The 170,365-nt window shown below is 73.9% G+C and carries 136 protein-coding genes and 1 riboswitch (1 of these 137 cut by a window edge); of the genes, 70 read left to right on the top strand and 66 right to left on the bottom strand.

The window, feature by feature from the left end; genetic code table 11:
* Positions 1-243 precede the first annotated feature (243 nt).
* The 5 genes from AB0O82_RS01900 (at position 244) to AB0O82_RS01880 (ending at position 5,505) form a co-directional block, all read left to right on the top strand.
* Complete coding sequence (locus AB0O82_RS01900) at positions 244-714, top strand: hypothetical protein (RefSeq protein ID WP_363579649.1); 471 nt, start codon at positions 244-246, stop codon at positions 712-714.
* Positions 711-2,303, top strand: coding sequence for a multicopper oxidase domain-containing protein (locus tag AB0O82_RS01895; RefSeq protein ID WP_363579648.1), 1,593 nt, complete (start codon positions 711-713; stop codon positions 2,301-2,303). Before AB0O82_RS01900 ends, AB0O82_RS01895 begins: the two co-directional genes overlap by 4 nt.
* A gap of 185 nt (positions 2,304-2,488) precedes the next feature.
* Entirely contained in the window at positions 2,489-3,847 is a 1,359-nt protein-coding gene (locus AB0O82_RS01890) for a DUF2252 domain-containing protein (RefSeq protein WP_363579647.1), read from the top strand.
* 113 nt (positions 3,848-3,960) lie between these two features.
* Positions 3,961-4,503, top strand: a complete 543-nt coding sequence (locus AB0O82_RS01885) for a GNAT family N-acetyltransferase (protein WP_363579646.1) — start codon at positions 3,961-3,963, stop codon at positions 4,501-4,503.
* 81 nt (positions 4,504-4,584) lie between these two features.
* Positions 4,585-5,505: a hypothetical protein gene (locus tag AB0O82_RS01880; protein ID WP_363579677.1), complete on the top strand. Its 921-nt coding sequence runs from the start codon at positions 4,585-4,587 to the stop codon at positions 5,503-5,505.
* 31 nt (positions 5,506-5,536) lie between these two features.
* Here the strand turns inward: AB0O82_RS01880 and AB0O82_RS01875 are convergent, their stop codons facing one another.
* Both AB0O82_RS01875 and AB0O82_RS01870 read right to left on the bottom strand, forming a co-directional pair.
* Complete coding sequence (locus AB0O82_RS01875) at positions 5,537-6,448, bottom strand: diacylglycerol kinase (protein ID WP_363579645.1); 912 nt, start codon at positions 6,446-6,448, stop codon at positions 5,537-5,539.
* Complete coding sequence (locus tag AB0O82_RS01870) at positions 6,445-8,013, bottom strand: FAD-binding oxidoreductase (protein WP_363579676.1); 1,569 nt, start codon at positions 8,011-8,013, stop codon at positions 6,445-6,447. The genes AB0O82_RS01875 and AB0O82_RS01870 overlap by 4 nt, the downstream gene beginning before the upstream one ends.
* Before the next feature lie 74 nt (positions 8,014-8,087).
* On the opposite strand from AB0O82_RS01870, the gene AB0O82_RS01865 reads away from it, so the two are divergent.
* Both AB0O82_RS01865 and AB0O82_RS01860 read left to right on the top strand, forming a co-directional pair.
* A complete protein-coding gene (locus tag AB0O82_RS01865; RefSeq protein WP_363579644.1) occupies positions 8,088-8,702 on the top strand; it encodes a TetR/AcrR family transcriptional regulator in 615 nt (204 codons plus the stop codon).
* Positions 8,699-10,276 carry a glycerol-3-phosphate dehydrogenase/oxidase gene (locus tag AB0O82_RS01860; protein WP_363579643.1) on the top strand — a complete coding sequence of 526 codons (1,578 nt, stop codon included), beginning with the start codon at positions 8,699-8,701 and terminating at the stop codon, positions 10,274-10,276. The genes AB0O82_RS01865 and AB0O82_RS01860 overlap by 4 nt, the downstream gene beginning before the upstream one ends.
* A gap of 16 nt (positions 10,277-10,292) precedes the next feature.
* Here AB0O82_RS01860 and AB0O82_RS01855 read toward each other — a convergent pair whose 3' ends face one another.
* Complete coding sequence (locus AB0O82_RS01855; protein WP_063349769.1) at positions 10,293-10,586, bottom strand: hypothetical protein; 294 nt, start codon at positions 10,584-10,586, stop codon at positions 10,293-10,295.
* 239 nt (positions 10,587-10,825) lie between these two features.
* Here AB0O82_RS01855 and AB0O82_RS01850 point away from each other — a divergent pair, with 239 nt between their 5' ends.
* Complete coding sequence (locus AB0O82_RS01850) at positions 10,826-11,401, top strand: TerD family protein (protein WP_350883073.1); 576 nt, start codon at positions 10,826-10,828, stop codon at positions 11,399-11,401.
* A 69-nt stretch (positions 11,402-11,470) separates the two neighbouring features.
* Here AB0O82_RS01850 and AB0O82_RS01845 read toward each other — a convergent pair whose 3' ends face one another.
* On the bottom strand, positions 11,471-12,730 hold the full coding sequence (locus tag AB0O82_RS01845) for an FAD-dependent monooxygenase (RefSeq protein ID WP_363579642.1): 1,260 nt from the start codon (positions 12,728-12,730) through the stop codon (positions 11,471-11,473).
* A gap of 184 nt (positions 12,731-12,914) precedes the next feature.
* Between AB0O82_RS01845 and AB0O82_RS01840 the strand changes: the two genes are divergently transcribed.
* From AB0O82_RS01840 to AB0O82_RS01830, 3 genes are all read left to right on the top strand, one after another.
* The gene (locus AB0O82_RS01840) at positions 12,915-14,969 is read left to right on the top strand and encodes an NADPH-dependent 2,4-dienoyl-CoA reductase (protein ID WP_363579641.1); all 2,055 of its coding nucleotides are present in this window, start codon (positions 12,915-12,917) and stop codon (positions 14,967-14,969) included.
* Positions 14,970-15,045: 76 nt separating this feature from the next.
* Positions 15,046-15,642, top strand: a complete 597-nt coding sequence (locus AB0O82_RS01835; RefSeq protein WP_363579640.1) for a helix-turn-helix transcriptional regulator — start codon at positions 15,046-15,048, stop codon at positions 15,640-15,642.
* 90 nt (positions 15,643-15,732) lie between these two features.
* Positions 15,733-16,491, top strand: a complete 759-nt coding sequence (locus tag AB0O82_RS01830) for a hypothetical protein (RefSeq protein WP_363579639.1) — start codon at positions 15,733-15,735, stop codon at positions 16,489-16,491.
* 239 nt (positions 16,492-16,730) lie between these two features.
* Here AB0O82_RS01830 and AB0O82_RS01825 read toward each other — a convergent pair whose 3' ends face one another.
* Positions 16,731-17,996, bottom strand: a complete 1,266-nt coding sequence (locus AB0O82_RS01825) for an acetylhydrolase (protein WP_363579638.1) — start codon at positions 17,994-17,996, stop codon at positions 16,731-16,733.
* A gap of 446 nt (positions 17,997-18,442) precedes the next feature.
* On the opposite strand from AB0O82_RS01825, the gene AB0O82_RS01820 reads away from it, so the two are divergent.
* From AB0O82_RS01820 to AB0O82_RS01800, 5 genes are all read left to right on the top strand, one after another.
* The gene (locus AB0O82_RS01820) at positions 18,443-19,114 is read left to right on the top strand and encodes a DUF4097 family beta strand repeat-containing protein (protein WP_363579637.1); all 672 of its coding nucleotides are present in this window, start codon (positions 18,443-18,445) and stop codon (positions 19,112-19,114) included.
* Between the two features lie 65 nt (positions 19,115-19,179).
* Entirely contained in the window at positions 19,180-20,304 is a 1,125-nt protein-coding gene (locus AB0O82_RS01815) for a serine hydrolase domain-containing protein (protein WP_363579636.1), read from the top strand.
* Between the two features lie 431 nt (positions 20,305-20,735).
* Entirely contained in the window at positions 20,736-21,314 is a 579-nt protein-coding gene (locus AB0O82_RS01810) for a Scr1 family TA system antitoxin-like transcriptional regulator (protein WP_363579635.1), read from the top strand.
* Positions 21,315-21,469: 155 nt separating this feature from the next.
* Positions 21,470-22,438, top strand: coding sequence for a DUF4331 family protein (locus tag AB0O82_RS01805; protein ID WP_363579634.1), 969 nt, complete (start codon positions 21,470-21,472; stop codon positions 22,436-22,438).
* A gap of 116 nt (positions 22,439-22,554) precedes the next feature.
* Complete coding sequence (locus AB0O82_RS01800; RefSeq protein WP_363579633.1) at positions 22,555-22,797, top strand: helix-turn-helix domain-containing protein; 243 nt, start codon at positions 22,555-22,557, stop codon at positions 22,795-22,797.
* Positions 22,798-22,870: 73 nt separating this feature from the next.
* Here AB0O82_RS01800 and AB0O82_RS01795 read toward each other — a convergent pair whose 3' ends face one another.
* The 5 genes from AB0O82_RS01795 to AB0O82_RS01775 all read right to left on the bottom strand — a co-directional run bounded on the left by AB0O82_RS01795 (position 22,871) and on the right by AB0O82_RS01775 (position 35,350).
* On the bottom strand, positions 22,871-24,070 hold the full coding sequence (locus tag AB0O82_RS01795; protein WP_363579632.1) for an IS110 family transposase: 1,200 nt from the start codon (positions 24,068-24,070) through the stop codon (positions 22,871-22,873).
* Between the two features lie 552 nt (positions 24,071-24,622).
* Positions 24,623-24,949 (bottom strand): hypothetical protein, encoded by a 327-nt coding sequence (locus AB0O82_RS01790; protein WP_363579631.1) that lies wholly within the window; start codon positions 24,947-24,949, stop codon positions 24,623-24,625.
* 20 nt (positions 24,950-24,969) lie between these two features.
* Positions 24,970-33,450, bottom strand: a complete 8,481-nt coding sequence (locus AB0O82_RS01785; protein ID WP_363579630.1) for a ricin-type beta-trefoil lectin domain protein — start codon at positions 33,448-33,450, stop codon at positions 24,970-24,972.
* 426 nt (positions 33,451-33,876) lie between these two features.
* Positions 33,877-34,728 (bottom strand): hypothetical protein, encoded by an 852-nt coding sequence (locus AB0O82_RS01780; protein WP_363579629.1) that lies wholly within the window; start codon positions 34,726-34,728, stop codon positions 33,877-33,879.
* A 4-nt stretch (positions 34,729-34,732) separates the two neighbouring features.
* Positions 34,733-35,350 (bottom strand): papain-like cysteine protease family protein, encoded by a 618-nt coding sequence (locus AB0O82_RS01775; RefSeq protein ID WP_363579628.1) that lies wholly within the window; start codon positions 35,348-35,350, stop codon positions 34,733-34,735.
* A 445-nt stretch (positions 35,351-35,795) separates the two neighbouring features.
* On the opposite strand from AB0O82_RS01775, the gene AB0O82_RS01770 reads away from it, so the two are divergent.
* Complete coding sequence (locus tag AB0O82_RS01770; protein ID WP_363579627.1) at positions 35,796-36,755, top strand: helix-turn-helix transcriptional regulator; 960 nt, start codon at positions 35,796-35,798, stop codon at positions 36,753-36,755.
* 72 nt (positions 36,756-36,827) lie between these two features.
* Here AB0O82_RS01770 and AB0O82_RS01765 read toward each other — a convergent pair whose 3' ends face one another.
* Positions 36,828-40,073, bottom strand: coding sequence for an EAL domain-containing protein (locus AB0O82_RS01765; RefSeq protein WP_363579626.1), 3,246 nt, complete (start codon positions 40,071-40,073; stop codon positions 36,828-36,830).
* Positions 40,074-40,233: 160 nt separating this feature from the next.
* Between AB0O82_RS01765 and AB0O82_RS01760 the strand changes: the two genes are divergently transcribed.
* The 5 genes from AB0O82_RS01760 (at position 40,234) to AB0O82_RS01740 (ending at position 48,694) form a co-directional block, all read left to right on the top strand.
* Positions 40,234-43,713: an amino acid adenylation domain-containing protein gene (locus AB0O82_RS01760; protein WP_363579625.1), complete on the top strand. Its 3,480-nt coding sequence runs from the start codon at positions 40,234-40,236 to the stop codon at positions 43,711-43,713.
* Positions 43,710-44,465: a leucyl/phenylalanyl-tRNA--protein transferase gene (locus AB0O82_RS01755; RefSeq protein WP_363579624.1), complete on the top strand. Its 756-nt coding sequence runs from the start codon at positions 43,710-43,712 to the stop codon at positions 44,463-44,465. Before AB0O82_RS01760 ends, AB0O82_RS01755 begins: the two co-directional genes overlap by 4 nt.
* A 67-nt stretch (positions 44,466-44,532) precedes the next feature.
* On the top strand, positions 44,533-46,065 hold the full coding sequence (locus AB0O82_RS01750; protein WP_363579623.1) for a hypothetical protein: 1,533 nt from the start codon (positions 44,533-44,535) through the stop codon (positions 46,063-46,065).
* Between the two features lie 219 nt (positions 46,066-46,284).
* A complete protein-coding gene (locus AB0O82_RS01745) occupies positions 46,285-47,859 on the top strand; it encodes an alpha/beta hydrolase (RefSeq protein ID WP_363579622.1) in 1,575 nt (524 codons plus the stop codon).
* Positions 47,860-47,932: 73 nt separating this feature from the next.
* Positions 47,933-48,694, top strand: a complete 762-nt coding sequence (locus tag AB0O82_RS01740) for a serine hydrolase (RefSeq protein ID WP_363579621.1) — start codon at positions 47,933-47,935, stop codon at positions 48,692-48,694.
* An 81-nt stretch (positions 48,695-48,775) separates the two neighbouring features.
* Here the strand turns inward: AB0O82_RS01740 and AB0O82_RS01735 are convergent, their stop codons facing one another.
* The 6 genes from AB0O82_RS01735 to AB0O82_RS01710 form a co-directional block, all read right to left on the bottom strand.
* Positions 48,776-49,909 carry an FAD-dependent monooxygenase gene (locus AB0O82_RS01735; RefSeq protein ID WP_363579620.1) on the bottom strand — a complete coding sequence of 378 codons (1,134 nt, stop codon included), beginning with the start codon at positions 49,907-49,909 and terminating at the stop codon, positions 48,776-48,778.
* A gap of 28 nt (positions 49,910-49,937) precedes the next feature.
* Positions 49,938-50,540 carry an ATP/GTP-binding protein gene (locus AB0O82_RS01730; protein ID WP_363579619.1) on the bottom strand — a complete coding sequence of 201 codons (603 nt, stop codon included), beginning with the start codon at positions 50,538-50,540 and terminating at the stop codon, positions 49,938-49,940.
* Between the two features lie 3 nt (positions 50,541-50,543).
* Positions 50,544-50,909 carry a DUF742 domain-containing protein gene (locus AB0O82_RS01725; RefSeq protein ID WP_363579675.1) on the bottom strand — a complete coding sequence of 122 codons (366 nt, stop codon included), beginning with the start codon at positions 50,907-50,909 and terminating at the stop codon, positions 50,544-50,546.
* Positions 50,910-51,019: 110 nt separating this feature from the next.
* A complete protein-coding gene (locus AB0O82_RS01720; protein WP_363579618.1) occupies positions 51,020-51,475 on the bottom strand; it encodes a roadblock/LC7 domain-containing protein in 456 nt (151 codons plus the stop codon).
* Complete coding sequence (locus tag AB0O82_RS01715) at positions 51,472-54,507, bottom strand: nitrate- and nitrite sensing domain-containing protein (protein ID WP_363579617.1); 3,036 nt, start codon at positions 54,505-54,507, stop codon at positions 51,472-51,474. Before AB0O82_RS01715 ends, AB0O82_RS01720 begins: the two co-directional genes overlap by 4 nt.
* 269 nt (positions 54,508-54,776) lie before the next feature.
* Positions 54,777-55,469, bottom strand: a complete 693-nt coding sequence (locus AB0O82_RS01710; RefSeq protein ID WP_363579616.1) for an FCD domain-containing protein — start codon at positions 55,467-55,469, stop codon at positions 54,777-54,779.
* Positions 55,470-55,650: 181 nt separating this feature from the next.
* Between AB0O82_RS01710 and AB0O82_RS01705 the strand changes: the two genes are divergently transcribed.
* Entirely contained in the window at positions 55,651-57,399 is a 1,749-nt protein-coding gene (locus tag AB0O82_RS01705; RefSeq protein WP_363579615.1) for a 2-isopropylmalate synthase, read from the top strand.
* Between the two features lie 100 nt (positions 57,400-57,499).
* On the opposite strand, the gene AB0O82_RS01700 is transcribed toward AB0O82_RS01705, so the two are convergent.
* The 11 genes from AB0O82_RS01700 to AB0O82_RS01650 form a co-directional block, all read right to left on the bottom strand.
* The gene (locus tag AB0O82_RS01700) at positions 57,500-58,279 is read right to left on the bottom strand and encodes a VOC family protein (RefSeq protein ID WP_363579614.1); all 780 of its coding nucleotides are present in this window, start codon (positions 58,277-58,279) and stop codon (positions 57,500-57,502) included.
* 137 nt (positions 58,280-58,416) lie between these two features.
* Positions 58,417-58,857 (bottom strand): hypothetical protein, encoded by a 441-nt coding sequence (locus AB0O82_RS01695; RefSeq protein WP_363579613.1) that lies wholly within the window; start codon positions 58,855-58,857, stop codon positions 58,417-58,419.
* Positions 58,858-58,936: 79 nt separating this feature from the next.
* Complete coding sequence (locus AB0O82_RS01690; protein ID WP_363579612.1) at positions 58,937-59,176, bottom strand: DUF397 domain-containing protein; 240 nt, start codon at positions 59,174-59,176, stop codon at positions 58,937-58,939.
* A gap of 109 nt (positions 59,177-59,285) precedes the next feature.
* A complete protein-coding gene (locus AB0O82_RS01685) occupies positions 59,286-59,495 on the bottom strand; it encodes a hypothetical protein (RefSeq protein WP_363579611.1) in 210 nt (69 codons plus the stop codon).
* Positions 59,496-59,592: 97 nt separating this feature from the next.
* Positions 59,593-60,441, bottom strand: a complete 849-nt coding sequence (locus AB0O82_RS01680) for a helix-turn-helix transcriptional regulator (protein WP_363579610.1) — start codon at positions 60,439-60,441, stop codon at positions 59,593-59,595.
* Positions 60,442-60,467: 26 nt separating this feature from the next.
* On the bottom strand, positions 60,468-60,992 hold the full coding sequence (locus AB0O82_RS01675; RefSeq protein ID WP_363579609.1) for a DUF6879 family protein: 525 nt from the start codon (positions 60,990-60,992) through the stop codon (positions 60,468-60,470).
* Entirely contained in the window at positions 60,964-61,206 is a 243-nt protein-coding gene (locus tag AB0O82_RS01670) for a hypothetical protein (RefSeq protein ID WP_363579608.1), read from the bottom strand. Before AB0O82_RS01670 ends, AB0O82_RS01675 begins: the two co-directional genes overlap by 29 nt.
* Positions 61,207-61,517: 311 nt before the next feature.
* Positions 61,518-62,666 (bottom strand): epoxide hydrolase family protein, encoded by a 1,149-nt coding sequence (locus AB0O82_RS01665; RefSeq protein ID WP_363579607.1) that lies wholly within the window; start codon positions 62,664-62,666, stop codon positions 61,518-61,520.
* Positions 62,667-62,695: 29 nt separating this feature from the next.
* A complete protein-coding gene (locus tag AB0O82_RS01660; RefSeq protein WP_363579606.1) occupies positions 62,696-63,283 on the bottom strand; it encodes a helix-turn-helix domain-containing protein in 588 nt (195 codons plus the stop codon).
* 107 nt (positions 63,284-63,390) lie between these two features.
* Positions 63,391-63,828, bottom strand: coding sequence for a GNAT family N-acetyltransferase (locus tag AB0O82_RS01655; RefSeq protein WP_363579605.1), 438 nt, complete (start codon positions 63,826-63,828; stop codon positions 63,391-63,393).
* Positions 63,829-63,909: 81 nt separating this feature from the next.
* Positions 63,910-64,296, bottom strand: coding sequence for a nuclear transport factor 2 family protein (locus AB0O82_RS01650; protein WP_363579604.1), 387 nt, complete (start codon positions 64,294-64,296; stop codon positions 63,910-63,912).
* A gap of 322 nt (positions 64,297-64,618) precedes the next feature.
* Here AB0O82_RS01650 and AB0O82_RS01645 point away from each other — a divergent pair, with 322 nt between their 5' ends.
* The 3 genes from AB0O82_RS01645 (at position 64,619) to AB0O82_RS01635 (ending at position 66,480) form a co-directional block, all read left to right on the top strand.
* Positions 64,619-65,122: a hypothetical protein gene (locus AB0O82_RS01645; protein WP_363579603.1), complete on the top strand. Its 504-nt coding sequence runs from the start codon at positions 64,619-64,621 to the stop codon at positions 65,120-65,122.
* A gap of 104 nt (positions 65,123-65,226) precedes the next feature.
* A complete protein-coding gene (locus AB0O82_RS01640) occupies positions 65,227-65,658 on the top strand; it encodes an Rrf2 family transcriptional regulator (protein ID WP_363579602.1) in 432 nt (143 codons plus the stop codon).
* 84 nt (positions 65,659-65,742) lie between these two features.
* Positions 65,743-66,480 carry an SDR family oxidoreductase gene (locus tag AB0O82_RS01635; protein ID WP_363579601.1) on the top strand — a complete coding sequence of 246 codons (738 nt, stop codon included), beginning with the start codon at positions 65,743-65,745 and terminating at the stop codon, positions 66,478-66,480.
* Between the two features lie 93 nt (positions 66,481-66,573).
* On the opposite strand, the gene AB0O82_RS01630 is transcribed toward AB0O82_RS01635, so the two are convergent.
* From AB0O82_RS01630 to AB0O82_RS01620, 3 genes are all read right to left on the bottom strand, one after another.
* On the bottom strand, positions 66,574-67,647 hold the full coding sequence (locus tag AB0O82_RS01630) for a serine hydrolase domain-containing protein (protein ID WP_363579674.1): 1,074 nt from the start codon (positions 67,645-67,647) through the stop codon (positions 66,574-66,576).
* A 435-nt stretch (positions 67,648-68,082) separates the two neighbouring features.
* Complete coding sequence (locus tag AB0O82_RS01625) at positions 68,083-69,027, bottom strand: hypothetical protein (RefSeq protein ID WP_363579600.1); 945 nt, start codon at positions 69,025-69,027, stop codon at positions 68,083-68,085.
* Positions 69,024-69,557, bottom strand: a complete 534-nt coding sequence (locus tag AB0O82_RS01620; RefSeq protein ID WP_363579599.1) for a SigE family RNA polymerase sigma factor — start codon at positions 69,555-69,557, stop codon at positions 69,024-69,026. The genes AB0O82_RS01625 and AB0O82_RS01620 overlap by 4 nt, the downstream gene beginning before the upstream one ends.
* A gap of 105 nt (positions 69,558-69,662) precedes the next feature.
* Between AB0O82_RS01620 and AB0O82_RS01615 the strand changes: the two genes are divergently transcribed.
* Positions 69,663-70,424, top strand: coding sequence for an alpha/beta fold hydrolase (locus tag AB0O82_RS01615; RefSeq protein ID WP_363579598.1), 762 nt, complete (start codon positions 69,663-69,665; stop codon positions 70,422-70,424).
* A gap of 20 nt (positions 70,425-70,444) precedes the next feature.
* Here the strand turns inward: AB0O82_RS01615 and AB0O82_RS01610 are convergent, their stop codons facing one another.
* Both AB0O82_RS01610 and AB0O82_RS01605 read right to left on the bottom strand, forming a co-directional pair.
* The gene (locus tag AB0O82_RS01610) at positions 70,445-71,089 is read right to left on the bottom strand and encodes a MarR family transcriptional regulator (RefSeq protein WP_363579597.1); all 645 of its coding nucleotides are present in this window, start codon (positions 71,087-71,089) and stop codon (positions 70,445-70,447) included.
* Positions 71,086-72,834, bottom strand: a complete 1,749-nt coding sequence (locus AB0O82_RS01605; protein WP_363579596.1) for an MFS transporter — start codon at positions 72,832-72,834, stop codon at positions 71,086-71,088. Before AB0O82_RS01605 ends, AB0O82_RS01610 begins: the two co-directional genes overlap by 4 nt.
* A 699-nt stretch (positions 72,835-73,533) precedes the next feature.
* Here AB0O82_RS01605 and AB0O82_RS01600 point away from each other — a divergent pair.
* From AB0O82_RS01600 to AB0O82_RS01555, 10 genes are all read left to right on the top strand, one after another.
* The gene (locus AB0O82_RS01600; RefSeq protein WP_363579595.1) at positions 73,534-74,505 is read left to right on the top strand and encodes an urea transporter; all 972 of its coding nucleotides are present in this window, start codon (positions 73,534-73,536) and stop codon (positions 74,503-74,505) included.
* A 90-nt stretch (positions 74,506-74,595) separates the two neighbouring features.
* Entirely contained in the window at positions 74,596-74,901 is a 306-nt protein-coding gene (locus AB0O82_RS01595) for an urease subunit gamma (RefSeq protein WP_063349823.1), read from the top strand.
* A 3-nt stretch (positions 74,902-74,904) separates the two neighbouring features.
* Positions 74,905-75,771 carry a cobalamin biosynthesis protein CbiX gene (locus tag AB0O82_RS01590; RefSeq protein ID WP_363579594.1) on the top strand — a complete coding sequence of 289 codons (867 nt, stop codon included), beginning with the start codon at positions 74,905-74,907 and terminating at the stop codon, positions 75,769-75,771.
* A gap of 24 nt (positions 75,772-75,795) precedes the next feature.
* On the top strand, positions 75,796-76,194 hold the full coding sequence (locus AB0O82_RS01585; RefSeq protein WP_350887002.1) for an urease subunit beta: 399 nt from the start codon (positions 75,796-75,798) through the stop codon (positions 76,192-76,194).
* Positions 76,194-77,918, top strand: a complete 1,725-nt coding sequence (gene ureC, locus AB0O82_RS01580; RefSeq protein WP_350886999.1) for an urease subunit alpha — start codon at positions 76,194-76,196, stop codon at positions 77,916-77,918. Before AB0O82_RS01585 ends, ureC begins: the two co-directional genes overlap by 1 nt.
* An 86-nt stretch (positions 77,919-78,004) precedes the next feature.
* Positions 78,005-78,685, top strand: a complete 681-nt coding sequence (locus AB0O82_RS01575) for an urease accessory UreF family protein (protein WP_363579673.1) — start codon at positions 78,005-78,007, stop codon at positions 78,683-78,685.
* A gap of 97 nt (positions 78,686-78,782) precedes the next feature.
* Positions 78,783-79,403, top strand: coding sequence for an urease accessory protein UreG (gene ureG, locus AB0O82_RS01570; protein ID WP_063349828.1), 621 nt, complete (start codon positions 78,783-78,785; stop codon positions 79,401-79,403).
* Positions 79,400-80,374, top strand: coding sequence for an urease accessory protein UreD (locus AB0O82_RS01565; protein WP_363579593.1), 975 nt, complete (start codon positions 79,400-79,402; stop codon positions 80,372-80,374). The genes ureG and AB0O82_RS01565 overlap by 4 nt, the downstream gene beginning before the upstream one ends.
* A 312-nt stretch (positions 80,375-80,686) precedes the next feature.
* A complete protein-coding gene (locus AB0O82_RS01560) occupies positions 80,687-81,223 on the top strand; it encodes a hypothetical protein (protein ID WP_363579592.1) in 537 nt (178 codons plus the stop codon).
* 162 nt (positions 81,224-81,385) lie between these two features.
* Positions 81,386-82,291, top strand: a complete 906-nt coding sequence (locus AB0O82_RS01555) for a class I SAM-dependent methyltransferase (RefSeq protein WP_363579591.1) — start codon at positions 81,386-81,388, stop codon at positions 82,289-82,291.
* Positions 82,292-82,315: 24 nt separating this feature from the next.
* Here AB0O82_RS01555 and AB0O82_RS01550 read toward each other — a convergent pair whose 3' ends face one another.
* The 5 genes from AB0O82_RS01550 to AB0O82_RS01530 all read right to left on the bottom strand — a co-directional run bounded on the left by AB0O82_RS01550 (position 82,316) and on the right by AB0O82_RS01530 (position 87,819).
* On the bottom strand, positions 82,316-83,473 hold the full coding sequence (locus AB0O82_RS01550; protein ID WP_363579590.1) for an NAD(P)-dependent alcohol dehydrogenase: 1,158 nt from the start codon (positions 83,471-83,473) through the stop codon (positions 82,316-82,318).
* A gap of 21 nt (positions 83,474-83,494) precedes the next feature.
* Entirely contained in the window at positions 83,495-84,910 is a 1,416-nt protein-coding gene (locus AB0O82_RS01545; protein ID WP_363579589.1) for an aldehyde dehydrogenase family protein, read from the bottom strand.
* Entirely contained in the window at positions 84,907-85,662 is a 756-nt protein-coding gene (locus tag AB0O82_RS01540; RefSeq protein ID WP_363579672.1) for a (5-formylfuran-3-yl)methyl phosphate synthase, read from the bottom strand. The genes AB0O82_RS01545 and AB0O82_RS01540 overlap by 4 nt, the downstream gene beginning before the upstream one ends.
* A 248-nt stretch (positions 85,663-85,910) precedes the next feature.
* Entirely contained in the window at positions 85,911-86,375 is a 465-nt protein-coding gene (locus tag AB0O82_RS01535; RefSeq protein ID WP_363579588.1) for a protein-tyrosine phosphatase family protein, read from the bottom strand.
* Between the two features lie 13 nt (positions 86,376-86,388).
* Positions 86,389-87,819 carry a LuxR C-terminal-related transcriptional regulator gene (locus AB0O82_RS01530; RefSeq protein WP_363579587.1) on the bottom strand — a complete coding sequence of 477 codons (1,431 nt, stop codon included), beginning with the start codon at positions 87,817-87,819 and terminating at the stop codon, positions 86,389-86,391.
* Between the two features lie 147 nt (positions 87,820-87,966).
* Here AB0O82_RS01530 and AB0O82_RS01525 point away from each other — a divergent pair, with 147 nt between their 5' ends.
* Entirely contained in the window at positions 87,967-88,896 is a 930-nt protein-coding gene (locus AB0O82_RS01525) for an NADP-dependent oxidoreductase (protein WP_363579586.1), read from the top strand.
* Positions 88,897-89,000: 104 nt separating this feature from the next.
* On the top strand, positions 89,001-89,789 hold the full coding sequence (locus AB0O82_RS01520; RefSeq protein ID WP_363579585.1) for an SDR family NAD(P)-dependent oxidoreductase: 789 nt from the start codon (positions 89,001-89,003) through the stop codon (positions 89,787-89,789).
* Positions 89,790-89,860: 71 nt separating this feature from the next.
* Here the strand turns inward: AB0O82_RS01520 and AB0O82_RS01515 are convergent, their stop codons facing one another.
* The 3 genes from AB0O82_RS01515 to AB0O82_RS01505 all read right to left on the bottom strand — a co-directional run bounded on the left by AB0O82_RS01515 (position 89,861) and on the right by AB0O82_RS01505 (position 92,823).
* Positions 89,861-91,042 (bottom strand): PP2C family protein-serine/threonine phosphatase, encoded by a 1,182-nt coding sequence (locus tag AB0O82_RS01515; protein WP_363579584.1) that lies wholly within the window; start codon positions 91,040-91,042, stop codon positions 89,861-89,863.
* A 94-nt stretch (positions 91,043-91,136) separates the two neighbouring features.
* On the bottom strand, positions 91,137-91,559 hold the full coding sequence (locus AB0O82_RS01510) for a MarR family transcriptional regulator (protein ID WP_063349838.1): 423 nt from the start codon (positions 91,557-91,559) through the stop codon (positions 91,137-91,139).
* A 31-nt stretch (positions 91,560-91,590) separates the two neighbouring features.
* On the bottom strand, positions 91,591-92,823 hold the full coding sequence (locus AB0O82_RS01505; RefSeq protein ID WP_363579583.1) for a M48 family metalloprotease: 1,233 nt from the start codon (positions 92,821-92,823) through the stop codon (positions 91,591-91,593).
* 289 nt (positions 92,824-93,112) lie between these two features.
* On the opposite strand from AB0O82_RS01505, the gene AB0O82_RS01500 reads away from it, so the two are divergent.
* From AB0O82_RS01500 to AB0O82_RS01470, 7 genes are all read left to right on the top strand, one after another.
* Entirely contained in the window at positions 93,113-94,339 is a 1,227-nt protein-coding gene (locus AB0O82_RS01500) for a CapA family protein (RefSeq protein WP_363579582.1), read from the top strand.
* Positions 94,340-94,625: 286 nt separating this feature from the next.
* Positions 94,626-95,411, top strand: coding sequence for a 2,3-dihydro-2,3-dihydroxybenzoate dehydrogenase (locus AB0O82_RS01495; protein ID WP_363579581.1), 786 nt, complete (start codon positions 94,626-94,628; stop codon positions 95,409-95,411).
* Between the two features lie 276 nt (positions 95,412-95,687).
* Positions 95,688-96,839 (top strand): isochorismate synthase DhbC, encoded by a 1,152-nt coding sequence (gene dhbC, locus AB0O82_RS01490; RefSeq protein WP_363579671.1) that lies wholly within the window; start codon positions 95,688-95,690, stop codon positions 96,837-96,839.
* A 47-nt stretch (positions 96,840-96,886) separates the two neighbouring features.
* Positions 96,887-98,551 (top strand): (2,3-dihydroxybenzoyl)adenylate synthase, encoded by a 1,665-nt coding sequence (locus tag AB0O82_RS01485; RefSeq protein WP_363579670.1) that lies wholly within the window; start codon positions 96,887-96,889, stop codon positions 98,549-98,551.
* A 13-nt stretch (positions 98,552-98,564) separates the two neighbouring features.
* Complete coding sequence (locus AB0O82_RS01480) at positions 98,565-99,206, top strand: isochorismatase family protein (protein ID WP_363579580.1); 642 nt, start codon at positions 98,565-98,567, stop codon at positions 99,204-99,206.
* Positions 99,207-99,211: 5 nt separating this feature from the next.
* On the top strand, positions 99,212-99,436 hold the full coding sequence (locus AB0O82_RS01475) for a phosphopantetheine-binding protein (RefSeq protein ID WP_063349844.1): 225 nt from the start codon (positions 99,212-99,214) through the stop codon (positions 99,434-99,436).
* Positions 99,436-100,197 carry an AMP-binding protein gene (locus AB0O82_RS01470; protein WP_363579579.1) on the top strand — a complete coding sequence of 254 codons (762 nt, stop codon included), beginning with the start codon at positions 99,436-99,438 and terminating at the stop codon, positions 100,195-100,197. The genes AB0O82_RS01475 and AB0O82_RS01470 overlap by 1 nt, the downstream gene beginning before the upstream one ends.
* A 138-nt stretch (positions 100,198-100,335) precedes the next feature.
* Here AB0O82_RS01470 and AB0O82_RS01465 read toward each other — a convergent pair whose 3' ends face one another.
* Positions 100,336-101,460 (bottom strand): amidohydrolase, encoded by a 1,125-nt coding sequence (locus AB0O82_RS01465; protein WP_363579578.1) that lies wholly within the window; start codon positions 101,458-101,460, stop codon positions 100,336-100,338.
* 124 nt (positions 101,461-101,584) lie between these two features.
* Between AB0O82_RS01465 and AB0O82_RS01460 the strand changes: the two genes are divergently transcribed.
* The 3 genes from AB0O82_RS01460 to AB0O82_RS01450 are packed head-to-tail and all read left to right on the top strand — an operon-like array spanning position 101,585 to position 110,482.
* Entirely contained in the window at positions 101,585-108,907 is a 7,323-nt protein-coding gene (locus AB0O82_RS01460) for an amino acid adenylation domain-containing protein (protein WP_363579577.1), read from the top strand.
* A complete protein-coding gene (locus tag AB0O82_RS01455; RefSeq protein WP_063349847.1) occupies positions 108,900-109,085 on the top strand; it encodes an MbtH family protein in 186 nt (61 codons plus the stop codon). The genes AB0O82_RS01460 and AB0O82_RS01455 overlap by 8 nt, the downstream gene beginning before the upstream one ends.
* Positions 109,082-110,482: a DHA2 family efflux MFS transporter permease subunit gene (locus AB0O82_RS01450; protein WP_363579576.1), complete on the top strand. Its 1,401-nt coding sequence runs from the start codon at positions 109,082-109,084 to the stop codon at positions 110,480-110,482. Before AB0O82_RS01455 ends, AB0O82_RS01450 begins: the two co-directional genes overlap by 4 nt.
* Positions 110,483-110,547: 65 nt before the next feature.
* On the opposite strand, the gene AB0O82_RS01445 is transcribed toward AB0O82_RS01450, so the two are convergent.
* The 3 genes from AB0O82_RS01445 to fhuB all read right to left on the bottom strand — a co-directional run bounded on the left by AB0O82_RS01445 (position 110,548) and on the right by fhuB (position 114,855).
* A complete protein-coding gene (locus AB0O82_RS01445; protein ID WP_363579575.1) occupies positions 110,548-111,402 on the bottom strand; it encodes an MBL fold metallo-hydrolase in 855 nt (284 codons plus the stop codon).
* A gap of 12 nt (positions 111,403-111,414) precedes the next feature.
* Positions 111,415-111,475, bottom strand: a riboswitch (guanidine-III (ykkC-III) riboswitch).
* Positions 111,476-111,552: 77 nt separating this feature from the next.
* Positions 111,553-112,668: an enterochelin esterase gene (fes, locus tag AB0O82_RS01440; protein ID WP_363579574.1), complete on the bottom strand. Its 1,116-nt coding sequence runs from the start codon at positions 112,666-112,668 to the stop codon at positions 111,553-111,555.
* Positions 112,669-112,689: 21 nt separating this feature from the next.
* Positions 112,690-114,855 (bottom strand): Fe(3+)-hydroxamate ABC transporter permease FhuB, encoded by a 2,166-nt coding sequence (gene fhuB, locus AB0O82_RS01435; RefSeq protein ID WP_363579572.1) that lies wholly within the window; start codon positions 114,853-114,855, stop codon positions 112,690-112,692.
* Between the two features lie 105 nt (positions 114,856-114,960).
* Here fhuB and AB0O82_RS01430 point away from each other — a divergent pair, with 105 nt between their 5' ends.
* The 8 genes from AB0O82_RS01430 to AB0O82_RS01395 all read left to right on the top strand — a co-directional run bounded on the left by AB0O82_RS01430 (position 114,961) and on the right by AB0O82_RS01395 (position 130,663).
* Complete coding sequence (locus AB0O82_RS01430) at positions 114,961-115,986, top strand: iron-siderophore ABC transporter substrate-binding protein (protein ID WP_363579571.1); 1,026 nt, start codon at positions 114,961-114,963, stop codon at positions 115,984-115,986.
* Positions 115,987-116,145: 159 nt separating this feature from the next.
* Positions 116,146-116,931, top strand: coding sequence for an ABC transporter ATP-binding protein (locus tag AB0O82_RS01425; protein WP_363579569.1), 786 nt, complete (start codon positions 116,146-116,148; stop codon positions 116,929-116,931).
* A 200-nt stretch (positions 116,932-117,131) separates the two neighbouring features.
* Positions 117,132-117,980 carry a DUF4132 domain-containing protein gene (locus tag AB0O82_RS01420; RefSeq protein WP_363579669.1) on the top strand — a complete coding sequence of 283 codons (849 nt, stop codon included), beginning with the start codon at positions 117,132-117,134 and terminating at the stop codon, positions 117,978-117,980.
* Complete coding sequence (locus AB0O82_RS01415) at positions 117,977-123,169, top strand: hypothetical protein (protein WP_363579568.1); 5,193 nt, start codon at positions 117,977-117,979, stop codon at positions 123,167-123,169. The genes AB0O82_RS01420 and AB0O82_RS01415 overlap by 4 nt, the downstream gene beginning before the upstream one ends.
* On the top strand, positions 123,166-124,365 hold the full coding sequence (locus tag AB0O82_RS01410) for an AAA family ATPase (protein ID WP_363579566.1): 1,200 nt from the start codon (positions 123,166-123,168) through the stop codon (positions 124,363-124,365). Before AB0O82_RS01415 ends, AB0O82_RS01410 begins: the two co-directional genes overlap by 4 nt.
* A 4-nt stretch (positions 124,366-124,369) precedes the next feature.
* Positions 124,370-128,122 carry a DUF5682 family protein gene (locus tag AB0O82_RS01405; protein ID WP_363579564.1) on the top strand — a complete coding sequence of 1,251 codons (3,753 nt, stop codon included), beginning with the start codon at positions 124,370-124,372 and terminating at the stop codon, positions 128,120-128,122.
* Positions 128,119-130,083, top strand: a complete 1,965-nt coding sequence (locus tag AB0O82_RS01400; RefSeq protein WP_363579562.1) for a hypothetical protein — start codon at positions 128,119-128,121, stop codon at positions 130,081-130,083. The genes AB0O82_RS01405 and AB0O82_RS01400 overlap by 4 nt, the downstream gene beginning before the upstream one ends.
* Positions 130,084-130,183: 100 nt before the next feature.
* The gene (locus AB0O82_RS01395) at positions 130,184-130,663 is read left to right on the top strand and encodes a MarR family transcriptional regulator (RefSeq protein WP_363579560.1); all 480 of its coding nucleotides are present in this window, start codon (positions 130,184-130,186) and stop codon (positions 130,661-130,663) included.
* 133 nt (positions 130,664-130,796) lie between these two features.
* Here the strand turns inward: AB0O82_RS01395 and AB0O82_RS01390 are convergent, their stop codons facing one another.
* The 5 genes from AB0O82_RS01390 to AB0O82_RS01370 form a co-directional block, all read right to left on the bottom strand.
* Positions 130,797-131,372: an ATP/GTP-binding protein gene (locus AB0O82_RS01390; protein WP_363579559.1), complete on the bottom strand. Its 576-nt coding sequence runs from the start codon at positions 131,370-131,372 to the stop codon at positions 130,797-130,799.
* Positions 131,373-131,425: 53 nt separating this feature from the next.
* Positions 131,426-131,806, bottom strand: a complete 381-nt coding sequence (locus AB0O82_RS01385) for a DUF742 domain-containing protein (protein ID WP_363579557.1) — start codon at positions 131,804-131,806, stop codon at positions 131,426-131,428.
* Positions 131,803-132,234 (bottom strand): roadblock/LC7 domain-containing protein, encoded by a 432-nt coding sequence (locus AB0O82_RS01380; protein WP_360205186.1) that lies wholly within the window; start codon positions 132,232-132,234, stop codon positions 131,803-131,805. The genes AB0O82_RS01385 and AB0O82_RS01380 overlap by 4 nt, the downstream gene beginning before the upstream one ends.
* Positions 132,234-134,375, bottom strand: a complete 2,142-nt coding sequence (locus tag AB0O82_RS01375; RefSeq protein WP_363579555.1) for an ATP-binding protein — start codon at positions 134,373-134,375, stop codon at positions 132,234-132,236. The genes AB0O82_RS01380 and AB0O82_RS01375 overlap by 1 nt, the downstream gene beginning before the upstream one ends.
* 496 nt (positions 134,376-134,871) lie before the next feature.
* A complete protein-coding gene (locus AB0O82_RS01370; RefSeq protein ID WP_363579668.1) occupies positions 134,872-136,140 on the bottom strand; it encodes an acyl-CoA dehydrogenase family protein in 1,269 nt (422 codons plus the stop codon).
* 426 nt (positions 136,141-136,566) lie between these two features.
* On the opposite strand from AB0O82_RS01370, the gene AB0O82_RS01365 reads away from it, so the two are divergent.
* The 3 genes from AB0O82_RS01365 (at position 136,567) to AB0O82_RS01355 (ending at position 141,860) form a co-directional block, all read left to right on the top strand.
* Positions 136,567-137,640 carry a GAF domain-containing protein gene (locus AB0O82_RS01365; RefSeq protein WP_363579553.1) on the top strand — a complete coding sequence of 358 codons (1,074 nt, stop codon included), beginning with the start codon at positions 136,567-136,569 and terminating at the stop codon, positions 137,638-137,640.
* A gap of 235 nt (positions 137,641-137,875) precedes the next feature.
* Positions 137,876-139,465, top strand: coding sequence for a lipase maturation factor family protein (locus AB0O82_RS01360; RefSeq protein WP_363579667.1), 1,590 nt, complete (start codon positions 137,876-137,878; stop codon positions 139,463-139,465).
* Positions 139,466-139,670: 205 nt separating this feature from the next.
* Positions 139,671-141,860, top strand: coding sequence for a hypothetical protein (locus AB0O82_RS01355; protein ID WP_363579551.1), 2,190 nt, complete (start codon positions 139,671-139,673; stop codon positions 141,858-141,860).
* 88 nt (positions 141,861-141,948) lie between these two features.
* Here the strand turns inward: AB0O82_RS01355 and AB0O82_RS01350 are convergent, their stop codons facing one another.
* Together AB0O82_RS01350 and AB0O82_RS01345 are read right to left on the bottom strand one after the other, a co-directional pair.
* On the bottom strand, positions 141,949-142,977 hold the full coding sequence (locus AB0O82_RS01350; protein WP_363579549.1) for a transglycosylase SLT domain-containing protein: 1,029 nt from the start codon (positions 142,975-142,977) through the stop codon (positions 141,949-141,951).
* A 49-nt stretch (positions 142,978-143,026) separates the two neighbouring features.
* Positions 143,027-143,833, bottom strand: a complete 807-nt coding sequence (locus tag AB0O82_RS01345; RefSeq protein WP_363579547.1) for a helical backbone metal receptor — start codon at positions 143,831-143,833, stop codon at positions 143,027-143,029.
* 186 nt (positions 143,834-144,019) lie between these two features.
* On the opposite strand from AB0O82_RS01345, the gene AB0O82_RS01340 reads away from it, so the two are divergent.
* Genes AB0O82_RS01340 through AB0O82_RS01330 form a run of 3 tightly spaced genes read left to right on the top strand, consistent with a single transcriptional unit; the run spans position 144,020 to position 147,114 of the window.
* Positions 144,020-145,132, top strand: coding sequence for an ABC transporter substrate-binding protein (locus AB0O82_RS01340; RefSeq protein WP_363579545.1), 1,113 nt, complete (start codon positions 144,020-144,022; stop codon positions 145,130-145,132).
* Positions 145,133-145,135: 3 nt separating this feature from the next.
* Positions 145,136-146,224, top strand: coding sequence for an iron ABC transporter permease (locus tag AB0O82_RS01335; RefSeq protein WP_363579543.1), 1,089 nt, complete (start codon positions 145,136-145,138; stop codon positions 146,222-146,224).
* On the top strand, positions 146,221-147,114 hold the full coding sequence (locus tag AB0O82_RS01330; protein WP_363579542.1) for an ABC transporter ATP-binding protein: 894 nt from the start codon (positions 146,221-146,223) through the stop codon (positions 147,112-147,114). The genes AB0O82_RS01335 and AB0O82_RS01330 overlap by 4 nt, the downstream gene beginning before the upstream one ends.
* On the opposite strand, the gene AB0O82_RS01325 is transcribed toward AB0O82_RS01330, so the two are convergent.
* From AB0O82_RS01325 to AB0O82_RS01310, 4 genes are all read right to left on the bottom strand, one after another.
* Complete coding sequence (locus AB0O82_RS01325; RefSeq protein ID WP_363579541.1) at positions 147,099-148,121, bottom strand: isocyanide synthase family protein; 1,023 nt, start codon at positions 148,119-148,121, stop codon at positions 147,099-147,101. The two genes, AB0O82_RS01330 and AB0O82_RS01325, sit on opposite strands and share 16 nt — an antisense overlap.
* Before the next feature lie 99 nt (positions 148,122-148,220).
* Entirely contained in the window at positions 148,221-149,591 is a 1,371-nt protein-coding gene (locus tag AB0O82_RS01320) for a cytochrome P450 (RefSeq protein WP_363579540.1), read from the bottom strand.
* 104 nt (positions 149,592-149,695) lie between these two features.
* Positions 149,696-151,069: an MFS transporter gene (locus AB0O82_RS01315; RefSeq protein WP_363579538.1), complete on the bottom strand. Its 1,374-nt coding sequence runs from the start codon at positions 151,067-151,069 to the stop codon at positions 149,696-149,698.
* Between the two features lie 257 nt (positions 151,070-151,326).
* The gene (locus AB0O82_RS01310; protein ID WP_363579536.1) at positions 151,327-151,890 is read right to left on the bottom strand and encodes a sigma-70 family RNA polymerase sigma factor; all 564 of its coding nucleotides are present in this window, start codon (positions 151,888-151,890) and stop codon (positions 151,327-151,329) included.
* A 55-nt stretch (positions 151,891-151,945) separates the two neighbouring features.
* Here AB0O82_RS01310 and AB0O82_RS01305 point away from each other — a divergent pair, with 55 nt between their 5' ends.
* Complete coding sequence (locus AB0O82_RS01305) at positions 151,946-152,215, top strand: zf-HC2 domain-containing protein (protein ID WP_363579534.1); 270 nt, start codon at positions 151,946-151,948, stop codon at positions 152,213-152,215.
* A gap of 310 nt (positions 152,216-152,525) precedes the next feature.
* Here AB0O82_RS01305 and AB0O82_RS01300 read toward each other — a convergent pair whose 3' ends face one another.
* Positions 152,526-153,455, bottom strand: coding sequence for a hypothetical protein (locus AB0O82_RS01300; protein WP_363579532.1), 930 nt, complete (start codon positions 153,453-153,455; stop codon positions 152,526-152,528).
* A gap of 243 nt (positions 153,456-153,698) precedes the next feature.
* Here AB0O82_RS01300 and AB0O82_RS01295 point away from each other — a divergent pair, with 243 nt between their 5' ends.
* On the top strand, positions 153,699-154,949 hold the full coding sequence (locus AB0O82_RS01295) for a cytochrome P450 (RefSeq protein ID WP_363579530.1): 1,251 nt from the start codon (positions 153,699-153,701) through the stop codon (positions 154,947-154,949).
* 68 nt (positions 154,950-155,017) lie between these two features.
* Here AB0O82_RS01295 and AB0O82_RS01290 read toward each other — a convergent pair whose 3' ends face one another.
* Entirely contained in the window at positions 155,018-155,476 is a 459-nt protein-coding gene (locus AB0O82_RS01290) for an Lrp/AsnC family transcriptional regulator (protein WP_063349872.1), read from the bottom strand.
* A gap of 167 nt (positions 155,477-155,643) precedes the next feature.
* Between AB0O82_RS01290 and AB0O82_RS01285 the strand changes: the two genes are divergently transcribed.
* The 3 genes from AB0O82_RS01285 to AB0O82_RS01275 are packed head-to-tail and all read left to right on the top strand — an operon-like array spanning position 155,644 to position 158,503.
* Positions 155,644-156,273 (top strand): LysE family translocator, encoded by a 630-nt coding sequence (locus AB0O82_RS01285; RefSeq protein WP_363579528.1) that lies wholly within the window; start codon positions 155,644-155,646, stop codon positions 156,271-156,273.
* Between the two features lie 22 nt (positions 156,274-156,295).
* Positions 156,296-157,807, top strand: coding sequence for a CoA transferase (locus AB0O82_RS01280; protein ID WP_363579526.1), 1,512 nt, complete (start codon positions 156,296-156,298; stop codon positions 157,805-157,807).
* A 60-nt stretch (positions 157,808-157,867) separates the two neighbouring features.
* Positions 157,868-158,503 carry a DUF6461 domain-containing protein gene (locus AB0O82_RS01275; RefSeq protein ID WP_363579524.1) on the top strand — a complete coding sequence of 212 codons (636 nt, stop codon included), beginning with the start codon at positions 157,868-157,870 and terminating at the stop codon, positions 158,501-158,503.
* A gap of 77 nt (positions 158,504-158,580) precedes the next feature.
* On the opposite strand, the gene AB0O82_RS01270 is transcribed toward AB0O82_RS01275, so the two are convergent.
* A complete protein-coding gene (locus AB0O82_RS01270; RefSeq protein ID WP_363579522.1) occupies positions 158,581-159,180 on the bottom strand; it encodes an HdeD family acid-resistance protein in 600 nt (199 codons plus the stop codon).
* Between the two features lie 263 nt (positions 159,181-159,443).
* Here AB0O82_RS01270 and AB0O82_RS01265 point away from each other — a divergent pair, with 263 nt between their 5' ends.
* Positions 159,444-161,276 carry an NAD-binding protein gene (locus AB0O82_RS01265; RefSeq protein ID WP_363579520.1) on the top strand — a complete coding sequence of 611 codons (1,833 nt, stop codon included), beginning with the start codon at positions 159,444-159,446 and terminating at the stop codon, positions 161,274-161,276.
* Positions 161,277-161,412: 136 nt separating this feature from the next.
* Here the strand turns inward: AB0O82_RS01265 and AB0O82_RS01260 are convergent, their stop codons facing one another.
* The 5 genes from AB0O82_RS01260 to AB0O82_RS01240 form a co-directional block, all read right to left on the bottom strand.
* On the bottom strand, positions 161,413-162,198 hold the full coding sequence (locus AB0O82_RS01260; RefSeq protein ID WP_063349877.1) for an enoyl-CoA hydratase: 786 nt from the start codon (positions 162,196-162,198) through the stop codon (positions 161,413-161,415).
* A 171-nt stretch (positions 162,199-162,369) separates the two neighbouring features.
* Positions 162,370-165,096: a pyruvate dehydrogenase (acetyl-transferring), homodimeric type gene (gene aceE / locus AB0O82_RS01255; RefSeq protein WP_363579518.1), complete on the bottom strand. Its 2,727-nt coding sequence runs from the start codon at positions 165,094-165,096 to the stop codon at positions 162,370-162,372.
* A gap of 195 nt (positions 165,097-165,291) precedes the next feature.
* Positions 165,292-165,954, bottom strand: a complete 663-nt coding sequence (locus AB0O82_RS01250; protein WP_363579516.1) for a GntR family transcriptional regulator — start codon at positions 165,952-165,954, stop codon at positions 165,292-165,294.
* Between the two features lie 74 nt (positions 165,955-166,028).
* Positions 166,029-167,075 carry an enoyl-CoA hydratase/isomerase family protein gene (locus tag AB0O82_RS01245; protein WP_363579514.1) on the bottom strand — a complete coding sequence of 349 codons (1,047 nt, stop codon included), beginning with the start codon at positions 167,073-167,075 and terminating at the stop codon, positions 166,029-166,031.
* 148 nt (positions 167,076-167,223) lie between these two features.
* Entirely contained in the window at positions 167,224-167,835 is a 612-nt protein-coding gene (locus AB0O82_RS01240) for a TetR/AcrR family transcriptional regulator (protein WP_363579512.1), read from the bottom strand.
* A 97-nt stretch (positions 167,836-167,932) separates the two neighbouring features.
* Here AB0O82_RS01240 and AB0O82_RS01235 point away from each other — a divergent pair, with 97 nt between their 5' ends.
* On the top strand, positions 167,933-168,706 hold the full coding sequence (locus AB0O82_RS01235; protein WP_363579510.1) for an SDR family oxidoreductase: 774 nt from the start codon (positions 167,933-167,935) through the stop codon (positions 168,704-168,706).
* Positions 168,707-168,843: 137 nt separating this feature from the next.
* Here the strand turns inward: AB0O82_RS01235 and fahA are convergent, their stop codons facing one another.
* Together fahA and AB0O82_RS01225 are read right to left on the bottom strand one after the other, a co-directional pair.
* On the bottom strand, positions 168,844-170,067 hold the full coding sequence (gene fahA / locus AB0O82_RS01230) for a fumarylacetoacetase (RefSeq protein WP_363579508.1): 1,224 nt from the start codon (positions 170,065-170,067) through the stop codon (positions 168,844-168,846).
* A protein-coding gene (locus tag AB0O82_RS01225) for a hypothetical protein (RefSeq protein ID WP_363579506.1) crosses the window boundary here: on the bottom strand, positions 170,064-170,365 show its 3' end. It continues 577 nt past the right edge of the window; 302 of the gene's 879 nt are visible here — the last part of the coding sequence; its start codon lies beyond the right edge, outside the window; it ends in the stop codon at positions 170,064-170,066. Before AB0O82_RS01225 ends, fahA begins: the two co-directional genes overlap by 4 nt.

Raw genomic sequence — 170,365 nt, 5'->3', positions numbered from 1 at the left:
GGGCCCCGTCCGGTACCGCCGGACGGGGCCCTTCGAGCATGCGCGGCACCTGCTCGAGGATCGCTGGACGGGCACACCAGAGCCTCGCTCGTACGGGTGACAAAAGCCGGGCCGAGTAGGCGCAATGGGGTAGCCGGGAAACTCCAAACCCCTTTATTGGAGCTGATCGTGATGTCGGATCAGCTACGCTCTCGCCCGCCCCGACCGTCCCGCCCGACCCGCCGAAGCAGAGAGTAGCCCGACATGAGCAGTCCTCCCGCGGCCGCCGCGCCCCGCTGGCCGCTGATCCTGCTGCGCACCACCGCGACCACCCTGGCGGTCCTGGCCCTGCTCCAGGTCATGCTGGCCGGCAGCTTCCTCAACGGCACCTACGAGTCCCTCAAGGACCACGAGGGCAACGCGATGACGCTGGCCACCGTGGTCCTCGGCCAACTGGTGGTGGCCGCGCTGGTGCGCCGGCCCGGCCGCGGCCCGCTCTGGCCGCTGTGGACCACCGCCGTGCTGACCGTCGCCGTCGTCGGCCAGATGGCGGCCGGCTACGCGCGGTCGATCAGCGTGCACGTCACCCTCGGGGTGCTGCTGGTCAGCGGGGTCCTGTTCGGGCTGGTCGGCGCCTGGCGGCTGCCGCTGCCCGCCCGCGCGGACCACCTGCCCGAGCCGGACGGCAGCGGACGCCTGCCGCGCCCCGGCGGGCCGCTGGAGGTGTCCAAGTGAACCGTCGCCGGTTCCTGGGCGTCGGCGCCTCCGTCCTCGGCGCGGGCGCGCTGGCCGCCGTCGCCGGCCCCGCCGCCGCCCGGCTGTTCGCCGAGGGCCACCCCGGCCGGCTGCTCAGCAGCGGCCTCGACCTGCCCGAGCCGTTCCAGGTCCCGCTGCCGGTGCCCACGGTGCTCCAGCCGGTGCGCACCGACGCGACGGCCGACTACTACGAGATCACCCAACGGGTCGCCGAGCTGGAGATCCTGCCCGGCGTCAGGACCGAGGCCTGGACGTACGGCGGCACCTTCCCCGGGCCGACGGTGGTCACCCGGTCCGGCCGGGCGGCGGTGGTCAAGCACCGCAACGAGCTGCCGGTGCCGTCCGTGGTCCACCTGCACGGCGGCCACACCCCGGCCGACAGCGACGGCTACCCCGTCGACCTGCTGCTGCCGGTCGGCTCCTCCGGCGCGGGCCGGGGGGCGCCGGGCATGCCGGGGATGTCCGACATGCCCGGCATGCAGGGGATGGGCCACGAGGCGGGGCGCACCGCGGAGGGCGAGCGCACCCACACCTACCCGGGCAAGCAGCGCGCCGCCACCCTCTGGTACCACGACCACCGGATGGGCTTCACCGGCCCCGGCGTCTGGCGCGGCCTGGCCGGCTTCCACCTCGTCCACGACGACGAGGAGAGCGCCCTGCCGCTGCCGCGCGGCGACCGCGACCTCCCGCTGATGCTCGCCGACCGTTCCTTCGCCGGGGACGGCTCCTTCCGCTACCCCGCCCTGGACGAGGACCTCGCCTCGCCCGGCGTCACCGACGACTACATGAACGGCGTCCTCGGCGACGTCATCCTCGTCAACGGCGCCCCCTGGCCCCGTCTCGACGTCGATCGCGCCCGCTACCGGCTGCGCCTGCTCAACGCCTCCAACGCCCGCCCTTACCGGCTCCAGCTCGACCCGCAGCCCTCCGGCGGCGACGCCCTCGTCCAGATCGGCTCCGACGGCGGCCTGCTCGCCGCCCCGGTCGCCCACGACGTGCTGGAGATCGCCCCGGCCGAGCGCTTCGACATCGTCGTCGACTTCTCCCGCTACGCCCCGGGCACCTCGGTGCGGCTGCTCAACCTCTTCGGCAGCGGGCGCACGGCGGAGGTGATGCGCTTCGACGTCTCCGGCAAGAAGGTCAGCGACGACTCGACCGTGCCCGACAAGCTGTCCACGATCGAGGAACTGGACGCCTCCGCCGTCGACGTCACCCGCAAGTTCATCTTCCGGCGCAGCGGCAGCTACGGCTGGACCATCAACGGCGACCTGTACCGGCCCGGCCACGACCTCGCCCGGCCCGCCCTCGGCAGCACCGAGCGGTGGCGCTTCACCTCCGACCTGCACCACCCCGTCCACGTCCACCTCAACCAGTTCCAGGTGCTCAGCCGCAACGGTCGCGACCCGGGCCCGTACGACGGCGGCTGGAAGGACACCGTCGACCTGCGTCCGGCCGAGGCGGTCGAGGTCCTGGTGCGCTTCACCGACTACCGGGGGACGTACATGATGCACTGCCACAACCTGGAGCACGAGGACATGGCGATGATGGCGGACTTCACCGTGCAGTGAGCGGGGGCCTGGGGGTTTCATCCGGTCGGCTTCATCCGGTCGGCCGAGTGTCGGAGGGCGCGCGGTGCGCGCTCCGGCACTCGTGGCCTAGCGTCGCGGGGAGACGTACCCCGCCCGCCGCCCGCCGTTTCGTCCTCCCGCCGACCCGCTGTCCCGCTGTCCCGCCGACCGAGGAGCCGCCGCGCATGACCACCCCCGCCGAACGCCGCCGGCACGGCCGGGCCGCCCGCGACCGCGTCTCCCGCTCCGCCCACGGGCGGTGGATCCCCGCCGCCGACCGGCCCGACCCGGTCAAGGTACTGGTGCGCCAGGGCGAGGACCGGGTCGCCCGGCTGCTGCCGATCCGCTACGGGCGGATGGCCGACACCCCCTTCGCCTACCTGCGCGGCGCCGCCGCCGTCATGGCCGCCGACCTCGGCGCCGTCCCCGACACCGGCCTCACCGTCCAACTGTGCGGCGACGCCCACCTGGTGAACTTCGGTCTGTTCGCCTCGCCGGAACGCGCCCTGCTCTTCGACGTCAACGACTTCGACGAGACCCACCCCGGCCCCTTCGAGTGGGACGTCAAACGGCTGGCCGCCAGCATCGCCGTCGCCGCCCGCGACCACGGACAGGACGAGGACCGCGCCCACCGCGCCGCCCGCACCGCCGTCCAGGGCTACGCCACCGCCATGCGCCGCCTCGCCGGGCTCGGCGAACTCGAGGTCTGGTACTCCCGGATCGACGCGGGCGACCTGCTGGCGCCGCTCCGCAAACCCCGGCAGCGCAAGCAGACCGAGGCCGACCTCGCCCAGGCCCGCCGCCGCACCAGCCTGCACGCCTTCGGCAAGCTCACCGAGGAACGCGACGGGCAGCGGCGCATCATCAGCGCGCCACCGCTCATCGAACCGCTGAAGAAGAACGAACTGCTCGACATCGGCAAGGTGTTCAGTGACTACCGGGCCACCCTCGCCGAGGACCGTCGCGTCCTCCTCGACCGCTACCGCTTCGTCGACGCGGCGATGAAGGTCGTCGGTGTCGGCAGCGTCGGCACCCGCTGCTACATCGTCCTGCTGGAGGGCCGGGACACCCGGGACCCGCTGTTCCTCCAGCTCAAGGAGGCCGGACGGTCCGTCCTGGAGGACCACCTGCCGCCCACCCGGGTCGACGCCGAGGTCTCCGTCCACCACGGCGGGCGCCGCGTCGTCACCGGCCAGCACCTCATGCAGGCCGCCAGCGACATCTTCCTCGGCTGGACCACCGGCCCCGCCGGGCGCCACTTCTACGGCCGCCAACTGCGCGACATGAAGGGCTCGGTCGAGGTCGCCGACCTCACCCCGTCCGGCCTGCGCGCCTACGCCGACCTGTGCGGCCGCACCCTCGCCCGCGCCCACGCGCGCACCGGCGACCGCCTCGCCATCGCCGGCTACCTGGGCGGCGCGGACGCCTTCGCCGAGGCGATCGCCGACTTCTCCGTCCGGTACGCCGACCAGACGGCGCTCGACCACGCCGAACTGCTCGCCGCGATCGACGCCGGCCGGATCGTCGCGACCCCGGGCGTCTGAGCACGGCGCGCCTCCCGGCGGGTGCGCTCCGGGGCCGGGGGTACGGGGGTGCGGGGTGGGGGGTGCGGAAAACGGGTTGCCCCGGCGGGCGCGGTCGGCGTTGGCTGGCCCGCATGACCGAACTGCGCACCGACCGCCTTCTCCTGCGCCCCTGGCGGGACACCGACCTCGCACCCTGGGCCGCGATGAACGCCGACCCCGAAGTCCGCGAGCACCTCGGGGACGTCCTCACCCGCGAGCAGTGCGACGCCTCGGTGGCGCGCTTCGAGGCCGAGAGCGCGGCGCGCGGATACGGCTGGCTGGCCGTCGAGGTGCGCGCCACCGGCGAGTTCGTCGGCCTGGCGGGCCTCGACGAGGTCGACGAGGGCCTGTCCTTCACCGGCGTCGAGATCGGCTGGCGCCTCGCCCGCGCCGCCTGGGGCCACGGCTACGCCACCGAGGCGGCCCGCACCGTCCTCGCCCACGGCTTCGACACTCTCGGCCTCCCCGAGATCCTCGCCGTCACCACCGCGACCAACCACCGCTCGCAGGCCGTCATGCGCCGCCTCGGCATGACGTCCGACCCCGCCGACGACTTCGATGACCCGACCGCCCCCGAGGGCCCGCTGCGTCCCAACGTGCTGTTCCGCCTCCGCCGCGAGCAGCGGGCGGGCTGACGGCGGGCCGAGAACGGGCCGACGGCGGGCGCGTCCCGGGGCTCGGCGCCGTTGTCAGTGGCGTGTGGTTGGGTGATCCACATGCTGGCGATCGGGGTGCAGGAGAACGACGGGACGCGCCACCTCCGGGTGGAGGCGGCCGAGTTGGCGCGGCTGGTGCGGCGGATCGGCGCGAAGGGCGACCGCTTCCTGGTCGCCCAGCGGATACCGGACCTGCCGGACGTCTTCATCCAGGTGTGGCACGCCGAAGGCGGCGAGTACACGCTCGAACACCGCGACGGCTCCGCCGCCCGGCACTTCGAGGTGCGCACCGACGGTCCCGAGGCGGTCATCGCCGCGATGACGGGCTGGGCGCAGCACGAGCCGGGCTGGGGCGACGGCCTGGACTGGCAGCCGCTCGACCTGGGCCCGCAGCCGGAGCCCGCCCCGCCGCTCGACGTGCCCGCCGACGACCTGCGGCAGTTGCACGACCGGCTGCGCCTCACCCTGGCCGGCGGCTACACCACCCGCGCCGAGCTCGCCGAACTCGCCGAGGACCACCTGGTCTCCGGCGACCACCGCCCGCTCTCCCGCGACCAGGCCGAGCAACTGGCCGACCGGCTCTGGCTGGAGCGCGTCGGCGAGCAGACCGGCTGGATCGGCGAGACCGACCCGGAACGCCTCACCCGGGCCTTCGCCGCCCTGGAGGAGGCCGGCATCACCGCCCGGGAGCACTTCAGCTGCTGCGGTTCCTGCGGCGACGCCGAGATCGCCGCCGCCGGGGCACCGGACGCCCGCGGCTACGTCTACTTCCACACCCAGGCCACCGACTCCGCCGCCGCCGGCCACGGCCTCACCCTCCGCTACGGCGGCTTCGACGCCTCCCCGCTGACCACCACCGCCATCGGCCACGAGGTGGCCGCCGCGCTCACCGACGCCGGCCTGCCCGCCCGTTGGAACGCCGACCCCTCCCGCGCGATGGAGATCCGCCCCCTCCTCTGGCGCCGCCGCCTGGCCGGGTGAGGCCCGTGGCTCCGGCGGGGAGGCGGGTGGGTCACGGCACCAGGAGGTGGAGGGCGCCGGGCGCGGCGCTCACGTCGACGGGGAGGGCCGCGATGAACTCGCCGTCGGCGTAGGCGGTGATGGCGGGGGAGTCGATCCGCAGGGATGCGGTGCGGTGGGTGGTGACTTCGGGGTGGGCGGTGTGGGTGCCCTTGAAGAGGGTGGGGAAGAAGCGGGCGATGCGCAGACGGGGCATGGCGGCGACGAGGGTGAGGTCGAGGAGCCCGTCGTCGGGGAGGGCGTCGGGGCAGATGAGCATGCCGCCGCCGTAGCTGCGGGTGTTGCCGACGGCGGCCAGGGTGAGGTCGCGTTCGATGACGGTGCCGTCGGCGAGGGTGATGCGGAAGGGCAGCGGGCGCAGGTTGGCGAACTCGGCGAGGATGGCCAGGTTGTAGCGCATCCGGCCGCGGGGCCAGCGCAGGCGGTTGGCGCGGTCGCTGACCAGCGAGTCGAAGCCGGTGGCGAGGACGGAGCCGTACCAGCGGGTGGTGCCGTCGGCGGCGGTGACCAGGCCGAGGTCGACGGTCCTGGTGCGTCCGGCGGCGACGACGTCGGCGGCGGCTTCGGGGGCGGCGAGGGGGAGGCCGTACGCGCGGGCGTGGTCGTTGCCGGTGCCGGCGGGTATCACGCCGAGCGGGACGGCGGTGCCGGCGACGGCCTGGAGCGCGAGGTTGACCATGCCGTCGCCGCCGACGGCCACGACGGCGTCGACGCCGTCCGCCACGGCCCGGCGGGCGAGGCGGACGGCGTCCTCGGGGTCGCGGCCGGCGTGCCGGTCGACGTGGAGGCCGAGGGCGTGCAGACGGGCGACGGCCCGGTGGGCGGCGGGCGCGGCGTGGCCGGCGCCCGCCGCCGGGTTGCTGAGGACGGCCACTCGCCTGATGGCTCGCGGACCGCCGGTCACGGGATCAGCTTGCCGGGGTTGAGGATGCCCGCCGGGTCCAGTTCGGCCTTGACGGCGCGCAGGATGCGCACGCCGAGCTCGCCGATCTCGTCGCTCATCCAGGGCCGGTGGTCGGCGCCGACGGCGTGGTGGTGGGTGATGGTGCCGCCGGCGGTGACGATGGTGTCGCCGGCGGCGCGCTTGGCGGCGGCCCACCGGGCGAGCGGGTCCTCGCCGAGGGCGGCGACGACGGTGAAGTAGAGCGAGGCGCCGGTCGGGTAGACGTGCGAGACGTGGCAGAGGACGAGGGCGCCGGGCAGGGCGGCGGTGAGGGCCTCGGTGACGGCGGTCCGCAGCCGCGGGAGCCGGCTCCAACTGGCCGCGGTCTCCAGGGTTTCGCAGAGGGCGCCGGCGCTGAGCAGGGAGTCCCGCAGGTAGGGGGCGTTGAAGCGGCCGTGTTCCCAGGCCCGGGCGGGGGCTTCGCCGAGGGAGGTGGCGCCGGCGGCGAGCAGGGTGTCGCGGGTGAGCCGGTGGCGGGTGGCGACCTGTTCGGCGGTGCCTTCGAAGACGGTGACGGCGAGGCAGCCGGTGACGGCGGGGGCGCCGCCGATCTGCTCGGTCATGGCGAGGTTGACCATCGTCTCGGCCTCGTCGGAGAGCCGGATGACGGTGGGGCCGGTGCCGGCCTGCTCGACGGCGCGCAGGGCGGCACTGCCGGTGGCGAAGTCGGGCAGGCTCCAGGCCTCGTAGGCCTTGACGGCGGGCAGCGGGTGGACGCGGAGCCGGACGGCGGTGATGACGCCGAGGGTGCCTTCGGAGCCGAGGAAGAGTTCGCGCAGGTCGGGGCCGGCGGCGGAGGCGGGGGCGCGGCCGAGGTCGAGCACCCCGGCGGGGGTGACGACGCGAAGGCCGCGGACCATCTCGTCGAAGCGCCCGTGGCCGGCCGAGTCCTGGCCGGAGGAACGGGTGGCGGCGAAGCCGCCGAGGGTGGCGTAGCGGAAGCTCTGCGGGTAGTGGCCGAGTTCGTAGCCGCGCTCGGCGAGCAGGGCCTCGGCGGCGGGGCCGGTGAGGCCGGCGCCGAGGACGGCCTCGCCGGAGGTCTCGTCGAGGTCGTGGAGCCGGTCGAGGCGGCGCAGGTCGAGCGAGATGACGGCGGTGAGGCCGCCGCGTTCGGGGTCGAGGCCGCCGACGACGCTGGTGCCGCCGCCGAACGGGACGACGGCGATGCGACGTTCGGCGCAGAGCGCGAGGACGGCGGCGATCTCCTGCTCGTCGCCGGGCAGCACGACGGCGTCGGGCGCGTCCTGGGGGGCGCGGCTGCGGCGGCGCAGCAGGTCGGGGGTGGACTTGCCGCCGGCGCGGGGGAGCCGGTCGGCGTCGGCGGCGCTGACGTTGGTCTCTCCGACGGCGGCGGCGAGGGCCTTGAGGTCGTCGGCGGTGATCCGCGAGGGGTGCAGGAGGACCTCGTCGGCGGCCGGTCCGGGGGTGGCGTCGCCGGTGACGCCGAGGGCGGCGGCGAGCAGCCCCTTGATGTCCGCGGACAGCTCCTTGGCGAGGGCCGGGTCGCCCCAGGCGTCCCACTTCATCGGGGGGAGCGGCAGCGCGGCGCCGGCCGGTCCCGCTTGCGTCTCAGGTGCCATGCGTTACAGTTTCACACATCATGTCAAGTAGTAACGCCGAGTCCCCTGGCAGTCCCGCGCGCAGCACCGACGACGCGATCCTGGACGCCGCCGCCGACCTGATCGTCCATCTCGGCGTGCGCCGAACGCAGTTGGCGGAGATCGCCCGCCGCGCCGGGGTCAGCCGGCCGACCGTCTACCGGCGCTGGCCGGACGTCCGGGCGGTGATCGGCGCCCTGCTCACCCGGGAGATCCGGGCCACCCGGGAGGGCGTCGCCCTGACGCTCGGGGGCGACGGCGCCCCGATCGGCCGGGAGGCCTTCGTCGACGGGGTCGTCGAGGTGGCCGTCCGGCTGCGGGACCACCCGGTGCTCGGCGCGCTGCTGCGCTCCTCCGACTCCGACCTGCTGCTGGAGTACGTCGTCGAGCGGCTCGGCACCAGCCAGCGCGGCCTGCTGGAGGCGCTGCGGGCCGGCATCGAGCAGGGGCAGGCGCACGGTTCGATCCGGGCCGGGGAGCCGGTCGAACTGGCCGCCATGGTCCTGCTGATCGCCCAGTCCACCGTCCAGTCGCACCGCATGGTCGCCTCCCTGCTGTCGGAGGCCGCCTGGCGGCGCGAACTGACCAGAGCACTGAACGGATACCTCGCGCCATGACCTCGACGCCCGCCGGATCCTCCGCCGCTCACTCCGCCGCTCCCTTCGCCGGCTCCAGCCGACTCGACGCCGGCCGGCGCCAGGCGGAACTCGAAGCGCTGGGGGACCGCCCGCGGGTCGACCTGCTGGTGATCGGCGGCGGCGTCACCGGTGCCGGGGTGGCCCTGGACGCCGCCTCGCGCGGGCTGCGCACGGTGCTGGTCGAGTCCCGCGACCTGGCGTTCGGCACCAGCCGCTGGAGCTCCAAGCTGGTGCACGGCGGCCTGCGCTACCTCGCCTCCGGACGGATCGGGGTGGCCCGGGAGAGCGCGATCGAGCGCGGCGTGCTGATGACCCGCACCGCCCCGCACCTGATCCGCGCGCTGCCCCAACTGGTGCCGCTGCTCCCGGGGTTGCTGCGCCCCGGGCAGGCCTCGCTGATCCGGGTGGGCTTCCACGCCGGGGACGCGCTGCGGATCGGCGCCGGGACGCCGGGCGCGCTGCTGCCCCGGGTGCGCCGGATCGGCGCCGCGCGGACGCGACAGCTGGTGCCGGGCGTGCGGACCGCCGGGCTGTCCGGCGCGCTGGTCGCGCACGACGGCCAACTCGTCGACGACGCCCGGCTGGTGGTGGCGCTGGCGCGAACCGCGGCGCAGTACGGCGCCACCGTGCTGACCAGGGTGCGGGCGGAGTCCGTGACCGGCAGCTGCGCCCGGCTCACCGACACCGTCACCGGGCAGTCGCTGACCGTCGAAGCCGGCGCGGTGGTCAACGCCACCGGCGTCTGGGCGGGCGAGGTGGACCCGTCGATCAGGCTGCGCCCCAGCCGGGGCACCCACCTCCTGGTGGACGCCGCCGCGCTCGGCCACCCGACCGCGGCGCTCACCGTGCCGGTGCCCGGTTCGACCAGCCGCTTCGTCTTCGCGCTGCCCCAGCAACTCGGCCGGGTGGCGATCGGGCTGACCGACGAGGACGCGCCCGGTCCGATCCCGGACGAGCCGCAGCCCGCCGAGGGGGAGCTCGCCTTCCTGCTCGACACCGTCAACGCCGCCCTGAGCACCGCGCTGACCAGGGCGGACGTGCGCGGCGCGTACGCGGGGCTGCGGCCGCTGATCGACACCGGGGGCGGCAGCACCGCCGACATCTCCCGGGAGCACGCGGTGCTGGAGTCGCCGTCCGGGCTGGTCACGGTGGTCGGCGGCAAGCTCACCACCTACCGGCGGATGGCCGAGGACGCGGTGGACGCCGCCGTGCGGCTGCGCGGCCTGCCGGCCCGGGCCTGCTGGACGGCCCGCCTGCCGCTGGTCGGCGCCCCGGCCCACCGGGACAGCCGCCCGCTCCTGGCGGGCGCCGTGCCCGGCTCGCTGCTCGCCCGCCACGGCGGATCGTCCCAGGAGGTGGTGGCCGCCGGGGAGTTGACGCCGATCGCGGAAGGCCTGGACGTGACGCGCGCCGAGGTCGCCTACGCCGTCACGCACGAGGGCGCGTTGGACGTCGCCGACGTGCTCGACCGCCGGACCAGGATCGGCCTGGTCGCCGAGGACGCCGAGCGGGCCCGGAAGGCGATCGAGGAGATCGTGGCGCAGCGCCTGTAGCGGGCGGGCGGAGGGCTCAGCGCGCCGCGCGCTCCGGCATCGGGTGCTCGGCTCCCGCGACCTCCAGGACGCAGGAGTACGGGTGCTCGGCCGCGCCCGTGCGGTCCAGCCGCACCGAGAGCGGCAGCGGCGGCTCCTCGGCGAGCTGGGCGGCGAGCGTCAGCGGGTAGACGCCGTGCCCGTGGACGCGGTGGAAGGCGCACTCCTTGCCGTCCACCAGCAACTCGGTCTCGGTGATCCAGCCGGAGCGGACGTTGACGGTGACCGAGTGCCCGGCCTGGTCGAAGTGGAAGCTGTACCGCTGGCGCATGGGGAACCTCCCGCGCGGGGGCCGCCGGTCGGGGCGGACCAGGGGATCCACCGCCAGTCTAGGGCGTGTCTTCCAACCCCCGCCTGCGCGGCGGCGTGGGGGTGGTGCGGGCCGGGATGATGGGTGGTTCCCGGTGGAGCCCCTGAGAAATCCCCGGGGTGGGGCCCGACCGCAGGTGGATTCCCGTGATCTCTACAGTGTTGTAGATTCGTCCGCAGGGAGAGATCGAGGAGGGCATTGTGGGAGTTTCACTGGCCAAGGGCGGCAACGTCTCGCTGAGCAAGGAGGCGCCCGGTCTGAGCGCCGTGATCGTGGGTCTCGGCTGGGACGTGCGCACCACCACGGGCGCCGACTACGACCTGGACGCCAGTGCGCTGCTCTGCAACGCGCTCGGCAAGGTGGTCTCGGACCAGCACTTCGTCTTCTTCAACAACCTGCGCAGCCCCGACGGTTCGGTCGAGCACAGCGGCGACAACCTGACCGGTGGCGGCGACGGCGACGACGAGCAGATCAAGGTCGACCTGGCGCGGGTGCCGGCCGACGTGGCGAAGGTGGTCTTCCCGGTGTCGATCTACGACGCCGACGCCCGGCTGCAGAACTTCGGGCAGGTCCGCAACGCGTTCATCCGGGTGCTGAACCAGGCCAACGGCCAGGAGATCGCCCGCTACGACCTCAGCGAGGACGCGTCCACGGAGACCGCGATGGTCTTCGGTGAGCTGTACCGCAACGGCGCGGAGTGGAAGTTCCGCGCGATAGGGCAGGGTTACGCCTCCGGTCTGCGCGGCATCGCGACCGACTACGGCGTCAACGTCTGATCGCGGCAGGTGGATCGCGGCAGGTGATCTGACGGGGTTTCGGCGGCCACCGGCCTTTGCGGCCCACGCTCACTCGGGACGCCCGAGGGCGTGGCCGCCGAAACCCCCGCTGCCGGTCAGCTGACGGCGCCACCAGGCGTCCATCCCCGGTCCGTCCATGGCCGACCAGTCCGGTGCGGCGGCGACCTGCTCCCGGCCGAGCCGTCGGCCCAGTTCCACCAGCTCCCGCCCGACCACGCCCCGCTCCTGGTCGTACGCGGCCAGCAGGGCCGGCCAGGACCCGCCGTCCGTGGCGGCGGCCCGCCCGGCCTGCTCGAAGGCGTGCGCGTCCTGCAAGGCCTTCACGGCGCCGCTGGTGTTGTGCGGGCGGACGACGGTGGCCGCGTCCCCGCCGAGGAGCAGCCGGCCGGCCGTGCGGCGCGGGGTCTCCAGGTCGTAGACGGGCTGGAGGAAGGTCCGCTCGCGCGGGGTGAGGGTGACCAGGGCGGCCCAGTACGGTGGCAGGTGCCGTTCGGCGAGCTGGCGCAGGTCGTCCAGCCGCCCGTCGGTGAGGGTGCCCGCCGGGATGCTGGTCGGGCCGTCGAGGCGCAGCCAGGCGGGGGTGGGCGCGTAGAAGACCCAGTTCACCTGGGTGGTGCCGGGGGTGAGCCCGGGGATGCGGTAGATCACGACCTGGCCGCCGGGGTAGCAGACGGTGGCGCACTCGTCCTCCGGCCAGGCCGCGGCCCCGCCGGGCAGCTCCGCCAGCAGTGCGGCGTCGTAGCTGCCGCGCCAGCACACGTACCCGGCGTATGCGGGTCGGGCCTGCGGGCAGACCGCCGCGCGGACCACCGAGCGGTAGCCGTCGGCGCCGATCACCAGGTCGTACGGTTCGCGGGTGCCGTCGGGGCCGGCCGTCCAGGCGCCGTCCCGGTCGGTGCCGGCCGCGGTGACGGTGTGGCCTTGCCGGAACTCGACCCGGTCGGGGGTGCGTTCGCGCAGGGCCTGCCAGAGGACGGCCCAGTGGTGGGAGTGGAACGGCATCGGCTGGTTCCAGAGCACCCGCCCGCGCCCGTCCGGTCCGTCGCCGCCGCGGTCCTCGGCCGTCTCCCGGGTGACCCAGCGGCGGACGGTGAGGCGGTGGCGGCGGACGCCGTCGTGGAGGTGGCCGGCGTGGACCAGTTCGTCGAAGCGGTCGTCGTTGATGCAGATCCCGACGCCGCGGTCCTCCAACTGGCCCTCGCTGCGTTCCAGGACCACGATCCGGTCCGCTCCCAGCCGGGCGGCGGCCCCGGCGAAGGCGCTTCCGGCGATGCTGCCGCCGATCACGGCTATCGAGCTATCCCGCATGGCGGTCCTCTCCCAGCTGCCCACACTACCGATCTGACAATACGCGGATCATGTCCGCGAGTTGGTGGGAACCGGCAGAGCGCGGGGCCTCGGCCCGCGGCCCCCTTATGCAACTAGTTGCACATCGAGCCGCCGTCCCCTACTCTGCGGTAACACCGACCCCCGCCGCCCCCAGGAGACGTCGATGAGCGCGTCGATGAGCACCACCCCCGGCAGCAGCCGCTACCCGCACCTGCTCAGCCCGCTCGACCTCGGCTTCACCACCCTGCCCAACCGCGTCGTCATGGGCTCCATGCACGTCGGCCTGGAGGAGGCCCCCGACGGCTACCGGCGGATGGCCGAGTTCTACGCCGAGCGGGCCCGCGGCGGCGTCGGCCTCATCGTCACCGGCGGCATCGCCCCCAACGAGGCCGGGCGCCCCTGGGAGGGCGGCGCGATGCTCACCACCGGGGCCGAAGCCGACCGCCACCGCGTCGTCACCGACGCCGTGCACGCCGCCGGCGGGAAGATCGCCCTGCAGATCCTGCACTTCGGCCGCTACGCCTACCACCGCGACCTGGTCGCCCCCAGCGCCCTCCAGGCCCCGATCAGTCCCTTCGTCCCGCACGAGCTCACCGCCGCACAGGTCGAGCAGACCATCGAGGACTTCGTCCGCTGCGCCGAACTCGCCCGCCGCGCCGGGTACGACGGCGTCGAGATCATGGGCTCCGAGGGCTACCTGATCAACGAGTTCGTCGTCGCGGCCACCAACCGGCGCGAGGACGAATGGGGCGGCCCGTACGAGCGCCGGATGCGCTTCCCGGTGGAGATCGTCCGCCGGGTCCGCGAGCGGGTCGGCGAGGACTTCATCATCGTCTACCGCCTCTCCATGCTCGACCTGGTGCCCGGCGGCTCCACCCTCGACGAGGTCGTCCGCCTCGCCCAGGCCGTCGAGGCCGCCGGGGCGACCATCATCAACACCGGCATCGGCTGGCACGAGGCCCGCATCCCCACCATCGCCACCTCCGTGCCGCGCGGCGCCTTCGCCTGGGCGACCAGGAAGGTGATGGGCACCGTCGGCATCCCGCTGGTCACCACCAACCGCATCAACACACCGGAAATCGCCGAGCAGTTGCTCGCCGACGGCTGCGCCGACCTGGTCTCGCTGGCCCGCCCGCTGCTCGCCGACGCCGACTTCGTCGCCAAGGCGGAGGACGGCCGCGCCGACGCCATCAACACCTGCATCGGCTGCAACCAGGCCTGCCTCGACCACACCTTCAGCGGCCTGATCACCTCCTGCCTGGTCAACCCGCGCGCCTGCCACGAGACCGAACTCGTGCTCACGCCCACCAGGTCGCGCAAGCGCATCGGCGTCGTCGGAGCCGGCCCGGCCGGGCTCGCCTTCGCCGTCTCCGCCGCCGAACGCGGCCACGACGTCACCCTGTTCGACGCCGCCGCGGCGATCGGCGGGCAGCTGAACACCGCCCGGCTCGTGCCCGGCAAGGAGGAGTTCGACGAGACGCTGCGCTACTACCGCACCCGGCTCGCCGAGTTGGCCGTCACCCAGCGCCTCGGCACCACCGCCACCGCCGACCAGCTCGCCGCCGAGAACTTCGACGAACTCGTCCTCGCCACCGGCGTCACCCCGCGAACCCCCGGCGACCTGCCGGGAGTTGACCACCCCAGCGTCGTCGGCTACCTCGACGTCCTGCGCGACGGCGCCCCCGTCGGCGAGCGGGTCGCCATCCTCGGCGCGGGCGGCATCGGCTTCGACGTGGCAGGCTTCCTCACCGACCAGGGGGACGCGGCCAGCCTCGACCCGGCCGTGTTCCAGGCCAAGTGGGGCATCGACCCGGAGTACCGCGAGCGCGGCGGACTGCGCCGCCCCGAGCGGCCCGCACCGCCGCGCGCCGTCCACCTGCTCCAGCGCAAGACCAGCAAGGTCGGTGCCGGGCTCGGCAAGACCACCGGCTGGATCCACCGCACCGAACTCCGGCACCGCGGCGTCACCATGGTCGCCGGGGCGACGTACGACCTGATCGACGACGCCGGCCTGCACTTCACCGTCGACGGCGAGCGCCAACTGCTGCCCGTGGACACCGTGGTGCTCTGCACCGGCCAGGAGCCGCGCCGCGACCTCTACGAGGCGCTGTGCGAGCGCGGCCTGGAGGCCCACCTGATCGGCGGCGCCGACGTCGCCGCCGAACTCGACGCCAAGCGGGCCATCAAGCAGGGCACCGAACTGGCCGCCGCGATCTGACCCTTCCTTGCGCGCTGGGTCCTGTTCGGCCGGACAGGACCTGGGCACGCCTTGGGCACGCCCTAGGATCGACGGCATGTCGCTGCCGCACGCCATCCTCACCGCCCTGCTGGAGAAACCGTCCTCGGGGCTGGAGCTGACCCGGCGCTTCGACAAGTCGATCGGCTTCTTCTGGCCCGCCACCCACCAGCAGATCTACCGCGAACTGGGCCGGCTGGAGGCCTCCGGGCAGATCCGGGCCCTCCCGCCGTCCGGCCCCGTCCGCGGGCAGAAGAAGGAGTACGAGGTCCTGCCCGAGGGCCGTGCCGAACTCGCCCGCTGGACGGCCGAGGGCGCCGAGCCGCGCGCCGTCCGCGAACCGCTGCTGCTACGGCTGCGCGCCGCCGCGGTGGTCGGCACGGACGGCCTGGCGGCCGAGGTGCGGCGGCACCTGGCGCTGCACCGCGCGCAGTTGGACGACTACCGGGAGATCGAGCGGCACGACTTCCCGGCCGAGGCGACGGCCGGGGAGAACCGCCTCCAGCACGCCGTGCTGCGGGCGGGCATCGGGCTGGAGGCCTTCTGGGTGCAGTGGCTCGCCGAAACCCTCGAAACCCTCGAAACCCTCGAAGCGCTCGAAACCCCCGGCCCGCCCCCGGCGGACCAGGGGGACCAGCCGGACCAGGGGGTCTGACCTGCGGCGATCCGCGCCCGCGAGCCCCTTGCCAGGCCCGGTGGGACACTGGTGCCTGTCCCTGCCCGCACCCTCGACCGGGGGGCCCGCATGTCCCACCCGAAGCCGCTCCACGCCCTCGCCGCCGCCGCCCTCGCCGCGGCGGTCGCCTTGGGCCCGGCCCACCTCGCCGCGGCCGCGACGCCCGGCCAGTCCGCCCAGGGCCTGCCCACCTCCGACCAACTCACCGCGGCCCTGCTCACCGTCGACGACGTCGGCCCAGGCTTCACCCAGGTCCCCAGCACGGCCAGCCCCAGCCCCAGCGCCGGCCCCAGTACGATGCCCTCCCCGGCCAACGGCTGCGACGCCCTCAGCGACCTGATCAACATGCACACCGGCATTCCCGGCCCCGAGACCCCGCACGCCGAGGCCGAACTGGACGGCCCGGGCGGCAACCCGATGGTGACCGAGTCCCTCACCGCCGAGGACGCGGGAAAGCTCACCACCGACCTCGACGCCGCCACCGCGGCCCTCAAGAGCTGCCACACCATCACCTTCAACGCCGGCACCAACGACTCGGTGACGTTCACCGTCACCCCGGTCACCCTCGGCGACCGCCAGGACGCGCCCGCCGTCCGCCTCGACGGCACCCTGGCCGGCGTCCAACTGAACGCCTTCGTCGGCGTCGAGCGCTTCGGCACCGTCGGCATGGCCTTCGGCTTCTTCCAGCGCGGCGGCGACTCCCCCCAACTGGCCTCCTTCCAGTACCGCGCCGCCGTCGCCAAGGTCCAGCGCGCCCTCGGCACCACCGCCGGCAGCACCACCCCGCCCACCGCCACGGCCCCCGTCACCCAGGGCGCCTCGGTCTGAGCCGGGCAACGCGACGGCCCCCGTCGGGCAGGCAGCCCGACGGGGGCCGCGGCGTGCGGGGGCGCCGGTGCTGAGCGGATCGGCGCGCTGTTCGCCGACTACACGCCGGACGAGATCGCGGTGATCGCCGACTGGTTCACCCGGGCCAAGGGGGTGCTGGGGGAGTCGCTGGACGAGATCCGGGCCGAAACGCCGTAGCGGCCGGCCCCGGGGAGGGGCCGGCCGCCACGGTCGCGGGTTCACGGCAAGTAGGTCACCTCGGGGAAGGCCGCGGACGGGCCGTCGAGGAGGCGGCTGGCACGGTGCCGCAGGTGCAGGTCGAAGAAGGCCACCGGGTACGCCTGCTGGATCTTCACCGCGCGGGCCGGGTCGAGGGTGCCGATCATGCCCCGGACCTGCTCGTCGGTCAGGCCGAGGAGCTTCGCGGCCTGCGGGATCAGCACCTGGTTGTCGCCGTACGAGACGTGTACGGCGCCCTGGGCCTGGACGTCGAGGCGCCAGCCGCGCAGGTGCGGCCAGAACTCGGCGACGTCCGGCTGGCCGGCCCGGGTGAACGCGGCGGTCATCATCATGAACGGCCGGTCCAGGTCGGTGGTGATGGTCGGCTGCATCGGGCCGTCCAGGCTCAGCCCGGCGCGGACGCGCCGGTCGGTGAGCATGGTGTAGGCGGTGGCCGTACCGCCCTTCGACCAGCCGAACATGCCGATCCGGTCCGGGTCGAGGGCGTGCAGCAGCCCGGCGGGCAGCGGCCTGCCGTCGACGTCGGGGTTGCGCCCGGCGGCGAGGGCCTCGACCTGGTCGAGGAGGAAGCGGATGTCCGCGGCGAAGTCCTTCGGCCCCATCGGGACGCTCCGGTCCGGGGTGAGGACCAGGCCGTCGGGGAACTCGGTGATCGCGTCGCGGGTGTGGTCGACGGTGACCACCACGTAGCCGTGGCTGGCGAGTTCCTGGACCATCACGGTGTGGTCGGCGCGGTGGCTGTGCGCGCCGTGCGAGTAGACGACGACGGGCAGGCGGCGGCCCGCGCGGTGGACCGGGGCGCCCACGCGGCCGGAGGTGAGCGGGGCGAGGGCGGGGTCGATGGCGAAGCCCGTGTCCGCGAGGAACGCCCGCAGTGCGCCGTCGGCCATCCAGGGCGCGAGCGGGTGCTCACCGGCCTCGCGAGCGGGGTACCAGACGCTCGCCATCAGCTCGCGGAACCGGCCCGGGCCGGCCAGCGGGTCCGGGCGGGAGGCGTCGAGCAGGTGCAGCGGGACGGTGCCCACGGGGTGCGGCCCGGTGGGCTCGGGCAGGGTGAGGCGCGCCGGGCCGCCGGTGGCGGTGGTGGCGGCGGGCGTGGTGGTCCCGGGGGTGGTGGTCCCGGGGGTGGTGGCCCCGTCCGCCGCCCACGCGGGGCGGGCGAGGGCGAGCGGTGCGGCGGCCCCGGTGGCCCCGGCGGCCAGTGCGGCCCCCAGCAGGCGGCGGCGCGTCATGGCGTGTCGGCTCGTGAACGGCGTGGTGGTCATGGGCCCTCCCTGGGTGTGCTGGACAGAACCGGGCCGAGGCGCGCGGTCTTCGCAGGTGCGGCCGTCGTTCGACACCGGACCTCCGGGGAAGCGCCCCTGACGGACCGTCCGATGGATCTCCGTGCACCTGAGCGGAAGGCTGTCATCGCGGCGCACCCGGCCACATCCGACCACCGGATGACAGTGCGGCCGGGCGCATTGGCCTGGGGGTTTACATCCGTGGGCTGATGCGGCGGCGCGCCGGGGCGGGGCGGCGCATAGCGTTCACGTGCAATCCAATGCAACGGTCGGCGCGACTGACGTTGCGTTAAATCTGCAACTGTTGCAACGATAATGAGGCATTGACCTGCGATGATGCTGATTGTACGCAACATGACTGTTGCCAGGAATCTTGAAGGCAACGTAGCGTTTCCGTTGTCAGAAACAACGAGCCGCAGGAGAGCATCATGCAGAAGTTCGCCACCCCCGCCCCGGTCTCCACCGTCCTCGACATCCCCGCCGGGCGTATCCGGTTCATCGCCGCCGACCGGGCCGACACCACGGTCGAGGTCCTGCCCGCCGACGCCTCGAAGAGCCGCGACGTGAAGGCGGCGGAGCGGACCACCGTCGAATACGCCGACGGCGTCCTGCGGATCGAGGCGGCGGCGGCCGAGAACCGGATCCTCGGCCAGTCCGGCACCGTCGAGGTGACCGTCCAACTGCCCGCCGGCTCCCGCATCCAGGCGAAGACGGCCAGCGCCGAACTCCGGGGCGTCGGGCGCCTCGGCGACGTCACCTTCGAAGGCGCGCAGGCCTCGGTCAAGCTCGACGAGACCGCCGGCGCCCACCTCGCCGTCCTCGCGGGGGACATCTCCGTCGGCCGCCTCAACGGCCCCGCCGAGATCACCACCGCCAAGGGCGACATCCACATCACCGAAGCCGTGCACGGCACGATCACGCTGCGCACCGAGGCCGGCGACGTCTCCGTCGGCGCAGCCCGCGGAGTCTCCGCCTCCCTGGACGCCGGCACCACCTACGGCCGGATCCACAACGCGCTCAAGAACGCCGACGGCGCCGCCGCCGGCCTGAGCATCCACGCGACCACCGCCTACGGCGACATCACCGCCCGCAGTCTCTGACGCGGCACCGCTCACCCACCCCTGAACTGCGCCGCGCACATCCCACCGCGAGACGAGGAACGACCATGACCAGCACCCTCCACACCGTCGAGAACGACACCGCCCAGGACCGCCCGGAACTGCAGCAGGCCACCCAGGAGTTCGTCGACGCCGGCTTCGCCGGGATACAGCTGCGCGTGCACGACGAGCGCGGGGAGTGGGTCGGCAGCGCCGGGGTGCGCAAGCTGGGCGAGGCCGCGAAGCCGTCGGTGGACGGGAAGTTCTGGGTCGGCAGCACCACCAAGACCTTCGTCGCGACCCTGGTGCTGCACCTGGTGGCCGACGGCGCCATCGGGCTGGACACCCCGGTGGCCGACCACCTGCCGCAGTTCGGGCTGGACCGGCGGATCACCGTGCGGATGCTGCTCCAGCACACCAGCGGATTGGCCAGCTACACCGGCGACCTCGAACCCGACGGGACGTTCGTACCGGGGATCCCCGCGATGGGCAAGGAGTGGGTGGACAACCGGTTCCACAGCTACCGGCCCGGGGAACTCGTGCAGTTCGCCCTCTCCAGGCCGGCACGGTTCGAACCGGGCACCGACCAGAGCTACTCCAACACCAACTACACGCTGGCCGTGCTCCTGATCGAGCAGGCCACCGGCCGCCCGTACGCCGAGGAGATGCGGCGGCGGATCCTGCGGCCGCTCGGACTGCGGGACACCGTGGTGCCGGGCGACTCGCCGGAGCTCCCCCGGCCGCACGCCCACGGCTACTATCGCTACCAGGACGGCGACCAGTGGAAGGTGGCCGACGTCGCCTGCCAGAACCTCTCCCTCCTGGTCGGCGCCGGCGACCTGATCTCGACCACCCGGGATCTCCACACGTTCTTCGCCGCACTCCTGGGCGGCACGCTCCTGCCCGCCCCGCTGCTGGACGAGATGCGCACGCCGCACGGGATGCTCGGCTACGGCCTGGGCCTGTTCGTCCAGGACCTCGGCCCGGACGGCGGCACCATCGTCCACCACAACGGCGGCGCCCCCGGGGGCTACGGGGCACTGATGATCGGCACCCCCGACGGCAGCAAGATCCTGACCGCCGGACTGACCACCGGCGACTCCGCATCCGACCCGGCGCAGGAGTTCCCGAAGGCGCTGGACCGGCTCATCAAGGCGGTGTTCGGCGGCGGCGGCGTACGGGCCGAGGGCTGACGGGACTGCGTTTCGGCACGTGGAGTGGGAAGTCGGCGGGGCCGACTTCCCACTCCGTTCGTCTTGAGGGGTGGTGCCCCGGCGCGCGGTGGTGGTGAGGCAGGGGTGAAGCGCGAAGCCGCGCTCCGGAACGCGGGCTGCGCAGTCGCGTCGACGGCGTGCTCCGCGATGGTGAAGCGGTTTGGCTCACTGTGAGACAAGTTCTTTCTCCAGATGGGCAGTTGCCTTTCGCCCGAGTGCTGGAAGATCGTGGCGCCCTGGGCGTGGCGGCTCGATCACTGAGGGGGATTTCGGCCGGCGCGGGAAAAATCGCGGCGCCCTGGACGTGCGCTGACCATGGATTCGATGGACACCGAGAGTGCTGGTTCGGATGCGGAGGGTTGACCCGTCGGTCGACCTGGATCAATGGGTCGAAAGGGTGGGTGATTGTCGTGGGTGGCGTCGAGCGCACGGTCTTCGATGACGGCGAGACGGTGGAGAACTCCGACGGGGTCGCGGAGTTCTATGCGGCGGTGGGGAAGCTGATCAAGCATTTCCGGGAGCGGGCCGGGCTGACGCAGCGCGAGCTGGCCGAGCGGCTCGGGTACAGCGAGGACCAGTTGGGGGCGGTCGAGCGCGGCAAGCGGACACCGAGAGTCGAGATCCTGACGAAGGCGGACGAAGTCCTCAATGCGGGTGGCGCGTTGCTGGTCGTCGCGGACGACGTGATGAAGGCGAAGATCCGGATCAGCGAGCGGCACCCGGCTTCCTCAAGGGCCTTCACGTCTGAGGAGGGCAGGGCAGTCGAGATCCACGAGTACAGCACGATGGTCATCCCGGGGCTTCTCCAGACTGAGGCCTACATCAAGAGCAGCTACAGCACGAACGAGGAAGCTCAGTGCGTCGAGGTCGCCGAGACGCCCGGCATCGTCCACGTGCGTGACTCCAAGGACAAGAGCGGCCCGCAGCTGGTGTTCGAGCCGGCCGCGTGGCAGGCGTTCGTGGCGTTCGCCGCGACCGCCGAGGTCTGATTCAGCCTTCTCCTGACGGCCCGTCGCTTCCGCGCGGCGGGCCGTCGGCGTTCCGTCGGCGGTCCGCCGGGAGATGACGGCCAATCGGCGGACGGGCGGGCGGAGTGCGGGTGTCGTCGGGCCGGTGCCGGGTGGGGGCTGCTACCAACGGTCCCATGTCCCATCACCTCAGTGGCCCCAACCTGCGCTCCCCCCGGGGCGACGCGCGGCTCGACCTGACCGACGTGTTCGCCTTCCCGGCCGCCGATGCGCCCGGCCGGACCGTCCTGATCATGAACGCGAACCCCTACGCCCCGACCCAGGCGGCCGAGTTCCACCCCGACGCCGTCTACCGCATCAACATCGACAACGACGGCGACCACCGCGCCGACGTCGCCTACTCCTTCACCTTCTCCGCCCCCACCCACACCGGCGCCCAGACCGTCACCGTCCACCGCGCGACCGGCGCCGCCGCGCAGAAGCACGAGCCCACCGGGGACGTCCTGTTCTCCGAAGCCCCGGTCGCCTTCGGGGACGCGCCCGACGTCATCGAGGCGAACGGCCGCAAGCTCTCCGTCGGCCTGCGCAGCGACCCCTTCTTCGCCGACCTCGAAGGGATCGTCAACAACTTCACCTGGACCGGCAAGGACGCCATGGCCGACGCCAACGTCTTCGGCATCGCCCTCGAAGTCCCCGACACCGACCTCGGCCCCGACCCGACGATCGGCGTCTGGGCCCGGGTCAGCCTCCGCCAGGACGGCCGGCTCGTCTCCGTCGACCGTGGCGCGCACCCCTCCCTCACCGCCTACTTCAACAAGGAGGAGGTGAAGGACGCGTACAACGCGGGCGAGCCGGCCGACGACTGGGAAACCTACCGCGAGGCCTGGACGGCCGTCCTCCAGCACACCGGGGACTACACCACCGCGGCCGCCACCGAGACCCTCAAGCTCGTCCTCCCGGACATCCTCCGCTACGACCGCTCCCGCCCCGCCGCCTACCCCAACGGCCGCACCCTCGTCGACGACGTGACCTCGGCCCGCCTCACCATGGTCTCCGGCGGCAAGATCACCAGCGACCACATCCCCCCGCACACCGACGTCCTCCCCGTCTTCCCCCACCTCGGCCACCCGCACCCCGTCAAGTAGCGAGTCAAGTGGCCGGACGACAAAGCGGCGGTCAAGAATCCTTGACCGCCGCTTCGCACTTCCCGCTCTGATCATGTGCCAGGCTGTGCGCCCCCACCCGCGTATGAGGAGGTTCGGTGAACCACGCGCGCCCCCTGATCGAGGACTTCCCCGCCCACCCGGACGGAGACCCGGCCGGCGCCCTCGCCCGCGCCGTCCGCGAGCGCCGCACCGCCCTCGGCCTCTCCACCGCGGACCTCGCCAAGCGCGCCGACCTCACCGACGCCCAGATCCGCGCCATCGAGGCCGGCCACGTCGCCCCCACCCTCCCCCTCCTCACCGCCCTCTCCCGGGCGCTGGAGGTTGCGCCGAAGCCGTGAGCGCGGCGGCCCGCGCCCGGAGCAGCCCGCAGTACTTCACGCTGTCCGCGCCGAAGGAGTCTCAATGAGTGAGTCAAGCCGCCTGCGCGACCGGATCGGGGGTGAAGGCCCGGTTGTCGCGCAGGAGCGCCCACAGGACGCTGACCCGGCGGCGGGCGAGTGCGATGACCGCCTGGACGTGCTTGCAGCCCTCGGCGCGTTTCTTGAGGTAGAAGTCCCGGTTGGGTCCGTCCTTGATGATGCTGGTCTGCGCGGACAGGTAGAACACCCTGCGCAGACGGCGGCTGTAGCGCTTGGGCCGGTGCATGTTGCCGGTTCGGCGTCCGGAGTCGCGTGGGACAGGCACGAGCCCGGCTGCCGAGGCGAGGTGGCCGGCGTCCGCGTAGGCCGCCAGGTCGCCGGCGGCGACGACGAGCTCGGCGCCGAGTATCGGCCCGATGCCGGGCAGGGACTCGATGATCTCGGCCTGCGGGTGGGTGTGGAAGGTGTCGCGGATCTGCTTGTCGATCCGCTTCAGCCGGTCGTCCAGGGCCAGGATCTGCGCGGCGAGGTCGGCGACGATCGCTGCGGCGACGTCCTCGCCGGGCAGCACGGTGCGCTGGACGTCGGCGGCCTCCAGCGCGGTGGCCGCGACCGCGTCGGCGTTGCGGACGCTCCGGTTGGCGAGCCAGGCCGTCAGGCGGGCCCGGCCGCGGCGGCGCAGGGCGGCCGGGGTCTGGTAGCCGGTCAGCAGGACCAGGGCGCCCTTGTGGGCGGAGTAGTCGAAGGCCCGCTCCAGGGCGGGGAAGATGCCGGTCAGAACGTCACGCATCCGGTTGATCATCCGAACGCGGTCGGCGACCAGATCCGAGCGGTGGGCGGTCAGCAGCGCGAGGTCGGCGGCGAGCTGGGCGGGCACGTCGATCGCGGTGAAGTCCCGCCGCTGGCGGGCGGTTTCGGCGATGACGTAGGCGTCGCGGGCATCGGTCTTCGCCTCGCCCCGGTAGGCGCCAGCCATGCGGTTGACGGTCCGTCCTGGCACATAGACGGCCTGCTGGCCGTGGGCCGCGAGCAGGGCGAGCAGGAGCGCGGAGGACGTGCCGCAGATGTCCACCGCCCAGTGCACTTCGTCGGCCAGGTCGAGGATCTCACCGAGCGCGGTCAGGATCGCCGTCTCGTCGTTGTCGACCTTCTTCGACCACAGCGTGGCACCGGTCTCGTCGACCACGGCCGCCCAGTGGTGACCCTTCCCGGCGTCAACACCCGTCCAGACATGGGCCCTTCGCTCACTCACTCGCCCCTCCTCGAACCCGTCAGCATCCCATTGGCCCGAGGAACACCCCGCCGTCGTCTCCGTAAACAGCGACCGCACATGGCGCGCACATCTCAATCAGCAGCCAGGGCGCCCCGGAGAGCCGGACGGCCACTCCTCGGGAGCCACAACTGGCAAGACACCGTTAGCCACATCCGGCCCTCCTGGGCCGACAAACACCTTACGGAGACCCCGTGGACCGGGGAGCGGAGCGTCAGGACCAGGCCCGGAACCCCGGCGAGGACGATCGGCATGAGGTCGTCGACCCTGGTGAAGAACGCCGCCGACGATGCCGCGATCAGTGCGCACACGAGCCCGATCAGGAAGTACGCGAGAGCCCAGGGACTGCGCCTCTTCTGCATGTCCCACCCCAGTTGCGTTGTGCGTAGGGGCGCCATCCGAACTTCGGATGGCGCCCCTACGGGTTCGTTCAGTAGATCAATGGTTGGTCGAGCCGCAGGGGGACGAGCCCCCTGCGGCCGATGTGCTTCGAGAGGAAGTGGGAAAGCCGAGGACTTCCGGGGACGGGGCCCCTCAGTCTCCAGCGACGTAGACGAAGGTGCCGGGCGCCTCACTGCATTTGCTCAGCAGTGTGTCCAGGCGCACCAACTGCGGATTCTCCCTCCAATCGGGAATCGTTCGCACCTCTGCGCGTGCGGTCGCACACTGTCGGGAGTCCAGCAGTGTGTCGCCGTAGAGGTCGATGCGGAACAGTGTCGGGAAACCCTCGCGGGGGAGGTTGGCAATGGCGTCCATGAGCACGTCATCCTCATCCCCGAACGATTCGGTGACCGTCCTCTGCGAGAGTCCCCAGCTTGTCAGATCGGGGAGTTCGGAATTCCAGAAGACATCCAGCCCCATGTAGTGACCTCCAACTCGTGTCAAACCGGGTAGGCAGTGACGACCTTGCCATGGCGCACCACCACCTTGATGCTGGTCTTCCGTATGCCGTTCTTGTTGTGGCCGACCGTCCTGTTGCCGAAGTCGTAGACGTGGAAGTGGCCGGGCGTGCCATTGGTGTTCGGCTGAGCCGGGGCCTTCTTGATGGCCGTCTTGATCATTCGCTTGATCGTTCGCGGATTGCTCGTGGCGAACTTCGACTTCCAGGGGTTGGCCAACCGGAGCACGTGGCGCGGGAAGATGTGGCCCATGTACGTCAGGTGGGAAAGGCTGGCGCCTGAGCAGTTGTGCACCACGACGTCGTTGCTCGCGTCGCGCACCGAGTAGGTGTGCCGGTTGCCGACGTTGAGGTTGACGACCAGTTGCCCGTCCAGGTCACCGAGGTCGTCGACCGCAGTGACCACCGGCGTGGTGCCGTCGGGTGAGCGCAGCCGGTCTCCCGGTCGGACCTCCAGGGCCTTCACCCAGCCGCGGCCCTCCACCCAGATCGGGTGGCCGTCAGTGGCCTGTAGCGGGGCGGCCGAGGCGTCCGCGTCGGTGCTGATCTCGACGATGTGTCGAGTGCCGTAGCCGGTGATGACGTCCAGCACCGGCTCGGCGGAGGTGGTTCCGGTCTCCGGATCCGTTGCCGCCACATGGTCACCCACCCGCACGTCACCGATCGGCAGGTAGGTGCCGTCGGCCATGAGTACGGGAGTGTCGGGCGTGAAGGAGTTCCCGATCGGGCAGGCAACGGCCTCCGTGCGCCGGAAGACCGTTCTGGCGGCCGAGGCGATCTTGCCCGCCTTGGCCGCGACCCTGGTCGTCGTGGCGGCTGCCGCGACGGCCTTGACCACCGGGCCGGCGCCGACGGTGGCGGCGACCGCGGTGATGGCCATCTCCGCGGCCTTCCCCCAGTTGCCGGTCGCGGCGTAGGAGACCGCCGAGACGGTGGCGGCGACGGCGCCGATGGGGCCGGGGATGTAGGACGCGACTTCAGCGACCTTGGCGACGACCTCCACTGTCTTCTTCAGCCACTTGGGCATGCCCCAGTTGCCGTCGAGGTCGGTGCAGTTGACCGGATCGCCGGTGCAGTAGTCGTACGGACTGGCGTTGCCGCCGGGGACGGGGTCGATCTGGAGGAAGCGGCCCAGGGCCGGGCTGTAGAGGCGGGCACCCATGAGGATGTCGCCGTCCAGCGCCTCCGCGGAGCGCTCCTTGCCGCCGAGCCAGCCGTAGCGGACGTTGGCCTGGCCGTCCTGGGGGATGCCGAACTCGTCGAAGTCCAGCACGACCGGCTTGGTCAGCGCGGTGTCCGTGGTGACGACCACCGACCCGAACAGGTTGGTCAGTTGGAGCTGGATGTCACCGGTCCTGCTGGTGGTGGCGGCCAGACCGGCGTCCGGACCCGTGACGTTACGGGTCAGGTTGCCCTGGGTGGTGTCTTCGACCGTCCAGCGGACCTGGTCGGAGTCGTCGCCGTAGTGGTTGAGCTTCGACGTGGCGTTGGCCCAGGTGCCGTCGGCCTGCTTCTTGCTGGTGGTGAACGCGGTGAGGCGGTGGGCGGCGTCGACGGCCCACTCCTGCTTGGTGTCCCCCTTCTCCTGGACGGCGACCTTGTCGTTCGCCCAGTAGGTGTTGGTCGCGCCGGTGGCCGTCTTCACGGTGCGCCCGAACGCGTCGTAGACGAAGCCCGCGTCGGTGAGCCGGTCGGCGCTGTCGTAGGTGTGGTTCTCCGCCGTGGCCCCGGCCGTGCTGCACTCGCCGGCCGCCCCGCGCGGGGAGGTCTGCTTGGACAGGCGGTTGGAGTGGGCGTCGAAGGCGTACTGCCGGGTGACGCAGCCGGTGGCGGCCGTGGTCTGCTCGGCCTTCACCAGCCGGCCGAGCCGGTCGTACTGGTAGGAACGGGTGGCGGTGGAGCTGGTGTCCTTGGCGACCTGGCCCTGGGTGGACATGTCGGTGGTCTGGGCCCAGACCACCGTGTTGTCCGAGGTGCGGGTGTAGGTGCGGCCGGTGGCCTCACCGACGGCGTTGAAGGTGTCCTTGCGGACGATGCCGCCGGGGTAGGTCTGCTCGACCAGCTGGCCGTCCGGACCGTACTTGGCGGTGAACTCGCCCGCCACGCTGTCGGTCACGGAGGTGACCAGCCCGCGGGGCTCCTTCACCCGGTCGTAGGCGTAGCCGGTGGACCCGGTCGGGTCGCTCACCTTCACCGGCTTGCCGAACCGGTCGAACTCCGTGGTGGTGGTGCCGCCGTCGGCGTCCGTGTAGGAGATCAGTCGGCCCAGTTGGTCCATGACCCGGGTCAGGGACTTGCCGTCGGAGGTGGTCTTCACCGCGTCGCCGGTGGCCGGGTCGTACTCGACGGTGACCTTCGGCAGCGGCTTGCCCTCGTCCGAGGTGATCTCGGTCGAGAGGATCCGGTCCAGCTCGTTGTAGACGGTGACGGTCTTGCGGGACTTGCCCGCGTTGGTCTCGGTGACCTCCTCCGGCTCGTTGAACGCCGAGTACCGCGTGACCCGCTTCACCGGCAGGGTGGTGGGCATCCGCGAGGCGTCGGCCCCGGTGACGGCCCCGCCCGGCAGCGTGACGCAGGGCAGGCCCGCCCACTCGGGACGGTTGGCGCACGCGGCGTCGTCCGCATTGGTCCCGGCGGTGTAGAACACCGACTTGACCGTTCCGGCGTCGGTGCCGTTGGAGCCCGGCTTGCGGGATTCCAGCGCCCGCCCGGAGGCGTCGAACTTGACGTAGGCGGTCAGCTTGGCGCCGAGGGCGTCGGTGGTGACCGAGGTCGCCTTCTTCAGCGTCCAGCCGGGGGTGCCGCCGATCGGAGTGTCGAAACCGTGCTTGGTGACGCGCAGCTCCACGTCGTCGGCGTAGCCGTCGATGCGGGCGCCGTCGGTGGCGGTGGTGACCAGGTGGTAGGCCTGGCCGTCGGGCTTCCCTTCGTCGTAGGTGTTGGTGTTGTGGTCCCGCGCGACGACCGAGGTCCCGGCGGCGAGCGTCGGGTTGACGGTCGCCTTGGTGAGGGTGACGGTGTCGATGCCGGTGTGGAACCGCTCGCCGCTGCTGGCCGCGTTGGTGTCGACCACGGTGAGCTTCAGCTCGTGGTCGCCGCGCGTCAGCTTCACGGGTGCGCCGGTGGTGTACGGGGCCACCGCGGCGCTGGCGCTGTAGGTGTCGAGCCGCTGGCCGACGTCCTTGCCGTCGATCGCCCACTGGATGACGCCGTGGTCGCTGTTCTTCGTCAGCTGGCCGGAGAGGACGTACTCGCCCTCCTCGGGAACGGTGACGCGCATGGCGTCGAACGCTCCCGCCGCCGTGCCGCGGATGCCCAGCTGGGCACCGCCGGACCAGGTGACGCCGCAGCAGTCGTTGTCGATCTGGACCTTGGCGTTGGTCCCCAGCTGCGGCAGCTTCTCGGCCTCGGCCGTGACGACGGCCGGGTTGGTCTGCCCGTTGACCTGTTCGGCGAGCGAGGCTCGGTAGACCGGGCCGAGGATCTCCGTCACGTCCAGGCCGTCGGCCGTGTAGACGGTGCGGGAGTCCAGCAGCCGGGCGCGCGAGACGGAGTCGGCCGTCGTCAGGTTCAGCTCGGCAGCGAGCTTGTCCGCGTCCGGGTGGACGCCGAGCGCGATGGAGCGGTTGGTGGCCGACAGGCCGCGCACGGCGTGGCCGTAGCGGTCGTACTCGGTGGTGCTGATGTCACCGCCCGGTGTAGTGGACGGTGCCGCGGTGTTGACCTCGTTGCCGGAGGCGTTGAGGTAGTGGACGGTGGCCGGCTTGTAGCCGTCCGGACCGGGCTTCGCTGCCGAGGCGGTGTTGGCGCCAGGGTCGTCCTCGGGGCCGAACACGGCGGTGGCGTCGGTCGGCGCATCGGTCTGCGCCCACTTGGCGACGTCCGCGCCCGCCAGGTCGTTCGGACCGCCGGCGCCGCGGGTCAGCGGCACCTCGTAGACGACCGACGTCGCGTTCTCGCCGGTGACCTGGTCCTTGCTGCCCGGCGCGAGCGTGCCGCGACGGACCTTCAGCAGGCGGCCAGGATCCTGGTCGGCCGCTGCCTTGCCGTAGTCGAAGTTCCACGGCAGCTCACCGGCGGCGCCGATCCGGGTGACCCGGCCGGCGTCGTCGTAGCTGTACGCGGTCTTCAGCGGGGTGGCCAGGCGCGGGTCCCAGACCTGGGCGAGGCGGCCGCGGTCGTCGTACGCGTAGTGCGCGACCTCGACGGCCTCCTGCTTGGAGGTGGCCGGGTTCCACGTCCAGACCTTCACGCCCCGGACGCGGTCCAGATAGTCACCCGGGGTCGCGGCCGTGGCGGTGGTCGCCTTGGCGTAGTCGTACTCCATCACCTCGCAGCCGCGCGGCAGCGGGTCGACGGTGCAGCCGTTGACGTCGTCGACGCCCGGCTCGACGGCCGGGATGATGCGCTTGACGAGCGAGCGGCCGTCGGTGGTGTCGTACTGGTAGCGGGTGGTCGAGGCCGCGTCGGGCCCCGTCTCGCTCACCACCTGGTAGATGTTCGAACCGGCCTGGCGGGCGAAGACGGTCTTGGAACCGTCGAGCTCGCCGAGCTCGTAGGCGGTGCCGGAGGTCTGGAGGTCCCAGACCTGGTTGGGCCCGGTCCAGCAGACCCAGATCGAGGCGCCCTTGTCGGCGTCGAGGCACTGGCCCGACTGGCGGTTCATGACCGTGCCGTTGGTGCGCACCTCCCACTGCTGGTTGGCGCCGCCGTTGCAGTCCCAGAGCGTGAGCGCGGTGGCGTTGGCGGTCTGGCCCCAGGGGTTGTCCAGGCAGTAGCCGAGCAGGCGCAGGGTCAGGTCGTCCCCACGGGTCCACTGCTGGTTCGACCCGCCCGTGCAGGCGGCGGGCCGCAGTCCGGCGCCGTTGCCGGCGGCCCCGTTCGGGACCTCCAGGCACTGGCCGGTGGCCGACAGGACGATCGCGCCGGACTTGGCCGGCACGGCCTTGAGCGACATCGACTCGGCGCCCGGCTCGGGGAAGAACGTTCCGTCCGTGCCCTTGGCGAAGGTCAGCGAGTTGTCGTCGTTGCTCTTGATCTCGACCAGGTCGGACTGCGGGAAGGACAGCGCCCGGTAGTCCGAGCCGGTGCCCGCGTCCGGGCCGCCGGCCCACTGCGGGCCGAACGGGGCGACGATCTCCTTCAGCGACAGGTCGTCGAAGAAGACCTCCTTGCCGCTGCCGGCGGTGTTGCCGTTGTAGAGGCGGAACCAGGCCTCGGTGGCGTCCTTGGGCACCGTCAGGTCCAGCGTCAGCTGTTGCCAGCCGTCGGTGAACGACGCCTTCGGAGAGGCGGTCTCGCCGTAGCCGGCCGGGGTGCGGTAGACGCCGACCATCCGCAGGCCGCGGTTGGCCAGCGGGTTGTCCAGGCCGGTCGCGCCGGGGACGTAGATCCAACCGGTGAGCCGGTAGGTCCTGCCGGGCTGCATGCCCTGGCCGAGCGTGTACTCGGGGCCGAGCGCGGCGAAGGAGTCCCACCCGGAGCTGGCCGGGACGACCAGGAGCGAGTCGGGCGAGTTGTCGTGGCCGCGGACCGTGGAGCGGGACAGCGCCGCCTGCCCGGCGGTGAAGCCGGTGAGGTCGGTGCCGATCTGCCGCTGGTTGAGCGTCAGACGCTCGCCCTGGGGCTGCCAGCCGCGGCCGAGGTCACGCGAGGAGGCGGTGCGCTTGACCGACAGGCCGCGTTCGTCGGCGTCGGTGATGTCGGTCGAGTAGTCACCGGTGAGCAGGTTGACCGAGCCGGGGCCGATGCCGGCGCCGGCCGCGCCGTCGGCGTTGCGGTCGACCGTGATGGTGTTCCAGACGGTGGCGTAGCCGTTGCCGGAGCCGTCCTCGGGGAAGAGGAGAGCGCGGACCTGGACGACGCCGCCGACCTGGCCGAGCGTGTCGAGGACGCTCCAGTTGGCGTGCGGGCCGAGGTCCGCGAGACGCGGCTTGTCCTCGGTGACCGCGGTGTTGTCCGCCTTGGTCAGGTTGGTGCGCGGGACGTTGTACTCCGCGGCGCCGGGGCCCCGGCGGTACTGGTAGACGACGCGCTGGAACTGCGCCTGGGCGTCGACCGCGAGCTTGACGCGCTTCGCGGACTGGGTGCCGTTGACCGGCGAGCTCATGCCCGCCTGGCCGACCTGGAAGGTGTACGTCGCGGGCGGGGACAGGTTGCCCGCGCGGTCCTTGGACTGCACGCTGAGCACGCGCCGACCCTCGGTGGTCGGCGTGATCGACGTGGTCAGCGCGCCGGTGGCGGCGACCGTCACCGGGGTGCCGCCGTCCAGGGTGTAGACGTAGGCTGCGGTGTCGTCGGTGCCCGGGGCGGGGGAGAAGGTGAACGACCCGGCCTGGTTGGCGGTGCCGTGCCAGAGCCCATCCGCCGGGTAGTCCGCCGAACTCACGAACGGCGTACCGGGCTTGACGGTGTCGGCGATGACGTTGGTGCCGACCCAGCCGGAGCGGGACTTGCCGTCGTCGAGCATGGCCCAGATCGTGTACTGCACGCCCTCGTCGAGCTTGGCGATGCCGTAGTCGGAGGGGCGGACGGTCGCGATCGCGCCGTTCGGGGTGTCCCGGACGATGCTGCCGATGAACGTGCCGCCGCGCCACAGGTCCAGGTAGATCTTCAGCGGGTCGCCGTCGGGGTCGGCCGCCTGCACCTGGAAGCGCGGGTTCGGGTCCGAGGTGTAGCGCGGGTTGCCCTGCTGGGACGGCTGCACCTCCACTGTCGCCGGGGTGGCCGGGACGGTGTTGTAGGTGATCGAGAGGTACGGAGGCCAGTAGCCCTCGGCGGAGCTGAACTTCTTCCAGGACAGGTTGCTCGACTCGTCGGCCGCCTTGAGGGCGAACCCGTATTCGTTGTGACCGAACCCGGCGAAGTACCGGATCATCTCGGTGACGTCGGCCTTGGCCCAGAACGTGCCGTCGGAGGCGTAGCAGTCGTGGGTGTCACCGTCGTTCGCCACGTCGTACGTGTCGTTCGAGGTGGCCCACTTGCGCTCCATCGCGGGCTGGTTGCCCCAGCGGGTCCACCAGGCCGCGCCGGGCGCGTTCCAGACCTCCCACTGCTTCGGGATGCAGGACGAGGAGTGATGGTTGGCGAGGTTGAGCGTGGCGCCCAGGATCTGCTTGCCGTTGAACGACCCGCCCGGGACGGTCAGGAACGACCGGGCCACGACCTTGCCGTCGTAGCTGCCCAGTTTGAGGTCCGTCGACGAGGAGGCGTCGATGTTCTCGTTGGTCTGGACGTAGGTGTCGAAGGTCGTGCCGACGTCCACCACCGGGTCGACGGTGACCGGGAACTGGGTCTTCGGGTCCGCGAGGAAGGCGGCGTCCGGGGTGAACACCAGCTCGGTGTCCGCGCCCTGGCCGCGCACCTCCATCGTCACCGGGCCGCGGTTCAGGTGCTCCTGCGAGGCAGGGTCGACCGCGGCGTCCCACATGACGGGGGTCGGGATCTTGACCGCCGCCTTGCCGGTCGCCTTGTCGAGCAGCTGGATCGAACCGTCCTGCTGCGGCGAGACGGTGAGCCCGGTGGTGTCCAGCGGGAGCGTCACCGTGCCGGTCTGGGCGACGGCGGAGCGGTCCTTGACGATCAGGAACTGCTCGAAGCCGGTCCGGGTGGCTTCGAGGACCAGATCGACGCCGGGGCGGGCGTTGACGTAGGTGGCCTTGTTGCCCTCCAGCTTGGGCTTGGGCAGCTTGCCCAGCCAGCCGAACTTGACCTGCTGCTCACCGGAGCCGATCCTGACCAGCTCGCGCTCGGCGGGGACCGGGGCCGGGGCGGACTGCGGGTCGGCGGCCGGGGCGGCGGCGCGGGCGCCGCTGCGGGAGGCCCGGCTCGCGTCAGCCGAAGCCGAGGTCGAAGCCGAAGCCGACGCCGACGCCGGGGTCGAAGCCGAAGCCGAGGCGGACGGAGACGATGACGGGGACGCGGAAGCGGGGGCCGTCGGTATCGCACTGGGCGACGTCGCCGGTGCCGTGGTCGGCGCAGTGGTGGCTGCGGCGCTCGGAGCCGTGGCCGGAGCCGTGGTCGGTGCGGTCGTCGGTATCGCGGCGCCCGGCAGGCTGTCGCCCACCGTCACCCCGGCGTCGCCGCCCTCGAAGACCACCCCGCCCGGGTGCGCCTTCGGCGCCACCTTGCCGTCCGGGGTCTGCACCAGCGTGGTGTCGACGGGCACCCAGGCCTCGCCGAGCTTCATCCGGATCGGGCCGGTGGAGCGGTCGGAGGTCAGCGTGCCGTCCGGGTTCGCCCACAGCGTGGTGAACTCCGTCCGGGCGTTGGTGACCTCGATCCGTCGCTTCTGCAGCCGGGCCGAGAGCAGCGCCGAAGCCTCGTCAGGCGCCTCGGTGGCCGGAGCAGTGGGCGGAGTGGTGGGTGAGGGTGCGGCGGTGGCCGGAGCGGCTGTCACCGCGTCCACCACCACGCCGGCCTGCACCAGCAGGCCGAGCGTCAGGAGCGCTGATACGGGGCGCATCCGACGCGTAGAGAAGGCCCCGCCCGCAAAAGCGGACGAGGCCCGAGACCGTCGTTTCATCAAAAACTCTCTCAAGGGATGTGCATTGTTTTGAATGGCCTGATCGAAGCCGAAGCACAATCTCTCACCCCCAGCTGACTCCCAGTGACCAATCAGGATGACGATTGCGTAACAGATCGCTTACGCTGAGAAGCCGTGAGAAATGGAGTCATTTCGATGACATCGTCCCAGGTGAGCGAGGTGTCCGACATGCGAAGAGGGTCCCCAATCGCGTGCGCGAAAGGGCCTGGGACGGTCGTGAAATTAATAAGTGACGTGCAGTCAATTGCTGTGCGGGCTTTCCACCGCTACCCGCCGATGGCGGGACACCCGGAGGTGCCCCGCCATCGGCGCTGTTCGCAAAGTGGAACCCGAGCACAGGTGCCGTCAGGCGGTGCCGCGGGCCGCCCGGCGGCGGCGCAGCAGCGCTGTGCCGAGCCCGAGGGCGGCGAGGAGGGTGCCGGCCCCGGTGAGCAGGGCGGCGGTCGGGGTGGAGTCGCCGGCCGGTGCCGCGACGGGGGCCGTTCCCCGGTCGAAGCCGCCGAGCAGGTGCGCCTTGGCGTAGTCGGTGCCGGGCAGCTTGTCGGCGTACCGGTCGTGGACCACCTGCTGGTACTGGGCGAGGGTGATGCCCGCGTCGCCCACGGACCGGACCGCGTCCGGGTTGAGCGGCCGTACCTGGCCGTCGACCAGGGCGTACCAGGCCCGGATCTGCGGTTCCTCGAAGGCCACGGCGCCCCGGCCCAGTGCTGCCGCGGCGGCGGCGTGGTCGGTCTCGTCGCTGCCGGAGGCTATGTTGATCTCGGCCCAGGACCCGCTGGCGTGCGGGTCGGGGGCCGTCCACACCGAGGCCTTGCGGCCGTCGGCCGCGTCGGCCTCGGTCGCCATGAATGCGAACTTCGCGACCGGCGCCCCGACGGAGGCCGCCGCGACGAAGTCCGGGTTGAGGTAGTACACGGGGACGGTGTCGCCGACCACCCGGGCCGGGGCGGCGGCCTGCGCCTGGCGGGCGTCGGAGGAGCCCTGGCCGGAGCCGTGGGCGAAGAACCCGCCGAGGGTCTGCACGACGGGGGCGGCCTTCGCCGCCGCGGCGGCCGCGGTGACGTCGGCCGCGGACGGGGCGGACGGGGCGCCGGCTGCCGTGGCCGGGGTGGCGGCGAGGGCGGGGGCGGCGGCGAGCAGTCCGCTGCCGGCCAGGGCGATGGCGGCGAGGGCGCGCGGGGCGCGGAAGTGCGTCATCGTGTCACGCCCCGATCCGGTACAGCGAGTCGTTCCAGTTGAACTGGCCGTTGTAGCCGGCGTAGTAGCTGTACGACGCCAGGTTGTAGCGGTTGCTGCTGGGCCACGGGTCGCCCCAGTAGATGGACTTGTTGCTCTGGTCGTAGCCGTAGATGACCTGGGCGTGCCCGCCGCCGGCCAGCCAGGAGATGCCGGTCTCGATCGGCCGGCCCGCGTTGATCTCGCTGACGATGGTGTTGAAGGACAGGGCGCCGGTCTCCTGGCCGGGGGACACCCCGAGGGCGGAGAGCGCGTTCTGCACCCAGGAGAGCTGGCCGGGCTGGTTGGGGCACTGGTACGAGGTGTCCTGGCCGTAGGCGAGGTCGCAGAACGAGTTCTGGTCGGTGCCGTGGCCGAGGAAGGTGGCGATGGTGTCGCCGGAGGCGGCCCAGCACCACTGGTCCTGCTCCTGCGTCTGCATGGAGATGTTGAGCCGGGAACTGGCGGCGAAGGTCTGGGAACTTCCGGCGGCGGCCTGGGGGGAGGCCGAGGCGGTGCCGGCGCCGGTGGTCACGACGGCGGCCAGCATGCACAGCGCGGCCAGTGCGGCGCGCAGGGACGACCCACGGATGGGTCCGCTCATGGGGGAACTCCTTCGTGCGGGGGCACGGGCGGCTCCGTGTGCACCCGGCGCCGCCCTGGGGTGTGCCTTGTGTGGGGGTGTGCTGTGTGGGGGTGTGCCGCGCGGCCGACGCGGCGGGCCCGGACCGGGGTTGCTAGGAAGAGTAGGCAGCCCGCCGGGCCTCTCCCAGACCCCCCGGAGGGGCGCGGGCGGTGCTGTGAACGGGGCTGTGAAGAGGGGTGCTGCGGCGGAGGTGCTGAGCCGCAGACGGGCGGCCGGGAGCGGGGCTCCCGGATATGGACGCGGCCGGGGTAAGCCGGTAATTTCACAGCGCGCCGCGTCCCCCCGTACCGCGTCCCCCCGCCCCCGCGCCGCCGTCCCCCGCACCCCCCGCCCCCGCACCGCCGCCGTGTCCCCTCGGCCCCGCCGCCGCGTGCCGGCCGGGCCAGTAGCCCCGGGAGTCCCGATGGTCAGTCGTCAGGAACCGCCGCCCGGTGTTGCCCCGGAGAGCGCCGCCGTGCTGGCCGCGCTGCGGAGCGGGCCCTTCGGTCTCGCGCTGCGCACCGCGATCGAGGCCCGCGGGCTGCCGCTGGAGCGGCTGCGCAGCCGGCTGGCCGAGCGCGGACTGCGGATCGCCGTCACGACCCTGAGCTACTGGCAGCGCGGGCTGCGCCGACCTGAGCGCCCGGAGTCGTTACGGGTGGTGGCCGCGCTGGAGGAGATCCTCGGGCTGCCGACGCACGCGCTCACCGCCCTGCTGGGTGCGCCGCGGCCGCGCGGCGGGGCGGACCGCGACGGCGGCGGGCCGCGTCCGTACCCGCAGATGGTGCGCACCCCCGGTGATCTGGGCGGGCTGCTCGCGGATCTGGACAGCCCGGCGGCCGGGAAGCTCCAGGTGGTCACCGAGTGCGCGACGGTGACGGTCGGGCCGCATCGTGAACTGGCGGCGCTCAGTTCGATGGTGGCGGTCCGGGCCCGTCAGGACGGGGTCGACCGGGCGCTGCTGATCTACGACTGCGACGAGGGGGTGGACGAGGGGGCCGTCGAGATCGTGGCGGGGGACAGCTGCCGGCTGGGCCGGGTGCGCCGGGATCCGGTGGCCCGGGTGGTGCTCGCGGAGCTGCTGTTCGACCGCTCGCTGCACTGCTCCGAGACCCAGGTGTTCTCCTTCGAGGTGCGCCCGCACAGCGCGGCCGAGTGCTGCCGCTACCGTGCGGCCTTCCGCTTCCCGGCGGACCACTACGTCCTGCGGGTGCGCTTCGATCCGGGTGAACTCCCGGTGCAGTGCCAGTGGTTCACGGCGAGTGACTCGGAGGGTCCGGACGACAGCCTGGCCGACCTCACCCTGGACAGCCACCACCTGGCGCACGTGGTGGCGACCGCGCTGGGGCCCGGGGTCGCGGGCATCCGCTGGGCGTGGACCTGAGGCGGCCCTGAGGTGTGGACCTGAGGCGCGGCCCTGAGGTGTGGACCTGAGGTGTGGACCTGAGATCGGGGGTCAGGCCGGTTCGTGCGCGGTGCCGCCGACGAGGGCGCGGGCCTGCGGGGCGGTCATGGGGTGGGCGAAGAGGTAGCCCTGGCCGAGCGGGCAGCCCATGGCGGCGAGGAGGTCGCGCTGTTCGGGGTGTTCGATGCCTTCGGCGATGACCCGGACGCCGAGGGTGTCGGCGATGCGGGTGATGCCTTCGACGAGGGCGTACTGCTGCGGGGAGAGGCCGAGGCCGTCGATGAAGGACTTGTCGATCTTGAGGATGGAGATCGGGAACTCGCGCAGGTAGGAGAGCGAGGAGTAGCCGGTGCCGAAGTCGTCGATGGCGATGCCGACGCCGAGGTCGCCGAGGGTGGCCATGTCGGCGTGGACGCGGTCGTCGCGGCGCATCAGGACGGATTCGGTGAGTTCGAGGACGAGGGTGTGGGGGTCGATGCCGGAGCTGCGCAGGGCGCCGCGGACGACGTCGACGAAGCCGGCGTCGCGGAACTGGCGGGCGGAGACGTTGACGTTGACCCGCAGCGGGGGGAGGCCGGCGGCGGCGCGGTCGGCGGAGCTGGCGGCGTGCCAGGCGGCGGCCTCCTGGGCGGCGCGTTCCAGGACCCAGGCGCCGAGGGGGACGATCTGGCCACTCTCCTCGGCGAGGGCGATGAACTCGTCGGGCAGCACCATGCCGCGCCGCTGGTGCGGCCAGCGGACGAGCGCCTCGAAGGCGACCAGGCCGCCGGTGCGCAGGTCGACGATCGGCTGGTAGTACAGCTGGAAGGAGGATTCGGCGATCGCCGCGTCCAGGTTCTCGTTCAGCTCGTGCCGCTCCACCAGCCCGGTCTGGAGGGCGGGCTGGTAGTGGCGCCACTGGCGGCGGCCGGCCGCCTTGGCGGAGTAGAGCGCGAGGTCGGCATGGGTGAGCAGTTCGGCCGCGTCGACGCTGTCCTCGGTGGTGGCGACGCCGATGCTGGCCGTCACCCGGACGGCCCCTGCGCTCAGCTTGAACGGTTCTGCGAACACCGCCAGTACGGTGTCCGCGATGGCGTCCACGTCGGCCGGGCGCAGCGCGTCCTCGACCAGGACGGCGAACTCGTCGCCGCCGAGCCGGGCGGCGGTGTCCGAGCTGCGCAGCGCGGTGGAGACCCGCAGCGAGACGGCGATCAGCAGTTCGTCGCCGACCGCGTGCCCCTGGGTGTCGTTGACCACCTTGAAGTCGTCGAGGTCGAGGAAGAGCACCCCGGTGACGGCGCCGCTGCGCTCGCCGCGGGACAGCGCGTGGCCGACCCGGTCCAGGAACAGCACCCGGTTGGCGAGGCCGGTGAGGGAGTCGTGGAAGGCCCGGTGGGTGAGTTCACGCTCCATCTGGCGCTGCTCGGTCACGTCGCGCAGGGTGAGCACCAGGCCGCCGACCGTCGGGTCGGCGCGCAGGTCGTTGAAGCGGACCTCGGCCTCGATCGGGGTCCGGTCCTGCCGCAGCAGCCGCCAGTGCTCACGGGGCTGCTCGCGCAGCGGTTCGCGTGTCGGCGAGTGCGGAGGCGAGTGCGGAGGCGAGTGCGGAGGCGAGTGCGGCGGTTCGCGCGGCGGCGAGTGCTCCGGCGCGTGGGCCGGGGCGGCGTCCACCGGGCCGCGCATCCGGGCCAGCGCCCTGCCGACGGCCCGGCTGTCCTCGGGCGGGACGAGCTCGGTGAGCAGGGTGCCGTCCAGGCTGGGGTAGCCGAGGACCCGTTCGGCGGAGGAGGAGGCGTAGCGGACGCCGTCGTCGGCGTCCAGGATCAGGATGACGTCGCTGGCGTTCTGCACCAGGGTGCGGAAGTACAGCTCGCTGTTGCGGCGGTTGACCTCCTGGCTCAGCATGACCCGTTCGACGGCCAGCGCGGCCTGCGCGGCCAGGATCTCCAGCGAGCCCCACAGGCTGGTGAGCTCCTGCGCGGTGCCGGTGACGATGAGCGCGCCGATCAGCGGGTCGCCGGAGGGGCGCTCGTCGAGGGTGAGCGGGCACAGCAGGGCGGAGGGCATGCCGTCGAGGCGGGCGGCGAGGTCGCTGCCGATGTCCTCGACGGGCAGCAGCCGGGTCTCCCGGTAGGCGGCGAGGGCGAGCGCCTCGTCGGAGTCGGTGACGGGGCCGAGGTGGTGCTGGGCGGCGCCGCGTTCGGCGTGCCGCACGTGCAGGACGCCGGCCTCGGTGACGGCGAGCAGGGCGACGTGCCCGGGCTCGGTGGGCATCAGGGTGGAGGCGGTGGCCTGGACGGCGTCCGCGACCTCCTCGACGGTGACGGCCGCGGTGAGTCTGGCGCCGGCCTCGCGCAGGGCCCGCTCGCGGGCGATCGCCTGTCGGCGGGCGACCACGACGACCGCCAGCCGGGCCAGCACCAGCAGGTACAGGAGGGCGGAGAAGGCGCCGATCACGCCCGCGTTGCTGGTGTTGCCGTTCAGCGACTCGATGATCAGGATCGCCGGGGCGATCAGCGAGGCCAGGGTGAGCAGGGCGAGGCGGCCGGCGCTCAGGTCGGGCTGCTGGGTGGGGACGGGTCTGGTCAGCTCGACCATGGACGGGTGCAGCGCTGCCGCGCCCCAGGCGGTGTAGAAGGCGGCCCAGCCGAAGTCGACGGGGGTGCCGATGTGCCAGTTGCCGTGCAACTGGATCAGCCCGTAGAGGGTGTCCGCGACCAGCATGCCGACGGTGCCGACGGTGAGCAGTTGCAGCGCCCGGCTGTTGCCGCCGCGCGGGGTCAGCAGCCGCAGCAGCAGGGCGAGGACGACCACGTCGCCGAGCGGGTAGCCGATCGAGACGGCCTTCCGGAACCAGGAGAGGTCGGGGTTGCGGGCGTACGGGAGGATCAGGTAGATCCAGGCGAGCAGCGCCAGGCCCATGGTGAGGATCAGCGCGTCGAGCAGGCCGGCGCGGTCCTGACGGGCCGTGCGCCAGCGGATGAATCCGAGCACACCGGCCGCGTACAGCACGAACTCGGCCAGGTAGAAGCCGTCGGCGACGGACGGGAACGGGTTGTGCAGGTGCAGGAACTGGGTCTGGACGACCTGGACGACCTCGCCCGCGGTGAAGCTCAGGTTGGCGAGCGCCAGCACGTACCAGAACAGCGCGTGCGCGGGGCGGTTGAGGCGGACGCCGGCCACGATGGCCGCGCTGCTGCCGAGTCCGATGCCCGTCCACCAGATGATCCGCTGCGAGGGGTTGACATAGTAGACGCCGGTGAACAGCACCATCCACAGCAGGTAACAGACCATCAGGCGTTGTCGCCGACGTGTCAACGGGGCTACCTCCTCCGCGACGCCACCCGGCCGGTGGGACGGGGGAGTTCGGGCGAGGACGGGTCTTGGCGGTCGCAGGGTCGTCTCGCCCCGGGCTGACGGGCACACGGCAGCGTCGCGTCCGGTCGGGTTGCGATCGGACGTTCGTCCTGTGCCCTGAGTGCGTATAGTCGGAAATGTCGCACCTCCCAGGAAACTGCCGCCACAGCACGAGGTCAAGCCGGTGGACGACGCAGCAGACAGCGCACAGGGCGTACGAACGGATGTGAACTCCGGGCGTCACGCCGTGGTTCGCAACGACAGCGGTCAGTACGCGATCTGGCCCGGCGACTTGACCGTGCCGGGTGGCTGGCACCTGGTGTACGGGCCGGCCGGCCGCGACGACTGCCGGGCCCACGTGGCCCGCGAATGGCGCCCGCCCGGGCTCGGCTTCCCCGGGCTCGGCTCCCCCGGGGAGCGCGGCCGCGGGCGGGCCGAGGGCGACGGCGGCACCGTGCCCGGACTGCTGCGCTCCCGCGCCGCGCAGCACCCGGACGCGGTCGCCGTCGTCGCCGACGACGCCACGCTGAGCTACCGCGAGCTGGACCGGCGCAGCGACCGCCTGGCCAGGGCACTGCGGGCGCGCGGGGCCGGCCCCGAGCAGGTGGTGCCGGTCTGCCTCGAACGCGGTGCGGGCCTGGTCGTCGCCTGGCTCGGCGTGCTGAAGGCGGGCGCGGCGCTGCTGCCGCTGGATCCGGCGTACCCGGCGCGGCGGCTGGCCCGGCTGGTCGAGGACAGCGGGGCGCGGGTGGCGGTCACCGAGGGCGGGGCGCTGCCGGGCGTCGAGCCGGTGCCGGTGGACGCCGAGGACGGGCCGGACGGCGGCGGTGAGCCGGTCCTCGCCGGGTTATGCGGCGCGGGCGGGCCCGACGGCGCCGGGCCCGACGGCGCCGGTGAGCCCGACGGTGCCGCGCCCGACGACCTCGCCTACCTGATCTACACCTCCGGCACCACCGGCACCCCCAAGGGCGTCCCCGTCACCCACCGCGCCCTGGTGTTCACCCTCGACCGGGTCGTCCACGCCTACGGCCTCGCCCCCGGCGAACGCGTCCTGCAACTCGCCGCGCTCGGCTTCGACACCGCACTGGAGCAGGTCTTCGCGACCCTGCTCGCCGGGGCCACCCTCGTCCTCGGCGGCGGCCGCACCTGGGCGCCCACCGAACTCGTCCACCGGATGCGCGGACTCGGCCTCGCCGTCGCCGACCTCACCCCCGCCTACTGGCACCACGTGCTCACGCTGCTCCCGCCCGGCGGGCCCGGCCCGGAGGGGCTGCGGCTGGTCGTCGTCGGCGGGGACGTCGTGCACGCCGACGACTGCCGCAGTTGCCTGGACCGGCTGCCCGGCGTCCGGCTGGTCAACGCCTACGGGGTCACCGAGGCCGCCGTCACCTCCACGCTCTGCGAGGTCACCCCCGCCCTGCTGGACGCCGCCGGCCCGGGCGGCCCGGCCGCGCCGGTGCCGATCGGCCGCCCACTGCCCGGCGTGCGGGTGCACGTCCTGGACGCCCGACTGTCCCCCGTACGGCCCGGCGAGAAGGGCGAGATCCACCTCGGCGGGCCCGGCCTCGCCCGGGGCTACTGGCGCGCCCCCGTGGCGACCGCCGAGGCCTTCGTCCCCGACCCGTACGCGCCGGTGCCCGGCGAGCGGATGTACCGCACCGGCGACGCCGGGCGCTGGCGGGCCGACGGGCAGCTGGAGATCCTCGGCCGCTTCGACGACCAGGTGAAGGTGCTCGGCCACCGCGTCGACCCCGCCGAGATCGAGGCCGCCCTCGCCGCCCACCCCGACGTCCGGCAGGCCCGCGTCGCCGCCGACGGCGACGACCCCGACGGGGGCCGCGCGCTCACCGCCTACTACACGCTCGCCGACCACGCCGACGCCGGTGCAGAAGCCGGGGTCCGCCGCGACCGGCTCCGCGCCTACCTGGCCGAACGGCTGCCGGAGTACATGCTCCCGGCCGCCTTCGTGGCGCTGGAACGCATGCCGCTCACCCCGGCCGGAAAGGTCGACCGCCGCCGGCTGCCGCACGCCGAGCCCCGCACCCCGGGCCGGCCCGGCCCGGGCGGCACCGGGGCGGCGGGCGGTGGGGGAGCCGTCGAGGACGCCATCGGCCGGCTGTGGGCCGAACTGCTCGGCGTCGAGGAGGTCGGGCCCGCCGACGACTTCTTCGCCCTCGGCGGCAACTCCCTGCTGGCCATGGAGATGCTCGCCCGCGCCCGGATCATGCTCGGCCTCGACGTCACCCGCGTCCGCGCCCTCACCCGCGCCCTGCTGCGCGACGCCACCCTGCGCGCCTTCGCGACCGCCGTCCAGGCCGCCCGCGCCGACGGAGCCGCGCGCACCGCCCGCGTCGACGGAACCGACCCTGGCTCCGGCTCCGGCTCCGGCGAGGCCGCCGTCGACTGGGCCGCCGAAGCCCGGCTCGCCCACCCCGTCCAGCAGTCCTGGAGCCCGGCGCCCAGCCGGGCCGAACCCGCCGAGATCCTGCTCACCGGCGCCACCGGCTTCTGCGGCGCCCACCTGCTGCACGCGCTGCTCGCCACCACCGGGGCCCGGATCCACTGCCTGGTCCGCGCCCCCGACGAGGAACACGCGCTGGAACGCCTGCGCGCCGCCCAGCAGCGCTTCCTGCGCCACGACCTGACCGACAGCCGGGTGGTGCCCCTGGTCGGCGACCTCGCCGCACCCCGACTAGGACTGACGCAGCGTCAGTTCGACGGGCTGGCCGGGAGTCTGGACGCCGTCCACCACCTCGGCGGACAGGTCAACTTCCTCTACCCGTACCACCAGCTGCGCGCGCCCAACGTCGGCGGCACCCGCGAGATCATCCGCCTCGCCGGGCACAGCCGGGGCGTGCCCGTGCACTACCTGTCCACCCTCGCCGTGCTGGCCGGCTTCGGCGCGGCCGGCGTCCGCGAGGTCACCGAACGGACCCCGCTCGCCCACCCCGACCGGCTCGGCGTCGGCTACGTCGAGAGCAAGTGGGTCGCCGAACAGCTGCTGCACGAGGCAGCCGCCGCCGGTCTCCCGGTCACCGTGCTGCGCACCAACGACGTCACCGGGGACCTCGCCACCGGTGTGATGAACACCGGCACCGAGATCTGCGCGCTCATCGCGTACCTGGCGGACAGCGGCACCTGCCCGGACGTGCTGCTGCCGCTCGACTTCGTCCCGGCCGACCGCTTCGCGCGCGCCGTCGCCCACATCGCCGCCCACGCCCCCGCCGACGGCGAGGTCTACCACCTCACCTCGCCGCGCCCGGCCGACCTCGCCGATCTCGCCGAACGGCTCCGGGCCCGGGGCCACCCGATCGCCGAACTCCCTTACCGCGACTGGGTGCAGGGCCTGGTCCGGTTCGCCGCCAGGCACCCCGCCCACCCCATCACGCCGTTCGTCCCGCTGTTCGTCGACCGCGCTCCCGGGTCGGCGCTGTCGATCAGCGAGCTGTACTTCCGGCCCGTCTTCCCGCTGTTCGACCGCGCCAACACCGACGCCGCGCTCGCCGGCAGCGGCATCGACCTGCCCGCCGTGGACGCCGGCCTGCTCGACCACTACCTGGGGCGGCTGGCGGCGGAGGGCTTCCTCGGGCCGCCGGCGTGAGCCCCTTCGACGGGCTGGACGTCCAACGCGGGCCCGGGGACGGGCCGGTGGCGTTCGGCGCCGGCCTGGGCGCGTCGGACCTGCTGGCGGCGTACCGTCGCGGCCTGTTCCCGATGCCCGCGGCGGATGAGTACGCAGGCGCCTACAACGAGGCGCGCTACGAACAAGCCGTCGAGGCGGGCGAGGTGGCGCTGCTGCCCGGCGGGAACGACCCGTACGCGCTGGCCTGGTGGTCGCCCGACCCCCGGCCCGTCCTGCCGCCCGACGGCGTCCGGCTCGGCAGCCGCCTCGCCCGGCGGCTGCGCCACCGGCCGCAGTGGTGGACCAGCGCCGACCGGGCCTTCGGCGAGGTGGTGGCCCGCTGTGCCGAGGGCCGCCAACCGGCCTGGCTGACCGGAGAGTTGCGGTCCGCACTGGAGCGGCTGCATGCGCTCGGGGCCGCCCACAGCGGCGAGGTGTGGGAGGGCGAGGAGCTGATCGGCGGGGTGTTCGGCGTCGCCGCCGGGCCCGTCCTCAGCCTCGACTCGATGTTCCACCGCCGCCCCGACGCCGCCCGCGTCGCCGTCGCCGACCTCGGGGTGCGCTTCGGCGCGGCCGGCGGTCGGCTGCTCGACGCCCAGTGGGACAGTCCGCACATCCGCAGTCTCGGCGCCGAGCCGGTGCCCCGCTCCCGGTACCTGGCCGCGTTGGCGGCGGACGCCGCGGTGGGCCCGCTGCCGGGAGCTCCGCTGCCCGTGGCCCGACTGGTCTGACCTGCGCCTTTTACCCTGCCTGGCCTGTCTTCGACAAACTTATTCCCCGTCAGTAACATGACGCCGCGTGTTCAAAAGCTCCATAGGCAGGGCCGTCGGCCCCGCCCTCCTCACCCTCGCCCTCGCCGGGGTCGCCGCCTGCGGGCCGACCACCTCCGGCACTCCGCAGGCCGCCGCCGGCACCACCGAAGCGGCCGTCACCACCGGCACGACCACGACCGCGTCCGCCGCCGGCAGTCAGGCCCCGACAGCCCAGGCCGCCGGCACCCCCCGCGCCCGGGCCGCCGCCGCCCCGACCACCGCCGCTGCCACCGCACGGCCGACCGGTACGGCAGGTGCCGCCGGTACGCCGGTCACCGCCGCCCCGGCCGGCGACCGGCAGGCCGCCGTGGCCGCCCCCGCCAAGGACGGCGGCGCGGCCACCCCCGCCGGGCAGAACCTCCAGCTCACCGCGTACGACCCGGCGGGCGGCACGGCCGTCCTCTCGGCGCCGCCGGCCGCCGGGCCCACCGCGACCGCCGGCGCGACGCCGCCCCCCGCGCCCGCCCCCGCCGTTCAACCCGGGCAGCTCATCGCCAGCCCGCCCACCGCCGCCGCGCCCCAGGGCGCGCTGGTCGCCGTCACCGGCGTCCGCCCCGGCGCGGGCGCCAGCCTCAACCTGACCACTCGCCCCGCCACCCTCGCCGAACTCCTCGGCGGCACCGAGGCCGACGGCCAGGTGCCCGTCGACCCGCACGGCATCACCGTCACCCCGCTGGTCAAGGACCTCAAGGCCGTCGTCGGTGCGGACGGCGGCGGTGTGAAGGCCGACGCCTCCGGCACCCTGGAGGTCGACGTCAAGGCCCCCGTCCCGCTGCCCGACGGCGCGAGCGTGGACGCCTCCGGCTCCCTCCAGCTGCACCCCGCCGTCCACTTCGCCTACCACGGCGCCGCCGCCGGCAGCCCGCGCACGGCCTCCATCGGCTTCGACCTCGGCGCCCACGCCCAGTGGAAGGTCACCGGCGACGTCGCGCGCAGCACCGGCGCCGCGCCCGTCCGGCTGCCCTTCGCCACGTTGCAGGCCAGCCCGGTGCTCACCGTCGCCGGACTGCCCGTCGTGGTCAACCTGAAGCTCACCTGCTACCTGGAGGTCGGCGCCGACGGCCAGGTCCACCTGGAGGCCGAACAGGAGGCCACCGGCACCTGGGCCGTCCGCGCCGACTACACCGGCGGCAAGGGCTGGACCCCGACCACCGACGCCGACACCAAGGTCTCCCCGGTCCGGGTGCGCCTCACCGGCAGGGCCGGGGTGCGGGCCGCGCTCGGCGCCGAGGTCTCCGTCGGCCTCTACGACACCGTCGGCGTCCAGACCACCGTCGCCCCCTACCTGCGGGCCCGGGCCGACGGCTCGCTGACCGCCGACTCCTCCGGCAACCCGCCGCAGGCCCAGGGCAGTTGGTCGCTGGTCGGCGGCGTCGACCTGAACGGCTCGCTGCTCGCCCACCTCAAGGTCTTCGGCACCCCGGTCATCGAGGGCACGTACCCGCTGCCGCCGTTCCACCGCGAATGGCCCCTGGCGGCCGGCTCCGCGGCCCTGCCGTCCCCGCGCCCGAGCGGCTGACCCGGAACCGCCCCGGGCTCAGGTCCGGTTACTGCCCGGGTGGTACGCCGGGCAGCGGGGCTACTGCTCCTGACGTACCGACAGTTCGTGTCCCAGGGCGATGATCCGGCGCCGGGTGCGCTGGAAGGCTGACGCGCAGGAAGTCGGCCTGACCGACTTCCTGCGCATCCGCACCCGCATCCGCACCCGCATCCGCACCCGTCATCGTCAGGAGACCGCATGACCACCCCCAAGGCCCTGCGCCGCGTCGCGGCCGCGGGCCTCGCCCTCACCGCCTGCCTCGCCACGGCGCCCGCCGCCACGGCCGCCGCCGCCGAGCGTGACGGCGGCCCCGCGAGCGCCGGAGCCGGACTCGACCGCTACCACCACCAGCGCCTCGACTGGCGCAGCTGCGTCCTGGGCCCCGACGACGAGGTGGGCCGCGGCCTGGAGAGCGCGGGCGCGCGCTGCGCGGACGTGACCGTGCCGCTCGACTACAGCGCCCCCCGGGGGCGGACGATCACCGTCGCGATCTCCCGGCTCAAGGCCACCGACACCCGGCACCGGATCGGCTCCCTCCTGCTCAACTTCGGCGGCCCCGGCGGGCCGGGCCTCGCCAACTCCGTACTGGTGCGCGGGGCGATGAAGGAGGCCGGCGCCCGCTACGACGTGATCGGCATGGACCCGCGCTTCGTCGGCCGCAGCACTCCGCTGGACTGCGGCCTGTCCACCGGCCCCGTCCTGCCCTCGGCCGGCGCCGACCGGGCGGTCTTCGACCGCCAGACGGCGTGGGCCAGGAGCGTGGCCGACCGGTGCCGCGCCACCAACGGCTCGGTGCTGCCGCACGTCACGACCCGGAACACGGCCCGCGACCTGGACGTCGTCCGGGCCGCGCTCGGCGAACGGAAGATCTCCTACCTGGGCTACTCGTACGGCACCTACCTGGGCACGGCCTACACCCAGCTGTTCCCCGGCCGCTACGACCGGGTGGTCCTCGACGGCGGGATCGACCCGCGCGGCTACAACCCCCGGCTGATGCGGGGCACCGAGAACGAGCACGAGCGGGCGCTCGACGGCTGGGCCGACTGGGCGGCCGCGCACCACGCCGACTACGGCCTCGGCGACACCCGCGCGCAGGTGCGCGCCACGATCGACCGCGTCGTCGCGGCGGCCGAGCGGGAGCCGCTCACCGTCGGTACCGCCCCCGACGTCTTCCGGCTCGACGGCAGCCAGGTCCCCTCCCTGGTGTTCGCCGGGATCGCGAGCGACCTCGATCCGGCGCGGGCGGGCCTCGCCGAGCAGCTGTCCGTGCTGGCCGGGGCCGCGGACGGGCGGCCCACCCGGGTGTCGCCCGGCTTCGCCGCCTTCCTGCGGGGGACGTTCACCAGCGCGGGTTCGGCCACCGGCAGCGTGCAGACCGCCATCCTGTGCGGGGACGTGGCCGCCCCGCGCGACCCGGAGCAGTACTGGCGCGACATCGAGCGCGGCCGGGCCGCCCACCCGCTGTTCAGCCCGATGACCGAGAACATCACCCCGTGCGCGTTCTGGGACGCGCCGCGCGAGGAGCCCACCCGGGTCCGGCGCGACACCGCGGCGCTGATCGTGGCCGCCAGCAACGACCCGCGCACCCCGTACCGGGGCAGTGTGGCCCTGCACGGCATGCTGCCCAGCTCCCGGCTGGTCACCCTCGAAGGCGCTTTCCAGCACACCAGCTTCGGCGTCTACGGCAACGCCTGCGTCGACGACTCGGTGAACACCTACCTGGCCACCGGCCGGCTGCCGGGCAGGGACCGCACCTGCGCCAAGCAGTCCTGAGCAGCCCTCAACAGTGCCGAGCAGCCGTGGGCAGCCCTTCCTGACCAGCCGAAGGCTGCCCTAGGCTGCGGCCATGCTCTCTGTGGTGGTGGCCCCCTGGGCGGGCGAGGCGGAGCCGGTGTTCGTGCGGGCGCCGGACGAACTGCACGATGCCGCGAGCACGATGAAGGTCGCGGTGTTGGCGGCGCTCGCCCGTGGCGGGGCGGATCTCGATGCCGAGGTGCCGGTGGTGAACCGGTTCGAGTCCGTGGTGGGCGGGGAGTTCGGCAACGATCCCGACTGGGACAGCGATCCGCTGCCGTGGGAGCTGCTGGGCACGCACGTGCCGCTGCGGCTGCTCGCCGAACGGATGATCACGCACTCCTCCAACCTGGCCACCAACCTGTGCCTGGCCCGGGTCGACCGGGCGGCGGTGGCCGAGGCGTGGCGGCGGGCCGGGGCGACGCGCAGCGCGAGCCCGCGCGGGATCGAGGACTACGCGGCGCGCGACGCCGGGGTGCACAACCTGGTGAGCGCGCGGGACCTGGTGCGGCTGCTGCACTCCCTGGGCGGGGAGCCGGAGTTGCTGGCGCTGCTGGAGCGCAACGCGTTCCGGGTGGACCTGGCGGCGGGCCTGCCGCCGGGCACCCGGATCGCCTTCAAGAACGGCTGGGTGCCCGGCGCCCGGCACAGCGTGGGCCTGGTCCACCCGCAGGACTGCCCGCCCTACCTGATCGCGGTCTGCTACACCGGCCCGCTGGCCTCGGGCGAGGACCGCACGGACCCGGCGGCCCGGCTGCTGGCCCGGGTCTCGGCGGCGGTGTGGCGGCGGCGGCACGAGCTCGCCGGCGCGTGAGCCGACGCGCGAGCCGACGCGAGAGCTGGCCGGCCGCCCGCCCGCCTGCTGCGCGGCTTCGCGCAGCAGGCGGGACAGCGGTCAGTACGGCTGGACGAGGACGTGGGCGGCGCCGGGGATGCCGACCTTGAGGAGTTCGTCCTCCTCTGGGGTGGTGGGCGTGCCGGTCTCCTGCTTGAGGACGGCCCGGGAGAGCGACTGGACCCACATGGCGCGGGGCCGGCGGCGCTCCTCCCAGGCGGCGAGCGCGGCGGGGACGGCCTCGGCGGCGTCCAGGCTCTGGGCGAGGACGAGGGCGTCCTCGACGGCCATCGCGGCGCCCTGGGCGAGGTGCGGGGTGGAGGCGTGGGCGGCGTCGCCGGCGAGCGCGATCCGGCCGACGTGCCAGGGCTCCTCGACGCTGACCTGGGAGATCCGCGAGTAGACCACGGCGGACGGGTCGGTGACCTGGGCGAGGGCCTCGGCGATCGGGCCGCCGAAGCCGGCCAGGCGCTCGGCGAGCTGCTCGTGGGCGTGCCCGGGGTCGGGCCGGAAGTCCTCGGCCTCGGCGAACACCGAGCCCAGGTACATGAGGTCGTCGGTGATCGGGGTGAGCAGTGCCTTGGCCTTGAGGTTGCCGGTGGACATCACCACGCCCTGGACCTCGGGTGAACGCGGCAGGGTGACGCGCCAGTTGGCGAAGCCGGTGTACTCGGGCGCGTACTTCTCCCCGTAGAGGCGCTTGCGCAGCGGGGAGCCGATGCCGTCGAAGCCGACGACGAGGTCGTAGCGGCCGCGGTGCCCGTCGGTGAGGGTGGCGTCGACGCCGTCGGCGTCCTCGGCGAGGTCGGCGATGGTGGTGCCGAAGCGCAGGGTGGCGCCGGCCCGGGTGGCGGCGGTGGCGAGTACCTGGGCGAGGGCGGGGCGGGGGATGCCGTTGTTGGAGGGGGCGTCGCCCATCCGGGGCTGCGGGATCTTGGCGAGGGTGGCACCGGTCGGGTCGCAGATGGTGAGCACCTCCCACTCGAAGCCGGCGGCGAGGCAGTCGTCGAGGACGCCTATCTCGCGCATCACGTGGAGGGCGTTGGAGGGCTGGATGATGCCGACGCCGAGGGCTTCCAGCTGGTCGCGGAGTTCGGCGACGTCGACGTGGTGGCCGCGCTTGGCGAGGGCGGTGGCGAGGGTGAGCCCGCCGATGCCGCCGCCGTGGACGAGGACGCGCAGGGGTGAGGTCATGGGGTAGCTCCTGGGGAAGGGAGGTGGTTCAGCCGACGGGGGCGGCGGAGAGGTCCATCAGGTGGTCGACCAGGGCGAGCAGCAGGTCGCGTCCGAAGGCGCGTTCGCGGACGTCGCCGAGGAGCATCGGTACCTGCGGGTCCAGGTCGAGGGCGGCGCGGATCTCGTCGGGGGTGCGGGTGTTGTGGCTGTGGAAGCAGTTGATGGCGACGACGAAGGGGATGCCCCGACTCTCGAAGAAGTCGATGGAGGCGAAGCTGGTGTCGAGTCGGCGGGTGTCGGCGATGACGATGCCGCCGAGGGCGCCGTTGACGAGGTCGTTCCACATGAACCAGAAGCGTTCCTGCCCGGGGGTGCCGAACAGGTAGACGACGAGGTCCGGGTTGACGGTGATCCGGCCGAAGTCGAGGGCGACGGTGGTGGTGTCCTTCTGGTCGACGCCGGACAGGTCGTCCACGCCGACGCTGGCCCGGGTCAGGTACTCCTCGGTGCGCAGCGGGGCGACCTCGCTGACGGAGCCGACGAGGGTGGTCTTGCCGACGCCGAAGCCGCCCGCGATGAGGATCTTGACGGCGGCCGGCGCGGTGGCGACGCCGGCGTCAGCGGCACTGCTGGGGTGGGGTGTTGCCATGGTTCAGAGTCTCCGGAGTCCTTCGCGAACGGCCGTGAGCAGGCCGAGGTCCACGCCTCCGGCGGCCCGGGCCACCGAGAGCGGTGCCCGGGCCCGCAGCAGGCCCTGGGCGACCAGGTCGCCCAGCAGGATCTTGGTGACCGAGACCGGGAGGTCCAGGCCGGCCGACACCTCGGCGACGGCGGCGGGCCGCCGGCAGTGGTCGAGGATCATCCGGTGCTCGGGCTGGAGGCCGCGGGCACCGGCGCGGCTGCCCCGCGCCAGGGCCCGGGTGGCCTCGTCCTCGACGGTGGTGAGCACGGTGATCAGGGTGAGGTCGTCGCGCTCGGGCGCGGTGCGGCCGCGGGTGATGGTGTACGGGCGCACCATGGCGCCCGACTCGTCCTCGGCGTCCTCGTCCGGCAGTTCGCTCCAGTGCGGGACCCCGCCGCGCTGCCCGCTCCCGTTTCCGCTCCCGTTCCCGTACGGGCCCACCGGTGTCAGCTCCGGTTCCGGGCGGCGAAGGCGTCGAAGCCGGCGGGGGAGGCGGCGCCGGCCTCGGCACGCACCGGGGTGGTCATCTTCTGGCCGACCTGCTGCACCAGGGTGTGCATGGCGACCGACATGACCTCGGCGTCGACCTCCTGGGAGGCGACGACGGCCAGGTGGGTGCCCCGGGCGGCGGCGATGATGAACAGCCAGCACTCGGCGAGTTCGACGATCACCTGGTGGACGGCCCCGCCGTCGAAGAGCTGGCCGACGCCGCGGGCCAGGCTCTGCTGGCCGGTGGCGACGGCGGCGAGGCGTTCGGCGTCGGCCCGTTCGATGGTGCGGGAGTGGCTGACGACCAGGCCGTCGTCGGAGAGCAGGACGGCGTTCCTGGTCCCGGGCACCGAGTCGACGAGTCCGTCCAGCAGCCAGTCCAGGTCCTGGTGGGTGGCGATCGTTCGGTTCATGACTGGTCATCCGTTCGTGTGGTTCGGGGGTCCGCGGCCGGCAGGGCCCAGGGGGAGGGGCCGGGCGCGGGCGTCGGGGAGCCGGCGGGGGCGGTGGGGGGAGCCGGTGGGGTCACGGCCCCGGGCAGCGGGTGCTCGCCGCTGTCCTGGGCGCGGGCGGCACGGGACTGGCGCTGGAAGGCGCCGATCGTCGCACCGGAACGCTTCGCCGGGCGCTGGAAGGGGCCGCCGGCGGGCTCGGTGGCCGGGGCGGCGGGTTCGGCGGCGGGCTCGGCCCACTGCGGGCGGGGCGCCGGCGGGACGCGCAGTTCGGCGGCCAGGCTGGCCTGCCGGACGCGCTGGGGCAGCGGGGGCTGCTCGGTCTCGCTGGGGCTGAGCGGCACCGCGGAGGCGTACTCGCGGCGCCGGCGCCGTTCGGCCAGCCGGTAGTGGTCGGCCGGGCGGTACTGCTCGTCGGCGTACGGGGCCTCGGCGTCGGTGACCCGGGCGTAGGCGATGTCCGGGTAGGCGGGCACGTCGTGCGAGGGCAGCTGGTCGACCGGGGCGTCGGGGGCCGGCGAGCTGTGCTCGATCGGCTGCTCGGCGTACGGGGCGGGGAACGGCGCGGGCTCGGCGGCGGGCGCGGCCTCGGGCTGGACGTACTCGACGTGCCCGAAGGCCTGGAGGGGGGCGGTCAGCGGGTCGTGCGGGAGCTGCTGGGTCTGCCCGAGCGGTTCCGCGTACCCGAGCGATTCCGCGTACCCGAGCGGTGCGACGTACCCGGGCTGCTCCACGTGCTGGACCTGCCCGAACGCCTCCACCGGGGGGAAGGATTCGGCCGCGGCGAAGGCCTCCACCGGTGGGAGGGGCTCCGCCGGCGCGAAGGACTCTCCCGGCGGGAAGGAGTCCACGGGCGCGACCGGCGGCCCCGCCGGCTCCGGCTCCGGGGCCTCGTTGGAGGCGGTGAGCAGCGCCTTGCGGGAGCGCCGCACGAGCGGGATCGGTTCGACGGGGGCGGCGTCGGGGAGTCCGGCGTCGCCGTCGATGACGAGCTCGTCGGGGACGAGCACGACGACCCGGGTGCCGCCGAAGGCGGACGGCCGGAACTCGATCTTGAGTCCGTTGTGCGCGGCCAGCCGGGCGATGACGTAGAAGCCGAGGCGGACGTCGTCCGCCCGGGCGAGCACGTCGGTGCGGGGCGGGCGGCTCATCAGTTCGTTGGCGGCGTCGTACTGCTCGGGGTCCATGCCGAGGCCGCGGTCCTCGATCTCGACGGCGAGTCCGCGGCCGACCATGGCGGCCCGGACCTCGACCGGGGTGGGCGGCTTGGAGAAGGTGGTGGCGTTCTCCATCAGCTCGGCGAGCACGTGCGCGACCGGGCCGACGGCCCGCTCGGACAGCCACGGGTGGCCCTCGACGTCGATCATGATCCGGCGGTAGTCCTGCACCTCGCCCTGCGCGGCGCGCAGCACGTCCAGCAGCGGGACGGGCTTGCGCCAGCGCCGCTGCGGCTGGCCGCCGGCCATGATGACGAGGTTCTCCTCGTAGCGGCGCAGGCGGGCGGTGAGGTGGTCGAGGTCGAACAGGCCTTCCAGGACCTCAGGGTCCTCGTGCTTGCGCTCCAGCTCGTCGAGCTTGCGCAGCTGGCGGCCGATCAGCAGCTGGGTGCGGCGGGCGATGCGCTGGAGCAGCCGCTCGAAGCCTCGGTGCTGCTCGGCCTGCTTGACGGCGGCCTCGACGGCGGAGGCGCGGGCCAGGTTGAGGGCCTGGCCGAGGCGGGCGAGCTCGTCGGTGCCGTTGCCGTGCGGGCCGGCGGTGATGGTGCGGCTGTCGGTCTCGACGTCGACCTGCTCGCCGCGGCCGAGGCGTTCGACGACCTCGGGGAGGGTGCGCTCCATCTCCTCGGCCTGGGTCTGGAGTTCCTTGATGCGCCGGCGCAGCGAGCGGCTGAGCCGCCAGGAGGCGATGATCACCGCGACGACGGTGATCAGGCCGACGACGGTGGTCAGGACGACCTTGGTGAGGAGGGAGAGGATGGTGCCCTTGCCGACGTCGACGATGGCGCTGGTGCGGTTCTCGATGGCCTTGACCAGCTGCGGGTTGAGCTGGTCGAGGGCCTGGCGCCACTGGTCCTGGGCGGCGGGGAGCTTGACGGTGCCGTTGGCCTCGGCGGCGGTGGGCTTGGTGAGCGACTGCTCGACGGCGGCCTTGGCCTGCCAGGCGGGGCTGTTCATCAGGTCGTGCCAGGCGGCGGCCTCGCCGTCCGGGATGTACGGGAGGACCTGGACGGTGAAGAGGTGCTCCTGCGCCCCGACGGCCTGCTGCACCTGCTGGTAGTCGGCGGCGGAGAGTCGCCCGGTGGGCCAGCCGCGGGCCAGGATGGCGTCCTCGCGGGCGAGCATCTCCTTGGCCCAGAAGGTGTTCACCAGGGTCTTGGAGACCCAGGTGACCTCGCCGGCGTCGACGCGGCTGAGTGCGGTGAACAGCCGCAGGTCGACGGCGATCAGGTCGGTGTAGTACGCGTAGAGGGCCTGCTGGTCGATCGAGCCGTGGTCGACGGCGGTGCGCTGCTCGGCGAGCTTGCCCATCGCCTGGCGGGCTTCGGTGACGGCGGTTCGGACCTCTTCGGGGGCGCTGTCGGCGGTCTCGCCGGAGAGGACCTGGAACTGGCGGACCGCGTCGTCGGTCTGCTGGCGCTGGCGGCGCAGCTGGTCGGTGTTGCCGCCGGGCCGGGCGAGCGCCTCGGCGCTGAGCCGGCGTTCTTCCTGGAGGCTGTAGTAGACGATGTTGGACGGCTGGCCGGCCTTCTGGGCGAGCAGGCCCTGGGCGGCCTGGCGCTGGAAGTCGAAGACGGTCTCGCCGCTGGTGACCGCCCACAGGGCGGCCAGGGCGATGCTGGGGACGACGGCGAGGACGAGCAGCGCCGTCCGCAGTGACAGGCGCGGACGCCTGCGGGGGGCCTTCGGCGTCGGGGGCCGCCGATTCGCACGCGCGCGCAGAGCAGTCTCCTTGGGGATGGCGGCCGGCCTGAGCGGGGCGGCCGTCCGGGGCACGGGCTTGACGAGGCGATACTAGTCATACCGTGTGATTGGAGTGAAAGTGCGTTCGCCGCCTGGGCCGTGGTCACACACGCTCCGGACACAATGTCATCTGACGGTTGATCGTGCGTGCTCGAAGCATCCCAGTTCGGAGCGGGTTGACGAGGCGTCGGCCATCGGAGCGGGCGGCCGGGTGGCCGCCGTGTGAAAACTGTGTGTCCGCGCTCCGGATATTCGCCCGACCGGTCGGTCGGTGGCCCCGGTGCCCGCTCCGCCCGCTCCGCTCAGTCGGCCAGCAGGCGCGACCGGGTGGCCTCCAGCTCGGCCGCCAGCACCCGCCCGGCCTCCTCGGGATCGCCCCGGTGCAGCGCCCCGACGAGGTCCGCGTGCGACGCGTAGCCGTGGTTCGGGTCCCCGCTGCGCAGCCCCAGCACCCCCACCAGGTCCACCAGGTGCTCCCTCAGGACCGGCGCGAACTGGGCGAACAGGTCGTCCAGCACCGGGTTGTGCGCGGCCGCCACCACGGCGGTGTGCAGCGCGATGTCGGCGTCCACGAAGGCCGCGTCGTCCGCGCCGCCCGCCGCCAGCCGGGTGGCCAGCGCCGTGTCCACGGAGGTGAGGTCCGTCTCCGTGCGGCGCGCGGCCGCCAGTCGGGCCGCCTGCACCTCGACCATGGTGCGCACCTCGTAGACGTGCGCCAGCTCCGCCCGGCGCAGCCGGGTCGGCCAGTCCAGGGCGGGCCGGTCCGCCGTCACGAACACGCCCGACCCCTGTCGGCTCTGCACCATCCCGGCGCCGGCCAGCGCGCGCAGCGCCTCCCGGACGGTCGAGCGGCCGACGCCCAGCTCCTTCGCCAGGGTCACCTCGCCCGGCAGCTTCCCGCCCACCGGCCAGTGTCCGGCGGTGATCTGCTCCTCCAGGCGTCGGGTGGCCTGGTCGACCAGGGGGGAGCGGTGGAGGGGGCCGAGCGGGGGCATTCGCGTTCACCTGTCAGCTTGTCTGAGGACTTGGTTCGTGGTTAGTCTACCCGGCATGCAGCCGTGGAGTCTCCCTCTGGGTGGCCTTCTTCTTGGTGGCCGCAGCGGGGCGTGACCGGACCGGCACCCCGCTGCGGGGCGCCGTCCTGCCGGTCCACCGGTACCTCCGTAAGGACTCATCATGCGATTCCCGACCCTGCGTACCCCCGCCGGCCCCGTCCCGGTCACCGCCCCCGCCTGGAACCCGCAGCGCCCGGGTGCCATGCCCTCCCACCGCTACCGGCCCGCCCACGAGCGCGTGCACGTCCCCGCGCTGATGCGGCGCTGGCCCGGCCGACGGATCGACCACGCCCCGCTGTGGGTCCCCGTCGACCTGCGCGACGGCAACCAGGCACTGGCCGAACCCATGGACCCGGCACGCAAACAGCGGATGTTCGACCTGCTCCTGGCCATGGGCTTCAAGGAGATCGAGGTCGGCTACCCCTCCGCCAGCCGCACCGACTTCGACTTCGTCCGGCAACTGGCCACCGTGCCCGGCGCGGTGCCCGAGGACGTCACCGTCGTCGTCTTCACGGCGGCGCGCGCCGACCTGATCGACCGCACCTTCGAGGCCGTCGAAGGCCTGCCCCGCGTCGTCGTCCACCTCTACACCGCCACCGCCCCGCTCTGGCGCGAGGTCGTCCTCGGGCGCGACCGGCACGAACTGCGGGCCCTGATCACCGAGGCCGCCACCCACCTGGCACGGCGGGCCGACGGCCGGCCCGGGGTGCGCTTCCAGTTCTCGCCCGAGGTGTTCAACCTGACCGAACCGGACTACGTCCTGGAGGTCTGCAACGGACTCACCGAACTGTGGGACGCCGGCCCCGACCGGCCCGTCGTCCACAACCTGCCCGCCACCGTCGAGATCGCCACCCCCAACGTCTACGCCGACCAGATCGAGTACCTGCACCGGCACCTGGAGCGCCGCGAGTCGGTGATCCTCTCCGTCCACCCGCACAACGACCGGGGGACGGGCGTCGCCTGCGCCGAACTGGCCGTGCTGGCCGGCGCGCAGCGGGTGGAGGGGTGCCTGTTCGGCAACGGCGAGCGGACGGGCAACGTCGACCTGGTGACGCTGGCGCTCAACCTGCACACCCAGGGCGTCGACCCCATGCTCGACTTCTCCGACCTCGACGAGATCCGCCGCACCGTCGAGCACTGCAACCGGCTGCCCGTGCACGAGCGCCACCCCTACGCGGGGGACCTGGTGCACACCGCCTTCTCCGGCACCCACCAGGACGCCATCAAGAAGGGCTTCGCCCACCACGCCAAGGTGGCGGCCGAGTCCGGCGTCCCGGCGCGCGAGGCGCCCTGGTCGGTGCCGTACCTGCCGATCGACCCGGCCGACCTCGGCCGCGACTACGAGGCGGTCATCCGGGTGAACAGCCAGTCCGGCAAGGGCGGCATCGCCTACCTGCTCCAGACCGGGCACGGGCTGGAACTGCCGAGGCGGCTCCAGATCGAGTTCTCCCGGGTCGTGCAGGAGGCCACCGACGACAGCGGGCGGGAGGTGACGGCGGAGGGACTGTACGGGCTCTTCCGCGCGGAGTACCTGGACGCGGCGCCGGACTGGCCGTGGCAGGCCGGCGACGACTGGGCGGAGGTGGACGGCCGGCGCGGCGAGGGCGCCGGGCCGCTCGACGCGGTGGCCGACGCGCTGCGGGTCGACATCCTGCACTTCAGCGAGCACGCCGTCGGGGCGGGTGCGGGTGCGGGCGCTGGTGCGGGTGCGGGTGCGGGCGCTGGTGCCGGCTCCGGTACCGACGCCGTCGCCTACGTCGAGGCCCGGGTCGGGGGACAGGTGGTGTGGGGCGCCGGGCGGGACGGCTCGGTGCTCACGGCGGGCGTACGGGCGGTGCTCAGCGCCGTCGGCCGCGCGCAGCGGGGGTGACGGACGGGCCGCCGTCGGCCGTCGCGCCGGAGTGACCCGTACGGACGGGAGTTGTACGGAGACGGCCCACCGCGACACCGTGCGCGGTGGGCCGCGCCGCCTACATCGGTTTCGGTGCGATCACCGCGAACGGCGCGCCCTGCGGGTCGGTCACCACCGACATCCGGCCCGCCACCATGTCGAACGGCGGGGCGAGGACGGTGCCGCCGTGCTTGACCAGGGCGTCGACGGTGGAGTCGACGTCGTCCACCGCGAAGTACGTCAGCCAGTGCGCGGGCGTGCCGGACGGGTCGTCGGCGAGCAGCGAGACCCCGCCGACCGCCCGGCCGCCGACCCGCAGCTCCCAGTACTGCTCGGCGCCCTGCGCCGGCTCGATCTCGATGCCGAACGCCTCGCCGTAGAAGGCGGTGGCGCCGGGCAGGTCGCTGGTGTGCAGCTCGTTCCAGATCAGCGCGCCACTCTCGTTGACGACCCGGGCGCCGAAGAACTCGCCCGGCTGCCAGACGCCGAACACCGCGCCCTGCGGGTCGGCGGCGATCAGCATCCGGCCGAGCTCGCCGACGTCCATCGCCGGGACGAGCAGGGTGCCGCCCGCGCCGACGATCGCGTCCTGGGTGGCCTGGGCGTCGGTGGTGGACAGGTAGCTGGTCCACACGGTCGGCGGGGTGGGCATCCCCTCCGGCGCCATCGCCGGTCCGATCCCGGCCGACGGCTTGCCGTTCAGCTCGCAGACCGCGTACCCGCCGAACTCGGCCGGGCCGACCTGCCCCTGCCAGCCCAACAGGTCGCGGTAGAAATCCAGTGCCGCCTGCTGGTCCTGCGCCATCAGATCGACCCAGCACGGGGTGCCGGTCGGGTACGGAGTGGTGACTTCGGGCATTCTCGCTCCTTCAGGTGAGGTCCTGCGTCGGTCACCCTCTCGTCGCGGACCGTGCGCCGCCACTCGACACGCTGTCACGACCCGCCGGGCGGCCGGTGACGAGCCGGTCAGCGCCGGTCAGCACCGGTCAGCGCCGGTCACCGCCGTCGAAGCGGGCAGAGCGGGGGCGTTTCGGAGGTGGGGCCGAACGTCCGGGGGCACGCCACGGCGGCGACCGACCGGAGCTGCTGGCCGGGTGTCCAGTACGTCCACACCACGTCGTGCGGGAACGTGTCGAGGAACGCCAGGGCGTGATCCAGCCGGGTGAACGCGGGGAGGTCGGCCTCCGAAGCGGGGGAGTCGGCGAGCTGCTTGCCCAGCCAGTCGAGCGCCTCGGCGGGGTCGTTGGTGGTGAGCCTGATCTGCGCCGCCGACTTGGCGAGCCAGTGCATGACCTCCAACGGCGGTATGGGGCTGCCCCATTCGGGCCGCGAGCCGTTCTGCGGTTCCGGCGACCGCCGCTCGGCGTCGTCGGGTCGCTTGCTGCCCGCCCACGCGTAGCAGTGCCAGTGGAGGCCGGGCCTGTTCCAGTGATCCATGAGCGCCCTACCCTGGGTGTGAGGCGGGCCCCGCTCCCAGTTGCGTTGGGAGCGGGGCCCGCTGGTGCGAGGTGGTGCGTCAGGCGGAGGCGGTGAAGCGGTCCGGGTCGATGCCGGCGGAGCTCAACTCCACGGTGGTGAAGCGCAGTTCCCGCCCCGGCGCCTTGGTGTCGCCCATCACCCACAAACCGCCGGCCACCCCCGGCACCTCCTGCAGGGTCACGCACGACTCCCCGTCGTCACCCCCACCCTGGTTCCCGCCACGCGCCTTGTAGGCGGCGAGTCCGGCCGGGATCTCGATCTCGTACAGGTCGCTCACTGCACTGCCTTCCTGTTCGGTGAAAGGGGAATCCGTTCCCACGCGGTGGTGCACCCGCACGCGGTCGGATTCCCCAAATGGCCGGATGCGGGAGTCTGTTGGTTTTGCCTCACGCGGCGGTGTCCGGGTTCAGGCACTCCCCGACCTCGCGATGCTTCCGCCGGAGGACCGTCACGTCCGTGAGCTTCGAACGGTCCAAGCCCTCCGGGTCCTTGAACGCCTCCCGCGCCATGGCGTCGTGCCAGCAACAGGTGGGGCACAGTCCGGAGTCCGGTGCGGCCGGCTCGGGTTCACGCTGGGCGATCTCACGCAGAGACATCTGGCCGGCTCCCTTCCTGGGGCGCTTCGTTGACGAGGAAGACGCTACGGAGGGTAGGCGGTTGGTCTCTACGAGGTTCTACAAGATTGCACGCCCATCACCCGAGTGCATCAATCGCCGCCGTGATCAGCGCGCGGGCCGGGGTGCCGTACACCGCTATGTCGGACAGCTTCTGAAACGCGGCGAGGTACTGGGCGATCTCGCCCGGCGCGGTCATGGTCACGGCAGCGGTGAGGGTTTCGACCTGCGCCTGTTCGCTGTCGTAGACGCTGAACGTCTCCAGTGGCCAGATGTCCCGGTCGGCGTTGAGGGGGATGACCCCGAGCGACACGGCGGGCAGGGACATGATCGCCAGCAGGTAACCGAGTTGCCCAGACATCGCGTCCGCGTCGCCGACCCGGTATCGCAGGACGGACTCCTCCACCACCACGGCGAACCGGTGGTCGCCCTCCCGCAGGATGTGCGACCGTGCGAGCCGGGCGGAAACGGCGTCTGCCACGTCATCGGGCGTGCCGCGAAAGCGGGTGATGGAAGAGAGCAACGCCGTTGCGTAACCGTGGTTCTGAAACAGCCCGGGAACCACTGTCGAACAGTAGACCCGGAACACGCGGGTGCGCTCGAACAGGGGCACATAGGAATCCTGCAACCTCCTGAGCCCGGTACGCTGGAGGCGCTTCCACTCCACGTACATCTCATCCGCTGAGCGTGATGCGGCGATGAGATCGGCGGTCTGATCGTCGGCTCTGCACAGCCGACACCAGATCCGAATGTCCTCATCGGACGGCGGAGTTACCGCGTTGATGATCCGAGACGATTTCGAGGGATGCCAGCCGGCTTGGCGAGCCAGCTCACGCCCGTTGAGTCCAGCGTCCTTGCAGAGGTCTCGCAGGCGGGCGGCGAGCGCTTTGCGTGCTGATTGGACGCTGGATGACGGAGATGTGGGCATGAGCTGGCAGTCCGGTGCTTCGTAGGTCAGATCCGATAGTTCTCGTGAGGAACGGCCCGCGACCAGACCGCTTCGAACGCCGAGGCGCAGAGCTTCGCCACGGCAGGATCCTCCGTCACCTCGTCGCCCAGATAGGCACCCGCCCCCGAGAAGTGGCCGAACCTCACAACCGTGTCGTCGAACACCCAGAAGTCGTTACCGGGAAGGGCGAGGTCAGATGCCCGGCGACGCGGCAGCCACCGGATCTGCTCGCCCGCGGACACATTGGCGAACGTACCTTCGTGGAGGTACTGCGTGTACTCGCTGACCGGCTCGGAGACGATTCGCGCGCGGCGGATCTCGACACCCCGCGCCACCGCGCCCGATACGAGATCGAGCCAAGGGCGCCACCAGGAGGCGCGGTCGGCCAGGTTGTGGCGATGCCCCGCCCGCCATGCGGCGACGCGCGGGGCCTCGTCCGGGTCGTCGTACGAGTCCCGCATCTCAAGGTGAACCGCCGAGCGCTGGGCGGTGTCCAGAAGCTCAACGAACGTGGGCGCCTTCGGCGACATCAATAGCCTCCCTGAGAGCGGCAGCCATGCGGACGGGCAGCCGCAGCACGGTCTCACTGTCGGGGATCGGCCCTGCGGCCAAGCACTCCTCTTCGGTTGCCTGGTCGACCTTCCAGCCCTGAATGACGAATTCCCCCGCGTCCTTGTCGACCCACACCGTCGGGCAGTTGGCCCCATCCGTGTTCGGGTCCTTGGCGATGAAGGTTAGTGCCATCGTTCCCTCCGTGCCTCGCGGTTGCATGGATGTGCAAGACCATCCACCCGCAGCCAGGCTGTAGTCAAGAGGTTACAAGCGGTTGATCTGCGCACTCGGGTGATCCGGGCACTCATTGTGACCGGCATGGAGCCGGGGCGGCGCTGGGATTGTGCGGCCTTCCGAGCCTGAGCCCAGGGAGGCCGCCGTGTCCCGAACGCCGCAGCAGATCTTCCGCATCCGCGACGGGAAGATCGCTCGACTGCGTGACTACTTCGGGCCTGAGCTGGCGAGTTGATGAGCTGAGAACATCCGACCAGTCACGGCCGGCGTCACGCCAGGGCGCGGAAGAAGGTCCGGATGTCGGCCACCAGCAGGTCGGGCTGTTCCAGGGCGGCGAAGTGGCCGCCGTGGTCGAACTCCGTCCAGTGCACGATGTTGTCGATGCGTTCGGCGAAGGCGCGGACCGGCAGGGTGATGTCGTGGGGGAAGACGGCCATGCCGGTGGGGACGGTGGAGGGGGTGGCCTCGGTCCAGCCGTTGCGGGCCGACTCCTTGTACAGCCGCGCGGAGGAGCCGGCGGTGGCGGTCAGCCAGTACAGCATCACGTTGGTGAGGAGGTGGTCTCGGGGCACGGCACCTTCGGGAACGCCGCCGTCGCAGTCCGTCCATTCGCGGAACTTCTCGACGATCCAGGCGAGTTGGCCGACCGGTGAGTCGGTGAGCGCGTAGCCGACGGTGTGCGGGCGGGTCGCCTGGACGGCGGTGTAGCCGGAGGTTTCGGCCTGATGGCGGGCCCAGGTGTCGAGCCGTTCGCGGTCGAGGGCGTCGAGGGTGGACGGGTCGCCGGTGGGGAAGGTGGGGGAGGTGTTGACGTGCACGCCGATGACCCGGGTGGGGGCGGCGAGGCCGAGTTCGCGGGAGATGCCGGAGCCCCAGTCGCCGCCCTGGGCGCCGTAGCGCGGGTAGCCGAGGCGGTCCATCAGTTCGGCCCAGGCACGTGCCACGCGCCGGTAGTCCCAGTCGAGTTGGCTGGTCGGTCCGGAGAAGCCGTAGCCCGGGATGGAGGGCGCGACCACGTGGAAGGCGTCGCGCGGGTCGCCGCCGTGGGCGCGGGGGTCGGTGAGCGGGCCCAGGATGTCCAGGAATTCGGCCACCGAGCCGGGCCAGCCGTGCGTGATGATCAGCGGGGTGGCGTCGGGTTCGGGTGAACGGACGTGCAGGAAGTGCACGTTGGCGCCGTCGAGGGTGGTGGTGTACTGCGGGAAGGTGTTGAGCCTGGCTTCGTGTGCGCGCCAGTCGTAGCCGGTCCGCCAGTACTCGGCCAGGTCCTGGAGGTAGTGGAGCGGGACGCCGTAGTCCCAGTCGGCGCCGGGCAACGAGTCGGGCCAGCGGGTGCGGGCGAGGCGGTCGCGCAGGTCGTCGAGCTGGTGCTGTTCGATGGCGATGCGGTAGGGGCGGATGTCGGTTTCGGCGGTCATGGCGGGGCCTTTCGAAGCATGGGGTGGGGTCAGGTCGTCGGCAGGATGTGGGCGAGCAGGGCCGCTTCCAGGTCGCGCAGCGGGAAGGTCGGGTCCTCGGCGGCGAGGGTGAGGCCGCCGCGGATGCCGGCGAGGAGGAGCAGGCGGGCGGCGGCGGGGTCGGGGACGCGGCAGGCCGCCAGGGCTTCGTCCAAGGCCTGTAGGAGGTCGGCGGAGGCGAGGTCGGCGCCTGCGGCGACCAGGACGGCGCGGGCTTCGGGGTCGGCGAGCAGGGCGGAGACGGCCCGGCTCTCCTCGACCTCCTCGGGGGCGGAGTCCAGGCCGAGCAGGGCGGAGCGGACCAGGAGTTGCAGGGTGGCGGCAGGGCTGTCGGCCGGCTGGGCGGCGAGCGCCGCGCGGGTCCGTTCGCGCCAGCCGTCGGCGATGTCGATCAGCAGGCCGTCCTTGCTGCCGAAGTAGCGGGAGGGCAGTCCGTCGGCGACGCCGGCCCGGGTGGCGACCTGGCGCAGGGTGGTGGCGCGGTAGCCCTGTTCGGCCATGAGCAGGACGGCGGCGCGCCGGATCTTGGCGCGGGTCGCTTCGCGGACGGCCGCCGAGGCCTCAGGCGTGCGGGGCATGGGGGTGTCCGGTGTTTGGTTGAACCATTGTTCAATATAAACACACGGCAAAGGTCCGCGTCACGCCCGGCGCGGGCCCCGGGGAGTCGGAGGTGGCGGGGCAGCCGCTAGCCCAGTTCGTAGCGGACGATCTCGTCGGTCGCGGTGGTCACGGCGAAGCCGGTCTTCACCAGGACCCTTCCCGAAGCGGGGTTGCCCACGCGGTGCTCGGCGGTGACCCGTGGGGTGCGGTGGTGGGCGAGGAACCGGCGCACCGCTGTGGTGGCGTAGCCGTGACCCCAGGCGTCCTCGCGCAGGATGTAGCTGAGACTGCCCGTGTGGCCGGTGATGCGGAGCCGGACGATGCCGAGCAGGTCGTCGTGGACGTCGATGCCGAGGACGCGTGCGGTGCGCGGCCGGCGGGCGTCGGCCTCCTGGGCTTCGCGTATGTAGTCGTGGGCCTGGGCGGCGGTCATCTGGCCGAACCACGGGTCGGCGACCGACCTGCCGCTGTAGATGCGGCGGACGGCGTGGGCGTCGCCCGGCCGGAGCTCGCGCAGGTGCACCCTTCCTCCAAGTCGTGGCGTCGGTCCGGGGCTTCCGCGCGCCGCGCGGGAAGCCGACGGGAGGCCCCGGGCCTGGACGGCTCAGGCGAAGATGAGGCGGAAGATCTGGTTGTGGACGAAGAAGCCGCCGGGCTGGCCGGGGATCGGCTGCAGGTTGAACGTCTCGGCGAACTGCAGGGGCTTGTCGAAGGCGTTGTCGATGAGGAGGTTGCCCGTGACGGTGACCAGTACGCCGTTGCCCGGGGCGGGCTGTGCGTCGGTGGTGTTCACCTTGTGCTTGACGGTGGCCAGTTGGGGCGTCGTCAGCTTCGCGAGGATGTTCTGCTGTCCCTGGACCTGGGCGTTCTCCCAGGTGAGCATCGACTCGGGTCGGTAGAGGCTGTTGAGGTTCGGGCGACCCGAGATGCCGGAGTCGAAGGTGTTGTAGTAGTGCGGCACGAACGAGTTGGCAACGGCGTTGAAGTCCATGCGCGGAACGTACCAGTCCGCTCACAGCGGGTGTGCGCTGTTTGACGGAACTGCCACCGGGGTGACCGGATCCCCTTATCCTGGAAGGCTCCTGACGAGCCCGGTGCCCGTGCCCGTCTTGACCCTCCCGTCGTGGGAGAGCCGACAGTGGAGTGCAAGCACGTCGATGAGGTCGATGAAGCGGTGCTGTTGAGCCTCGGAGAGGTCGCGCGGCTTCGAGCGCCCTGCTGCCGGCGGCCAGTGTTCCGGCGCACCGCCGGTGTCGGTGGGTGCGGGTAGCGTGAGCTCACGTGGGCAGTTGGGCCGACACCCGGGGGGACCGATGGAGAACGCGCCGGACCACGGCCGGACCGTGCGGAACGGTTCGCTCGCCATGATCGGCCTGGGGGTCCTGCTGTTCGTCCTCAGCCTGGTCTACCTGATACCGCACGACATGGGGGTGACGTCGGCTCTCCGCAGTCGCGGCGTCCACATGCCGGCGGTCGTCACCGAGTGCACTGAGGTGAGCGCGCCGCAGGACAACCCGGCGGGCAACGCCAACTGCCGGGTGCGGTTCACGACCTCCGAGGGGGCGTCCGTCGAGACCCGACTCGCCTACGTGACCGACACCGTCAAGGCCCGCGACACCGTGGCGGTGGTGTACGACCCCTGGCACACGGACGTCGCCGCCCTTGCTTCGAGCATCGGTTTCTGGAACTCACTGGGCCGGAACGCGCTCGATGTGGTCGCACTGGTGGCGTCTGTCGTCATGACCCTGCTGGGCCTCGCGGTCCATCTCGCGTACCGCCGGCTCACCCGGGCACGCAGGCGGCCCACCGCTCTTTAGGCGGTGAGGAGTGGGAAGTCGGCCCCGCCGATGTGGCCGTGCCGCGCTTGCCGCCAGTCGATGTAACTATTACAGTTACGACATGGAGAGGGGTGATGGGCGGCATGAGCGCGAACAGTAGGTTGACCGTCGCCGCGCACGCCCTGACCTGGATCGGGCTGTACCAGCGCCGTGGTCACGAGGTCGCGACCTCCGAGCAGATCGCGACGAGCGTCAACACCAACCCCGTGGTGATCCGCCGCCTGCTGGCCCAGCTGCGCAAGGCGGGCCTGGTCGACTCGCGAAGGGGTGCCGGGGCCGGCTGGACGCTGTCGCGGGACCTGTCGGCGATCACCCTGCTCGACGTCTACGAGGCGGTGGAGCCAGGGCCGATCTTCGCCCTGCACCCCGCCACGCCCGACCCCGAGTGCGTCGTGGGCCACGGCATCGCTCCGGTGATGGCCGCCGTCTACGACGGGATCGAGGCCACCCTCCGCCGGGAGCTGTCGGGAACCACGCTGGAGGATGTGCTGCGCGATGTGCTGAAGGCCGCCTAGCCTCGGCCGTGGCAGTGCTTCCTGCGCCGGTTTTTGCGCCCAAAAATGTAACAAGAATAGTTACGTCAAGATTCGGAGAATCTCATGGGACAGCTGGACAACAAGACCGCCCTCGTCACCGGCGCCTCCACCGGCATCGGCCTGGCCATCGCCCGCCGCTTCGCCGCCGAGGGGGCGACCGTCTACCTCACCGGCCGCCGTGAAGCCGAGCTGGCGGCCGCCGTCGAGCAGGTCGGCAGCCGGGGCATCGGCGTCCGGGGCGACGTGTCGAAGCTCGACGACCTCGACCGGCTCTTCGCCGAGATCACCGAACGCAGCGGCCGGCTCGACATCGTCGTGGCCAACGCGGGCCTCGGGGACTTCGGCCCGCTCGGCGAGATCACCGAGGAGGAGTACGACCACACCACCTCCGTGAACCTCAAGGGCACGGTGTTCACCGTGCAGAAGGCGCTCCCGCTGCTGTCGGCCGGCGCCTCGGTGATCCTGCTCTCGTCCAGTGCGGCCCTGCGCGGCGTCCCGGGTCTGGGCGTCTACGCCGCGACCAAGGCCGCGATCCGCAGCCTCGCCCGCACCTGGGCCACCGAACTCGCCGGTCGCGGCATCCGGGTCAACGCCCTCACCCCGGGCCCGGTCACGACCCCCGGCGCCGACGAGCTGCGGGCCGCGTCCCCCCAGGTCGATCAGGCCGTCGCCACGACCCCGCTCGGTCGCGTCGGCCGACCCGAGGAGGTCGCCGCCACCGCCCTCTACCTGGCCGGGGACCAGAGCTCCTTCACCACCGGCGCGGAACTGCTCGTCGACGGCGGCCTCACGCAGCTCTAGGGTTGTTCCGTCTCGGCACGGAACCTGAGCGGGGTGGAAAGGCGGAGTGGGAAGTCGGCCCAGCCGACTTCCCACTCCCTCACCGGACTTCGGTCAGCGGCACAGGGCCGTGTCCACGACGTTCTCGACGTGCTCCGAGCCGGCGGCGTCCGGCGGGACGGTGGTCACCGCGATGTTGACGGCGCGGCCGTCGTCCGTCGCCCCGCCCCGGGTCTCGTAGCCGGGGATGTCGCCGCCGTGGCCCCAGTAGACGCCGCCGCAGGACAGCGGTCGGCTGATGAGCCCCAGGCCGTAGGCGGCGCCGCTGTCGCCGATGGGGACGGTGGTGCGCATCTGGGCGAGCTGGGCCGGTTGCAGGAGGCGGCCGCCGAGGAGGGCGGTGAAGAACTGGTTGACGTCGGAGTTGGTGGAGATCATCTGGCCCGCCGCCCCGCCCGCGGAGGGGTCCAGCTCGGTGAAGTCGATCAGGTGCCCGTCGGTCGCGTCCTTGAGGTAGCCCTGGGGGTGGGCCTCGCGGATGGTCCGGTCGCCCTGGGCGGGGTAGTAGGTGTGCCGCAGGCCGAGGGGCTTGATGATGCGCTGGTCAATCTGTTCGGCGATGGGGCGGCCGGTGACCTTCTGGACGACCAGGCCGGCGAGCACGTAGTTGGTGCTGCTGTACTTGAAGCTCGCCCCCGGGGCGAAGTCGGCCTTGTGCTGGAAGGCGATGTCCAGCAGGTCGCGCGGCTCGAAGTACCGGTGCTGGATGGAGGGTTCGTCGATGTAGCCCTCGTAGTCCGGGAGCCCGCTGGTGTGCTGGAGGAGCTGGCGGACCGTGATGTGGCGCCCGTCGATGCCGTCGCCGCGGACCAGGCCGGGGAGGTAGGACTCGACGGGCTCGTCGAGCCCGATCTTCCCCTCGCCGACCAGCTGCAGCACGACCACCGCGGTGAACGTCTTGGTGTTGCTGCCGATCCGCACCTGGCCGTCGACCGGCACCTTCGCGCGGGTGGTGACGTCGCCGACCCCCGCGGTGTAGGTGCGGGTGCGGCCGTCACGGCCCTGGACGCCGGCCAGCGCGGCGGGCAGGCCGTCGTCACGGACCAGCGCGTTCAGCCCCTGCTGGACGGCGTCCGGGCGGGGGGCGGCGGCTGCCGTGGACGGTGCCAGGGCGGTGCCCGCGGTCATGAGGCCGACGGCCACCGCGGCCGCCGCCGCCACGACGACCCCGCGCCGACCGGCCTGCGGGCGCCGGGAGGAGAGCCGGGACGAACGCCGGGAAGAAGGCCGGGAGGAAAGCGGCTGCCACATCTGCTCACGCACGAGTCAACTCCGGTGCAATCAAGGGGAGGCCGGGAGGTCCTCCCCGGGTGTGATCGCCAGTCTGCTCGGGCGGCTCGTCGATGACCTCCCCCGACCGGGGGAGCACTTTCTCCCACGTTTCCGCGATGCGCACCGACCGCGCCGACCGTCCCGCACGCCGACCGCCCGCACGCCGACGCGGGGCCGGCCCGACGGGGGTGCGGGCCGGCCCCGCGGGCCTGGTCGGGCGGTCGTGATCGGCCCGGTCGTGATCGGCCCGGTCGTGATCGGCCGGTCGTGTTCAGCCGGTCGCGCCGACCGCTACTCGGTCAGCATCTTCTCGCCGGCGTCCGGCAGCTTGGCGCCGTTCTTGTCGAAGAACTGCCACGACGTCACCTTCTTGCCCGGCTGCTCGGGGACCACCAGCCGCTGGTACGGCGAGTCCCCGACGGCCTTCAGCCACGGCTCCATGACCGAGCCGTCCGACCAGGTCACCAGGACCTTGCCGACGTCCGGGCCGAGGGCCATCACGGCGAGCTTGATCGGGAGCGGACCGGGCGTGCCGGCCTTGTCCCGGGCGCCCATCAGGCCGCCGCTGAACGTGTCGGCCATCCGCGGGTCGACGTGGCCCGGCGCCGGGTAGCTGCCCGCGTTGTCGTACGGCTGGCGCACGTCGTCCAGGGTGACGTAGTCGTTCACGACGTCCTCGGTGGGCTGCCAGTACTGCTGGATGAACGCCTCCGTCGGCTTGTCGAGTGAGGAGTCGACGGCGTGGCGCTCCTCCCAGACGGCCACCGCCTGCTCGTACGCCCGCTCCTTCGGGGCGACCGGCCAGAGCGCCGTCCAGAGCTTCCACGTCTTGCCGTCGGGGGTGCTGCCCTGGGCCAGCGTCACCCGGACCGGGGTGAACGGATCCCGCTCGGCCGTCGCCGTGCCGGACGGCTGGGCGGCCGGACCGCCCCCGGTGCCGCCGCCGGGACCGCCGTTGGCCGGGACGAGCGACTGGGTGCCGCTGCTCGCGGGGGAACTGTGCAGACCCGCCATCGTCCCGCCGCCCAGCACCACCACGGAGGCCAGCGCGAGCGCGCCGACCACCGACCGGCGACGGCGCCGGATCCGGCGGCCGCCCGCCATGATGTCCGCCATCGGCGCCGGGCCGACCTTGGCCCCGGCCGCCACCTCCGCCAGGCCGAGCCCGACCCACACGTCGCCGTCGTCGCCCGCCGCGCCCATGCCGACCGTCCCGCCGTTGCCACCCGCGCTCATACCGCACCTCCGATGCTCGTCATGCCCTTGATTTCCTTCAGCGCTGCGGCCCCCCGCAGTCTCGCGATCCCCTTGGCCGCGTGGCTGCGCACGGCTCCGGCCGAGCAGCCCATCGCCTCGGCGGCCTGACTGTCGCTCAGGTCCTCCCAGTACCGCAGCACCACGGCCTCGCGCTGGCGGGCCGGCAGGGCGGCCAGCGCCGTCATCAGCGCGCCGCGCTGGTCGGAGCGGGCGTAGCAGTCCTCCGCCCCGGCCTCGTCCGGTACCGCGTACACCAGCAGCTCCGGCGCGCGGCGGCGCCAGCGGCGGGCGTGTTCGTTCACCAGGATCCGCCGCACGTAGCTGTGCGGATCGCCGGCCCGTCGCACCTTCGCCCAGGCCGCGCAGGCCTTCTCCGCCGCGGACTGCACCAGGTCCTCGGCCGCGTACTGCTCCCCGGCCAACAGGTACGCCGTCCGCAGCAGCCGTGGCCAGGCCCCGACGATGAACGCCTGGAACTCCTCGTCCCGGTCGGTCTTCGTGCCTCCCATGAGCACCTCCTCACCCACCTAGAGCCCGGAAGCGGCCCAAAGCGCTTACTCCCGCCGATCACCAAACCGGTTGGCGTCCCCCGGGGGCGTCGATACGATCCGCGGATGATCCTCTCCCATGACGTATCTCATGACCTGCCGGGCAACCGCCCCACCGTGGTGCTGCTGCACTCGTCCGTGTGCGACCGGAGGATGTGGGACCCGCAGTGGCAGGGGCTGGTCGACGCGGGCTACCGGGTGATCCGGGGCGACTTCCGGGCCTTCGGCGACACGCCGCCGGCCGACGCCCCGTACAGCGACGCGCAGGACGTGCTGGCGCTCCTCGACCACCTGGGCGTCGAGAGCACCGCGCTGATCGGCGCCTCGTACGGGGGGAAGGTCGCCATGGACGTGGCGGCGCTGCGCCCCGGGGCCGTCACCGCGCTGGCCCTGCTCTGCTCCGGGGCGTCCGGGCACGTCGCCGGTGACGCCCTGATGGCCTTCGCCGCGCGGGAGCGGGAACTCCTCGCGACCGGGGACGTGGAGGGCGCCGTCGAGCTCAACGTCGAGAGCTGGCTGGGCCCGGAGGCGGGCGACGAGGCCCGCGAACTCGTCCGCCGGATGCAGCGGCGTGCCTTCGAGGTGCAGGCGGACGCCGAGGTCGGCCCCACCGACGACGAAGCGGACCTCTCCCGGATCACGGCGCCCTGCCTGGTCGTGACCGGCGGCCACGACCTGGACGACTTCCGGCAGATCGCCGACTCCTTGGCGACCCGGATCCCCGGTGCCCGCCGGCTCGAACTGCCCTGGGCCGGCCACTTCCCCGGCCTGGAGCGGCCCGAGGAGACCTTCGAGTTGCTCACCGGATTCCTCCGCGAGACGGCGTAGGAGCCCCGAGCAGCGCTGCCTCAGCCGGCGGAGCCGCGCCGGCCGGGCCGGGGCGGGTCTGGGCAGGCCGGGTCGGGGGAGGACGGAGCGGGACAGGCTTGGCCGGGGCAGGCCGCGTCGGGATCGTCCAGCAGCAGCTCCAACAGCGGTACGGCCGCCTCCAGTCGGCGGCACTGCTGCGGGGTGAGCCGCGTGCTGCGGCGGGCCAGCAGAGCGGAGCGCTCCCGGCGGATCCGGGTGATCGCTGCCAGGCCGGCCGGGGTGAGTTCGAGCAACTGGGAGCGGCCGTCCAGCGGGTCGGGGGTCTTGGCGATCAGGCCGTCGGCGGTCAGCGGGGCGATCGTACGGAGCACGGACGGCACGGCCACTCCCTCCCGCGCGGCGAGTTCGCCGAGCCGCAGCGGGCCGTGCACCTCCACCCGGGCCAGGGCGGAGAGTTGGGCGACGGTGAGGTCCTGGCCGCCGGAGGCGCGGGCCATCTGCCGGTTGAGCCGGCCGATCGCCAGCCGCAGCCGGACGAGGGCCTCGGCGGAGAGACCGGCCCCGGCTCCGCTGTGGCTCCCGGCCCCGGTGTCGGCATCGGGGTCGGTCACGGTGTCGGCGTCAGTCACGGCGTCGGTGTCAGTCACGGTGTCGGCGTCGGTCGCGGCATCGCGCCCGGTCATGGCCTGCGGGCCTTTCCGTGCGGTGCGGGCCGGTTCGCGCCGGGCCGTCCGGCGGCCTCGCCCGCGCCCGGCCGGGGGCGGCGGGGGCGCCGCGGCCCGGTCCGCTCGCGCACCAGCGAGGCCGCCGCGGCGACCAGCGACATGGCGATCGCCAGCCAGAACACCACGACCAGGCCGTCGTGGAAGGGGCCCGAGATCAGTTGCGGGAAGAACTCCCGGCCGGTCAGCGTCCGGGCGTTGGCCGCCGGGAGCATGCCGAGCACGTGCGGGCCCAGCAGCTGCTGGATCGGGTTGTAGCCGAGGAACGCGGCGAAGAGCGTGCCGACCGGTGGCAGCGAGGCGATGGTGTGCGCGTCGGCGGCGGGCACGCCCTGCGAGGTCAGCCCGGCGGTGAGGGTGTGCGGCAGCGAGCCGGCCAGGCCGGCCACCATCAGGGAGAAGAAGACGCCGATCGAGAGCACCATGCCGGCGTTCTGGAAGGTGGCCCTCATGCCGGAGGCGGCGCCGCGGGCCTCGGCCGGCACGCTCGACATGATCAGCGAGGTGTTGGGGGCCGCGAACAGGCCGCCGCCCAGGCCGTTGAGGAACACCAGGACGGCGAACCACGGGTAGCCGAAGTCGGTGGGCAGGAGCAGCAGTCCGGCGAAGGACAGGGCCATCACCACCAGCCCGCCGGAGGCGAACAGCCGGGCCCCGGCCCGGTCGGAGAGGTAGCCCGAGACCGGCCCGGCGGCCAGGAAGCCGACGGTCAGCGGGACGAGGTAGATGCCCGCCCACAGCGGGGTGTCGGCGTAGTCGTAGCCGTGCAGCGGCAGCCAGATGCCCTGGAGCCAGATGATCAGCATGAACTGGAGGCCGCCGCGGGCGATCGAGCCCAGCAGGGTGGCCGCGTTGCCGCCGGCGAAGACCGGGTCGCGGAACAGCGCCAGCGGGAACATCGGCTCGGCGACCCTGGACTCGACCAGGCAGAAGGCGATCAGCAGCGCCACACCGCCGAACAGCCCGCCCAGCACCCAGGGGCTGGTCCAGCCCATGGTGTGGCCGCCGTAGGGCTGGATGCCGTAGGTGATCGCGGCGAGCAGGGCGGTCAGGCCGACGGCGAAGGTGATGTTGCCCCACCAGTCGATCCGGGCGGGCCGCCGTACGCCGGTCTCGCGCAGCGACCGGTAGGCCCAGACCGTGCCGAGGATGCCGATCGGCACGTTGACCCAGAAGATCGACCGCCAGTTCCACTCGGCCAGCAGCCCGCCCAGCACCAGGCCGATGAAGGAGCCGGCGATGCCCGCGACGATGTTCACCCCCAGCGCCATGCCGCGCCGGTGGGCGGGGAACGCGTCGGTGATGATCGCGGCCGAGTTGGCCATCAGCATCGAGCCGCCGATCGCCTGCACCACCCGCCAGCCGATCAGCCACAGCGCGCCCGGCCCGCCGTGCAGCGGGTCGAGGGAGAGGGCCACCGAGGTGAGGGTGAAGATCAGGAAGCCGGCGTTGTAGATCCGCACCCGGCCGTGGATGTCGCCCAGCCTGCCGAGGGTGACCACCAGGACGGCGGTGACCAGCATGTAGCCCATCAGCATCCACAACAGGTAGCTGACGTTGCCGGGTTGGAGCGGGTCCAGGCCGATGCCGTTGAAGATCGCGGGGAGGGAGATCAGGACGATCGAGGCGTTGATGGTGGCGATCAGGGTGCCGAGAGTGGTGTTGGAGAGTGCGACCCACTTGTACCGCGGATGGTCCGCCGCCACGGCCCCGCGGACCGTGCGGACGCGCCTGCCTCTGCCGTTGTTCGGGATCTTCGTCGCCACCGCTGCCCCCAGGTGAGTGGCAGGCCGGGGGCCGCCAGTCGGAGAGTACTTCGATAGCTTTCGCTAACTAACGATAGTCCGACCATCCTGCTGCCGATACCCCGCAGGCATCCCGGGGGCCGCCACCGGCCACCGGCGGCCGGCCACCGACCGTCGGTGGCCGGCCGCCGGCGGCCCGCTCCCGCGCGGCCGGGGCCCGACGGCCGGCTCGTACGCACAGGCTCACGTCCGGCGGCCCCTGCTTTCCGACGCGGCGCATACACATTTCCGCCACATTCCCGCGGTGCTGCGCCGCCCTTTCGTGGCGCCGGATGTCCGAATTGCCTGACCGGGGCGGCTTCGTGTCGAATTCCTTGACATGACCACCTTCTCATTTTCGTCTGCCACAAGTAAAACTTCGCAAAGAATGGCTCTCCGCAGGGGGGTCGCTGACCTGCGCAATCAACATATTGTTGCAGCTCAGAGGCCTGATGATCACCCTTCGCCATACGGGTGTAACCGGTCGTGTCCGCGCCGACCGGCATTCCGCAGGAGTACGGTTCCGGAGGAATCGCCGGGCGTGCTCGCGAGTAAAGTCGAGCAGCCTTGCGGGACTATTCGCCATGCCGTGGAAAGACGTACCGGGAATTGGTGCGAAGTATGGGTCAGAAAAAGGGTGAGCCGGGGGCCTCGGAGGCCGCCCGCCCGATATCCCTCAAGTTAGCCGTCGAAGTCCTGCGCGGCGTCGCGCAGGTGGACTTCATGCCGTCCGCCGTCTGCGGCCTGTTCTTCGTGGCCGCACTCTTCGCGGCCGGCTGGCGCTACGGCGTCTACGGCCTGCTCGGCAGCGCCGTCGGCACTGCCGTCGCGTACGGCCTGCGGTTGGCGCGCGACGCCGTCGAGGCCGGGCTGCACGGTTACAACGGCTGCCTCGTGGCGCTGGGGTGCGCGGTGTTCCTCGGCCCCGACCACCCCGCCACCGTCGCGGCGGCCGTCCTCGGCGCCGTCGTCGCCGTGGTGGTCACCGCGGGCCTCGGCGCGGTGCTCGACACCTGGAAACTGCCCGCGCTCACCGCGCCGTTCTGCCTGGTCGCCACCGCGACGACGGCCGCGGCGCCCGGCTTCCGCCACCTGTGGCACGGCACCGGCGCCCCGACCGCCCTGGCCGGGCCGGCCGCCGGCCCGACCGGGCTGACCTGGGACCAGCTGTGGCACGGGTTCTTCGCCAACATCGGCCAGATCTTCTTCATGCCCCAGTGGTACGTCGGCCTGCTGTTCCTGGCAGGCATCTTCGCGGCCAGCCGCCCGGCCGGCCTGCTGGCCTGCGCGGGCAGTGCGACCGGGCTGCTCACCGCCTGGACGCTCGGCGCGCCCGCCGACGCCGTCGGCCAGGGGCTGCTCGGGTACAGCGGGGTGCTCGTCGCGATGGCGCTGTGCGGCGTGTTCGTCGCCCCCGGCGGGTGGAGCGCGGCCTACGCCGTCCTCGGCGCGGCCGCCGCCACCGTCCTGACCCCGGCGCTGGCCGCCGCCACCGTGCCGTTCGGCGGCCACGCCTTCACCTGGCCGTTCGTCCTGACCACCATGCTGTTCCTGGCGGCGGTGCCGGCCATTCCCCGGCTGCGCAGGGTCTGACCGGGTTTCGGTAGTCCGAATTCCCGCTCGTGACAGGCGTGTTCATTCGGAGTTCCTGCGGAGTTCCCTCGGAAAGGAAGAGTGATTCCCGTGAATCTCGCCCCGCGTGAGATGGACAAGCTGTACATCTACGTTGTGGCCGATCTGGCCCGCAAACGCCGCGACCGCGGTGTGAAACTGAACTACAGCGAGGCCTGCGCGCTGATCAGCGAGGCGATCATGGAGGGCGCCCGGGACGGGCGCACCGTCGCCGAGTGCATGGAGATCGGCAAGCAGGTCGTCAGCGGCGAGGACGTCATGCCCGGCGTCCGCGAGATGCTGCCGCTGCTCCAGGTCGAGGCCGCGTTCCTGGACGGCACCAAGCTGGTCTCCTGCCACGACCCGGTGGGTGCCTGAGCCATGACCGTACGTCAGGCGGAAGCGGCGACCGGTCCGACGCCGGCGCCGACCTCGGCCCCGCCGCCCGCCGCCACGGTGGTGCTGGCCGGCGGGCACGAGAGCGACGGCGGCCGGGACCTGGCCGCCCTGGTGGAGCGCGAGCCCGCCGTCCACGCCGCGGCCGCCGCCGGCCGGGCGCTCGGCGAGGCCGTCCGCTCGGCGCTGGCCGCCACCGACGGCCCGGTGTGTGTCGTCCCGATGACGCTGGGCCGCGACCCGAAGCTGGTGGCCGACACCGCCCGGGCGCTGCGCTGGCTGGCAGCAGGGGAGGGGCGCGGACGACTCGCCCTGACCGGGGCGTTCGGCGGCAAGGACCACCTCGTCGGCTGGCTGCGGGCCGCGGCCTCCGCCGCCCCCGGGTCCGACGGCGCCGTGCTGGTCACCGCCCCGGCGGCCGGCCCGTTCGAGGACGCGGACCTGTTCCGGATCGCCCGGCTGGTCCGCCAGTACGGCCACCACCGCTGGGTCGAGGTGGCCTTCGCGGGCGGCGACCCCGACCTCGCCGAGGGCGCCGAACGCTGCCGGCTGCTCGGCGCCCGCGAAGTGACGGCCGTACCGGCCTCGTTCGGACCGGCGCTGCGCACCGAACTGCCCGGGGTGCGGGACGGCGGGCCGCTGCTGCGGTCGTCCGCGATCGCCGGCGTCGTCGCGGCCCGCACCGCGGCGGCCCTGCACCTGCTCGGCCACGGCGAGGACGGCATCCTGGCCGGCCTCGACGCCGAGCACGGGCACGGCTACGCCCACAGCCACGGCCCCGGCGGGGACCACTCGCACGGCCACGGCCCCGGTGCCGCCGACGGACACACCCACGGCCACACACATCACTGAACCGACAGAGAGGAAGGGCCCGCCATGTCTGGTGGCGCCACGTACCTGTACGGCGACGACCCGGTGGAGATCAACGCCGGTCGCGCCCAGGTCACCATCACGGTCAGCAACACCGGCGACCGGGCGATCCAGGTCGGCTCGCACTACCACTTCTTCGAGGTCAACCGCGCCCTCGACTTCGACCGCAACGCCGCCTACGGCAAGCACCTGGACATCCCGGCCGGCACCGCCGTCCGCTTCGAGCCGGGCGACACCAAGGACGTCACGCTCGCCGAGTTCGGCGGCCACGGCCGCCTGATCGGCTTCAGCAACCTCGTCGACGGCGGCATCAGGTCGGCCGACACCCGCGCCCGGGCGATCGACCGGGCGATCGCCCTCGGGTTCAAGGGCACCAACCTCGACCACAAGGAAGGCGACCGCTGATGGCCACGCTGTCCCGCAAGCAGTACACCGATCTCTTCGGGCCCACGGTCGGTGACCGCTTCCACCTCGCCGACACCAACCTCGTCGTCGAGATCGAGAAGGACTTCAACCAGGGCCACTACGGCGACGAGGCCGTCTACGGCGGCGGCAAGGGCATCCGCGACGGCATGGCCCAGGACCCGGCCGCCACCTCCGCCCAGGGCGCGCTGGACCTGGTGATCACCAACGTCGTCGTGATGGACGCCGTCCTCGGCGTGGTCAAGGGCGACATCGGCGTCAAGGACGGCTTCATCACCGCCGTCGGCAAGGCCGGCAACCCGCACACCCAGAGCGGCGTGCACCCCCAGCTGGTCATCGGCCCCGGCACCGAGGTGATCTCCGGCGAGCACCTGATCGCCACCGCCGGCGGCATCGACACCCACATCCACTTCATCGCCCCGCAGCAGGTGCAGGAGGCGCTGAGCAACGGCATCACCACCCTCATCGGCGGCGGCACCGGCCCCTCCGACGGCACCAACGGCACCACCTGCACCCCCGGCCCGTGGAACATCCACCGGATGTACCAGGCGGTCGAGGACCTCCCGGTCAACGTCGGACTCCTCGGCAAGGGCAACGGCTCGCTGCCCGGCGCCCTGCGCGAGCAGGTCGAGGCCGGCGTCTGCGGCCTCAAGGTGCACGAGGACTGGGGCAGCACCCCCGCCGCCATCGACAGCGCGCTCGGCGTCGCCGACGAGTACGACGTCCAGGTGGCCATCCACACGGACACCCTCAACGAGGGCGGCTTCTTCGAGGACACCCTCTCCGCCATCGACGGCCGCACCATCCACACCTTCCACACCGAGGGCGCGGGCGGCGGCCACGCCCCCGACATCATGCGGATCGCCGGCGAGCCCAACGTCCTGCCGTCCTCCACCAACCCCACGCTGCCCTACACCGTCAACTCGGTCGACGAGCTGCTGGACATGGTGATGGTCTGCCACCACCTCAGCCACGACATCCCCGAGGACGTCTCCTTCGCCGACTCCCGGGTCCGCGCCGAGACGATCGCCGCCGAGACCGTCCTGCACGACGAGGGCGTCATCTCGATCTTCTCCTCGGACTCGCAGGCGATGGGCCGGATCGGGGAGTCCTTCACCCGCGCCTTCCAGACCGCCCACCACTGCAAGGACCAGCGCGGCAAGCTCGACGGCGACACCGAGCGCAACGACAACTTCCGCGTCCTGCGCTACCTCGCCAAGCTCACCATCAACCCGGCCATCGCCTCCGGCACCGCCGACCACATCGGCTCGCTGGAGAGCGGCAAGCTCGCCGACATCGTGCTCTGGCCGATCAACTCCTTCGGCGCCAAGCCCAAGATGGTCATCAAGGGCGGCGTCATCAACTGGGCGCTGATGGGCGACCCGAACGCCTCGCTGCCCACCCCGCAGCCGGTCTACTACCGCCCGATGTACGGCGCGCTCGGCCGGGCCAAGCAGGCCACCCGGGTCTCCTTCATGTCGCAGGCCGCCATCGACCTCGGCGTCCCGGCCCGACTCGGGCTGGACAGCCGGGTCCTGCCCGTGCGGCGCTGTCGCTCGGTCGGCAAGCAGCACATGGTCCGCAACGACGCGCTGCCGAAGATCGCCGTCGACCCGGAGACCTACAAGGTCACCCTGGACGGCGAGCCGGCCACCATCGAGCCCGCCCGCGAACTCCCGCTCAACCACCTGTTCTACCTCGCGTGAGCCGCTCTCCAGGGCCCGGTTCGTCGGGGCTCGGTACTTCGGGGCCCGGTTCGTCGGGGCTCGCCTCTCCCGGGCTCGGGGGAGGCCTGGACGCCCTGCTGGTCAGCCTCCAGCTGACCGACTCCGCCTTCCCCAGCGGCTTCTACACCCTCTCGCACGGCCTGGAGGGCTACGCACAGGCCAAGGCCGTCACCCCGGACACCATGCCCGACCTGCTCACCGACCTGCTGCGCCACTCGGTCGGCCCCGGCGACGCCACCGCGCTCGCCCTCGCCCACGGCGCCGCCCGGGCCGGCGACTGGGGCCTGCTGGTCGACGTGGACCAGCGGCTGCACGCCACCAAACTCAACCGCGAGCTGCGCCTGGCATCCACCCGGACCGGGCGTCAACTCCTCGACATCGCCCGGGAGTCGATCGGCGGCGAACCGCTGGACCGGTACGCCGAACTGGTCGCCGCCAAGCAGGCCCCCGGCTCCCAGCCGGTGGCCGCCGGAGTCGCCTACGCCTCCGCCGCCGTGCCCGTCGACCAGGCCGTCGCCAGCGACCTGTTCGCCTTCTGCACCAGCTTCGTCGGCGCCGCCCTGCGGTTGCGGCTGACCGACCACCGCAAGGCGCAGGTGGTGCTGCGGGCCGCCGCGCCGGTGATCGAGGAGACCGTACGGGCCGCCCTCGCCCGGGAGTTGGAAGACCTGGGCGGGTGCGTGCCGGTCGCGGACGCGATGTCCGGGCGGCACGAACGGGCCGAGGCCCGGCTGTTCGCCAGCTGAACCGCGTCCGGGAGGTGCGGGCGGGCGCCGGAGTGTCGCAGCTCCCGTTCCTCCCGGACGCAGAACCAACGTCACACCGCATCAGAAGGAGACAGCAATGACCGAGAACGTGCTCCGCGTGGGCATCGGCGGGCCGGTCGGCTCCGGCAAGACGGCGCTCATCGAGGCCCTCGTCCCGGTGCTGATCGCCAACGGCCACCGCCCGGCCGTCATCACCAACGACATCTACACCCAGGAGGACGCGCAGCACGTGCGTCGCACCCTGGCCGGCGTCCTCGACCCCGAGCGGGTCGTCGGCGTCGAGACCGGCGCCTGCCCGCACACCGCCGTCCGGGACGACCCGACGATGAACCTCGCGGCCGGCGCCGAGATGCTGGAGCGCTTCCCCGACGTCGACACCCTGCTGTTCGAGTCCGGTGGCGACAACCTCACGCTGACCTTCAGCCCCGTCCTGGTCGACCTCTTCCTCTTCGTCCTGGACACCGCCGAGGGCGAGAAGATGCCCCGCAAGCGCGGCCCGGGCATCACCGAGTCCGACCTGCTGGTCATCAACAAGATCGACATCGCCCAGTACGTCCGCGCGGACCTCGGCATCATGGAGTCCGACGCCCACCGCGTCCGCGAGGGCGGGCCGGTCGTGCTCACCAACTGCCTCACCGGGCACGGGCTGGACGAGATCGCCACCTTCCTGGAGACCTTCCGCAAGGTCCCGGCATGACCGTCACGGTGGCCGCGGGGGAAGCGGCTGCGGGGGAGGCCGCCGTGCCCCGGCTCGATCCGCGGCACTACGAGCCGGCCCGCGTCCCGTACGCCGTCCGCCGGTACGCCGGGACGCCCGACACCCTGGGTGTCGGGCGCCCCGGCAAGGTCGGCCTGCTGGAGCTGGCCTTCGAACGGATCGGCGAACGCACCGAACTCACCGGCCACTACCAGAAGTCGCCGCTGCAGATCATGCGCCCGCTCTACTTCGACCCGGCCCGCCCGGACCTCGCCGTCACCTTCCTGATGTCCACCGGCGGCGGCATCCTCCAGGCCGACCGGCTCCGCACCGACCTGCGCTGCGGCGCCGACACCGCGACCCACCTCACCACCCAGGCGGCCACCAAGGTCTACCGGATGGAGTTCGACTACGCGACGCAGCTGGTCAACCTGGACGCCGGCCCCCGCGCCTACGTCGAGTACCTGCCCGAGCCCGTCATCCCCTTCGTCGATTCCCGGCTCTACCAGCGCACCGTCCTCACCGTCGACCCCACCGCCACCGTGCTGGCCGGCGAGACCGTCCTCGCCGGCCGCCTCGCCCGGGGCGAGCGCAACGCCTACCAGGTGTTCGCCTCCGACCTCGAAGTGCGGCGCCCCGACGGCCAGTTGATCGCCCTCGACACCGTCCGGCTGGAGCCCCTGGAGGCCGGCGTGACCGGCCCGGCGGTCCTGGCCGGCCACGACGTCATGGCCAGCCTCTACGTCGTCACGCCGCTCGCCCCCGCCGCGCAGGTCGCCGACACCCTGCACGAGGCCCTGGCCGGCAGCGGCCTGCTCCACGGCGTCAGCGTCCTCCCGCACGACAGCGGCGCCTGGCTCCGCCTGCTCGGCTCCGACACCCGCGCCTGCGCCGCCGCCCAGCGCACCGCCTGGGACGCCGTCCGCCGGCTCCTCATCGGCGCCCCGGCTCCGGCCCTGCGCAAGACCTGACCCCGCTCCGCACCTCCCCGTACCTCCCCGCACCTCCCCGAAGCGCCCCGGCGCCTCGGGGAGGGGGCGCGAGGGGGCGAGGGGGCGAGGGGGCGAGGGCGGCCCCGGATGCAGCCGGACCGGCCTGGTCGCAGCATGGAACCGGAGGCTCTCATGCACCGACCCACGTTCGGACCTTCCCCACCCGACCCCGCATCCGGCGGCCCGGCATCCGGCGCGGCAGTCGATCCCGCCCCCGTCCCCGCCCCCGGTCCGGGGCCGGGACGCCAGAGCCGGGGCGGTCTGCGATCCGGCTCGGTCTTCCTCTCGTTCGTGCCGTGGATCGTGTTCGACGTCATCGCCGGGCCGAGCACCTGGAAACTGGCGGCCCTGACGGCGCTGGTCGCCGCGCTCGTCCTCGCCGTACCGGACGCGCGCCACCATGCGCTCAAGGTGCTCAGCATCGTCGGCGTGGCCTTCTTCGCCGTGCTCTGCGTGCTGGGCCTGGCGCTCGACCGGCACAGCCTGATCTGGCTGGAGACCTACGCGCAGGTGCTGTCCAGCGGCGTGCTCGCGGTGGTGGCCCTGGGGTCGCTGGCGTTCACACCGTTCACCGAGCAGTACGCCCGGGAGTCCACGCCGCCGGAGGTCTGGGGTACGCCGCGGTTCCAGCGCACCAACCGGTTGCTGACCGCGCTCTGGGGCGCGGTCTTCCTGATCACCGCGCTCCTGGGGCTGGCGGCCCTGCACGTCGGCTCGGCGAAGGACTGGCTGACCTGGGTCATCCCGGTGATCCTGCTGGTGCTGGCGTTCCGGATCACCCGTTGGTACCCCGAGCACGTGCGCGAACAGGCCCGGCGCGGTCGGTGAGCAGCACACCCGGGGGGCGTCCGGGCGCCGCGGCGGCGGGATTCACCCGGTCGGGTGGATCCGGTGGGACCGCTCCCGGACGGGCGAGGGCCGGCTGGATAGTGAGGAGGCAGTCGCATTCCTCGCTGTTCGCGTTCTCAACTCGCTTCAAGGGGAGGACACATGGTCGGTACGGCGCACCGGAGCACCGGTGTGGAGGGGGTGGAGGGCGGTGTCGGTCTGACGGCTCTCCTGGTCGCCGCGGCGCGCGCGATCGAGACCCACCGGCACGACACCCTGGCGCAGGACGTCTACGCGGAGCACTTCGTGCTCGCCGCGCCGGCGTCCGCGGGCTGGCCGGTCCGGATGCACCAGGTGCCGGACGGGGATGCGAACCCGCTGTGGGGGCGGTTCGCGCGTTACTTCGGCCTGCGGACGAGGGTCCTCGACGACTTCCTGCTCCGGTCGGTGCACGCGGGCGCCCGCCAAGTGGTCCTGCTCGGCGCCGGGTTGGACACGCGGGCGTTCCGGCTCGACTGGCCTCCCGGCTGCACGGTCTTCGAGGTCGACCGGGAGGGCGTACTGGCCTTCAAGCACGGGGTGCTCGGAGGGCTGTCGGCCTCCCCGAAGGCGGCGCGCGTACCGGTCGTCGCCGACCTGTGCGCCGACTGGGCCGGAGCGCTGACCGAGGCCGGCTTCGACGCGGCCGTACCGAGCGTCTGGCTGGCGGAGGGGTTGCTCTTCTACCTGCCCAACGGTGTCGAGACGCAACTCATCGACACGGTCGACCGGTTGAGTGCGGGCGGCAGTGCCATGGCGTACGAGGTCAAGCTGGAGAAGAGCCTGTTGGAGTACCGCGAGAGCCCGCTCTACACCTCGACGAAACACCAGATCGGCATCGACCTGCTCGATCTGTTCGACGGAGAGCCGCGGCCCGACTCCGCGGGCGCCCTGGCCGGCAAGGGCTGGATCACCTCGGTCCACACCCCCTTCGACTTCACCCACCAGCACGGTCGCGGCCCCCTGCCCGAGCCGAACGACGCACTGGAGGGCAACCGCTGGGTGTTCGCGCACAAGCCCCGGGTGTAGGTGCAGGAGGGCGGAGCGCCTCGCTCAGCGGGCGCTCCGCTCCGGGATCAGGACGGGTTTGACCACCCGGCCCGCGTCGCAGTCGCGTTCGGCCTCGTTGATGGCGGCGAGCGGGTACCGGCGGATCAGCTGGTCGAAGGGGAACCGCCCGGCCTGCCACAGCCGGGTCAGCCGGGGGATCAGCAGCGCCGGCACCGCGTCCCCCTCGCAGATGTGCGAGATCCGCCGGCCCCGGTCCAGTGTCCCCGGATCGAGCGACAGCGCGGTGCGGAGCCGGGCCACCAGCCCGAGGTGGCCGGTCGGGCGCAGGGCCCGGAGCGCCTCGTTGATCAGCGGGCCGGAGGCCGTGGTGTCCAGCGCGTACTGGGCGCCACCGTCGGTCAGCCGCTGGATCCGCTCGGCCAGGCCGGGCCGGGGGACAAGGCCGGGCCGGGAGGCCAGGTCGGGCCCGGAGGCGTGGTCGGCCGGTCCGGCGCGCAGCGGGATCGCGCCGAACCGCTCGGCGAGGTTCAGCCGTTCGGTGTAGCGGTCGACGGCCACGGCCACCGCCCCGGCGGCCGTGGCCGCCATCACCGCGGCGAGGCCAACCGCCCCCGCGCCGAGGACCAGGACGGTGTCGCCGGGGCCGGCGCCGAAGGAGTTGAACACCGCCCCGGCACCGGTCAGGAAGCCGCAGCCGAGGGGCCCGAGCAGGTCGACGGGCAGCGAGCGGTCGACCCGGACGGCGTTGCGCGCCGGAACCATCGCGTACTCGCCGAACGAGGACTGGCCGAACCACCGGGGGGCCAGCTCGCCCCCGGCCGCGTCGGTGAACCGCGCCGCCTCCTCCTCGCGCCCGCCGAAGAGGTTGAGCGCGGCGAAGGAGTCGCAGTAGGCGGGGGCCGCACCCAGGCAGTTCCGGCAGTGTCCGCACGAGTCGAAGCTCAGCACGACGTGGTCGCCGACGCTCAGCCCGGTGCCCGGGCCGCCGGTCTCCACCACGACCCCGGCCCCCTCGTGCCCGAGCACCGCAGGCAACGGCGAGCGGCCCGCCGAACGCCGGACCGCGAGGTCGGTGCGGCACATCCCGCAACCCGCGATCCGCACCAGCACCTCGCCGTCGGCCGGCCCCCCGTTCAGGACCACCTCCTCGACGACGAACCCGCCCTCGTACGAGCGCAGTACCGCCGCGTCGAACCTCATCGTCACGCCTCCTCCGGATCGTCAAGCCTCCTCAGGCCGGTGCACGACGAACGGCCTGAGGTTCCCGTAGAGCCCCCACGGCCCGCCCGCGACGCCGACACCGCTGTCCTTGATGCCCGCGAAGGGCTGGGCGAGGGACAGCTCGGCGTGGTGGTTGATCCACGCCGTCCCGCACTCCAGCCGGTCGGCCACCACCTCGGCCCGGTCGAGGTCCGTCCCCCACACCGAGCCGCCCAGCCCGAATCCGGTGTCGTTGGCCGCCTCGACGGCCTCGTCGACGCTCCGGTACGGCAGCACCGGCAGGACCGGGCCGAACTGCTCCTCCGTCACCACCGGACTGTCGGAGGGGACGTCGGCCAGCACCGTCGGGGCGAAGAAGTAGCCCGGCCGGTCCAGCCGGTGGCCACCGGCCGCGGCCCGGGCGCCGTCCGCCAGGGCCCGGGCCGTGTAGCGCTCGACCCTGGCCAGCTGGGGGGCGTTGTTGACCGGCCCCAGCTGGGTGCCCGGGTCGAGTCCGGCGCCGACGACGACGCTCTTCGCCCGCTCCGCGAGGGCCTCGACCACGTGGGAGTGGAGCCGGGCCGGGGCGTAGACGCGCTTGACCGCCATGCAGACCTGCCCGCAGTTGCGGAACGCCGCCCAGAACAGCCGGTCCGCGATCCGGTCCACGTCCACGTCGTCCAGCAGGACGGCGGCGTCGTTGCCGCCCAGCTCCAGGGTGACCCGGGCGAGCGAGACGGCCGCGCCCGCCGCGACGGCCCGTCCGGTGGGGACCGAGCCGGTGAAGGTCACGTGGCGGATCCCCGGGTGGGAGGCGAGCCGGGCGCCGAGGGGTTCGCGGCCGGTGACGATCGTCAGGACGCCCTCGGGGAGGGCGGTGGCGAGGACGGACCCCAGCAGCCGGGTGGCGAGGGGGGTGAACGGGGAGGGCTTGAGCACCATCGTGTTGCCCGCGGCGAGCGCGGGCGCGAACTTCGCCGCCGCGAGCTGGAGCGGGAAGTTCCACGGGACGATCGCGGCGACCGGCCCCAGCGGCCGCCAGTGGATCTCGCTGCGCACCGGACGGCCGTCCGCGATCGGCTGTGGCCCGGGGGCCAGGTCGGCGAAGTAGCGCAGGCGGGCCGCCGTCCGGGCGACCTCGGCGGCCGACTCGGCCAGGGGTTTGCCCTGTTCCCGGGTGAGCAGCGGGGCGAGGTCGGCTCCGGCCGCCTCCACGGCGTCGGCTGCCGCGCGCAACGCGGCGGCGCGGGCGGCGGGGTCGGCCCGCCAGCTGCGCCAGGCCTCGTGGGCCCGGCCGACGACGGCGTCCAGCGCGTCCGGCTGCTGGTCGGGGGCCTCGGCGAAGGCCTTGCCCGTCGCCGGGTCGACGACGGCGAAGCGACCGCCGTCGGGCCCGGGCGGGCGGCCGGGCCGGCTCGCCGGCCTGCCGGGGGTCAACTCGCGGCGGTGACGACGGCCGCGTGGTCCCGGGCGTGCCGGTCCATCTCCGCCCGGAAGTCGGCCACCAGCTGCGGCCGGATCCTTCCGGCGGTGCGGTCGCCGCCCTCGCAGACGGCCCCGCGCACTCCCACGATGTCCGTGCCGATACGGGTCAGCGTGCCGAGGTCCGCCGCCTTGACGCTGCCCGCGAGCGCGGCGAGCAGATCGGCTTCGTGGGCCAGCCGGACGAACTCCGCGCAGACCTCGGGCGGAACGTGGTCGAACAGCCTGGTCCCGTCCTTGATCGCGGTGTCGAGCATGGCCGCGTCGGAGCCGGAGCGACGGGCGATGTCGGGCAACGCGAGCGGGTTGACGCAGCCGATCCGGTGGGCGTCGGCGTAGCCCGAGGCGACGACGAACGCGTCCGGCCGGTAGTCCTTCACGGCCCGGACGACCCCTCGCATGACGTCGACGGCCTGTTCGGGCGTCGTGCACCCGTAGAGGCCGACCTTGATGTACGTGGCGCCGGAGACGGCCGCACCGAGCGCGGCCTGGGCCACCGTGCCGGGCTTGTACGGGACGTCCCCCACGGTGGCGGACAACGGCTTGTCCGCCGGGACGGCGTCACGGATCTCCCTGATCACCCACGGGAAGTTCGCGCCGAGCGAGCCCTCGTCCGGCTTCTTGACGTCGACGATGTCGAGGTGCTCCGCCGCCTTCGCGCAGTCGAGGGCCTCCTCGACGCCGTCCGGGGAGATGAGCAGCAACAACGTGGGCTCCTTCCACCGCAGGTCCACCGGCCGGGGGCAGGTGTGCGGAGTCGTCTGGATCACGTGCGGTCCGCTCATCATTCCTTCGGCCCGTGGCCCCCGGTAGGGCGCGCGGAACCCGAACGGGTCACTGTCGTGGCGCGATCACCCCCCGACGCGCCGGACACGCCAGTTCGAACCCGTCGCACACGGGCGCGGTCGGGTCGCCGGGGTCGGGATTCCTGCTCCTGGCCGCCCGGGACGGCCGTTCAGGCCCACCGCTCCACGAAGCGGCGCTGCCAGGGCGTCTCCACCGCGTGCCGGTCGTAGTGCTCCCGGACGTACGCGACGGCCTCGGCGGCCGGGACGCCGTCCAGGATCGCGACGCAGGCGAGGGCGGTGCCGGTGCGGCCGTGGCCGCCGGCGCAGGCGAGTTCGACGCGTTCGGTCGCCGACCGCCGCCAGACCTCGCGGAAGGCGTCGGCCGCGTCCGCCCGGTCGGCGGGGAGCCGGAAGTCGGGCCAGTGCACCCAACGGCCCTCCCACGGGAACGGCTTGGGCGGGCGGCCCAGTAGGTAGAGCCCGAAGGAGGGGTGCGGGCCGGGCGGCAGCGGGCGGCTGAGGCCGCGCCCGCGCAGCAGCCGCCCGGAGGGCAGGCGCAGCACGCCGGGGGCGGCCGGGTCCCAGGGCGCGGTCGGCCCGGTCGGCCCGGTGGTCTCGGTGGTCTCGGTCATCTCGCGGTTCTCCTCAGGACGCCACGTGCAGGGCCGGGGTGCCCGGCATCCCGGCCCGGTGGGCCAGGGCCGCCGCCTCGCCGCGCGAGGAGACGCCGAGCTTGGCCAGGATGTTGGCGACGTGGAACTTCACCGTCGACTCGCTGATGTGCAGCGCCGCGGCGATGTCCCGGTTTCGCCGGCCCTGGGCCAGTTGGTCGAGCACTTCCAGCTCGCGCGGCTGGAGGCCGTCCAACGGGTCGGTGGCGCGCGGTTGTTCGGGCAGGCCGAGCGGCAGGTCGACGCTCACCGTGGTGCCCCAGCCGGGGACGGCCTCGATGGCGCAGCGCCCGCCGAGGGCGGCGATCCGGTCGGCGGTGCGGTGGACGGCCAGCGCGTCGGTGGCCAGCAGGCCGGGGCCGTCGTCCCGGACCACCGCCCGCAGCGTGTCACCGGTGAACCGCCAGCTCACGTGCAGCCTGGTCACGGCGTCCTGCTCCAGCATCACGAGGACGGCCGCCCGGACGGCGTCCCGGGCGGCGTGCGCGGTGTCCGCCGGCACGGACCGGCCTGCCTCCGCCGGCGGCGCGACGTCCAGCCGCACCCGGGTGTGCCGCAGCAGCGGGCGCAACTGCTGGTCGAGCCGGGCGAACGCGGCGTCGGCGGGCTCCTCGCTGAGCGCCCGGTCCAGGTCGGCGCCCCGGCGAAGGTCGAGCAGCGCCGTCACGGCCAGTTCGGTGGCGGCGCGGCGCGCGGTGGCGTCGTCCAGCGCGGCGGAGCGCAGCGGCGCGAGGATCGCGGTGAGCGCCGCGCCGTGGGAGCCGGTGAACTCGGCGATCGCCCGGGCCCGGGCGTTGGCGGAGGCCCGGGAGGCCACCGCGTGGGTGGGGCCGGCGTCGGTGGCGCGGTGGTGCGAGTGGGTGGTGACCAAGTCCCACAGTTGCTGGAGGACGGCGAGCGCCCCGGCCGCCACCGGGTCGGCGCCGCCGTCCCGGACCAGCACCAGCACCGCGGTGGTGGCGTCCGACGCCGACGCCGTGACCACCACGACGGACCTCGCCCGCCCGGCCAGCTGCGCCTCGCCCTGCCAGGCCCGGCCGTCGGCCGTCGCCGAGGTGGTCGTCTCGGCCAGCTTGGCGAGCTCCAGGCCGCTGACGGCGGCGGTCAGCTCGGGTGGGCCGAAGGCGAGCGTGGGGGAATAGGTGCAGATGCCGCTGAGCTGGGCGATCGCCACGTGCGGGACGAGGGTGGCGACCACCTCGGAGAGCCGGTCCATCAGGTGCGGCCGGGGGGTGCGCAGCACCTCGACGGCCCGCGCCAGCGCCTCCTCGGGGCGGCCCCAGTGCTGCCGCCACCGCTCGTCCGCGCCGTCCCCATCCCCGTTCCCGTGGTCCAGGTCCCTGCCGTCCACGTCCTCGCCCGTCTCGTTGCGCACGTCCTTGTCAACGCCGATGCCGTCGCCCATGCCGGCCAGCCTAGCCCGGGGGCCGGGGCGGGGGCCTGGCCGTTCGGACAGGTGGAACCATCCGAAAGGCGGGCCTGGCGACCACCCCGGACGATCCAGGATGGAGCCGTCGGAAGAAACAACTCACCGAACCCGCAAGGACATTCCATGACCAAGGCGATCGCCTTCTCCGAGTACGGCGGCGTGGACGTGCTGCGCCCGACCGACGTCGAGCTGCCCGCCCCGGGCCCCGGCCAGGTGCGGGTCGCGGTCCGCACGGTGGGCGTCAACCCGCTGGACCACAAGGTGCGCAGCGGCTCGATGGTGGCGGCCTTCCCGGTCTCCTTCCCGCACGTCGGCGGCTACGAGCTGGCCGGTGCGGTGGAGGCCGTCGGCCCGGACGTGACCGCGTGGGCGCCCGGCGACGAGGTGTTCGGCGCCGTCATGGGCGGCGCGTACGCCGAACAGGCGCTCGTGGACGCCGACCTGCTGGCCCGCAAGCCCGCCGCGCTGAGCTGGGAGGAGGCCGCGGCGATCCCGGTGGCGGCCGAGACCGCCGAGCGGGTGCTCGGCGTCCTGGGCGTGCGGGCCGGCGAGACGCTGCTGGTGCACGGCGCGGCCGGCGGGGTCGGCACCCTGCTGCTGCAACTGGCCCGGGCACGCGGGATCACCGTGGTCGGCACCGCCGGCGAGGCCAACCACGGCTACCTGCGCGAGCTGGGCGCGATCCCGGTGGCCTACGGCGACGGCCTGGCGGACCGGGTGCGGGCCGCCGTCCCGGGCGGGGTGGACCGGGCGCTGGACGCGGCGGGCAAGGGCGGGGTGCTGCCGCTCTCCATCGAGCTGACCGGCTCCGCGGACCGGGTGGTGACGATCGTCGACTTCGCCGGCTCCGCCGAGTACGGCGTCCGCTTCAGCGGCGGGGCGGAGGGCGTCGAGTCCTACCACCAGCGCGCCTACGCCGCCGTGCTGGCGCTGCACGAGGCGGGCACCCTGCGGCTGCCGCTGCACCAGGTGCTGCCGTTGGCGGAGGCGGCCGAGGCGCACCGTCTCAGCGAGCACGGGCACCTGCGCGGCAAGATCGTGCTCACGGTCTGAGCCATGGGTGCCGGGGTCGTCGACGACCGGCAGTTGGCCCGGTGCACTGGTCAACTGGTCGATGCACCGGGCGTTCTGACGTGGAATCGGTAGAGTCCGGTGGCATGGTGACTGAGAACGCATCAGGGGTGTCGGCGGGCCGCCTGGCCGGGCGGTCCTGCGTGGTGACGGGCGCGGCCAACGGCATCGGCCGGGCCGTCGCCGAACGCTTCGTGCGCGAGGGCGCGTCGGTGGTCGGCACCGACATCGACGTCGAGGGCCTGCGCCGGCTGGCCGACCGGTTCCCGCACGCCGTCAGCACGGTGGTCGGCGACGTGGCCAGCGACGAGGACGCCCGCCGGATGGTCGACGCCGCCGTCGAACGGCACGGCCGCCTCGACGTCCTGGTGGCCAACGCCGGGGTGATCCCGCTCATGGAGGTCACCGAGGCCACCGCCGAGGAGTGGGACCAGGTCATGGCCGTCGACGGCCGCGGCATGTTCCTCACCTGCAAGTACGGCATCCAGGCGATGGCCGCCCAGGAACGGCCGGGTGGGGCGATCGTCTGCGTCTCCTCCATCTCCGGCGAGGCCGGCCAGCGCGGCCAGGCGGTCTACGGGCCCGCCAAGTTCGTCGCCTCCGGCCTCACCCGGCACCTCGCCGTCGAATGGGCCGACCGCGGCATCCGGATCAACGCCGTCGCCCCCGGCACCATCGCCACCGACCGCGTCGCCCGCCTGTACGACGAACCCGGCGGGACGGAGTACCTCGCCGCGATCGAGAAGCGCCACCCGATGGGCCGCCTCGGGGCCCCGGCGGAGGTCGCGGCGGCCGTCCTGTTCCTCGCCTCCGACGACGCCTCCTTCATCACCGGCGCGGTGCTGCCCGTCGACGGCGGCTACCTCGCGCAGTAGCCGTCAGCCCCCGGTGTTCGCGACAGGGGAGCCAGGGGAGAGAGCCGGGCGAGCCGGGGGAGCCGGGGGAGCTAGGGAAGCCGGGGGAGCCGCTCGACGATGACCATCGCCGCGTCGTCGTCCAGCCGGCCGCCGACGTGGGCGAGCAGGTCGCGGCGCAGGTGGTGGAGCAGGGCGGTCGGGCGTTCGTCCTGCCAGGCGGTGACGCGGTCGGTGAGCGGGTAGAAGCGCCGGTCGGCGTCTCGGGCCTCGATCACGCCGTCGGTGTAGATCAGCAGCCGGTCGCCGGGGTGGAACGGGAAGGTCTCCACCTCGTACCGGACCGGGGCGAGCTCGCCCAGGCCCAGCGGCGGCGCCGGGTGGCGGGCGGCCAGCGTGGTGATGCCGTCGGGGCGCAGCAGCAGCGGGGGCGGGTGGCCGCAGTCGATCAGCCGGACCGCCGTGCCGTCGTCGGGGATGTCGAGCAGGACGGCGGTGATGAAGGACTCGCCGCTGTCCTCCGGCGGGGCCGCCTCGTCCGGGTCCTCGCCGCTCAGGTGGCGCCGGCGGGCCTGTTCGCCGAGCTGGGCGAGGTCCCAGCAGACGCTGCCGTCCAGGTAGGCGGCGAGCCCGGGCAGGTCGGCGTGCAGGTGGGCGGCGGCGCGGAAGGCGCCGAGCAGCAGGGCCGCGTCGCCGAGCGAGGACAGGCCCTTGCCGCGGACGTCGCCGACCAGCAGCCGGGTGCCGGTGGCGGTGCGGGCGGCCGCGTACAGGTCGCCGCCGACCTGTGCCTCGGCCTCGGCGGCGAGGTAGACGGAGGCCAGGTGCAGCGGCCCGATCCGGTCCGGCAGCGGGCGCAGCAGGACCCGCTGGGCGGCCTCGGACACCGAGCGGACCTGGGCCAGCTCGCGTTCGTACCGTTCGCGCAGCGCCCGCAGTCCGATGATCAGGGCGGAGACGACGACCTGCGCGCCCAGCTGGGTCTCGATGTTGGCGCTGGTGAGGCCGTCCCGGGTGATGCCGATGACGGTGAGCGCGGCGAGGGCCAGCAGGGCGACGCCGGCGGTGGCCCGGGCGCCGGCGTAGGAGGCGGTGAGCGCGGGGGCGACGATCAGCAGCGGGCCGAGGTGGATCTGCGCGGGGGAGAGGATGTCGACGACGGTGATCACGACGATCAGCGCGAGCGACAGCGCCGTCAGCGCGCGGCGGTCGGGCCGCCGGGGGCGGCGGCGGTCGCGGGGCTGCGGGTCACGGGGACGCTGCCGGAGTGGCACCTTTCCTCTGTACACCGTCGGGGCGGTGGGGCGCACCCCGGGCGCTCCTCGGGTACACCCCGGAGGCCCCCGGGCGCACCCCGTACAGGGGGTCTCAGCCCTCTTCGCCGTAGCGGGCCAGGTAGGCGGCGAAGCGGGCGACGTCCTCGTCGGACCAGTCGGTGAAGCGGGCGGTGAAGGCCAGCCGGCGCTGCTCGTTGGCGTCCTGCAGCAGGGCGAGCCCGGCCTCGGTGGCGCGCAGGATCTGGCCGCGCTGGTCGTCCGGGTCGGCCTCGCGCCGCAGCAGGCCGAGCTTCTCCAGGGCGGTGACCTGGCGGCTGACGGTCGACTTGTCGAGCATGAAGTGGGCGGCCACGTCGGCGGCCCGACAGCCGCCGCGCTCGGTGATCAGGTCGAGGATGCTGTAGGTGACCAGGGAGAGGTCGGGGTGCAGCTGGGAGGCCTTGTGCCGGGCGCGCCGGGCGAAGGCGGTCAGCTCGCGCTGGATGGCGTCGATGGACGACTGGCGGCCGGGCACGGGCGTTCCTACCTCCTCGATATTTGTTGCACTATACAACGGATTCCCCCGGATTCGCGCGCCGCTCCGGGCCTCCCTGTCCCTGAGTGGCCTGCCAGGCGCGGGCGGCGGCAATCCGGCGGGTCGCACTCGGGTGAGTGGCGAACAGTAGCTCAAGCGCCCTCGGCGGGTCGACATCGGAGACGTTCGCCACGGCCAGTCTGCGTTGCATCGCGACGAACTGCTCGGCGTCCGACGTCAGTTCGAGCGCATGCCGGTCCGCCCTGGCCTCGATCCGGCGGCTCACCGCGCACTGGGCCGGCCCCGACAGCGCCCCCAGCAGCGCCGCGCACGCCGCCAGCAGCGGCAGCGCCCGCGGATCGGCCGCATCCGCCGCCCCCGCCGCCGACAGCAGAGGTCGCCAGGAGCCCAGCACCCCCAGCACGGCCACCGCCGCGGCCGCGCCCACCGCGCCCAGCAAGGTGCCGAACGGCACGTCCCGGTGCTTCACGTGGCCCAGCTCGTGCGCCACCACCAGTTCCACCTCGCGCGGCGTGGCCGTCGACAGCAGCGTGTCGTACGCGACGATCCGGCGGGTCGCGCCCAGCCCCGACACGTACGCGTTGAGCGCGGTGGTCCGCCGCGAGGCGTCCGCCACCAGGACGTCCCGCACCCGTACGCCGTCCCGCTCGGCCAGCGCCAGCAGGGCGCTGCGCAGCGGGCCCGGCGGCATCGGGGTGAAGCGGTTGAACACCGGCTCGATCAGCAGCGGGTGCAGGAAGGACAGCGCCGCCGTCAGCACCGCCGCCGCGCCCGCCGCCGGCAGCCACCAGTGCCGCGGCGACCAGGCGGTCAGCGCGAACAGCCCGAGCGCGAGCGGAAGGACCAGCACGAGGGCCAGCCCCAGGCCGCGCAGCGCGTCCACCGCCCAGCCGGCCCAGCCCTGCGTCACCAGCCCGTACCGGGCCCGGACCACCCGCAGCCGGGCGCCGAACGGCAGCTGCAACGCCTGGCCGAGCACCACCAGGGCCGCCGCGCCCGCCAGCACCCCGGCCGTCCGGGAGCCGCCGAACCAGCCGCCGACGGCCGAGACCAGGCCGGCCCCGGCCGGGGTCAGGCCGAGCAGCAGGGTGAGCGCCAGGCCCGCCAGCCGACCGCCCAGTGCCCAGGGAAGCTGGGCGCGGCGCAGCGCGCGGCCACGGGCGCGCTCGGCGGGGGTGAAGTCGGCTGGTGGGCGGCCGGTGGGGGCGGGGCCGGCGGAGGCGGTGGTATCGGTGTCGTCCATGGGGTGGGTGCGGCTCCGGGCTCTGGCGGACGGGGGCGGTTCAGCATCTCCTACCGCGCCGGGGCGGCGCTCAGTCCTCGGCGCCCGGTGCTCCAGTCTTTGGTGTCCGGCCGTGGGTGTCCGGCCGTGGGTGTTCGTCGGCTCGTGTCCGGCCGTGGGTGTTCGGGGGTGGGTGTCCGGCCCGCCGGTGTTGTGCTCGGAATGTTGCGGAACCGAGGCGGATGGGTGCGGAACCCGTGCCGTAGGCTGACCGCTTCTGGATCGACCCGGGGGGAACCACTCATGCGCCGTGCCGCGGCCGTCGTCGCGCCGTGCCGCGGCCGTCGTCGCGCTGTTCGTCGGCCTGACCGCCGTCGCCGCCTGCGGGCCCGACGACCCCGCCCCGGCGCCGGCCGCCGCGCCCGGCTCGACCGCGGCCTCCTCGGGTGGGGCGGCGGGCGCGTCCACCAGCCCGGGTGCGACGCCGTCCGGAACCGCCGCCGGGAAGAACGCCGCGCCCCGGCCCGACGGCAGCATCACCGTCGCGTTCGCCGGAGACGTCCACTTCGAGGGCCGCACCGAGGCCCGGCTCGCCGTCCAGCCGCCGGAGCAGGCCCTCGGCCCGCTCTCCCGGACGCTCGCCGACGCCGACCTGTCCGTCCTCAACCTGGAGACGGCGATCACCGGGCGCGGCGCCCCCGAGCCGAAGACCTACACCTTTCGCACCTCGCCCAAGGCGCTCTCGGCGCTCAAGGACTCCGGCGTCGACGTCGTCTCCATGGCCAACAACCACGCCGTCGACTTCGGCGCCGACGGCCTCACCGACACCCTCGCCGCCAAGGACTCCTCGCCGATCCCGGTCGTCGGCGTCGGCCGCAACGCCAAGGAGGCGTACGCCCCGTACGTCACCACCGTGCGCGGTGTGAAGGTCGCCGTCGTCGCCGCCAGCCAGGTCGAGGACCTGACCAACCAGAAGTGGCGGGCCGGTGCCAACAAGCCGGGAATCGCCTCCGCGCTGGACGTCCCCGCGCTGGTCAAGGCGGTCGAGGCGGCCAAGCAGCAGGCGCCCGTCGTCCTCGTCTACCTGCACTGGGGCGACGAGGGCAAGGCCTGCCCCACCGGCCCGCAGACCGCCATCGCCAAGAAGCTCGCCACCGCCGGCGCCACCGCCGTGGTCGGCACCCACGCCCACACCATGGTCGGCTCGGGCATGCTCGGCAACACGTACATCGGTTACGGCTTCGGCAACTTCCTCTGGTACGGCACCTCCAACTACGCCTTCTCCAACGAGACCGGCGTCACCACCCTCACCCTCACCCGCGACGGCAAGGTCACCGGCGAGGCCTTCGCCCCGGCGACCATCGACGACAAGGGCGTCCCCGTCCCGGCCACCGGCGCCACCGCCGAGGCGGCCCGCAAGCGCCGCGACGCCCTCCGAGGCTGCACTGGCCTCGCCCCGGCCCCGGCGGCTCCGTCGGCTCCGGCCCCGTCGGCTCCGGCGACGGGCGCGACGGGCGCGACGGGCGCGACGGGCTGAGTCGCCTCCGGGGGCCCGTGGCCCTCTCGTGAGCGACCGGTAGCCGTCCTCAGCTCCCGGTCGCCGTCGGGCAGTTCACCGCCCTCCAGTCGCCGCGGCACCGCGGCCGTGGGGGGTTCGGTCCATGCTCTCGGCGAGACGAAACGTCTCGTACCGGTGTGCCCGGAAATGGCGGAGATCGGGCCGGAGTCGAGAGGGTGGCGGTGAGTTGACGACTGCACAGGGCATCGGCGCAGCCGAACATATGTGTTAGGTTAGGCTTACCTAATATTGCTGGTCGGAGGGGATGTCCGTGCAAAAGTCCGAATTCGCCGGTGCCGTCGCGATGGTCACCGGGGCCGGGCAGGGCATCGGTGCGGCCGTGGCCCGGGCGCTCGTCGCCGAGGGTGCCGTCGTCGCCGCGGTGGACCGCAACCCCGGCCCGCTCGCCGCCCTCGCGGCGGAGTCGCCCGCCGTGCACCCGTACGTCCTGGACGTCGCCGACGGCCGGGCGGTGGACGACACGGTCGACCTGATCGAGCGCCAACTCGGGCCGATCGCCACGCTGGTGAACGTCGCCGGGATCCTGCGCACCGCACCCGTCGTCGAACTCACCGACCAGGACTGGGCGGAGACCTTCGCGGTCAACACCACCGGCGTCTTCCACACCGGCCGCGCGGTCGGCCGCCGGATGGCCGACCGCGGCCGCGGCGCCGTGGTCACCGTCGGCTCCAACGCCGCCGGGGTGCCGCGCGCCGGCATGGCCGCGTACGCGGCGTCCAAGGCGGCGGCCACCATGTTCACCCGCTGCCTCGGGCTGGAACTCGCCCGCTCCGGCGTGCGGTGCAACATCGTCTCGCCCGGCTCGACCGACACCGGGATGCAGCGCGCGCTCTGGGGCGAGGACGCCGAGGCCGCCGAACGGCGGGTCATCGACGGCGACTTGGGCGCCTGGCGGGTCGGCATCCCGCTCGGGCGGATCGCCGCACCCGCCGACATCGCCGAGGCGGTGGTCTTCCTGGCCTCCGACCGGGCCCGGCACATCACCATGCACGACCTCTACGTCGACGGCGGCGCGACCCTGCGCGCCTGAGCGCCCTCGCCGTCCCCACGCCTTCCTCGCAGCTTCCCTCCGCTCCCCTCCGCGCCCCGGGCAACCCCCGGGCGTCGGCCATGCCCTGACTTCCTTCCCCGACCTTCCACCCCGACGTCCAGACCGTCCAGACCGTCCCAGACTGGAGACTTCACGGTGACCACGGTGCACCACGCCCCCGCCGGGGGTGTCGTCGAGCACGCCGCTCCCGCCCCCGCTGCCCCGGCCCCCGCCGGGCCCGCCGACCCTTCCGCCCCGGCCCCCGACCACGCCGTCATCGGCGCGGCCAGCGGCCTGCTCGGCCAGTACCGGGCCACGGCCGACGAGGCGTTCTTCGCCTCGCCGACCCGCACCCTGCTCACCGCCGGGGTGCACGCCCGGGTCCCGCAGGACGGGCGCCCGCTGCCCGTCCGGGTCGCCGCGACGCTGGCCGAGGCCCGTCGCGCCGGGGTCGAACGGCCGCTGGTGGTCGGCGCGGTGGCGTTCGACCACGACAGCCGGGTCGAACTCGCCGTCCCCGAGAGAGTCCGCAGAGCCGGGGCGCTGCGCGACGACCCACTGATCGCGCTGCCCGCGCCGCCGGCCGAGGTGGTCGACTGGCAGGTGCGTCCGATCCCCGAGCCGGCCGCGTACGGCGCGGGCGTCGCGGCGGCCGTCGAGCGGCTGCGCGGCGGCGAGTTGAGCAAGGTCGTGCTGGCCCGCACGCTGGAGCTGAGCGCCGACCGCCCGCTGGACCTGCCCGCGATCCTCCAGCGGCTCGGCCGCCGCGACCCGGGCGGCTACACCTTCGCCGTCCCCGCCGGCGGCGGGCGGACGCTGATCGGCGCCAGCCCCGAACTCCTGCTCTCCCGGCGCGGAACGGCCGTCCTGGCCAACCCGCTGGCCGGTTCGGTGCCGCGCAGCGCCGACCTCGGCGAGGACGTCCGGCGCGCCGCCGCGCTGCTGGAATCGCCCAAGGACCTGCACGAGCACGCCGTCGTGGTGGACGCGATCCGCGCCGCGCTGGCGCCGTACTGCCGCACCCTGGACGTGCCGGCGCGGCCGACCCTGGTGCGCACCGCCGCGATGTGGCACCTGGCCACCACCATCACCGGCGAACTGGCCGATCCGGCGGTCTCCGCCCTGGAGTTGGCCACCGCCCTGCACCCGACCCCGGCGGTCTGCGGCACGCCGACGGCCGTCGCCCGGCGGGTGATCGGCGAGGTCGAGCCCTTCGACCGGGGCCTGTACACCGGCATGGTCGGCTGGGGTGACGCGGACGGCGACGGCGAGTGGGTGGTCACCATCCGCTGCGCGGAGGCGGACGAGCGGACCCTGCGGGTGTACGCGGGTGCGGGCGTCGTCGACCGGTCCCGGCCCGAGGACGAACTCGCCGAGACCAGTGCCAAGTTCCGCACCTTCCTGGACGCCGCGGGGGTGTCGCAGTGACGGCGACGGAGAGTTTTCTGACGCAGGATCAGTCCGTCGTTGTGGACCTGGCCTCCGCTCAGGAGTCCGCCTTCACCCCGTACCCCGCCGAGTTCGCCGAGCGCTACCGGGCCGCCGGGTACTGGCGCGGCGAGACCTTCGGGCGAATGCTGCGCGAGCGCGCCGCCGCGCACGGCGAGCGGATCGCGATCGTCGACCCGGCGGGGGAGGGGCGGCGCTGGACGTACGCCGAACTCGACCGCCGCGCCGACCGGATGGCCGCCGGGCTGCTCGCCCGGGGGATCGGGCGCGGCGACCGCGTGGTGGTCCAACTGCCCAACGTGGCCGAGTTCTTCGAGGTGGTCTTCGCGCTGTTCCGGATCGGCGCGCTGCCGGTCTTCGCGCTGCCCGCCCACCGCGCCACCGAGATCGGCTACTTCTGCTCCTTCACCGGGGCGGCCGGCTACGTCGTCGCGGCCGTCGACAACGGCTTCGACTACCGCGAACTGGCCTCCCGGGTCAAGGCGGAGAGCCCGGCGCTGCGGCTGGTCCTGGTGGCCGGGGACGACCCGGGCGAGCACCTCCGGCTGGCGGACGTGCCCTGCGACGGGCCCGGGCCGGTCGAGGAGCCGGAGCCCGGGAGCGTCGCCTTCCTCCAGCTCTCCGGCGGCAGCACCGGCGTGCCCAAGCTGATCCCGCGCACCCACGACGACTACATCTACTCGCTGCGCGGCTCGGTCGAGCTGTGCGCGCTCGACGAGGACAGCGTCTACCTGTGCGCGCTGCCCGCCGCCCACAACTTCCCGCTCAGCTCGCCCGGTTCGCTCGGCACGCTGTACGCGGGCGGCCGGGTGGTGCTGTGCCCGCGGCCCAACCCGGAGACGGCCTTCCCGCTGATCGAGCGCGAGGGCGTGACCATCACCGGGCTGGTGCCGCCGCTGGCCCTGCTCTGGCTGGACGCCGCCGAGCGCGACGCGGGCGGCCCCGGCGCGGGGGACCTGGACAGCCTGGAGGTGCTGCTGGTCGGCGGTGCCAAGTTCAGCGCCGAGGCTGCCCGGAGGGTGGGCCCGGTGCTCGGCTGCACGCTTCAGCAGGTGTTCGGGATGGCGGAGGGGCTGGTCAACTACACCCGCCTGGACGACCCGGAGGAGCTGATCACCACCACCCAGGGCCGGCCGATCTCCCCCGACGACGAGGTCCGGGTGGTCGACGACCAGGACCAGGACCTGCCCGACGGCGCCACCGGCCACCTGCTCACCCGCGGCCCGTACACCATCCGCGGCTACTGGAACGCGCCCGAGCACAACGCCAACTCCTTCACGGCCGAGGGCTTCTACCGCACCGGCGACCTCGTCCGCCGCACCCCGACCGGCCACCTGGTGGTCGAGGGCCGGGCCAAGGACCAGATCAACCGGGGCGGCGAGAAGGTCGCCGCCGAGGAGATCGAGAACCACCTGCTCGCCCACCCCGCCGTGCACGACGCGGCGGTGGTGTCGATGCCCGACCCCTACCTCGGCGAACGCACCTGCGCCTACGTCGTCCTGCGTACCGAGCATCGCGAACAGCCGCCGAAGAGCATCGAGTTGAAGCGCTTCGTACGGCAGCGCGGACTGGCCGAGTACAAGGTGCCGGACCGGGTCGAGTTCGTCGACGCCTTCCCCGCCACCGGGATCGGCAAGGTCAGCAAGAAGGACCTGCGCGCCGCCATCGCGGCCGCACTCCCTACTCACTGAAGGAAAGACCACCGTGGGCCTGCCCCGCATTCCCTCCTATCCCCTGCCCGCCGCCACCGAACTGCCCGCCAACCGGGTCGAGTGGACGGTCGATCCGGACCGCGCCGTGCTGCTGGTGCACGACCTGCAGAACCACTTCCTGGACGCCTTCGACGCCGCCGCCGCGCCGGTGCCCGAACTCCTCGGGAACGTCGGCCGGTTGGCCGGGGCGGCACGCGCCCACGGCATACCGGTGCTCTACTCGGCCCAGCCCGGCGGGCAGAGCCCGGCCGAACGCGGCCTCCAGCAGGATTTCTGGGGCCCGGGCATCCCGGACGACCCTCGCGCGACGGCGATCGCCGACGCCGTCGCCCCAGCACCGGGCGACACGCTGCTCACCAAGTGGAAGTACAGCGCCTTCGTGCGCACCGATCTGGACCGGCTGCTGCGCGAACAGGGCCGGGACCAGCTGGTGATCACCGGCGTGTACGCGCACATCGGGGTACAGGCCACCGCCTGCGACGCCTGGATGCGCGACCTGCCGGCCTTCGTGGTGGCCGACGCGGTCGCCGACTTCGGCCCGGACGAGCACCGCGCGGCGCTGTCCTGGGTGGCCGGCCGCTGCGGGCAGGTCACCACCACCGACGCCGTCCTCGCGATGCTGGAAGGGAAGTGACGGGCATGGCCTTCACCGTGGAGCGGATCCGGGCCGAGGTCGCCGACCTGCTCGGCGAGGACCCGGCGGACGTCCCGCTGGACGAGAACCTGGCCGACTGGGGCCTGGACTCGGTCCGGCTGATGGCGCTCGCCGAGCGCTGGCGGGCCGAGGGCGCCGAGGTGGCGTTCGTGCAACTGGCCGAGCGCCCGGCTGTCGAGGCCTGGGCCGCACTGCTCGGCGCGGCCTGATGGAGACGGTGCTGCTGGAGGCCGCCGGGCCGCAGGCGCCCCCGCGCACGGACCGGGCGGCGAAGTACCCGCCGACCACCGTCGTGGGGCCGGTCGAGGCGCAGGCCGCCCGGACCCCGGACGCCCCCGCCGTGCTGCTCGCGGGCGGCGCGGTCGTCACGTACCGGGACCTGAATGCCGCGGCCAACCGGCTGGCGCGCGCCCTGGCCGCGCGCGGCGCCCGGCCGGGGGCGGTGGTCGGCCTGGCGCCGGCCCGCCACCCGGCGCAGCTGCTGACCGCGCTGCTCGCGGTGGCCAAGTCCGGCGCGGCGTACCTGCCGCTGGACCCGGCGGACGCACCCGGGCGCCGGGCGCGGCTGCTCGCGGAGACCGCGCCGGTCTGCGTGCTGGGGGAGGGGGTGCCGGAGGCGCTGGCCGGGCTGGACGTGGACGGCGAGCTGGCCACCGACCCGCCCCGGGCGCTCACGCCGCAGCACCTGCTCTGCGTCGGGTACGGCCCGGGCGGGCGACCGGACGCCGTCCGGCTCACCCACGCCGAGGCCGACCGCCGGGTGCGCGAGCTCCAGGCGGCCCACCCGCTCGGCCCGGGTGACCGGGTGCTGCAACTGGGCCTGCCGCTCTGGGAGTTCCTCTGGCCGCTGCGGACCGGCGCCGCCGTGGTGCTGGCCGACCCGCAGCGGTCGGGCGAGGTCGGGGAGCTGGTGAGGGAGCTGGGCGTCACGGCGGTGCGGGCGTCGTCGGCGGCGCTGCTGGGCGGCTGACGGGGGCGGGGCGAGGGCGGCGAACAGATGACAACGTTCAGCGAACAACTTTCAGATAACAGATGATGAAATCTGTTATCTGAAAGTTGTCATCTGTCGGTCGTCGATCGGCGGCCGTCGGTCGCCAGGCGTCGGCTGTCAGGCGTTCGCCGCCAGGTCGGCCGCCGTCCAGGCCATGGCGACCGCGCCGTCCAGCACTGCCCGGTCGGCCTCCGCCCCCACCGCGGCCTCGGCGAACGCGGCCTCGTGCGGGGCGCAGGCACCGCCGGTGATGTCCAGCACCGGGTGGATGGCGGGCACGGCGTGGGAGACGTTCCCCATGTCGGTGCACGCGAACGGCCCGCTCTCGACCGGTTCCGGTCGGCCGAGCGCCGCCGCGTTGGCCCGCCAGAGGGCGAGCAGGGCGGGGTCGGAGCGCATGTCCAGGTAGTCCGGTTCGGGCCGGTCGAGCGTCACCTCGCAGCCGGTGGCGAGCGCCCCGGCCCGGAAGCAGTCCTCGACCCGGGCCCGCAACTGCGCGAGGTCCTCGGCCGCCGAGGCGCGGATCTCGTACTCCGCGCTCGCGCTGTCGGGGATCAGGTTGGGCGCGGTGCCGGCGGCCGTGGTGATGCCGTGCACCCGCCACTGCGGCGGCAGGTGCTGGCGCAGCAGCCCGAGGGCGACCTGGGCGACGGTGAGGGCGTCGGCGGCGTTGCGGCCCTGGTGCGGGTTGAGGCTCGGGTGGGCGGCGCGGCCGGTGTAGCGGACGGAGAGGGTGCCGAGCGCGAAGGAGTGGAAGTCGGCGACCTCGACCGGGCAGGGGTGCACCATCATCGCCGCGTCCACGCCGTCGAAGGCGCCCGCCTCCAGAAGTAGCGCCTTTCCGGCTCCGCGCTCTTCGGCCGGCGCGCCGATCACCCGTACGGTGAGCCCGAGTTGGTCGGCGTACGGGGCGAGGCCGAGTGCCGCGCCGAGGCCGGCGGCGGCGATCAGGTTGTGCCCGCAGGCGTGCCCGAGGCCGGGCAGCGCGTCGTACTCGCAGACGAGTGCGACGGTGACCGGCCCGTTGCCGAGGCTCGCGGTGAACGCGGTGTCCAGTCCGTGCGCGGGCGCGGTGACGGCGTAGCCGTGGGCGCGTAGGAGTTCGGCGCACCAGGCGGCCGCGCGGTGCTCCTCGAACGCGGTCTCGGGGTGGGCGTGGATGCGGTGGCTGAGCGCGAGCAGTTCCGCGCGGTGCGCGTGGACGTGTTCGCGGACGGCCTGTTTGGTCGCGGTCAGGGGCATGGGCGGCGCCTCCGTGATGTCAGGGCCCCCGCACTGGGGGGCCGTTGACTAGATCATATGAAGTTAGATTAGGCTAACCTAACTAGGCGTTTCGTTCGCCGGACCCCGAGGAGCACCCCGAACCATGCCTGCCGTCGAAACCCAGGCCGTCGATGTCCCGCTGCTCGCCGCCCAGGCCGCCATCTGGTACGCGCAGTCACTCGACCCCGACAGCCCGGTCTACAACACCGGCGACGCCGTCGAGATCACCGGCCCGCTCGACGAGGCCCGGTTCGAGGACGCGCTGCGGCAGGCGGTCGACGAGGCCGAGGCACTGAGCGCCGTCGTCGTCACCGGCCCGGACGGCACGCCCCGCCAGCAGCCGCGCCCCGGCCGCCGCTGGCCGCTGCACCACCTCGACCTGCGCGCCGCGCACGACCCGGCCGCCGAGGCCGAGGCCTGGATGCGCGCCGACCTCGCCCGCCCGGCCGACCTCGCCGAGGGCCCGCTGTTCACCCACGCGCTGATCCGCCTCGCCGAAGACCGGTACCAGTGGTACCGGCGGATCCACCATCTCGCCGTCGACGCCTACGCGTTGAACCTCCTCGGCGAGCGCCTCGCCGAGCTGTACACCGCGCACGCCACCGGCACCGAGCCCGCCGCACGCCCGTTCGCCACCCTCGCCGAGGTCGCCGCCGAGGAGGCCGCCTACCGGGACGGCGAGGAGTACCCGGCCGACCGCGCCTACTGGGCCGACCGCCTGGCCGGCGCCGACACCCCGGCGACCCTGCCGGGCAGCCCGGCGCCCGCACTGTCCGCAACCCCGGCCCAGGCCCCCCTGCGCCTCACCGCCGAGCTGCCCGCCGGCACCCGCGACCGGCTGGAGCGCGCCGGCGCCACCGCCCGCGCCACCTGGGCCGAACTGCTCCTCGCCGCCACCGCCGGCTACCTGCACCGCCTGGCCGGCACCGAGGACGTCGTGCTCGGCCTGCCGCTCGCCAACCGCCGCGGACCGGCCGCCCTGCGCACCCCCGTCGCCGCCGCCAACGTCCTCCCGCTGCGCCTGGCCGTCCGTCCCGCCGACAGCGCCGAGGCGCTGCTGCGCCGGGTGGTCCGCGAACTGCGCGCCGTCCGCCGCCACCAGCGCTACCCCCTGGAGGACCTGCGCCGCGACCTCGGGCTGACCGGCGAGCGGCGCGCCCTGTTCGGCCCGATGGTCAACATCAAGGCCTTCGAGGGCGATCTCGACCTGGCCGGCCTGCCCGGCGTCGTCCGCAACCTCGCCGCCGGGCCCGTCGACGACCTCGCCGTCGGCGTCTCGCCCGCCCCCGGCGGCGCGCTGCGCCTCGTCCTGGACGCCGACCCCGCCCGCCACGACACCGCCTCACTCGCCGCCCACCGCGACGGGCTGCTGCGCTACCTCGACGCCCTCGCCGACCTGCTGCTCACCGCCCCGCAGACGCCCATCGCCCGGATCGACCTGCTCGACCCGGACGGCCTGCGCCGCGCCACCGCCGGCCGCACGGAGCCGCCGCTCGACCGGACGCTGCCCGAGCTGTTCGCCGCGCAGGCCGCCCGCACCCCGGCCGCCGTCGCCGTCCGCAGCGGCAAAGTCGCCCTCACCTTCGCCGAGTTGGACGCCGCCGCCAACCGCCTCGGCCACCGCCTGAACGCCCTCGGCGTGCGCGCCGGTGCGCCGGTCGCGCTCGCCCTGCCGCGCGGCGTGGACACCCTGGTCGCGATGCTCGGCGTGCTCAAGGCCGGCGGCGCCTGCGTCTCCCTCGACCTCGCGCACCCCCGGCAGCGCCTGGCCGCCGTCCTGGACGACGCCCGCCCGGTCTGCGCGGTCGGCACCGCCGAGGCCCTCGCCCAACTGGACCTGCCGGCCGGCCTGCCCGCCGTGCTGCCCGGGGACGCGGACGCCGAGCCCGCCACCGCACCCCCGGCCCCCCGGCCCCACCACGCCGCCTACGTGCTGCACACCTCCGGTTCCACCGGCCGCCCCAAGGGCGTCGTCGTCACCCACGCCTCGCTGGCCAACCTGTACGCGGGCCACGGCGAGGACCACATCGCCCCGGCCGTGCGCCGCACCGGCCGCGAGCGCCTGCGTGTCGCGCACAGCGCCTCGTTCGCCTTCGACGCCTCCTGGGACCCGGTGCTGTGGATGGTCCACGGCCACGAGCTGCACCTGCTCGACGACGCCACCTACCGCGACCCGGCCGCCCTGGCCGGCCACCTGCACCGGGAACGCGTCGACTACCTCGACGTCACCCCCTCCTACCTCGAAGTCCTGCTCTCCGAAGGCATCCTGGACGAGGAGTGGCACCGCCCGGCGGTCATCGCGGTCGGCGGCGAGGCCACCCCGCCCGCCCTCTGGCAGCGCCTCACCGCCGCACCCGGCCTGCACCCGATCGACCTCTACGGCCCGACCGAGACCACCGTCGACGCCTACGCCTGGACGCCCGGCCCGGACGGCGCCCCGGTCGGCCGGGTGGTGCGCGGCTCCCGCGCCTACGTCCTCGACGGCTCGCTGCGCCCCGCGCCCGACGGCGTCGCCGGCGAACTGTACGTCGCCGGGGCCTGCCTGGCCCGCGGCTACCTCGGCCGCCCCGACCTCACCGCCGAACGCTTCCTCGCCGACCCGTTCGGCCCGCCCGGCGACCGGATGTACCGCACCGGCGACCTCGCCCGCCGCCGACCGGACGGCACCCTGGAATTCCTCGGCCGCGCCGACGACCAGGTGAAGATCCGCGGCTTCCGGATCGAGCCCGGCGAGATCGCCGCCGTCCTCGCCCAACTGCCGGGCGTCGCGCAGGCCGTGGTGATCGCCCGCTCCGGTCCGCAGGGCAAGCGGCTGCTCGGCTACGTCGTGCCCGAGGTGCTCTCCGAGGCGGCTCCCGAGGCAGCCTCCGAGGCGGTTTCCGAGGCGGTCTCCGAGTCCGAGGCCATGCCGGAGGACACCGCCGAACCCGCCCCCGCCCCCGCCCCCCGCGTCGCCCTCGACCCGGCCGCGCTGCGGGCCGCCCTCGCCGCCCGGCTGCCCGGACACATGGTCCCGGCCGCCGTCCTGGTCCTCGACGAACTGCCGCGCACCGCCCACGACAAGCTCGACCACCGCGCCCTGCCCGAGCCCGCCGCGGCCGAGCCCGGCACGGCCCCGGCCACGCCGCAGGAGGAACTGGTCTGCGGGCTGTTCGCCGACGTCCTCGACCTGCCGCAGGCACCCGGGCGGGACACCTCCTTCTTCGACCTCGGCGGCCACTCGCTGCTGGCCGGCCGCCTCGCGGCCCGGCTGCGCGAGACCTTCGCCGCCGCCGTCGGGTTCGCCGACGTCTTCCGCCACCCGACCCCGGCCGCGCTCGCCGCCCTGCTCGACGCGCACCCCGGCGGCGAGCCCGAGGCCCGCCCCGCGCTGGTGCCCGTGCCGCGCACCGACCGGATGCCGCTGTCGCCCGCCCAGCGCGGCCTGTGGTTCCTGCACCGGCTCCAGGGCCCCAGCCCCACCTACAACATCCCGCTCGCCCTCACCCTCACCGGCCCGCTCGACCGGACCGCCCTCACCCTCGCCCTCGGCGACCTCGCCGCCCGGCACGAGGTGCTGCGCACGGTCTACGGCGAGGAGCCGGACGGCACGCCGTACCAGCGGGTGCTGCCCGCCGAGCCCGTCGAACTGCACGACGGCACCGAGCTCGCCGAAGCCGTGCGGCACGCCTTCGACCTCACCGGCCGGCCGCCGCTGCGCACCACCCTGTTCACCCACGGCCCGGCCGAACACACCCTGCTCCTGCTGCTCCACCACATCGCGAGCGACGGCGCCTCCACCACCCCGCTGGTCCGCGACCTGTCCGCCGCCTACACCGCCCGGTTGGCCGGCCGCGCACCGGAACTCCCGTTGCCCGCCGTGCAGTTCGCCGACCACGCGGCCTGGCAGCGGCAGCTGCTCGGCACCGCCGAGGCGCCCAGCCCGCTCGCCGCGCGGCAGTCGGAGTACTGGCGCACCGCCCTGGCCGGCCTGCCCGACCAGCTGGAACTGCCCACCGACCGACCGCGCCCCGTCGTCGCCGGCCACCACGGCGCCACCGTGCCCTTCACCCTCGACGCCGAGGCCCACGCCGCCCTCGCCGCGCTCGCCCGGGCGGCCGGCGGCACCGTCTTCATGGCCGTCCAGGCCGGACTCGCCGCCCTGCTCACCCGGCACGGCTGCGGCACCGACATTCCCGTCGGCACCCCGGTCGCCGGCCGCGACGACCCCGAAACCGCCGACCTGGTCGGCTACTTCGTCAACTCCGTGGTCCTGCGCACCGACACCTCGGGCGACCCGACCTTCCGCGAGCTGCTCGGCAAGGTCAGAGGCACCGTCCTCGCCGCCCACGAGCACGCCGACCTGCCCTTCGACCGCCTGGTCGAGGAGCTCAACCCGCCGCGCTCCCTCGCCCGCCACCCGCTGTTCCAGGTGATGCTTGCCTGGCAGAGCCGCCCCGACGAGCTCCACCCGCTGGGCGGCGGCCTCACCGCCCGGATCGCCGCCGTCCCCAGCGGCACCGCCAAGTTCGACCTCACCCTCAACGCGGGCGAGCTCCCCGACGGCGGCATCGGCGGCTTCCTGGAGTACCGCACCGACCTCTTCGACGCCGCCACCGTCGAAGGGCTCGCCACCCGCCTCGCCCGGCTGCTCGCCGCCGCCGCCACCGCCCCCGACACCGCGATCGGCCGGCTCCCGCTGATCGGCGAGGAGGAGCGGCTGCGCGCCCTCGTCGAGTGGAACGGCACCCCGTACACGTCGGCGCTGCACACCTCGGCGCTGCACACCTCGGCTCCGCACACGTCGGCCCCGGACGCCACCCTGGCCGGGCTGTTCGAGGCCGCCGCAGCCGCCAACCCGCGGGCCGTCGCCGTCAGTTGCGGTGACGAGCAGCTCGACTACACCGAACTCGCCACCCGCGCCGACCGCTTGGCCCGGCTGCTGGCCGCCAACGGCATCGGCCCCGGCACCATCGTCGCCCTCGCCCTGCCGCGCTCGCTCGAACTCGTCGTCGCCCTCCTCGCGGTGGCCAAGTCCGGCGCCGCCTACCTGCCGCTCGACCCCGACTACCCGGCCGACCGCCTCGCCTACATGCTGGCCGACGCCGCCCCCGCCGCCCTGCTCACCGACCGCGCCACCGCGCCCCGGCTGCCCGCCCACCAGGTGCCCCAACTGCTCGTCGACGGACCGGAGTCGGCCACCCACCCGGCCGCCCCGCTGGCCCAGCACGAGCGCACCCGCCCGCTGCGCGCCGAGGACACCGCCTACGTCATCTACACCTCCGGCTCCACCGGCCGCCCCAAGGGCGTCCCCGTCACCCACCACAACGTGGTCCGGCTGTTCAGCTCCACCGACCGCTGGTTCGGCTTCGGCGCCGACGACGTCTGGACCCTCTTCCACTCCTACGCCTTCGACTTCTCCGTCTGGGAGCTGTGGGGGGCCCTGCTGCACGGAGGCCGCCTGGTCGTCGTCCCGCACCTGGTCAGTCGCGACCCGGCGGCCTTCCTCGACCTGCTCGCCCGCGAACGCGTCACCGTGCTCAACCAGACCCCGTCCGCCTTCTACCAGCTCAGCGCCGCCGACCGGGACCGCCCCGGATCCGAACTCGCCCTGCGCTACGTGGTGTTCGGCGGCGAGGCGCTCGAACTGGCCCGGCTCGACGACTGGTACGCCCGCCACCCGGAGGACGCGCCCACCCTGGTCAACATGTACGGCATCACCGAGACCACCGTGCACGTCTCCTACATCGCCCTCGACCGGGCCACCGCCGCCGCCGGAAGCAGCAGCACCATCGGCGTCAACATCCCCGACCTGCGGGTCTACGTCCTGGACCAGCACCTCCAGCCCGTCCCGCCCGGCGTCACCGGCGAGATGTACGTCGCCGGGGCCGGCCTGGCCCGCGGCTACCTCGGCCGCCCCGACCTCACCGCCGGACGCTTCGTCGCCGACCCGTACGCCGAACTGTTCGGCGAACGCGGCACCCGGATGTACCGCTCCGGCGACCTCGCCCGCCGCCGCGCCGACGGCGTCCTGGAGTACTTCGGCCGCGCCGACCAGCAGGTGAAGCTGCGCGGCTTCCGGATCGAACTCGGCGAGATCGAGGCCGTGCTGGCCGCCCACCCGGGCGTCGCCGACGCCGCCGTGGTCGTCCGCGAGGACGCCCCGGGCGACAAGCGACTGGTCGGCTACGCGGTCACCACGGCGAGCCCCGAGGACCCGAGCGCCGTCGCCGCCCCCACCCCCGAGGACCTGCGCGCCCACGCCGCCGCCGGACTGCCCGCCCACATGGTGCCCTCCGCCGTCGTCCTGCTCGACCGGCTGCCGCTCACCGCCAACGGCAAGCTCGACCGCCGCGCCCTGCCGGCCCCCGACGCGCCCGCCACCGGCGCCGGACGCCCGCCGCGCACCCCGCGCGAACAGCAGCTGTGCGAACTCTTCGCCGAGGTGCTGGGCGTCGCGGCGGTCGGCGTCGACGACGACTTCTTCGCCCTTGGCGGCCACTCGCTGCTGGTCGTCCGCCTCGCCGGGCGGATCCGCGAACTGCTCGGCCTGGACGTCGGCATCGGCACCCTGTTCCAGTCGCCCACCGTCGCCGCCCTCGACACGGCCCTGGCGGCCGGCTCGCAGAGCGCCGACGCGCTGGACGTCCTGCTCCCGCTGCGGCCCGCCGCGCCCGGACGCCGTACCCCGCTGTTCGCCGTCCACCCCGCCGGCGGCCTCAGCTGGTGCTACACCGGCCTGATCCGCCACCTGCCCGCCGACCTGCCGATCTACGGCCTCCAGGCCCAGGGCGTCGGCGCGGCCACGGCGGCCCGGCCCCTGCCGCAGACCCTGGACGAGCTGGCCGCGCACTACGTCGACCGGCTGCGCGAGGTCCAGCCCGAGGGCCCGTACCGGCTGCTCGGCTGGTCCACCGGCGGGATCATCGCGCACGCCGTCGCCGTCCGGCTCCAGGACCTCGGCCACGCCGTCGAGTTGCTCGCGATCCTGGACGCCTACCCCGCCGAGGGCTTCCGCGACCTGCCCGTCCCCGACCAGGCCGAGGCGCTGGAGGCGCTGCTCACCATGGGCGGCTACGGCCCCGAGGACCTCGCCGGGCGGCCGCTCGAACTCGCCGCCGTCACCGAGCTGCTGCGCCGCGAGGGCAGCCCGCTCGCCGGACTCGACGACGCCACCGTGGCCGCCCTCAACCGGATCTACCTCAACACCAACCACCTCGTCCGGGGCCACGACCACCGCCCCTTCGACGGCGACGTGCTGTTCTTCCGCGCCACCGTCGACACCATCGACGAGACCCTGGTGCCCGAACTCTGGACCCCGTACGTGTCCGGCCGCATCGACAACACCGACGTCGCCTGCTCGCACAAGGACATGACCCTGCCCGCCCCGATCGCGCACATCGCCCGCGTGATCACCGACCACCTGGAGAAGTCCTCCGATGAGTGACGCCCCCGCCAACCCCTTCGACGGCGACGGCGAGTTCCTCGCCCTCGTCAACGACCAGGGCCAGCACTCGCTCTGGCCGGCCTTCGCCGCCGTCCCGGCCGGCTGGAACGTCTCCCACGGCCCGTGCGAGCGCGCCGACGCCGTGCAGTGGATCACCGCCCACTGGACCGACCTGTGACCCCTCCGGCCGTCGAGGCCGCCCCGGCGCGCCCCCTGCTCGCGGGGCGCGCCGCGGTGGTCGTGGTCTACACCGCCGCGATGTGCATGAACGGCCTGGACTCGACCATCGTCAACCCCGCGCTGTTCACCATCGCCGAGGACTTCGGGCGGCCCGTCTCGGCCGCCAACGCCGTCGAGACGGCCTTCCTGGTCGGCCTCGCCGTCGGCCTGCCGGTGGCGGGCTGGCTCGGCGACCGGTTCGGCGTGAAACGGGTCTTCCTCGGCTCCCTGGCCGCGTTCACCCTCGCCTCCGCCCTGTGCGCCGCCGCCCCCGGCCTCGGCTCGCTCGCCGCCGCGCGGGCCGTCCAGGGCGTGGCCGGCGGGCTGCTCACCCCGGTCGGGATGACCCTGCTGTTCCGGGCCTTCGCCCCGCACGAGCGGGCCGGCCTGGGCCGGATCCTGATCGTCCCGACCGCCCTGATGCCCGCCCTCGGCCCGCCGCTCGGCGGCCTCCTGACCGAACACCTCTCCTGGCACTGGCTGTTCCTGGTCAACGTGCCGGTCGGGGTCGCGGCCGTCGTGACCGGGCTCATCGGCCTGCGCGCGGCGGACGAGCCCCCGGCCGGCCGCTTCGACACCACCGGCTTCCTGCTCGCCACCCCCGGCCTCGGACTGCTCACCTACGCGCTCGGCTTCGGCCCGGCGCACGGCTGGTCCTCGCCGGGAGTGGCGCTCAGCGGCGTGGCCGGTCTCCTCCTGCTCGTCATCGCCGTGCGCCACCAACTCCGCTCCGCCGAACCACTGGTGGATCTTCGGCAGCTCGCCGACCGCACCTTCGGCACCGCCACCTGGCTGGCCCTGCTCACCTCGGCCGGCCTGATGGGCGCCCTGTTCGTCCTCCCGCTGCTCTACCAGGCCGCCCTCGGGGCCTCGGCCCTCGACGCCGGGCTGAGCGTCTTCCCCGAGGCGATCGGCCTGATGGCCGCCTCCCAGGTGGTCGACCGCCTGCTGCCCCGGTTCGGTCCCCGCCGCCTCGCGCTGCCCGCGCTGCTGCTCGCCGCCCTCGTCCTGGCCGCCCTCGGCTTCGCCGAGAACCCCTGGGCCGTACGGGCGTTGATGTTCGCGGTCGGGCTCGTCCTGGGCACCGCCGTGCTCACCGTCCAGATCGCCGGCTTCGCCGACGTCCCCGGGCCCGCGATGGGCCGCGCCATGGGCCTGTTCACCATCGTCCGCACCCTCGGCGGCGCCCTCGGCATCGCCGCCACCGCCGCCCTCATCGGCGCCCTGGACACCGACGGCGGCTCACTCGGCCCCTACCGCCTCGCCCTTCTGCTCACCGCCGCCCTGGTCGCCGCCGGCACCCTCCTCACCACCCGCCTCCCCCGGGAGGCGCCGGCACCACCCCTCGCCGACTGAACAGCCACGCCGCACCCCGCGATCGCGGGGTGCGGCGTCAGTTCGTTGGACGCGGCCTTCCGGGCTCAGGCGCTCGGCCAGAGGATCAGGTCGGGCAGGGCGTGCCGGCGCGGTCGGTCGCCGAGGTCGGCGAGTGCGGTGCGGATGGCCCGGAGGTGTCCGACGGTCAGCTGCAGGGGCGGCTCGTCGGGTTGGTGGGTCGTGCGGATGGGGTAGTCGACGCCGGGGGTGCGGGTCATCTCGATGTGGCAGCCGAGCAGGTGCGTCACCGGGCGGCGTTCGGCGAAGTCGATCAGCCGGTCGACGGTGCGGGTGAAGGCAGGCCAGTCGTCGATGTAGAGGCGGCCCGGGTAGACGGTGTCGCCGGTGAGCAGCAGGCCCGTCCACGGGTCGTAGTAGGTGACGGCCGCCGGGTGGTGGCCCGGGGTGGCCAGGCATTCGAGCACCCGGCCGCCGCCCAGGTCCACCCGCGCGACGGCGTCCGGGTCCTGGTCGAAGCCGAAGTACGGCCAGGCCGTGGCCGGGTCGGCGCCGACCAGGGTCGTCGCGGGCCGGTCGGCGAACTGCCCGTCGCCCGCGACGTGGTCGCCGTGCGGGTGGGTGTGCAGGACGAGCAGTCCGTAGCCGTCGCGGGGGTGGTCGGCGAGCCACTGGTCGATGAGTCCGTCGACCACGGTGCGCAGGGGGAAGTACGCGGCGGAGGCGGTGGCCCCGGTGTCGATCAGGACCGCCCGCTCGCCCCCGAACAGCAGGAACAGGAACGGCGCCTCGTAGTCGACCGCCTTGTTCTGCCGCAGGATGACGGTGTGCTCGTCGTACGCGTGGACCTGGATGTCCGGGTCCGTGTTGTGCTTCGCGGACGGGGACCCGTGGATCCACCGCACGTCGAGCGGACGGGCGATCGGGGCACCGGCGGCCATGACGTCTCCCTCGGTGCGTCGTCTTGGCGGGCCGGGTACGGCGCACATCTCGTCCGGGGCGGTCACCGGCGCGCCGCCACCGGGACGCTAGCACGCCCGGGTGGCGGGACGCCTCGGCCGCCGTCGGTCCGGATGGTCCACCGGGAGTTCTCAGGCACGCCCCAGCAGGTGCGCCAGCCCGTCCGCCAGCCCGCCGCGCCAACAGGCGTAGTCGTGGCCGCCGTTGAACTCGCGGTACGCGAGGTCGTAGCCGCGGGCGGTGAGGACGTCGCGCAGGTGACGGTTCTGCGGGAGCAGCATCCACTCCTGGAGGCCGACCTCGACGTAGAACCGGGCCTCCCGCCTTTGCTCGCGGGCGAATTGGCGGGTCAGCCACTCACTGCCCTCGTCGAACTCGGTCTCGTCCGGCCACCAGAAGGAACCGGACTGACAGAGCGCGCCGCCGAAGCGGTCGGGGCGCCGGAACGCGGCGAAGGCGGCGGTGAGGCCGCCCGCGCTCTGGCCGGCGATCACGGTGGCGGCCGGGTCGGTGGTGGTGCCGAACTCCGCCGCCGCCCAGGGGAGGAGGCGGTCGGCGAGGAGGTCGACGAAGGCCGGGTTGCAGCTGAGGTCGTCGGGTCGGCAGGGGCCCATGGTGTGGACGAGCAGGGCGACGGTGGGCGGGATGGCGCCGTCCGCCGCCAGGTTGTCGAGGGTGTCGCCGACCGACAGCACCTCGCCCCACATCTCGCCGTCCAGCAGCACGGCCACCGCGAACGGCCCGCCACCGGCGGAAGGCCCGCCCCCGGCGGGGAGGTGGACGTCCACCCGCCGCCCGGCCACCTCGTGGGCCACCGTCCGCCCGCGCGGCACGCCGTCGCGCCGCCGGACGTACGGCTGGGCGGGGGCGTCGGGCAGGCTGAGCACGGACGACGGGTGGCGCCCGTCGCGGGCGGGCAGCCGGGGGGCGGCGTCGTGCGGGTCGGGGCGGGCGTGGTCGAGGACGCGCAGCCAGTCCGCCCGGGCGGTGCCGGGGGCGTCCCCCCGGAACGGGTACAGCTGGTAGGACGCCCGGTGGTCGGCGCGCAGCCGGTAGGTGATCGACCAGCGGCCGTCGTCGCGGCGGGTCATCAGGTGCGGGGCGAGGTCGCCGGCGTGCCGGTCCTTGTCGGTGACGGTGTGCAGGAGGGCGAGCACGCCGTCGCACGACGCGTCCTCGTGCACGAAGGTGACCAGGCGGTAGGCGGGGTCGGCCGGATCGGGCTCGACGAGGGGAAGGGTTTCCATCTGCGGTACTCCTCGGGAAGGTTAAGCGGGGGTGCCCTTGCGGCCGAGCAGCACCCAGAGCAGGAAGGGGCCACCGAGGACGGTGGTGACGATGCCGACCGGGATCTCCACCCCGTCGATCAGCACCCGCCCCACGGTGTCGGCGAGCACGACGAGGACGGCGCCGGTCAGTGCCGAGCCGAGGACCGGCACGCGCGCCGGCCCGGCCAGCCGCCCGGCGATCACGGGCGCGGCCAGCGCGACGAAGCCGACCGGCCCGCACACGCCGACGGCCAGCCCGGCCAGCGCGACGGCCAGCAGCAGGCAGCCGAGCCGGACCCGGCCCGGGTCGACGCCCAGCGAGGCGGCCACGCTGTCGTCGAAGCGCAGCACCGCAAGCCGCCGGGCCACCGCCAGCGCGAGCGGCACGAGTACGGCCAGCCCGATCAGGACCGGGGTGGCGACGGCGTAGTCCCGCCCGTTGAGACTGCCGGAGGTCCAGACGTACAGCGAGCCGGCCGAGTTGAGCGAGCGGCGGGCGAGCGCGACCTGGATGACGGCCGAGGCGAGCGCGGACATCGCGAGGCCGACGACCAGCACCCGGTAGCCCTGCGCGCCGAGCCCGCCGGAGACCAGGGTGACGACCAGGACGGCGGCCAGCGCGCCGAGCGGGCCGGCCCACCAGGCGCCGAAGGTGCCGGAGACGGTGGCGGAGATCAGGACGGCGGCGGTGGCACCGTCGTTGACGCCGAGCAGTTCGGGGGTGGCGAGGCGGTTGCGGGCGAGGGTCTGGGTGAGGCAGCCGGCCAGGCCGAGGGCGGCGCCGGCGGCGAGCCCGGCGACGATCCGGCCGAGCCGGAACTTCTGCACCAGCAGCACGTCCAGCCGGTCGCCGTAGCCGAACACGGCCTGGAGGGTGCGGCCGAGGCCGAGTTCGCTCTGCCCGGCGTGGGCGGACACGACGACGACGGCGAGCAGCGCCGCGGCCAGGGCGAGCGAGGCGAGCAGCGCCCGGCGGGGGAGCAGCAGCGACCAGGCGCCGCGCCGCAGCACCAGGTCGGGTTTCGGCGCGGGCGGCTCGGACCGCCGGACGGGGGCGGGCTCGGCCGGGTCGGCCATGCCGAGCGCGGCGGTCCGGCGGGAGCGGACGATCGCGATCAGCGCGGGGGCGCCGACCAGGGAGACGATCACCGACACCGGCGCCTCGAACGGGCGGGCCACCAGCCGGGCCAGCACATCGGCCCCGGTGAGCACGGCGGCACCGAACAGGCCGGCGAGCACGGTGAGTTGCCCGACCCTGGGGCCGGCGACGGCCCGCGCCAGGAACCCGGCGAGCAGACCGAGGAAGGAGATCGGGCCGGCCAGCGCGACGGCCGAGGCGGTCAGCAGGGTGACGGCGAAGGCGACCGCGGCCCGGGTGGCGCCGGGCCGGTGGCCGAGACCGCGGGCGAGGTCGTCGCCGAGCGCGAGCGCGGTGAGCGGCCGGGTGGCGAGCAGGGCGAGCAGGAAGCCCACGCCGAGCACCGGGGCGAGCTGGCGCAGCGTCGTCCAGCCCTCCACCCCGGCCAGCGAGCCCAGCACCCACACCCGGTACCGGTCGTACGCCTCGGGCGAGTTGACGATCAGCACGCCGGTGAGCCCGCCGAAGGTGGCGCCGACCGCCGAGCCGCCGAGCACCAGTCGCATCGGGGACCCGCCCCGGGCACCCGCGATGAGCAGCACCAGCGTGCTGGCGAGCACGGCGCCGCCGAAGGCGAAGGCCAGGTACCCGTACGAGGTCTGGATGCCGAGCACGGCGATGCCGAGCACGACCCCCAGCGAGGCGCCGGCGTTGACGCCGAGCAGTCCGGTCTCGGCGAGCGGGTTGCGGGTGACGGACTGCAACTGCGCCCCGGCGACCCCGAGCGCGGCGCCGACCAGCAGGGCGGTGGCCGTGCGGGGCAGGCGCAGGTCGCCGACGACGAGGGCGAGCCGGCCGTCCGCGCGGGCCCCGTGGCGGTCCAGCAGGTAGTCCAGCACCCGCCCGGGGCCGACCTCCCCGGCGCCGACGGACAGCGAGAGCGCGGCGAGGGCGAGCAGGACCGCGACCGCGCCGAGGGCGATCGGCCAGGCGGCGCGGCGGCCGTCCCCGCGCGGTGGCGTCGGCGGCGGCGGGGCGTCCGGCTCGGTGCGGGACTCCCCGGGGGCGCCCACTTGCGACAATGTCATAAGGTAAGGCTAACCTAATGAGCGCATCGTCCTGTGGGCACCGTCACCGTGCCGGGTCGCCCGGACGCCGCCCAACCCCCGTACCACCGCTGCCCGGAGGCACCCATGCCGTTCGCCCAGAGCCCGCTCCACCCCGTCCGCCGCCGCGCGGCCCGGGCGCTGGCCGTCACCGGGGCGGCCGCCCTCCTGCTCGCCGGGTGCGGCTCCTCCGGGTCCTCCTCCGGATCCTCGGGCTCCGCGGGCGGCTCCTCCGCCGCCGGCAGCCCGGCGGCGGACGCGGCCGGCGGCAAGCGCACCGTCAAGGACGCGACCGGCAAGGCCGTCGAGATCCCCGCCGCGCCCCAGCGGATCGTCACCCTCACCCAGGAGGACCTCGACGCGGTGCTCGCCCTCGGCGTCAAGCCCGTCGGCATCACCAACGGCCAGGGGCTCAACGAGCCGCCCGCCTACCTCAAGGACAAGGTCCAGGGCGTCCCGGTGGTCGGCAACCTGCTGCAGCCCGTGATGGACAAGGTCATCGCCGCCAAGCCCGACCTCATCCTGGCCGGCGACATGCAGGACGAGCAGATGCTCAAGCAGCTGCGCGAGATCACCCCCGCCACCCTCGTCACCATGGCGCCCACCGACGACTGGAAGCTCGCCTTCCGCGGCATCGGAAACGCCGTCAACAAGCTCGACCAGACCAACAAGGTGATCGCCGACTACGAGGCCAAGGCGGCCAAGGCCGGTGGCGACCTCGGCAAGAACAAGGGCGCGGCCGTCTCCATCGTCCGCTGGAACCCGACCGGGCCGAGCTGGATGGAGAAGAAGCAGTTCGCCAGCGGCGTCGCCCTCGACATGGGCCTCACCCGCCCGGCCGCGCAGGACAAGGACGGCAACGCGCACAGCCCGGCGCTCAGCCTGGAGAAGCTCGCCGAGATCGACGGCGACTGGCTGTTCCTGTCCACCCTCACCGACGACGGCAAGACCGCGCTCAAGGACGTCCAGTCCAAGCCCGCCTACCAGGAGCTGGGCGCGGTGAAGAACAAGCACGCCGTCACCGTGGACGGTTCGGTCTGGTCCACCCGCGGCGGGCCGCTCGCGGCCGACGTGGTCATCGGCGACATCGGCAAGGCGCTCGCCGCCTCCTGACCGGTCCGCGTTCGGGCCCGTGCCCGCGTTCGGGCCCTGTTCGGGCTCGTACCCGCGCTCGGGCCCTGTTCGGGCCCGTGCCCGCGTTCGGGCCCGTACCCGGTCGGCCGGCACCTTGCCCGGTCGGCCCGCAGCCCCCTCCAACCGAAGGAACCCTCGATGGAGTTGACGATCCAGGGCCTCACCGCCGGCTACGGCCCCGGCCGCCCGGTGCTCGCCGGCGTCGACCTCACCGTCCCGGCCGGCCGGGTGGTGGCCGTCGTCGGCCCGAACGGCTGCGGCAAGTCCACCCTGCTGCGGGCCGTCGCCCGGCTGCACCGGCCGGACGGCGGGCGGGTGCTGGTCGGCGGCGAGGACGTCTGGCGGCTGCGGCCGCGCCAGGCCGCGCACCGGGTCGCGCTGCTCCCGCAGAGCCCGCAGGCCCCCGAGGCGGTCACCGTCGCCGGACTCGTCCGCTATGGCCGCCACCCGCACCAGGGGCTCTTCCGCCAGTGGTCGGCCGACGACGAGCGGCTCACCGCCGGGGCGCTGCGCGCCACCGGCGTCGAGGAACTCGCCGACCGCCGGCTGGACCGCCTCTCCGGCGGCCAGCGGCAGCGCTGCTGGCTCGCCATGGTGCTCGCCCAGGACGCGCCCGTCGTGCTGCTCGACGAACCCACCAGCGCGCTCGACCTCGGGCACGCCGTCGAGGTGCTGGAACTGGTCCGCGAGGTCGCCGCCGGCGGGCGGACGGTCGTCATGGTGCTCCACGACCTCGCGGCGGCGGCCCGCTACGCCGACCTGGTCGTCGCCCTGCGCGACGGCTCGGTGGTGGCCTGCGGCCCGCCCCGCGAGGTGGTCGACGCACCGCTCGTGCGCGCGCTGTACGACATCGACAGCGACGTGCTCGCCGCCCCCGGGGACGGCGCGCCGGTGATCGTTCCCCGTGCGGCGCCGGTGCGTTGACGATGCGTCAGGCATGACCTGGCGCGCGACGGGAGGCGGGTGGCGGGGCAGGCGGCGTGCCGTCTGCCCCGTTCACTCGTTCGACGGGTTTGCGCCCAGGAAGCCGCGGAGCGGCCTCTCCGGCTGCCGCTTTGTCAGTGGGCCTCGCTACGTTCCTCGCATCGCTGACCGGCAGGTGGGAGGAGACGTCCGTGGCATGGGTGGAAACAGGCGCGGGAGGGTACCGCGTCGCGCTCGACGGGGAGGGCAAGGTGGTCTGCCGCAACGCGGCGGGCCGCGAGCTGAAGTCCCTGCCGTCGAAGCTCGGTGACGATCCGGTGGTCGTCCAGCTCAGGCAGCTCACCGAGTGGCTGGCCGCGCACGAGCGGCGCTGCCAGGAGGACGTCGAGCGGTGGATGGTGCGCTCGCTGCCGGTGCCCGCCGCCGTGCTGACCGCGGTCTGGGCGGACGAGGCCTGGCAGGCCGTCCTGCGCGACCTGGTGGTCACCGGCTCGGACGGCGCCGTCGCCGGCTTCCTGCGCGGTGCGGACGCCGAGCGCGGGATCGGCCTGGTGGACCTGGACGGCGACACCGTCCGGCTCACCGACGGAGAGATCCTGATACCCCACCCCGTGCTGCTCCCGGACCTCGACGACCTGCGCGAGTTCGCCGTCGAGCTCGGCGTCTCCCAGCGCGTGCCGCAGCTCTACCGGGAGGTCTGGCACCGGCCGGACGAACTGCCGGCCGGCACCGAGGTCACCACCTACGCCGGCGGCCGCTACCGGGAGCTGCGCGAGCTGCTCGGACGCTGCGCCCGGCTCGGCCACCGGGTGCGCGGCGGCTCCGCCGTCCAGCCCGTGGTGGAGGCGGGGCGCACCGTCGAGGCCCGCGTCTGGGTGGGCGACTACTACGAGTACGACGCCTGCGAGACGGGTGCGCTCAGCTGGGCGGGCCCGGACGGCCGGGTGCTGCCGCTCGCCGAGGTCGGCCCGATCGCCTGGTCCGAGGGCATGCGGATGGCCGCCGCACTGTACGCAGGCCGCACCATCGAAGGGGAGGACGCCGCATGACCGCCACCGGACTCGACCAGAGGGCCGTTCAGGACGCCGACCGGGCGGCTGCCCAGGACACCGGGCCGCACGAGCGGCTGCTCGACGCGGGGGCCGTGCTCCCGCCCGGCACCCTGCCCGGCGCCGGCCGCCCCGACAGCGCCGCCGACGTGCTCACCGCCCGCGCCTACACCCACCCCGCGCTCGACGGGCGCCGGATCGTCCGGCTGGTCCCCGGCGCGCTCGGACCGGCCGAGGACCTCGCCGTCGACTTCCTCGGGCTCGTCCCCGACGGCGCGCCCGCCGAGGTCGGCCAGGTCCGCCAGGAGGCGCTCGGCTTCCCCGCCTGGGCGCTGGTCCACGACCCGGCCAACGGGCACCACGCGCTCGCCCTGGTCAAGGAGATGGAACGGCTCTCCCGCCAGGCCCGGTCCAAGCCCGGCACCGCCAAGGACGGGTTCGAGGCGCTGGCCGCCCGTCTCGGCCGCGCCGTGCCGCACTTCCTGCCCACCTTCTGCGAGGAGGTCGGCCGGATCTTCCTCGCCCACGGCAACCAGACCTACGCCGCCAGCTACTTCGGCAAGGCCCGCGAGGCCGAGCGCACCTACCGCCTGACGGTCGACGAGGAGCGGCTGCGCGCCGTCTTCCTGGAGTTCGCCCTGGCCGGCGCGCTCACCGTCAAGTCCCTGCGCCAGTACGTCAAGGAGCTCACCGGGCGGCTCGACGCGCTGACCGCCTGGCAGCGCTTCCGCCAGCTGTGCACCGAGCGCTCCGCCGCCGGCATGGCCCCCTACGCCGGGGTCGCCGAGGACGCCCGCGCGCTGATCAAGGCCGCCGGGCTGGACCGCGCCGAGCACGAACAGGCGCTGCTCGCCGAACTGCTGGCCGCCCCGGGCGTCAACCGGGCGCCCGGCGCGTTCTGGAAGTCCTGGCACGGTTCCCTGACCGAACTCGGCCGGCGCGACCCGGCGGTCCGGGCCCGGCTGCTGGAGCTGATGCCCGACCCGGCCGGCACCGACGCCGCCCTGAACGACACCGCCTGGCTCGGCCTGCTCGCCGAGACCGGGGCCGAGCAGCTGCTCACCGGCCCGCGCCCCGAGGGCGCCGAGGACTCCGAGCCTGCCGCCGCGTGGCTCCGGCGCTGGTGCCACCACCTCGGGCGCGGCTGGCGCTCCCGGCCCAGTTGCGCCGCCACCGTCGCCCTGGCCGGCCGGATGGCCGAGCGGCTGCGGGCCGACGGAGTCCCGGTGGACCTGTACACCGACGTCCGCCGCAGTCAGACCCAACTCGACCTGCTGGACCAACTGCTCGCCGACGGCGTGCCCGTCGCCGACCCGTCGGCCACCCACCGGTTCGACCTCAAGGACTGGGTCGACCAGTGCGGCGCCGACAGCACCGGCCTCGCGGCCGTCGCCGCCGACCCGCGCTTCCGGCCCGCCCTGCGCGCCGCGACCGCGCCCGCCTGGGACACCGCCGTCAAGCGGCAGGTGCCCGCCCTGCCGCTGCTGCGCCGCCTGTTCGAGGAGTGGGCCGAACTCCGGGCCGACGAGCTGACCGCCGCCCGCGGCCTGGCCGGCGCCGCCGACCTGGTGCAGTCGCTGAGCCCGTACCGCACCGCCGTGCGGGCCGTCGCCCCGGACGCCGCCGAGCGGATCGCCGCCCTCGACGTCACCGCCCTGCTCGCCGGGGCGCTCGGCGCCGGCATCCTCGACGAACTCGGCTGGCCCGCCCTGGAAGAGGCCCTGGCCACGCTCGCCGACCCGGCCGACCCGACCGACCCGACCGACCCGACCGACCCGACCGACCCCGCCAAACCCGTGGACCCTGCGGACCCCGAATCCGCCGGGCCGGACTCGGAGTCGCCCGACACCCCCGGCCTCAACGGCGGGCGCCTCACCGGCCTGATCGTCGAGGACGCCTGGCCGCACCTGATCCTCGCCCGCCACGACCAGGCCGTCGTGGTCGGCCCGCAGGGCGTCCTGCTGGAGCACACCCTGCGCCTGCCCCCGGCGAAGGAACGCTGGAACCAGCCCCGGTTGCGCTTCGTCGACGGCGAACTCCTCGTCGCCTGGTACCAGGACGGAAAGCAGCACGCCTACTGGTCCAGCCGGCCCGGGGAGGTCACCGAACTCACCGGCGAGACCATCGCCGGCTACTACTACGGCGACCGGGATCCCGAGCCCCCCTCCCTCCCGCTGCCCGGCGGCGGCCGCACCACCGGCGAACGCCCGCTGCACCCCGGCGACACCCGGATGCCCGGCGAACACCGGGTCCTCGGAGACGGCACCGGCCACTGGACGCTGCGCTACGGCCAGGACGGCGCCGTCCTGCGCGAACTCGACCCGCACACCGGCGCCCTCGGCCGCGCCGCCGAACCACCGGTGATCGCCGCCACCGCGGCCGCAGGCTGGCTGCCCGCTGCTCGCGCCCGACTGCTGCCGCTCCAGCCCGGCCTGGAGCAGACGCCGCTCGGCACCGACGGCACCGTGCTCGGCAGCTGGGTCCGGATCGACCCCGGCCGCGCCGTCACCACCACGACCGCCGACGGACAGGCCATCGTCCTGCCGATCACCGACGGCCACCCGGACCACGTCCCGGTCGGCCGCCTCACCCTCCCCGGCCAGGCCCGACCGGTCGTCACCGAGGCGCAGCGCGGCGGCCTCGCCCTCACCCTGCCCGACCTGGCCACGGACACCGACCGCACCGCCGACCTGCGCCCCTGCCGCCCGGGGGACTTCGCCGCCGCCGGCACCGGGCTCGTCCCCCCGCTCGACCACTGGCACGCCCTGCGGCCCCGCGACGAGGCAGGCTCCCGCGTCCTGCGTGGCGTCGACACCGAGCAGGCCGCCCGCCTGATCGACGCCGCCTGGCCGACCGACAGCCGGCCCGCGCCCGAGGAGGAGCAGCGCTGGATCACCGTCCAGGGCGTCCGGCGCCCGCTCGCCCGCTCCGGTGGCGCCCGCCGCGCCCTGCCCGTTCAGGCGGTCGGCACCGTCCTGCCCGGCATCAGCCACCCGCTGCTGCTCGCCGGGGTCGCCGGGCTCGCCCGCACCGCCGCCGACCTGCTCGACCGGACCGCACGGTTCGTCCCGCAGCCGGAGGCCGAGAAGCCGTCCAAGGCCGAGGCCGCCGAGTACCGGCCCGAGCACGGCCGTGACCACGAACTGCGCGAGGCCGTCACCACCCTCCTGCCCGACGTCGCCTGCTTCGGCCCCAACTGGGGCGACGGAGACCGGTGGCGGGTGCTCACCAACCTGCGCGCCGTCACCGCCGTCCTGGCCGACCCGCCGACCGCCACCGGCGAGGGCTGGAGCACCCCGGCCACCGTCACCCTGCAACACGGCGACACCCACCACGGCTGGCTCCACCTGCTCGGCCGTCTCGACACCCTCGCCTACGCGGTGGCCGCCCCGCTCACCGAACCGGCCCACCGCGCCAGCCTCGTGCTGCTCCTCGGCGAACTGACCGAGGGAGTGCTCGCCGACCGCGGCGCCACCCTGCGCGAGATCGTCCTCGGCGAACCCGCCGACCGCGCCGACCGCCGCCGGCCCGCCGTCCCCCGCGAGGGGCAGGTGCTGCGCCACGGCGACCGCACCGTCGTCATCCTCGGCCACCGCCGGCACCACGAGGGCACGGAGCAGTGGTACGCCGTCGACCACGACCCGAGCGGCGCGTTCGGCCCCGTCGCCCACTTCACCACCGTCAAGGAACGCGGCACCGAGGAGCGGGTCGACGCCGCCTGGATCGCCGCGCTCCGGCAGGCGGCCGTGCTGCACGGCGGCGCCCCCTGGCAGCCCGCCCGTGCCATCGCCTTCGGCGGGCTCACCGGGATCGGTGCCGCCCGCGCCGCCCTGCTGCTCAGCCCGCCGCCCGGGCTCTTCCAGTGGCACAGCGCCGTCCTGTCCGCCGACCGCCTCGCCGAGTACGGCCTCAAGTCCACCGAGGCCAAGGCCGCCCGGGACTGGCTGCGCGGTCGCGACCGGACCGCCCTCACCGACGTCTGGGGCGCCCTGCTGCCCGCCGACCCGAAGACCCTCTGGACGGAGGGCCCCGACGTCGACGCCGGCGCCGCCGCCTGGATCCGGCACTTCGGCCGGCTGGTCACCCTCCCCGAGGCCGCCCAGGCCACCGTCACGGGCGCGCGGATCGAACACATCGAGGCGGTGCTCAACCTCGCACAGACCCCCTGGCTGACCGGCACCACGGCCTTCCGGCTCAGCGACGACGGCGGGTCCACCCCCCAGCTGCTCGCCGAGGACCAGAGCGCCGCACCGGCCTCCGGCGACCTCGGGCACGCCGTCGACGCCCTGCGCTGGCTCGCCTACCACCTGCCCGCCGACAGCCCGCTGCGCCCGCTGCTGCCCGCGGCCGCCGCCGCGCTGCGAAGCCGCCTCGCCGACCCCGACCTGCTGCTCGACCTCCACCTCGTCCACACCACCAAGGGCGCCTCGATGTCGGCCGTCCTGCGCACCCACTTCGGCCTGCCGGCCGCGGGCGGAGTCGACCCGAACGGACTGGTCGACTGCGGCCCGGCCCTCGTCCTGACGCCCTACCACGGCGAGTACGAGCGGGTCTGGCTGCGCCCGGCCGGGCTCACCGGCCCCGACGACCCGGTGCTCGAACTGCTCGGCGGGCTGGGCGCCAGCTACTGGCTGGAAACCGAGCGGGGCGCCATCGAGGCCGTCCTGCGCGGCGAAGTGGAGCGTCTGGCGGCCTCCGCCGCCGGCCCCGCCGCCGCGGCCGGTGACGCCGCGGCCTGGCTACAGCACCCGCAGCTCACCGTCCCCGACCTGGTCGCCGAGGCGGCCCGGGCCCACGGCCTCGGCGAGGACGCCGCGGTGCTCTACCTCCAACTGCTGGCCCTGCCCGACCCCACCGACCGCAACATCGCCCGCTGGACGGGCTGGAAGCCGGCCAGGCTCAAGCGCGCCCGCGCCGAACTCGCCGCCACCGACCTGGTGCTGGAGGCCAAGCGGGCCCGGGCCGGCCGCACCCTCTTCCTGCCCGGCGGCTGGCAGGAGGCCAAGGCCCCCGCCCTGCCCGCCGAGACCTGGAAGGCCGCGCTCTACGAACTGCCCACCCACCGCGTCTCGCTGCCCTACCTGCCCGTCCCGGAGCTGTTCGCCCGGGCCTGGCAGCGGACCCTCGACGGCGACGCCCCCGGCTACGAAGAGCTCCAGACCAGCAAGCGCAGGAAGGCCCGCCGATGAGCGCCACGCCGACGAACAGCATGCCGACCAACAGCACACCGACGGGCAGCACACCGGGGAGTGCCGACGCCGCCCCCGCGAGCCGGCAAATCATCCCGCCCGAGGAGAAGCACGCCGCCGAACTGGAGTTCCTGGCCGCGTACGACACCGGCCCGCGCCCGCCCGGCTGGCGGCTCACCCCGCGCGCCGTCGTCACCTTCGTCATGGGCAGCGACGGCGAGAAGCTCAAGGCCGGCCGCCGCGGCCTCGCCATCGAGCAGAAGTTCGTCGGCGAGCGCGCCCTCGTCGAACGCTGCGTCGTCACCCTCGCCGGGGAGCGCGGCCTGCTGCTCGTCGGCGAGCCCGGCACCGCCAAGTCCATGCTCTCCGAACTGCTCGCCGCCGCCGTCTGCGGCACCAGCGCGCTCACCGTCCAGGGCACCGCCGGCACCACCGAGGACCAGCTCAAGTACGGCTGGAACTATGCCCTCCTGCTCGCCAAGGGGCCCAGCCGGGACGCCCTGGTGCCCTCCCCGGTGCTCACCGCGATGACCGGCGGGGCGGTGGCCCGCGTCGAGGAGGTGACCCGCTGCCTGCCCGAGGTGCAGGACGCGCTGGTCTCCCTGCTCTCCGAACGGCGGGTCGCCGTTCCAGAGTTGGCCGGCACCCCGGACGGACAACTGCACGCCGCCGCCGGTTTCACCCTGATCGCCACCGCCAACCTGAGGGACAAGGGCGTCAGCGAGATGTCCGCGGCGCTCAAGCGGCGGTTCAACTTCGAGACGGTCGGCCCGATCGCCAGCCTCGCCGCCGAGGTCGAACTCGTCCGCCGGCAGTCGACCGTCGCCGTCGCCCGCGCCGGAGCCACCTACGCGGTGGACGACGCCGTCCTGGAGGCCCTCGTCACCGCCTTCCGCGACCTGCGCACCGGCCGCTCCACCGAAGGCTGGGACGTCGAGCGCCCGTCCACCGTGATGAGCACCGCGGAAGCCGTCTCGGTCGCCACCGCGCTCGGTGTCACCGCCGCCTACCTGCCCGACGGCGGCGACCTGCTCGGCCGCCTCCCCGGCCAGCTCATCGGCGTCGTGCGCAAGGACGACCCGGCCGACGCCGCCCGGCTGCTCGGCTACTGGGACGGACCGGTCCGCCGGCGCGCCGAACAGGGCGCCGGCACCTGGCGCACCCTGTGGGACCTCCGCTCGGCCCTGGAGGCATGAGGCCATGACCAGCACGGTGACGCCCGCCCCGGCCGGCCCTGATCGCCAGGCCGGCCGCGACCGCCAGGACGGCCCCGCCCGTCCGCTCGGTCCTGACCACCTGGACGGCCTGGACGGCTTGGACGACCCGCGCCAGGCCGTCCGGGCCGCGGCCGACCAACTGGCGGCCTCCGGCACCGGCCGGCCCGGGCCCTACCTGATCGGCGTGCGGCACCACGCGCCGTCGCTCAGCGCGGTCCTCCCCGCGCTGCTCGACGCCGCCAAGCCCGAGGTGGTGCTGGTCGAACTCCCCGCCGAGTTCCAGCCCTGGCTCGGCTGGCTGGCGGACGAGGCCACCCAGGCCCCCGTCGCCCTCGCGGCCGCCCCGGCCGGCCGCGAGGGCGGTCGGGGCACCGCGGCCGATTCCGGCCCCGGCCGGCTCGCCTTCTACCCGTTCGCCGACTTCTCCCCGGAGCTGGTCGCCCTGCGCTGGGCCCGGCGCAACGGCGTCGAGACACTCGCCTGCGACCTCCCGCTCGCCCACCGCACCACACTCCACGGGGAACAACAGCCCGTCGCCGACGCCCCGGGCACCCCCGGCGTCGCCGACGCGCTGCGCCACCGCCTCACCGGGCGCGCCTTTGACGACGACCTGTGGGACCGCCTCGTCGAGACCGCAGCCCCCGGTTCCACCCCCGACGCCGTCCGGCGCGCCGCCCTGCTGGTCGGCTGGGCGCTGCGCCGCGACGCCGAGACCGGCTCCGGCGTCGACCCGTACGACCTGCGGCGCGAAGCCTGGATGCGGGCCCGGATCCGGGCCGCGGCGGCCGACGGGCGCCGGGTCGCCGTCGTCGTCGGTGCCTTCCACGCGCCCGCCCTGCTCGACGGGCCCGCCGCCACCGAGGAACCGCCGCACCCGGACGACCTCGGGCACGCCCTCTCCCTGATCCCCTACACGTACCCGCTGCTCGACGCCCGCTCCGGCTATCCGGCGGGCATCCGCGATCCCGAGTGGCAGCACACCGTCCTCGACGCCGGCGGCGACCCCGACCGCCTCACCCTGGCCCTCACCACCACCGCCGTCCGGATCTGCGAGGCACTGCGCAGCCAGGACCACCCCTCCGGCCCGGCCGACGCCCGCGAGATCGTCCGCCTCGCCGGAGACCTCGCCCGCCTGCGCGGCCACGCGGCCCCCGGCCGCGGCGAACTCGTCGAAGCCGTCCAGACCGTCCTCGCCCAAGGCGAACCCCTCGGCCGCGGCCGGGCCGTCGCCCGGGCGCTCGAACGCGTCCTGGTCGGCACCCGAACCGGCCGCGCCACCCCCGCGGCCCCGCGCAGCGGGCTCGCCCCCGCCGTCGAAACCCTCCTCGCCGACCTCGGCCTCCCCGGCCCCGCCGACCCCGAGCCCCGCGAACTCCGCCTCGACCCGCTGCGCACCCCCCTCGACCGCCGCCGCGAGATCCTCCTCCACCGCCTCACCACCTGCGGGGTCCCCTACGCCGACCCCGTCACCACCACCGGCGCGGGCGGCACCGAAACCATCGGCACGCGCTGGAGCCTCCACTGGACCCCGGCCACTGCCGCGATGCTCACCGTCGCGGGCACCCGGGGCGTCACTCTCGCGCAGGCCGCCGAAGGCACCCTGCGCGAACGCCTCCGCCGAGAACAGCAGGCCGACGGTCCCACCGCCCGCGAGGTCCTCCAAGGCCTCACCGACGCGGCCGCCTGCGGCCTCCCGGCCCTCGCCGACACCCGCCTCACCCAACTCGCCGCCGTCCTCCCGTCCTCCGGCACCCTCCCCGAACTCCTCGACGCCCTGGCCCTCCTCGACCGCCTCGCCGCCGGCCACCTCCCGGGATACCCCTCACCCGACACCCCCGACGGCTCCGCACCGTTGCCCGATGCACCCGATGCACCCGATGCACCCGATGCACCCGATGCACCCGATGCGGGCGGGTCGTCGGCCGTGCGGGCGGGGCGGTTGGGGGCGGTGGGCGAGGTGTTGACCGTGGCGGCCGTACGGCAGCTGGAGGGGCTGGGCGGGTCGGACGATCCGGCGGATGCGCGGGCACTGGTGGAGCTGGCGCGGCGGGCGGACCTGGACGGCGGGTTGCGGCTGGGGCACGTGCTGGCCGAACTCGCGGACCGGGGGAGTCCGTTGGTGCGAGGTGCGGTCGGAGCGGTGCGGGTGCTGCTGGGCCGGGAGCGGGCGGAGGTGCTGGGCGGGCGGGCGGCTTCGTGGGTGGACGGGGCGACCGGTCCGGAGGCCCGGCACGCGCTCGGTCGGGGGCTGGTCGGCCTGCTGACGGCGGCGGAGGGGCTGTTCGCCGCCGCACCGGAGGCGCTGGAGCCCGTGCTGGAGCGGATCACCTCGCTGCCCGACGCCGCCTTCCTGGACCGGCTGCCGGCGCTGCGCGGCGGCTTCGACACGCTCAGTCCGGCCGCCCGGGACCGGTTGCTGGTCCTGGTCGAGGAACGTCTGGGCACCCGGCTCGCGAGCCTGCCCGAGGACGTCCCACCGGCGGTGGTGGCCGGCTGGGTCCGCGCGGATCTGGCCGCCCGCGCGGCGCTGGCCCGGCGCGGCCTGCTGCCGGCGCCCGGGGACGACCCGGTGCCCGAGCCTCCGCACCACGTCGGCCCTCTCCCTTCCGCACCTGTCGCCACGCGGCACGCCCTCGCCCCGGCCGAGCGCTGGCGGCTGCTCCTCGGTCGCCCCGGCAGCGGCCTGAACGGGCGTTGCGCCCGACTCGCCACCGCCCTGGACGAGTTGTACGGCAGCGGGCGAGGCGAGGGCTCCGGCCCGGGCCTGGACGGGCGGTCCGGGCGAGGAGGCCGCGAGGCGCCCTTTCCGGGGGTGCGGGAGTGGGCCGAGGAACTGTCGGCGCTGTTCGGGCCGGGCGTTCGGGAGGAGGTGCTGGCGGCCGCCGTGGCGCAGGGCCGGACGGACGTCCTGGAGGCGATCGAGCCGGGCGCCGTCCGCCCGTCGGTCGACTTGCTGCGCACGGTGTTGGAGCATGCGGGCGGCCTGCCGGAGGCGAGGGTGGCGCGGCTGCGTCCGCTGGTGCGGCGTCTGGTGGACGAGCTGACGCGCGCGTTGGCGACCAGGCTGCGTCCGGCGCTGACCGGGATCAGCGTGCCGCGTCCGACGCGTCGGCCGGGTGGCGGATTGGACCTGGACCGGACCATTCGCGCCAATCTCGCCACGGCCCGCCCGTCGGGGGACGGCGGCACGCTCATCGTGCCCGAGCGCCCGGTGTTCCGGACCAGGGCCCGGCAGTCGGCCGACTGGCGGCTGATCCTGGTCGTGGACGTCTCCGGGTCGATGGAGGCGTCGACGGTCTGGGCGGCGCTGACGGCGTCGATCCTGGCCGGAGTGCCTTCGCTGAGCACCCACTTCGTGGCGTTCTCCACCGAGATCGTCGACCTGACCGAGCGGGTGGAGGATCCGCTGAGTGTGCTGCTGGAGGTGCGGATCGGTGGTGGCACCAGCATCGCGGGCGGCCTGCGGTACGCGCGGAAGCTGGTGACGGTGCCGTCCCGGACGCTGGTCGTGGTGGTCAGCGACTTCGAGGAGGGCGGTCCGGTGGGCGGGCTGCTGGGCCAGACCCGGGCACTGGTGGATTCCGGTGTGCACCTGCTCGGTTGCGCGGCGCTGGACGACACGGGGACGGCCCGCTATTCGAAGGCGGTCGCGGGCCAGCTGGTCGCGGCCGGCATGCCCGTGGCGGCGTTGAGTCCGCTGGAACTGGCCCGCTGGGTGGGGGAGAAGGTGCGATGAGTGTGACGGAGCGGACGAGCGGCTGGCCGGTGGTCCGGCCGGAGGTGGTCGCGGAGGTGGTGGCCGGGTTGAGCGCCCGGCTGCAGAAGCGGCTGGACGGTGCGGCGGCGAAGCTGGCGGAGCGGCCGGTGATCCGTTGCGGCGACGAGTGGCGGGTGGAGGTGGACGAGGAGACGGCGCTCGTGCTGCACGCCCCGGGCGCGGTGGTCGCGGATGCGGCCGACGTGCGCTGCGGCTGCCTGCTGGCCCCGGCCTGCGTGCACCGGGCCGCTGCGGTCACGCTCTGCCCGTTGGCCGAACTGGCCGAACTGGCCGAGGAGACCGAGGAGACCGAGGAGACCGAGGAGGTCACGCCGACCGAGGCCGCCCCAGCGTCCTCGGAGGAGGCGCAGCCCGAGGCCGGGCCCACCCCGGTGGAGGTGGCGGCGGCCCATCATCTCCACCGAGCCGGGTGTGCCGTGCTGGCCGCCGGGGTGAGCGGCGCGGGGGCGGTCGCGCAGGCCGAGCTGCTGCGGGCGGCCCACCGGGCGCGGCTGGCGGGGTTGTACCGCCCGGCCGTGGCGGCGGTCGCGGTGGTGACGAGGGTGCGCGCGGCCCGGTCCGGGGCGCCGGACCACCGGCTGGCGGACCTGGTGGCCGGTCTGCGTGAGCTGCTGGACCTGACCACCGCTCTGAGCACCGGCTGCGGCCCGGTCTCCGAGCTGCGCGGCACCGCCCGCCAGGCGTACGGCGAGGAGGGCGGGTTGCGGCTGTACGGGCTCTTCGCCGAGCCGGTGCTGACGGCCACGCATGCGGGAGTGGTGAGTTGGGCGGTGGACGCCGGGGGGCGGCTCAGCACGGTGGCCGAGGTGATGCCGCACGGTGATGCGGCGGACGCGGCCCCGCAGGCGGTCGGTGCGGGCAACCGGACGGTCCGGCTGGGGGAGGCCCCGCTGAGCCACCGGGAGTTCAGCCGCGCCGGGCTGGCCGTCCAGGGCGCCACCCGGTCCGCCGCCGGGCGGCTGGGCGCGGGTGCTTCCGTCCGGGCGGTTCGGGCGGCGGGCGCGGCGTGGACGGCGGAGCCGGTGGCCGCGCTCTGGGCCGAACCGGCGGCCGCCCAGGTGGCGCGGGTGCTCGCGGCGGAGCCGCTGCCGTACGAGGGCCGTCCGGCCGGGAGCGACCTGCTGTTCCTGGACGTGACTCTGCTGGGCCCGGCTCCGGCCGGCCCGGGCGGGGCGCCGAGGCTGCTGGCGCGCTGCGAGGGCGGTGCCGACGGCGCCGACGGCGGCGACGGCGGCTTGGTGGTCGGTCTGTGCACGGGGCACGAGCACCCGGGGCTGGCCTTCCGGGCGAACCTCGCACTGCTCGCCACCGCGCCCGGCCTGCGGCTGCGGGTGATCGGCCGTCTGGAGCGATCGGACCGGCCGGAGCTTCGCCTGCTCGCGATCGGTACACCCCCGGAGCCCTCGATGGCCCCCGAGATCCCCGGCCTTCCCTCGCTCGCCGTCCCCGCGGACCGGGCCGACCGGGTCAATCTCGGCCTCGAACGCCTCCAGACCGCCGACCTCCGGACCGCCGACCAGCGGACCGCCGCACCCGCCGATGCCGGGCCCGGCTTCCCGGCCGGTCTCCCGAACGAGGCCCCTTACGGTCCACCCGTCCACGTGCTCGGCCGCCGGGTCGAGCAGGCGGTCACCACGGGGCGCCACGCCCTGGCCCCGAGCGCGGCCACGGCGGCCGCCGACGGGAGCCTGCTGCGCGCCGCCGGGCTGGTGACGGCCGCCGAGCTCCTGGACGCCCTGCGGGCCGCCGCGGCCGACCGGCGCCGCGACGTGTTCGGCCGGGTGGTCCCGGACGACCACGACGCCTTCGCTGGGTCCTGGCTGGCGGCCGCCTGCTACACGGAGGAGCTGGCCGCCGCGCTCTGCGCCGCCGCCTGGGCCGGGGAGCCCGCTCTGGACCGGCATCGGGGGGAGGTATAAGGAAAAGTATTTGCATAGACAGCTAATCCGCGTCAGCTGGCATACTTGTCGCAGGGAAGACGTCGCGAGACGTGCAGGGACGTGGAAGGGAAGGCGAGCTATGGGTATCCGCGACGACGCGGCCGAGGTCCGGGCCCGTGGCTGGCGAACTCTCGCCGCGCTGCACGGGCTGATCGACGCGGCGCTGGAGAAGGCGCTGCAGGCGGAGCACCGGCTCTCGGTGGTCGAGTACACGGTGCTGGACGCCCTGTCGCGGCAGGACGGGTGGCACATGCGGATGCAGCAGCTGGCCCGCGCCGCGGCGCTGAGCAGCAGCGCGACGACCCGCCTGGTGACCAGGCTGGAGGACCGTGGGCTGCTCAGCCGCTACCTCTGCGCCGACGACCGGCGCGGGATCTACACCGAGCTGACGCCGGAGGGCCGCACCCTGCTGACGTCCGCCCGCCCGGTGCACGACGCCACCCTGGAGGCGACGCTGGCGCAGGCCGCCGAGGTGCCGGAGCTGGCACCGCTGGTCCACGCGCTCTCCGGACTCGACGACCCGGCCGGGCTCACCGGCCGCACTCCGGCCAACGCCTGAACCCTGGCCAACGCCTGAACCCCGGCCCTGACCTGACCCCCGACCCCGACCTGGCCCCCGACCCCGACCCCGACCCCGACATCAAGGTCGGCGCCGGCCCCGGCAAGCCGACAAGCCCGTACGGACCGGACGCTCAACGCCGCCCGGCGGACAGGGCGTTGCGGTGCACCTGGTCGAGCAAGGCGAGCAGCAGCTCCTTGCTGGACGCCCGTTCCCGCACGTCGCAGAGCACGATCGGGACCTCGGGGTCGAGGTCGAGGGCGCGCCGGACGTCCTCGGGGCTGGCGTCGCGGCGGCCGTGGAAGCAGTTGACGCCGATCGCGAACGGGATGCCGCGCTGCTCGAAGAAGTCCACGGCGGCGAAGCTGGATTCGAGCCGCCGGGTGTCGGCGAGGACGATCGCCCCGAGGGCGCCGAGCGCGAGGTCGTCCCACATGAACCAGAACCGGAACTGGCCGGGTGTGCCGAACAGGTAGAGCACCAGGTCCTCGCGGACGGTGATCCGGCCGAAGTCCATCGCCACGGTGGTGGTGGACTTGCCCTGGACGCCGTCGAGGCTGTCGACCCCGATGCTGGCGCGGGTCATCCGCTCCTCGGTCTGCAGCGGTTCGATCTCGCTGACCGAGCCGACCATGGTGGTCTTGCCGACGCCGAAGCCGCCGGCGACGAGGATCTTGACCGCGCCCGGCACCAGGCTCTGGGTCGTCAATTCGGTTCTCCTGGAGTGGGACTGAGAGGTGCGGGGCGGTCGGGTCCGCAGGGTCAGAGCCGGCGGACGCCCTCGATCACGGCCTGGATCAGCGAGATGTCCGGCGCCTCGGCGAGCTGGACCGGGGCGCGGGTGAGGATCAGCCGGGCCTCGGCGAGGTCGTCGAGCAGCACCTTGACGACGCTGACCGGCAGGTCGAGGGTGGCCGCGATCTCGGCCACGGCCAGCGGGCGTTCGCGGCACAGGTCGAGGATCGCGGCCGGTTCGGGCGTGAGCCGGCTGGTGTCGGTGCGCGGGTCGGAGGTGACCACCAGGGTGATCAGCGCGAATCCGTCACGGACCGGGCCGGTGCGCCCGTTGGTGATCGCGTAGGGGCGGACCAGATGGCCTGCGTCCTTGTCGTAGAACCAGGCCTCGTCGGCGTCGGCGGTCACGCACCGCCGCCCGCGCCGGCCTGGCCTGCGTCGCTGCGCGGCGCCGCGGTGAGGTACTGGCCGACCTGCTTGACCAGCATGTTGATCTCGTAGGCCATCAGCCCGGCGTCCACCTGCTCGCTGGTGAGGACGGCGAGCCGGGCGCCCTGCCCGGCGGTGGTGACGAACAGGAACAGCTGGTCCATCTCGACCACGGTCTGCCGGACCCGGCCGCCGTTGAAGCGGTGGCCGGCGCCGCGGGCGAGGCTCTGCAGGCCGGAGGCGACGGCGGAGAGGTGTTCGGCGTCGGCCCGGTCGAGACCCTGGGACATGCCGACCAGCAGGCCGTCCTCGGAGAGGACGATGGCGTGCCGGGTCTCGGGTACCCGCGCCACCAGCTGGTCCAGCAGCCAGTTGAGGTCGCGCTGGGTGTCGGTGTGCTGCGTCATCACTGCTGTTCCTTGGCTTCCTGAACGGCGGAGGCTTCCCGGGCGGCGGAAGGTGCGGCCGGGAAGTGGGGCGCGGCGGGCGCCTGGGGGGCGGTGGGGCTGGTCGGCGCGTCGGGGTCGGCCGCGCGGGCGGTCCGGGTGCCGCGCTGGATGGCGGCCATGGTGGTGCGGGATCGCTGTGGCGACGGGTCGTCGGCCCTGGCGGCCCCGGTTTCTCCGGTGGCCCCGGCGGCTCCGTGCCAGGGCCCGGCCTGGGTCGGCGGGCCGACCACGGGGGGCGGCATGGCGCCGGGAGCGTGGGCCTCGCGGAGCTGTTCGGCGAGGCTGGCGTTGCGGACCCGCTGCGGCAGGACCCGCGGGGTGCGCAGTTCGCCGTCCGGTCCGTGGTTCAACTGCTCCTCCTGGGCGCGTTCGTGCGCGGGCGCAGGGGGCTCGGCGGTGGCACCGTAGAAGGGCCCGGCCGTGGTCCCGGCCGTGGTTCCGGCCGGCACGTCCGCAGCACGGCCGTCGGCCGACGGCTCACCGGGCGAACTGTCGGACGGGGCCTCGTACGGGCGCGGGAGAACGGGCCGGGGGACGACCACGGCCCCGGGCAGTCCGGGTATCTCGGCACCGACCGGCAGACCGCCGTTGGCCGGGCCGGGGGCGGCTCCCCCGGCCGGGCCGCCCTCCAGGGGGTACTGGGCGAGCAGTTCGCCGATGATCACACCGCTGCCACCCGCACCGGGCACGCCGGGAACGCCGGGAGCTCCGGGAACGCCAGGCGCCACCAGGCCGCCGGCGACACCACCAGTCCCGGGCTCGCCGGGCCCGCCGGGCGCACCCGGCTCGGCCCCGGGCGCCGGAGCGCCCGGTCCGGTGCCGATCAGCCCGCCGAGCACTCCGGCGAGCGCGCCGGTCAGCCCCCCGTCCGGACCGCCGGGGTCGTTGCCGCCCGCCGCCCGCAGGGGCTCGGGGACGGGGGTCCGGGTGACCCGCGCGCCGGACGGCAGCCCGGCCATGGCGGCCGGCTGTTCGGCCTGCTCCAGCAGCACCGACGGCACCAGCACCACGGCCCGGGTGCCGCCGTAGGGCGAGGGCCGCAGGGTGACCTGGATGTCGTGCCGGGCGGCCAGCCGTGCGACGACGAACAGGCCGAGGCGCAGGTCGTCGCCGAGGGCGGAGACGTCCAGCTCGGGCGGGTTGGCCAGGTAGTCGTTGAGCCGCTCGTACTCGTCCTCGCCCATGCCGAGGCCGCGGTCCTCGACCTCGACCGCCAGGCCCTTGGGGACTTCCTGCGCGGAGACCTGCACCTGGGTGTACGGCGGGGAGAAGGTGGTGCCGTTCTCGATGAGTTCGGCGATCAGGTGGATGACGTCTGCGACGGCCTGTCCGCTGAGTGAGGCGCGCGGCACGCCCTGGACGACGACGCGGGCGTAGTTCTCGGTCTCGGAGACGGCACTGCGCAGCACGTTGACCATGGGCACGGCGTTGCGCCAGCGCCGGGCGGGCAGGGCGCCGCCGAGGATGACGAGGTTCTCGGCGTTGCGCCGCATCCGGGTGGCGAGGTGGTCGACCGCGAACAGTTCGCGCAGCAGCTCGGGTTCCTCGTGCTCGCGCTCCAGGGCGTCGAGCATGCTGATCTGCCGGTGGATCAGGATCTGGGTGCGGCGGGCGATGTTGAGGAAGACCTTCTTCGTCCCCTCGCGGCCCTGGGCCTGGTGGATGATGGCGGCGACGGCTGCCTGGCGGACGGCGGCGAGGCCGTCGGAGGTCTGCTGGACCTCGTCGCCGGTCCGGCGGGACGGCGACCAGGCGGGCGGTGTGGGCACGGGCTCCCCGGCGCGCAGCCGTCCGACGACCTCGGGGATCTCGTCCTGGGCGAGCGCGAGGGTGTCGGCGCGCAGTGCGCCGAGGCGGGCGGACAGGGTTCGCGCGGTCCGGATGCCGTGGACCAGGCTGATCAGCAGGACCAGGGCGACGACGGCGCTTCCGGCGATCACGGTGGTGCGGTGTTCGGCGCCGCGCAGCAGGTAGGCGGCGTAGCCCCAGGCGGCGGCGAGGCCCAGGCTGGGGACCAGGACGAGGGCGAGGAGCGAGCTGCGGAGCGAGCCGGACCGGCCGGCGCGGTGGGCCGTGCGGGGGGCCGATATGCCTGGCATCTGATTCCTTGGTGCAGGGCCGAGTCGCTGGGCCGAACGGCGGGTCGGCCTGAACGAGGTCCGGCCGGGGCTTCAGGGCGCCACGGCCGGGGTGGCCGGACGGGGTGACGCGGTGTCATCGCCCGGGCGGGGGTGCAGCACGGCCGCCGACGGCAGGAACGGTATCAGTCCCAAGTGCCCTCATCGCAACATCAACTGACGATATGTGGGCGGGTGATGGCGATGGCGGAGGTGCCCGGAAGGAGTGTCCGCCGGCGGAACGTCGCAGCTCACGTCGGCCGCGGGCGGCGCGTGGGCGGTGCGCGGACGGCTCTCCGGGAGCCGGGAGAACCTCCCGGAGAGTCGTCAGGAACAGGTCAATTCACCGCCGCGCCGAACGTTCGCCCTCGTCCGACAGCCCGGCCCGCCGGTCCGCCGGTGCGCAGGTCGGTCGGTGTACAGGTCCGTCGGTGCGCAGGTCGGTCGGTGTACAGGTCCGTCGGTGCGCAGCGCCGGTTCAGCCCGCCAGCGGTATCGGTACCACCTGCCCGCCGCCGATGGCCTGAAGCTCCACTGCGGCCTCCCGCTGGGACAGTTCGGTCCACGCCCAGCTCGCCAGGTCGGACAGCTCCGCCGACCACTGCTTGCCGTAGGTGCCGCAGGCGACCTGGCCGAGCCGCAGCCGCTGGACGTCCGAGGTCCCGGCCGGCGGGTAGACGTGGGTGGCGTCGCGCAGGTAGCGCTCGATGCTGAACTCGGTTTGCAGGCCCCGGGCGGCGTGGATCTCCATGGCGTTGCGCGCGGAGTCCAGCGCGTACTCGGTGTTGATGAGTTTGGCGTTCATCAGCTCGGCATCGCAGGCCTTGCCGTGGTCGAGCAGGTGCGAGGCGTGGTAGGCGGCCAGCTTGGCGGTCATCAGCCTGGACTGCATCTCGCCGAGCTTCAGCGCGATGTTGGGCAGGCGGTTGATCGGCTTGCCGTAGAGCACCCGCTCCTCGGCGAAGCGCGCGGTGTCCTCGACGATCGCGGTGTGGATCCCGAGCGCGACGGCGGCGAGGTTGAGCCGGCCGTAGAGGGTGGAGGAGGAGTAGGCGACGTCCAGGCCCTGGCCCTCCAGGCCCAGCCGGTTGCCGACGGGGATGCGGCAGTCCTCGAAGACGATCTCGCCGAAGCTGAAGCCGTGCAGGCCGCTCTGCGAGCCGAGTTCGCCGACGCGGAAGCCGGGGCGCTCGCTCTCGACCAGGAACGCGGACAGGCCCCTGCTGCCCTCGCCGGTGCGGAGGACCACGCCGTGCACGTCGCCGATGTGGGAGTTGCCGACGAACCACTTGCGGCCGTTGAGCACGTACTGGTCGCCCTCGCGGCGGGCGGTGCCGGACATGCCGAGCACGTGGCCGCCGCACTCCGGCTCCGTGACGGCGATGGTCGGCAGCGACTCGCCGGAGGCGAACCTCGGCAGCCACTTGCGCCGCTGGACGTCCGAGCCGAAGTGGATGACCTTGGCGACACCGAGCTGTGAGGCCTGCGCCACCGCGCCCATGGCGCCGCTGACCCGGGCGAGTTCCTCCACGATGACGGTCTTGGCGAGGTGCCCCAGCCCCAGTCCGCCGAATTCGCGCGGAATGGTCACCCCGATCCAGCCCCGCCGGGCGATCTCCCGCGACAGTTCGAACTCGACGGTCCGTTCGGCCTCCATTCGGGCCACGTGCGGGCGTACCTCCTTCTCCGCGAACTCCCGGACCTCCGCTCGGAGACTCTCGTGGCGCTCGTCGGTGAAGTAGTCCATCGCCATGCTGGGGTCCTCTCGTGTCAGTGGATGTGCCGTGCCTCCGTCCGTGCTGTCGAAGTCGCTCCAGCCGCTCCCCGGGGATGAGTGGGGGTTCGAGGTGGTGGCGGCCGACTGCCCCGTCGCAATCGGTGCATGCGGAACTCGGGGCGGCTTCCCGGGGATTGGGAATGCCGCCCGTGTCTTCGGCAGGGCTCATTGTCGTATGGGCCTCCTGTGCTGACCCAGAGTCGATCTTGAATTGGCGGAAATCGGCCCGTCCTTACGCTGAGGAGTTTTGCCATGGCTCTGAGTGGGAAGTGATCTTGACCCGCCGCGGCAACCTGCTGAGCGGCCGCTCACATGCGGCTTTGACTGTCCATCAGCAACGGTGATGAGCCGGACCGGGAGCACCGAACCGCCCGGATGTCTGATTACATGTGCGCCATGACTGATGTGATGAGCACTCAAGGCCAGTTCCCGGGTGCCGCCGGGGAGTCCGAGCGGACCCGCAGGCTGCGCAGCCTTGGTCTCAACGAACCGTCCGCGGACGAGGCCTTCGACCGCTTCGCCCACCTGGCCGCCAGCATCACCCGCGCTCCCATCGCGATGGTCAACTTCATCAACGACGAGCGCCAGATGTTCCGGGGGCTCTACATTCCGCCAAACTCGAACGACGTCGCGGTCGACGACGGCGCTTCCTGGGCCGATCGGGGCATCGCCTTCGACCTCCCCACCCGTCAGATGCCGCTGAGTCACGGTTTCTGCCCGCACGTCGTCGCCCAGCGCTCCCCCCTCGCGCTCGACGACATCCTCGCCTACCCCCGGTTCTCCGGGAACCCGGTCGTCGACGAACTGGGCGTGCGCGCCTACCTCGGCGCCCCGCTCGTCGACGACACCAACACCGTCATCGGCACCGTCTGCGTCCTCGACCGGGAACCCCGGCAGTGGGGGCGCGAGCGGCTGCGCGACATCCAGCACCTCGCCGAGGCGCTGCTCTCCGAGATCCGGCTGCGCGACAACCTGCTCGCCCAGCAGCAGGAGATGTTCGCCGCCTTCGACGGCTCCCCGTTCCCCATCATGCTGACCGACGGTCCCGGTCAGGAGATCCGCTACGCCAACGCCCAGCACGCCGACACCTTCGGCGCCCCGGTGGCGTACGGCGCGATCGGCCTGGCCTACCCGCAGCTCGGCGCCGCCGGCCTCCAGCAGGCCATCGTCGAGGCCTACCACACCGGGCGCAGCACCGTCCTCAACGACGTCCGGATCCAGTCAGGCCGCCCCGACGCCCAGCGCGGCCAGCAGGTCTTCAGCTTCACCTGCACCCCGCTGCGGGCCGCGCGCACCGGCCAGGTCAACGGTGTCCTCACCGTCGGCATGGACGTCACCGCGCAGTCCCGCACGGAGGAGGAACTCGGCACGCTGGCCGCCCTGCTGGTCGACCGGCTCCAACAGAACGGCGCCACCCCCGTCGGCCGCCCGGGCATCGCCGGGGAGTCCGGACTCGTCCTGCCGAACTGAGCCGCCGACCCGCCGACCCGCCGTCCGCGTGCGGCGTCGCCGTCCCCCTCCGCACCATCGCTCGCCGATCCGCACCACCGCGCACCACCCGCCACCGTGGCGGGGCGCCTCTCACCCCCGAGGAGAGGCTCCCCGCCACGGTGCCGTCCGGGTGCGGGCCCGAGCGGGTGAACCGTCCCCGCCCGCACCCCGGCCGCGTCCCGCCCGGCGGCCGCCGATGGTAGGCATGGGCCGCATGGACTGGTTCGCCGCCCCCGACCACTGGCTGAGCCGACTGCTCGTCCAACGCCTGCTCGCCGGCCTCTACCTGATCGGATTCCTCGCCGCCGCCGCACAGTTCCGCGCCCTCATCGGCAGCGACGGCATGCTGCCGGTGCCCCGCTTCACCGCCCGGGTCCCGTTCCGCCACGCGCCCGGACTGTTCCACCTCCACTACAGCGACCGCTTCTTCGCCGCCGTCGCCTGGAGCGGCGCCGCGCTCGCCGCCGCCGTGACCGCCGGACTCGGTGACGCCGTCCCGCTCTGGGCGTCCGTCCTGCTGTGGGCGGTGCTCTGGGGGTTCTACCTCTCGATCGTCAACGTCGGACAGACCTGGTACTCCTTCGGCTGGGAGTCGCTGCTGCTCGAAGCCGGCTTCCTCGCCGCCTTCCTCGGCAACGCCGACACCGCGCCGCCCACCCTGGTGCTCTGGCTGATGCGCTGGCTGGTCTTCCGGGTCGAGTTCGGCGCCGGACTGATCAAACTGCGCGGTGACCGCTGCTGGCGCGACCTCACCTGCCTGCGCTACCACCACGAGACCCAGCCCATGCCCGGGCCGCTCAGCTGGTTCTTCCACCACCTGCCCGACCCGCTGCACCGCGTCGAGGTCGCCGCCAACCACTTCGTCCAACTCGTCGTCCCCGTCGGACTCCTCCTCCCGCAGCCGGTCGCGAGCTACGCCGCCTGCGCCGTCGTCGCCACCCAGCTGTGGCTGATCGCCTCGGGCAACTTCGCCTGGCTCAACTGGCTCACGATCACGCTCGCCCTCGCCGCCGTCGACCCGGCCCGCATCGGACTGCCCGTCCACGCCCGCGTCCACCCCGCCACGCCCGTCTGGTTCGAGGCGCTGGTGATCGCCCTGACCGCGGCCGTCGCCGTCCTGAGCTACTGGCCGGTCCGCAACCTCGTCTCCCGCCGCCAGGCCATGAACCGCTCCTTCAACCGGCTGCACCTCGTCAACACCTACGGCGCCTTCGGCAGCATCAGCCGCGTCCGCCAGGAGGTCGTCGTCGAAGGCACCGACGAACCGACCCTCACCCCGCACACCGTCTGGCACGAGTACGGCTTCAAGGGCAAACCCGGCGACGTGCGCCGTCTCCCGCGCCAGTACGCCCCCTACCACCTGCGGCTCGACTGGCTGATGTGGTTCGCCGGCATCTCACCCGCCTACGCCCGCCCCTGGTTCCTGCCCTTCGTCGCGCGCCTGCTCGCCGGCGATCCCGCCACCCTCCGCCTGCTGCGCCACAACCCCTTTCCCGGCACCCCGCCGACCCACGTCCGGGCGACCCTCTACCTCTACCGGTTCACCAGTTGGCGCGAACTGCGGGAAACCGGCGCATGGTGGCACCGCACCGCGCTCCACGAGTACCTCGCGCCGGTCGACCTCACCTCCCTCGGCCACGCCGGGTACCGCCCACCCCTCGGCCGACGGCTCCGCGCCGTCCCGCTGGACCGGCTGCGGCGGCCCGGGGCCCGCCCGGGGGCCCCGCCCGCCCGGCCCGACGGCCGTGGGCCCCAGTACCCGTCCGGCCCAACGTCCCACCACCCGTGCGGCCCTCCCGGGTAGCGGCCAGGCGGGGGGTATGGCACACGACACCGGCCCGTCGGGCGGTGGGTGCGTGCAAGGCTCGAACGGGCACCCGTATTCTGGGCGTCCACAACCGGCGGCCCGCCCGCGCGCCCCCCAGCCCCGCCCCCGGGGCACCCCGCGCAACCGGTCCGCCGCCCCCTCGCCGCCAGCCCCGCCGTCGTCGCCCAGAACCGGACCTCACATGACAGTGCTTCACTCGCGCAACGCCGACGCAGCCGACCCGGCGGACGTCGCCGACGCCGCAGACGTCAAGGACCCCCAGGACGCCAAGGCCACCACGGCGGAGACCGACCTCCGCGAGGACCTCGGCCGCTACGCCGAACTCGGGGCCTTCACCCTCACCGCCGACACCCACGCCTGGTACGCGGCCGTCGACACCGTCGCCACCCCCGAGGACGCCCGGGCCGCCTCCACCGCCCTCGCCGAACTGCGCGGCCGCGACCTCCGCCAGACCTGGGACGCCGTCACCGTCCTCGCCGCCGACGCCAAGCTCGACGAACCCGACACCGTCGCCAAGGCCGCACTCCTCGTCGAGATGCTCCAGCGCGTCCACCGCACATCCGCCACCCTCACCCCCGCCGCCTACGACGCCGACCTCGGCGCCCTCGCCGCCGCCACCGCGGACGGCACCTGGCGCCGCGAGAACGGCGTCAAGCTCTCCTGGCTGCGCGCCCGCTCCCTGCGCAAGCAGGCCACGGCCCTCGCCGCCGACCGCCGCATCCGCCGCGAGGACCTGCACGAGGCACTCGCCTCCGCCGAGGTCGAGCGCCGCGCCTGGGCCGCCCTCGCCCCCGCCGGCACCCTGCCGGTCGTCCCCGCCGACGGCGCCCTGGTCGAGCGGACCGCCCAGGCCTTCGAGGCGATCAACACCGGACTGCGCGGCCTCGCCCGGCTGCTCCCCGACCACGACCTCGACGGGCTGGCCTTCGCCGAGCTCGTCGACCTCGTCGAGCGGCTCGCCGCGGACGAGGGCACGCTCTACCGCCTGCCCACCATCCGCGGGCTGCGCACCACCCTGGAGGAAGCCGGCCTCGGCGACCTGCTCACCGAACTCGCCGCCGCCCGGGCCGACCGCCGCGCCGCCGAAGCCGCGTTCGCCGCCCGCCAGGCCCTGGCCGGCGGCCAGCGCGATGGGCTCGCGGGGGAGGGCAGCACCGTCGAGGTTCCGGCTTCGGTTCCGGGTCCGGGTCCGGTTTCGGTCGAGGAGACGGTGACCGACGCGGACACGGAAGCGGAAGCGGAAGCAGACTCGGGCGAGGCTGAGGCCGTGGTCGAGACGGCCGAGGCAGCCGAGGAGGAGGTGACGGAGGAAGCCCCGTCCGCTGTCGTGGTCTCCCTCCCGGCACCGTCCCCGGCCGCCGACGACCTGGTGGTCGCCGCGACCGCCGCCCTGGCGGAGGCCGCGGAAACCACGGAGGCCGAGGCCGCCGTCGAGGTTTCCGCTGTCGAGGCCGTGGCCGACGCCAAGGCCGAGGTCGAGCTTGCGGAGGAAGCTCCGCTCCTGGAGGACGCGCCCGTCGTCGAGCCGGAGACGATCGAGCCGGCTGCGGAGCCTGAGACGGTTGCCGAGGTCGACGCGGTCGAGGTTCCCGTGGCCGAGGTTGAGCCGGTCGCTGAGCCTGCCGTTGTCGTGGAGCCGGTGGTCGAGGTCGAGGCCGTCGAGGAGGCGCCCGCCGTCGCCGTTGCGGAGCTGGTGGTCGAGGTCGAGGAAGCTGCGGAGCCTGAGACGGTTGCCGAGGTCGACGCGGTCGAGGTTCCCGTGGCCGAGGTTGAGCCGGTCGCTGAGCCCGCCGCTGTCGTGGAGCCGGTGGCCGAGGTCGAGCCGGTTGCTGAGCCTGCCGCTGTTGCGGAGCCGGTGGTCGAGGCTGAGGCCGTCGAGGAGGCGCCCGCCGCTGTCGTCGTGGAGTCGGTTGAAGCGACCGAGGCCATTGAGGACGTGCAGCCGGTGGCTGAGGCCGAGGCCGTCGAGGAGGCGCCTGCTGTCGCCGTCGCGGAGCCGGTGGCCGAGGTCGAGCCGGTTGCTGAGCCCGCCGCCGTTGCTGAGCCCGCCGCCGTTGCTGAGCCCGCCGCCGTTGCGGAGCCGGTGGCCGAGGTCGTCGAGCCCGCGCCCGCCGTCGAGCCCGCGCCCGCCGTCGAGCCCGCGCCCGTCGCGGCCGGCCGGCCCGAGAAGCCGGACTTCACGCCCGGCCGGCCCGTGACCGCCTACTCGGCCGACGAGCTGCTCGCCGTCGTCCGGTGGGTGGACGGTGACGGTGTGAAGCGTACGGAGGAGGAACTGCTGCGGGCGGCGATGAAGGAGCTGGGCTTCGCCCGCCTCGGGCCGCGGATCAAGGAGGCGCTGGGCGCCGCCGTCACTACCGCGCGGGGCTGACGTACCAGCGGGGAACAACGGCGAAGGGCCCGGGACGCGAGACCGCGTTCCGGGCCCTTCCGCCGTCCCGCGCGGGTTCGGGGGTTTGTCAGCCGGTCTTGGTCCACGGCTGGCCGGTCATCAACGCCTTGACGTTGGCCACGTATCCCGGGTTGGGGATGACCAGGCTGCCGACGACCTGGCCGGTGGCCGGGTCGGTGACGGTGTTGTAGTGCACGTTGCCCGCCCCGGCGTTGTACGCGGAGATGACGAGGTCGAGCAGCGGCGTCTTGCCGGTGGCCGGGTCGGGGGAGAGGTCGTATTTGCCGTCGAAGGAGGAGTCGCCGTAGTAGGCGACCAGCCAGTCGAGCAGCTGGGTGCCGAGCTGGACGTTCCCGGGGAGGGTCTTCGCATCGGAGGTGGTGCCGAACTTGCTGTTCATCCAGCTGATCGTGTTCGGCATGATCTGCATGGTGCCGATCCCGCCGTCGCAGGCGAGGATGCCGGACTGCCAGCCGCTCTCCTGCCAGGCGATCGCCTTGACCAGGTTGACGGGCAGCGGCGGGAGCTTGTCGGTGCCGCCGCTGCTGAGGTTGAGCGTGCGGGCCTGGCCGGCGGCGGTGGCGAGGGCCGCGCCGACGGCCTCCTTGGGCTCGTCGGGCTGGGGCTTGCTGGGCTGGCAGCTGCTCTGCAGCGGCGGGACGTGCGGGGTCGGCGGAGCGGGCGGCGGCGGGGGAGCGACCGGGCCGGGCTTGGCGACGGGCACGGGGGCCACGACGGCGGGCTTGGCGACCGGGGGCGGTGTGGTGGGAGCGGCGGGCGGGCTGCTCGGGGCGCCGGGCTTGGTGGCGGTCGGGGCCGGGGTGGTCGGGGCGGGCTTGCTGGACTTGCTCGCGGACGGGTTCGGGCTGTGGGAGGCACTGGCCGTCGGGGAGGCGGTCGGCGTCGGGGTGGCGGTCGCGGACGGGCTCGCGCTCGGCGTCTCGGTCGGCGTCCCGGTGGCGGCGACCGCCGTGGTGTCCGGCGCGCTGTTCTGGTGGTTGTCGGCGTGCTTGGTGCCGCAGCCGGCCAGGACGGCCGTCGAGACTGCTGCGGCCGACACCATGACCAGTGCTCTCCGGGATGCGCTGACTGCCACTGTGGTTCCCCCCACTCGTCACCGGCGGTCCCGGTGAGTGGCGGTCATCCTACGATGTGCCGTTCGAGCCCCGTACGAACGGGTGGTCCAACGCGTGCGCGAGGACCGTCGGCGCCGTCACCAGGGACGGTCCGTACCAGGTCAGGTGGCGTCCGCTGACCAGCGCCGACGGGACGCCGGGGAACGCCTCGGGGCCGTCCTGTGCCGTGAAGCGGTACGGCTCGTCCGGGAGGACCACCAACTCAGGGCGGCAGGCGAGCAGTTCGGGCAGCGGGATGGCGGGGTAGCGCTCGGCGTGCCCGGCGTGGACGAGCCGGAGGCCGAGGCGGCGCAGCAGGTCCCCGGCGAAGGTGTCGCGGCCCAGGACCATCCACGGGCGGCGCCAGACCGGAACGATCGCCCGCGGGCCGTCCGGCGGGCGCCGGACCGGGGACCACGCTGCCTCGGCCCGGTCCAGCCAGTCCGGGCGCGGGAGCGCACAGGCGGCGGTGAGCAGCCGGTCGAGCGAGCGGAACGCGTCGTCCAGGGTGCGGATGTCGGTGACCCAGACCGGCAGGCCGGCCGCCCGCAGCGCGTCCAGGTCGGGGCGCCGGTTCTCCTCGTCGTTGGCGAGGACGAGGTCCGGGGCGAGGGCGAGGATGCCCGGCACGTCCGGGTTCTTGGTGCCGCCGATCCTGGTGACCGCCAGGTCGGCCGGATGGCTGCACCAGTCGGTGGCGCCGACCAGCAGCCCGGGTGCGGTGGCGGCGACCGCCTCGGTCAGCGACGGCACCAACGACACCACCCGGCGCGGCGGGCGCGGGCCGAACCGGACGGGCAGGTCGAGATCGTCCCGCAGGACGGTGGGATCGGCCATCCGGTCACCCTACGCCGGGGGTTCGCGGATGGGCGGCGGTCGGGCGGCGAACGGGCAGCGGCCGGCGGGTGAACGGGAGCCGGGCGGTGCGGAAATCCCCGGGAACCCCCCGGACGGTCCGGCCGACTACCTGGTCCGGGTTCGCAGGACGGGCCCCGAGCACGATCACCGACCAGGAGAATTGTCATGCGCCCTCGCGTTGTCTGCGGAATCGCGGCCGCCGTCGCCCTGTTCGCCACGGCCTGCGGAAGCGGCGCCGGAAACGGCGTCGGAAACGGCGGCGGGGGAGGCGGAGAGCGCGGCGCGGCCGGCGCCGCCCAGACCGCCCCGGCCGGCGGCTATCCCGTCAAGGTGGCCGACTGCGCGGACCGCGAGTCCACCATCGCCAAGGCCCCCGCCAAGATCGTCACCAGCAACGCCGCCGCCCTGGAGATACTGCTCCAACTCGGCGCGGGCGACCGGGTGATCGGCACCGGCTTCCCGCCCGGCAAGGGCACTCTCCCGCCGGCCCTGGCCGAACAGGGCGCCAAGGTGCCGGTGCTCGGCGACAAGACCATCCCCAAGGAGAAGCTGCTCGGCTCCGGCGCCGACCTGTACGTCGACACCTTCGGCGCGATGCCGATGATGGGCGGTGGCGCCACCGGGCCCAGCGAGGAGGAGTTCGCGGCGGCCGGCATCCAGCACGTCTACCTCCTCTCGACCGCCTGCGCCGGCACCCCCAAGGCCGCCAAGGCGCCGCGCACCGACCTGTCCGGGGTCGAGAACGACATCCACCGCCTCGGCGCGGTCACCGGCACGGCCGCCCGTGCGGAGGAACTCGTCACCGGGATGGAGAAGCAGATCGGCGAGGTGCGCACCGCCCTCGCCGGCGTTGCGGAGGCGCAGCGGCCCGGCTACTTCGTCTTCGACTTCGACGCCGGCACCAAGCAGCCGGTGGCGGTCTGCGGTCGGCAGGTCGCCAACGCGGTGATCACCCAGGCCGGCGCCCGCAACGTGTTCGCCGACTGCGACGCCGACTTCAAGCCCGGCTCCTGGGAGGACGTCGTCGCCAAGAACCCGGACTGGATCCAGCTCGCCGTCCGCAACCGGGGCAGTGAGGAGGCCACCCGCAAGGCCTTCGACGACGCCGAGGCGTTCCTGCGTGGCTTTCCCGCGACCCAGGGCCTGAAGGCCGTCCAGGAGGGCCACTTCGTGCGGCTCGGCTCCGAGGTCACCACCATCGCGGGCGTGCGCAACGCCGATGCCGTCCGGCAGATCGCCGCCACCGTCCACCCCGACCTCGTCAAGAACGGGCAGTAGCCGGTGACGTCGGCCGTCTCCGCCGAACGGCGCGACGAGCCCCGCCCGGCCCGCACCCTGCGGGCCGGGCCGCTGGCCGTCGCGCTGATCGCCGCCTTGGTACTCGCGCTGACCGCCGCCGTGTCGTTCGGCGCAGTGGACATCCCGCCCGGCGAGGTCTGGTCGGTGGTCGCCCACCACCTCACCGGGCGGGCCCCCGAACCCGGCACCCGCGACCTCATCGTCTGGCAGCTGCGCGTCCCGCGCGCCCTGCTGGCGGCGATGGTCGGGGCCGGGCTCGGCCTGGTCGGCACGGCCGTGCAGGCCCTGGTCCGCAACCCGCTCGCCGACCCCTACCTGCTCGGCATCTCCTCCGGCGCCTCCCTCGGGGCGGTCGCCGCGATCGTCCTCGGCACCTCGCTCGGCCTCGACCTCGCCTTCGGCAGCGCGCTCGGCCTCACCGTCTCCCTGGCGGCCTTCGCCGGCGCGCTCGCCGCGTTCTCCCTGGTCTGGCTGGCGGCCCGGCGCGGCGGCGGCTTCTCCCCGCTGCGCCTGGTCCTCGCGGGCATCGCCATCGCCCAGTTCCTCGGCGGCATCACCAGCTACCTCGTCCTGCAGACCCGCGACGAGCAGCAGACCCGTGGCGTGCTGTTCTGGCTGATGGGCAGTCTCGGCGGCGCCGTCTGGGCCCAACTCGCCGTCCCCGCCGTCGCGGTGGCGCTCGGATTGGCCCTGCTCCAGGCCCGTGCCCGCGGGCTCAACGCGATGCTCATGGGCGACGAGACGGCCGCCGGGCTCGGCGTGGACGTCACCCGGCTGCGGCGGGAGGTCTTCGTCGTCACCAGCGTGCTGACCGGCGTGCTGGTCGCGGTCTCCGGCGCGATCGGCTTCGTCGGACTGATGGTGCCGCACGTCTGCCGTCTGCTCGTCGGCGGCGACCACCGGCGCCTGCTGCCGCTGTCCGCGCTCACCGGCGCGCTGCTGCTGGTCGTGGTCGACACCGTGGCCCGCACCGCGCTGGACGGCCAGGAACTGCCGATCGGCGTGGTCACCGCCGTCCTCGGCGCCCCCACCCTGCTCTACCTGCTGGACCGACGACTGGAGCGCACGTGAGGATCGCCGTCGAGGACCTGAGCGTCACCCTGTCCGGGCGGGCGGTGGTGGCCGGCGTCCACCTGGTCGCCGAGGAGGGGGAGATCGCCGGCCTGGTCGGGCCCAACGGCAGCGGAAAGTCCAGCCTGCTGCGCACCGTCTACCGGCACCTGCGGCCGAGCGCCGGGCGGGTGCTGCTGGCCGGGCGCGACCTGGCCGGGCTGCGCCCCGCGCAGTCCGCCCGGCACATCGCTGCGTTGCCGCAGGAGCGGGGCGGGGACTTCGAGTTGAGCGTCCGCGAAGTGGTCGCGATGGGCCGCACCCCCTACAAGCGGTCGTTCGCCGCCGACGACGCCGAGGACCACCGGATCACCGCCGACGCGCTGGCACGCGTCGGCATGGCGGATGCCGCCGACCGCCGCTTCGCCCAACTGTCCGGGGGCGAACGGCAACGGGTGCTGCTGGCCCGCGCGCTCGCCCAGCAGCCTGACGTCCTGGTGCTGGACGAGCCGACCAACCATCTGGACGTCCGCCACCAGGTCGAACTCCTCGCCCTGCTGCGGGACCAGCGCCGCACCACCCTGGTCGCGCTGCACGACCTCAACGCCGCCGCCTCCGTCTGCGACCGGCTGCACGTCCTGCACCGCGGCGCCCTGGTGGCCTCCGGGGCGCCGCGCGAGGTGCTGACCGCGGAGCTGCTGGCCGAGGTTTTCGGCGTTCGGGCCGCGGTGGTCGAACACCCGCTCACCGGCGACCCGTTGATCGCCTTCGACCACCGCACGCCGGCCGTCCCGACCGCCCCGGCCCCGGCCCCGGTGGAGGGTGCCGGGGCCGGGGCGGACGCTGGTGGGGCGGGGGTCGAGGGGGTGCAGGCTGCCGAGGTGGGGCCCGCGCGTCAGAACGCCTCGTAGTGGCTCGGCCGGCCGTCGAGTTCGACCAGCCGGCCGCGCTGCGCGGCGTCCTCGCTGCGCAGCAACTCCCAGTCCCCGTCGGCACGGTGGAGTACCGATGAGTGCCAGGGCGTCATCCAGGCGTCGGCGGCCTCCAGCAGCCGGATGCCGAACTTCGGTGCGCCCGCCGGTTGCGGGTGGATGGAGAGCCGGACCGACCGGGGGTGCTGCTCGGCGATCAACTCGCCCCAGGCGCGGCTGCGCTGGATCACCCCGTACGCGCGGCGGCGGCAGTCGCGTTGCAGGGCGGAGCGGGTGCCGGTGAAGCCGACGGTGTCGTCGGTCAGGAAGCGGGTGATGCCGCGGTAGAGCCGCAGGGTCTCCTCGTCCGTCAGCACCAGCTCGCGCAACTCCTCGACGCTCGGCGCGTACTGGGCGTGCACCCGGGCGCGTTTGTCGTCGTACGGCAGGTCGCCGAGGACGTCCCGCAGGTCGAAGGTGGCGAGGTGGGAGAGGTCCTCGCGTGCGATCATCGCCGTCAACTCGTCGGAGTACTCGTCGATGTGGTCGTCGGGGACGTGGACGAGGTCGCCGAAGATGTGGCCGTCCGAGCAGATCAGGATCCGCGCGCCGGGCTCGTAGTACCCGCCGATCTCCGCGCAGAGCCCGTCGAGGAAGGTGAGCGACAGCCGCTCGCCCTCGTCGGGCAGGTGGCTGAGCACCTTCGCGGGATTCGGCGACTTGCAGGGGAAACCGGGCAGGGTGAACAGGATCGGGTCGCCGGCGGTGATGAAGTCCGTCAACTGGGCTATCTGGAACGGGAAATGCTCGGGCTTGGCGTCCAGCCTCGGGTCGGAGGCGCGGCGGTGCGGCAGCAGCAGGCCGAGGATCCGGGCGGCGAGCCGCGCGGCGGACTGCGGGTCGGACTGCGGGTCGGCGCCGCCCCCGGTGTTCGCGGGCTCGGGCGCGGGTGTGGGCCCGGGTGCGGTGTGGTGGTGGCGGGTGGAAACGGTGCCGGCGGGCGGCATGGTGGTCCTCCGTGGAAGGTGGTGCGGGTGTGGAGCGGACGCCGGGTAGACGTCGGCGGGCGGCCTCGGGGTGTTCGTGCGGTGGCCGAGGGCCCCGGCTCAGACGCGCCGGTCGTAGCCGACGGGCAGCCGGTTGACCCCGCGCGCCAGGACGGCGGGGATCCAGGCGAGGGAGTCCAGGCCCTCACCGGCGGCCGCGGACGGGCGCAGCCCGGGCAGCCGGGTGAGCAGGGTGGCGATGGCGGTCTGGAGTTCGGCCCGGGCCAGGGCGGCGCCGGGGCAGTAGTGGATGCCGTGGCCGAAGGCGAGATGGGCGTTGGGCGTGCGGTCGAGGTCGAGGCGGTCCGCGTCCGGGAACCGCGTCTCGTCCCGGTTGGCGGCACACAGCGAGACGATCACCGAGTCGCCGGCCGGGACGGTGGTCCCGAACAGGTCTCCGTCCTCGGCGAGGAAACGCCAGGTGGTGAGCTCGAACGCGGCGTCGTGGCGCAGCAGTTCCTCCACCGCGCGGGCCAGCAGGCCGGGGTCGTGGGCGGGCCCCTCGGAGAGGGAGCCGCGCAGCCGGGCGAGCTGGTCGGGGTGGCGCAGCAGGGTGATCAGCATGGTGGTGATCTGGTTGGTGACCGGCTCCTGGCCCGCGACCAGCAGCTGGAACACCATGGAGTCGAGTTCCTCGCGGCTCAACTCGCCCGCGTCGTGGGCGGCGACGAGGCGGCCCAACAGGTCGGCGCCGGCCGTGGCCGGGCCGTGCCGGTCGTGATCATCGGCGGGGTTCCCGGCGCGCTTGTGGGCGACGACGTCGGCGATGTACGTCTGGAGGCCGCGCAGCCGCGCCTCGTACGCCGGGCGGCCCGGGTCGTGCGGGCCGACGGGCTGCACGACCTTGCCCCAGTCGCGGTCGAATCGCCTCGCCAACTCGGATGGCAGGCCGATCACTTCGGCGAGCACCCGGAACGGGAAGTGTGCCGCGAAGCCGGCCACCAGGTCGGCGCCGCCGGCCTCGGGCAGTTCGTCGACCAGTGCGTCGGCCAGCTCCTGGAAGCGCGGGCGCAACGACTCCACCCGGCGCGGCGCGAAGGCGTCCAGGACGAGCCTGCGCATTGTGGTGTGCTTGGGCGGGTCCTGGTGCAGCAGGTGGACCTGCAACTGGGAGTGCTGCGGCTCCGGCATGATCGACGCCAGCTTGCGCCAGTCCTCGTTGCCCAGCGCGTGGTTCTTGCCGAACCGGGGGTCGTTGAGGGCCTCGTGGGCGGCTTGGTAGCCGGTCACCAGCCAGGCGTGGATGCCGCTCGGGAACTCCACCCGGTGTACCGGCCCGGCCTCGCGCATCCGCCGGTAGAGCGGGTACGGGTCGCTCTTGTACGCGGGGCCGTACAGCGGTACGGGGTCCGGGAGCTGGTCGTACCCGTACGGGCAGCGCGGCTCGTCCGCCGGGTGGGCCGGCGCCGGGTCGTGGACGGTGTCGGTCATCTGCGGTGTTCCTCCGGTCGTGCGGGCATGACGGGGTGCGGGCTCTGGGGGCACGGGCCCCGGGGTGCGGGCGAGGGGAGTCGGGGAGACGCGGTCCGGCGGTCTCAGGTCCGTGGACGGCGGTGCAGGGCGAGCAGGACCACGGCCGTCGCCGCGACCAGGGCGGCCATGGCGATACCCGCCCGGGTGCCGGTGGTGGCGCGGTCGCCGGCCAGCGCGGCGGCGCCGGCCAGGGCCGGGCCGAGGGCGAAGCCCAGGCTGCGGGCCAGTTGGACGGCGGAGCCCGCGGTGGCGAGCTTCCCGGGGGGCGAGGCGGTCATCACCAGGGCCTGGGTGGGGCCGCCGTTGAGGCCCATCCCGACACCGGCCAGGGCGAGCCGCCAGGCGACGTCGGCGGCGGACCAGCCGGTGTCCAGCGGGACGAGCAGCGCCAGGCCGAGGGTGGTGACGGCGGCGCCGGCGAGCGCGGTCGGGCGGGCGCCCCAGCGGTCGGCCAGCCGCCCGCCGACCCGGCCGGCCAGCACCATGCCGAGCGGGAAGGCCAGCATGGTGAGCGCGGTGGCGGTGGCGCTCTCGCCACCCGGGCCGCGCAGGTGCTGGGCGAGCAGGTAGTGGCAGGCCGCGAAGCCGGCGGCGAGGGCCAGCACCGACGCGTTGACCCCGACGGTTCCGGCGGCCCGCAGTACCTCGGCGACCGGCCTGCCCCCGGGGCGGCGCAGCCAGACCAGCACCAGAGGGGCGGCGGGCAGCGCCAGCAGCAGCCACAGCGGCGCCTCCGGGGCCAGGGTCAGCGCGAGCAGCACGGCGGCGACGGCCGCGCCTATCAGGGCGGCGTCGCCGAGTGATGCCCGGTCGGGCGGGCGCAGGCGGCCCCGCCGCGGGGCGTACCGGCGCACGATCAGCACGGCGGCCAGACAGACCGGCAGCTTGATCAGGAAGACCGCCCGCCAGCCGAAGTGGTCCAGCAGCAGGCCGCCGATGACCGGCCCGGTGACGGCGCCGAGCGGGCCGAGCGTCGCCGGGACGCTCATCGCCCGTCCGCGGGACTCGGGGCGGACGGAGGTGGCGGCCAGCACAGGCATCAGGACGAACAGCACCGCGCCGAAGGCGCCCTGGAGCAGCCGGGCGGCGATCAGCCAGCCCGCCCAGGGGGCGAGGGAGGCCAGCACGCTGCACGCGGCGAAGCAGCTGACGGCGAGCAGCAGCGCCGAGCGGGTGCCCACCTGGTCCAGCCAGCGCCCGGCGGGCAGGAGGAGCGCCACCAGAGGGAGTTGGTAGCCGAGGGTGGCCCACTGGGCGACCCCGGCGGACACGTGCAGGCTGGCCGAGATATCGGTGAGGGCCAGGTTGACCACGTTCATGTCGAGCATCGCGACGAACGAGAGCAGCCCGGCGGCCACGACCAGGATCCACCGGTCCGCTGCATCGGATTGACGGTTCGTCAGCGTGGCGGCGGCCAGTGGCTGTTGCGCTGCCATGGAGTCCCTCCGTTGCCCGACTGCTGTCCCGGACACCGCCTCGGCGGCGGGGTCCGGTACAGCAGTCGGAGGCGCGGGGGCTCCAGTTCCGAACATGTGGGGGAATTTTCGGATGGGCCGACGGATGGGCGGGTGGGGGTGGCAGGTGGCGGGCGGCGGACAGATGGCAACCGACAACTAACAGATAACAGATGACAGATTTCGAAATCTGTTATCTGTTAGTTGTCATCTGTTACCGCCACCTGCCGTCCGTCCGCTCAGCAGGCCGCTGCGAGTTCCCCGCCCTCGGCCGCGCGGAGCCGGGCTATCAGCTCCTCCCGGGCGCGGGCGACTCGGGAGCGTACGGTGCCGATCGGGCAGCCGGCGACCTCGGCCGCCTCGGCGTAGCTCAGGCCGACCACCTGGGTGAGCACGAAGGCCTCCCGCCGCTGGGCGGGCACCCGGTCGAGCAGGTCCCCGAGCGCGACGCCGTCCTCGAACCCGGCCGCCGGTTCGGCCCCCTGCCGCTCCGCCGCCTCCTGCCAGTCCGGCAGCGCCGCGCAGCGAGGTCGGGCGGCAGCCGTCCGGTACCGGTCGATCACCGTGCGCCGGGCGATCGACAGCAGCCAGGTGCGGGCCGAGGAGCGGCCGGCGAACGCGGGCAGGCCGCGCAGCGCGCGCAGGAAGGTCTCCTGTGCGAGGTCGTCGGCGGACTGGACGTCGGTGAGGTGGGCGACGAACCGCCAGACGTCCCGCTGGGTGGCACGGACGAAGGCCTCGACGTCCGGGGCCCGGCCCGCGCGGGCGGTCAGCGCGAGCGCGGTGAGCTGCTCGTCATCCACGGCGGCCTCCCACCCGGCCGGTCCCACCGCGAGGGCAGTGCGGGACGATGGTCGTATGAGATGCGCGCAGTTCCGTACCGCCCTGTCGGCCCGGCTCGACGGCGAACCGACCGGACTGCCGGTTGGCCGGCTGGACGGGCACGTCGCGCGCTGCGCCGGCTGCCGAGCGTGGCTGGAGCGGGCCGAGCAACTGCGCGGCCGCGTCCGGGTGAGCGCTGCTGCCGGCCCGTCGGAGGAGTGGTCGGCCCGCTTGCTGGACGGGCTCGGCGTGAGGGGGCTCGGGGGCGGTCAGGCTCCGGACGGGCCGGAGGCCGTGGAGCGGTAGGACGGTGGCGCTGGCCCAAGCCGGTGCGCCGTCGTAGTCAGGCATGCGAAGGTCCTGAGGGGAGGGCTGGGAGCGGCGCCACCCGAGGCGGCGCCGCCGGCGGTCCATGGGACTTCCGCGCGGCCCACGGCGCCTCCACGGAGGAGACGGCGGGCGGGCGGGCGCGGGCCCGGGCCCTGGCGGCACGGCGGCGAAGGCGCGGCCGAGCGGCAGGGCGACCTGCCCGCCGAGCGAACCCCGTGGGCCCTGCGGTCCCCGGCGGCGGTGGGCTGCCGGGGCGGTGGGCGGAGGAGTGGGGGCGGCGGGCGCGTCAGCAGGCGAGGGCGAGCGCCGGCGGGCCGCGCCGGACCACGGCATGGGTGAGCAGCACCGACCGGGATGGCCGGGTCCGGCCGCCGGTGGGCCGGGGCGCAGTCGGCGGGCGGTAGCCGAAGGGGCGCGCGAACAGCGCCAGCAGCGGGAGCACCAGCACTCCCGCGACCACGGTGCCGAGCGCGCCGAGCAGGTCGAAGAGCCGGACCAGCGCGGCGTCACCGCGCCACAGCAGCAGCGCGCAGGCCAGCGCGGCGAGCGCGTGGGCGGCGATCATCCCGAGGGGCATCCCGTGCGCCATCCCGTGGGCCATGCCGTGTGTCGTCCCGGAGGGCATCCCCGCCATCCCGGCCACGTCCAGCGCCGTCCCATCGGCCGAAGCCGAAGCCGAAGCCGAAGCCGAAGCGGACGCGGAGACCGACATGGAGACCGACGCGGACGTGGATACCGATACCGGGGCGGAAACCACACCCGCCGCCGTCCCGTGGTGCATGCCCGCCATGGCGTGCAGGCCGTTGGCGGCGGGCGGGACGTCCGGGTCGAGGCCCGCCATCCGGGCCAGCTCGACGGGGGAGAGCCCGCCGGGGATCCGCTCGGGGTTGCAGAGCAGCAGCGAGGCCCAGTCCGTGGTGGCGAGCCGGCCGAGCCCGCCGCCTCCCCGGCCGAGCGCCGCGGCCTGTTCGAACAGCAGGTGCAGCGCGCTCTGCGCCGCGACCATCCAGGCGCTGATCGCGCCGAGCCCGCGCCGCCTGCCGGCGAGCAGCCAGGTCAGACCGAGGACGGCCCCGAACGCGCCGGCCAGCACCGGCGGTGAGACCCCGGCTCCGGCCATGGCGACGTGCGCCGCGGCGGCCAGCGCCACGCACAGCGCGGCGAAGACCACGGCGCGCAGCAGGCGGATCCGGTCGGTCATCACGATGGCACTCATCGTCGCACCCGTCCCGCCCGGCCCGGACCGCACCCTCCGGTATTGGCCGGTTCCACCCCGTGAGACCATGCCCGGCCCCGTGCCGCCGCGCGTCGAGACACCCGGTCCGGCCGCCGCACCAACCCGTTCGTACGACCATCGACGCGGTTTGACATCGCCCTCCGCTTGCTCACTAAATGTGCACACCCCGGCACCGATGGTGGCCGCCGGGCGAACCCCGAACGCGAAGCAGGAGGCCCGGCCATGGAGACCTCGACCGGCTTGGCGGCCCCCGCCGCCGACCTCGCCGACCCCCGCTTCTGGCAGCTGCCCGCCCCCGCCCGCGCGGTCGCCTTCGCCGAACTGCGCCGACTCCCCGCGCCGGTGTTCTTCGGAGATCCCGCCACCGGTCGGGGCTTCCACGCGCTGGTCCGCCACGCCGACGTGGTCGAGGCCAGCCGCACCCCCGCGGTGTTCCTCAGCGGCCCCGGCGTCACCACCCCGGAACCGCCCCGCTGGGTCCGGCTGGTGTTCGGCGACTCGATGGTCAACCTCGACGACCCCCGGCACGCCCAGCTGCGCAGGATCGTCTCGCGAGCCTTCACCCCCCGGCTGCTCGGCCAGGTAGAGGAGGACATCCGCCGCGTCGCCACCCGTCTGGTCGACGACGTCGAGCGGCGGCGGCCGGAGGACTTCGTCACCTCCGTGGCCGCCGAGCTCCCCTTCCAGGTGATCTGCACCATGATGGGGATCCCGGAACACCCGCGCCGAATGATCCTGGACCAGGTCAACCACGCTTCCGAGAACATCGGCGTGGCCCGCCCGCTGCGCCGCCGGATCCGGATGCCCGGGCGCGGGCTGCTGGCACTGGCCCGCATGCAGGGCATGGTCGCCTCGATCGGCCGTGAGCGCCGCCGCAGGCCCACCGAGGACCTGATCTCCGCCCTGGTCACCGCCGACGTGGACGGCCGTCGGCTCACCGGACGCGAACTCGGCGCGTTCTTCTCCCTGCTGCTGGTGGCCGGCGTGGAGACCACCCGCAACGCGCTCGCCCACGGCCTGCACCTGCTGACCGCGCACCCGGAGCAGCGCGCCCTGCTGCTCGCGGACCTCGACGGGGGGCTCGGCGGTGCGGTCGACGAGATCATCCGCCACGCCACGCCGATCATCCACTTCCGCCGGACCCTCGCCGTCGACCACGAGCTCGGCGGCCCCGGGGGCCCGCTGCTGCGCGCGGGAGAGAAGGTCGCACTGTTCTTCGGCTCGGCCAACCGGGACGAGACGGTCTTCCCCGACCCGGACGCGTTCGACATCACCCGCACGCCCAACCCCCACCTCGGCTTCGGCGGCGGAGGGCCGCACTACTGCATCGGGGCGCACCTGGCCCGGCAGGAGATGAAGGTGCTGTTCCGCGAGCTGTTCGCCCGGCTGCCCGAGGTGCGGTCGGTCGGCGAGCCGGACATCGTTCCGTCCAACTTCGACCACCGGGTCCGGTCGCTGCGCTTCACGTTCTGAACCGTCCGAGCCCTCCGAGCCCTCCGAGCCCTCCGAACCCTCCAGCCCTCCGAGCCCCCGTTCGCGCCCTACCCGCCGATCGGCAGCCCCCGGTCGGCCTTCACCTGCTTCATCGTCAGATGGGAGTTGACCTGCGCGATCCCCGGCAGGCCGGAGAGCACGTCGGTGATGAAGCGCTCGTACGCGGCGATGTCGGCCACCGCGATGCGCAGCAGGTAGTCGGGTTCCCCGAAGAGGCGGTGCGCCTCCACCACTTCCGGCAGCTCCGCCACCCGGCGTTCGAACTCGGCGACCGTCACCTGATCCTCGTGACGCATGGTGATCGTGACGAAGGGTTGGAAGCCGCGTCCGACCGCCGTGCCGTCCAGGAGCGCGCGGTAGCCGCGAATCACGCCGTCCTGCTCCAGTTGTCGGACCCGGCGCAGGCAGGGGGAGGGGGTGAGGTCCACCCGGGCGGCCAGGTCGGCGTTGGTCAGGCGGCCGTCCTGCTGGAGCTCGCGGAGGATTCTGCGGTCGATTCGGTCCATGGCGCAATATTCTGCCAAAACGCGGGCCGGGCGAGCAGGAAGTGGCCATCGTGTGCCAGGGCTATCCGGCTACCTTCAGTGACCGAACGCACCGGACAGGTGCCGCGAGGATCACCGGACCAACGGCCGGGACCCGCCCGAACGAGCACGACAGGTCACCGCCACCCATGGACACCCACGCCCTCCTCCTCTTCCTCGGAGTCGACCTGCTGCTGGTCTGCACACCGGGGCCCGACTGGCTCTACATCGCCGCCCGGGGCCTCGGCCAGGGCCGGCGCGCCGCCTTCACCGCGGTCGGCGGCGTCTGCGCCGGCTACGCCGTCCACACCCTGCTCTCCAGCGCCGGCCTGGCCGCCGCGCTGCGTGCCGTCCCCGCCGCCCTGCCCGTCCTGCGCCTCACCGGCGCCGCGTACCTGCTGGTGCTGGCCGTCACCATGCTGCTCGCGCTGCGCAAGGGCGGGGGCGCCACGGCCCTCACCGAGCCCAAGCCGCAGCCCACCGCGACCGTGCTGCGCCAGAGCATGCTGACCGCCCTGCTCAACCCCAAGGGGCTGCTGCTCTACCTCTCCCTGGTGCCGCAGTTCGTCGAGCCGGGCGCCGCGCTGCCGGTCGGCGGGCAGGTGCTCGCCCTCGGCTCGCTCAACGTGCTGGCCTGCGCCGTCGTGTACGGGCTGGTCGCGCACGCCAGCGGACGCCTGGGCGGACGGCTCGGCGGCACCCCGCGCGCGGCGCGCCGGATGACCCTCGTCTCGGCGGTGCTGCTGATGCTGGTGGCGGGCGTCACGGCGAGCGCCTGAGAACGGGAGCACAATGCCGGGCATGACAGAGCGTCCGACCTTCCCCGGCACCCGGCCCGCCGATCAGCCCGCCTCCACCGATCAGGCCGTGCCCGCCGATCAGCCCGCCTCCACCGATCAGGCCGTGCCCACCGAACAGCCCGCCCCCGGCGGGGAACCCACGGACCGGCCCACCGCCGAACTCTGGACCGCCCTCGGCGGATCGGCCGACCTGCTGGGGCGGGTCTCCTTCCACGGCCCCGGCGACGTCCTGCCCTCCGGCCTGCCGGTGCGCCGGCTCGCCCGGGCCACCGTGGCCGCCTGCTCGCTGGCCGCCGCCGAACTCGCCGCCCACCGCGCCGGCGGCCCGGTCCCCGCTGTCCGGGTGGACCAGGGCGCCGTCGCCACCGCCTTCGTCAGCGAACGCCACCTGACCGTCGACGGTCGCACGCCCGTCAGCTTCGCCCCGCACTCCGGCTTCTGGCGCACCGCCGACGGCTGGGTCCGCACCCACGCCAACTACCCGCACCACCGCACCCGACTGCTCGCCGCCCTCGACCTGCCCGCCGACGCCGGGCCCGAACAACTCGCCGAGCTGCTGGGCGGACTGCCGGCGGGGCAGGTCCAGGAGCGGGCGTTCGAAGCGGGGGCGCTCGCCGTCGCCGTCGCGCCGGCGAGTGCCACCATGCACCCCCTGGTGGAGAGCCGGGTGACCGGCACCGCGCCCGTCCGCCCGCTCGGCGACGCCGGCCCGGAGCGGCCCGCCGCCGGGATCCGCGTCCTCGACCTCACCCGGGTCATCGCCGGACCGGTCGCCACCCGCACCCTCGCCCTGCTGGGCGCCGACGTCCTGCGCGTCGACCCGCCCCAGCTCCCCGAGGCCGACGACGCCCACGCCGACACCGGCTTCGGCAAGCGCTCCACCCGCCTCGACCTCGCCGATCCCGCCGACCGAGCCGTCTTCGACGGCCTGCTCGCCACCGCCGACGTCCTCGTCACCGGCTACCGCCCCGGCGCCCTCGACGAGCACGGCCTCGCCCCCGACGCACTGTCGGCCCGCCACCCCGGCCTGATCGTCGCGCAGCTCTGCGCCTGGGGCTGGACCGGCCCCTGGGCCGGCCGGCGCGGCTTCGACAGCCTCGTCCAGGCCGGCGTCGGCATCGCCGCCCACGAGGCCGGCCCCGACGGCCGCCCCGGCGTACTGCCCGCCCAGGCCCTCGACCACGGCACCGGCTACCTCGTCGCCGCCGCCGTCCTGCGCGCCCTCACCGAGCAGCGCACCGGTCGGCCCGGCGGCCGCCACCTGCGGTTCTCCCTCGCCGGTACGGCCTCGTGGCTGCTGCACGGCATCCCGCCCGAGGCGCCCGCCCCTGCTACCCCGGCGGACGGCGCTCCGGACACCGGGGCGTACGACCCGGCCCGGTGGCTCGCCGAGACCGACTCCGCCTACGGACGGCTGCGCCACGCCCTGCCGCCCATCGCCTACACCGGCGCGCCCACCGACTGGTCCCGCCCGCCGGGGCGCTGGGGGACGGACGCGCCGGTCTGGCTCTGAGGACGCCGCGCAACCGCCGCCCCGGCCGGCGGTGTCACAGGCAGCTGGCAGCATCGGCGCATGACTGCACACGCCACCGACTACACCTGGTTCGAGCAGCGCTACCCCATCCCCGGGGCGGCCCACTGCCTGACGCTGGTCGAGGGGATCACCGCCGACGAACTGCTGCGCCGCTTCGGCGCCCTGCCCGGTCGGGAGGTCACCGGCCTGGACGCCGTGGTCGCCGCCTGGGAGACCTTCGACGACGGGGAGGACGAGGAGGCGGAGGCCCGGATCGAGCCGGAGGATGACCGGCTGCTCGTCGCCGTCACCGAACTCGACGGGTGGGCCGTCGTCGTCGAGGTCTTCGGCTACCTCGGCAGCCTGCCCGACGTCATCCGCCGCCTCGCCGACGGCACCCGGCTGGTCTCGCACTTCCGGAACGCCGTCGCGGTGGACCACTTCAACTGGTGGGAGCAGGGCAGCTGCCGGCTCCAGTTCGAGCCGCTGTTCCCCACCCAGCGGCACGGTTCGGACGCCGACGCCCCCGGTGTCCCCGCGCTGCTGACGGCCTGCGGCTTCCAGCTCGACGGGGAGGGTCATGACCTGCACACCGAGGCCGCGTTCGCGCTGGCCGAGCGGCTGACGGACGTCCGGCTCACGCCGGAACGGCTGGAGGCCGCCACGTTCCGGATCGGCTACGCGCCGATGCGCTAGCTGCGGAGTGAGGCCCGTGAAGTCAGGCCCGTGAAGTCAGGCCCGTGAAGTCAGGCCCGTGAAGTCAGGTCGTGAAGTCAGACCCCCGCCGGGATCTGCTTGGCCCGGCCTCGCATCTGGAGGGCCGTCACGATCTCGATCAGCCCGAGGATCAGTAGCCAGCAGCCGGCCAGGACGGTCAACGCGGCGATCGAACCGACCGGCCAGACCAGCAGCAGCACACCGGCCACCGTGTTGGCCGCTCCTGCGAAGGCCTGCCAGCCACGGGCCGGCATCTCCGGGTCGGAGACCGCGGCGGCGAGCTGGGTGATGCCCCGGAACAGCCAGCCGATGCCGATCCAGATCGCCAGCAGGACCAGCGACTGCGCCGCGCTGCGGAAGCAGAGCAGCCCCAGCAGGACGCAGATCGCCCCGCTGATGAAGGCCAGCACCCGCAGTGCGGTGGACGCGTGGGTGCCGAACGCGGCGACCAACTGCACGATGCCGATGACCAGCAGGTAGAGGCCGAACAGCACGCCCACCACCAGCAGGGTCTCCCTCGGCCAGACGAAGACGACGATTCCGAGGGCCAGCGAGACGATTCCGGCGAGCAGCAGGACCTGCCAGGCGGCCTTGGCGAGCTGGCCGAGCGGACCCTGGACCGGGGAACCGTCGGGGGTGATGATCGGGGAAACCACGGTGGTGTACTCCTCGGGGCCGGGGACGGGCAGGGGTCGAACCCCAGACTGGCCGGGCCACCGCCGACCGGCGCGTCGGGTGCGGCCGTTCGGGGGACGGAGACAGGAGAGACAGGAGAGGGAAGAGAGGAGGCGGAGGGGGATGGAAGGGGGACGGGAGGGGAAGCACGGAGGAGACGAATGTTCGATGGAGCGGCTCCGGTGGCCTTCCGGTCGCCGGAACGACACCGTCCGGCCGCCTGCCGTCGATATCATCCGGCGGTATGACTTCTGAAGGGTGGGGGACCCGTTCGGTCGAGCCGGTCAGTCAGCACTACATCGTCTGCGGGGGCAACGCACTCGCCCACCGGCTGGTCCTGGAACTCGTCGAGCACTACGAGGTCCCGGTCGTCGTCCTGGTCGCCGATCGCACCCGCGACCACGCGCCGCAGATCGAGCAACTCCCCGGCGTCGCCGCCGTCGTCGAGTCCGCCAGCATCACCGACGAGGCGCTGCGCGAGGTGTCGATCGACACCGCCCGCGGCCTCGCCCTCGTCGAGGGCAGCGACCAGGACAACATCCACGCCGCGCTCAGCGCCCAAGGCCACAACCCGGACATCCGGATCGTGCTCCGGATGTTCAACCAGCGCCTCGGCGAGAACATCGAACGGCTGCTCAGGAACGGCGCCGCGCTCTCCGGTTCCGCCACCGCCGCACCCGCCTTCGCCACGGCGGCGCTCGGGCGGCCCAACTCGGTCGAGATCGGCGGACGCTTCCTGCACATCGCCTTCGACGACGCCATCACCTCCGACCGGATCTGCGTGGTCGCCGACCACATCGACCGCCAGGACCTCAGCAGGATCCGCCTGCTGCCCGAACAGCGCGGCGACTCGGCCGACTTCGTCCGGCTCGCCAGCGAGTTCGGCGACGACGGGCCGGTGCGCCCCGGTGGCGTCCGCCGCGACGCGGAACCGGAGCCGGTGCCCGAGGAGGAGCCGGTGCCCGAGGAGGAGCCGGGCGGCGTGGCCGCCCTCCAAGCGCTGCGCATCGAACCCAGGGAACCGATCAGCTGGGCGCGGCGGGCGCGCTGGCGGCTGCTCGACATGATGCGCTTCTTCACCAGCGCCCGGATGCGGCTGGTGCTGCTCACCGCCCTCGCCGCAGTGCTGATGGCCTTCGGCGTGCTCTGGTACCTGAACCGGAACTTCGGCTGGACCCTCTACATCTCGCTGCTCGACCTCGCGGGCGCCGCCCAGCCCGACCAACTCGCCGACATCGCCGCCGGGACCGGGACGGGCGGGCTGTGGCAGCGGGTGGCACAGGTGGTGATCACCATCTGCGGGATCACCTTCGCCCCGGTCGCCACCGCCATCGCGGTCGAGGTGCTCGGCTCCGGGCGGCGCGGGCAGCCCCGCAACCCCGGGGCCGGCACCCGGGACCACGTGATCGTCGTCGGCCTCGGCAACGTCGGCACCCGGGTCGCGGCCCAGCTGCACGAACTGGGTGTGCCGGTGGTCTGCATGGAGCGCGACCCGCAGGCCCGGGGCATCGCCGCCGCCCGGGCGCTCGGCATCCCGGTGGTCCTGGGCGACGGCCCGTTCGAGGAGCAGTTGCGCCGCGCCCGGTTGAAGCACAGTCGGGCGCTGGTCGCGGTCAGCGGCGACGACGCCACCAACCTGGAGGCGGCCCTGGAGGCGCGCCACGGGAATCCCGAAGTCCGCGTGGTGGTGCGGCTGTTCGATGACAACTTCGCCGGGCACTTCTACGCGACGCTGGACAACGCGGCCTCGCGCTCGGTCTCGTACCTGGCCGCACCCGCCTTCGCCGCCGCCCTGATGGGGCGCGAGGTGCGCGGGATGCTGTCGGTGTTCCGGCACGTGCTGCTGATCGCCGAGTTGACGGTCGAGGACGGCAGCGGGCTGATCGGGATGAACCGGCACGACCTGGAGGACCCGGGCGGCGTCCGGGTGATCGCCGTCCGGTTCGCCCGCAGCGCGCAGTTGCAGTGGAACTTCCCCGACCGCACCCGGCGCCTCACCCCCGGCGACCAGATCGTGGTCGCCGCCACCCGTAGCGGGCTCGCCCGGCTCAACACCGCGCTGGTGGACGAGGTGTGATGGCGGCTGACGGGTAACAGCCGACAGATAACAGCTAACAGATAACAGCTGACAGATTTCAGATGACGAAATCTGTCAGCTGTTATCTGTTGCTTGTCGGCTGTTACCCGTCAGCTGTCAGTCGTGAGCGGCCAGGTCACCGGTTGGTGAAGGACGGCGGGCGCTTCTCGGCGAACGCCGCCATGCCCTCCTTCTGGTCCGCCGTGGCGAACGCCGCGTGGAACAGCCGGCGCTCGAAACGGACGCCCTCGGCGAGGGTCGTCTCGAAGGCGCGGTTGACGCTTTCCTTCAGCATGACCGCCGCCGGGGTGGACATCGCCGCGACGGTCTCGGCCACCGTCAGGGCCTCGGCCAGCAGCTGGTCCGCCGGGACGATCCGGGAGACCAGGCCGGCCCGCTCGGCCTCCTCGGCGCCCATCATCCGGCCGGTCAGGCACAGTTCCATCGCCTTCGCCTTGCCGACCGCCCGGGTCAGCCGCTGCGAGCCGCCGATGCCGGGGATCACGCCGAGCTTGATCTCCGGCTGCCCGAACTTCGCGGTGTCCGCCGCCAGCAGGATGTCGCACAGCATCGCCAGCTCGCAGCCGCCGCCCAGCGCGAACCCGGCCACCGCCGCCACCACCGGCTTGCGCAGCGCGCCGAGCCGGTCCCAGGGGCCCAGCCAGTCGTCCAGGTAGACGTCCGGGAACCGGTTGCCCTGCATCTCCTTGATGTCGGCGCCGGCCGCGAACGCCTTCTCCGAGCCGGTGATCACCAGACAGCCGATCTCCGGGTCCCGGTCGAAGGCGGTGGCGGCCGCGACCACCTCGTTCATCAGCTGGGTGTTCAGAGCGTTGAGCGCCTTCGGTCGGTTGAGCGTGATCAGCCCCACCCGGCCCTTGCGCTCGACCAGGATCGTCTCGTAGGTCTCGGTCTCGGTCATCGCCGTTGACTCCCATTCCGCTGCTCGGCGCCGCGCGGGCGCGCCCTGACCATCCAACGATCTACGACGCGCCCCGCCTCGCGCCAGTCTTGGTATGCGAGACGGTCGTCACGGGCCCGGCTCTCCGCTGCGGAGCCGGGGCCCAGGGCTCCGGACACGGGCCGCCAGGGGTCAGAAGCGGACCCCGTAGCGCTCGGCCGCCTGCCGGACGGTCTCCGCCTTGACCTCACCCCGGCGCGCCAGCGCGGCCAGCGCCGCCACCGCGACCGACTGGGCGTCCACGCCGAAGTGCCGGCGCGCCGCGTCCCGGCTGTCGGAGAGGCCGAAGCCGTCCGTGCCCAGCGACGTCCAGTCCTGCTCCACCCACGGGCGGATCTGGTCCGGCACCGCGCGCATCCAGTCGCTGACCGCCAGCACCGGCCCGGGCGCCCCTGCCAGTGCCCGCGTCACGTAGGGGACGCACGCCGCCGCGCCTGTACCGGCCGCAGCCTGTGTCAGGTTGGCCGCGTCGCAGTCCAGTGCCTCCCGGCGCAGCTCCGTCCAGGAGGGTGCCGACCAGACGTCCGCCGCCACGCCCCAGTCCTCGCCGAGCAGTTGCTGGGCGGCGAGTGCCCAGCGAACGGCGGTGCCCGAGGCGAGCAGTTGGAGTCGCGGCGCGTCGCCGTCCGGGGAGGGCTCCGCCGGGCGGTAGCGGTACAGCCCGCGCAGGATGCCGTCGGTGATGTCAGTGACATCGGTGACGTCGGTGACATCCGCGCCGGTCGGCAGCGGCGGCTGTGGCAGCGGCTCGTTGTAGACGGTCAGGTAGTAGAACACGTCCTCGCCGTACGGGTGTCGGGGGCTGCTGCCGTACATCCGGCGCAGGCCCTCGCGGACGATCACCGCGACCTCGTACCCGAAGGCGGGGTCGTAGGACAGTGCCGCCGGGTTGGTGGAGGCGATCAACTGCGAGTGACCGTCGGCATGTTGAAGGCCCTCGCCGGTCATCGTGGTGCGTCCGGCGGTGGCGCCGATCAGGAAGCCCCGGCCCAACTGGTCGGCCAGGGCCCACATCTGGTCGGCAGTGCGCTGCCAGCCGAACATCGAGTAGAAGATGTAGAACGGGATCACCGGCTCGCCGTGGGTGGCGTAAGCGGTCGCGGCGGCGGTCAGCGAGGCCATCGAACCGGCCTCCGTGATGCCCTCGTTGAGGATCTGGCCGGTCGCCGACTCCTTGTAGTGGAGCAGTTGGTCGCGGTCGACCGGGTCGTAGGTCTGCCCCAGCGGCGAGTAGATGCCGGCGCTCGGGAAGAGCGACTCCATGCCGAAGGTGCGTGCCTCGTCCGGGACGATCGGCACCCAGCGGTGGCCGGTGGCCTTGTCCCGCATCAGGTCCTTGACCAGTCGGACGAACGCCATGGTGGTCGCGATCTCCTGCGTGCCGGAGCCCTTGAGCAGCGTCTCGAAGGGCTTCGCGGGCAGCTCGGGCAGCGGGGTGAAGCGCACCCGGCGGGCGGGCGCGGGGCCGCCCAGCGCGGCGCGCCGCTCCCGGAGGTAGCGGGCCTCCGGGGAGTCCGGGCCCGGGTGCGCGTACGGGACCAGCTCGCCGGTCAAGGCGCTGTCCGGAATGGGGAGTTCGAGCAGGTCGCGCATCGCCCGGAACTCGGCCCCGGAGAGCTTCTTCATCTGGTGGTTGGCGTTGCGGGCCTCGAAGCCGGGGCCGAGCGTCCAGCCCTTGACCGTCTGCACCAGTACCACCGTGGGGGCGCCCCGGTGCTCCAGCGCCGCCCGGTAGGCGGCGTACACCTTGCGCGGTTCGTGCCCGGCCCGGGAGGTCGCGACGATCTCCAACAGCCGCTGGTCGTCCACGGTTTCGGCGATCGCCCGGAGCTCGGGCGCGGCCTGGAACAGGTGCTCGCGGACGTAGCGGGCGTCCGAGGCGGCGTAGGTCTGGAACTGTCCGTCCGGCACCGCGCCGAGCCGGCGCACCAGCGCGCCCGTGGTGTCGTGGGCCAGGAGGTCGTCCCAGGCCTCGCCCCACAGTGACTTGACGACGTTCCAGCCGGCGGCGCGGAACTGGCGCTCCAGCTCCTGGACGATCTTTCCGTTTCCGCGTACCGGTCCGTCCAGGCGCTGGAGGTTGCAGTTGACCACGAAGGTGAGGTTGTCCAGCCCCTCGCGGGCGGCCAGGGCGAGCGCGGCGGTCGACTCCGGCTCGTCCATCTCCCCGTCGCCGAGGAATGCCCAGACGTGCGAGCCGGAGGTGTCCTTGATGCCGCGCGCGGTCAGGTACCGGTTGAACCGGGCCTGGTGGATGGCCGAGAGCGGTCCGAGGCCCATGGAAACGGTCGGGAACTCCCAGAACCACGGCAGCCGGCGCGGGTGCGGGTACGAGGGCAGGCCGTCGCCGCCGGCCTCCTGCCGGAAGCGGTCCAACTGGGCCTCGCCGATGCGCCCTTCGAGGAAGGCGCGGGCGTAGACGCCGGGCGCGGCGTGGCCCTGGACGTACAGCTGGTCGCCGGAGCCGTCGGCCTCCTTGCCGCGGAAGAAGTGCTGGAAGCCGACCTCGTACAGCCAGGCGGCGGACGCGTACGTGGCCATGTGCCCGCCGAGGCCGCCGCGGTGGTTGCCCCTGGTCACCATGGCGGCGGCGTTCCAGCGGTTCCAGGCGGTGATCCGGCGCTCCATCGCCTCGTCGCCGGGGAACTCGGGCTCGGCGCCGGTCGGGATGGTGTTGACGTACGGGGTGTCCAGGAGCGGCGGGACGTCGAGCCGGCGCAGTTCGGCGTGTTCGACGAGGCGGCGCAGCAGGTGGGCGGCGCGGTGCGCTCCGCCGAAGTCGCGGGCGGCGTCCAGGGAGGCGCGCCACTCCGCCACCTCTTCGGGGTCGTGGTCGGGAAGCTGGTCGAGCTGGGACACGGATGGTTCCCCTTTGCCGGTGCTTCAGAGTGCCGATTCCGGGATGCGGAATGACATTTCTCTCCATGGAAGGTCTCTATGGACGGTAGGGAGTGATCCGGCGGCGCGTCAACCGCTACTGGAGGGTAATGTGAGCGATGATCGATCATCTTTATGCGAACTATGATCCCGGGCCAGGACCCCGTCCGGATCCGCTCAGGCGGAGCGGTCGGCGTACTCCAGAACGTGTTCCGCCAGCAGCCGCCCGACTTCCGGATCCCGCCGCCGGAAGGCCTCGATCAGCGGAGCGTGGTCGGCCGCGTTCTCGTGCAGCTCCGGGCGGACCCGGTGCAGCGACAGCACCGTCCACACCTCCACGCCCAGCCCCTCCCAGGTCCGCAGCAGTGCCCCGTTGCCGGCGGCGGCCACGATCTCGCGGTGGAAGGCCACGCCGTGCCGGGCCTGCCCGAGCGCGTCACCCGCCCCGGCCGCCGCCGCCATCCGTTCCGCGTGCTGCTCCAGGGCGGCGGTGTCCCCGGCCAGGCGGATGACCGCCGACTCGGCGGCCAGCCGCTCCAGTGCGGCCCGCACCTGGTAGACCTCGCGCAGTTCGGCCGGGCTGATCTCGCGCACCCGCACGCCCCGGTTGGGCTCGGCGTCGAGCAGCCCGAGCGACTGCAGCGAGCGCAGCGCCTCGCGCACCGGCGCCTGGCTGACGTTCAACTCGGCGGCCAGGCGCCGTTCCACGATCCGGTCGCCGGGCTGCCAGCGCCCGTTCAGCAGGCCCTCCAGCAGTAGTCCGCGCACCTGCTCGCCGAGCGGCACCCGGGACAGCGGGTCGGCGTCCCCGGTAGGCGGCGGAGGGCTCGGGCGGGTCATGCGGGCTCCTTGATCGTGGTTCATGACGCGTGGTTCATGACGCGTGGCGGTGCGGGGCCGGCGCCGCCGCCCGGTCAGGCCAGGCCCAACTCGTCGCCCACGCGAGGGGCGAGGAAGCGGGCGACGTCCGCCTCCCCGACCTCGGCGAGCGTCGCCGGGGACCAGCGCGGGGTGCGGTCCTTGTCGATCACCTGGGCGCGGATGCCCTCGACCAGGTCATGCCCGCCCAGCGCGGCGCAGGAGACGCGGTACTCCTGGTCGAGCACGGCCTCCAAGGAGGGGAGCGTGCGGGCCCGGCGCAGCGCGGCGAGGGTCACCGTGACGGCCGTGGGGGAGTTGCCGAGGACCAGCTCCGCGGCCTCCTTCGCCTCCGCCACACCGGAGTTCAGCAGTCGTTCGACGATCTCCGCGACGCTGTCGGCCGCGTAACAGGCGTCGATCCAGCCGCGCTGCTCCGCGAGCGGGGCCCGCGGCGCGGGCTCGGCGTGCGCGGCGACGACGGCGGCCGGGTCGGGGCTCTCGGCCAGGGCGTCGAGCAGCGCCGCGATCCGCGCCGAGGGGACGAAGTGGTCCGCGAACCCGCACAGCAGCGCGTCACCGGGGCCCATCGAGGCCGAGGTGAGGCCGAGGTGGGTGCCCAACTCGCCCGGGGCGAGCGCGAGCAGCCGGCTGCCGCCGACGTCCGGGACCAGCCCGATCCGGGTCTCGGGCATGGCGACGGTGGAACGTTCGGTGACGATCCGGACCGCGCCGTGGGCGGACAGGCCGATGCCGCCGCCCATGGTGATGCCGTCCATCACCGCGACGTACGGCTTCGGGTAGTGGGCGATCAGCGCGTTCAGCCGGTACTCGTCGCGGAAGAAGGCCCGGGTGCCGGCCCCGCCGGCCTTGACGTCGTCGTGCAGTGCGCGGAGGTCGGCCCCGGCGCAGAGGCCGCGCTCGCCGGCGCCGGTCAGGACGACGGTGCGCACCCGGTCGTCCGCGGCCCACTCGGCCAGCGTCGCGTGGACGGTGGTGATCATGCCGTGGGTCAGCGAGTTGAGCGCCCGCGGTCGGTTCAGCACGATCCGTCCGGCCCCGCCGTCCAGGGAGACCTGGACCTCCGCCACCTCTGCGCTCATCGGGTCCGTTCCCGTCGTTCGGTCGTTCCTCGGTCTTGACGACTCCTGTCGCCCACCGTACCGGGGCGGCGCGGAGCCGTGATCACCCGGCGGGCGGCGGGCCGTCCTCGCGGCCCGCCGGCAGGCCGCCCGGGCCCGGTTCGGGGCCCTACGGCCAGGCGCGCAGGGCGAGTTCGGCGGTCCGGGCCAGGTCGGCGGCGGTGGCGCCGTCCCGGGCCTGCTGCGACATGCCCTGGATGACCGTGCCGAAGTAGCCGGCCAGCGCGTGCGGGTCGGCGTCGGGCGGGAGTTCGCCGTCCGCCTGGGCCGTGCGCAGCCTGGTCTCGAAGGCGTGGAGGTTGCGGTTGCGCAGGTCGCGCAGGTGGGCCTGGACCTCGGCGTCCTGCGGGGAGACGTTGGTGGCGGCGCTGATCACCAGGCAGCCGGCCGGGTGGGAGGGGTCGGGGTAGATGGCCGCCGCCTCGCGCAGGATCCGGGCGAAGGCCGCGTACGCGGTGGTCTCCTCCTGTAGGGCGGCCTCCGCGAACGCGCCGACGGGGGAGTGGCCGTAGTGGCGGACGACCTCCTCGAAGAGCGAGCGTTTGTCGCCGAACGCGGCGTAGAGGCTGCCGGGCCGGATGCCCATGGCGGTGGTCAGGTCGGTGACGGAGGTGGCCTCGTAGCCGCGCTCCCAGAACAGCCGGGTCGCCGCCGTCAGCGCCTCGCCCCGGTCGAAGGTCGGCGGTCGTCCGCGCCGGGGCCGCGTCGGGTTCTCGGTCATGCCGGAATTTTAGAACACCCGCTCAACAAGTGTGTTAGCTTCTTTCTTGAGCGACCACTCAACAAATAGGGTGGGCGAAGCGGGAAGGGGATCAGTCATGGGCAGGCAGGCACTCAAGGGCAAGACCGCGCTGGTCACCGGGGGCAGCAGGGGGATCGGCCGGGCGATCGCCCGCAGGCTCGGCCGCGACGGCGCCACCGTCGCCGTCGGCTACGCCCGCGATCAGGAGGCGGCGGGTGAGGTCGTCGCGGGCATCCGCGCCGACGGCGGCCGAGCCTTCGCGCTGCACGCCGAACTCGGCCGGCACGGGGACGCGGCCGCGCTGTGGGAGGCGTTCGACGCCGGGATCGGCGCGCACGCGCCCGACGGCGGCGTCGACATCATCGTGAACAACGCCGGGATCGGGCGCAGTGCCGACCTCGCCGCGCTCACCGAGGAGGGCTTCGACGAGGTCTTCGCCGTCAACGTCCGTGCGCCGTTCTTCGTCGTCCAGCACGGACTGCACCGGCTGCGCGACGGCGGCCGGATCATCAACGTCTCCAGCGGCGCGGCCCGCCTCGCCATGCCGGAGATCATCGCTTACGGGGCGACCAAGGGGGCGCTCGACACCTTCACCCTCAACCTCGCCAAGCAGCTCGGCCCGCGCGGGATCACCGCCAACTCGGTCGCGCCGGGTGTCGTCGACACCGACGTCAACGCCGGCTGGCTGCGCGGCAACGCGGAGGCGGAGGCCCATGCGGCCTCGCTCGCGGCCCTCGGCCGGGTCGGGCAACCGGAGGACGTCGCGGACATCGTCGCCTTCCTCGCCTCCGATGACGCCCGCTGGGTCACCGGCCGGGTCATCGACGCCACCGGTGGGGCGGGCCTGTAGGCGCGGTGGGTCCGGTGCGCGGGGGGAGTTCGAGGAGGGGGCGGGGGTAACAGATAACAGCTGACAGATGATGAAATCTGTCAGCTGTTATCTGTCATCTGTTCGCCGTCAATTGTGGGCCAGCGGCTGTGGACCGGCTACGGCTGGACCCGCCCCGTCACCTCGCCGAACCCGATGACGGCGCCGTCCGCCCCCGGCGCGGTGGCCGTGATGGTGACCTCGTCGCCGTCCTCCAGGAACGTCCGGGTGGTGCCGTCCGGGAGCTTCAGCGGCTCCTCGCCGTTCCACGTCAGCTCGATCAGCGCGCCGCGGGTCTCCGGCTCCGGCCCGCTGACGGTGCCCGAGGCGAACAGGTCGCCGGTGCGCAGCGAGGCGCCGTTGACCGTCATGTGGGTGAGCTGCTGCTGTGCCGTCCAGTACATCGAGGCGAACGGCGGCCGGGACACCAGGTGCCCGTTCAGCCGGACTTCCAGCGCCAGGTCCAGTCCCCACGGTTCGCCGCCGCGGTCGTCCAGGTACGCCAGCGGCTCGACGTCGCGCTCGGGCGGCGCGACCCGGGCGTGCTGCAGGGCGTCCAGCGGGACGATCCACGGGGAGACGGAGGTGGTGAAGGACTTGCCGAGGAACGGGCCGAGCGGCACGTACTCCCAGGCCTGGATGTCGCGCGCGGACCAGTCGTTGACCAGGCAGACGCCGAACACGTGCTCGCGGAAGTCGTCCAGGACGACCGGTCGGCCCAGCTCGGACGGGGTGCCGACGACGAAGCCGACCTCCGCCTCGATGTCCAGCCGCCGGGTCGGCCCGAACGACGGCGCCGGGTCGGCGGGCGCCTTGCGCTGCCCGTGGGGCCGCACCACCGGGGTGCCGGAGACGACCACCGTGCCGGCCCGCCCGTGGTAACCGATGGGCAGGTGCTTCCAGTTGGGGGTGAGCGGCTCCGAGCCCGGGCGGAAGATCCGGCCCAGGTTGGTGGCGTGGTGCTCGGAGGCGTAGAAGTCGACGTAGTCGGCGACCTCGAACGGCAGGTGCAGCTGGACCTCGCCCGCCGGCAGCAGCGCAGGCGACAGCGCCTCGCGGTAGGACTCGTCCGTCAGCCACCGCGTGAGGTCGGCCCGGACCTGCGTCCAGGTCGAACGCCCCGCCGCCAGAAGCGGGTTGAGCGAGTCCGCGGCCAGCAGCACGGACGGCGCCCCGGCCGCCCGGGCGGCCGCCGCGGCGTCCAGCACGAAGTCCCCGACGCGCACGCCGATCCGGCGCCGGCCGGGCTGGTCGGCGGCGGTGAACACGCCGTACGGCAGGTTGTGCACGCCGAACGGCGAGTCCTGGGCGCTGGCGAGCCAGCTGCGGGGGGTGGTGCTCAACGGTCCTCCTGGGGCTGTGACGTGGACGACAGCAGGCCGAGCGCGGCCAGGTCGTCCAGGGGCTCGGCGATGCTGCACGTGCCGAACGCGGTGAACGAGTTCCGGATCACCGTGACCTGACGATCGGTCAGCGCTTGGGCGGCCTTGGCCAGCACCGCGCCGTCGCGTTCCGCCAGCACCGCCGCTGCTGCGGCCCGGTCGGTCTCCTGCGCGGCCAGCAGCACGTTGAGGAAGCCGTGGTGCTCGAAGCCGGTGGTCGGGTCGGTGTGCCGGACGGCGTTGTGCAGTCCGGCGGTGC

It is taken from the genome of Kitasatospora sp. NPDC088264, assembly GCF_040685715.1.
In the GTDB taxonomy this organism is placed as follows: domain Bacteria; phylum Actinomycetota; class Actinomycetes; order Streptomycetales; family Streptomycetaceae; genus Kitasatospora.
This window is presented reverse-complemented; position numbering and strand designations above follow the sequence as displayed.

Excerpts from the sequence above, each read along its gene's own strand:
- AB0O82_RS01375 (WP_363579555.1), bottom strand. The coding sequence starts at position 134,375 with ATGCCAGGCATATCGGCCCCCCGCACGGCCCACCGCGCCGGCCGGTCC.
- AB0O82_RS01430 (WP_363579571.1), top strand. The coding sequence starts at position 114,961 with ATGCCGTTCGCCCAGAGCCCGCTCCACCCCGTCCGCCGCCGCGCGGCC.
- AB0O82_RS01550 (WP_363579590.1), bottom strand. The coding sequence starts at position 83,473 with ATGAGGTTCGACGCGGCGGTACTGCGCTCGTACGAGGGCGGGTTCGTC.
- ureC (WP_350886999.1), top strand. The coding sequence starts at position 76,194 with ATGGCCACGCTGTCCCGCAAGCAGTACACCGATCTCTTCGGGCCCACG.
- AB0O82_RS01275 (WP_363579524.1), top strand. The coding sequence starts at position 157,868 with ATGACTGCACACGCCACCGACTACACCTGGTTCGAGCAGCGCTACCCC.
- AB0O82_RS01640 (WP_363579602.1), top strand. The coding sequence starts at position 65,227 with ATGAGCGCGAACAGTAGGTTGACCGTCGCCGCGCACGCCCTGACCTGG.
- AB0O82_RS01860 (WP_363579643.1), top strand. The coding sequence starts at position 8,699 with ATGACCTCGACGCCCGCCGGATCCTCCGCCGCTCACTCCGCCGCTCCC.
- AB0O82_RS01885 (WP_363579646.1), top strand. The coding sequence starts at position 3,961 with ATGACCGAACTGCGCACCGACCGCCTTCTCCTGCGCCCCTGGCGGGAC.
- ureG (WP_063349828.1), top strand. The coding sequence starts at position 78,783 with ATGACCGAGAACGTGCTCCGCGTGGGCATCGGCGGGCCGGTCGGCTCC.
- AB0O82_RS01235 (WP_363579510.1), top strand. The coding sequence starts at position 167,933 with ATGGGCAGGCAGGCACTCAAGGGCAAGACCGCGCTGGTCACCGGGGGC.
- AB0O82_RS01465 (WP_363579578.1), bottom strand. The coding sequence starts at position 101,460 with ATGCCCCTGACCGCGACCAAACAGGCCGTCCGCGAACACGTCCACGCG.
- AB0O82_RS01360 (WP_363579667.1), top strand. The coding sequence starts at position 137,876 with ATGGACTGGTTCGCCGCCCCCGACCACTGGCTGAGCCGACTGCTCGTC.
- AB0O82_RS01295 (WP_363579530.1), top strand. The coding sequence starts at position 153,699 with ATGGAGACCTCGACCGGCTTGGCGGCCCCCGCCGCCGACCTCGCCGAC.
- AB0O82_RS01770 (WP_363579627.1), top strand. The coding sequence starts at position 35,796 with ATGGTCAGTCGTCAGGAACCGCCGCCCGGTGTTGCCCCGGAGAGCGCC.
- AB0O82_RS01680 (WP_363579610.1), bottom strand. The coding sequence starts at position 60,441 with ATGCCCACATCTCCGTCATCCAGCGTCCAATCAGCACGCAAAGCGCTC.
- AB0O82_RS01855 (WP_063349769.1), bottom strand. The coding sequence starts at position 10,586 with ATGCGCCAGCGGTACAGCTTCCACTTCGACCAGGCCGGGCACTCGGTC.
- AB0O82_RS01865 (WP_363579644.1), top strand. The coding sequence starts at position 8,088 with ATGTCAAGTAGTAACGCCGAGTCCCCTGGCAGTCCCGCGCGCAGCACC.
- AB0O82_RS01425 (WP_363579569.1), top strand. The coding sequence starts at position 116,146 with ATGGAGTTGACGATCCAGGGCCTCACCGCCGGCTACGGCCCCGGCCGC.
- AB0O82_RS01380 (WP_360205186.1), bottom strand. The coding sequence starts at position 132,234 with ATGACGCAGCACACCGACACCCAGCGCGACCTCAACTGGCTGCTGGAC.
- AB0O82_RS01790 (WP_363579631.1), bottom strand. The coding sequence starts at position 24,949 with ATGGGGCTGGATGTCTTCTGGAATTCCGAACTCCCCGATCTGACAAGC.
- AB0O82_RS01785 (WP_363579630.1), bottom strand. The coding sequence starts at position 33,450 with ATGCGCCCCGTATCAGCGCTCCTGACGCTCGGCCTGCTGGTGCAGGCC.
- AB0O82_RS01815 (WP_363579636.1), top strand. The coding sequence starts at position 19,180 with ATGACCAGCACCCTCCACACCGTCGAGAACGACACCGCCCAGGACCGC.
- AB0O82_RS01880 (WP_363579677.1), top strand. The coding sequence starts at position 4,585 with ATGCTGGCGATCGGGGTGCAGGAGAACGACGGGACGCGCCACCTCCGG.
- AB0O82_RS01280 (WP_363579526.1), top strand. The coding sequence starts at position 156,296 with ATGACAGAGCGTCCGACCTTCCCCGGCACCCGGCCCGCCGATCAGCCC.
- AB0O82_RS01240 (WP_363579512.1), bottom strand. The coding sequence starts at position 167,835 with ATGACCGAGAACCCGACGCGGCCCCGGCGCGGACGACCGCCGACCTTC.
- AB0O82_RS01620 (WP_363579599.1), bottom strand. The coding sequence starts at position 69,557 with ATGGGAGGCACGAAGACCGACCGGGACGAGGAGTTCCAGGCGTTCATC.
- fes (WP_363579574.1), bottom strand. The coding sequence starts at position 112,668 with ATGGAAACCCTTCCCCTCGTCGAGCCCGATCCGGCCGACCCCGCCTAC.
- AB0O82_RS01870 (WP_363579676.1), bottom strand. The coding sequence starts at position 8,013 with ATGAAGTGGGACGCCTGGGGCGACCCGGCCCTCGCCAAGGAGCTGTCC.
- AB0O82_RS01365 (WP_363579553.1), top strand. The coding sequence starts at position 136,567 with ATGACTGATGTGATGAGCACTCAAGGCCAGTTCCCGGGTGCCGCCGGG.
- AB0O82_RS01265 (WP_363579520.1), top strand. The coding sequence starts at position 159,444 with ATGACTTCTGAAGGGTGGGGGACCCGTTCGGTCGAGCCGGTCAGTCAG.
- AB0O82_RS01355 (WP_363579551.1), top strand. The coding sequence starts at position 139,671 with ATGACAGTGCTTCACTCGCGCAACGCCGACGCAGCCGACCCGGCGGAC.
- AB0O82_RS01320 (WP_363579540.1), bottom strand. The coding sequence starts at position 149,591 with ATGACCGACACCGTCCACGACCCGGCGCCGGCCCACCCGGCGGACGAG.
- AB0O82_RS01840 (WP_363579641.1), top strand. The coding sequence starts at position 12,915 with ATGAGCGCGTCGATGAGCACCACCCCCGGCAGCAGCCGCTACCCGCAC.
- AB0O82_RS01245 (WP_363579514.1), bottom strand. The coding sequence starts at position 167,075 with ATGAGCGCAGAGGTGGCGGAGGTCCAGGTCTCCCTGGACGGCGGGGCC.
- AB0O82_RS01300 (WP_363579532.1), bottom strand. The coding sequence starts at position 153,455 with ATGAGTGCCATCGTGATGACCGACCGGATCCGCCTGCTGCGCGCCGTG.
- AB0O82_RS01445 (WP_363579575.1), bottom strand. The coding sequence starts at position 111,402 with ATGGCCGCCGGTGCCCCGATCGCCCGTCCGCTCGACGTGCGGTGGATC.
- AB0O82_RS01775 (WP_363579628.1), bottom strand. The coding sequence starts at position 35,350 with ATGAGCGGACCCATCCGTGGGTCGTCCCTGCGCGCCGCACTGGCCGCG.
- AB0O82_RS01730 (WP_363579619.1), bottom strand. The coding sequence starts at position 50,540 with ATGGCAACACCCCACCCCAGCAGTGCCGCTGACGCCGGCGTCGCCACC.
- AB0O82_RS01285 (WP_363579528.1), top strand. The coding sequence starts at position 155,644 with ATGGACACCCACGCCCTCCTCCTCTTCCTCGGAGTCGACCTGCTGCTG.
- fhuB (WP_363579572.1), bottom strand. The coding sequence starts at position 114,855 with ATGACATTGTCGCAAGTGGGCGCCCCCGGGGAGTCCCGCACCGAGCCG.
- AB0O82_RS01660 (WP_363579606.1), bottom strand. The coding sequence starts at position 63,283 with ATGCCCCGCACGCCTGAGGCCTCGGCGGCCGTCCGCGAAGCGACCCGC.
- AB0O82_RS01635 (WP_363579601.1), top strand. The coding sequence starts at position 65,743 with ATGGGACAGCTGGACAACAAGACCGCCCTCGTCACCGGCGCCTCCACC.
- AB0O82_RS01610 (WP_363579597.1), bottom strand. The coding sequence starts at position 71,089 with ATGACCGGGCGCGATGCCGCGACCGACGCCGACACCGTGACTGACACC.
- AB0O82_RS01340 (WP_363579545.1), top strand. The coding sequence starts at position 144,020 with ATGCGCCCTCGCGTTGTCTGCGGAATCGCGGCCGCCGTCGCCCTGTTC.
- AB0O82_RS01890 (WP_363579647.1), top strand. The coding sequence starts at position 2,489 with ATGACCACCCCCGCCGAACGCCGCCGGCACGGCCGGGCCGCCCGCGAC.
- AB0O82_RS01670 (WP_363579608.1), bottom strand. The coding sequence starts at position 61,206 with ATGGCACTAACCTTCATCGCCAAGGACCCGAACACGGATGGGGCCAAC.
- AB0O82_RS01405 (WP_363579564.1), top strand. The coding sequence starts at position 124,370 with ATGACCAGCACGGTGACGCCCGCCCCGGCCGGCCCTGATCGCCAGGCC.
- AB0O82_RS01830 (WP_363579639.1), top strand. The coding sequence starts at position 15,733 with ATGTCCCACCCGAAGCCGCTCCACGCCCTCGCCGCCGCCGCCCTCGCC.
- AB0O82_RS01410 (WP_363579566.1), top strand. The coding sequence starts at position 123,166 with ATGAGCGCCACGCCGACGAACAGCATGCCGACCAACAGCACACCGACG.
- AB0O82_RS01495 (WP_363579581.1), top strand. The coding sequence starts at position 94,626 with ATGTCCGTGCAAAAGTCCGAATTCGCCGGTGCCGTCGCGATGGTCACC.
- AB0O82_RS01665 (WP_363579607.1), bottom strand. The coding sequence starts at position 62,666 with ATGACCGCCGAAACCGACATCCGCCCCTACCGCATCGCCATCGAACAG.
- AB0O82_RS01845 (WP_363579642.1), bottom strand. The coding sequence starts at position 12,730 with ATGCGGGATAGCTCGATAGCCGTGATCGGCGGCAGCATCGCCGGAAGC.
- AB0O82_RS01290 (WP_063349872.1), bottom strand. The coding sequence starts at position 155,476 with ATGGACCGAATCGACCGCAGAATCCTCCGCGAGCTCCAGCAGGACGGC.
- AB0O82_RS01455 (WP_063349847.1), top strand. The coding sequence starts at position 108,900 with ATGAGTGACGCCCCCGCCAACCCCTTCGACGGCGACGGCGAGTTCCTC.
- AB0O82_RS01525 (WP_363579586.1), top strand. The coding sequence starts at position 87,967 with ATGACCAAGGCGATCGCCTTCTCCGAGTACGGCGGCGTGGACGTGCTG.
- AB0O82_RS01735 (WP_363579620.1), bottom strand. The coding sequence starts at position 49,909 with ATGACCTCACCCCTGCGCGTCCTCGTCCACGGCGGCGGCATCGGCGGG.
- AB0O82_RS01470 (WP_363579579.1), top strand. The coding sequence starts at position 99,436 with ATGGAGACGGTGCTGCTGGAGGCCGCCGGGCCGCAGGCGCCCCCGCGC.
- AB0O82_RS01725 (WP_363579675.1), bottom strand. The coding sequence starts at position 50,909 with ATGGTGCGCCCGTACACCATCACCCGCGGCCGCACCGCGCCCGAGCGC.
- AB0O82_RS01260 (WP_063349877.1), bottom strand. The coding sequence starts at position 162,198 with ATGACCGAGACCGAGACCTACGAGACGATCCTGGTCGAGCGCAAGGGC.
- AB0O82_RS01565 (WP_363579593.1), top strand. The coding sequence starts at position 79,400 with ATGACCGTCACGGTGGCCGCGGGGGAAGCGGCTGCGGGGGAGGCCGCC.
- AB0O82_RS01415 (WP_363579568.1), top strand. The coding sequence starts at position 117,977 with ATGACCGCCACCGGACTCGACCAGAGGGCCGTTCAGGACGCCGACCGG.
- AB0O82_RS01315 (WP_363579538.1), bottom strand. The coding sequence starts at position 151,069 with ATGGCAGCGCAACAGCCACTGGCCGCCGCCACGCTGACGAACCGTCAA.
- AB0O82_RS01825 (WP_363579638.1), bottom strand. The coding sequence starts at position 17,996 with ATGACCACCACGCCGTTCACGAGCCGACACGCCATGACGCGCCGCCGC.
- AB0O82_RS01740 (WP_363579621.1), top strand. The coding sequence starts at position 47,933 with ATGCTCTCTGTGGTGGTGGCCCCCTGGGCGGGCGAGGCGGAGCCGGTG.
- AB0O82_RS01345 (WP_363579547.1), bottom strand. The coding sequence starts at position 143,833 with ATGGCCGATCCCACCGTCCTGCGGGACGATCTCGACCTGCCCGTCCGG.
- AB0O82_RS01745 (WP_363579622.1), top strand. The coding sequence starts at position 46,285 with ATGACCACCCCCAAGGCCCTGCGCCGCGTCGCGGCCGCGGGCCTCGCC.
- AB0O82_RS01250 (WP_363579516.1), bottom strand. The coding sequence starts at position 165,954 with ATGACCCGCCCGAGCCCTCCGCCGCCTACCGGGGACGCCGACCCGCTG.
- AB0O82_RS01325 (WP_363579541.1), bottom strand. The coding sequence starts at position 148,121 with ATGCCGCCCGCCGGCACCGTTTCCACCCGCCACCACCACACCGCACCC.
- AB0O82_RS01820 (WP_363579637.1), top strand. The coding sequence starts at position 18,443 with ATGCAGAAGTTCGCCACCCCCGCCCCGGTCTCCACCGTCCTCGACATC.
- AB0O82_RS01400 (WP_363579562.1), top strand. The coding sequence starts at position 128,119 with ATGAGTGTGACGGAGCGGACGAGCGGCTGGCCGGTGGTCCGGCCGGAG.
- AB0O82_RS01530 (WP_363579587.1), bottom strand. The coding sequence starts at position 87,819 with ATGGGCGACGGCATCGGCGTTGACAAGGACGTGCGCAACGAGACGGGC.
- AB0O82_RS01900 (WP_363579649.1), top strand. The coding sequence starts at position 244 with ATGAGCAGTCCTCCCGCGGCCGCCGCGCCCCGCTGGCCGCTGATCCTG.
- AB0O82_RS01370 (WP_363579668.1), bottom strand. The coding sequence starts at position 136,140 with ATGGACTACTTCACCGACGAGCGCCACGAGAGTCTCCGAGCGGAGGTC.
- AB0O82_RS01720 (WP_363579618.1), bottom strand. The coding sequence starts at position 51,475 with ATGAACCGAACGATCGCCACCCACCAGGACCTGGACTGGCTGCTGGAC.
- AB0O82_RS01535 (WP_363579588.1), bottom strand. The coding sequence starts at position 86,375 with ATGACCGAGACCACCGAGACCACCGGGCCGACCGGGCCGACCGCGCCC.
- AB0O82_RS01555 (WP_363579591.1), top strand. The coding sequence starts at position 81,386 with ATGGTCGGTACGGCGCACCGGAGCACCGGTGTGGAGGGGGTGGAGGGC.
- AB0O82_RS01695 (WP_363579613.1), bottom strand. The coding sequence starts at position 58,857 with ATGGATCACTGGAACAGGCCCGGCCTCCACTGGCACTGCTACGCGTGG.
- AB0O82_RS01505 (WP_363579583.1), bottom strand. The coding sequence starts at position 92,823 with ATGGACGACACCGATACCACCGCCTCCGCCGGCCCCGCCCCCACCGGC.
- AB0O82_RS01625 (WP_363579600.1), bottom strand. The coding sequence starts at position 69,027 with ATGAGCGCGGGTGGCAACGGCGGGACGGTCGGCATGGGCGCGGCGGGC.
- AB0O82_RS01805 (WP_363579634.1), top strand. The coding sequence starts at position 21,470 with ATGTCCCATCACCTCAGTGGCCCCAACCTGCGCTCCCCCCGGGGCGAC.
- AB0O82_RS01305 (WP_363579534.1), top strand. The coding sequence starts at position 151,946 with ATGAGATGCGCGCAGTTCCGTACCGCCCTGTCGGCCCGGCTCGACGGC.
- AB0O82_RS01475 (WP_063349844.1), top strand. The coding sequence starts at position 99,212 with ATGGCCTTCACCGTGGAGCGGATCCGGGCCGAGGTCGCCGACCTGCTC.
- AB0O82_RS01710 (WP_363579616.1), bottom strand. The coding sequence starts at position 55,469 with ATGCCCCCGCTCGGCCCCCTCCACCGCTCCCCCCTGGTCGACCAGGCC.
- AB0O82_RS01520 (WP_363579585.1), top strand. The coding sequence starts at position 89,001 with ATGGTGACTGAGAACGCATCAGGGGTGTCGGCGGGCCGCCTGGCCGGG.
- AB0O82_RS01600 (WP_363579595.1), top strand. The coding sequence starts at position 73,534 with ATGGGTCAGAAAAAGGGTGAGCCGGGGGCCTCGGAGGCCGCCCGCCCG.
- AB0O82_RS01650 (WP_363579604.1), bottom strand. The coding sequence starts at position 64,296 with ATGGACTTCAACGCCGTTGCCAACTCGTTCGTGCCGCACTACTACAAC.
- AB0O82_RS01590 (WP_363579594.1), top strand. The coding sequence starts at position 74,905 with ATGACCGTACGTCAGGCGGAAGCGGCGACCGGTCCGACGCCGGCGCCG.
- AB0O82_RS01615 (WP_363579598.1), top strand. The coding sequence starts at position 69,663 with ATGATCCTCTCCCATGACGTATCTCATGACCTGCCGGGCAACCGCCCC.
- AB0O82_RS01700 (WP_363579614.1), bottom strand. The coding sequence starts at position 58,279 with ATGCCCGAAGTCACCACTCCGTACCCGACCGGCACCCCGTGCTGGGTC.
- AB0O82_RS01630 (WP_363579674.1), bottom strand. The coding sequence starts at position 67,647 with ATGACCGCGGGCACCGCCCTGGCACCGTCCACGGCAGCCGCCGCCCCC.
- AB0O82_RS01685 (WP_363579611.1), bottom strand. The coding sequence starts at position 59,495 with ATGTCTCTGCGTGAGATCGCCCAGCGTGAACCCGAGCCGGCCGCACCG.
- AB0O82_RS01675 (WP_363579609.1), bottom strand. The coding sequence starts at position 60,992 with ATGTCGCCGAAGGCGCCCACGTTCGTTGAGCTTCTGGACACCGCCCAG.
- AB0O82_RS01645 (WP_363579603.1), top strand. The coding sequence starts at position 64,619 with ATGGAGAACGCGCCGGACCACGGCCGGACCGTGCGGAACGGTTCGCTC.
- AB0O82_RS01460 (WP_363579577.1), top strand. The coding sequence starts at position 101,585 with ATGCCTGCCGTCGAAACCCAGGCCGTCGATGTCCCGCTGCTCGCCGCC.
- AB0O82_RS01705 (WP_363579615.1), top strand. The coding sequence starts at position 55,651 with ATGCGATTCCCGACCCTGCGTACCCCCGCCGGCCCCGTCCCGGTCACC.
- AB0O82_RS01780 (WP_363579629.1), bottom strand. The coding sequence starts at position 34,728 with ATGACGCACTTCCGCGCCCCGCGCGCCCTCGCCGCCATCGCCCTGGCC.
- AB0O82_RS01395 (WP_363579560.1), top strand. The coding sequence starts at position 130,184 with ATGGGTATCCGCGACGACGCGGCCGAGGTCCGGGCCCGTGGCTGGCGA.
- AB0O82_RS01585 (WP_350887002.1), top strand. The coding sequence starts at position 75,796 with ATGTCTGGTGGCGCCACGTACCTGTACGGCGACGACCCGGTGGAGATC.
- AB0O82_RS01835 (WP_363579640.1), top strand. The coding sequence starts at position 15,046 with ATGTCGCTGCCGCACGCCATCCTCACCGCCCTGCTGGAGAAACCGTCC.